General features: G+C 72.2%; 194 protein-coding genes, 3 tRNA genes, 1 pseudogene and 1 riboswitch (2 of these 199 only partly in view). Of the genes and pseudogenes, 77 read left to right on the forward strand and 121 right to left on the reverse strand.

Annotated elements, in window-relative coordinates:
• Positions 1-909, reverse strand: the 5' portion of a protein-coding gene (locus tag OG392_RS14655) for a glycosyltransferase family 2 protein (RefSeq protein WP_329279407.1). 2,850 nt of this gene lie to the left of the window's left edge; only the first 909 of its 3,759 coding nucleotides appear in the window; it begins with the start codon at positions 907-909; the stop codon falls past the left edge of the window.
• Positions 910-1,184: 275 nt separating this feature from the next.
• Entirely contained in the window at positions 1,185-1,448 is a 264-nt protein-coding gene (locus OG392_RS14660) for a WhiB family transcriptional regulator (protein ID WP_015033978.1), read from the reverse strand.
• A 701-nt stretch (positions 1,449-2,149) separates the two neighbouring features.
• Here OG392_RS14660 and OG392_RS14665 point away from each other — a divergent pair.
• The 4 genes from OG392_RS14665 to OG392_RS14680 all read left to right on the forward strand — a co-directional run bounded on the left by OG392_RS14665 (position 2,150) and on the right by OG392_RS14680 (position 5,582).
• The gene (locus OG392_RS14665) at positions 2,150-2,671 is read left to right on the forward strand and encodes a cysteine dioxygenase (RefSeq protein ID WP_329279409.1); all 522 of its coding nucleotides are present in this window, start codon (positions 2,150-2,152) and stop codon (positions 2,669-2,671) included.
• 13 nt (positions 2,672-2,684) lie between these two features.
• Entirely contained in the window at positions 2,685-3,650 is a 966-nt protein-coding gene (cofD, locus tag OG392_RS14670; protein ID WP_329279411.1) for a 2-phospho-L-lactate transferase, read from the forward strand.
• Complete coding sequence (locus OG392_RS14675; RefSeq protein ID WP_443054778.1) at positions 3,647-4,993, forward strand: coenzyme F420-0:L-glutamate ligase; 1,347 nt, start codon at positions 3,647-3,649, stop codon at positions 4,991-4,993. Before cofD ends, OG392_RS14675 begins: the two co-directional genes overlap by 4 nt.
• Before the next feature lie 88 nt (positions 4,994-5,081).
• The gene (locus tag OG392_RS14680) at positions 5,082-5,582 is read left to right on the forward strand and encodes a hypothetical protein (RefSeq protein ID WP_329279413.1); all 501 of its coding nucleotides are present in this window, start codon (positions 5,082-5,084) and stop codon (positions 5,580-5,582) included.
• Between the two features lie 14 nt (positions 5,583-5,596).
• Here the strand turns inward: OG392_RS14680 and OG392_RS14685 are convergent, their stop codons facing one another.
• The 3 genes from OG392_RS14685 to OG392_RS14695 form a co-directional block, all read right to left on the reverse strand.
• Positions 5,597-6,562, reverse strand: coding sequence for a DNA-3-methyladenine glycosylase family protein (locus OG392_RS14685; RefSeq protein ID WP_329279415.1), 966 nt, complete (start codon positions 6,560-6,562; stop codon positions 5,597-5,599).
• 208 nt (positions 6,563-6,770) lie between these two features.
• Positions 6,771-7,853, reverse strand: a complete 1,083-nt coding sequence (locus tag OG392_RS14690) for an NDP-sugar synthase (RefSeq protein WP_329279418.1) — start codon at positions 7,851-7,853, stop codon at positions 6,771-6,773.
• A 104-nt stretch (positions 7,854-7,957) separates the two neighbouring features.
• The gene (locus OG392_RS14695) at positions 7,958-9,484 is read right to left on the reverse strand and encodes a peptidoglycan recognition protein family protein (RefSeq protein WP_329279420.1); all 1,527 of its coding nucleotides are present in this window, start codon (positions 9,482-9,484) and stop codon (positions 7,958-7,960) included.
• 137 nt (positions 9,485-9,621) lie between these two features.
• On the opposite strand from OG392_RS14695, the gene OG392_RS14700 reads away from it, so the two are divergent.
• The 4 genes from OG392_RS14700 (at position 9,622) to OG392_RS14715 (ending at position 15,648) form a co-directional block, all read left to right on the forward strand.
• Positions 9,622-10,374, forward strand: coding sequence for a TIGR03089 family protein (locus OG392_RS14700; RefSeq protein WP_329279422.1), 753 nt, complete (start codon positions 9,622-9,624; stop codon positions 10,372-10,374).
• A 206-nt stretch (positions 10,375-10,580) separates the two neighbouring features.
• Entirely contained in the window at positions 10,581-11,810 is a 1,230-nt protein-coding gene (locus OG392_RS14705; protein ID WP_329279424.1) for an LCP family protein, read from the forward strand.
• Positions 11,811-12,079: 269 nt separating this feature from the next.
• Positions 12,080-13,822: an LCP family protein gene (locus OG392_RS14710; protein WP_329279426.1), complete on the forward strand. Its 1,743-nt coding sequence runs from the start codon at positions 12,080-12,082 to the stop codon at positions 13,820-13,822.
• A gap of 50 nt (positions 13,823-13,872) precedes the next feature.
• Positions 13,873-15,648, forward strand: coding sequence for an LCP family protein (locus OG392_RS14715; protein WP_329279428.1), 1,776 nt, complete (start codon positions 13,873-13,875; stop codon positions 15,646-15,648).
• A 72-nt stretch (positions 15,649-15,720) separates the two neighbouring features.
• On the opposite strand, the gene OG392_RS14720 is transcribed toward OG392_RS14715, so the two are convergent.
• Positions 15,721-16,755, reverse strand: a complete 1,035-nt coding sequence (locus OG392_RS14720; protein WP_329279429.1) for a glycosyltransferase family 2 protein — start codon at positions 16,753-16,755, stop codon at positions 15,721-15,723.
• A gap of 116 nt (positions 16,756-16,871) precedes the next feature.
• On the opposite strand from OG392_RS14720, the gene OG392_RS14725 reads away from it, so the two are divergent.
• Positions 16,872-18,398 carry an LCP family protein gene (locus OG392_RS14725; RefSeq protein ID WP_443054779.1) on the forward strand — a complete coding sequence of 509 codons (1,527 nt, stop codon included), beginning with the start codon at positions 16,872-16,874 and terminating at the stop codon, positions 18,396-18,398.
• A 67-nt stretch (positions 18,399-18,465) separates the two neighbouring features.
• On the opposite strand, the gene OG392_RS14730 is transcribed toward OG392_RS14725, so the two are convergent.
• Positions 18,466-18,999 carry an acyl-CoA thioesterase gene (locus tag OG392_RS14730; RefSeq protein WP_030326880.1) on the reverse strand — a complete coding sequence of 178 codons (534 nt, stop codon included), beginning with the start codon at positions 18,997-18,999 and terminating at the stop codon, positions 18,466-18,468.
• Between the two features lie 130 nt (positions 19,000-19,129).
• Between OG392_RS14730 and OG392_RS14735 the strand changes: the two genes are divergently transcribed.
• Positions 19,130-20,419, forward strand: a complete 1,290-nt coding sequence (locus OG392_RS14735; RefSeq protein ID WP_329279434.1) for an LCP family protein — start codon at positions 19,130-19,132, stop codon at positions 20,417-20,419.
• A gap of 79 nt (positions 20,420-20,498) precedes the next feature.
• On the opposite strand, the gene OG392_RS14740 is transcribed toward OG392_RS14735, so the two are convergent.
• On the reverse strand, positions 20,499-21,671 hold the full coding sequence (locus OG392_RS14740) for an acyl-CoA dehydrogenase family protein (RefSeq protein WP_329279436.1): 1,173 nt from the start codon (positions 21,669-21,671) through the stop codon (positions 20,499-20,501).
• Positions 21,672-21,797: 126 nt separating this feature from the next.
• On the opposite strand from OG392_RS14740, the gene OG392_RS14745 reads away from it, so the two are divergent.
• On the forward strand, positions 21,798-23,123 hold the full coding sequence (locus OG392_RS14745) for a UDP-glucose dehydrogenase family protein (protein WP_329279437.1): 1,326 nt from the start codon (positions 21,798-21,800) through the stop codon (positions 23,121-23,123).
• Between the two features lie 100 nt (positions 23,124-23,223).
• Here OG392_RS14745 and OG392_RS14750 read toward each other — a convergent pair whose 3' ends face one another.
• The 4 genes from OG392_RS14750 to OG392_RS14765 form a co-directional block, all read right to left on the reverse strand.
• Positions 23,224-24,156, reverse strand: a complete 933-nt coding sequence (locus tag OG392_RS14750) for a membrane dipeptidase (protein ID WP_329279439.1) — start codon at positions 24,154-24,156, stop codon at positions 23,224-23,226.
• Between the two features lie 177 nt (positions 24,157-24,333).
• Complete coding sequence (locus tag OG392_RS14755) at positions 24,334-25,560, reverse strand: dipeptidase (protein ID WP_329279441.1); 1,227 nt, start codon at positions 25,558-25,560, stop codon at positions 24,334-24,336.
• Positions 25,557-26,054 carry a 5-(carboxyamino)imidazole ribonucleotide mutase gene (gene purE / locus OG392_RS14760; protein ID WP_329287271.1) on the reverse strand — a complete coding sequence of 166 codons (498 nt, stop codon included), beginning with the start codon at positions 26,052-26,054 and terminating at the stop codon, positions 25,557-25,559. The genes OG392_RS14755 and purE overlap by 4 nt, the downstream gene beginning before the upstream one ends.
• Positions 26,055-26,113: 59 nt before the next feature.
• Positions 26,114-27,253, reverse strand: coding sequence for a 5-(carboxyamino)imidazole ribonucleotide synthase (locus OG392_RS14765; RefSeq protein WP_329279443.1), 1,140 nt, complete (start codon positions 27,251-27,253; stop codon positions 26,114-26,116).
• Positions 27,254-27,441: 188 nt separating this feature from the next.
• Between OG392_RS14765 and OG392_RS14770 the strand changes: the two genes are divergently transcribed.
• Positions 27,442-27,957: a GtrA family protein gene (locus OG392_RS14770; protein WP_329279445.1), complete on the forward strand. Its 516-nt coding sequence runs from the start codon at positions 27,442-27,444 to the stop codon at positions 27,955-27,957.
• A 77-nt stretch (positions 27,958-28,034) separates the two neighbouring features.
• Here the strand turns inward: OG392_RS14770 and OG392_RS14775 are convergent, their stop codons facing one another.
• Together OG392_RS14775 and OG392_RS14780 are read right to left on the reverse strand one after the other, a co-directional pair.
• Positions 28,035-29,306 (reverse strand): ATP-binding protein, encoded by a 1,272-nt coding sequence (locus tag OG392_RS14775; RefSeq protein WP_329279447.1) that lies wholly within the window; start codon positions 29,304-29,306, stop codon positions 28,035-28,037.
• A gap of 51 nt (positions 29,307-29,357) precedes the next feature.
• Positions 29,358-30,035: a response regulator transcription factor gene (locus OG392_RS14780; RefSeq protein WP_329279450.1), complete on the reverse strand. Its 678-nt coding sequence runs from the start codon at positions 30,033-30,035 to the stop codon at positions 29,358-29,360.
• Between the two features lie 429 nt (positions 30,036-30,464).
• On the opposite strand from OG392_RS14780, the gene OG392_RS14785 reads away from it, so the two are divergent.
• Entirely contained in the window at positions 30,465-31,985 is a 1,521-nt protein-coding gene (locus OG392_RS14785) for a peptide MFS transporter (protein WP_329279452.1), read from the forward strand.
• A 71-nt stretch (positions 31,986-32,056) separates the two neighbouring features.
• Here the strand turns inward: OG392_RS14785 and OG392_RS14790 are convergent, their stop codons facing one another.
• The 6 genes from OG392_RS14790 to OG392_RS14815 all read right to left on the reverse strand — a co-directional run bounded on the left by OG392_RS14790 (position 32,057) and on the right by OG392_RS14815 (position 37,045).
• Positions 32,057-33,457, reverse strand: coding sequence for a hypothetical protein (locus tag OG392_RS14790; RefSeq protein ID WP_329279453.1), 1,401 nt, complete (start codon positions 33,455-33,457; stop codon positions 32,057-32,059).
• A 14-nt stretch (positions 33,458-33,471) separates the two neighbouring features.
• Positions 33,472-34,533: a hypothetical protein gene (locus tag OG392_RS14795; RefSeq protein WP_329279454.1), complete on the reverse strand. Its 1,062-nt coding sequence runs from the start codon at positions 34,531-34,533 to the stop codon at positions 33,472-33,474.
• A complete protein-coding gene (locus tag OG392_RS14800; protein WP_329279456.1) occupies positions 34,530-35,363 on the reverse strand; it encodes a hypothetical protein in 834 nt (277 codons plus the stop codon). Before OG392_RS14800 ends, OG392_RS14795 begins: the two co-directional genes overlap by 4 nt.
• Positions 35,363-36,067, reverse strand: coding sequence for a peptidase (locus OG392_RS14805; RefSeq protein WP_329279457.1), 705 nt, complete (start codon positions 36,065-36,067; stop codon positions 35,363-35,365). Before OG392_RS14805 ends, OG392_RS14800 begins: the two co-directional genes overlap by 1 nt.
• Positions 36,068-36,167: 100 nt before the next feature.
• A complete protein-coding gene (locus tag OG392_RS14810) occupies positions 36,168-36,587 on the reverse strand; it encodes an ATP-binding protein (RefSeq protein ID WP_329279458.1) in 420 nt (139 codons plus the stop codon).
• An 89-nt stretch (positions 36,588-36,676) separates the two neighbouring features.
• Entirely contained in the window at positions 36,677-37,045 is a 369-nt protein-coding gene (locus tag OG392_RS14815; RefSeq protein WP_329279459.1) for an STAS domain-containing protein, read from the reverse strand.
• 220 nt (positions 37,046-37,265) lie between these two features.
• Here OG392_RS14815 and OG392_RS14820 point away from each other — a divergent pair, with 220 nt between their 5' ends.
• The 3 genes from OG392_RS14820 (at position 37,266) to OG392_RS14830 (ending at position 41,790) form a co-directional block, all read left to right on the forward strand.
• Complete coding sequence (locus OG392_RS14820; RefSeq protein WP_329279461.1) at positions 37,266-38,189, forward strand: RNA polymerase sigma factor SigF; 924 nt, start codon at positions 37,266-37,268, stop codon at positions 38,187-38,189.
• Positions 38,190-38,392: 203 nt separating this feature from the next.
• Positions 38,393-39,616, forward strand: a complete 1,224-nt coding sequence (locus OG392_RS14825; protein ID WP_329279464.1) for a DegT/DnrJ/EryC1/StrS family aminotransferase — start codon at positions 38,393-38,395, stop codon at positions 39,614-39,616.
• Positions 39,613-41,790 carry a lipopolysaccharide biosynthesis protein gene (locus OG392_RS14830; RefSeq protein ID WP_443054780.1) on the forward strand — a complete coding sequence of 726 codons (2,178 nt, stop codon included), beginning with the start codon at positions 39,613-39,615 and terminating at the stop codon, positions 41,788-41,790. Before OG392_RS14825 ends, OG392_RS14830 begins: the two co-directional genes overlap by 4 nt.
• Positions 41,791-41,923: 133 nt before the next feature.
• Here the strand turns inward: OG392_RS14830 and OG392_RS14835 are convergent, their stop codons facing one another.
• The 5 genes from OG392_RS14835 to OG392_RS14855 form a co-directional block, all read right to left on the reverse strand.
• On the reverse strand, positions 41,924-42,388 hold the full coding sequence (locus tag OG392_RS14835) for a hypothetical protein (RefSeq protein WP_329279466.1): 465 nt from the start codon (positions 42,386-42,388) through the stop codon (positions 41,924-41,926).
• Positions 42,389-42,466: 78 nt separating this feature from the next.
• The gene (locus tag OG392_RS14840) at positions 42,467-44,458 is read right to left on the reverse strand and encodes a hypothetical protein (protein ID WP_329279467.1); all 1,992 of its coding nucleotides are present in this window, start codon (positions 44,456-44,458) and stop codon (positions 42,467-42,469) included.
• Positions 44,459-44,577: 119 nt separating this feature from the next.
• A complete protein-coding gene (locus OG392_RS14845; RefSeq protein ID WP_329279469.1) occupies positions 44,578-45,387 on the reverse strand; it encodes a polysaccharide deacetylase family protein in 810 nt (269 codons plus the stop codon).
• Positions 45,384-46,748 carry a glycosyltransferase gene (locus OG392_RS14850; protein WP_329279471.1) on the reverse strand — a complete coding sequence of 455 codons (1,365 nt, stop codon included), beginning with the start codon at positions 46,746-46,748 and terminating at the stop codon, positions 45,384-45,386. The genes OG392_RS14845 and OG392_RS14850 overlap by 4 nt, the downstream gene beginning before the upstream one ends.
• Positions 46,749-46,850: 102 nt before the next feature.
• Positions 46,851-47,933, reverse strand: coding sequence for a GNAT family N-acetyltransferase (locus OG392_RS14855; protein WP_329287274.1), 1,083 nt, complete (start codon positions 47,931-47,933; stop codon positions 46,851-46,853).
• 213 nt (positions 47,934-48,146) lie between these two features.
• On the opposite strand from OG392_RS14855, the gene OG392_RS14860 reads away from it, so the two are divergent.
• Positions 48,147-48,497: a VOC family protein gene (locus tag OG392_RS14860; RefSeq protein ID WP_329279473.1), complete on the forward strand. Its 351-nt coding sequence runs from the start codon at positions 48,147-48,149 to the stop codon at positions 48,495-48,497.
• Between the two features lie 24 nt (positions 48,498-48,521).
• On the opposite strand, the gene OG392_RS14865 is transcribed toward OG392_RS14860, so the two are convergent.
• From OG392_RS14865 to hutU, 5 genes are all read right to left on the reverse strand, one after another.
• Positions 48,522-49,205 (reverse strand): hypothetical protein, encoded by a 684-nt coding sequence (locus tag OG392_RS14865; protein ID WP_329279474.1) that lies wholly within the window; start codon positions 49,203-49,205, stop codon positions 48,522-48,524.
• Between the two features lie 102 nt (positions 49,206-49,307).
• Positions 49,308-50,555: an imidazolonepropionase gene (hutI, locus tag OG392_RS14870; protein WP_329279476.1), complete on the reverse strand. Its 1,248-nt coding sequence runs from the start codon at positions 50,553-50,555 to the stop codon at positions 49,308-49,310.
• Positions 50,556-50,572: 17 nt separating this feature from the next.
• Positions 50,573-51,913 (reverse strand): formimidoylglutamate deiminase, encoded by a 1,341-nt coding sequence (locus tag OG392_RS14875; protein ID WP_329279478.1) that lies wholly within the window; start codon positions 51,911-51,913, stop codon positions 50,573-50,575.
• Complete coding sequence (locus tag OG392_RS14880) at positions 51,904-53,100, reverse strand: allantoate amidohydrolase (RefSeq protein ID WP_329287275.1); 1,197 nt, start codon at positions 53,098-53,100, stop codon at positions 51,904-51,906. The genes OG392_RS14875 and OG392_RS14880 overlap by 10 nt, the downstream gene beginning before the upstream one ends.
• A 17-nt stretch (positions 53,101-53,117) precedes the next feature.
• Positions 53,118-54,794, reverse strand: a complete 1,677-nt coding sequence (gene hutU / locus OG392_RS14885; RefSeq protein WP_329279480.1) for a urocanate hydratase — start codon at positions 54,792-54,794, stop codon at positions 53,118-53,120.
• A 103-nt stretch (positions 54,795-54,897) separates the two neighbouring features.
• Here hutU and OG392_RS14890 point away from each other — a divergent pair, with 103 nt between their 5' ends.
• The 6 genes from OG392_RS14890 (at position 54,898) to OG392_RS14915 (ending at position 58,954) form a co-directional block, all read left to right on the forward strand.
• Positions 54,898-56,247 (forward strand): diaminopimelate decarboxylase, encoded by a 1,350-nt coding sequence (locus tag OG392_RS14890; RefSeq protein ID WP_329279482.1) that lies wholly within the window; start codon positions 54,898-54,900, stop codon positions 56,245-56,247.
• Positions 56,248-56,279: 32 nt separating this feature from the next.
• Entirely contained in the window at positions 56,280-56,765 is a 486-nt protein-coding gene (locus tag OG392_RS14895; RefSeq protein WP_329279484.1) for an SRPBCC family protein, read from the forward strand.
• A 151-nt stretch (positions 56,766-56,916) separates the two neighbouring features.
• A complete protein-coding gene (locus tag OG392_RS14900) occupies positions 56,917-57,306 on the forward strand; it encodes a hypothetical protein (protein ID WP_329279486.1) in 390 nt (129 codons plus the stop codon).
• Positions 57,303-58,097 carry a transcriptional regulator gene (locus tag OG392_RS14905; RefSeq protein WP_329279488.1) on the forward strand — a complete coding sequence of 265 codons (795 nt, stop codon included), beginning with the start codon at positions 57,303-57,305 and terminating at the stop codon, positions 58,095-58,097. Before OG392_RS14900 ends, OG392_RS14905 begins: the two co-directional genes overlap by 4 nt.
• A gap of 41 nt (positions 58,098-58,138) precedes the next feature.
• Positions 58,139-58,531, forward strand: coding sequence for a roadblock/LC7 domain-containing protein (locus OG392_RS14910; RefSeq protein WP_443054781.1), 393 nt, complete (start codon positions 58,139-58,141; stop codon positions 58,529-58,531).
• Between the two features lie 51 nt (positions 58,532-58,582).
• On the forward strand, positions 58,583-58,954 hold the full coding sequence (locus OG392_RS14915) for a hypothetical protein (RefSeq protein WP_231074268.1): 372 nt from the start codon (positions 58,583-58,585) through the stop codon (positions 58,952-58,954).
• Positions 58,955-58,978: 24 nt separating this feature from the next.
• On the opposite strand, the gene OG392_RS14920 is transcribed toward OG392_RS14915, so the two are convergent.
• Positions 58,979-59,824, reverse strand: coding sequence for a MurR/RpiR family transcriptional regulator (locus OG392_RS14920; RefSeq protein ID WP_329279495.1), 846 nt, complete (start codon positions 59,822-59,824; stop codon positions 58,979-58,981).
• Between the two features lie 402 nt (positions 59,825-60,226).
• Positions 60,227-61,618 (reverse strand): cystathionine beta-synthase, encoded by a 1,392-nt coding sequence (locus OG392_RS14925; protein WP_329279497.1) that lies wholly within the window; start codon positions 61,616-61,618, stop codon positions 60,227-60,229.
• Between the two features lie 118 nt (positions 61,619-61,736).
• On the opposite strand from OG392_RS14925, the gene OG392_RS14930 reads away from it, so the two are divergent.
• From OG392_RS14930 to OG392_RS14940, 3 genes are all read left to right on the forward strand, one after another.
• Entirely contained in the window at positions 61,737-62,747 is a 1,011-nt protein-coding gene (locus tag OG392_RS14930) for an SGNH/GDSL hydrolase family protein (protein WP_329287277.1), read from the forward strand.
• A gap of 111 nt (positions 62,748-62,858) precedes the next feature.
• Entirely contained in the window at positions 62,859-64,079 is a 1,221-nt protein-coding gene (locus OG392_RS14935) for an acetyl-CoA C-acetyltransferase (protein ID WP_329279499.1), read from the forward strand.
• Positions 64,080-64,391: 312 nt separating this feature from the next.
• A complete protein-coding gene (locus tag OG392_RS14940; RefSeq protein WP_329279501.1) occupies positions 64,392-65,237 on the forward strand; it encodes a hypothetical protein in 846 nt (281 codons plus the stop codon).
• Between the two features lie 39 nt (positions 65,238-65,276).
• On the opposite strand, the gene OG392_RS14945 is transcribed toward OG392_RS14940, so the two are convergent.
• Complete coding sequence (locus OG392_RS14945; RefSeq protein WP_329279503.1) at positions 65,277-65,606, reverse strand: hypothetical protein; 330 nt, start codon at positions 65,604-65,606, stop codon at positions 65,277-65,279.
• Between the two features lie 118 nt (positions 65,607-65,724).
• On the opposite strand from OG392_RS14945, the gene OG392_RS14950 reads away from it, so the two are divergent.
• A complete protein-coding gene (locus OG392_RS14950; RefSeq protein ID WP_329279505.1) occupies positions 65,725-65,955 on the forward strand; it encodes a DUF4287 domain-containing protein in 231 nt (76 codons plus the stop codon).
• Between the two features lie 119 nt (positions 65,956-66,074).
• Here OG392_RS14950 and OG392_RS14955 read toward each other — a convergent pair whose 3' ends face one another.
• Both OG392_RS14955 and OG392_RS14960 read right to left on the reverse strand, forming a co-directional pair.
• Complete coding sequence (locus tag OG392_RS14955; protein WP_055599391.1) at positions 66,075-66,977, reverse strand: Bax inhibitor-1/YccA family protein; 903 nt, start codon at positions 66,975-66,977, stop codon at positions 66,075-66,077.
• Positions 66,978-67,178: 201 nt separating this feature from the next.
• Positions 67,179-67,263, reverse strand: a tRNA-Leu gene (locus tag OG392_RS14960).
• 374 nt (positions 67,264-67,637) lie between these two features.
• Between OG392_RS14960 and OG392_RS14965 the strand changes: the two genes are divergently transcribed.
• Positions 67,638-68,408, forward strand: a complete 771-nt coding sequence (locus tag OG392_RS14965; RefSeq protein ID WP_329279509.1) for an ABC transporter ATP-binding protein — start codon at positions 67,638-67,640, stop codon at positions 68,406-68,408.
• Between the two features lie 56 nt (positions 68,409-68,464).
• Positions 68,465-70,996 carry an ABC transporter permease gene (locus tag OG392_RS14970; protein WP_329279511.1) on the forward strand — a complete coding sequence of 844 codons (2,532 nt, stop codon included), beginning with the start codon at positions 68,465-68,467 and terminating at the stop codon, positions 70,994-70,996.
• Between the two features lie 57 nt (positions 70,997-71,053).
• Here OG392_RS14970 and OG392_RS14975 read toward each other — a convergent pair whose 3' ends face one another.
• The 9 genes from OG392_RS14975 to OG392_RS15015 all read right to left on the reverse strand — a co-directional run bounded on the left by OG392_RS14975 (position 71,054) and on the right by OG392_RS15015 (position 81,794).
• Positions 71,054-72,361, reverse strand: a complete 1,308-nt coding sequence (locus OG392_RS14975; protein WP_329279513.1) for a cyclopropane-fatty-acyl-phospholipid synthase family protein — start codon at positions 72,359-72,361, stop codon at positions 71,054-71,056.
• A 211-nt stretch (positions 72,362-72,572) separates the two neighbouring features.
• Positions 72,573-73,952 (reverse strand): NAD(P)/FAD-dependent oxidoreductase, encoded by a 1,380-nt coding sequence (locus tag OG392_RS14980; protein WP_329279515.1) that lies wholly within the window; start codon positions 73,950-73,952, stop codon positions 72,573-72,575.
• Positions 73,953-74,322: 370 nt separating this feature from the next.
• Positions 74,323-75,237 carry a Ppx/GppA phosphatase family protein gene (locus OG392_RS14985; RefSeq protein WP_329279517.1) on the reverse strand — a complete coding sequence of 305 codons (915 nt, stop codon included), beginning with the start codon at positions 75,235-75,237 and terminating at the stop codon, positions 74,323-74,325.
• Positions 75,234-75,785 carry a DUF501 domain-containing protein gene (locus OG392_RS14990; protein WP_329279519.1) on the reverse strand — a complete coding sequence of 184 codons (552 nt, stop codon included), beginning with the start codon at positions 75,783-75,785 and terminating at the stop codon, positions 75,234-75,236. Before OG392_RS14990 ends, OG392_RS14985 begins: the two co-directional genes overlap by 4 nt.
• Positions 75,786-75,818: 33 nt before the next feature.
• On the reverse strand, positions 75,819-76,289 hold the full coding sequence (locus OG392_RS14995; RefSeq protein WP_329279521.1) for an FtsB family cell division protein: 471 nt from the start codon (positions 76,287-76,289) through the stop codon (positions 75,819-75,821).
• Between the two features lie 101 nt (positions 76,290-76,390).
• Positions 76,391-77,677, reverse strand: coding sequence for a phosphopyruvate hydratase (gene eno / locus OG392_RS15000; RefSeq protein ID WP_015034101.1), 1,287 nt, complete (start codon positions 77,675-77,677; stop codon positions 76,391-76,393).
• A 355-nt stretch (positions 77,678-78,032) separates the two neighbouring features.
• Positions 78,033-78,749, reverse strand: coding sequence for a transglycosylase family protein (locus OG392_RS15005; RefSeq protein WP_329279524.1), 717 nt, complete (start codon positions 78,747-78,749; stop codon positions 78,033-78,035).
• A 3-nt stretch (positions 78,750-78,752) separates the two neighbouring features.
• Positions 78,753-78,926, reverse strand: a riboswitch (cyclic di-AMP (ydaO/yuaA leader).
• Positions 78,927-79,184: 258 nt separating this feature from the next.
• Positions 79,185-80,225, reverse strand: a complete 1,041-nt coding sequence (locus tag OG392_RS15010) for a LysM peptidoglycan-binding domain-containing protein (RefSeq protein ID WP_329279526.1) — start codon at positions 80,223-80,225, stop codon at positions 79,185-79,187.
• Between the two features lie 216 nt (positions 80,226-80,441).
• Positions 80,442-81,794, reverse strand: coding sequence for a cytochrome P450 family protein (locus OG392_RS15015; protein ID WP_329279528.1), 1,353 nt, complete (start codon positions 81,792-81,794; stop codon positions 80,442-80,444).
• Positions 81,795-81,890: 96 nt separating this feature from the next.
• Here OG392_RS15015 and OG392_RS15020 point away from each other — a divergent pair, with 96 nt between their 5' ends.
• Positions 81,891-83,090: a globin domain-containing protein gene (locus OG392_RS15020; RefSeq protein WP_329279530.1), complete on the forward strand. Its 1,200-nt coding sequence runs from the start codon at positions 81,891-81,893 to the stop codon at positions 83,088-83,090.
• Positions 83,091-83,124: 34 nt separating this feature from the next.
• On the opposite strand, the gene OG392_RS15025 is transcribed toward OG392_RS15020, so the two are convergent.
• From OG392_RS15025 to OG392_RS15035, 3 genes are all read right to left on the reverse strand, one after another.
• Entirely contained in the window at positions 83,125-84,090 is a 966-nt protein-coding gene (locus OG392_RS15025; RefSeq protein ID WP_329279532.1) for a nucleoside triphosphate pyrophosphohydrolase, read from the reverse strand.
• A 19-nt stretch (positions 84,091-84,109) separates the two neighbouring features.
• A complete protein-coding gene (locus OG392_RS15030) occupies positions 84,110-84,754 on the reverse strand; it encodes a SurA N-terminal domain-containing protein (protein WP_329279534.1) in 645 nt (214 codons plus the stop codon).
• Positions 84,755-84,834: 80 nt separating this feature from the next.
• Positions 84,835-85,866 carry a glycosyltransferase family 2 protein gene (locus OG392_RS15035; protein ID WP_329279536.1) on the reverse strand — a complete coding sequence of 344 codons (1,032 nt, stop codon included), beginning with the start codon at positions 85,864-85,866 and terminating at the stop codon, positions 84,835-84,837.
• 125 nt (positions 85,867-85,991) lie between these two features.
• On the opposite strand from OG392_RS15035, the gene OG392_RS15040 reads away from it, so the two are divergent.
• The gene (locus tag OG392_RS15040; protein WP_329279538.1) at positions 85,992-88,478 is read left to right on the forward strand and encodes a YfhO family protein; all 2,487 of its coding nucleotides are present in this window, start codon (positions 85,992-85,994) and stop codon (positions 88,476-88,478) included.
• A gap of 111 nt (positions 88,479-88,589) precedes the next feature.
• Here OG392_RS15040 and OG392_RS15045 read toward each other — a convergent pair whose 3' ends face one another.
• The gene (locus OG392_RS15045; RefSeq protein WP_329279540.1) at positions 88,590-89,123 is read right to left on the reverse strand and encodes a GNAT family N-acetyltransferase; all 534 of its coding nucleotides are present in this window, start codon (positions 89,121-89,123) and stop codon (positions 88,590-88,592) included.
• A complete protein-coding gene (locus tag OG392_RS15050; RefSeq protein WP_329279542.1) occupies positions 89,120-89,854 on the reverse strand; it encodes a DUF2625 domain-containing protein in 735 nt (244 codons plus the stop codon). Before OG392_RS15050 ends, OG392_RS15045 begins: the two co-directional genes overlap by 4 nt.
• Before the next feature lie 246 nt (positions 89,855-90,100).
• Between OG392_RS15050 and OG392_RS15055 the strand changes: the two genes are divergently transcribed.
• From OG392_RS15055 to OG392_RS15065, 3 genes are all read left to right on the forward strand, one after another.
• A complete protein-coding gene (locus OG392_RS15055) occupies positions 90,101-90,568 on the forward strand; it encodes a hypothetical protein (RefSeq protein ID WP_329279544.1) in 468 nt (155 codons plus the stop codon).
• Positions 90,569-90,660: 92 nt separating this feature from the next.
• Entirely contained in the window at positions 90,661-91,323 is a 663-nt protein-coding gene (locus OG392_RS15060; RefSeq protein WP_329279546.1) for an RNA polymerase sigma factor, read from the forward strand.
• The gene (locus OG392_RS15065) at positions 91,320-91,844 is read left to right on the forward strand and encodes a hypothetical protein (protein ID WP_329279548.1); all 525 of its coding nucleotides are present in this window, start codon (positions 91,320-91,322) and stop codon (positions 91,842-91,844) included. The genes OG392_RS15060 and OG392_RS15065 overlap by 4 nt, the downstream gene beginning before the upstream one ends.
• A 116-nt stretch (positions 91,845-91,960) precedes the next feature.
• Here OG392_RS15065 and OG392_RS15070 read toward each other — a convergent pair whose 3' ends face one another.
• From OG392_RS15070 to OG392_RS15110, 9 genes and pseudogenes are all read right to left on the reverse strand, one after another.
• Entirely contained in the window at positions 91,961-92,356 is a 396-nt protein-coding gene (locus tag OG392_RS15070) for an LppU/SCO3897 family protein (protein ID WP_329279549.1), read from the reverse strand.
• A 121-nt stretch (positions 92,357-92,477) separates the two neighbouring features.
• A pseudogene (locus tag OG392_RS15075) lies at positions 92,478-92,756 on the reverse strand (serine/threonine protein kinase); the annotation flags it as partial.
• Positions 92,757-92,902: 146 nt separating this feature from the next.
• Positions 92,903-93,424 (reverse strand): hypothetical protein, encoded by a 522-nt coding sequence (locus OG392_RS15080; protein WP_329279551.1) that lies wholly within the window; start codon positions 93,422-93,424, stop codon positions 92,903-92,905.
• A gap of 54 nt (positions 93,425-93,478) precedes the next feature.
• A complete protein-coding gene (locus OG392_RS15085) occupies positions 93,479-104,140 on the reverse strand; it encodes a LamG-like jellyroll fold domain-containing protein (RefSeq protein ID WP_329279553.1) in 10,662 nt (3,553 codons plus the stop codon).
• A gap of 270 nt (positions 104,141-104,410) precedes the next feature.
• Positions 104,411-105,046: a BMP family ABC transporter substrate-binding protein gene (locus tag OG392_RS15090; protein ID WP_329279555.1), complete on the reverse strand. Its 636-nt coding sequence runs from the start codon at positions 105,044-105,046 to the stop codon at positions 104,411-104,413.
• Positions 105,043-105,381, reverse strand: coding sequence for a hypothetical protein (locus OG392_RS15095; RefSeq protein ID WP_329279557.1), 339 nt, complete (start codon positions 105,379-105,381; stop codon positions 105,043-105,045). The genes OG392_RS15090 and OG392_RS15095 overlap by 4 nt, the downstream gene beginning before the upstream one ends.
• Before the next feature lie 135 nt (positions 105,382-105,516).
• Positions 105,517-106,263, reverse strand: coding sequence for an N-acetyltransferase (locus OG392_RS15100; protein WP_329279559.1), 747 nt, complete (start codon positions 106,261-106,263; stop codon positions 105,517-105,519).
• Positions 106,264-106,324: 61 nt separating this feature from the next.
• Complete coding sequence (locus OG392_RS15105) at positions 106,325-107,020, reverse strand: HNH endonuclease family protein (RefSeq protein WP_329279561.1); 696 nt, start codon at positions 107,018-107,020, stop codon at positions 106,325-106,327.
• A 60-nt stretch (positions 107,021-107,080) separates the two neighbouring features.
• Positions 107,081-107,935: an SCO6745 family protein gene (locus OG392_RS15110; protein ID WP_329287279.1), complete on the reverse strand. Its 855-nt coding sequence runs from the start codon at positions 107,933-107,935 to the stop codon at positions 107,081-107,083.
• 123 nt (positions 107,936-108,058) lie between these two features.
• Here OG392_RS15110 and OG392_RS15115 point away from each other — a divergent pair, with 123 nt between their 5' ends.
• Together OG392_RS15115 and OG392_RS15120 are read left to right on the forward strand one after the other, a co-directional pair.
• Positions 108,059-108,664 (forward strand): TetR/AcrR family transcriptional regulator, encoded by a 606-nt coding sequence (locus OG392_RS15115; RefSeq protein ID WP_329279563.1) that lies wholly within the window; start codon positions 108,059-108,061, stop codon positions 108,662-108,664.
• 29 nt (positions 108,665-108,693) lie between these two features.
• Positions 108,694-109,959, forward strand: a complete 1,266-nt coding sequence (locus OG392_RS15120; RefSeq protein ID WP_329279565.1) for an SGNH/GDSL hydrolase family protein — start codon at positions 108,694-108,696, stop codon at positions 109,957-109,959.
• 51 nt (positions 109,960-110,010) lie between these two features.
• Here the strand turns inward: OG392_RS15120 and mfd are convergent, their stop codons facing one another.
• The 5 genes from mfd to OG392_RS15145 form a co-directional block, all read right to left on the reverse strand.
• Positions 110,011-113,550, reverse strand: a complete 3,540-nt coding sequence (mfd, locus tag OG392_RS15125) for a transcription-repair coupling factor (protein WP_329279567.1) — start codon at positions 113,548-113,550, stop codon at positions 110,011-110,013.
• 263 nt (positions 113,551-113,813) lie between these two features.
• Complete coding sequence (locus tag OG392_RS15130; protein ID WP_329279569.1) at positions 113,814-116,387, reverse strand: ABC transporter permease; 2,574 nt, start codon at positions 116,385-116,387, stop codon at positions 113,814-113,816.
• Complete coding sequence (locus tag OG392_RS15135; protein WP_329279572.1) at positions 116,384-117,172, reverse strand: ABC transporter ATP-binding protein; 789 nt, start codon at positions 117,170-117,172, stop codon at positions 116,384-116,386. Before OG392_RS15135 ends, OG392_RS15130 begins: the two co-directional genes overlap by 4 nt.
• Before the next feature lie 288 nt (positions 117,173-117,460).
• A complete protein-coding gene (locus tag OG392_RS15140; RefSeq protein ID WP_329279574.1) occupies positions 117,461-118,645 on the reverse strand; it encodes an FG-GAP-like repeat-containing protein in 1,185 nt (394 codons plus the stop codon).
• A gap of 91 nt (positions 118,646-118,736) precedes the next feature.
• On the reverse strand, positions 118,737-119,801 hold the full coding sequence (locus OG392_RS15145; RefSeq protein ID WP_329279576.1) for an alpha/beta hydrolase family protein: 1,065 nt from the start codon (positions 119,799-119,801) through the stop codon (positions 118,737-118,739).
• Positions 119,802-119,987: 186 nt separating this feature from the next.
• Between OG392_RS15145 and OG392_RS15150 the strand changes: the two genes are divergently transcribed.
• Positions 119,988-121,550 (forward strand): MFS transporter, encoded by a 1,563-nt coding sequence (locus tag OG392_RS15150; RefSeq protein ID WP_329279578.1) that lies wholly within the window; start codon positions 119,988-119,990, stop codon positions 121,548-121,550.
• Between the two features lie 214 nt (positions 121,551-121,764).
• Here the strand turns inward: OG392_RS15150 and OG392_RS15155 are convergent, their stop codons facing one another.
• The 4 genes from OG392_RS15155 to OG392_RS15170 all read right to left on the reverse strand — a co-directional run bounded on the left by OG392_RS15155 (position 121,765) and on the right by OG392_RS15170 (position 126,925).
• Positions 121,765-122,139: a VOC family protein gene (locus OG392_RS15155; protein ID WP_329287281.1), complete on the reverse strand. Its 375-nt coding sequence runs from the start codon at positions 122,137-122,139 to the stop codon at positions 121,765-121,767.
• A gap of 61 nt (positions 122,140-122,200) precedes the next feature.
• A complete protein-coding gene (locus OG392_RS15160) occupies positions 122,201-123,145 on the reverse strand; it encodes a cellulose-binding protein (RefSeq protein WP_329279580.1) in 945 nt (314 codons plus the stop codon).
• Positions 123,146-123,303: 158 nt separating this feature from the next.
• Entirely contained in the window at positions 123,304-125,919 is a 2,616-nt protein-coding gene (locus OG392_RS15165) for an SUKH-4 family immunity protein (protein ID WP_329279582.1), read from the reverse strand.
• Positions 125,920-125,926: 7 nt separating this feature from the next.
• The gene (locus tag OG392_RS15170) at positions 125,927-126,925 is read right to left on the reverse strand and encodes an SMI1/KNR4 family protein (RefSeq protein ID WP_329279584.1); all 999 of its coding nucleotides are present in this window, start codon (positions 126,923-126,925) and stop codon (positions 125,927-125,929) included.
• Positions 126,926-127,192: 267 nt separating this feature from the next.
• Between OG392_RS15170 and OG392_RS15175 the strand changes: the two genes are divergently transcribed.
• Positions 127,193-127,708 (forward strand): YwqJ-related putative deaminase, encoded by a 516-nt coding sequence (locus tag OG392_RS15175; protein WP_329279587.1) that lies wholly within the window; start codon positions 127,193-127,195, stop codon positions 127,706-127,708.
• A 10-nt stretch (positions 127,709-127,718) separates the two neighbouring features.
• The gene (locus tag OG392_RS15180) at positions 127,719-128,210 is read left to right on the forward strand and encodes an SUKH-3 domain-containing protein (protein WP_030315362.1); all 492 of its coding nucleotides are present in this window, start codon (positions 127,719-127,721) and stop codon (positions 128,208-128,210) included.
• On the opposite strand, the gene OG392_RS15185 is transcribed toward OG392_RS15180, so the two are convergent.
• A complete protein-coding gene (locus OG392_RS15185) occupies positions 128,173-129,504 on the reverse strand; it encodes a sensor histidine kinase (protein WP_329279590.1) in 1,332 nt (443 codons plus the stop codon). The genes OG392_RS15180 and OG392_RS15185 overlap by 38 nt on opposite strands.
• Before the next feature lie 115 nt (positions 129,505-129,619).
• Here OG392_RS15185 and OG392_RS15190 point away from each other — a divergent pair, with 115 nt between their 5' ends.
• The 8 genes from OG392_RS15190 to OG392_RS15225 all read left to right on the forward strand — a co-directional run bounded on the left by OG392_RS15190 (position 129,620) and on the right by OG392_RS15225 (position 136,248).
• A complete protein-coding gene (locus OG392_RS15190) occupies positions 129,620-130,477 on the forward strand; it encodes a hypothetical protein (RefSeq protein WP_329287282.1) in 858 nt (285 codons plus the stop codon).
• A 29-nt stretch (positions 130,478-130,506) separates the two neighbouring features.
• A tRNA-Gln gene (locus OG392_RS15195) sits at positions 130,507-130,578 on the forward strand.
• A gap of 110 nt (positions 130,579-130,688) precedes the next feature.
• Positions 130,689-132,176 (forward strand): bifunctional UDP-N-acetylglucosamine diphosphorylase/glucosamine-1-phosphate N-acetyltransferase GlmU, encoded by a 1,488-nt coding sequence (gene glmU, locus OG392_RS15200; protein ID WP_443054782.1) that lies wholly within the window; start codon positions 130,689-130,691, stop codon positions 132,174-132,176.
• Between the two features lie 121 nt (positions 132,177-132,297).
• Positions 132,298-133,272 carry a ribose-phosphate diphosphokinase gene (locus OG392_RS15205; protein ID WP_030315367.1) on the forward strand — a complete coding sequence of 325 codons (975 nt, stop codon included), beginning with the start codon at positions 132,298-132,300 and terminating at the stop codon, positions 133,270-133,272.
• Positions 133,273-133,533: 261 nt separating this feature from the next.
• Positions 133,534-134,121: a 50S ribosomal protein L25/general stress protein Ctc gene (locus OG392_RS15210; RefSeq protein WP_329279595.1), complete on the forward strand. Its 588-nt coding sequence runs from the start codon at positions 133,534-133,536 to the stop codon at positions 134,119-134,121.
• 99 nt (positions 134,122-134,220) lie between these two features.
• Complete coding sequence (pth, locus tag OG392_RS15215) at positions 134,221-134,817, forward strand: aminoacyl-tRNA hydrolase (RefSeq protein ID WP_329279597.1); 597 nt, start codon at positions 134,221-134,223, stop codon at positions 134,815-134,817.
• Between the two features lie 42 nt (positions 134,818-134,859).
• Complete coding sequence (locus OG392_RS15220) at positions 134,860-135,303, forward strand: hypothetical protein (RefSeq protein ID WP_329279598.1); 444 nt, start codon at positions 134,860-134,862, stop codon at positions 135,301-135,303.
• 177 nt (positions 135,304-135,480) lie between these two features.
• Entirely contained in the window at positions 135,481-136,248 is a 768-nt protein-coding gene (locus OG392_RS15225; RefSeq protein ID WP_329279600.1) for an LPXTG cell wall anchor domain-containing protein, read from the forward strand.
• Positions 136,249-136,328: 80 nt separating this feature from the next.
• Here OG392_RS15225 and ppc read toward each other — a convergent pair whose 3' ends face one another.
• Positions 136,329-139,058 carry a phosphoenolpyruvate carboxylase gene (gene ppc, locus OG392_RS15230; protein WP_329279603.1) on the reverse strand — a complete coding sequence of 910 codons (2,730 nt, stop codon included), beginning with the start codon at positions 139,056-139,058 and terminating at the stop codon, positions 136,329-136,331.
• A gap of 249 nt (positions 139,059-139,307) precedes the next feature.
• Here ppc and OG392_RS15235 point away from each other — a divergent pair, with 249 nt between their 5' ends.
• The 4 genes from OG392_RS15235 to OG392_RS15250 all read left to right on the forward strand — a co-directional run bounded on the left by OG392_RS15235 (position 139,308) and on the right by OG392_RS15250 (position 144,845).
• Positions 139,308-140,279, forward strand: coding sequence for an acyl-CoA desaturase (locus OG392_RS15235; RefSeq protein WP_329279606.1), 972 nt, complete (start codon positions 139,308-139,310; stop codon positions 140,277-140,279).
• Positions 140,279-140,962: a TetR/AcrR family transcriptional regulator gene (locus OG392_RS15240; RefSeq protein WP_329287284.1), complete on the forward strand. Its 684-nt coding sequence runs from the start codon at positions 140,279-140,281 to the stop codon at positions 140,960-140,962. Before OG392_RS15235 ends, OG392_RS15240 begins: the two co-directional genes overlap by 1 nt.
• 197 nt (positions 140,963-141,159) lie before the next feature.
• Positions 141,160-142,905, forward strand: coding sequence for an FG-GAP repeat domain-containing protein (locus tag OG392_RS15245; RefSeq protein ID WP_329279608.1), 1,746 nt, complete (start codon positions 141,160-141,162; stop codon positions 142,903-142,905).
• Positions 142,906-143,117: 212 nt separating this feature from the next.
• Positions 143,118-144,845 carry an FG-GAP repeat domain-containing protein gene (locus OG392_RS15250; RefSeq protein ID WP_329287286.1) on the forward strand — a complete coding sequence of 576 codons (1,728 nt, stop codon included), beginning with the start codon at positions 143,118-143,120 and terminating at the stop codon, positions 144,843-144,845.
• Between the two features lie 34 nt (positions 144,846-144,879).
• Here OG392_RS15250 and OG392_RS15255 read toward each other — a convergent pair whose 3' ends face one another.
• Positions 144,880-145,722: a trans-aconitate 2-methyltransferase gene (locus OG392_RS15255; RefSeq protein WP_329279610.1), complete on the reverse strand. Its 843-nt coding sequence runs from the start codon at positions 145,720-145,722 to the stop codon at positions 144,880-144,882.
• A gap of 163 nt (positions 145,723-145,885) precedes the next feature.
• Between OG392_RS15255 and OG392_RS15260 the strand changes: the two genes are divergently transcribed.
• A complete protein-coding gene (locus OG392_RS15260) occupies positions 145,886-146,383 on the forward strand; it encodes a MarR family winged helix-turn-helix transcriptional regulator (RefSeq protein ID WP_030315385.1) in 498 nt (165 codons plus the stop codon).
• Here the strand turns inward: OG392_RS15260 and OG392_RS15265 are convergent.
• From OG392_RS15265 to rsmI, 14 genes are all read right to left on the reverse strand, one after another.
• A complete protein-coding gene (locus OG392_RS15265; RefSeq protein ID WP_329279613.1) occupies positions 146,342-147,142 on the reverse strand; it encodes a response regulator transcription factor in 801 nt (266 codons plus the stop codon). The two genes, OG392_RS15260 and OG392_RS15265, sit on opposite strands and share 42 nt — an antisense overlap.
• 300 nt (positions 147,143-147,442) lie before the next feature.
• Positions 147,443-148,582 carry a galactokinase gene (gene galK / locus OG392_RS15270; protein ID WP_329279615.1) on the reverse strand — a complete coding sequence of 380 codons (1,140 nt, stop codon included), beginning with the start codon at positions 148,580-148,582 and terminating at the stop codon, positions 147,443-147,445.
• Positions 148,579-149,562 carry a UDP-glucose 4-epimerase GalE gene (galE, locus tag OG392_RS15275; RefSeq protein ID WP_329279617.1) on the reverse strand — a complete coding sequence of 328 codons (984 nt, stop codon included), beginning with the start codon at positions 149,560-149,562 and terminating at the stop codon, positions 148,579-148,581. Before galE ends, galK begins: the two co-directional genes overlap by 4 nt.
• Entirely contained in the window at positions 149,559-150,602 is a 1,044-nt protein-coding gene (galT, locus tag OG392_RS15280) for a galactose-1-phosphate uridylyltransferase (RefSeq protein WP_329279619.1), read from the reverse strand. Before galT ends, galE begins: the two co-directional genes overlap by 4 nt.
• A 183-nt stretch (positions 150,603-150,785) precedes the next feature.
• Positions 150,786-151,472, reverse strand: coding sequence for a response regulator transcription factor (locus OG392_RS15285; protein WP_329287289.1), 687 nt, complete (start codon positions 151,470-151,472; stop codon positions 150,786-150,788).
• Positions 151,473-151,632: 160 nt separating this feature from the next.
• Positions 151,633-153,423, reverse strand: coding sequence for an outer membrane protein assembly factor BamB family protein (locus OG392_RS15290; protein WP_329279621.1), 1,791 nt, complete (start codon positions 153,421-153,423; stop codon positions 151,633-151,635).
• 13 nt (positions 153,424-153,436) lie between these two features.
• A complete protein-coding gene (locus OG392_RS15295) occupies positions 153,437-155,341 on the reverse strand; it encodes an outer membrane protein assembly factor BamB family protein (protein ID WP_329279623.1) in 1,905 nt (634 codons plus the stop codon).
• A 112-nt stretch (positions 155,342-155,453) separates the two neighbouring features.
• Entirely contained in the window at positions 155,454-157,259 is a 1,806-nt protein-coding gene (locus tag OG392_RS15300; RefSeq protein WP_329279624.1) for an ABC-F family ATP-binding cassette domain-containing protein, read from the reverse strand.
• Between the two features lie 125 nt (positions 157,260-157,384).
• On the reverse strand, positions 157,385-158,299 hold the full coding sequence (locus OG392_RS15305) for a 4-(cytidine 5'-diphospho)-2-C-methyl-D-erythritol kinase (protein WP_329279626.1): 915 nt from the start codon (positions 158,297-158,299) through the stop codon (positions 157,385-157,387).
• Positions 158,296-159,168 (reverse strand): 16S rRNA (adenine(1518)-N(6)/adenine(1519)-N(6))-dimethyltransferase RsmA, encoded by an 873-nt coding sequence (gene rsmA, locus OG392_RS15310; RefSeq protein ID WP_329279628.1) that lies wholly within the window; start codon positions 159,166-159,168, stop codon positions 158,296-158,298. Before rsmA ends, OG392_RS15305 begins: the two co-directional genes overlap by 4 nt.
• 90 nt (positions 159,169-159,258) lie before the next feature.
• Complete coding sequence (locus tag OG392_RS15315; RefSeq protein ID WP_329279630.1) at positions 159,259-160,509, reverse strand: ubiquitin-like domain-containing protein; 1,251 nt, start codon at positions 160,507-160,509, stop codon at positions 159,259-159,261.
• A 71-nt stretch (positions 160,510-160,580) separates the two neighbouring features.
• Positions 160,581-161,450, reverse strand: coding sequence for a TatD family hydrolase (locus OG392_RS15320; protein WP_329279632.1), 870 nt, complete (start codon positions 161,448-161,450; stop codon positions 160,581-160,583).
• Positions 161,451-161,546: 96 nt separating this feature from the next.
• Entirely contained in the window at positions 161,547-161,963 is a 417-nt protein-coding gene (locus tag OG392_RS15325; protein WP_329279634.1) for a hypothetical protein, read from the reverse strand.
• 139 nt (positions 161,964-162,102) lie between these two features.
• Complete coding sequence (gene rsmI / locus OG392_RS15330) at positions 162,103-162,990, reverse strand: 16S rRNA (cytidine(1402)-2'-O)-methyltransferase (protein ID WP_189833481.1); 888 nt, start codon at positions 162,988-162,990, stop codon at positions 162,103-162,105.
• A gap of 52 nt (positions 162,991-163,042) precedes the next feature.
• Here rsmI and OG392_RS15335 point away from each other — a divergent pair, with 52 nt between their 5' ends.
• The 5 genes from OG392_RS15335 to OG392_RS15355 all read left to right on the forward strand — a co-directional run bounded on the left by OG392_RS15335 (position 163,043) and on the right by OG392_RS15355 (position 169,048).
• Complete coding sequence (locus OG392_RS15335) at positions 163,043-164,797, forward strand: dolichyl-phosphate-mannose--protein mannosyltransferase (RefSeq protein WP_329279636.1); 1,755 nt, start codon at positions 163,043-163,045, stop codon at positions 164,795-164,797.
• Between the two features lie 183 nt (positions 164,798-164,980).
• Positions 164,981-165,904 carry a serine hydrolase gene (locus OG392_RS15340; protein WP_329279638.1) on the forward strand — a complete coding sequence of 308 codons (924 nt, stop codon included), beginning with the start codon at positions 164,981-164,983 and terminating at the stop codon, positions 165,902-165,904.
• Positions 165,905-166,002: 98 nt separating this feature from the next.
• A complete protein-coding gene (locus OG392_RS15345) occupies positions 166,003-167,649 on the forward strand; it encodes a penicillin-binding transpeptidase domain-containing protein (protein WP_329279640.1) in 1,647 nt (548 codons plus the stop codon).
• A 56-nt stretch (positions 167,650-167,705) separates the two neighbouring features.
• The gene (locus OG392_RS15350; protein ID WP_329279641.1) at positions 167,706-168,200 is read left to right on the forward strand and encodes a YbaK/EbsC family protein; all 495 of its coding nucleotides are present in this window, start codon (positions 167,706-167,708) and stop codon (positions 168,198-168,200) included.
• Positions 168,197-169,048, forward strand: a complete 852-nt coding sequence (locus OG392_RS15355) for a DMT family transporter (RefSeq protein ID WP_329279643.1) — start codon at positions 168,197-168,199, stop codon at positions 169,046-169,048. The genes OG392_RS15350 and OG392_RS15355 overlap by 4 nt, the downstream gene beginning before the upstream one ends.
• A gap of 19 nt (positions 169,049-169,067) precedes the next feature.
• Here the strand turns inward: OG392_RS15355 and OG392_RS15360 are convergent, their stop codons facing one another.
• Complete coding sequence (locus OG392_RS15360) at positions 169,068-169,352, reverse strand: DUF7848 domain-containing protein (RefSeq protein ID WP_329279645.1); 285 nt, start codon at positions 169,350-169,352, stop codon at positions 169,068-169,070.
• Between the two features lie 473 nt (positions 169,353-169,825).
• Positions 169,826-170,608, reverse strand: coding sequence for an SDR family NAD(P)-dependent oxidoreductase (locus OG392_RS15365; RefSeq protein ID WP_329279647.1), 783 nt, complete (start codon positions 170,606-170,608; stop codon positions 169,826-169,828).
• A 313-nt stretch (positions 170,609-170,921) separates the two neighbouring features.
• Here OG392_RS15365 and OG392_RS15370 point away from each other — a divergent pair, with 313 nt between their 5' ends.
• Positions 170,922-171,539: a LysE family translocator gene (locus OG392_RS15370; protein WP_329279649.1), complete on the forward strand. Its 618-nt coding sequence runs from the start codon at positions 170,922-170,924 to the stop codon at positions 171,537-171,539.
• Positions 171,540-171,586: 47 nt separating this feature from the next.
• Here the strand turns inward: OG392_RS15370 and OG392_RS15375 are convergent, their stop codons facing one another.
• The 6 genes from OG392_RS15375 to OG392_RS15400 form a co-directional block, all read right to left on the reverse strand.
• On the reverse strand, positions 171,587-172,039 hold the full coding sequence (locus OG392_RS15375) for a YbaK/EbsC family protein (RefSeq protein ID WP_329287291.1): 453 nt from the start codon (positions 172,037-172,039) through the stop codon (positions 171,587-171,589).
• Between the two features lie 158 nt (positions 172,040-172,197).
• Complete coding sequence (locus tag OG392_RS15380; RefSeq protein ID WP_329279651.1) at positions 172,198-173,250, reverse strand: helix-turn-helix domain-containing protein; 1,053 nt, start codon at positions 173,248-173,250, stop codon at positions 172,198-172,200.
• A 202-nt stretch (positions 173,251-173,452) separates the two neighbouring features.
• Positions 173,453-174,688: a serine hydrolase domain-containing protein gene (locus tag OG392_RS15385; RefSeq protein ID WP_329279653.1), complete on the reverse strand. Its 1,236-nt coding sequence runs from the start codon at positions 174,686-174,688 to the stop codon at positions 173,453-173,455.
• A gap of 73 nt (positions 174,689-174,761) precedes the next feature.
• A complete protein-coding gene (locus OG392_RS15390) occupies positions 174,762-175,535 on the reverse strand; it encodes an energy-coupling factor ABC transporter ATP-binding protein (protein WP_329279655.1) in 774 nt (257 codons plus the stop codon).
• Positions 175,532-176,293: a cobalt ECF transporter T component CbiQ gene (gene cbiQ, locus OG392_RS15395; protein ID WP_329279657.1), complete on the reverse strand. Its 762-nt coding sequence runs from the start codon at positions 176,291-176,293 to the stop codon at positions 175,532-175,534. Before cbiQ ends, OG392_RS15390 begins: the two co-directional genes overlap by 4 nt.
• Before the next feature lie 32 nt (positions 176,294-176,325).
• Positions 176,326-177,375, reverse strand: coding sequence for an energy-coupling factor ABC transporter permease (locus OG392_RS15400; protein WP_329279659.1), 1,050 nt, complete (start codon positions 177,373-177,375; stop codon positions 176,326-176,328).
• 135 nt (positions 177,376-177,510) lie between these two features.
• On the opposite strand from OG392_RS15400, the gene OG392_RS15405 reads away from it, so the two are divergent.
• Positions 177,511-177,921, forward strand: a complete 411-nt coding sequence (locus tag OG392_RS15405) for an SsgA family sporulation/cell division regulator (protein ID WP_329279661.1) — start codon at positions 177,511-177,513, stop codon at positions 177,919-177,921.
• A 73-nt stretch (positions 177,922-177,994) separates the two neighbouring features.
• On the opposite strand, the gene OG392_RS15410 is transcribed toward OG392_RS15405, so the two are convergent.
• Positions 177,995-180,178 carry an MMPL family transporter gene (locus OG392_RS15410; protein ID WP_329279663.1) on the reverse strand — a complete coding sequence of 728 codons (2,184 nt, stop codon included), beginning with the start codon at positions 180,176-180,178 and terminating at the stop codon, positions 177,995-177,997.
• A 104-nt stretch (positions 180,179-180,282) separates the two neighbouring features.
• The gene (locus OG392_RS15415) at positions 180,283-180,855 is read right to left on the reverse strand and encodes a TetR/AcrR family transcriptional regulator (RefSeq protein WP_329279665.1); all 573 of its coding nucleotides are present in this window, start codon (positions 180,853-180,855) and stop codon (positions 180,283-180,285) included.
• Positions 180,856-181,039: 184 nt separating this feature from the next.
• Here OG392_RS15415 and OG392_RS15420 point away from each other — a divergent pair, with 184 nt between their 5' ends.
• Complete coding sequence (locus OG392_RS15420) at positions 181,040-184,393, forward strand: S41 family peptidase (RefSeq protein ID WP_329279667.1); 3,354 nt, start codon at positions 181,040-181,042, stop codon at positions 184,391-184,393.
• Between the two features lie 6 nt (positions 184,394-184,399).
• Here the strand turns inward: OG392_RS15420 and OG392_RS15425 are convergent, their stop codons facing one another.
• From OG392_RS15425 to OG392_RS15445, 5 genes are all read right to left on the reverse strand, one after another.
• Positions 184,400-184,894: a GNAT family N-acetyltransferase gene (locus OG392_RS15425; RefSeq protein ID WP_329279669.1), complete on the reverse strand. Its 495-nt coding sequence runs from the start codon at positions 184,892-184,894 to the stop codon at positions 184,400-184,402.
• Positions 184,895-185,023: 129 nt separating this feature from the next.
• The gene (locus tag OG392_RS15430; RefSeq protein ID WP_329279671.1) at positions 185,024-185,209 is read right to left on the reverse strand and encodes a hypothetical protein; all 186 of its coding nucleotides are present in this window, start codon (positions 185,207-185,209) and stop codon (positions 185,024-185,026) included.
• A gap of 155 nt (positions 185,210-185,364) precedes the next feature.
• On the reverse strand, positions 185,365-186,255 hold the full coding sequence (locus tag OG392_RS15435; protein WP_329279673.1) for an SDR family oxidoreductase: 891 nt from the start codon (positions 186,253-186,255) through the stop codon (positions 185,365-185,367).
• Entirely contained in the window at positions 186,252-187,157 is a 906-nt protein-coding gene (locus OG392_RS15440) for an alpha/beta fold hydrolase (RefSeq protein WP_329279675.1), read from the reverse strand. The genes OG392_RS15435 and OG392_RS15440 overlap by 4 nt, the downstream gene beginning before the upstream one ends.
• Entirely contained in the window at positions 187,154-188,698 is a 1,545-nt protein-coding gene (locus OG392_RS15445; protein ID WP_329279677.1) for a flavin-containing monooxygenase, read from the reverse strand. Before OG392_RS15445 ends, OG392_RS15440 begins: the two co-directional genes overlap by 4 nt.
• Before the next feature lie 299 nt (positions 188,699-188,997).
• Between OG392_RS15445 and OG392_RS15450 the strand changes: the two genes are divergently transcribed.
• The gene (locus OG392_RS15450) at positions 188,998-189,633 is read left to right on the forward strand and encodes a MerR family transcriptional regulator (RefSeq protein ID WP_329287293.1); all 636 of its coding nucleotides are present in this window, start codon (positions 188,998-189,000) and stop codon (positions 189,631-189,633) included.
• A 16-nt stretch (positions 189,634-189,649) separates the two neighbouring features.
• On the opposite strand, the gene OG392_RS15455 is transcribed toward OG392_RS15450, so the two are convergent.
• Positions 189,650-190,453 carry an exodeoxyribonuclease III gene (locus OG392_RS15455; RefSeq protein ID WP_329279679.1) on the reverse strand — a complete coding sequence of 268 codons (804 nt, stop codon included), beginning with the start codon at positions 190,451-190,453 and terminating at the stop codon, positions 189,650-189,652.
• Between the two features lie 50 nt (positions 190,454-190,503).
• Here OG392_RS15455 and OG392_RS15460 point away from each other — a divergent pair, with 50 nt between their 5' ends.
• A complete protein-coding gene (locus OG392_RS15460) occupies positions 190,504-190,983 on the forward strand; it encodes a GNAT family N-acetyltransferase (protein WP_329279681.1) in 480 nt (159 codons plus the stop codon).
• A gap of 175 nt (positions 190,984-191,158) precedes the next feature.
• Here OG392_RS15460 and OG392_RS15465 read toward each other — a convergent pair.
• The 7 genes from OG392_RS15465 to galU all read right to left on the reverse strand — a co-directional run bounded on the left by OG392_RS15465 (position 191,159) and on the right by galU (position 196,566).
• A tRNA-Ala gene (locus tag OG392_RS15465) sits at positions 191,159-191,232 on the reverse strand.
• A gap of 95 nt (positions 191,233-191,327) precedes the next feature.
• Positions 191,328-192,368 carry a divisome protein SepX/GlpR gene (sepX, locus tag OG392_RS15470; RefSeq protein ID WP_329279683.1) on the reverse strand — a complete coding sequence of 347 codons (1,041 nt, stop codon included), beginning with the start codon at positions 192,366-192,368 and terminating at the stop codon, positions 191,328-191,330.
• A gap of 137 nt (positions 192,369-192,505) precedes the next feature.
• Positions 192,506-193,075, reverse strand: coding sequence for a GNAT family N-acetyltransferase (locus OG392_RS15475; RefSeq protein ID WP_329279685.1), 570 nt, complete (start codon positions 193,073-193,075; stop codon positions 192,506-192,508).
• 38 nt (positions 193,076-193,113) lie between these two features.
• A complete protein-coding gene (locus OG392_RS15480; RefSeq protein WP_329287294.1) occupies positions 193,114-193,584 on the reverse strand; it encodes a MogA/MoaB family molybdenum cofactor biosynthesis protein in 471 nt (156 codons plus the stop codon).
• A gap of 119 nt (positions 193,585-193,703) precedes the next feature.
• Entirely contained in the window at positions 193,704-194,189 is a 486-nt protein-coding gene (moaC, locus tag OG392_RS15485; RefSeq protein ID WP_030315498.1) for a cyclic pyranopterin monophosphate synthase MoaC, read from the reverse strand.
• 57 nt (positions 194,190-194,246) lie between these two features.
• Complete coding sequence (glp, locus tag OG392_RS15490; RefSeq protein WP_443054784.1) at positions 194,247-195,650, reverse strand: molybdotransferase-like divisome protein Glp; 1,404 nt, start codon at positions 195,648-195,650, stop codon at positions 194,247-194,249.
• A gap of 4 nt (positions 195,651-195,654) precedes the next feature.
• The gene (gene galU / locus OG392_RS15495) at positions 195,655-196,566 is read right to left on the reverse strand and encodes a UTP--glucose-1-phosphate uridylyltransferase GalU (protein WP_329279686.1); all 912 of its coding nucleotides are present in this window, start codon (positions 196,564-196,566) and stop codon (positions 195,655-195,657) included.
• Between the two features lie 104 nt (positions 196,567-196,670).
• On the opposite strand from galU, the gene OG392_RS15500 reads away from it, so the two are divergent.
• Positions 196,671-197,264 carry a 5-formyltetrahydrofolate cyclo-ligase gene (locus tag OG392_RS15500; protein ID WP_329279688.1) on the forward strand — a complete coding sequence of 198 codons (594 nt, stop codon included), beginning with the start codon at positions 196,671-196,673 and terminating at the stop codon, positions 197,262-197,264.
• Here OG392_RS15500 and OG392_RS15505 read toward each other — a convergent pair whose 3' ends face one another.
• Positions 197,265-200,024 (reverse strand): penicillin acylase family protein, encoded by a 2,760-nt coding sequence (locus OG392_RS15505; RefSeq protein WP_329279690.1) that lies wholly within the window; start codon positions 200,022-200,024, stop codon positions 197,265-197,267.
• A gap of 247 nt (positions 200,025-200,271) precedes the next feature.
• Between OG392_RS15505 and OG392_RS15510 the strand changes: the two genes are divergently transcribed.
• From OG392_RS15510 to mscL, 6 genes are all read left to right on the forward strand, one after another.
• The gene (locus OG392_RS15510; protein WP_443055072.1) at positions 200,272-201,834 is read left to right on the forward strand and encodes a potassium/proton antiporter; all 1,563 of its coding nucleotides are present in this window, start codon (positions 200,272-200,274) and stop codon (positions 201,832-201,834) included.
• 252 nt (positions 201,835-202,086) lie between these two features.
• Positions 202,087-203,358 carry an MFS transporter gene (locus OG392_RS15515; RefSeq protein ID WP_329279695.1) on the forward strand — a complete coding sequence of 424 codons (1,272 nt, stop codon included), beginning with the start codon at positions 202,087-202,089 and terminating at the stop codon, positions 203,356-203,358.
• A gap of 68 nt (positions 203,359-203,426) precedes the next feature.
• Positions 203,427-203,756 carry an FmdB family zinc ribbon protein gene (locus OG392_RS15520; protein ID WP_329279696.1) on the forward strand — a complete coding sequence of 110 codons (330 nt, stop codon included), beginning with the start codon at positions 203,427-203,429 and terminating at the stop codon, positions 203,754-203,756.
• A gap of 179 nt (positions 203,757-203,935) precedes the next feature.
• Positions 203,936-204,781: an S-methyl-5'-thioadenosine phosphorylase gene (locus OG392_RS15525; protein WP_329279698.1), complete on the forward strand. Its 846-nt coding sequence runs from the start codon at positions 203,936-203,938 to the stop codon at positions 204,779-204,781.
• Between the two features lie 123 nt (positions 204,782-204,904).
• Positions 204,905-205,438, forward strand: a complete 534-nt coding sequence (locus OG392_RS15530) for a hypothetical protein (protein WP_443055073.1) — start codon at positions 204,905-204,907, stop codon at positions 205,436-205,438.
• Between the two features lie 114 nt (positions 205,439-205,552).
• Entirely contained in the window at positions 205,553-206,089 is a 537-nt protein-coding gene (gene mscL, locus OG392_RS15535; RefSeq protein WP_329279702.1) for a large conductance mechanosensitive channel protein MscL, read from the forward strand.
• A gap of 19 nt (positions 206,090-206,108) precedes the next feature.
• Here the strand turns inward: mscL and OG392_RS15540 are convergent, their stop codons facing one another.
• The 10 genes from OG392_RS15540 to nirB all read right to left on the reverse strand — a co-directional run bounded on the left by OG392_RS15540 (position 206,109) and on the right by nirB (position 219,502).
• On the reverse strand, positions 206,109-206,330 hold the full coding sequence (locus OG392_RS15540; RefSeq protein WP_329279704.1) for a hypothetical protein: 222 nt from the start codon (positions 206,328-206,330) through the stop codon (positions 206,109-206,111).
• Between the two features lie 72 nt (positions 206,331-206,402).
• Positions 206,403-206,852 carry a hypothetical protein gene (locus OG392_RS15545; RefSeq protein WP_329279706.1) on the reverse strand — a complete coding sequence of 150 codons (450 nt, stop codon included), beginning with the start codon at positions 206,850-206,852 and terminating at the stop codon, positions 206,403-206,405.
• The gene (locus OG392_RS15550) at positions 206,849-207,508 is read right to left on the reverse strand and encodes a Rieske (2Fe-2S) protein (RefSeq protein ID WP_329279708.1); all 660 of its coding nucleotides are present in this window, start codon (positions 207,506-207,508) and stop codon (positions 206,849-206,851) included. Before OG392_RS15550 ends, OG392_RS15545 begins: the two co-directional genes overlap by 4 nt.
• Positions 207,505-208,104 carry a 4Fe-4S dicluster domain-containing protein gene (locus tag OG392_RS15555; RefSeq protein WP_030315529.1) on the reverse strand — a complete coding sequence of 200 codons (600 nt, stop codon included), beginning with the start codon at positions 208,102-208,104 and terminating at the stop codon, positions 207,505-207,507. The genes OG392_RS15550 and OG392_RS15555 overlap by 4 nt, the downstream gene beginning before the upstream one ends.
• 7 nt (positions 208,105-208,111) lie before the next feature.
• Positions 208,112-210,424: a molybdopterin oxidoreductase family protein gene (locus tag OG392_RS15560; protein WP_329279711.1), complete on the reverse strand. Its 2,313-nt coding sequence runs from the start codon at positions 210,422-210,424 to the stop codon at positions 208,112-208,114.
• The gene (locus OG392_RS15565; RefSeq protein ID WP_443054785.1) at positions 210,421-211,572 is read right to left on the reverse strand and encodes an MFS transporter; all 1,152 of its coding nucleotides are present in this window, start codon (positions 211,570-211,572) and stop codon (positions 210,421-210,423) included. The genes OG392_RS15560 and OG392_RS15565 overlap by 4 nt, the downstream gene beginning before the upstream one ends.
• Before the next feature lie 98 nt (positions 211,573-211,670).
• A complete protein-coding gene (pflA, locus tag OG392_RS15570; protein ID WP_329279713.1) occupies positions 211,671-212,495 on the reverse strand; it encodes a pyruvate formate-lyase-activating protein in 825 nt (274 codons plus the stop codon).
• 83 nt (positions 212,496-212,578) lie between these two features.
• Positions 212,579-214,918 carry a formate C-acetyltransferase gene (gene pflB, locus OG392_RS15575; protein WP_329279716.1) on the reverse strand — a complete coding sequence of 780 codons (2,340 nt, stop codon included), beginning with the start codon at positions 214,916-214,918 and terminating at the stop codon, positions 212,579-212,581.
• Between the two features lie 114 nt (positions 214,919-215,032).
• Entirely contained in the window at positions 215,033-216,454 is a 1,422-nt protein-coding gene (locus OG392_RS15580) for an MFS transporter (protein WP_329279718.1), read from the reverse strand.
• Between the two features lie 147 nt (positions 216,455-216,601).
• Positions 216,602-219,502, reverse strand: a complete 2,901-nt coding sequence (gene nirB, locus OG392_RS15585) for a nitrite reductase large subunit NirB (protein WP_329279720.1) — start codon at positions 219,500-219,502, stop codon at positions 216,602-216,604.
• A gap of 267 nt (positions 219,503-219,769) precedes the next feature.
• Here nirB and OG392_RS15590 point away from each other — a divergent pair, with 267 nt between their 5' ends.
• The 5 genes from OG392_RS15590 (at position 219,770) to OG392_RS15610 (ending at position 223,985) form a co-directional block, all read left to right on the forward strand.
• Positions 219,770-220,519, forward strand: coding sequence for a sirohydrochlorin chelatase (locus tag OG392_RS15590; protein WP_329279721.1), 750 nt, complete (start codon positions 219,770-219,772; stop codon positions 220,517-220,519).
• Between the two features lie 34 nt (positions 220,520-220,553).
• On the forward strand, positions 220,554-221,759 hold the full coding sequence (locus tag OG392_RS15595) for a low temperature requirement protein A (protein ID WP_329279722.1): 1,206 nt from the start codon (positions 220,554-220,556) through the stop codon (positions 221,757-221,759).
• Complete coding sequence (locus OG392_RS15600; RefSeq protein ID WP_329279723.1) at positions 221,743-221,916, forward strand: hypothetical protein; 174 nt, start codon at positions 221,743-221,745, stop codon at positions 221,914-221,916. The genes OG392_RS15595 and OG392_RS15600 overlap by 17 nt, the downstream gene beginning before the upstream one ends.
• 9 nt (positions 221,917-221,925) lie before the next feature.
• The gene (locus tag OG392_RS15605) at positions 221,926-223,059 is read left to right on the forward strand and encodes a P1 family peptidase (RefSeq protein WP_329279725.1); all 1,134 of its coding nucleotides are present in this window, start codon (positions 221,926-221,928) and stop codon (positions 223,057-223,059) included.
• Between the two features lie 83 nt (positions 223,060-223,142).
• Complete coding sequence (locus OG392_RS15610; RefSeq protein WP_329279727.1) at positions 223,143-223,985, forward strand: DUF6227 family protein; 843 nt, start codon at positions 223,143-223,145, stop codon at positions 223,983-223,985.
• 263 nt (positions 223,986-224,248) lie between these two features.
• Here the strand turns inward: OG392_RS15610 and OG392_RS15615 are convergent, their stop codons facing one another.
• Positions 224,249-225,805: an MFS transporter gene (locus OG392_RS15615; RefSeq protein WP_329279730.1), complete on the reverse strand. Its 1,557-nt coding sequence runs from the start codon at positions 225,803-225,805 to the stop codon at positions 224,249-224,251.
• Between the two features lie 62 nt (positions 225,806-225,867).
• On the opposite strand from OG392_RS15615, the gene OG392_RS15620 reads away from it, so the two are divergent.
• On the forward strand, positions 225,868-226,827 hold the full coding sequence (locus OG392_RS15620) for a helix-turn-helix transcriptional regulator (protein ID WP_329287300.1): 960 nt from the start codon (positions 225,868-225,870) through the stop codon (positions 226,825-226,827).
• A 231-nt stretch (positions 226,828-227,058) separates the two neighbouring features.
• Here OG392_RS15620 and OG392_RS15625 read toward each other — a convergent pair whose 3' ends face one another.
• A complete protein-coding gene (locus OG392_RS15625) occupies positions 227,059-228,060 on the reverse strand; it encodes a sigma-70 family RNA polymerase sigma factor (RefSeq protein WP_329279732.1) in 1,002 nt (333 codons plus the stop codon).
• 407 nt (positions 228,061-228,467) lie between these two features.
• On the opposite strand from OG392_RS15625, the gene OG392_RS15630 reads away from it, so the two are divergent.
• The gene (locus tag OG392_RS15630) at positions 228,468-229,505 is read left to right on the forward strand and encodes a questin oxidase family protein (RefSeq protein ID WP_329279734.1); all 1,038 of its coding nucleotides are present in this window, start codon (positions 228,468-228,470) and stop codon (positions 229,503-229,505) included.
• A gap of 32 nt (positions 229,506-229,537) precedes the next feature.
• On the opposite strand, the gene OG392_RS15635 is transcribed toward OG392_RS15630, so the two are convergent.
• Positions 229,538-230,344, reverse strand: a complete 807-nt coding sequence (locus tag OG392_RS15635; protein ID WP_329279736.1) for a dioxygenase family protein — start codon at positions 230,342-230,344, stop codon at positions 229,538-229,540.
• 124 nt (positions 230,345-230,468) lie between these two features.
• On the opposite strand from OG392_RS15635, the gene OG392_RS15640 reads away from it, so the two are divergent.
• Positions 230,469-230,686, forward strand: the start of a protein-coding gene (locus tag OG392_RS15640) for a MarR family winged helix-turn-helix transcriptional regulator (RefSeq protein WP_329279739.1). The gene runs 271 nt beyond the window's last position; only the first 218 of its 489 coding nucleotides appear in the window; it begins with the start codon at positions 230,469-230,471; its stop codon lies off the right edge, out of view.

Raw genomic sequence — 230,686 nt, forward strand, 5'->3', positions numbered from 1 at the left:
CGGGAGGGCGGCGCCGCGGCTGTTGGCGAGGAGGGTGTAGACGGCGCCGGCCTTGTCGACCCGGTGCGGGTTGGCGGCGGTGCGTCCGGCGCAGTCGACGGTGCGGCGCTCGCGGGCGGAGGCCTCCGCGTGGCGGAGGACGGCGTCGGGGGCGATCAGCACGCGGTGGCCGGCGGAGTGGGCGCGCCAGCACAGGTCGACGTCGTCGCGCATGAGGGGCAGGCGGCGGTCGAAGCCGCCGAGCTCCTCGAAGACGTCGCGGCGGACGAGCATGCCCGCGGTGGAGACGGAGAGGACGGAGCGGACCTGGTCGTGCTGGCCCTGGTCCTGCTCGCGGCGGTCGAGTCCGGTCCAGCGGCGGCCGCTGCGGGCGATGGAGACGCCGGTCTCCAGGAGCTGCTTGCGGTCGTACCAGCCGCGCAGCTTGGGGCCGATGACGGCGGCGTCCGTGTCGGAGTCGGCGACGCGCAGGAGTTCGGCGAGGGCGCCGGGCTCGGGTGCGCAGTCGTCGTGGAGCAGCCAGAGCCACTGGACCGGTTCGCCGTGCGGGAGTTCGGGGAGGTCGTACGCCTCGTCGTTCCAGGTCCGGCTGACCGGGTCCCAGCCGCTGGGGCGCTTCAGATAGTCGAGGTCCTCGGGTCCGAGCACGGGCGCGGTGCGGACGGCCTCCTCGACGGCGGCGCCGAAGCCGGTGCGGCGCGCGAGGTGGAGGACGCGATCGGCGCCGATGGCGTCGGCCAGGAGCTGCGCCGAGTGGTCGGCGCTGCCGGTGTCGGCGGCGACCACGTTCTGCACGGGGCGTTCCTGGGCGAGCAGCCCGGCGAGGGCGTCCGGCAGCCAGCGGGCGCCGTCGTGGGTGACGAGCACGGCGGTGACGACGTGTCGCGGAAACTCAGGAGTCGAGGACATCGAGCTACGGGCCCTCCGGCCGGGGTCGCCCGCGGGGGGCGTGGGAAGCGTCTCGGACGGAGGCCCACACTAACGGCTGCACGCGGAGCGGTCCGCCGCCCTGTGGACAGAGCGGGAGGAAGGGTTTCCCGCCGCGCACGCGGAACGGTCCGCCTCCTGTGGGTGAACCACAGGAGGCGGACCGTTCGGTGCGTCCTGGTGTACGCGCCGTGGCGCGCGGGGCCGGGCAGGCTTCGCGCGGGGCCCGGCAGGCTCCGCGCGGTGCGAGCGGCGGCTCAGACCGCTGCCTTCTTCAGGCGGCGTCGCTCGCGCTCGGAGAGGCCGCCCCAGATGCCGAACCGCTCGTCGTTCTGCAAGGCGTATTCGAGGCATTCGGAACGGACCTCGCAGGCGAGGCAGACCTTCTTGGCCTCTCGGGTCGAGCCGCCCTTCTCGGGGAAGAAGGACTCGGGATCGGTCTGGGCGCACAGCGCGCGCTCCTGCCAGCCGAGTTCTTCGTCCGCGTCCTCGACCAGCAGTTCCTGGAACAACTCGGTCATGTGCGCCCCTCGTCTGTTCTGTGCGTCCCCGTGGTCTTGCCGTTGCGAACCCGGCCGAACGACACGAGTGAAATTACAAGTTCGTGCTCTGCGCGAGTCAAGCCGAGATCTGCTATTGGGCCTCGTATTCACTCTGCGGAACCAAGCCTATGCGGAAAGTGTTCAAATCACCAAAAACCGAGACACATGCCACCGGCCTGGATGCGCCGCGCGCAGCCCTCTCAGGGGAGGACGTCCGAGACTTGGATCTTGTTGCGATCCAGCCATGGAAGCGATCCGGATCACAGTCCGATCACGGACCAGCCGGGGACCGCGTGGTGACCGAGCGTGGTCGCTCACGCGGGTGCCGCCATGTTTACGGGCACGCTTGAAGCGCCATCTGTCCTGGTCCGCGGCTGAACAAACCTTTCTCCGCGCACTGTAACCGGATGAGGTGAAACATTACCCCCAAATCGGGCATTGAGTTGACAGTCGGGTACCGTTCCGGCCACCTTTGGTGGCATGCCAGCGACCGCAGCGCTCTCCGCGACCCACCGCCGTGGGTTCCGCAGCGCTGTCCAGGCGCGCTGTTGCTGTTGCTGTCCCAGCTGTTGATGCCGTAGAGCTCCAGCTTTCTCCCCCAGCGTCACCCTGCGTCACTCGCGTCACCTCTTCTCCGTGACCCCCACCGCTTCTGTTTCTGCTGAGGAACCTCCCCACCCATGAACATGGACAGCGACCTTCAGATCGCCGGCGACATCCTCGAGGTCCCGCACCTCCTCCAGCCCGAGCGCGTCCACCCCGAGACGGTGGCCGAGTTCGCCGGACTGGCACGCTCGATCGCCGACGACCGCGCCCAGTGGGCCCCGTACGTCGAGTACGACGCCACGACCCGCTGGTACCACCGGCTGCGCACCGGCCCCGGCTACGAGGTGTGGCTGCTCTCCTGGGTGCCCGGTCAGGGCAGCGGGCTCCACGACCACGGCGTCTCCTCCGGCGTACTGACCGTCCTGGAGGGCGAACTGACGGAGCGTACGGAGCGGGGCACGCGGGTGCTCGCGCCGGGCTCGGAGCGGGTGTTCGCGCCGGGGTACGTCCACGAGGTCGTCAACGACTCCCTCGAACCGGCCGTCAGCCTGCACGTCTACTTCCCCGGCCTCACCGAGATGCCGATGCACGAGTCGCTCCAGGCGCAGTGCGCCCCCGTCCCCGCCCCTCTCGCCCCGGGTGCCGTCGTCGCCTGACAGACTGCTGCGCATGCGCATTGTGGTTCTGGCCGGCGGTATCGGTGGTGCCCGTTTCCTTCGCGGCCTCAAGCAGGCCGCGCCGGACGCGGAGATCACGGTCGTCGGCAACACCGGTGACGACATCCATCTCTTCGGGCTGAAGGTCTGCCCCGACCTGGACACGGTGATGTACACCCTCGGCGGTGGCATCAACGAGGAACAGGGCTGGGGACGTACGGACGAGTCCTTCACGGTCAAGGAGGAGCTCGCGGCGTACGGCGTCGGACCCGAGTGGTTCGGCCTCGGCGACCGGGACTTCGCGACCCATATCGTCCGTACGCAGATGCTCGGAGCGGGCTACCCGCTGAGCGCCGTCACCGAGGCGCTCTGCGCCCGCTGGCAGCCGGGCGTACGCCTCCTCCCCATGTCCGACGACCGCGTCGAGACGCATGTGGCGATCGAGGTCGACGGCGAGCAGCGCGCGGTCCACTTCCAGGAGTACTGGGTGAAGCTGCGCGCCTCCGTCGAGGCGAAGGCGATCGTGCCGGTCGGCGCGGAGGCGGCGAAGCCCGCGCCGGGCGTCCTCGAAGCCATCGCCGAGGCGGACGTCATCCTCTTCCCGCCGTCCAACCCCGTGGTGAGCGTCGGGACGATCCTGGCCGTGCCCGGGATCCGGGAGGCGATCGTCGCGGCCGGGGCGCCCGTCGTGGGCCTCTCCCCCATCGTCGGTGACGCGCCCGTGCGCGGGATGGCCGACAAGGTGCTCGCGGCGGTCGGCGTGGAGTCGACGGCGGCGGCGGTCGCCGGGAACTACGGCTCCGAACTCCTCGGCGGCTGGCTCGTCGACACCGTCGACGCGGGCGCGGTCGCGGACGTCGAGGCGGTGGGCATCCGCTGCCGGGCGGTCCCGCTGATGATGACCGATGTCGAGGCGACGGCCGCGATGGCACGGGCGGCCTTGGCGCTCGCGGAGGAACTGCGGTGGCTGACGCGGTGACTGATGTGACTGTGGGGGCATCCGGGGCTGTAGGGACAGCCGGGGCGGCTCCCTCGTACCGCGTCTGGGCGCTGCCCGGCCTGCCCGAGGTGACGGCCGGGGACGACCTGGCCAAGCTGATCGCCTCCGTCTCGCCGGAACTCGCCGACGGGGACGTCCTCCTCGTCACCTCCAAGATCGTGAGCAAGGCCGAGGGGCGGGTGATCGCCGCCGACGACCGCGAGGAGGCCATCGACGCCGAGACGGTACGGGTGGTGGCGCGGCGCGGCACCCTGCGGATCGTCGAGAACCGGCAGGGGCTCGTCATGGCCGCCGCCGGGGTCGACGCGTCCAACACCCCCTCCGGGACCGTGCTGTTGCTGCCCGAGGACCCCGACGCCTCGGCACGGCGCATCCGTTCGGGCCTGCGTGACGCACTCGGCGTCGACGTGGGCGTCGTCGTCACCGACACCTTCGGGCGGCCCTGGCGCGGCGGACTCACCGACGTGGCGATCGGCGCGGCCGGGGTGCGGGTGCTCGACGACCTGCGCGGCGGGACCGACGCGTTCGGCAATCCGCTGAGCGCGACGGTGGTCGCCACGGCGGACGAACTCGCAGCCGCGGGCGACCTGGTGAAGGGCAAGGCGGCCGGTCTGCCGGTCGCCGTCGTCCGGGGCCTTCCGCACGTGGTGGGCGGGGACGAGGAGCCGGGGGCGCGGGCACTGGTGCGCGACGCCGCCGACGACATGTTCCGGCTGGGCACGTCGGAGGCCGTACGGGAGGCGCTGACGCTGCGGCGGACCGTACGGGAGTTCACCGACGAGCCGGTCGACCCGGGGGCGGTACGGCGCGCGGTCGCGGCGGCCCTGACGGCGCCGGCCCCGCACCACACGACGCCCTGGCGGTTCGTGCTCCTGGAGTCGGCGGAGTCGCGGACACGGCTGCTCGACGCGATGCGGGACGCGTGGATCGCGGACCTGCGGCGGGACGGGCGGTCCGAGGAGTCCGTCGCCAAGCGGGTCCGGCGCGGGGACGTCCTGCGCAACGCCCCGTACCTGGCGGTGCCCTGCCTCGTCATGGACGGCTCCCACCACTACGGCGACCCGCGCCGTGACACGGCCGAGCGCGAGATGTTCGTGGTGGCGGCGGGTGCGGGCGTCCAGAACTTCCTGGTGGCGCTGGCCGGTGAGCGGCTGGGCTCGGCGTGGGTGTCCTCGACGATGTTCTGCCGGGACGTCGTACGGGAGGTCCTCGATCTGCCGGCCGACTGGGACCCGCTGGGCGCGGTGGCCATCGGACGGGCGGCGGGGGCGCCGAAGGAACGGGCGGCGCGGACGGCTTCGGGGTTCGTCGAGGTGCGGTAGGCCCGTCCCTCCGGAGTGCGGAAAGGACCTGACCCGAGACGGGTCGGGTCGCTACCCTCGCCTCCTGCCGCGTGCGACAAGGGGGGCCGTGTCCACATCCAGTGCTGCGGGGCTGAGGCGGTGCGTCGTCTGCGCGATGCCGGTCAGCCCGAAGAAGCTCGTCCTCGTCCGTGACAACCGGCCGGCGCACCGCGCCTGTCGGCCGGTGACGGGCGTGCCCGTCCGGGTCGCGGCCGAGGCGGCGGCCGCGGCCGCCGCCCGGAAGCCGAAGCCGCCGAAACCGATGAACCGGGCCGAGATGCTCCGCCGCATCGACGAACTGCGCAGGCGGGACGCGCGGAAGGCGGCGGAACAGGGCCGTGGGAAGGCCGGTGCGGTGGGCGGTGGCCGTGGGGCGAAGCCCGCGAAGCCCGCGAAGGATGTTCCGGCGCCTAGGGCGGGCGGCTCCCGGGAGGCCGGGCGCGGTCAGGGGCGTACGCCCTCCTCGGGTGTCCGCGCCGCCGCCCCCGCCGGGCCTCAGCCGTACTACGGCGTCGAGATGAAGTCCGTCGGCGGTCGGTGGGTGCAGATGCATCCGGAATCCGAGTAGGGCACGGACAGGCCCTAGATCCGCGTGATGTCTCCCGGCGTCATCCGGGGCGCCCGGCGGGGTGGGACCCGGCCGCTGAGGAGGATCAGGCGGGCCGCCCGGTGGCGTTGGCCCGCGTACGGGGCCAGCAGGTCGAGCATCGCCTCGTCGTCGGTCGTACGGTCGCCGGCCAGGGCCCAGCCGACGATGCCGGGGAGGTGGAGGTCGCCGGTGGTGACCTCGTCCGGGGCGCCGTTGCTGCGCTGGATCGTCTCCGCGCTCGTCCACGGTCCGATGCCGGGGATCAGCTCCAGGCGCGCGCGGGCCGCGGGCGGGTCCATGAGGACGGCCTCCTCCAGGCGGGCCGCGACCCTGGCCGCGCGGACGATCGTCGCCGAGCGCTTGCCGTCGACGTTCGCGCGGTGCCACTCCCACGACGGGATCTGCGTCCACGTCCGCGCGTCCGGCATCACGTACATGCCCTCGGGGACCGCCGGGCCCGGCGCGGGCTCGCCGTACTTCCGTACGAGGTGCCGCCAGGCTCCGTACGCCTCCGTCGTCGTGACCTTCTGCTCCAGGATCGTCGGGATCAGCGACTCCAGGACCAGGCCGGTACGGGTCAGGCGGAGACCGGGGCGGCGGCGGTGGGTCGCCAGGAGCAGCTTGTGGCGGGGGACGAAGGCGGCGGGGTCGTCATCGGCGCCCAGCAGCGCGGGGGCGTTGTCCAGGAGCCAGGTCGCGCCCGGGCCCCAGGCCTCGGCCCCGATCTCCCCGTCACCGGGTGCCACCCGGATCGTGCCGGGGCCGTCGGGGGTCCGGCTCGCCCGCCAGACGGAGCCGTCGGGGGTCACCCGGAAGGTGGGATCGGCGGGGCCGCGGCGGAGCGGCCCGAGGGTGAGGCCGAGATCGAGGGGGGCGTCGGCGGGCGTGGGTACGGGGGTGTGGCCGCCGCGGATCGTGGTGCGCGTGGTGGGAGCGGGGGGTCTGAAGCGGCCGGCCATGGGTACGAGCGTAGCCCGGCGGGTGGGGGTGGGGCGGGGCCGCTCGTTGGGCAGGGGGGGCCGCCGCGCCCTCGTCGTCGCCGGCCTGCTGGCCGCGCGGCCTGGTGGGCACGTGCCGTGCCTCCGCCCCCGGCGAACCCGCACCCGGTCGCGTGGTGCACGACGGGTGCGGGCCGGGGCGCGGCGGGGGCGCCCGCCGTGCGGTGGGCTACTGGTCCGACGAGAAGCGGATCGTGGCGGCGGGGAGGGTGGCGTCGCACCAGACTCTTGTCCCGTCGCGGAGTTCGTTGTCCGGGCCCACCTGCGCCCCGTCGCCGATCACCGCGCCCGCCAGGACCGTGCGCGCGCCGATGCGGGCGCCCGCGCCGATCAGGGAGTCGGTGATCACCGCGCCCGGTTCGACGACCGCGCCGGCCAGCAGCGTGGAGCCCGCTATGCGGGCGCCCTCGCCGACGACCGCGTCGGCGCCGACGACGGTGCCGCCGGTCAGCTTGGCGTCCGGGGCGACGCGGGCCGAGGGGAGGACCAGGCGGTCGCCGCAGCGGCCCGGGACGGCCGGGGAGGGCGCGCGGCCCAGGACCAGGTCGGCGGAGCCGCGGACGAAGGCCTGCGGGGTGCCGAGGTCCAGCCAGTAGGTGGAGTCGACCATGCCCTGGAGGTGGGCTCCGGAGGCGAGCAGTTCCGGGAAGGTCTCCCGTTCGACCGAGACGGGGCGGCCGGCGGGGATCCTGTCGATGACCGAGCGCCGGAACACGTACGCGCCCGCGTTGATCTGGTCGGTGACGATCTCCTCGGGCGTCTGCGGCTTCTCCAGGAAGGCCGTGACGCGGCCGGTGGAGTCCGTGGGGACGAGACCGAAGGCCCGCGGGTCCTCGACGCGGGTGAGGTGGAGCGAGACGTCCGCTCCCGAGGAGGAGTGGGTGGCGACGAGGGCCTGGATGTCGAGGCCCGTCAGGATGTCCCCGTTGAAGATGAGGACCGGGTCGTCGGGGCCCGAGTGCAGTCGCGAGGCGACGTTGCGTATCGCGCCGCCGGTGCCCAGGGGCTCCTCCTCGGTGACGTACTCCAGGCTGAGGCCCAGTGCGGAGCCGTCGCCGAAGTGCGGCTCGAAGACCTCGGCCAGGTAGGAGGTGGCGAGCACGATGTGCTCGACGCCGGCGGCGCGGGCGCGGGCCAGCTGGTGCGTCAGGAACGGGACGCCCGCCGCCGGAACCATGGGCTTGGGCGTGTTGACCGTGAGAGGTCGCAGCCTTGTTCCCTTGCCACCGACCAGGAGGATCGCTTCTGTCACCTTGTCGTCTCTGCTTCCTGTTCGGGGCCGGTCGGCTCGCCCGTCTCGGTCGTCCGTGCGATATGACCGGTCAGTTTAGGCAGATGGTTGCCCCGATGACCCCATCAGCTCCTCCCCTGGTACTTCGCCGAGCTCGTGCGGGCCGTTCCGAGCTTGCTGTAGAGCCGTGCTCCGGGGCACTCCGTCGCGAACCCGTCACGGTGTCCCGCGATGGCGTTGAACTTGACCGTGCTGCCCTTCTTGTACAGGTTTCCGCCACCGGAGACGAGGTAGGCCGCAGCCTTCGGATTGACCCCGTGGAGCCCGAGTTTCCAAGCCGTCAGACGGGCGACGGCGGTCACCACGGCGGCCGGCGGGGCGCTCTTGGTGAAGGTGCCGAGAACGGCGATGCCCATGCTGTTGGTGTTGAACCCGAGGGTGTGCGCGCCGAGGACCGGCTTGGCCACTCCCCCGGCCCGGCCTTCGTAGATGTTTCCGCACTTGTCGACGGCGAAGTTGTAGCCGAAGTCTCGCCATCCACTGCTCTGGACGTGGTAGCGGTAGATACTGCGCAGAACGGAGGGCGCCTGGGCGCAGGTGTAGTTGTTGCCGGTGGCGCTGTGGTGCACGAAGGCGGCCTTGATGGTCTTGGTGTAGACGAAGCCCTTCTCGCGGATGCGCTCGTCCGCGCCCCAGCCCTTACGGGTGATGATCTTGGGCTGGGGGCCGATGTACGGCTTCGCGGCGGCCATCTGCCCGGGGGCCTGGGCCTCGGCGGGGGCCCGCGGCGCGTCCGGGGCGACGGGGGCGGCGGCCGGCGGGGCCATCGCCACTGCGGGCGCCTTCGGCAGGTACGGAAGCGTCAGCTCCGTGGCCGCCTTCGACAGGGCCGGGATCCAGGCCGCGCCGTACGGGGCCAGCTGGGCGTTCACGCCGCTCACCGCCGCCTCCGCCGCGCTCAGGCCGGCCGGCGCGAGCGGGCCCGCCGTCGCGCGGGACCACGCGGCCGGCGACACCTGGCCCGCGGCCTCCTCCCGAACCTGTCCCCGGACCTCATCCGGGGTCCCGCCCGGGACTTCTTCCGGGGTGCCGCCCGGGACCTCGCCCGGGTCGACCAGTTCCAGCCGCAGGCCATCGGGGAGCGGCTCGTCCCCACGGACCCGGATCTCCACGCCGTCCGAGTCGCCGACCCACAGCGGGGCCGTGGACCCCTTGAGCGCCCGCCCGTGACCTTCGGCGGTGTCCGGGTCGGCGCCGTGTTCGTCGTTGTGGGTCTCCACGTCCTGCCACTCCGACCAGGCGCCGCCCCCGGTGGCCCGGGTGCGGACCTGCACGACGCCGTGCAGGGCGGCCGACGGGTCGTCCCACACGACACCGACGAGGGAGAAGGGCCTGACGTCGCGTCGGGTGAGTCCCTGGGCGTCGGCGTCGTCCGTCCCGCCGCCCACGGCCCGGTCGCCGGCGCCCAGTGGCTCCAGTGGCAGGGACTGGGTGGCGCCGGGCACTTCGGGCGCGGGTGGTTGTGCGGAGACCGTCGGTGGCAGCCCGAGCGCCGACGGCACCGCGGCCGCCGCGGGTGCGGCGAGAGAGACCGGCAGGGCGAGGACCGTCGCGCAGGTCACGGCGATCGAGGAGGCGAGTGAGGCACGCATGGGCCGATCGTGCGTACCCCGGGGCCGTTCCGCGCGTCGGGATTCCGCCCGGAAACCGCCGCCCCGTCGGGCCGACCGGTGGACGGCGTCACCGGTACGGCGGACCCCGGCGCGGCGGCGCGCGTACGCTGTCCGGCGTGAACGCCAGCGACCGCACCCCCGCCGACCTGCTGCGATCCGCGCTCGCCGCGGACCCCGCCCGCCCCTTGGTCACCTTCTACGACGACGCCACCGGTGAGCGGGTGGAATTGTCCGTCGCCACCTTCGCCAATTGGGTGGCCAAGACGGCGAACCTGCTCCAGGGCGAGCTGTCCGCCGAGCCCGGCGACCGGCTCGCGCTGCTACTGCCCGCGCACTGGCAGACGGCCGTCTGGCTGCTCGCCTGCTCGTCCGTCGGGGTGACCGTGGAGGTGGGCGGCGACCCCGCCGGCGCGGACCTGGTGGTCGCGGGTCCCGACACGCTGGAGGCGGGTCTCGCCTGTTCCGGGGAGCGGATCGCGCTCTCCCTCGCCCCGCTGGGCCGTCGCTTCCCCGCCGTGCCCGCCGGGTACGCGGACTACGCGGTGGAGGTGCCGAGCCAGGGCGACCGGTTCGCCCCGTTCGTGCCGGTCGATCCGGGTGCACCCGCGCTCGTCGTCGACGGTGGCGAGCGCTCCGGCGCGCAGCTGGTCGAGGAGGCCCGCGCGGATGCGGCGGCCCTCGGTCTCGCCCCGGGTGCCCGGCTGCTCTCCGGGCTCGGTTACGAGGACTGGAAGGGGCTCTCGACGGGCCTGTACGCGCCGCTCGCGGCGGGCGGCTCCGTGGTCCTCTGCCGGAACCTGGACCGGCTGTCGCCCGAGTCGCTGGCCAAGCGCGTGGAGAGCGAGCGGGTGACGGTCACCGGCGTCTGAGCCCTCCGGCCCCGGCCCTCCGTCCCGATGAACAGCCATTCGGCGTAGCACCGCGCCGAGTCCACGCGTCACCGCGCCCCGTCCGGTACATGATCGGCGGGGGGAGTCGACTCCTTCCGCACAACCATGCGTGGGGTTCGGCCGTCTCCTTCTACGACCGGCGGCCGCCCGGCGCGCCGCCGACGCCATGAAGGACGGACTCAGACGTGACGGACCGTTCGGGTACGCCCGCCGAACCGGATCCCCCGGCGACGGGGGACACGGCCACGGAGGGCACGGCTGCCGGGGCTCCGCGGGAGCCGCGCCGCCGACGCCACTGGCTGCGGTGGACGGCACTCGGCGTCTCGCTCGTGGTGCTGGCCGCGGCCGGGGTCGGCTGGTGGTTCTACCGCAAGCTCGACGGCAACATCACCACGGACACCACCGCCGCCGCCGAGCTCCGGAGGTACGAGAAGGAGCGCCCGGCGGCCGTCGTCTCGGCCGCCCGGAACATCCTGCTCATCGGCTCGGACACCCGGTCGGGCGAGGGGAACCGCAAGTACGGCAAGGACGAGGGCACCCAGCGTTCGGACACCACGATCCTGCTGCACCTGTCGGCGGGGAAGAAGAGCGCGACGGCCGTCTCGCTCCCCCGCGACCTGATGGTGACGATCCCGAGCTGCCGCAAGGCGGACGGGACGCGGACCCGCGAGCAGTTCGCGCAGTTCAACTGGGCCTTCGAGTTCGGCGGTACGGCGTGCACGATCCGTACCGTCGAGAAGCTGACCGGGATCCGGGTGGACCACCACATGGTGATCGACTTCCGGGGCTTCAAGAAGATGGTGGACGCCGTCGACGGCGTGGAGGTCTGCCTCAAGGAGCCGGTGAACGACCCGGCCGCGAAGCTGAAGCTGCCCGCGGGGCGCCAGACGCTCCACGGGGAGCAGGCCCTCGGCTTCGTACGGGCCCGGAAGTCGATCGGCAACGGCAGCGACACCGACCGGATGGACCGCCAGCAGCAGTTCCTCGGCGCCCTGGTCAGCAAGGTGCAGAGCGACGGGGTGCTGCTGAACCCGACGAAGCTCTATCCGGTCCTGGACGCGGCCACCAAGGCGATCACGACGGACCAGGGGCTCGACTCGCTCCGGGACCTGTACGACCTGGCGCGTTCGATGCGGGCCATCCCGACGGAGAAGGTGCAGTTCCTCACGGTCCCCCGGCGCCCTTACGCGTACAACGCGAACCGGGACGAACTGGTGCAGCCGGCGGCGAGTCAACTCTTCAAGCAGCTACGGGAGGACCGGACCGTCGTGGTGACGCCGGGCGACGAGAAGAAGGACGGGACGGGAACGCCCGGGAACGGGACGGACGGGAAGCCCGACGACGCGGACACCCCCGCTCCCTCCGTGACGCCGACCTTCACGGGACGCAACGCCGCGGAAGGGGTGTGCTCCTAGCGCGACCGCCCCGAGGGGGCCGCGGGGGCGGCGAGTAAAGGGCGAACCAAGGGGAGGGTGGGGAGGGATGAGGTTTGAGCAAATTGCCCGGTTGTAAGGGGCGTGGAATTTGTCACGCGCGTCGCCCCACGCTGAACTGGGCGGATAGTGTGACGCGATCCGGTGCACCCCGACCACGTGGTCGCACTCACCAAGGATCGAACGACCGAGAGAGCGGCGCCCTGTGGGGGAGGCGCCTCGCGTGGCACCGACGGAGGACTCGAGTAACCGTGGACGCGCACAGCCGTGGACAGGCGGACGAGATCGACCCCGCCGACCAGTGGGTGCTCAACCCGCGGACGGGCAACTACGAACTGCGACTGGACCACTCCGCTGGGCAGTCGCAGCCGTCGACACCGTCCGGGACCCGTAGATCCACCGTTCCCGCTCCCGCGTCGCGCGACACCTCCGCCGACCCGTCCACCGACGCGCCCGTGCCCGGTCAGCGCCGCCGGCGGGTCTCCGAGCCGGAGGGCGGCCGGGGCGGCGAGTCGCCCGCGAGCCGCCGCAAGCGCAAGCAGGGCGCGTCCCGCAAGAAGAAGGTCCTCCTGTGGACCGGCGGCACGATGGCGTTGGTCCTCGTCGGCGGCGCGACCGGCGCGTACGTGCTCTACAACCAGCTCGACGGGAACATCGACGTCGTCGACCCGGTGGGTGTCCAGAGCAAGGGCTTCCGCAAGGGCGAGGCCTTCAACGTCCTCATCATCGGCACCGACAAGCGGACCGGTGAGGGCAACTCGGGCTACGGCGACAACAACAGCCCCGGCCACGCGGACACCACGATCCTCTTCCACGTCTCCAAGGACCGGACGAACGCCACGGCGCTCTCCATCCCGCGCGACCTGATGACGACGATCCCCGAGTGCCAGACGCGGCAGCCCGACGGCCAGATCCTCACGATCCCCGGCCAGCAGAAGGCCCGCTTCAACGTCAGCCTCGGCCAGGACGGCCGCGACCCCGGCTGCACCATGCGTACGGTCAAGGAACTGACCGGCCTGACCGTCGACCACTTCATGATGGTCGACTTCAACGCCGTCAAGGAGCTGACCTCGGCCGTCGGCGGCGTGAAGGTCTGCGTCGAGAAGGCCGTCGACGACCCCAAGTCCCATCTGAAGCTGCCGGCCGGCGAGTCGGTCATCGAGGGCGAGAAGGCGCTCGCCTTCGTCCGTACCCGCTCCAGCTTCGGCAACAAGAGCGACCTGGACCGGATCAAGGTCCAGCAGCAGTTCCTCGGTTCGATGATCCGGCAGATGAAGTCGAACGAGACGCTCACCAGCCCGACGAAGCTGTACGACCTCGCCCAGGCGGCGACGGACGCGCTCACCGTCGACAAGGGCATAGGGTCCCTCGGGAAGCTCCAGGACCTGGCGGGGGAACTCTCCGGGATCGACACGAAGAACATCGCGTTCGCGACCCTCCCGGTCATCGACAACCCGGACGAGCCCAAGCCGATCACCGTGGTGCCGCACCCGACGCAGGCGCCGCAGCTGTTCGCCGCGATGCAGGCCGACACCTCGCTCACCGAGGTGAAGAAGAAGCAGCAGGACGCCAAGAACGCCCAGGCGCAGGCCCAGGCGAAGCTCCTCCAGGGCGCCCGCGCCGAGGCCGTCGACGTACGCGTCGACGTCTTCAACGGCAGCGGCATCCAGGGCGCGGCCCAGTCGACCATCAACTGGCTGCAGAACGAAGAGGGCGTCACCCGCTCCACCAACAAGAGCAACGCCCCCGACAAGGCGGCGAAGACGACGCTCACCTACGCACCGAACCAGGCCGATCAGGCCCGCAAGCTCGCGGACATGATGGGGCTGGCCGCCACGGCTCTCAAGCCGGGCACGCAGGACGCCGGGAACCGCGAGCCCATGACGCTCGTCCTCGGTGCCGACTTCAAGGGCGCGGGGGTGCCCATCAACGGTCCGGTGAAGGCGCCGGACGTCGAGAAGGTACAAGCTGACAAGCAGGTGTGCGCCAAGTAGGCCGGAAACAACGGCACTTGGCTCACTCCTGACTGACGAGGGGACCTGGGGTGGGACAGAACAGCGTGCGTGGGGAGGGAACGCGTGGACGCGTTCCGCGCGCCCGTGAACTGGGCTGGGACGACGAGCTGTACGACGCCGGTGCGGCCACCGGCGCCGGACCGGACGACGCTCCCGAGGAGACGGACGAAGGCGCCGGCTCCGGTACGACGACCCGCGCCGAGCGCCGGCGTGGCGCCGGAGGCGGTGGCGGTGCCGAGAGCGGCGGCGACGGGCGGTCGGGCCACCGTCGCGGCGGCTCGCGCCGGCGTGCCAGGAAGGCCGGCAAACGCAAGGCGCTGCGCTGGGTCGCGATCACGCTCGCGGTACTGATACTCGGCACGGCCGGCGCCGGATACCTGTACTACGAGCACCTCAACGGCAACATCCGCGGCGGTGGCCGCGCGGGCGGCGAGAGCGGTGTGAAGAAGGCCGCGCCGAACGCGCTGGGCGACACCCCGCTGAACATCCTGCTGATCGGCTCCGACAGCCGCCAGGACGACAAGAACATCGCCCTGGGCGGCGGCAGGAACGACAGGGACCGCAAGCCGCTCGCCGATGTGCAGATGCTGCTGCACGTCTCGGCGGACCGGCAGAACGCCTCGATCATCTCCGTCCCGCGCGACACGGTCGTCCGCATCCCCGAATGCAAGGAGAAGGACGGCACGTCCTACGCGGCCACCGAGAACCGGCCCATCAACGAGTCGCTCCAGCGCGGCGGCCCCGGCTGCACCCTCACCACCTGGGAGAGCCTCACCGGGGTCTACATCGACCACTGGCTGATGGTCGACTTCGCGGGTGTGGTGGCCATGGCGGACGAGGTCGGCGGTGTTCCGGTCTGCGTGAAGACCGGCGTGTACGACAAGTCGACCAGGGGTGTGAAGGGCGGCTCCGGTCTGAAGCTGCCGAAGGGCACCACCGAGGTCCAGGGTGAGCAGGCGCTCCAGTGGCTGCGCACCCGGCACGCGTTCGGCAGCGACCAGAACCGTGCCAAGGCCCAGCACATGTACATGAACGGGATGATGAAGAAGCTCCAGCAGCAGAACGCCTGGAGCGACACCGGCCAGCTGATGGGGCTCGCCGAGACGGCCACCAGCGCCCTGCAGGTCTCCGACGAGCTCAAGTCGGTGAAGAAGCTCTTCGACCTGTCGATGCAGCTGAAGAACGTCAAGCTCGACCGTCTGACGACGGCCACCATCCCCACCGTGCCCTACCCGCAGAACCCCGACGCCTGGCTCCTGCCCGTCCGGTCCTCCGCCGACAAGATGTGGTCGATGCTCCGTGACGACGTCGCGTTCGACAAGAACGGCGACAAGGCCGGCAGCAAGCCGAAGCCCTCGGCCTCCGCGAAGCCGAAGACGGCCGCCGAGACGCCGGGCTCCTTCGCCGTGACCGTCGCCAACGGCACCGCGGGCACCGACGAGGCGCCCGTCGAGGGCCGCGCCAAGGACATCGTCGCGGTCCTCACGGGCAAGGGATTCACCCAGGCCGACTCCTCCAAGGAGCCGCAGCCCCGCGCCGACACCGTCGTCATGTACCCGAAGGACGCCGGCGACCAGGGCAGGGCGAACGCCCTGTCCGTGGCGAAGGTCCTCGGACTGCCGGACGCCAAGGTCCGGGCCGACGCCAAGGCCGAGGGCATCACCCTCGTCATCGGCGCGGACTGGCGCGAGGGCAGCGTCTACAAGAAGCCGACGACCGTCGCGGGCGACCTGCCCGAGGGCGCCGACGACAAGGCGACCTGCATGGACGTCTACTCGGTCTACAAGTGGGACGGGAAGAGCTGACCCCCGCTCCGTGAACGAGAACGGCGGCCGGGTCCCGAGGAGGGACCCGGCCGCCGTTCTCGTACGGAGTCGTCAGACCGTCTCGGACTCGCCGGCCAGGACCGCCGGGCGGCGGCTCGCGATGACCTTCTTCGCCAGCGACCGCGGGCTCGTCAGGAAGCCGTACCCCCACGACATGTGCATCGTCGCGAGCGCCACCGGGATCTGGAGGCGGGCCTTGAGCGAGAGGCCCTTGCCCGCGGGGAGCGAGCCGGCCGTGATCGCGGCGAGGTAGCCGGCCGGGACCACGAAGCCCAGCGGGGTGAGGACGGCGCCCACGACCAGGCCCGCGGCGATGGCGCACACGGCGGTCGGCGGGGCCAGATAGCGCAGGTTGATCGAGCCCTGGTGGTAGCGGGCCACGACGTGACGCCAGCGGCCGTAGTCCTTGTACTGCTTGGCGAGCGCGCGGACGCTGGGCCGCGGACGGTACTGGACGCGCAGCTCCGGCGAGAACCAGATCAGGCCGCCGGCCTCGCGGATGCGGAAGTTCAGCTCCCAGTCCTGGGCGCGGATGAACTCCACGTTGTAGCCGCCCTGCTGTTCGAGCGCCTCGCGCCGGAACACCCCCAGGTAGACGGTCTCGGCGGGGCCCGCCTCGCCGCCCGTGTGGAAGGCGGCGTTGCCGACGCCGATCTTCGAGGTCATCGCGGCGGCGACCGCGTCCTCCCAGGCGTTCTCACCCTCGGCGTGCATGACACCGCCGACGTTCTGCGCGCCGGTCTCCTCCAGGAGCCGGACGGCCGTGGCGATGTAGTTCGGGGAGAGCATGCCGTGACCGTCCACCCGCACCACGATCGGGTGACGCGAGGCCTTGATCGCCGCGTTGAGCGCGGCGGGCGTGCGGCCCGTGGGGTTCGGGACGGTCGTCACGCGGGCACGGGGGTCGGACGCGGTCTCGGCGACGAGTTCGGCGGCGATCTCGTCGGTGCGGTCCGTGGACGGCCCGAGCGCGATCACCACCTCCATCTCGCCGTCGTACTCCTGCTCCAGGATGTGACGAACCGAGGTGCGCAGATACCGCTCCTCGTTGAGGACCGGCATGATCACGGAGACGGGGGGCAGCATGGTTCCTCGGGGGTTCGGGGGTCGCCCCCCGGAAGACAGCGGATTCGCCCGCCACGTTACCGCGAACGGGGGACAGCGGGCGTGCCGCCCGGGTGGTGCCGCCTTGCGCTGATCGTATGGGCCTACGGTGCTCACGGTTCCCTTTGTCACACCCGCGGAGGTGTCCGTCCGTGCCCGCACCGCCCCGCACGCCCCGTCCCCGGCCCGCCGCCCGTTCCGCGCCGGTCCGCCGGCGGCGGAGGCGCCCCCGGTGGGGGATGCGGATGGCGACGGCGCTCTCCGTGACGGTGCTCGCGGCCGGCGGGATCGGGCACGCGCTGGTCACCGGGCTCGACACCGGGATCACCCGCGTCGACCCCTTCAAGGACATGAAGAACCGGCCGCAGGCCGGGAACGGGATGAACGTCCTGGTCGTCGGCACCGACGGCCGGGACCGGATCACCCCCGAGGAGAAGGCGAAGTACCGGCTCGGCGGCGCGCCCTGCCACTGCACCGACACGGTGATGCTCGTCCACATCTCGGAGGACCGGGAGCGGGCGAGCGTGGTGAGCCTGCCCCGTGACTCGTACGCCGAGATGCCCGAGCACACCGATCTCACCACCGGCAGGAAGCACCACGCGCATCCGGTGAAGCTGAACGCGGCGTACGCGGAGGGCGGGCCCTCGCTGACCGTGCGGACCGTCGAGTCGATGACCGGCGTCAAGATCGACCACTATCTGGAGGTCGACTTCACCAGCTTCATGCGCACGGTGGACGCGGTCGGCGGCGTGCAGATCTGTACGACCCGGGCGGTCAAGGACTCCTACACCGGGCTCGACCTGCCGGCCGGCACCCACGAGCTGGACGGCGGGCAGGCACTGCAGTACGTGCGCTCCCGGCACATCGACGGGGCCGCGGACATCGGGCGGATGCAGCGGCAGCAGCGGTTCCTGGCGGCGCTCGTCGAGCGGATCACGAGCGGCGGGGTGCTGTTCAACCCGGTCCGGTTCCGTGAGGTCGCCACCACGATGCTGAGCTCCGTACGGGCCGACGAGGACTTCGGCACGGATCAGCTGCTCGCCCTCTCCAAGGCGATGCGGGGCTTCACCCCGGCGTCCTCGGAGTTCGTGTCCGTGCCGATCGGGGACATGAGCTTCCCCGTGAAGGGGATCGGGTCGACGGTGAAGTGGGACGCCAAGAAGGCGCAGAGGCTCTTCCAGGCACTGCGGGAGGACGAGCCGCTGGCCGCCTCGAAGCCGGGTTCCCCGTCCTCGGCGAAGGCGCCCAAGGCCGTGGTCGTTGATGTGGCACCGCGGACCGTGCGGGTGCAGGTCCACAACGGGACCCGGACGGACGGGCTCGGCCGGAAGGTCGACGACGCGCTGCGCGGGACCGGCTTCGACACCACCCGGACGCCGGTGACCGGGAGCGGGAAGGAGCGGGCGCGGACCCTCGTGGAGTACGACCCCCGCTGGGACCGCTCGGCGAAGACCCTCGCGGCGGCGCTGCCGGGGGCGGAGCTGCGGCCCGTGAAGGGACGGGGCGGGACGCTGCGCGTCACCGTGGGGGCCGACTACAAGGGGGTGACGGCCGTGCGGGCCGAGGAGACGGCACGGGGCGGGCCGTTCGAAGCGGTGACGGGCGACCGTGTGGTGTGCCCGTGACGACGGAGACCTTGCCGGCGGAGGCCGGCAGGGCGGCGTCCGCGGCCGTGCTGACCGTGCCCGCTCCTCAGTCCTCGTAGCCCTCGGCCGCGCGGCGCTCGCGGAGTTCCTTGATCGCCTGGCGGCGGGCCAGGCGGTGGGTGCGACGGATCTGGGCCTCCTGGTTGCGGCGCTTGTCCTGTTCCGTCTCCGGGACGACCTGGGGGACCGGGCGCGGCTTGCCGTCCGCGTCGACCGCGGCGAAGACCAGGTACGCGGAGCCGACCTGGGTGGCGGGCGTGGACTCGTTCCAGCGCTCCGCCAGGACCCGTACGCCGACCTCCATGGACGACCGGCCCGTCCAGTTCACCTGGGCCTTCACGTGTAGCAGGTCACCGACCCGGACCGGCTCCAGGAAGACCATCTCGTCCATCGAGGCGGTGACCGCCGGTCCGCCCGAGTGCCGGCCCGCCACGGCGCCCGCCGCGTCGTCCACCAGCTTCATGATCACGCCGCCGTGCACCGTACCCAGGAGGTTGGTGTCGTGGCTGGTCATGATGTGGCTGAGGGTGGTGCGGGAGGCGGAGGTGGGCTTGCCCGGGATATCGCCCTGATCTGTCATGCCCTCCACCATATGCCGGGTCCCGCGGCGGTCGCCGTTCGGTCCGGTTTGCATCAGCTTGGCAACAGCACCGGCCCGATGTTCCACCCGCCCTGTCGCCCGTAATGGCATGCCCGGCACACTGGTCCGCATGAATGACTGGCCCGAAGACGGCGGCTACGGCCGTGGCAGCGCGAACTCCCAGCCCGAGGGACCTCGCCGGATGAGCCATGTGCAGCGTCCGCAGGTTCCGCAGCAGCCGCCTCGGAACAACCAGGGCAACCAGGGCTACAACCCGAACTTCACCCAGGCGCAGGGCGCGGGCTACGACTCCGGGTACAGCTCGGGCCAGGTCTACGGCGGCCAGCAGAGCGGTGGCGGACCCCAGGGCGGCGGACGCGGCACCGTACCGCCGCAGTACGCGCCGGGTCCCGGCTCCGGCGGCCCCGGGCGTCCCGCCCCGGACTGGCGCAAGCGCATCAAGATCGGCTCGATCGTCCTGGTCGTCGCCGTCGCCGCGTGGGGCATCGGCACCTATGCCTGGGCCAGCTCGCAGATGCGCAACGAGGTCGACCTCTCCAAGGTCATCGAGCGGCCGGCCGAGGGCGACTGCACGACGTATCTGATCGTCGGTTCCGACAGCCGTGAGGGCATGTCCGCCGAGGAGAAGAAGAAGCTGCACACGGGTTCCGCCGAGGGCAAGCGGACCGACTCGATGATGATCCTCGCGGCCTGCTCCAGCGGGAACACGATGGTCTCGCTCCCCCGTGACTCCTGGGTGACGATCCCCAGCTTCGTGGGCTCCGAGTCGGGCAAGACGTTCCCGGCGCGCGGCGGCTCCAAGCTGAACGCCGCGTACGCGATGGACGGCCCCGAGCTGCTCGTCCGCACCGTCGAGTTCAACACCGGTCTGCGCATCGACCACTACGCCGAGATCGGCTTCGCCGGCTTCGCGAACATCGTCGACGCGCTCGGCGGGGTCGAGCTGAACATCGACAAGGGCTTCAAGGACAAGAAGTCCGGCGCCGACTTCCAGGCCGGCACGCAGACCCTCAACGGCGAGCAGGCCCTGGCCTTCGTCCGGACCAGGTACGCCTTCGCGCAGTCGGACCTGCAGCGGACGAAGAACCAGCAGAAGTTCCTCTCCGCCCTGGCCAACCAGGCGGCGACGCCGGGCACCATCCTCAACCCGTTCGCGCTGTACCCGACTCTGGGCGCCGGTCTGGACACGCTGATCGTGGACGAGGACATGTCGCTGTACGACCTCGGGAAGATGTTCTTCGCCATGAAGGGCATCAACAGCGGCGACGGCAAGTCCATGAACATCCCGATCTCGGGCAGAGCGCCGCAGAACTCCCTCAAGTGGGACATGCCGAAGGTGAAGCAGCTGGTGCAGCAGATCCAGAACGACGAGAAGGTCACCGTCGAGTCGGACCACTGACGCGTCGGCGCACCCCGTCACCCGTACGGGAGAGGGCGCCCCTCCCCGGCCGGGGAGGGGCGCCCTTCGTGTGTCTCCGTCACGGGAGGTTGCGGGCCATGACGATGCGCTGGACCTGGTTGGTGCCTTCGTAGATCTGGGTGATCTTGGCGTCGCGCATCATGCGTTCGACGGGGTAGTCGCGGGTGTAGCCGTAGCCGCCGAGGAGCTGGACGGCGTCGGTGGTGACCTCCATGGCGACGTCGGAGGCGAAGCACTTGGCGGCGGCGCCGAAGAAGGTGAGGTCCTCCTTGTCGCCGCCGGCGGAGACGCGCTCGGACCTGGCGGCGGCGGCGTAGGTGAGCTGGCGTGCGGCTTCGAGCTTCATGGCCATGTCGGCGAGCATGAACTGGACGCCCTGGAAGTCGGCGATGGGCTTGCCGAACTGCTTGCGCTCCTTGACGTAGCCCTTGGCGTAGTCGAGGGCGCCCTGGGCGATGCCGATGGCCTGGGCGGCGATGGTGACGCGGGTGTGGTCGAGGGTCTTCATCGCGGTGGCGAAGCCGGTGCCCTCGGCGCCGATCATGCGGTCGGCGGGGATGCGGACGTTGTCGAGGTAGACCTCGCGGGTCGGGGAGCCCTTGATGCCGAGCTTCTTCTCCGGGGCGCCGAAGGAGACGCCCTCGTCGGACTTCTCCACGACGAAGGCGGAGATGCCCTTGGAGCGCTTGTCGGGGTCGGTGACGGCCATCACGGTGTAGTACTCGGAGACACCGGCGTTGGTGATCCACCGCTTGACGCCGTTGAGGACCCAGAAGTCCCCGTCGCGCACCGCGCGGGTCTTCATGCCGGCCGCGTCCGAGCCCGCGTCGGGCTCGGAGAGGGCGTAGGAGAACATCGCGTCGCCCTTGGCCAGCGGGCCGAGGTAGCGGTGCTTGAGCTCCTCCGAGCCGGACAGGATCACCGGCAGCGAGCCCAGCTTGTTGACCGCCGGGATCAGCGAGGAGCTGCCGCACGCCCGGGCGACCTCCTCGATCACGATCACCGTCGCCAGCGCGTCCGCTCCCGCGCCGCCGTAGGTCTCCGGGACGTGCACCGCGTGCAGGTCGTTGGCGACCAGCGCGTCCAGGGCCTCCTGCGGGAACCGGCCCTCCTCGTCCACCGCCGCGGCGAACGGCACGATCTTCGCCTCCGCGAGCGCACGCACCGACTCCCGGAGCATGTCGTGCTCCTCGGAGGGCCGATACAGGTCGAAATCAGAAGAACCCGCCACGCTCACTCACTCCCACGCTTGCTAACTACCGTTAAGTAACCCAAAGCGTAAGGCGTACCCCGGCCCCGGACCAGAGCACGACTATGCTCAGGCAGGCATTCCGCCCGACGTTCACTGGAGACCCGCATGGCCCTCAAGATCACCGTGATCGGCACCGGCTACCTCGGCGCCACCCACGCCGCGGCCATGGCGGAACTCGGCTTCGAGGTCCTGGGGCTCGACGTCGTCCCCGAGAAGATCGAGCTGCTGGCCTCCGGCCGGGTCCCGATGTTCGAGCCGGGCCTGGAGGAACTCCTCGCGAAACACGTGGCGGGCATCGAGGGTTCCAGCGGCCGGCTGCGGTTCACCACGTCGTGGGAAGAGGTCGGCGCCTTCGGCGACGTGCACTTCGTCTGTGTGAACACCCCGCAGAAGCACGGCGAGTACGCCTGTGACATGAGCTACGTGGACGCCGCCTTCGGCTCCCTCGCCGAGGTCGTACGCGAAGGGGCCCTGGTCGTCGGCAAGTCGACCGTCCCCGTCGGTTCGGCCGAGCGGCTCGCGGGGCTGCTCCCGGAGGGTGTGGAGCTGGCCTGGAACCCGGAGTTCCTGCGCGAGGGCTTCGCCGTCCAGGACACCCTGCACCCGGACCGGATCGTCGTCGGCGTGGAGGGCGAGCGGGCCGAGAAGCTGCTGCGCGAGGTGTACGCCGGGCCGGTCGGGGACGGTTCGCCCTTCGTGGTGACCGACTTCCCGACCGCCGAGCTGGTGAAGACCTCCGCGAACTCCTTCCTCGCCACCAAGATCTCCTTCATCAACGCGATGGCCGAACTGTGCGAGGCCGCCGGCGGCGACGTCGCCAGACTGGCCGAGGCCCTCGGCCACGACGACCGGATCGGCCCCAAGTTCCTGCGGGCCGGCATCGGCTTCGGCGGCGGCTGCCTGCCCAAGGACATCCGGGCCTTCATGGCCCGCGCGGGCGAGCTGGGCGCCGACCAGGCGCTGACCTTCCTCCGCGAGATCGACTCCATCAACATGCGGCGCCGCGGCCAGATGGTCGAGATGGCCCGCGAGGCCCTCGGCGGCAGCACGTTCCTGGGCCGCCGGGTCGCCGTCCTCGGCGCCACCTTCAAGCCGGACTCGGACGACGTCCGTGACTCCCCCGCGCTGAACGTGGCGGGCCAGATACACCTCCAGGGCGGCCAGGTCACCGTCTACGACCCGAAGGGCATGGACAACGCCCGCCGTCTCTTCCCGACCCTCGGATACGCGGATTCCGCCCTCGAAGCGGTGCGCGGGGCGGACGTGGTGCTGCATCTGACGGAGTGGCGCGAGTTCCGCGAGCTCGACCCGGCGGCGCTCGCCGAGGTCACCGCCTCCCGGGTGATCCTGGACGGCCGCAACGCGCTGGACTCCGAGCGCTGGCGGGCGGCCGGCTGGACGTACCGGGCGATGGGCCGGCCGCGGGCCTGAGGACGGACACCGGAGTACGGGAAGAGGGGGCGCCGAGACAGGCGCCCCCTCTTCCCGTACCTGCGGCCCGGTTCCACGTACGGTCAGGCCGCGCGCACCGTCAGGCCGCGGCCGGCCTGATGCGGTTCGTCCGTGCCAGGAACTCCGTCTCGCGCAGCGCCCGCGTCACGTTGGCGTGCGCGAGGCCGACCAGTTCCTGGGCCGTCCAGCCCCGCCGGAGGAGCTCCGCGAAGAGCGGGACGTAGCCGACGGCCGGGGCGGTGGTGTGGGAGACGCCCACGCAGTGCGCGCCCGCCTCCGACCGCAGCCGGTCCAGGACGTCCGCGCCGGCGGCCGGGTCCTCGGTCACCGTGACCATGCAGACGGCGCCGTTCTCGCCGAGCAGGCCCAGGACGTCGTCGGGCAGGCCCTCCGGGGCCGCCCTGGTGAGCAGGGCGGGCGCGCGGGTGACCGCGAGGGCGCGGCGGACCGTGTCCTGGTCGGCGCCCGACAGGTCCACGGCCAGGCCGAGGCGGTTCATCTCCCGTACCGCCTCGCGGGCGAAGCGGTCGAAGCGGCTGAGGTCGACGGCCCGCACGCCCAGGGCGTGGTACGCCCGCAGGGTCGCGGCGGAGGAGCCGAGCGCCGTCCAGCTGACCGGGCCGAGCAGCGCGGCGACGCGGCCGCAGTTGCGTGCGTGGGCCATCTCGGACGTCGTGTGCGCGAGGCGCAGGTCCTCGGGGCAGGCGGCGACGAGCGCGCGGATGGCGTCGATGTGCCGCAGGGTCCCGATGACGCCCGCCGCGTCCTCGCCGGGGCCGACGCGCAGCGACCAGAACTGGGCTCCGGCCTCCGCCGCGCGGACGGGCGGGAGGTCCTCCGGGTCGAGGGCCCGGGGCAGTTCGGTGTGTCCCTCGACGACGGGCTGGGCGGCCAGGATGGCCCGGGCGCGGGACGTCTCGTCGAGCGGCGGGGGTGGCTCTGGGGCTGCGGGCTCCCCGGCGGCGGCAGGGACGGTGGAGAGGGTGGGATGGTCGTCTAGCAGTTCCGCCATGGTCTTACTCCAACTCGGTGATGCAGTACCGCCCCGCCGAATCGGGCGGGGCGGTACCGTCCACCGTGCCACCGGGCCCGCGCGGGGGCTCGGCGGGCTGAGCCGTCCGGGTGAACGCCGGAGCCGGGACGTCCCCGTGCCGTCGGGGCGTCCCGGCTCCGGGCCGTTCACGTGCCGTCAGGCGCCCGGCGCGTCCAGGGAGTCGATCGTCGCGTTCGACGGGGCCGTACGGCTCCGCAGTTCGCGCGAGACCGCCTCCGCGTCGCGCAGGACGCGGACGGCGTTGGACCAGGTCAGCTTCGCCAGGTCCGGGTGGGACCAGCCGCGGTGCAGGAGTTCGGCGACCAGGTTCGGGTAGCCGGCGACGTCGTCCAGGCCGGCCGGGGTGAAGGCCGTGCCGTCGTAGTCGCCGCCGATGCCGATGTGGTCGATGCCGGCGGCCTCACGCATGTGGTCGAGGTGGTCGGCGACCGTGGCGGCGGTGGCGACCGGGCGCGGGTTCGCCTCCTCGAAGGCCCGGTGCAGCCTCATGGCCTCGGCGGTGGTGTCGAGGTGGTCGAAGCCGTGCGCCCGGAGGTTCTCGTCGGCCCGCGCGGTCCACTCGACGGCCGCGGGGAGGATGAACTTGGGCACGAACGTGGCCATCGCGACGCCGCCGTTGGCGGGCAGCCGCTCCAGGACGTCGGTCGGGATGTTCCTCGGGTGGTCGCAGACGGCCAGGGCCGAGGAGTGCGAGAAGATCACCGGCGCCGCCGAGGCGTCGAGCGCGTCCCGCATGGTCGTCGCGGCGACGTGCGACAGGTCGACGAGCATGCCGGAGCGGTTCATCTCGCGGACGACCGCACGGCCGAAGGCGGAGAGACCGCCGACACCGGGCTCGTCGGTCGCCGAGTCCGCCCAGTCGTTGTTGTCGTTGTGCGTGAGCGTCATGTAGCGCACGCCCAGGGTGTGCAGGGCGCGCAGGGTGGCGAGGGAGTTGTTGATGGAGTGGCCGCCCTCGGCGCCCTTGAGGGAGGCGATGCGGCCCCCCTCGCGGGCCGTCTCCATGTCGTCCGCCGTCAGGGCCGGGGCGAGGTCGCCCGCGTACCGCTCCAGGAGCTGGTCGACGATGTCGATCTGCTCCAGGGTCGCGCTGACCGCGTCGTCGCCGGCCAGCCGGCAGGGCACGTACACCGACCAGAACTGGGCGCCGACGCCGCCGGCCCGCAGCCGCTTCAGGTCGGTGTGCAGGGCGCCGGTCTGGTCCGCGCCGATGTCCATCCGGTCCAGGTCGTAGCGGACGTGCTCGCGCAGGGCCCACGGCAGGTCGTTGTGGCCGTCCGCGACGGGGTGGGCGGCGAGCAGCTCGCGGGCCTCGGCGAGGCGGGCGGCCGCGCCGCCGGAGGCCCGGTCCACGGCGCTCACTTGGCGAAGCCGAACGACTCCGAGCCCTCGACCTTGGCCCGCAGGCGCTTGCCCTTCTCGGTCGCCTGGTCGTTCAGCTCCTGCTGGAACTCACGCATCCGGACGAGCAGTTCGGGGTCGTGCGTGGCGAGGATGCGGGCCGCGAGCAGGCCCGCGTTCCGCGCGCCGCCGACGGAGACCGTGGCGACCGGCACACCGGCCGGCATCTGCACGATGGAGAGCAGCGAGTCCATGCCGTCGAGGTACTTCAGCGGCACCGGCACGCCGATGACCGGCAGCGGGGTGACGGAGGCGAGCATGCCCGGCAGGTGGGCGGCGCCGCCCGCGCCCGCGATGATCGCCTTGATGCCGCGGCCCGCGGCCTCCTCGCCGTACGCGATCATCTCGCGCGGCATCCGGTGCGCGGAGACCACGTCGACCTCGTACGGGATCCCGAACTCGTCGAGGGCCTGCGCGGCGGCCTCCATGACGGGCCAGTCGGAGTCGGACCCCATGACGATGCCGATCACGGGGGCGGTGGAGGTCTCGGAGGTGGTGCCGGTGCTCGTGCTGCTCACTCGGTGATCGTTCCTCGCAGATAGCCGGCGGCGTGACGCGCGCGCTCCAGCACGTCGTCCAGGTCGTCGCCGTAGGTGTTGACGTGCCCCACCTTGCGGCCGGGCTTCACGTCCTTGCCGTACATGTGGATCTTGAGCTGCGGGTCCCTGGCCATGCAGTGCAGGTACGCGGAGTACATGTCCGGGTAGTCGCCGCCCAGGACATTGCACATCACGGTCCACGTCGCGCGCGGGCGCGGATCGCCGAGAGGCAGGTCGAGGACCGCCCGGACGTGGTTGGCGAACTGCGAGGTGATCGCGCCGTCCTGGGTCCAGTGGCCGGAGTTGTGCGGGCGCATCGCCAGTTCGTTGACGAGGATGCGGCCGTCGGTGGTCTCGAACAGCTCGACGGCCAGGTGGCCGACGACGCCGAGCTCCTTGGCGATGCGCAGGGCCAGCTCCTGGGCCTGACCGGCGAGCTCGCCGTCGAGGTCGGGCGCCGGGGCGATCACCGTGTCGCAGACGCCGTCGACCTGCCGGGACTCGACGACCGGGTAGGCGACGGCCTGGCCGTGCGGGGAGCGGACGATGTTCGCGGCGAGCTCGCGCGCGAAGTCGACCTTCTCCTCGGCGAGGACCGGGACACCCGCCAGGAAGGGATCGCGGGCGTCCTCGGGCTTCCGGACGAACCAGACGCCCTTGCCGTCGTAGCCGCCGCGCACGGTCTTGAGGATGATCGGGAAGCCGCCGGCCTCGGCGGCGAACGCCACCGCGTCCTCGGGGTCCGCCACGATGCGGTGCCGGGGGCTGGGGGCACCGATCTCGTCGAGCTTCGCGCGCATCACCCCCTTGTCCTGGGCGTGCACCAGCGCGTCGGGCCCGGGGCGGACGGGGATGCCGTCCGCCTCCAGGGCCCGCAGGTGCTCCGTGGGGACGTGCTCGTGATCGAAGGTGATCACGTCACATCCGCGCGCGAAGTCACGCAGCGTAGCCAGGTCGCGATAGTCGCCGACGACGACCTCGCTCACCACCTGCGCCGCAGAGTCCTGCGGGGTGTCGCTGAGGAGCTTGAACTTGATGCCGAGGGGGATGCCCGCCTCGTGGGTCATTCGGGCGAGCTGACCGCCACCGACCATGCCGACTACCGGGAACGTCACCCTCTTAGGGTATCCGCACCATCCGCGAACGCTCGTCCGGCTGTGGTTTGCCACAAGAACAGCGCTGGTGGGGGCCCGGTCGGGCAGGGGTTTCCGAGGTACACGGGCGGGTGACAGGAGCGCTGGTTAGCATGGTTGGGTTGACGTCACCCGGACGTCATCCGGACGGACGGGACAGAGCCATCACCATGAGTGAACCCGGCGCGCTGCGCACGCGACTCGACCGGCTCGCCCGGGAAGTCGCCAAATTCGGGGTCGTGGGCGGTCTCGGCGTCCTGGTGAACCTCGGCGTCTTCAACGTCGTCAGGGGTGCGACGGACATCCCGATGGTCCGGGCCAGCCTGATCGCCACCGTGGTCGCGATCGTCTTCAACTACGTGGGGTTCCGTTACTTCACGTACCGCGACCGGGACAAGTCCGGACGCACCAAGGAGATGTCGCTGTTCCTGCTGTTCAGCGTCGTCGGCATGGTCATCGAGAACGGTGTGCTCTACGCGGCGACGTACGGCTTCGGCTGGGACGGCCCGCTCGCGAGCAACTTCTTCAAGTTCTTCGGCATCGGCATCGGCACGCTGTTCCGCTTCTGGTCGTACCGCACGTGGGTGTTCCGCGCGCTGCCGGCGAAGGAGGCGGTGCAGACCGCCGAGTCGTTCCTGGAACAGGCGCCCCGGCAGGCGAGCCGGCGGCAGCCGGACCGCGTCTGAACCGCTGCTCCTCGAGACCCCCGGTCGGCACCGCCGACCGGGGGTCTCGTCCGTTCCGCGGCAGTGTGACGGCGGCCCTAGCGGACGGGGCGTTCCCGCTGCCTGTCCGCCACGCTGCGGACCTCGCGGCTCAGGAACAGGGCGAAGACCGGCGGCTGCTGCTGGAGGAGCTCCAGACGGCCGCCGTCCGCCTCCGCGAGGTCCCGGGCGACCGCCAGGCCGATGCCCGTGGAACTGCGGCCGCTGACGGCCCGCTCGAAGATCCGCGCGCCGAGGTCGGCTGGGACGCCCGGGCCCTCGTCGGTGACCTCGATCACCGACTGGTTGCCGGTGACCCGGGTCCGCAGGGCGACGGTGCCGCCGCCGTGCATGAGCGAGTTCTCGATCAGGGCCGCGAGGACCTGGGCGACGGCGCCCGGGGTGCCGACGGCCCGCATGCCCTGCTTGCCGGAGTGGACGATGGCCCGCCCCGCGCTGCGGTAGGCGGGCCGCCACTCCTCGATCTGCTGCTTGATGACCTCGTCGAGGTCGAAGGCGACGGCGGAGCCGGTGCGGGGGTCGCGGGAGTTCGTGAGCAGCCGCTCGACGACGTCGGTGAGCCGCTCGACCTGCGTGAGGGCGATCGTCGCCTCCTCCTTGACCGTGTCCAGGTCGTCGGCGAGCGCGACCTCCTCCAGGCGCATGGAGAGGGCGGTGAGGGGCGTACGGAGCTGGTGCGAGGCGTCCGCGGCCAGCCTGCGCTCGGCGGTGAGCATCCGGGCGATGCGTTCGGCGGAGGCGTCCAGGACGTCCGCGACGCGGTCCAGCTCGGGCACCCCGTACCGCTTGTGCCGGGGCCGCGGGTCGCCGGAGCCGAGGCGCTCGGCGGTCTCCGCGAGGTCGGTGAGCGGGGACGTCAGCTTGTTGGCCTGCCGTACGGCGAGGAGGACGGCGGCGACGACGGCGAGCAGGGCGACGGCGCCGATGATCATGAGGGTGCGGCCGACCTCGGCGGTCACCGCCGAGCGGGACTCCTCGACGACGACGGTCTCGCCGCGCTCGCCCCGGGCGGTGCCGCGGGTGACGTCGCCCTCCGGGCGGGTGCCGATCTCGATCGTGTCGCGGCCGGGGATGTGGATCTGGGCGTACCGCTTGGCGCCGCTCTGCTCGGACAGGATGTCCGGGTTGACCGGTTCGCCGCCGATGAGCCGGCTGTCGACGATGGAGACGATGCGGAGCGCCTCCAGGTCCACGCTCTCCTGGGCGCTGCTGGAGATGGTGCGGGTCTCGACGATGACGAGGGAGACGCCGAAGACGGCGATGACCACGAGGACGACGGCGAGGGTGGAGTTGATGAGGCGGCGGCGCACGGTTGCCCTCCGGGCGGGAACGGGAGACGTTCCCGACCTTACGGGCCCGTGCTAGCTCTTCTCGAAACGGAAGCCGACGCCTCTGACCGTGGCGATGTAGCGGGGGTTCGCCGCGTCGTCGCCCAGCTTCTTGCGGAGCCAGGAGATGTGCATGTCCAGGGTCTTCGTGGAGGACCACCACGTGGTGTCCCAGACCTCGCGCATCAGCTGGTCCCGGGTGACGACCCGGCCCGCGTCCCGGACCAGGACCCGCAGCAGGTCGAACTCCTTCGCCGTGAGCTGGAGCTCCTCGTCGCCCATCCAGGCCCGGTGTGACTCGACGTCGATCCGTACGCCGTGGGTCGAGGGGGCGACGACGGGCTCGGTGGAGCCGCGCCGGAGCAGCGCCCGGACGCGGGCGAGGAGTTCGGCGAGCCGGAACGGCTTGGTGACGTAGTCGTCGGCGCCCGCGTCGAGCCCCACGACCGTGTCGACCTCGTCGGCGCGGGCGGTGAGCACCAGGATCGGGACCGCGTGGCCCTCGGCGCGCAGTCGCCTGGCGACCTCGAGGCCGTCCATGCCGGGCAGGCCCAGGTCGAGGACGACCAGGTCCACGCCGCCCTGGAGTCCGGCGTCGAGGGCCGTCGGGCCGTCCTCGCGGACCTCGACCTCGTACCCCTCTCTCCGCAGGGCGCGGGCCAGCGGCTCCGAGATGGATGCGTCGTCCTCGGCGAGCAGTACACGGGTCATGGGGTGATGGTAGTCCGCACGGGTGGGAGGCCGGGGCGTGATCCACGGGGACGGAGGGAACCCTGGGGATCTTGTGGGTATCTTGCACATGACCTTCGAATGACCCTCTCCGGTTGCATACTCACCTGTGATCCATCTCTCAAGTCCTTCCATATCCGGCACTGTCGTGTCGTATGGTGGCTCGACGTCTGTAGCGGTAATCGGGGACCTTTGGCCAGCTTCGCGCGCCAAGGTCCTCTTTCTGCGTGAGGTCGGCTCAGCCGAACCTTGAGGACAGTGAATGACCTGTGGGCCGGGTCCCGGGACGCGAAGACGCATCTCCCGGGGCGTGGATCCCGGCGGAGTCCACTCCGATTCCGCCGGTGCCGGCCTCCCCCACCGGGCGCACCACGCTCACAAGGCGCGCGTCCCGACAGAGCAAGGATCGACATGGCGTCCAGCCTGACGACGGCTTCGGCCGGAACCCCCGGTTCCGAGAAGACGTTCTTCGGCCACCCCCGCGGCCTGGCCACCCTCTTCATGACCGAGATGTGGGAGCGCTTCTCCTACTACGGCATGCGGGCACTTCTCGTTCTGTACCTGGTCTCCGGCGGCGCGGACGCCGCGACCGGCAGTCAGGGTGGCGGCCTCGCGATGACCGCGGCGACGGCGACGGCGATCTACTCCGTCTACGTCTCGATGGTCTACCTGATGGCCATGCCCGGCGGCTGGTTCGGCGACCGCGTCTGGGGCGCCCGCAAGACCGTCACCATCGCCGGTTTCGTGATCATGGCGGGCCACGCCTCGCTCGCGATCCCCGGCCAGGCGATGTTCTTCGTCGGTCTGGCGCTCGTCGCCGCCGGCTCGGGTCTGCTCAAGGCCAACATCTCCACGATGGTCGGCCACCTCTACGACGGACCGGACGACCCGCGCCGTGACGGTGGCTTCACGCTCTTCTACGTCGGCATCAACCTCGGTGCCTTCGTGGCGCCGTTCGTGGTCGGCACCGTCGGCGAGAAGGTCAACTGGCACCTCGGCTTCGCCCTCGCGGCGGTGGGCATGGGTCTCGGCCTGCTCCAGTTCCTGACGGGCACGAAGAACCTCAGCGCCAAGAGCAACGTCGTCCCGAACCCGCTCAGCCCGGCCGAGCGCAAGGGCATCCTGGTCAAGGTCTCCCTGGTCGTCGTCCTCGCCGCCGCCTTCTACGGCGTGATCGTCGGCCTGGGCATGTACACCCTGAACTGGGCGCTGGTCCCGATCACCCTCGCGGGCCTGATCATCCCAGTCGCCGTCCTGGTCCGCATCAAGCGCGACAAGGACCTCGACAAGACCGAGCAGTCGAAGATGACCGGCTACATCTGGTTCTTCGTCGCCGCCGCGATCTTCTGGATGATCTACGACCAGGGCGGCTCGACGCTGTCGCTGTTCGCGGACGACAAGACCGCCGGCACCGTCTTCGGCTTCGGCTTCCCGGCCACCTGGTACCAGTCGCTGAACCCGCTCTTCGTGATGGCGCTGGCCCCGGTCTTCGCGTGGCTGTGGCTCTGGCTGGCCCGCAAGAACCAGGAGCCGAACACCATCGTGAAGTTCGCGATGGGTCTGGTTCTCGTCGGCGCGTCCTTCTTCGTCTTCGTCGTCCCGATGAACATGGCGGGCGACGGCACCAAGGTCTCCCCGATGTGGCTGGTCTCGATCTACATGATCCAGACCATCGGTGAGCTGTGCCTCTCCCCGGTCGGCCTCTCCGTCACCACGAAGATGGCGCCGCAGAAGTACGCCTCCCAGATGATGGGCGTGTGGTTCCTCGCCGTCACCGCGGGCGACTGCACCACGGGTCTGCTCTCGCTGGCCGGTGTCGACCTCAACGGCACGGGGATCATCGCCATGCAGGCGAGCCTGGCCGTGTTGGCGGGCTTGGCGATCTACATGTACCGCAAGAAGGTCCAGGGCCTCATGGGCAGCGTCCACTGACCTCCCCCGCACGGCCGTGAGGGCCGCCGCACCGATCCGGTGCGGCGGCCCTCCGCCGTCTCCGCCCCGCGTCAGCGCCTGAGGCGCGCCCACGGGGTGAAGGTGAACACCGCGCCGCCGAGCAGGATCACCGTGCCCGCGACGAGGGCGAGGGCGCGCAGGGCGCCGTCGTCCTCGGCACCGGTCTCGGCGAGGTTTCCGCCGTCGGAGCCGCCGGAGCCGCTGCCGCTGCCGCTGCCGGAACCCGAGCCGCTGCCCGAGCCGGAGCCGTCGCCGCCCGAGGCGCCGCCGGCCTGCTTGCTCGTGTCCAGTTCGAGGGAGGCCTTGACGGCGCCCTTCACCTGGCACGGGATGTCCATGTTCGACGTGCCGAGGGTGACCTTGATGGTCAGCGTGCCGGGGCTGAGCGTGGACTTGCCGGTCGCTCCGGGCTTGTACGTGCCCTTCATGTCCGGCAGGTTCACCGGGTCGCCCAGTTTCAGCGCGGTGGGGTTCGGGGGTCCCGAGACGTTCACCGTGCCGTTGTCGGCTCCGCCGACCTTGACCGCCATGGAGGCCTTGAGGGCTCCCGCGGGGAGGGCGGCGGGGCTGTTCATGACGCCCTTGGCCGTCTTGACCGTGAGGTCGTACACACCGCCGTTCTTCTTGGCGTCGATCGTCACCTTGCCGTTGATCGGGTCCGGGCCGGGTGCCGTGCAGCCGAACGTGACGGCGACCTCCTCACCGGGGAAGGACGTCTCACCGCCGCCCCCGCCGCTGGAGGATCCGCCGGAGGCCGAGCCGGAGCCCGAGGTGGAGGATCCGCCGGAGGACGTCGTCGAGGAGCCGCCGGTGGTGGTCGAGCCGCCGGTGGTGGTCGAGCCGCTCGTGTTGCCGCCGGACGTCGTCGTACCGCCGGTGGTCGTCGTGGACCCGCCGTTCGTGGCGCCCGTCGTGGTGCCGCCGCCGGCCGTGACCTTGATCGTGGCGCCGACCGGAACGGTCTCCTTCGGCGCGCACTTCGTGTCCGTGGACAGCGGCTTGGACACGTTGATCGTGTACTTGTCGGGCGTGAGGGTGATCTCGCCCTCCTTCGTCAGTTTCAGCTTCCCCTTCATCTCGGGCAGCACCATCGGGCTGTTCTTGGGGATCGGCGGGTTCTGCCGGGGTCCCTCCATCGCGACGGTGCCGGTCCCCGCGCCGCCCACGGTGAGCGACCCGGTCGGCTTGACCGTGTCCTTGCCGAGATCGAGCACGTCGGGGTTCTTCGACGCGGCCTGGACCGTCTTCCAGACGATCTCGACCTCGTCGCCGACCTTGGCCTCCGCCGGTGCCGTGATCTGCACCTTCGTCGTGCCCTGCACGGGCGGAAGCCCGGAGATGGACGGCGGGATGCACTCCGTCTTGTACGAGACCTCGGCGGCCTGGGCGGGGCCGGCGGAAATCATGATCCCCGCGCCGCCGAGCATCAGCGCGACTCCGGCCGCGCTCATCCTCCGTTGCGTACTCACGCATGTCCCTTCGTCGTCGGGCTGCTCTCTGGGGCTGACGGTGCGGAGTCAGGACTGAACCACGGCAGGACCGCGGTCGGTTCGTCGTCCCCCGGGCCCCGGGGCGCGGAGGCGCGCGCGGGGGCGGGGGCACGGGTACGGAGCCGGGCCAGGGGCGCCCCGGGGCGCGCCCGGGGCCGGGGCCCGTCGGGGCTGCTCGCGGGACGGACCCGGTCCACCACGGCCATCCCGATCCGGAACAGCGCCGCCGGGACGACCACGGCGAGCAGCAGCCAGAAGAGCGTCACGCCCCAGGGCCTGCCGACCCCCCACGGCTGTTCGACCAGGACCTTGCCCCCGTACCGCACGGAGACCTGGTAGTCGCCGTGCGCGCCCGCCGTCAGTTCGACGGGGAGCCGGACGAGGGCCTTCTCGCCGGGGGCGATCGTGCCGCGCCACTGGCGTTCCTCGTACTGCGGCGCGAACACGCCGTGGCTGGAGCCGACCTGGAAGACCGGGTCCTTCACGGGGGCCGGACCGAGGTTGCCGACGGTGAAGACGATCCGGCGGCTCGGCGGCGCCCCGAACCAGGTGAGGAGCCCGCTGGAGCCGTCGAGGCGTACGGCGGCGAGGACGGCGAGCCGCCCGTCGCCCGAGGCCTCGGGGAGCGGCGCGACGGGATGCCCGGCCACGGTGAACTCCCGGTCGACGGCGTCCTGCTGGCCGGTCACCCCGGCGACGTGCACCACGCAGGGGCAGGGCTTGGGCGGTTCGGCGACCGGGAGCTTCGCGCTGAAGCCGCCGCGGGCGTCGACGGTGGCGGCCCGGCCCTCGGTGTTGGCGCAGGAGTTGGTGCCGCCGATGACGCCCTTGCCGGGCGCGGACTGGCCGCAGATCAGCAGCATGAGCAGCGCGCCGGGCTTCCAGCCGCTGCCGCTGACGGTGACCTCGCCGCCCTTGCCGCCCTCCGCCTGGGAGAGCTCGACGGCGGGACCGGGGGCCGCGACGGCGGGGGCGGCCGGGAGGAGGCCGAGGGCGAGCACGGTGACGAGCGCCGCCGCTGTACGTGTCCACCTCATGTGCGCACTCCCGCCGGGGCTCGCTGGGTACGGGGCCTGGCGTACCGCCGTAGCGCGTATCCGCCGCCGCCCGCCGCGAGCAGCAGCAGTCCGGCCGCCCCGGCGAGCGCCGGGCCCGAGGCGAAGGATGCCTCGGCGCGGGCGGTGGCCGGGGCCGCGCCCTCGGCGGTGGCGGTCAGCCGCACGGTGACGGAGTCGAGGGCCGGCGGGTCGGGCCAGGCTTCGGTACGGGTGGCCCGCTGACCGGGCCGCAGGGTGAGCGGCAGGGCCCGGCCCGGCCGGTCGAGGACGGTGCCGAGGACGCCCTCGGCGCGCACCGCGAGGTGCGGGACGAGGACGGTGGTGCCCCGGTTGACCAGGGTGTAGCGGAGGGCGCCGGTCTCGGTGTCGACGTGGACGCCCTCGACGGTGAGCGCGGCGAGCCTCGGTCCGCTGACCCGCAGCCGCAGGTCGACGCGCACCTCGCGGCCGTCCGCCGAGGCCCGTACCGCGCCGCGGTGTTCGCCGGGCGGTGTGTCCGCGGTGACGGTCACGGCGAAGGGCACGTCCGCCCGGGTGCGGGCGGGGACGGTCACCGTCCGGGCGGCGAAGGACACCGGTGCGCCCTGGCCGCTGAGCCGGACGGTGAGCGGCCGGGCGCCGGGGTTGGTCAGCGACAGGGTGTCCTGGAGGACGCTGCCGGCGGGGCCCTCCAGATAGGCGTACGGCCGCCCGGCGGCGGGTGCCGCCGTCCAGGAGACCGGGGTCCGGGCGTCCGAGGGCGCCGCCGCGACCGCGCCGAGGAGGGCGGTCGCGGCGGCCACGAGCCCGGTGCGTGCCGCCGTCCGCATCAGCGAGCCGTGCGCCGCGTGAGCCAGAGGACTCCGGCCGCGCCGGTGAGGAGGACGGTGCCGCCGAGGGTGCCGAGGGCGACGGCGGAGTCGAGCGGGCCGGTCTTGGGCAGTTCGGCGCCCGTGTCCGCCTCGTCCTCGCCCCTGTCGGCGGGCGGCGGGGTGCCGGAGCCGCCGGAGAGTCCGGTCACCTCCAGTTCGAGGGCGGCCTCGGGGTTGTTCTTCGGGGTGCAGACGGCCGCGTCCATGCCGAGCGCGTGCACCGTCAGCGTCCCGGCCGTGAAGGTGACCTTGCCGTTCTTCTTCGGGGTGTACGTGCCCGTGAGGGTGCCGATCCTGATCGGGGTGTCGGGAGGGATGGCGGCGGTGTTCGGCGTGCCCTTGACCTTGACGGTGCCGGAGTCGGCGCCGCCGAGGACGAGTTCGGCGCGCGGTGTCATGACGCCCTTGGGCAGTTCGACCGGGCTGTCGGAGACGCCCTTCTCGAACGACATGGTGATCGTGTACGCGCTGCCGTTCTTGACGGCCTTGATGTCGACGGGCGAGACGGCGCCCTTGGGCCCGATCTTCGTCTCGCAGGCGTAGTCGACGTCGACGACGGCCGCCTGGGCGGTCGGCGCGCCGGCGAGCACGGCCACGCCCGCCACCGCGACCGCCGCCGTGAGCGCGGCGGTCGTTCTCCTCCGGTTCGGCTCCTTGGACACCCCGAGCACCCCTCACCGCAATGGAACTGACGGTCTTTCAGATTGGGCGTCAAGGTACGCCCGGGGCCTTGCGGAGGGAAGAAGAGGGACGGTGAAAGTCCTAGGCGGGTGCGGAGAGTTCGGCCCAGACCGTCTTTCCGGGGGCGCCGGGGGTGCGCTCGATGCCCCAGTCGAGGCAGAGCCGCTGCACGATGAACATGCCGTGGCCGCCCGGGCGCCCGGACCGGTGCGGGGTGCGGGGTGCGGGGGTTCCGGCGCCCCGGTCGGTGACTTCGAGGCGCAGCGCCTTGGGCAGGCGCAGCACGCGGAGGCGCTCGGGGCCCTCGGCGTGCAGGCAGGCGTTGGTGACGAGCTCGGAGACGACGAGCAGGACGTCCTCGGCGGCGGCCCTGCGGTCGGCGCTGGCGGCCGGCAGCCAGCCCCACTCGTGGAGCGCGGACCGCGTGAAGTCACGCGCGAGCGGGACGGTGCCGCTGGTCTCGCCGAGGGCGAGCGTACGGACGTCGGAAGCTTGGTCCATCAGCGCTTCACCTCACCGATCGACGGGACAGAGGGCGGGACGTACGGGCGGTGCGGGGCCGGTTCGTGGGGGCGGGCCGGCCGGACCGCTCAGCCGGGCAGGGCTGTGGCGAGTGTCTCGTGCACGGTGAAGACGGCCTCCGCGCCCGTGATGTGGAACACCCGGGCCACCGCGGGCCTCATCCCCACGAGATGGACGCCACCACCGGCGGCGTCCGCCCTCAGCCGGGCGCCGAGGAGCACGTTGAGCCCGGTCGAGTCGCAGAACTCCAGACCCGAGCAGTCGACGACGAGCCGCGAGCGGCCCTCGTCCAGCGCCCGGTCCAGGGGGGAGCGCAGCAGTTCGGCCGTGTAGTGATCGAGCTCACCCACCGGAGCGAGGACTTCGTTCCCGTCCACGGTCCGGACCTCGACCCGCAACCGCGCGGGCGGTGCGCTGCCGATGTTCTCGCGGTCCATGGCCGTGCCTCTTTCGCTCTCGCGGATGCCGACTGACGTGCCTCGAACCCTACAAGCGAGGCGCCCCGCAATGCACACAGGGTCCACCACATACCGGACATAGCGGATTATCGATACTTGCGGCCTTCACCGTCGAGCAGGTAGGGCTAGAGGAGAACACCCGACACGACCGGCTTCGGAGGCGCCGCAAACCGCAGCAGAGGACCCACGAAGGAGACCCATGTCACCCCGGCTCGACGCCCCGCGTACCCCCGACGCGCCGTCGGCAGCAGTCCCCCTGGACCATCCGCTCGACCCCGCCGAGTTCTCCCCCGAGCTCTCGCACGACCAGGCGTTCGCGCTCCCGTTCGACCGTCCGCTCGACGGCATCGGACCCGTCGACGCGCGCGCCCTGTCGAAGCAGCTCTTCGCCCGGCTCGCCGAGCTGGAGGAGGGCACCCACGACCACGCGTACGTCCGCAACACCCTCGTCGAACTGAACCTGGCCCTGGTCAAGTTCGCCGCCGCGCGCTTCGGCACCCGCAGCGAGCCGATGGAGGACATCGTCCAGGTCGGCACCATCGGCCTCATCAAGGCGATCGACCGCTTCGAGCTCACCCGCGGCGTGGAGTTCCCCACCTTCGCGATGCCCACGATCATCGGCGAGATCAAGCGCTTCTTCCGCGACACCTCGTGGTCCGTGCACGTGCCCCGCAGGCTCCAGGAGCTGCGGCTCGACCTCGCCAAGGCGGGCGACGCGCTCGCCCAGCGCCTCGACCGCGCCCCGACCGTCGCCGAACTCGCCGAGGAACTCGGCATCGCGCCGGAGGAGGTCGTCGAGGGCATGGCCGCGAGCAACGCGTACACCGCGAGCTCGCTCGACGCGCAGCCCGACGAGGAGGAGGGCCCCGGCGGCGAGGCCACGCTCGCCGACCGGCTGGGCTACGAGGACCACGGACTCACCGGGATCGAGTACATCGCCTCCCTGAAGCCGATGATCGCCTCGCTGCCCGCCCGCGACCGGCACATCCTCTCCCTCCGCTTCGTCTCCGGCATGACCCAGTCGGAGATCGGCACCGAGCTCGGCATCTCCCAGATGCACGTGTCCCGGCTGCTCGCCCGCACCCTCGCCAGGCTGCGCCGGGGGCTCACTCTGGAGGAATGACCTCCACCGGCTTCCCCGAGCCGCCAAAATGGCTGCGGAAAGGGCCCGTTCACGGTCTTTCGACCGGTGACGGGCCCTTCCGCATGCCACGCCCCGGACCGCTCACGCAGCGGCCCGGACGACCAACCGGGCGACCGGGGGGTCGTGTTGACGCGGCGTCCGGAATGGGCCACATTGAGCCCGGGGGTTCAGGGGGGAATCACATGCTGTCTGCGTACGCGGAACTGGAAGAACGCATGCGCGGCCGGGTCGGAGGCAGGGAGTGCCTCTACGTGCCGTCGTGCCGCTTCGGGCTCTATCTCGCGCTGCGCCACTGGTGCCGTCCCGGCGGCAGGGTACTGATGTCGCCGGTCAACGACGACGTCATCTTCTTCGTCGTCCTGGCCGCCGGACTCCGCCCCGTCCAGGCACCGCTCGACCCCCGGGACGGCTCGATCGACACGGCCGCCGTGCCCGAGTCCGTCTGGGGGGACCTCGCCGCCGTCCTCACCACCAATCTGTACGGCAATCCCGACCCGGCTCCCGAGCTGCGGGGCCACTGCGACCGGCTAGGCATCCCGCTGATCGAGGACGCGGCCCACGCCATCGGCTCCACCGTCGGCGGGCGCCCGGTCGGCACGTACGGCGAGGCGTCCGTCTTCAGCCTCTCGAAGCACACCGGCGCAAAGACCGGCGGCTTCCTGACCCTCGCCGACCCGGCGCTGCGCGAGGAACTCGCCGCCGCCCGCGAGGCGTTGCTGCACCCGACCCGCCCCACCGCCGAACTCGCCCACCTCGTACGGCCGTACGCCGAGTCCACCCTGCGCGCGCTGCGCCTGGTCGGGGCCGCGCGGGCGGCCGTCCGGCGGCTCGGCCTGGAGGAACGGGAGGAGATCCGGATGCCGCTCCGCGCCGAGGAGCTGACGCGGGCCCTGACGGCGGCGCCCGCGCTCGAACCCTTCCACTCCTGGGTCCGGGTCGACATGCACGACTACCGGCTGCGCCCCGGCGCCGGCCGGCTCCGCCGCACCACCCGCGGATTCGCCCGGCTCGACGACGTCCTCGACGCCCACCGGACGGGCACCGCCCTGCTCCTGGCCGGCGAGTACGGCACGGCCGAGGCGTTCCCGGGCGGTCCGCCGGCATCCGCCCCGGCGGGCGCGCCGCAGCCGCTCTACCGGGTGCCGCTGCTCGTCGAGGACCGGGACGCGGCCGTCGCCGCCCTCGCCCGGCGCCGGATCACCACCGGCTACCTCTACGACCCGCCGCTCGACAGCTACGCCGGAGAGGCCTTCACCGACCCCTCCCCCGCGCCGGAACCGGCAGCCTGGTTCGCCCGGCACGCCCTCCCGGTGGACCCGCGCCGCGCCGCCGAGACCCTCGCGGTGCTGCGCGGCGCCGGGATCCGCCCGGCTCGGCCGTCGATGGTCCGCGGCGGGTCGCGGTGACGGTACGGCTGCGGGGCTCCGCCCGGGACGACACGGCCGGTGCGACGGACACGCCGGGCACGACGGACACAGAGGACGCCGCGCGCCGCGAGACCGCCACGGCCGGGGCGGAGGACGACTCGGGGCCCGCTGCGCGTTCCGCCTCCGACGACGGCTCCATGTTCCGCAACGCCTACGCGCTGATGCTCTCCACCGGCGTCTCCGCCGCCCTCGGGCTCGGTTTCTGGCTGATCGCCGCCCGCTACTACTCGGAGGAGGCCGTCGGCCAGGGCTCCGCCGCCATCGCGGCGCAGCGGATGCTCGCCTCGATCACCGCGACCACCCTGTCCGGCGCGGTCGTCCGGTACGTGCCCCGGGCCGGCCGGGCCACCGGCCCGCTGGTCGTGCGCCTGTACCTGTTCAGCACCGTCGTCGTCGCGGCGGCCTGCGGTGTCTTCCTGCTCACCATCGACCTGTGGGGACCCTCGTACGCGCCGCTCGGAGGCGTCTCCGCCGGGATCTTCTTCACCGCGTCCGCCGTGGGCTGGGCCCTGCTCACCCTCCAGGACGGGGTGCTCACCGGGCTGAGACGGGCGATCTGGGTGCCCGTCGGCAATGCCGTCTTCTCGCTCGGCAAACTCGTCCTGCTCGTCCTGCTGGCGACGGCCGTGCCGGTCCTCGGCGTCTTCGTCTCCTGGGCGGCGGCGATCGTGCTCTCCGTGCTGCCGCTGGGCTGGCTCGTGTTCCGCCGGCTCATCCCCCAGCAGGCCCGCGCCGACCGGGACCGCGAGCCGCCGGGCATGCGGGAGATCGGCCGGTTCATCGCCGGGGACTCGGTCGGCGCGTTCTTCAGCCTCATCATGATCAGCCTGCTGCCGGTGATGGTCGCCGTCCGCTTCGACGCCGCCCACAACGCCTTCTTCTACACGGCGTACACCGTCGGCGGCACCATGGAGTTCATGGCCATCAACATGGCCTCCTCGCTCACCGCGCACGCCTCGCACAGCCCCGAGTCCCTCGCCGAAGGGGTGCGGGGCGCCCTGCGCCGCATGGTGCTGCTGCTCGTCCCGGTCGTCCTCGTCCTCGTCGTGTTCGCGCCCCTGATCCTCGCCCCCTTCGGCCAGGGCTACCAGGAGAACGGCTCCACCGTGCTGCGGCTCCTCGCCGCCGCCGCGCTCCCCCGGGTCGCCGTGGAGCTCTACATCGGCGTGCTGCGGGTCCAGGGCCGGACGGGCATGCTCGCCGTCCTCCAGGGCGCCATGTGCGTCCTGGTCCTCGGCAGCGCGGCCGTGCTGCTCGGCCCGTACGGCATCAGCGGCGCCGGGTTCGCCGTCCTCGGCGCGATGACCCTCATGGCGGTGGCGTGCGTGCCGGGCCTGCGGGCCACCCTCAAGGGCCGCACGCCGGCCGAGCGACCCCGGGCGGCGGCCCGGGTGAAGGAGCGCGAGGAGGACGGCTACGGCACCAACTGGGCCCGGGAGAGCGCCTATCTGCGCGGGGCGCACGAGTCGGTGACGCCGGCCTTCGGCATCCCCGTGTACGTACCCCGGCCGCGTGACGACGAGCCCGCCGGCCCGCTCGCACGGCCCCTGCCGACGCCGGTGTCCCGGCCGGAGGAGCCGGACGCGCCCGACCGGTGGGGGACCTGGCTGTGGCTCGCTCTCGGCCTCGCGGCCGGGCTGTTCTGGTTCCCGCTCGCCCGGTCCGGCGAGCTGGACGTGGCGACGCTGTCGGGAACCGGACTGCTCGCCGCGCTGCCGCGGGTCACCCTGGGCGCCGGGCTGCTCCTGGTCGCCCTCCAGGGCGCCGCCGTCGGACTCCGGTTCTTCCGGCCCGTGTTCGCCGCGGTGGTCCTGCTCGCCACCTTCCTGGCCCTGCACACGGCTCCGCCGCTGCTCGGCCTGCGGCCGGCCGACGCGGCGGGTCCGGGGGCGGCGCTCCTGGGCGAAGGCGTCGAGCGGGCGGTCGTCCCGATCGCCCTCCAGGCCCTGAGTCTGCTCCTGACGGCCGTGCTGCTGCGGGTGGTCGGGGCGGGTGCGCGGGTCACCGCCGGTGTGGTGTGGGTCCTGGTCTGGGCGGGCTGGGCGGGTCAGCAGGCCTTCGCCACCGCCCCGCTCCCGCTCTTCCTCGGCCTGGCCGGCGGCACGATGGCGGTGTGCGCCTTCCGGGGCCTGACGTCGGGGCGCCGCCCGTAGGGGGTGCTACCGGTCCGGCACGTCCTGCCGGAGGTACGGGCCCCGCCCGGAGACGCGGTATCCCTCCGGGCCGGGACCGGAGTCGACGGTCGGATCGCAGCCGGGCCGGGGGCGCCCCGGTCGTGCCGTCCGGTCACCCGCTCCCACGGGTCCCTCGTGTGCGCGGCCGGGGCAGCCGGAACCGGAGCGTGCCGTCGCCGGAGGGCCGGGCGCCGTCGCGCTCGACGGCCCCGCGCGTGGCGGCGGGCAGCGGAACGCCGGGCAGGACGGCGACGACGCTCACGAAGACGGCGAGGACGACGAGGAAGACCGTCAGCGAGAAGGCCTTCGCCAGGAACAGGGTGGTCGCGACGAGGGTGGCCACGGACAGGCTGACCGGCGCGGCCAGCGCCAGCGCCTCCAGACGGGCACCGGGGCGCAGTCCGAGCGGCTGGGGCAGCAGCAGGGCCAGGCCCGGCGCGAGGACGACGAAGGCGAGCACGGGGATCCAGCGCGCCGGGGAGCCGCCGGGGAGGGCGGTCGCCGCGAGGGCGACCCATCCGGAGGCCGCGAGCGCGGCTCTGCGCTGGACGCGCGGGGTCAGGCGTGGGTGGGCCATGGCGTACCTGCTCCTCGTACGGGTGGACCGACGGGCGTGTCGTCGGAAGGGGGTCGGGCCGGTGGCGGGCGGTCGTGCTCAGCCGGTGGTGGTGGGCCGGTAGCGCAGGACGAGCCCGTACCGGCTCTCCTCCACGACCGCGAACAGCGGCGATGCCTTGAGCGCCTTGCCGAGGCGGTCGAAGCCGCCCTCCGGGAGGTAGCCCTCGCCGATGACGGCCTCGCCCTGGGTGGGGGTGAGGATCACATAGGCCGGGCGGCCCGCGGGGATGCCGCCGGCGAGGTAGCCGGCCGGGTCCTTCAGCATGCGGAGGTTCTCGTCGACCTCCTGCTCGGTGAAGAACCAGCGCTCGTAGTGGTCGTAGCGGTAGTACGAGTCGGCGAACGCGCCGGTCGCGGCGAGGATCAGCGCCCCCTGGGGGGCCCGGTCGAAGGCGCGGCGGGTGAGCGCGGTCTCGCCGGGCGGCGCGTAGTGCATGCCCTCCTTGCCGTAGTACGAGGGCAGGAAGCCGGCGAGCATGGCGACGAGGGTGAGGGGCAGCGCGACGGTGGCCGTGCGGCGGGCGATCGTGGCGGCGCGGCTCGCGGCCCCGGCGGCCGGGACGAGCGCGGCGGCCGCGAAGAAGGCGGCGCCGGGAAGACCGAAGAGGTAGACCCGGAAGATCATCTCGCCGCCGTAGTCGTTGACGGCGACCATCGGGAGGGGCGCCGCGGCGACGAGCAGCAGCGGCAGGGCGCTGCGGACCAGTCTGCGGCGCAGGAGCACGGCGGCGGCGGCGAGACCGCCGAGGGCGAGCACCATCAGGATGTTGGCGCTGCCGACGAGTTCGGGGCCGGGGCCGGTGGGGTCGCCCGCGAAGCCGGGGCGCGAGTTGGCGAGCAGGTCGCCGGCCTTCTCGCGCAGGGTGCCGAGCGTCTCCAGGAACAGCTCCCGGCCCATGGTCAGGTTCCAGACCAGCATGATCAGGCCGGTGACGGCGAGGAGCCCGAGGTTGCGGTAGCGGCGGGTGAGGCAGAGGGCGAAGAGGCTCGCGCACAGCATGATCGGGGTGAGCTGGTGCGAGGCGTTGATGGTGGCGACGACCGGGACGAGGAAGAGGACGGCGACGGCCCGCTGCCGGGTGGTCGTGGGCGGCGGTACGGCCGCGGCGGCCGGGTCGAGCGTGGCGCGGTCGCGGAGCGTTCCCGCCGAGCCGGGCAGCACGAAGTGCCGGACGACGACGGCGAAGACGGTCAGGTAGAGCAGGTACGAGAAGCCCTGCGGGGAGAGGTAGTCCTGGCCCACCCAGTTCGCGAGCTGGAAGATCCACACACCGGTCCACACGAGGCGCCAGTCGTCGCTGAACGTGCGGTAGACGAGTATCAGGACGGGGACGGTCAGCAGGCCGAGCGCGACGGGCGCCCAGTTGATGAACGAGGCCGCGGCGTCCACGCCGAAGGCACGGACGAGGGCGGCGTCGAGCGAGAAGAATCCGGGCCACTGGTCGTAGGCGGACATGCCGCCGGACAGCTCCGTGCCGGGGTGGACGGTGCCCTGGTCGAGCAGCCTGCTGATGATCGCGTCGTGCTTGGACGCCCAGGCGTAGCGGACGGTGTCGTAGAGGATCGCGGGCGGCGCCTTGAGGGCGACGAGCATCGCCGCGCAGTAGGTGGCCGGCCAGAGCGGCGCCGTGCCGGCGCGGCGCAGGGTGATGACGAAACCGCCGGTGAGGACGGTGAGGGCGGCGTAGAAGGTGAGCGGGAAACGGTCGAGGAGACCGAACTCGTCCATGCTCCGGAAGTCGATGCCGGGCAGCGCCCAGAGCCAGAGGACGCCGGCGAGGAGGAGGGGGACGAGGTTGAGGGCGTCGGGGGAACGGAGCACGGTGGCGAACCGGCCCCGGGCGGCGGTGGCGCCGCCGTTCCGGCCGTCCTCGCGTCCGGGACGCGCCGCTTCGGCGTCCGGGCCGGGCCCGGGGCCACCCCCCGCCTCCCCGCCCTCGGCCTCCCGCTCCTCCGCCTCCCGGTCCTTGGCGGAGGGCCGCGAGGGCACACCGCTCCCGGTCACCGGTGCGGGCCCCTGACGCTGCACGGCCTCTCCCCCCACGAACTGTCCCTTTCGCCGAAGTACAGGAAGGTACTTCGGTTTTGTTCGGGCTTTCAACTGCCGGTCGGATCGCCGGAGTTGTCGATCTTCGGATCCCTCGGCACTCAGCCGGCGAACTCGGGCCCCTTCACCAGGGCGCGGGCCCTGCGGTACATCCGCCAGCCGACCGTGGGCAGCGAGTCGGGGTACGGCGCGGTCTTCGCGCCGCGCCCCTCCATCCACCGCTCGATGTCGGCGACGGTGTGGGTGCGGCGCAGGATCAGCCGGGCGATGCGGTAGATCTCGTCGGTCCCGGAGCTGAGCGCGTGCCGGACGGCGACGGCCGAGGTGTACCCGGCGGCCGCGGCGGCCCGCCGTACGGCCGGACTGTTGTAGCCGTGCGGGTAGGCGAGGTGACGGACCTCGTGCCCGAGGACGTCCTCCAGCACCGCCTTGGACTCCCGCAGCTCCCGGCGGAGCGCGGCCGGCACGAGGGTGTCCAGCTGCGGGTGGGTGGCGGTGTGCGCGCCGACCTCCATCCCGTACTGCTCCAGGCGCGGCGCCTGGGCGAGGGTCATCATCGGCGCGGGCGGCAGCAGACACGGCCGGCCGCGGGTGATGGCCCCCGTGGTGAGGTACGCGGTGGACGGCAGACCGCGGTCGGCGAGGGCCTCGGCGGTCGGCCCGGCCAGATCGGCGAAGCCGTCGTCGAAGGTGAGGACGACGGGCCGGGGCGGCAGCGGGGCGCCGGTGGCGACATGGGCGGCGAGGGCGCCGACCGTGACGGCGGTACGGCCGCTGGCTACGACCGCGTCCAGCTGGGCCGCGAACTGCTTCGGCGAGACGGTGAATTCGGCGATCCAGTCCGGCGGATCCTCCATCACCGCGTGGTAGAGGAGGACGGGTATGCGGGAGCGGACGGGGGCGCCGGTCATCGGGTCACCGCCGAACCACCGCGCGGCGCCTGCGAGCGGTCCCGCACCCGGGCCCCGGCGCCGAACCGCGCACGGGCCCGGGTACGCGCCTTGGCGTAGCCGATCGGGCCGTAGAGCATGCCGCGCCGCTCCAGCCGGGAGAGGGAGGCGGGCCAGGGATGGTGCTGGGTGCCGTGCTCGCCGGGAACACCGCCCTCGGGCGTCCCGCCCCGCTGGGCGGTCATGCTCCGGGCGTACGCGAGGCCGCGCGGCAGCCGGGCGAGCAGGGCGGGCAGCAGGCGGGGGCTGCGCACCAGGGTGGCGGTGAGGTACGCGGTGAGCCCCGCGCCGTAGCCGTACGCCTGGTTCCGCAGGTCCTGCCAGGTGTCGCGGTGGTGGTGCCAGACGAGGGCCTCGGAGGTGTAGCGGAGGCGGAAGCCGGCGGAGAGGACGGCGACGAAGGCGTACAGGTCGTCGCCGCCGCGGGCGGCCGTCCCGGTGCCGGTCGCCGGGTCGAAGCCGCCGGCCCGGCGGAGGGCGTCGGCACGGAAGGCCATGTTGGCGCCGGAGCCGAAGCTGCCGGCGGTGAAGGGGAAGAGCGGCTCGTCGGCGGGCGGCCGCGCCGGGTCGTAGAGACGGGGCGCGAAGCCCTTGGCGAAGCCGCCGTGGGATTCCAGGAGGATCTGGGCGGGGGTGCCGAGGCGCGCGGGCAGGATCAGTCCGGTGACGCAGCCGAGGCCGGGATCGGCGGCGAAGGGCGCGGTGAGGGCGCTCAGCCAGCGCGGGTCGGCGATCACGTCGTCGTCGGTGAAGGCGACGACGCTCCCCCCGGCGGCGGCGAGGCCGGTGTTGTGGGCGGTGGCGAGACCGGGGGTGTCCTCGCGCACGTACCGGACGCGGTCGGCGTGCCCGGCGTACGTCCGGGTGACGAGTGCGTGGGTGCCGGTGGTGCGGGGCGCGTTGTCGACGACGACCACCTCGAAGTCCGGGTGGTCCTGGGCGAGCAGCGAGTCGAGGGCGCGGGCCAGGGACTCGGGGCGCTCACGGGTGGCGACGACGACGGAGGCGCGCGGCGGAGCGGGGGCGTCGAGGCCGGGGGGCCGCGCGGCGGCGAGGCGCTCGGCGTCGGTCCCGGGCGTCCCCGCCCCGGCGAGCCGGCGCCGGGCGAGGGCGGCGAGTACCTCGGCGGGGTCCTCACCGGCGCGGACGGTGCCGACGACGGTGGCGGCGGGCCGGCCCCGGAGCCGTACGAGCGCGTAGACGTCACCCGGCACGACGGCGGGCGCGCCGGGCGCGGGCCGGAAGCCGAGGACGGGCCCGTCGGGCCCGTCGAGATCGAGCTCGGCGACGGAGAGGGGCCGGGGGGCGGTGGTGCTGCTCATCGGGGGTCTCCCCAGAGAAGACGTACGGACGGGGCGGGTGTCGCGTGTGCGGGGGCCGGGGGCCGCGTGCGCGCGGTCGCGGTCGGCGGCGCCGTGGCGGTGCTAACGGTGGCCCCGCAGACGAGCGAGGGCGTTGAGGGCGGCGCGCCCGCGGGCCGCGAGGGCCGGCCGGGTACGGACGAAGCGGTGCACGCGCAGCGGGGGCTCCCGGCGCAGCCAGTGCACCGCGCCCGGCACACCCGGCCGGACGACGGCACCCTCGTGCACCGTCAGCTCCCCCGTCTTCAGGGCGTCCTTGTACTCGGCGGCGCCGCGCCCCAGATCCAGCATCCCGATCCCGGCGGCGGCCGCAGCCTCGGCCATCCGCAGATGGAGGACGAGGCCCGGCGAGTACTTCGCGAACTCGGGGTCGTACGCCGGGAACCAGCAGGACAGCACCGTCCGGGAGCGCAGCCCGAAGTGGGCGGCGACCGGGCGTTCCCCCACGTACAGCACGGACAGGACACCGGAACAGCCGGGCGTACGGAGCGTGTGGAGGCGGCGGACGAGCGCGCTGATCCACTCCTGGGCGAAGCGGTCGCCGCGGCCGGTCCTGCGGTACTGGGCGGACTTCCACGCCATCAGGGTGCGCAGGGCCGCCGGATCTCGCTCGTCGAAGACGAAGCGCACCTCGCCGTCCCCCTGGCGGCCGAGCTTGCGCTCCTTGGCGAGGGTGGTCCTGAGGAACTTGGGCGACTGGACGCGGAGCAGGGCCTCGTAGGCCGCGTACCCCTCACCGACGTCGATCACTGGCGAGGCGAAGGACTCGGTGGCGGCACCCTCGAAGACCGGCTGCCCGTCCTCCAGGTTGTCGAACTGCCAGACGGCGAGACCGCAGGAGCGCAGCAACGCCCGTGCGCTCGGCCGCAGTCCGGAGCGCAGGACCGCTCCCTGGCTGTCGGAGACCCCGAAGCCGATGGCGCGGCCGCCGCCGAGGAGGCCCTTCTCGTACGGGAAGAAGCCGACCGGCTCGCCGTCCTCCCACCAGACCGCGACCCGCGAACGCGGCCGGACCTCGGCGACGGCACGGGTGAACTCCGGCTCCATGAACGGATTCGCGGGCCCGCCGGCCTTGGCGCGCAGTTCCCGCCAGGCCTCGATCTCCCGCTCGCCCAGCTCCCCCGGCCGCACGACGCGCACGTTCACAGCACTCACCTGCCGACCCCCCGGTCTACCCCCTGAGCACTACCAGGACAGGACGGTACCGGTCCGTGGTCACCCGCGGCAGGGATACTGGGCCTTTCCGTGATCAACCCGTGAAGGAGCAGACATGACGGGTATCCGTGGTGATCAAGAGGCTCGCGGGGCGGACAAGTTGGACGAGTCCTGCGAGCCGCGCCTGCCGCTCGGGGGTCTTCGATGACGATCCGCCGCGCGGTCCCCAACCTCAGGACCGCCTCCCCCGGGGAGAACCGCGACTTCTACGCGCTGCTCGGGTTCGAGGCGGTGATGGACCACGGCTGGATCACCACCCTCGCCTCCCCGTCGGCCCCCACCGCCCAGATCAGCCTGATGACCCACGACCTGACCGCCCCGGTCACCCCGGACCTGAGCGTGGAGGTCGACGACGTGGACGCGGCGTACGCGACGGTACGGGCGTCGGGCGCCGAGATCGTCCACCCGCTGACCGACGAGCCCTGGGGCGTGCGCCGCTTCTTCGCCCGGGACCCGGACGGCCGGGTGATCAACGTCCTGGGTCACCGGTCCTGAAGGCTGAGCCCGCCCCGGCCGGGCTCAGCCGCGGCGCTTCACGTCCGTGCAGTACACCGCCGGGTGGGCGCCGTACGGGTCGAAGGTCGTGCGCGTGCCGTCGTAGGTGCCGTCGAGGCACAGCTCGCCGCCCCGGAGGTCGAGGGTGAACTCCACCCTTCCCCCGACCTCCTCGGGGCCGTGGAGACGGTAGGGGAGGTCGTAGCCGATCTCGGCGAGGGCCTTCTCGACGTGGGCCGCGGTCGGGTCGCCTGACCCGTCCAGGGCCTTCGCTATACGGCTGCCGTGACCAAGCGCCGCACACTCCTCGGTGTCACCCAACTCGACCTCCTGACGCACGCGTTCGAAGTTCCAGGAGGTATCGCCGAGCGGGGGGAGGTCCTTGACGGGAGCGGGGGCCGCCGAGTCACCGGGGCGGGGCGGCGGCTGCACGCCCGGGGACTCGGCGGGGAGGCCCTCGGAGCTCCGCTCGCAGGGCGCGGCGACGTCGGTCAGGAGTCTCATGAACGCGACCGCCGCCCTCCCCTCCTCGACGGTGAGGGCGGGGTCGTCCATGGGGTCGGGCCTCGCCTCGGTGGGCGTGGGCGAGACGGTCGGCGTCGCGGTCATGACGGCCCCCGCCGCCACCTCGCTCCCCGCCCTCTCCGTACCGCAGGCCGTGAGGGCCAGGGCGCACAGCGCCGCCGCGAGTGCACCGCCGACTCGCATGGTCTTCACGATGGTTGAGCGCTCTGAAGTCATGCCCGGAGTCTGTACCCGGCCGTCCGGGCCGCACCTGAGTACGGCTACTCAACCGCCGCGTACGCGTGCTCAGACCACCCGTACGCCCGCCCGCCAGACCTCCGTGACCAGCGGGACGCCCGGGCGGTAGGCCAGGTGCACATGGGACGGGGCGTCGAGGAACACGAGGTCGGCGCGCGTGCCGGGCGCCAGCCGCCCGACGTCCGTGCGGCGCAGGGCCGCCGCGCCGCCCGCCGTCGCCGACCAGACCGCCTCGTCCGGCGTCATGCCCATGTCCCGTACCGCGAGGGCGACGCAGAACGGCACCGAGGACGTGAAGGACGAACCCGGGTTGCAGTCCGTGGACAGGGCGACCGTCACGCCCGCGTCCAGGAGGCGGCGGGCGTCCGGCCACTGCGCGCGGGTGGAGAACTCCGCGCCCGGGAGGAGCGTCGCGACCGTCGAGCCGTTCGCCAGCGCGTCCACGTCGGCGTCCGTCAGGTGCGTGCAGTGGTCCGCGCTCGCCGCGTCCAGCTCCACCGCGAGCTGGACGCCGGGGCCGTACGTGAGCTGGTTGGCGTGCACCCGGGGGTGCAGGCCCTTCGCCTTGCCGGCGGTCAGGATTGCCCGCGCCTGGTCGCCGTCGAAGGCGCCCTTCTCGCAGAAGACGTCCACCCAGCGGGCGTACGGGGCGCACGCGTCCAGCATCTCGCCCGTCACCAGGGCCACGTACGCGGCCGGGTCGTCGGCGTGGTCCGGGGAGACGATGTGCGCGCCGAGGTAGGTGACCTCGTCGGTGTGCTCGGCCGCGATGCGCAGCGCGCGGGCCTCGTCCTCGACCGTGAGGCCGTAGCCGGACTTGGTCTCGAAGGTCGTCGTGCCCTGGCGGAGGGCCTCGCGGAGGTAGCGGGCGACGTTCGCCGAGAGCTCGTCGTCGGTCGCCGCGCGGGTCGCCGCGACGGTGGTGCGGATGCCGCCGGCCTTGTAGGGCTGGCCGGACATGCGGGCGTTGAACTCGGCGGTGCGGTCGCCGGCGAAGACGAGGTGGGAGTGGGAGTCGACGAAGCCGGGGATCACCGCCCGTCCACCGGCGTCGACCCTGTTGTCAGTGGCCGGTGCTTTGCTGGATTCACCGACCCAGACGATGCGGTCGCCGTCGATGACGACGGCCGCGTCCTGGATCAGGCCGAGAGGGGTTCCATCACCGAGAGAGGGGTCGTTGGTGACGAGACTGGCGATGTTGACGATGGCCGTGGCGGCCGTCGCCACGGCGCTGTTCGCGCTCGTGGGGGCGGGGCTCGCCACCGGGTTGTTCGTCGCCGCGGGGCCGCTGTTCATCGTGAGAGGGGTCTCCTTCAGCCGCGCAGGGCGGCGATCGAATCGGCGAGGGCCCGGGCGACGTCCGGCACGGAGTCGTGGACCCCGTCCCGTACGACGTGCCGTCCGCCCACGACCGTGTGCCGGACGTCCGCTGCCGACGCTGCGAATACCGCCGTCTCGGCTCCCAGACGCGGTACCGGTCCCGCTGTCCTGACCGAGTCCAGCGCGATCGTCGTGAAGTCGGCGAGGGCGCCGGACTCCAGGGTGCCCGCGTCGGGCCGGCCGAGGGCCGCGTGGCCGTCCGCCGTGGCCGCGCGCAGGAGCGCCGCCGCCGTCCAGTGACCCCGGGTGCGGGTGCGGAGGCGTTCGTTCAGTTCCATGGCGCGCGCCTCCTCCAGGAGGTCGATCACCGCGTGGCTGTCGCTGCCCAGGGAGAGCGGGGAGCCGGCCCGCTGGAGGGCGACGGCCGGGCCGATGCCGTCGGCGAGGTCCCGTTCCGTGGTGGGGCACATGCACGTGCCGGTGGCCGTCGAGCCGATGAGGGCGATGTCGGCGTCCGTCATGTGGGTGTTGTGGACGCCCGTCGTGCGGGCTCCGAGCACGCCGTGGTCGGCCAGGAGCTGAGTGGGCGTGCGGCCGTGGGCGGCCAGGCAGGCGTCGTTCTCGGCGGTCTGCTCGGAGAGGTGGACGTGGAGGGGGGCCTGCCGGTCCTGGGCCCAGCGGGCCACCGTCGACAGCTGGTCCGCGGGGACCGCGCGGACGGAGTGGATCGCCGCCCCGACGCGTACGCCGTCCCGTTCCTTGAGGGCGCTCACCCGCTCGGCCCAGGCGTCGGCCGTGCCGTCGGAGAAGCGGAGCTGGTGCCGGTCGGGTGCGGCGCCGAAGCCGGCGGAGAGGTACGCCGTGTCGAGGAGGGTGATACGGATGCCCGCCTCGCCGGCCGCGGCGATCAGGGCCTCGCCCATGGCGTTGGGGTCGGCGTACGGGGTGCCGCCGGGCGCGTGGTGGAGGTAGTGGAACTCGCCGACGGCCGTGATGCCCGCCAGCGCCATCTCCGCGTACACGGCGCGGGCGAGGGCGAAGTAGCTGTCGGGGTCCAGGCGCTGGGCCACGTTGTACATGACCTCGCGCCAGGTCCAGAACGTGCCGGAGCCGACCTGGACCGTGCCGCGGAGGGCGCGGTGGAAGGCGTGCGAGTGGGCGTTGGCGAGACCGGGGACCGTGAGGCCGCGGAGGGTGACGGCGCCGGGAGGCGGGGCGTCCACCCCGGTGCGGACGGCCGCGATCCGGCCGTCGGAGTCCACGTCCAGGGCCACGCCCGGCTCGACGTTGGTGTCGAGCCAGGCGTGTTCCAGCCAGTACGTCGTCAGCGGCACGCCAGCTCCTCCAGTACGTCGGCGAGTGCGAGGACCCCGGCCACGCAGTCGTCCTCGGCCGCGAACTCGGCCGGGGAGTGCGAGACGCCGCTGGGGTTCCGTACGAACAGCATGGCGGTCGGAATCGATTCGGAGAGGATTCCCGCGTCGTGTCCGGCGCCGGTGCCGAGGACCGGGACCTTTCCGGACTCGCCCAGGATCCGGGACAGCTCGTCGCGCAGGGCGTGCGAGAAGTCCACGACCGGGGTGAAGGACTCCCGGACGACCGTGAGGTCGATGCCGTGGCGTCGGGCGTAGTCGTGGGCCGCCGTCTCGACGCCCGTCACGACCGTGTCGAGCGAGTCCTGGTCGGCGGCGCGGGCGTCGAGCCAGCCGCGGACGAGGGACGGGATGGCGTTGACGCCGTTCGGCTCGACCGCGATCTTGCCGAAGGTGGCGACGGCGCCGGCCAGCTCGGCCTCGCGGCGGGCGGCGAGGACCGTCTCCGCGTAGGTGAGCATCGGGTCGCGGCGGTCGACCAGGCGGGTGGTGCCCGCGTGGTTGGCCTCGCCCGCGAAGTCGTACCGCCAGCGGCCGTGCGGCCAGATGGAGGAGGCGATGCCGACGGAGTCCCCGGACAGGTCGAGGGCACGGCCCTGCTCGACGTGGAGTTCGACGAAGGCGCCGACACGGGCGAGCCGTTCGGGGTCCGGGCCGATGGCGGAGGGGTCGTACCCGGCCGCCTCCATGGCCTGCGGGAGGGTGATCCCGTCGGCGTCGCGCAGCTCGTACGCCTGCTCCTTCGTCAGCCGGCCGGCGGTGAGCCGGGAGCCGACGCAGGCGAGGCCGAAGCGGGCGCCCTCCTCGTCGCCGAAGTTGGTGATGGCGAGCGGACGCCTGAACGACACACCGCGCGAGCGGAGTTCGTCGAGGGCGGCGAAGGCGGAGACGACACCGAGCGGGCCGTCGAACGCGCCGCCGTCCGGGACGGAGTCCAGGTGGGAGCCGGTGACGACGGCGTCTCCCGCCGTGGGGTCGCCGAGCCAGGCCCACTGGTTGCCGTTGCGGTCGGTCTCGACGTCCATGCGGCGGGCCTCGGCCTGCATGCGGAACCAGAGGCGGCAGTCGGCGTCCGCCCCGGTCCAGGCGTAGCGCCGGTAGCCGCCGGAGGCGGCGCTGCGGCCGATGGGCCGCAGCGACCGCCACATGGCCTGGAAGGTGGCACTCACGCCGAGGCCTCGTCGTCGGAGCCCTCGCGCATCGGGACGCGGACGCCCTTCTCGTCGGCGACCCGCTCGGCGATGTCGTAGCCGGCGTCGACGTGGCGGATGACGCCCATGCCGGGGTCGTTCGTCAGGACGCGGCGGATCTTCTCGCCCGCGAGCTTCGTGCCGTCGGCGACCGAGACCTGGCCGGCGTGGATGGAGCGGCCCATGCCGACGCCGCCGCCGTGGTGGATGGAGACCCAGGAGGCGCCGGAGGCGACGTTCACCATGGCGTTGAGGAGCGGCCAGTCGGCGATGGCGTCGGAGCCGTCGAGCATGGCCTCGGTCTCGCGGTACGGGGAGGCCACCGAGCCGCAGTCGAGGTGGTCGCGGCCGATCGCGAGGGGCGCGGCGAGGGTGCCGTCGCCGACCATGTCGTTGAACATGTCGCCGGCCTTGTCGCGCTCGCCCTGGCCGAGCCAGCAGATGCGGGCGGGCAGGCCCTGGAAGTGGACGCGCTCGCCGGCCATCTTGATCCAGCGGTGCAGGGACTCGTTCTCCGGGAAGAGGTCGAGGATCGCCTTGTCCGTCTTGTGGATGTCCGAGGCCTCGCCGGAGAGGGCCGCCCAGCGGAACGGGCCCTTGCCCTCGCAGAACAGCGGGCGGATGTAGGCGGGGACGAAGCCGGGGAAGGCGAACGCCCGGTCGTAGCCGGCCAGCTGGGCCTCGCCGCGGATCGAGTTGCCGTAGTCGAAGACCTCGGCGCCCGCGTCCATGAAGCCGACCATGGCCTCGACGTGCCTGGCCATCGACTCACGGGCGCGGGTGGTGAAGCCCGCCGGGTCCTTGGCGGCCGCGTCGGCCATGTCCTCGAAGGCCACGCCGACCGGGAGGTAGGCCAGCGGGTCGTGGGCGGAGGTCTGGTCCGTCACGATGTCGATCGGGGCGCCCTCGGCGAGCATCTGCGGGAGCAGCTCGGCGGCGTTGCCGAGGAGGCCGATGGAGAGCGGACGGCGGGCGTCGCGGGCCTCCGTGGCCAGCTGGAGCGCGTGGGCGAGGCTGTCGGCCTTCACGTCCAGGTAGCGGTGCTCGATGCGGCGCTCGATGGCGCGCGGGTCGACGTCGACGCAGATCGCGACGCCGTCGTTCATCGTCACGGCGAGCGGCTGGGCGCCGCCCATGCCGCCGAGGCCGGCGGTGAGGGTGATGGTGCCGGCCAGGGTGCCGTTGAACTTCTTGGCCGCGACGGCGGCGAAGGTCTCGTACGTGCCCTGGAGGATGCCCTGGGTGCCGATGTAGATCCAGGACCCGGCGGTCATCTGGCCGTACATGGTGAGGCCGAGGTGCTCCAGGCGGCGGAACTCCTCCCAGTTGGCCCAGTCGCCGACCAGGTTGGAGTTGGCGAGGAGGACGCGCGGGGCCCACTCGTGGGTCTGCATGACGCCGACGGGGCGGCCGGACTGGACGAGCATCGTCTCGTCCTGCTTCAGCGTCCGGAGCGTGCGGACCATGGCGTCGAAGGAGCGCCAGTCGCGGGCGGCCTTGCCGGTGCCGCCGTAGACGACGAGCTTGTCGGGGTGCTCGGCGACCTCGGGGTCGAGGTTGTTCTGGAGCATCCGGAGGGCGGCTTCCTGCTGCCATCCCAGGGCGCTCAGTTCCGTACCGCGAGCCGCTCGGACGGGGCGGGGTCCTGACATGGGGGTGCCTCCTCGGATGTCGTTCAGATATTCACATCCTCGCGCTATGAATAGTTGTAGTCAACAGCTGCGGGGGCGGCCATCCCGGTGATGGGATGGATCCATGGCCTCCTCCCGCCGCGATCTCGCCGTCCGAGCCTCCGTCGACCAAGGACTCCTCTCCCCCGCCGAACCGGTCGTCGCCCTCCTCGACACCGCCGGCATCCGCACCTCCGCCGCCGCTCTGACCAGCGCTTTCGCCGCCGTCACCGACGCGCCCGTGCTGCACGCCTTCGCCGTCAAGGCCTGCCCGCTCGTCCCCGTGCTCCGCCTCCTGCGCGAGGCCGGGCTCGGCGTCGAGGTCGCGAGCCCCGGCGAGCTGGCACTCGCGCGCGCCGCCGGGGTCCCGCCCACGCACACGGTGCTCGACTCCCCCGCCAAGACCCCCGCCGAGCTGCGCCAGGCCCTCGCGCTCGGCATCGCCGTCAACGCCGACAACCTCCAGGAACTGGCCCGGCTCGACGCGCTCGTCGCCTCCGCGCCCACCTCCTCGCCCCTCGGGCTCCGGGTGAACCCGCAGGTCGGAGCCGGTTCCATCGACGCGCTCTCGACCGCGACCGCCACCTCCAAGTTCGGCGTGGCGCTCCGCGACGAAGGCGCCCGCAAGGCCGTCGTCCAAGCCTTCCTGGAGCGGCCCTGGCTGACCCGGCTGCACACCCACACCGGCTCCCAGGGCGTGCCGCTCGCCCTGATGGCCGAAGGCGTAGGGGAGGCGTACGCGCTCGCGGAGGAGATCAACCGCACGGCCGGACGGCAGCAGATCGACACCCTCGACATCGGCGGCGGCCTGCCCGTCAACTTCCACTCCGACGAGGAGACGCCGACGTACGCGGAGTACGCCCGGCTGCTCGCCGACACCGTCCCCGGGCTCTTCGACGGCCGCTACGGCCTGGTGACCGAGTTCGGCCGCTCGCTGCTCGCCAAGCACGGCACGGTCCTCGCCCGGGTGGAGTACACCAAGACCTCCGGCGGCCGCCCGATCGCCGTCACCCACGCGGGCGTGCAGGTGGCCACCCGGACGGTCTACGCCCCCGACGCCTGGCCGCTGCGCGTCCTCGCCTACGACTCCGAGGGGCGCCCCCGCACCGGGGAGGTCACCGTCCAGGACGTGGCGGGCCCCGCCTGCTTCGCCGGGGACCTGCTCGCCACCGGCCGGGCGCTGCCGCTGCTGCACCAGGGCGACGTGGTGGCCGTCCCGGACACCGGCGCGTACTACTTCGCCCACCACTACGCGTACAACAGCCTGCCCCGGCCGGGGATCCACGGCTTCACGGTGACGGAGCGCGGCGACGGTGACGGGAGCGGCGGGGGCGGCGACGGGGAGGTCGCCTTCACGACCGTACGGAAGCCCCAGACGCTCGCGGAGATCGTCGCCGAGTCGGGCGGGGCGCACGCGGACGCCCTCGTCGGGTAGCGCGGGCCGTGCGTCGCGGTTTCGATGAAGCCATGACTGGAACGGGAACCGGTTCGAACACCACGACCGTCGTCGTCGAGCGGCGGGTCGACGCCTCCCCCGGGCGGGTCTGGGAGTCGATCACCGACCTGCCCGACATGCCCCGCGTCCTCTCGGGCGTCGAACGGGTCGAGGTGCTCACCGAGGGCGGCTTCGCCGTGGGCACCCGCTGGCGCGAGACCCGGCGGATGCTCGGCAAGGAGGCCACCGAGGAGATGCTGGTGACGGAGTGCGTGCCGCCCGACCGGTACGTCACGGTCGCCGACTCGCACGGCATGCACTACGTCTCCGAGATCACCCTCACGTCCGACGGGGCGGGGGCGACCACCCTGCGCATGACGTTCTCCGCCCGGCCCTCCCGCGGCCGGAGGCAGGGGTTCCTCGGGCGCCTGATGGCGCGCTTCGGCGCGAAGGCGGTCGCCAAGGCGCTCACGAAGGATCTGTCCGAGATCGCGAACGCGGTCGAATCGAAGACCTGAGCGTCGACCTGACACACATCCTGGCCGGATTACCGTCAGGTGCTGGCATGTTCCGATGGAAAATGCCAGAACACCCCCCGGAGCCCGCTGCGTTCAGTAACGTCACCGTCACTGCCGCACGTTCGCACGCCGCATCGGGAGAGGAATCCGCGTGCCCGGAATCGACGAGTGCCTTCTGGAGGCCATGGCCCTGCCGGGCGCTCGCGGGGCCTCCCTGGTCGACTGGACCAGCGGGCTCGCCCTGGGGACGGCGGGTGACTCACCGGTCGGCGACCATGAGACGACGGCCGCCGAGACCGCCGAACTCGCCCGTGCCGCCGCCGAGTTCGACTCGTTCGCGGCCGGGGAGGACCCCGGCGACGAACCGCCCGTCGAGGACCTGATCGTCACCACCCGCGCCGGCTACCACGTCCTGCGCTTCGTCGAGACCTCCTTCGACAGCAGCGTCTTCCTCCACCTCTGGCTCGACCGCGACACCGGCAACCTCGCCCTCGCCCGGATGCGCCTCCGCGACCTCGCCGAACGGCTGGTCCTGGGATGAGCGGGCCCGGAGCGAGCGCCGTCGCCACCCCCGTCTCACCGATGCTGGTCCGGCTCGCCGCCGAGAAGGCCACCGGGGCCCTGCTCCGCGACCACGGCACGCTCTATCTCGTCGACGGCCGCGTCGTGCACGCCGAGAGCCCCGCCGCCCCCGGTGTCGACGTCCTCCTCACCACCGGCGGACGGCTGCCCCGCGAGGGCTGGGACGAGGCCGTCGACCGGGCCGGGGCCCACCGCGCCGTCGGCCGCTTCCTCGTCGACAGCGGCCGGCTCCACGACGGCGAGCTGGAGATCTGCCACCTCGGCGCCGTCTTCGACGCGGCCTTCTTCGCCCTCTCCCCCACCAGCGGACCGACCCGCTTCCGGTACGGGGTCGGGCACTGGTTCGGCACGGTGCGGCCGGTGTCGGCGGAGGCCGTGGAGCGCGAGACGGTACGCCGCCGCGAACTCCTCGACGCCGTCTGGCCGTACGCCGCCGTGGACACCTCCCCCGTGGTGCCGCGCCGCGCCGCCCCGGGACAGACGATCGGGGCACGCCAGCGTGCCCTGCTCGCCGCCGCGGACGGCCGGCTGACCCCCGCGGAACTGGCCCTGGCCCTCGGCCGCCCCGCCTTCCACACCCTCCTCGACGTCCGGCGGCTCGCGGCCGCCGGGCTCGTCGAGACGCCGCTCGACCCCGCCCCCGCACCGCCGCCACCGCCCTTGCCTGCCCTGTTACCGGCCCTGCCGGTGGCCGATCCCGACATCGCCCTGCTGCGCCGGCTCCGTGACGCCCTGGAGGCACACCTGTGATGAGGCGTGCCCTGCGCCTGCGCGCCGAAAGGAAACAGCTCATGACGGCAGAAGCCGAGGTCCTCGGCGAGCTCAGACGGCTACGGGCCCGGCTGCCCCAGCTGACCGGGGCGTTCGCGGCCAGCGCCGACGGTCTCGTCCTCGCCCACGACACCGTGGACGGCGAGGCGGAGAGCGTGGCCGCCCTGACCGCGGCGGCGCTCGGCGTCGGCCAGCGACTGACCGACAGCACCGGCCAGGGCCGGTTCCGGGAGCTGCTGGTACGCGGCGAGAACGGCTACGTGGCGACGTACGCGGCGGGCGGCTCGGCCGTCCTGACGCTGCTCGCCGAGCCCCGGATCAACGTCGGGCGGCTCCATCTGGAGGCCCGCAGGTCCAGCGTCCGGATCGGCGAACTCGTCGACGGGGCGCTGGAGCGCAGAGACCTGAACTGACGCACCTCACCACGAAGAAGAACCCGTACACGAAAAGGAAGTGCGACACCCATGGCGAACACCGAGACCTCCCTCAAGGAAGCGGCCTCCATCGAAGGCGCCATCGGCGCGGCCCTCGTCGACTACACGAGCGGCATGGCGCTCGGCACGATCGGCGGCGGCAAGGAGCTCGACCTCAACATGGCCGCGGCCGGCAACACCGACGTCGTCCGGGCCAAGGTCCGGACGATGGAGATGCTCGGCCTCGGCGAGGAGATCGAGGACATCCTCATCACCCTCGGCCGGCAGTACCACATGATCCGGCTGCTCAAGGGGCAGGGCAAGAGCGGCCTGTTCCTGTACCTCGCGCTGGACAAGGACCGGGCGAACCTGGCGATGGCCCGCCACCAGCTGAAGAAGATCGAGGCCGATCTGGACGTCTGACCCGGCCGTCGCGGGCGCCGGGGCCTATTCGACGAACAGGCCCCGCGCCGCCGCCTTCGTGTCGAACTCCTCCAGGCGCGCCTGCGCGTCCGGGAGTTCGTCGGCCATGGCCTCCAGGAGGACCCGGCCGAGCATCATCGGCCCACAGGCGGTGTCGAAGGCGAGCCCGGTGCCGACGGCGGCCGGGATGAGCAGATCGCTGTGGGCGGCGACGGGCGCGAACGCCGACTCGGCGACGGTCACGACCGTGAGCCCGGCCGCACACGCGTACTCCAGGGCCTCGACGACCTCACGCGGGTGCCGGGGCAGCGCGAAGCACAGCAGGGCCGTGGCCCCGGCGCGCACGGCGGCGTCGAGGCGGTCCGTGAGCATGGAGCCGGCCTCGTCGAGGAGCCGGACGTCCGGGTGCACCTTGGCGGCGAAGTAGGCGAAGCCACGCGCCTGCGAGGAGGCGGCCCGCAGGCCGAGCACGGGCAGCGGGCGGGAGCGGGCGAGCAGCCGGCCGGCCCGCTCGACGGGCGCGGGGTCGGCGAGGAGTCCGGCGAGGTGCCGGAGGTTCTCGATCTCGGCGAGGACGGCCTGCTGGTACTCGTTGAGCGCCTCGCCCTCCCCCTCGGCCGCGCCGGGCTCGGGAGGCGCGACCTCGCGCAGATGACGGCGGAGCGCCGGGTACCCGTCGAAGCCGAGGGCGACGGCGAAGCGGGTGACGGAGGGCTGGCTGACCCCGGCGAGCTCGGCGAGCTCGACGCTGGACAGGAAGGGCACGTCACCGGCGCGCCGCACCATGCAGTGCGCGATCCGCCGCTGTGTCGGCGTCAGCCGGTGCCCCTCGAAGAGCGCCTGCAGCCGGCCGGCCGGGCTGTCGCTCATGCCGCCGCCCCCTCTCTCACCTATTCACCCGCAATGGGCTCTGCATAAGGATATGCAGTGGGTGCTCCGGTGAGAAGCGCGAGCGGGCAGCCCGGCGGAGAACGCCCGGCCGGGACGCTCCGCGGGACCGCCCGCCAGGGGCGCAAGAAGTCGGCGCGGGGACCGCCGCACCCCCGGAAACGGGGGGCGGGACGACGGCGGTCCCCGCGAGGACACGGGCCCGGGTCAGGGCCGGCCTCCGCGTCCGCGGCGTCGTCAGGAGTCCGGGAGCCGCTCCGGAAGTCCGTGACGCCGACAACCACCAATGTGCCGGACGCGTGTTAAGCGGGTGCTGCGCGTACGTGTCGCGCTCGTACCGATTGCGCGAACGCGCCCGCGGCACCCGCCGCCCGGCCCCGGGAACTACTTGGTGCCGCCGTTGGCCAGGAAGGCCAGCAGGTCCTGGCGGCTGACGACGCCGGTCGGCTTGCCCTCGACCAGGACGATCGCCGCGTCGGCGGCCTCGCCGAGCACGGACATCAGGTCGGCGACCGGCTCGCCGGAGCCGACCTGCGGCAGCGGCGCGCTCATGTGGCGCTCCAGCGGGTCCCCCAGGGAGGCCCGCTGGGTGAAGAGGGCGTCGAGCAGCTCCTTCTCGACGACCGAGCCGACGACCTCGGCGGCCATCACGTCGGGGTGACCGGCGCCGGGCTTCACGATGGGCATCTGGGAGACGCCGTACTCGCGGAGCACCTCGATGGCCTGGCCGACGGTCTCGTCCGGGTGCATGTGGACGAGGGAGGGCATGGTGCCGCCCTCCTTGTGGCGCAGGACGTCGGCGACGGTGGCCGTGGAGGTGTCCTCCAGGAAGCCGTAGTCGGCCATCCACTCGTCGCTGAAGATCTTCGACATGTAACCGCGGCCGGAGTCCGGCAGCAGGACGACGACGACGTCGTCCGGGCCCAGCTCCCTGGCGACCTCGAGCGCGGCCACGACGGCCATGCCGCAGGAACCGCCGACGAGGAGGCCCTCCTCCTTGGCGAGGCGGCGGGTCATCTGGAACGAGTCCTTGTCGGACACGGCGACGATCCGGTCCGTGACGTTCCGGTCGTACGCGGTCGGCCAGAAGTCCTCGCCGACGCCCTCGACGAGGTACGGGCGGCCCGAGCCGCCCGAGTAGACCGAGCCCTCCGGGTCGGCACCGATGACCTGCACGGAGCCGCCACTGGCCTCCTTGAGGTAGTTGCCGGTGCCGGAGATGGTGCCGCCGGTGCCGACGCCCGCGACGAAGTGGGTGATCTTCCCGTCCGTCTGCTCCCAGAGCTCGGGGCCGGTCGTCTCGTAGTGGGAGCGCGGGTTGTTCGGGTTGGAGTACTGGTCGGGCTTCCAGGCACCGGGCGTCTCACGGACGAGGCGGTCCGAGACGTTGTAGTACGAGTCCGGGTGCTCCGGATCGACCGCGGTGGGGCAGACGACGACCTCGGCCCCGTACGCCCGCAGGACGTTGATCTTGTCGAGGGACACCTTGTCGGGGCAGACGAAGATGCACTTGTAGCCCTTCGTCTGCGCCACGATCGCCAGGCCGACGCCGGTGTTGCCGGACGTGGGCTCGACGATCGTTCCGCCGGGCTTGAGCTCACCGCTCTGCTCGGCCGCCTCGATCATCCGCAGGGCGATCCGGTCCTTGACCGAGCCTCCGGGGTTGAAGTACTCGACCTTGGCCAGAACGGTCGCCTGAATACCCGCTGTGACGCTGTTGAGCTTCACCAGCGGGGTGTTGCCGACGAGGCTGATCATCGAGTCGTGGAATTGCACCGTAATCTCCGGGGTCTCCGTAATGGTGTGGCCAGCGTATGCGTAGTCGGAGCGGGTTACGGGGCAGTTAGACCCTGAACGGCTTGAAGGAGGTGACGGCCCCATGTCGAGGGCGAGGGTGGCGCGACGGATCGCGGCGGGTGCGGCGTACGGCGGCGGGAGCATCGGACTGCTGGGTGTGGCGGCGGTGGGCGTCCTGCTGGCCGAGATGCAGATCGCCAAGCGGACGGTGGGTGGCGGCGCGGCCCCCCTGCCGCCGGGAGCGGACGGCCTCTACGGCCGCGCGTTCGGTACGGACGACCCCCTGCGGCTGGCCCTTCTGGGTGATTCCACGGCGGCGGGTCAGGGGGTGCGCCGCTCGGGCCAGACGCCGGGCGCGCTGCTCGCCTCGGGGCTCGCGGCGGTGGCGGAGCGGCCGGTGGTGCTGCGGAACGTGGCACTCTCCGGTGCCCGCTCCGACGACCTGGAACGCCAGGTGTCGCTGCTGCTGGCGCAGCCGCTCGGGCCGCCGGACGTCTGCGTGATCATGATCGGCGCGAACGACGTGACGCACCGGATGCCGCCGACGGAGTCGGTACGGCTCCTGGCGTCGGCGGTCCGGCGGCTGCGGACGGCCGGCGCGGAGGTGGTCGTCGGGACCTGCCCGGACCTCGGGACGATCGAGCCGGTCTACCAGCCGCTGCGCTGGCTGGCCCGGCGGGCCTCCCGGCAGCTGGCGGCGGCGCAGACGATCGTGGTGATCGAGCAGGGCGGGCGGACGGTGTCGCTGGGCGACCTGCTCGGACCCGAGTTCGCGGCGAACCCGCGCGAGATGTTCGGGGTGGACAACTTCCACCCCTCGGCCGAGGGGTACGCGACGGCGGCGATGGCCGTGCTGCCGACGATGTGCGCGGTGCTGGGGGTCTGGCCGGAGACGGACCGGCTGGAGCCGGCGCGACGGGAGAACATGCTGCCGGTCGCGAAGGCGGCGGCCGAGGCGGCGAAGGAGGCGGGCACGGAGGTCACGGGCGCCCGCGCCCCCTGGGCCCTCCTGAAGCACCGCCGCAGGCGGCGCCTGCCGGTCGCGGCGGACGCCTCGCCGGAGGCCCGGGGGGAGGGGGCCGCGGAGACGCCGGCCTCCACCAACTGAGCGCTCGCTTAGAAAAGAGGTCCGCATCACATGCCCAGGGCGGTGACCCCTGCGGTACGTACGGGTAACTTCCCTTTCAGTCCGCTCACTCCGCACCCTCATGGAGCCGTGATGCCCGAAGCCGTGATCGTCTCGACCGCCCGCTCGCCCATCGGCCGGGCCTTCAAGGGCTCCCTCAAGGACCTGCGGCCGGACGACCTCACCGCGAACATCGTCAAGGCCGCCCTGGCCAAGGTGCCGGAGCTCGACCCGCGCGACATCGACGACCTGATGCTGGGCTGCGGTCTGCCCGGCGGCGAGCAGGGCAACAACCTGGGCCGCATCGTGGCCGTGCAGATGGGCATGGACCACCTGCCGGGCTGCACGATCACCCGCTACTGCTCCTCCTCGCTGCAGACCTCCCGCATGGCGCTGCACGCGATCAAGGCCGGCGAGGGCGACGTCTTCATCTCGGCCGGTGTCGAGATGGTGTCCCGCTTCGTGAAGGGCAACTCGGACTCCCTGCCCGACACGCACAACCCCTTCTTCGCCGAGGCCGAGGCCCGTACCGCCGAGGTCGCGGCCTCCGAGGGCTCCGTGTGGCACGACCCGCGCGAGGACGGCGTCGTCCCGGACGCGTACATCGCCATGGGCCAGACCGCGGAGAACCTGGCCCGCCTCAAGGGCATCAGCCGCCAGGAGATGGACGAGTTCGGCGTCCGCTCGCAGAACCTCGCCGAGCAGGCCATCAAGAACGGCTTCTGGGAGCGCGAGATCACCCCGGTGACGCTCCCGGACGGCACCGTCGTCTCCACGGACGACGGCCCGCGCGCCGGCGTCACCCTGGAGGGCGTACAGGGCCTCAAGCCGGTCTTCCGCCCCGACGGCCTGGTCACCGCCGCCAACTGCTGCCCGCTGAACGACGGCGCCGCCGCGCTCGTCATCATGTCGGACACGAAGGCCCGCGAGCTCGGCCTGACCCCGCTCGCCCGCATCGTCTCCACCGGCGTCTCCGGCCTCTCCCCCGAGATCATGGGCCTCGGACCGGTCGAGGCGTCGAAGCAGGCCCTCAAGCGCGCCGGCCTGACCATCGGCGACATCGACCTGGCCGAGATCAACGAGGCCTTCGCGGCCCAGGTGATCCCGTCCTACCAGGAGCTGGGCCTGGACCTGGACAAGGTGAACATCAACGGTGGCGCCATCGCCGTCGGCCACCCCTTCGGCATGACCGGCGCCCGGATCACCGGCACGCTGATCAACAGCCTCCAGTTCCACGACAAGCAGTTCGGCCTGGAGACCATGTGCGTCGGCGGCGGCCAGGGCATGGCCATGGTGATCGAGCGCCTGTCCTAGCACCCGCCCCGGTACCCGCAGAGGCGCCTCCTGGCGCCGGTCGTGGGCGCCGGGGTACGCCGGGGCGCGTCTCCTCCCGCCGAGGACTCCAACCGCACCGCGTCCGAGCCGTGACCGAATCTCCCCCAGGATGTGACCTACATCCCGGGGGAGTTCGTTTTCCCAGGTCAGAGGGGTTTCGGGACTAAACGCCTGGTAGAAATACCTGTCCAATTCGTGACGTAATGCACTGACAGCGAGCCCCACCCCAGGACAAGCTGATGTAGGAAGTCGGGGGATCGACTCGGAATCGGGAGTACGTCAGTGAGCGCCATGCCTCTTGCCCTGCTGCTGACCACGGCCGCTGCCACGGCCGTGGGCGCCGCCGCCCTGCACGCAGTCCACGGTCTCCGCAAGCAGGTCACCGCCCTGCGGAGCGAGCTGGCGGCCGGCCATGGCGTCACGGTCCCCGCGGCCCGTACCGCCACGCCCGCCGCCGAGATACGCGCCGCGGTCGCGGAGGCGCTGGCCGAGGAGCGCGAGCGTGAGCTCGCCGAGGCGCGGGCCTTCTGGGCCGCGCAGGAGGCCCGGGACGCGGCCGACGCCCCGTCCCTGCTGGGCGGTCTCGGCGGCCCGGCCGACGACGGCACCTTCTTCGTCCCGCGCCAGGCCGACTTCGTGGGCCTGGAGGCGATGGCCCTGGAGGCCATGGAGGCGGAGGCGGCCGCGCTCGACGGCCCCGACGCGCTGGACTCCCTCGACTCGGTCGACGCCTTCGAGGAGTACCCGGAGGACTCGGCCGAGCTGGCCGCGGCCCGCCGCCGGCACCCCTCGCACCCGGACTTCGTGCCGGTGCAGACCCCCGTCGTCACCGACCACGAGCGGACCGTGGCCCGGCTCGAGGAGCTGGCCGACACCGCCACCGCGCTGACCGACGTGCGTCCGGGCCCGCTCGGCACGCTCGACGTGTACGTCTTCGCGGACGGCACGACACTCTGCATGACCCCCGGGCACCGCGAGACCGCGGAGCGCCTCGCGGAGGCCCTGCGCTCCGGCCGTACGCCGGTGCTGCTCGGCGGCTCGGGCGTCTCGGGCGCCTTCGCCCTCACCTTCTCGTACGGCGAGGCGGACGACGAGAACGTCTACATCCTGGCGGACCGCGTCATCGCGTCCCTGTAACCCCGCGGCCCCCGAGAAGCCCCACAGCCCTGCAAGCCCCTACAGCCCCGAGCGTTCCGCCGCCTCACGGACCAGACCCACGGCCTCTGCCAGTTCCCCCTCGCGGGAGTCGGCCGGGGCCGTTCGCAGGATTTCGGCCAGATCGTTCCCGGCGACGACCAGCTGGTCGGCCACGGTGAAGACCCCCGCGTCCGGCATCGTCCTCGGCTCCCGCTCCGGGTCCTCGGCGCGCTGGGCGCGCACCGCGAGCTCGCGGGCGAGGGCCAGTCCCCCGGCCGCCGCACCGCGCTGGAGGCGGCTCTGCGGGGCGGCCCGCAGCCGGTCGGCGAAGCGTTCGACGGCCGCGGTCAGTTCACTCGTATCACGCACTCCGCGACCCTACGCGCCGCCCCGGGCCTCTTGCCAACGGGCGAACACTTGGGCACGGTGACGTGAAGAAGTGCCAGGAGTACGAGGAGCACACGGTACGACGCGTCCGGAGGCGCCGATGTCCCACACATTCTCCGAAGAGACCCATCGCAACATGCTGGCCCGCATCCCCGGCCGCACCGGTCGTGAGATCGACGAGTGGATGCGCACCGTCGAGGAGGGACCCTCCCTCCTCCGATTCGAGGACCGGGTGAGCTGGCTCCGCGGGGCCCACGAGCTGGCGTACGGCCACGCGAAGGCGATCCTGCACGAGTACGACCTGCGACGGGCGGCCCGGCGACTGCTCTGAGGTCCGAGCACCCTCACGTCCGACGGGGAGGTCCGCGTACCGCCCCGTCCCGACCGGGAACGCGGAAGGGCCCGCCCGGCACGAAGCCGGACGGGCCCTTCCCCCCGAGTCGGGACGCGTCAGTCGTCGCCCTGCAGGATCGACAGCAGACGCAGCATCTCCAGGTAGATCCACACCAGGGTCATCGTGAGACCGAAGGCGGCCAGCCAGGCCTCCTCGCGCGGCGCGCCGTAGGTCACGCCGTCCTCGACCTGCTTGAAGTCGAGGGCGAGGAAGCAGGCACCGAGGATGATGCCGATGACACCGAAGAGGATGCCGAGGCCACCGCTGCGGAAGCCGAGGCCGTCACCGCCGGCGAAGACGGCGAACAGCAGGTTGGTCACCATGAGGAGCATGAAGCCCATCGCGGCGGCCATCACGAAGCCGTAGAAGCGCCGGTTGACCCGGATCCAGCCCATCTTGTAGGCGATCAGGACGCCGGCGAAGACCGCCATCGTGCCCAGAACCGCCTGGATGACCACGCCGTCGGCGATGTACGTCGAGACGGCGGCCGAGATCACTCCGAGGAAGACGCCCTCGAAGGCCGCGTAGCCCAGGATGAGCGCCGGCGACGGCTTGCGCTTGAAGGACTGCACGAGCGACAGCACCAGGGCGACCAGGGCGGCGCCGATGGCGATGCCGTAGGACTTGCCCAGGTTGGCGGGGTCGACCGGCAGGAGCAGCCAGGACAGGACGGCGGTGAGCACGACCGTGCCGAGCGTCATGGCCGTACGGCTCACGACGTCGTCGATCGTCATCACGTTGCCGCGGGCCTGCTGCGGGGCTCCGAGCTGGGTGTCCTGCGGGGCGTACGGGTTGGTCGCGTACGGGTTCGTCGCGCCCTCGGCATACGGGTTGCCGGTGGCGTACGGGTTGGTTCCGACGGCGGGGCCCCCGGCCTGCGGCTGCTGGCCGTTGAAGCCCGCGGTGCCGTTGTCGCGGCTGAACCCCCGTCGCGAGAAGACCGGGTTGCTGCTCCTCATCTCACTCCTCCATGGCGTGCCGCATGAGCGCGGCCTCGCGTCAAGAGTAATGCGTAGGCAAAAGAAACTCTCTAGTGCTCGGGGAGGATCTTTTTCCCGTACCTCTTCGGTCTTCGCGCGGTCCGTCGCGGTGGGTCGCGGGGTCCCGCACGGTGAGTGAGGGGCTTCGCCGGGCCACAGGCGTGACACCTGGGGCTTGGGTGGTGCCCGGAACCGGACTCGAACCGGTACGGCCCGAAGGCCAGCGAGGTTTAAGCTCGCCGTGTCTGCATTCCACCATCCGGGCGTCGCGAAGCTCCGCGTTGGCACATGAGCCTATCGGGGCGCTTCCCTCGTTCAGCGGAACATGCTCCCGATGTTGTCTTATTTTATTGACGCCTGAGGGTGTGTCAGTGCAGGTGAGAGCCGTTTCGCCGAACTGTGACCGGGGTCGCAGGCGCAAAGCCGCACCCCCTGGAATGACGAAAAGTCGCCGCACGTGTGTCACGTCGGCGTGAACCCGTCTCTCAGGGGCCCCGTCATACCTCAGGAGGAGGACCGGGGGCCCCGGTCCGACTCGAGACTGCCCCGGGAACGGGCATGTGGGCGGACGATCCGAGCGCCGACGCTCGACACGATGGAGGGGTTCCCACCGAAGCCCCGCAGTGACAGGAGTCCCTCGTGACCACCACCCCCACCGTGTCCCGCGCCACCGCGGTGGCCGCCCGCGCCACGGATCTCTCGAAGGTCTACGGACACGGCGAGACCCAGGTGGTCGCGCTCGATCACGTCACCGTGGACTTCCGCCAGGGAGAGTTCACCGCGATCATGGGCCCCTCCGGCTCCGGCAAGTCGACGCTCATGCACTGCGTCGCCGGCCTCGACTCCTTCTCCTCCGGCTCGGTCCGGATCGGAGAGACGGAGCTCTCCACCCTCAAGGACAAGCAGCTCACCCAGCTGCGCCGGGACAAGATCGGCTTCATCTTCCAGGCCTTCAACCTGCTGCCGACGCTGACCGCCCTGGAGAACATCACCCTCCCCATGGACATCGCCGGCCGCAAGGCCGACAAGCAGTGGGTCCAGCAGGTCATCGACATGCTCGGGATCTCCGCCCGGCTCAGCCACCGCCCCACCGAACTCTCCGGCGGCCAGCAGCAGCGCGTGGCCGTGGCCCGCGCCCTGGCCTCCCGCCCCGAGATCATCTTCGGTGACGAGCCGACCGGAAACCTGGACTCCCGCTCGGGCGCCGAGGTCCTCGGCTTCCTCCGCAACTCGGTCCGCGAGCTGGGCCAGACCGTCGTCATGGTCACCCACGACGCCGTCGCCGCCTCCTACGCGGACCGCGTCATCTTCCTCGCCGACGGCCGCATCGTCGACGAGATGCTGCACCCGACGGCGGACGGCGTGCTCGACCGCATGAAGGCCTTCGACGCCAAGGGCCGTACGAGCTGACGCGCGAGCGTCACCCCCGTACCCGAACCCTTCCTCCAGGACTCCAGGACACACCCATGTTCCGTACCGCCCTGCGCAACGTCCTCGCGCACAAGGCGAGACTGCTGATGACCGTCCTCGCCGTGATGCTCGGCGTGGCCTTCGTCTCCGGCACCCTCGTCTTCACCGACACCCTCGGCCAGGCCTTCCGCAACCAGTCGGCCAAGAGCTACGACGACGTCGCCGTCGCCGTCGAGATGTACCCGTCCGCCGAGGAGGCCCGGAAGGCCCCCGGCCTCTCCCAGCAGGACGTCGACAAGGTCGCGAAGCTCGACGGGGTCGCCTCCGTCACCCCCCGCGTCGACGGCTTCGCCGGCGTGCCCGACCGGAACGGCAAGCTGATCGGCGTCGGCTGGTCCAACAAGGGCACCAACTTCGCCCCCGGCAAGGACGGCAAGGACCGCGCCTACGCCTTCACCTCCGGGAACGGCCCGGCCTCGGCCGGCCAGGTCGCGCTCGACAAGGACACCGCGGACAAGGGCGGCTACAAGGTCGGCGACACCGTCCGCGTCGCCACCACGGGCCCGGTGAAGGAGTACGAGCTCTCCGGCGTCTTCACCACCGAGGACGGCGCCGTGAACGCCGGCGGCAGCCTCGTCGTCTTCGACACCGCCGTCGCCCAGAAGCTCTACCTCAAGCCCGGTTACTTCCAGGACCTGGCCGTGAGCGCCACGCCCGGCACGGACGACGAGAAGCTCCTCGACGAGGTCCTGAAGGTCGTCCCGAAGGCGGCCACCGCGCAGACCGGCGAGGCCCTCGCCGAGCAGCAGGCCAAGGACATCGAGGCCGGTCTCGGCGCGCTCAACCAGGTGCTCCTCGGCTTCGCGGGCATCGCGCTCTTCGTCGGGATCTTCCTGATCTCCAACACCTTCACCATGCTGGTCGCGCAGCGCACCAAGGAACTGGCCCTGATGCGCGCCGTCGGCGCCTCGCGCAAGCAGATCACCCGCTCCGTCCTCGCCGAGGCCGCGCTGGTCGGCGTGGTCGCCTCCGCCGTCGGATACGTGCTCGGCATCGGCCTGGCCGTCTCGCTCCGCTCGGCCATGAGCGCCTTCGAGATGAAGGTCCCCGGCGGCGGCCTGGTCCTCACCGCCACCCCGGCGGTCAGCGCCTTCGCCGTCGGTGTCCTCATCACGATGCTGGCCGCCTGGCTGCCCGGCCGCCGCGCCGCGAAGATCCCGCCGGTCGCCGCCATGAGCAGCGTCCACGCCACCGCGAGCACCAAGTCGCTCGTCGTGCGGAACTCCATCGGCGCCGCGTTCGCCGCGCTCGGGGCGGTCCTGATCGTGCTCGGCGCGGGCCAGGGCGGCGACGACGGCCGCATGCTCATCGCGGGCGGTGCCTTCCTCGCCCTCATCGGCGTGATCGTGCTCATCCCGTTCCTGTCCCGGCCCGTGATCGCCCTGATCCGCCCGGTCTTCGTGAACCTCTTCGGGGTCTCCGGCAAGCTCGCCGGCCTCAACGCGGTCCGCAACCCGCGCCGCACCGGCGCCACGGCCTCCGCCCTCGCCATCGGTCTGACCCTGGTCACCGGCCTCTCGGTGCTCGGCGCCACGGTCGGCACGGCCCTCGACAAGGCCACGACCGACCAGATCAAGGCCGACTACATGGTCACGATGGCCAGCGGCAACAGCCTGAGCCCGGAGGCGCTGACCGCCCTGGAGAAGGCTCCGGGCGTCACGGCGATCTCCCCGCAGCAGGCGGGCGCGCTGGAGATCAAGGGCTCGTACGTCTCGGCCTCCGGCGTCACCCCCGGCGACATCGGCAAGGTCCTCAAGCTCACCGTGGTGAACGGCTCGCTGTCCTCCCTCGGCAAGGGCGGGATCGCCGTCGACGAGAAGACCGCCACGAAGCGCGGCCTCAAGGTCGGCGACACCGTCCCGGTCGAGTTCCTCGACAAGGGGAAGGCCAAGCTGACGGTCGGCGCGGTCTTCGAGCCCAACGAGTTCGTCTCGCCGGTCCTGATCGACCACAAGCTGGTCACCGCGCACGAGGAGCGGGCGGAGATCCGTCAGATCTTCGTCTCGACCGAGGGCGGCGCGAGCGCGGCCAACGAGCGGGCGCTGGCGAAGGCGATGGGCGACAACCCCGACATCACGGTGATGGACCACAAGGGCATCCGCGACTCCTTCGGCGGCCCCATCAACCTGATGCTCAACATCATGTACGGCCTGCTCGGCATGGCCCTGATCATCGCGGTCCTCGGCGTCGTCAACACCCTCGCGATGTCCGTCTTCGAACGCCAGCAGGAGATCGGCATGCTCCGGGCGATCGGTCTCGACCGGCGCCGGGTGAAGCGGATGGTCCGTCTGGAGGCCGTGGTCATCTCGGTGTTCGGCGCGATCGTCGGCATCGGCCTCGGCTCGTTCCTCGGCTGGGCGATCGGCGAGACCATCAGGGAGCAGATCCCGGGCTACGCCCTGGTCCTGCCCTGGGACCGGATCGGGATCTTCCTGGTCCTGGCCGGCCTGGTCGGTGTCCTCGCCTCCCTGTGGCCGGCCCGCAGCGCGGCCAAGCTGAACATGCTCGCCGCCATCAAGGCCGAGTAGGACACCGCGTACGGAAAGGGCCGGTCCCCCGCCAGGGGGCCGGCCCTTCGGCGTGCGTCAGGCCTTCTCGTTCCAGACGCGCGGGCGCAGCGCGGTGCCGCTCCTCCCCGACACCGGGGTCCTCACGGCGAGGAACTGGTTCACGCCGATCCGGTTGCGCTCGAAGGAGACGGCCGAGGCCGCCATGTAGAGCCGCCAGATCCTCGCCCGGCCCGGTGAGGTGAACCGGACCGCCCGGTCCCAGTCCCGCTCCAGGTTCGCCACCCAGCGGCGCAGGGTGAGGGCGTAGTGCTCGCGGATCGCCTCCACGTCCCTGACCTCGAAGCCGGCGTCCTCCAGGGTGCTCAGCGTGCGGCCCATGGGAGCGAGTTCACCGTCGGGGAAGACGTACGCGTCGATGAAGGCGTCGATCTCGTACGCCTCCTCGTCGGGCTCGGGGCGCCGTGAGATCTGGTGGTTGAGAAGCCGTCCGCCGGGCCTGAGGAGCCCGTACAGGGTGTCGGCGTACTCCCGGTACCGGACGGCGCCGACGTGCTCGGCCATGCCGATCGAGGAGATCGCGTCGTACGGGCCGTCCGTGACATCCCGGTAGTCCTGGACGCGGATCTCGATCAGGTCGGTCAGGCCCTCGTCGGCGATCCGCTTGCGGGCGTACGCGGCCTGCTCGCGGGAGAGGGTGATGCCGACGACCCTGGCGCCGTACTCCCGGGCGGCGTGGAGGGCCATGGAGCCCCATCCGCAGCCGACGTCGAGGAGCCGGTCGCCCTCCTTCAGGTTCAGCTTGCGGGCGATCAGGTCCAGCTTGTCGCGCTGGGCGTCCTCCAGGGTCGCGTCGGGGCCGTCGGAGGCCCAGTACGCGCACGAGTAGACCATCGACGGGCCGAGGACCAGCTCGTAGAAGTCGTTGCCCACGTCGTAGTGATGACTGATCGCCTGCTTGTCGCGGCGCCGGGTGTGCCGGCCGCCGCTGCGGCCGCGCATCTCCTCGGCCGGCGGCTGCGGCGGCAGCGGCGGACCCGCCAGTCTCAGCAGGGACGCGGCGGCGGCGCGCAGCCGCGGGTCGCGCGCGGACGCGAGCAGGCCCCTGGTGTCCCCGTCCCGGTCCCAGAGCAGGCCCGATAGCCCGTCCAGAAGCGCGTAGAGGTCTCCCTCGACGTCCAGCTCCCCGGCCACCCAGGCGCGGGCCAGGCCCAGTTCGCCGGGTTTCCAGATCATCCTCCGCAGGGCGCGGCGATCGCGGACGATCAGGACGGGGCCGCCCACCGGGCCGGCTTCACTGCCGTCCCAGGCTCGCAGCCGGACCGGGAGCGGTCCGCCCAGCAGCTCCTCGGCGAGAGTCGTCAGCCGCGACGCGGCGTCGGCCATGGTGCACACCTCCGTGATCTCGTGCCCCAGAAATGCTCGTCACCAAGGGAACACCGTCCGTAGGCGTTTGCAGTCCCGGCACAGCGCAATCAGTCGGCAAAACACGCGAAGGGCCGTCCGCACCACGGATGGCGGACGGCCCTTTTACGGCCTTGCGTGTACTGCTGGTACCGCGTGTACTGCTTGGTCCTGCGTGTCCTGCTGGTCCCGCTTAGGAGGCCTTGGCCTTCTCCTGCGCCGGGGCGGCCGGCGCGGGGGCGGGCTTGGCCGCCTCGTAGAACTCCTCGCGCGGCGTCTCCATGGCGCCGAGGGAGACCACCTCGCGCTTGAGGAACATCGCGAGGGTCCAGTCGGCGAAGACGCGGATCTTGCGGTTCCAGGTCGGCATCGCCATGCCGTGGTAGCCACGGTGCATGTACCAGGCGAGACGGCCCTTGAGCTTGATCTTCACCTTGCCCATGACGATCATCGCGACGCCCTTGTGCAGGCCGAGGCCGGCGACGGCGCCCTTGTTGGCGTGGCTGTACTCGGCCTGCGGGAAGCCGCGCATGCCGGCCACCACGTTGTCGCCGAGGACCTTGGCCTGGCGCAGGGCGTGCTGGGCGTTCGGCGGGCACCAGGCGTTCGGGTTGCCCGCCTTGCGGCCGACCATGTCCGGGACCTGGGCGTTGTCGCCCGCGGCCCAGGCGTAGTCGAGGCCGTTGATCTGGAGCTTCTCGTTGCAGTCCACGTGGCCGCGGGGGCCGAGCGGCAGACCGAAGCGGGAGAGCGCCGGGTTCGGCTTCACGCCGGCGGTCCACACGATCGTGTTGGAGTCGACCTCGAGGCCGTTCTTCAGCACGACGTGGCCGTCGACGCAGGAGTCCATGGAGGTCTCGAGGTAGATCTCGATCCCGCGGCTCTCCAGGTGCTCCTTGCCGTACTGGCCGAGCTTGGGGCCCACCTCGGGGAGGATCTTGTCGGCCGCGTCGACCAGGACGAAGCGCATGTCCTCGCGCGACACGTTCTGGTAGTACTTCGCGGCGTCCCGGGCCAGGTCCTCGACCTCGCCGATGGTCTCCGCGCCGGCGAAGCCGCCGCCCACGAAGACGAAGGTCAGCGCCTTGCGGCGGACCTCCTCGTCGGTGGTCGAGTCAGCCTTGTCGAGCTGCTCGAGGACGTGGTTGCGCAGGCCGATGGCCTCCTCGATGCCCTTCATGCCGATGCCCTGCTCGGCGAGGCCGGGGATCGGGAAGGTGCGGGAGACGGCGCCCATCGCGATGACGAGGTAGTCGAAAGGCAGCTCGTACGCCTCGCCGACGAGCGGCGCGATCGTGGCGACCTTGCGGTCCTGGTCGATGGTGGTGACCCGGCCGGTGAGCACCTCGGCTCCGCGCACGACGCGTCGCAGCGGGACGACGACGTGGCGCGGCGAGATGCTGCCGGCGGCGGCTTCGGGGAGGAAGGGCTGGTAGGTCATGTACGACCGCGGGTCGACGACCGTGACGGTCGCCTCCGCGTAGCGCATCTTCTTGAGGATGCGCCGAGCTGCGTACAGGCCTACGTACCCGCCGCCTACTACGAGGATCCTGGGACGCTCCGTGGTGCTCATGAGATCGAGTATCCACCCCTCCTGAGGGGGGTGCTCGTGCGCCCCTTCACAAGGTCTCCGGACACCTCTGCTACACTCCGCCGCCCACGTGATCCATGTCATGGTGCTGCAAAGGAACCGGGGTGCATGGGCGAACGTTGTTCACCCCTTGTGAACTGGCCCGGAGAGCCTCCGTTAACGCTGAACCAGGGCACCCGTTCACACGATGGAAACAACGAGCGGATCGGCCCCCGCGCCTGCGAAAGGGCCCTGGGGCGCCACCCGGAGGGCCCAAAGACCCCCCTCGGACGCCACCAGGGCCCTTTTCCTTGTGAAGAACTTCACGAACTTTCCCGGCGACATGGCGTCGGCGGGCGTCGATAGGTGCCCACTATGCGACGGATAGGGCGATCCCATCGAGGATGTCGTGCTCGCTGACGACGACCTCGCGGGCCCCGACCCGCTCGACGATCTCCCTGAGGACGATCGCGCCGGCGATGATCACGTCGACCCGGCCGGGGTGGATGACGGGGATCGCGGCTCGCTCGGCGTGCGTGGAGGCGAGCAGCCGGTCGGTGACCTCGGCGACCTGGGCGGCGGAGATCCGGGCGTGGTGGATCTTCTCGGAGTCGTACTCCGGGAGCCCGAGGGCGATGGCGGCGACCGTGGTGACCGATCCGGCGAGCCCGACGAGGGTCTCGGCGGTGCCGATCGGGACGGTCTCCGCGGCCAGGTCGAGCGCGGCCCGGACGTCGGCGCGGATCGCGTCGGCCTCCCCGGCGGTCGGCGGGTCGTTCCGGACGTGCCGCTCGGTGAGCCGGACGCAGCCGATGTCGACGGAGCGGGCGGCCTCGACGTGCCGGTTGCCGACCACGAACTCGGTCGAGCCGCCGCCGATGTCCACGACGAGACGGCGGTCGTCGCCGTGCAGCTCGCCGGTGGCGCCGGTGAAGGAGAACGCGGCCTCCTGGTCGCCGGTGATCACCTCGGGCTCGACGCCGAGGATCTCCACGACCCCGTTCACGAAGTCCGCGCGGTTCTCGGCGTCGCGGGAGGCGGAGGTGGCGACGAAGCGGAGCCTCTCGGCGCCGAGCTCCTTGATGACCTCGGCGTACGCGCGGCAGGCGGCGAAGGTCCGCTCCAGGGCCTCGGGGGCGAGCCGGCCGGTCTTGTCGACGCCCTGCCCGAGCCGGACGATCGTCATCCGCCGGTCCAGCTCGATCAGGTCACCCGTCTCCGGGTGGACGTCGGCGACGAGGAGGCGGATGGAGTTCGTACCGCAGTCGATTCCGGCGACCCGGGTCACGCGGCCCCCTCCTTCTTCTCCTCGTCCTTGTCCCCGCACGGCGTGACGCAGGCGCCCTTGGCCCACCACTCCGGCAGCATCGCGAGCGCCTCGTCGCCGAACGGGTTCACGCCCGGTCCGGCGGCCAGCGAGTGGCCGACGAGGACGTGCAGGCACTTCACGCGGTCCGGCATGCCGCCGGCGCTCGGGAAGCCCTCCAGGACCTCGATCGCGTCACGGCGCGCGATGTAGTCCTCGTGCGCGGCCCGGTAGGCGGCGGCGAGCTCCGGGTCGGTGGCGAGCCGGGCCTGCATCTCCTTCATGACCCCGTTGGCCTCCAGGGTCCCGATGGCCGAGGCCGCCCGGGGGCAGGTCAGGTAGTACGTGGTCGGGAACGGCGTGCCGTCGGGGAGCCGGGGCGCGGTCTCGACGACGTCCGGGTTGCCGCACGGGCAGCGGTGCGCGATCGCGCGCAGGCCGCGGGGCGGGCGGCCGAGCTGGAGCTCGAAGGCGGCGATGTCCCGCTCGGTGGGCTCGGTGCGTTCGGTCTGCGGAGGGGGCGTTTCCATGTCTGCCTTGCTCGTCTTGGTGCGGAGGAGGGGTCAGGGGCGGTCGGCGTGGTCGACGCCGTCCCAGAGGTTGTCGTACCAGGGGCGGTCCGCCGCGCCCTGGTCGCCGCGGGGCCGTTGCTCCGCGTCGGGGTCGTTCACGGTGAAGCCCGTCTCGCCGGGCAGCACGTAGTGGAGGTGCTCGCGGGCGAGGCGGCGGACGTAGGCCGGGTCCTGGAGGCGGGCCTTCTCGTCCCTGAGTTCCTCGACCCGGCGGGCGGCCTCCGCGGTCCTGCGCTCCTGCTCGGCGATCTCGCCCTGCTGGGAGACGTAGCTCCGCATCGGGTAGGCGAGCGCCACGACGAGGGAGCAGACGACCAGGGCGAGGAAGGCCGCGCGGCCGGTGAGCCGGGAGCGGCGGGCCTGGCGGCGGGTCTGGGAGCGGTAGACACGGGCGGCGGTCTGCTCGCCGAGCAGTCTGATCCGGGTCGCGGTGGAGAACCGGTCCCGGTCCTTCGCGGCCATGTCGTGTCGCCTCCCCTGTTCACGCGGACGTCCCCGCACACGGTACGGGACCGAGTACGGGGACGTACGGAAGCTGCCCTGCGGAGGGGCTCAGCCGTTGATCAGCCCTTGAAGCGCGGGAAGGCGCTGCGGCCGGCGTAGACCGCGGCGTCGTCGAGGATCTCCTCGATGCGCAGCAGCTGGTTGTACTTGGCGACGCGGTCCGAGCGGGCCGGGGCGCCGGTCTTGATCTGGCCGCAGTTCACGGCGACCGCGAGGTCGGCGATGGTGACGTCCTCGGTCTCGCCGGAGCGGTGGGACATCATGCACTTGAAGCCGTTGCGCTGGGCGAGTTCGACGGCGTCGAGGGTCTCGGTCAGCGAACCGATCTGGTTGACCTTGACCAGGAGGGCGTTCGCGGTGCCCTCCTCGATGCCGCGGGCCAGGCGCTCCGGGTTGGTGACGAAGAGGTCGTCGCCGACGATCTGGACCTTGGTGCCCAGCTTGTCGGTGAGGACCTTCCAGCCGGCCCAGTCGTCCTCGTACAGCGGGTCCTCGATGGAGACCATCGGGTACGCGGAGACGAGCTCCTCGTAGTACTCGGTCATCTCGGCGGCCGAGCGGGACTTGCCCTCGAACTCGTACTTGCCGTCCTTGTAGAACTCGGACGCGGCCACGTCGAGCGCGAGCGCGACGTCGGAGCCCGGGGTGTAGCCGGCCTCCTTGATGGCCTCGACGATGAGGTCGAGGGCGGCGCGGTTCGACTCGAGGTTCGGCGCGAAGCCGCCCTCGTCGCCGAGGCCGGTGGAGAGGCCCTTGCGCTTCAGGACGGCCTTGAGGGTGTGGTAGATCTCGGCGCCCCAGCGGAGGGCCTCGGAGAAGGACTCCGCGCCGATCGGGGCGATCATGAACTCCTGGATGTCCACGTTGGAGTCGGCGTGCGACCCACCGTTGAGGATGTTCATCATCGGAACGGGCAGCAGGTGCGCGTTCGGGCCGCCGAGGTAGCGGAAGAGCGGGAGGTCCGAGGCCTCGGACGCGGCGTGCGCGACGGCGAGGGAGACACCGAGGATGGCGTTGGCGCCGAGGGAGCCCTTGTTCTCGGTGGCGTCCAGGTCGAACATGGCCTGGTCGATCAGGCGCTGCTCGGTGGCGTCGTAGCCGACGAGCTCCGGGCCGATCTGCTCGATGACGGCGAGGACGGCCTTCTCGACACCCTTGCCCAGGTAGCGGTTCGGGTCACCGTCGCGAAGCTCGATGGCCTCGAACGCACCGGTGGAGGCGCCGGACGGAACAGCAGCACGACCGGTGCTGCCGTCGTCGAGGCCGACCTCGACCTCGACCGTGGGGTTGCCTCGGGAGTCCAGGATTTCCCGGGCTACGACGACGTCGATGGACGGCACGAGCATCTCCTTTTTGGGATGTGACGCTGGATGTGACGCAAGGTCGGTGCAGGGTCGCTTGGCCTTGCGACAAGAGCCTAACCGGCTCGGGGGCTCCGGCCAGCCGGGCGCCCGCCCCCTGGGACGAAAAAGGACCCAAGGGCAGGCATCTCGGGACGAAGGGCCTCAGATCTACCGGCCGGTAACCACGTGGACCGTCCGGTTCCGCCGCGGGCCCCTCCCCTTGTCTCTCCGTACGCCCCCGGAAACGGGGGAACCCCGGCCCGACGCGCACGGGGGATGGGCGCGTCGGGCCGGGGTGGTCACCGCGGGAGGGTCGGAGGGGCCGCGCGAGCCGCCGGACTCACGCGGACCGCCGGGCTCACTTCAGGTGAAGCTGCTGGCCCGGGTAGATCAGGTCGGCGTTCTCGACGACGCCCTTGTTCAGCTCGAAGAGCTCGGCCCAGCCGCCCTTGACGCCGTGCGCCTGGGCGATCTTGCTGAGCGTGTCGCCGGTGACGACCTTGTACTCGCCGTCGCCCTTCTTGACCTTCTTGCCGGTCGGGGTGGTGACGGTCTTCTTCGCGGCGGCCTGCGGGGCGGCCTGCTGCTGCGTGGCCTTCTTCGGGGCCTGGCGCTGCTCGCTGCGAGTGGTCGGCTGCTCGGCCTTCCGCTCCTGCTGGGTGCTCTGCTTCGGCGCGCTCTCGACGGCACCGGTGCTCGGCGAGGCGCCGGAGAGGCCCACACCACAGGACGGCCAGGCGCCCTTGCCCTGGCCCGCGAGGACCTTCTCGGCGACGGCGATCTGCTGGGACTTCGACGCCTGGTCGGCGGTCGAGGCGTAGGCGGTGCCGCCGTACGCGGCCCAGGTGGAGGCCGAGAACTGCAGGCCGCCGTAGTAGCCGTTGCCCGTGTTGATGGACCAGTTGCCACCGGACTCGCACGCGGCGACGGTGTCCCACTCGGAGACCGAGGCGGCCGAGGCGGTGCCCGCGGTCATCAGCGGGGCGGCCACGGCGACGCCGGTGACGCCGACGAGCGTGACGACCTGGGTCGCCTTGGAGGGACGACGGTGTTTGCCCTTGCCGGAAAACAGCATGGAGATTCTCCTCACCGACGCCTACGAGGTGAGCTGTCGGGTTCGGGCCAATGAGTTGCCCGGCCACGTGTCCTAGCACGTGGCTTCACCCCAAGCCGATCGTCGGCCGTCTGTCTCAACGGCCGGGGCCGGCACTTACCTTGGGTCCCCCGCTCCTGCCTTCGGCGCTTACGCGACGACAATTCCCATCGGCCGACGGCAGGATTCGGCGTTTCGGTCGACGGGGCCCGCGGTGGCGAGCGGTGATGACCGTAGACACAGACCCACCGGAAGTTCAAAGAGGCGTATTGCGGAAATATCGCCCCTACTTGCCTTCCGGCGGGGGGTGTTTATGCAGGTGAGAGGTGACAGAAGCAAAGTTTGCGGGCGTGACACGCCAGTTGGGACGAAGAGACCCATGTCTCACTTGCCCAGAACCGGACATACGCCCCCGAATCACTTCGCCGACGCGGTCGAACCGTTCGTCAGGTCGAGGGCCTGACCAGGGAGGATGAGGTCCGGATCGAGGCCCACCGTCTGCCGGTTGGCGTCATAGAGGGCGGCCCAGCCTCCGGGGAGTTCGTTCTCCTGTGCAATGTCGGACAGATTGTCGCCCGGCTGCACGAGGTAAGCGCCCGACTTGCCCTGACTGTCCGTTGCGTCCGATTCCTTCGGAGCGTCAGTCGACGACTCCTCCAGGGGGTTTTCGGTGAGCTTGTTGTCCGATGAAGCATGTCTGCCGGAATCGGCAGAACTGTCCGGCTTGCCGGTTTCCTCCGGAGCGGCATCGCCCCGGTGCTTCCCGGTTCCGGGAGTGGCCGACGACGTGTCATCCGTCGGGCCGCCCGGCGCGGTGGCATCCGGCCCGGTGGGCGTACCGGGCGTAACCGGCGTAAGGGACTCATCGGGCGCGCCGGGGGTGGTGGGCACGGTCGGGTGGCCCGGGTCGGTCGACACGGAGGGGCTCGTCGGGGTGGTCGGCGAGACGGGAGCGGTCGGCGAGACGGGCGCGGTGGGCGAAGCCGACTCCGTGGCCTTCTCCGCCTCCTTGAACTCCTTGGACCCCTTCGCCTCCTCCGAGGACCCCTCGGAGGTCCCGGGAAGACCGGTGGTCCAGTTCGACTCGGGAACAGGCCCCGTGGGGGCCTTGGGGACGCTCGCGGGGCCGGGGTCCACGCCCGGCGACGTGCCGTCGTTCGTCAGACCGGCGATCGGCGCGCAGGTGGCCCACTCGGTGGAGCCCTTGGCGAGGGCCTTCTCGGCCACCGCGATCTGCTGGGCGCGGCTGGCCAGGTCGGGGCTGGGCGCGTAGGTCAGACCGCCGTTGCGCTCCCAGCTGTCCTGGGTGAACTGGAGTCCGCCGTACATGCCGTTGCCGAAGTTGGCACTCCACTGGCCGCCGGACTCGCACTCGGCGACCCGGTCCCAGGTGGCCGCGTCGGCCGCGGAGGCGGATCCGGTGGCGAGCAGCGGCAGTGCCATGGCGGAGCCGGTCACACCCGCGGCGACGACGATTGCGGGGGCCTGACGGGGGCGACGGTGACGTCCGTTCCCGGAACGCATAGGAGCGCCTTTCGCGTGACGACTGTGTGGACGAGCCGAGTTGCCGAACGTGGCCGACTTACTCAACCAAGTTGACGAACCGAGCTGACCGGGAAGGTAGCCCTATTCGAACGCTCATCACAAGTCGATGCACTCGCGATCACGTGAAGATCACAGTTCTGACGGTTCATCACTTCGTGGAGGTCGTGCGGAAGGGGAGAACTCCACCGGAAGCGTGCGCAATCCGCGCATGATGAGCCCTCCGCGCCACCGCAGTTCCTCCGGTTCGGCGGCAAGTCGCAGGTCCGGCAGCCGGGTCAGCAGGGTCGCGAGCGCGGTCTGTCCCTCCAGCCGCGCGAGCGGTGCGCCCAGGCAGTAGTGGATGCCGTGCCCGTACCCGAGGTGCTGGTTGTCGCGCCGGGTCAGGTCCAGGGTGTCCGGCCCGTCGAACCGCTCCGGATCCCGGTCCGCGGCGGCGAGCACCACGAGGACGGGATCGCCCGCCGGGATGTCCTGCCCGCCGAGGGTCAGCGGCTCGGTCGCGTACCGCCAGGTGGCCATCTCCACCGGCCCGTCGTACCGCAGCAGCTCCTCGATCCCGGTCTCCAGGAGCCCGGTCTCCCCCGCCACCACCGAGGCCTGGAGCAGCTCGCGCTGCGCGGGGTGGCGCAGGAGCTGGTACATGCCGTTGCCGATGAGGTTGACGGTCGTCTCGAAGCCGGCGAAGAGAAGGATGAAGGCCATGGCGGCGGCCTCGTTCTCGGTGAGGTGCTCGCCGTGGTCGGAGGCCTTGATGAGCCCCGAGATGAGGTCGTCGGCCCCTTCTTGCCGCAGGCCTTCGCGCTTCCGGTGGATCAGCTCGGCGAGGTAGCCGCGCATCTTCTTCACCGACCGCGCGACCCCGCCGCGCGGGCCGCCGCCGTGCCGGATCATCATCCCGGCCCAGTCGCGGAAGTCGTCCTGGTCCTCCTCGGGCACGCCGAGCAGGTCGCAGATCGCGTAGATGGGGAGCGGGAAGGCGAACTCGTGGATGAGGTCCGCGCTCCCCTTCTCCACGAAGGAGTCGATGAGCCGGTCGGTCAACTCCTGTACGCGCGGGGTGAACTCGGCGACCCGGCGCGGGGTGAAGGCCTTCGAGACGAGCCGCCGCAGCCGGGTGTGGTCCGGAGGGTCGATGTTGAGCAGATGCGTCATCAGCTCGGCCTTGCGCTCGCCCGGAATGCCCGTCTTGCCCTTGGCGTGCGGGGACTCGTCGTGGTGCGCGGGGTTCTTGGAGAGGCGCTGGTCGGCGAGGGCCTGCCGGGCGTCCCCGTACCGCGTCACCAGCCATGCCTCGACCCCGCTGGGCAGCGTCGTCCGGTGCACGGGCGCGTGCTCCCGGAGCCAGGCGTACGCGGGGTACGGGTCGCTCGCGAACTCCCAGGTGAAGAGCTCGGGCGCGGGAGGCGCGGACGCGCCGGCCGGGCCGGTGACGGGGCAGGAAGCGGGCTCGGGGGCGGGGCCGGCGCCGGGGGTGGTGCTCACTCCCCGACCGTACAGGGCGGTCCGGAAGGTGAGGTCTGTCGGATCCTGTGATCAAGAAGGGGGTGGTGCCCTAGATTCTTGTCGGTGGATCCTCAGATGCTCAGAAGCACGTTCGCGGTCGTCGAGAGACGGGCCGAACACGCCGTCACCTTCTTCTACTCGCATCTTTTCTGGAACAACCCCGCCATGCGCGAACTGTTCCCCGAGGACATGCAGCCCCAGCGGGACCGGCTCTTCGCCGCGCTCACCCATGTGGTGACCCATCTGGAATCCCCGGGACTCGCCGCGTACCTGGGACAGCTGGGCCGCGACCACCGCAAGTTCCTCGCCTCCCCCGCGCTCTACGCCGCCGTCGGGTCGAGCCTGCTCGCCGCCTTCGCGCACGCCGCCGGGGCCGCCTGGAGCCGGGAGGCCGAGAAGGCCTGGACCGAGGCGTACGGACACGTCGCCGATCTGATGCTGGCGGGTGCCGAGGAGGCGGCCGGCGCCGGCGAGCCGGCCTGGTGGGACGCGGACGTCGTCCGGCACGAGCGGTACGGCGAGGATCTGGCCGTCCTCACCCTGCGGCCCCGGCAGCCCCTCCCCTTCCTTCCCGGGCAGTACGTCAGTGTCAGCTCCCTGCGCGTCCCGCGCGTCTGGCGGACCTACTCCCTCGCGGACGCGCCCCGCCCCGACGGCACGGTCGAGCTCCATGTGAGCCGGATCCCTGGCGGGGCGATGAGCACGGCCCTGGTCGACGAGACGGGTCCCGGCGAGACGCTGCGGCTGAGCGCGCCCGGCGGCGGCCTCACCGCGTGCACGGAGCCGGGCGGGCTCCGTACCTATATATGCGCGGGTACGGGCTGGGCACCGGTGCGGGCGCTGCTGTCCGAGGCGGCGGAGGCCGAGCCGGAACTGAAGGGCAGGCTGTTCGTGGTGGCGCGCGCGAAGGAGTACCTGTACGCCCGGCGGGACGCGGAGCTGCTGAGGAGCCGTCTCGGCGGACTCAGCGTCACCTACATCACCTCGGCACCGGGCCACCGCAAGGACCAGGCGACCGAACGGCTCCTCCAGGCGCTGCGGGCCTGCGTCCACTGGCCCTCGCACGACGTCTACCTCGCCGGCCCGCCCGGCTTCCTGACGGAGGTCGCCGAGGCGCTGGTGGAGCTCGGCACCGACCCGGCCCGGATCCACCACGACACACTCCAGCCGGTGGGCCGCTTCACGTTCCGCCCGAACAGCGCGGCGGAACGCCTCCTGGGCCCACCGCCCCCGCTCTGGCACAACCCCGGGGCCCGGGTGCCGCGCGAGCTGTAGCGACCGCACTCGCTCCCGGGACGGGCAGGCGTCCCTACGCCTTCACGCCCTCCGCCGCGCGGATCGCGTCCCGGTACGTCCGGGCAGCCGCCCGCAGCGCCGACTCCGGGTCCACTCCCTCCGCCTCCGCGCGGACCGCGAGGGCGAGCAGGTCGTAGCCGATGCCACGCTCCGCCGGGAGGGCCACGTCGAGGCCCGCCGAGCGCGCCCGGCCGCCGAGCTTCGCGGCGAGCGCGAGCCCCGGCTGGCCCAGCGGCACACCGTCCGTCACGGACTCCCGCCGCTTCTCGATCGCCTTGGTGCGCAGCCAGTGGGCGCGGACGTCCTCCGGCGTCTCCGCCGTCGCGTCCCCGAAGACGTGCGGGTGCCGGTGGATCAGCTTCTCGACGAGCGCGCCGGCGACATCGTCCACGGAGAAGGGGTCGTCCGGGTCCTCCTCGGCGATCCGGGCGTGGAAGATCACCTGCAGCAGGACGTCCCCGAGTTCCTCGCGCAGCGCGTCCCGGTCGCCGTCCTCGATCGCCTCGACGAGCTCGTACGCCTCCTCGATGCCGTACCTGACGAGCTCCTTGTGGGTCTGCCGCGAGGACCACGGGCATTCCCGCCGGATGCGGTCCATGATCTGCACGAGGTCGAGGAGCCGGGCGCCGGGCAGGTCGTACGAGCCGGGCAGGAGTTCCAGGTCGGGCATCGTGAGGCGGCCCGAGCCGGCGAGGCGGGCGAGGCCGTCGGTCAGCGCCCGGTCACCCTCGCCCGAGGGCAGCAGCAGGACCGTACGGCCTCCGGCGCACGCCTCGACGAGCTCCTCGGCGGTGGGCCGGAGGTGCTCGACGGCGACCCCTGCCTCCCGCAGATACGGGAGCTGGGGGTGGTGCTCGTCGGGGCAGAGCACCCGGTCCGCGGCGCCCAGCGCCTGCCAGGCGGGCCAGGACAGCAGTCCGGGTGCCACGCGGTGGCTGGCGGTGAGCAGGACGATGCGGCCGGGGCTCTCAGATGTCACCCCTTGAACTTACTCCGCCTCACGCACCGGCCGGGACGGCGCCCGGGTCCTGGGTGAGCTGCCGCAGCCAGGGCGCGGTGGTGTTGCCGAGCCTGACCTGGGCGTCGTCCCAGGCGCCGTAGCGCGGGTTCACGTCGATGGCGAGGGACTTGGAGGCGGCGGAGAAGACCTCCGTCAGCTTCCGCTGGCCCTCGGGGGTGTCCGTGACGCCCAGCTTGGCGGCGATCTTGTTCATGAGGACGTTGCGGCGGACGACGTCGTCGATCTGGCCGGGCGCCACGCCCTGCTCCTGGAGGAGGACGTCGGCGAGCCGGTCCTCGCCGCCGCTCTCGCGGACGAACGAGGTCCGGGTCTGCTGGAGCTCGGCGCGGGTGACGCCGACGCCGTTGTCCGCGGCGACCTTGTCGACGACCCGGTCGAAGATCATGACATTGAGCTTGCGGCGGGGCAGGTCGCCGGTGGCCTGGACGAGCTGGGCGGCCTGCGGGGAGCGCTCCTGGGCGGTGCGTACGTCCTGCACCTGTGCCTGCAGGCTGGAGACGTCGATCCGCTCGCCGCCGACGACGGCCGCCGCTCCTGGGTGGGCGTCACTGCCGCAGGCGGTGAGCAGCGGGGCCGCGGCGAGCAGTGCGGCGGAGACGGTGAGCGCAGTGCGGCGGTGCAAAGGAGCCTCCCGGGCTGGTCGTGCGTCAGTTGAACGACCTTGCGGTGATCGATGTTAGGGAGTCGCCCGGGCCTGAGCCACTACTTCGGTGCGACTGTTTCCCACAACGACTCACCCGCACGCCGGGTGTCGGCCGGTACCGGTCCCTTCTCCGCCCCCTCGCGCGCCCCTTCGTACGTCCCTTCGTACGTCCCTTCGTGGGTCTCCTTGACCAGGTAGTGCGGCCGTCGCTTGACCTCGTAGTAGATGCGGCCGACGTACTCGCCGATCAGTCCGACCATCACCATCTGCACCCCGGCGAGGGCGGTGACGGCGACGAGGAGGGTGACGTAACCGGGGGTGTCGACGCCGTTGGCCAGCGCGTCCCCGACGATCCAGACCGCGTAGCCGAGGGCGACGAGGACGAGCAGGAAGCCGAGGTGGACGGCGGCCCTGAGCGGCTTGTTGTTGAAGGACAGGAGGCCGTCGAGGCCGTAGTTGAGGAGCTTGCCGAAGGTCCACTTCGAGCGGCCCTCCTCGCGGACGGCGTTCTCGTACGAGAACGTCGTCGTCCGGAAGCCGACCCAGGAGAAGAGGCCCTTGGAGAAACGGTTGTACTCGCCGAGGCCCAGGACCGCGTCGACGGTACGGCGCGACAGGAGCCGGAAGTCCCCGACGCCGTCGACGAGCTCGACGTCGACGAGCCGGTTGATCGCCCAGTAGTAGACGCGGGCGGTCAGGGTGCGGGTGACGCGGTCGCCCTCGCGGGTACGGCGGGCGACGACCTGGTCGTACCCCTCGGAGTGCAGCGCGACCATCCGGTGCACCAGCTCGGGCGGGTGCTGGAGGTCGGCGTCCATGATCACGACGGCGTCGCCGGCGGCGTTGCGGAGGCCGGCCAGCATCGCCGCCTCCTTGCCGAAGTTCCGGCTGAAGGAGACGTAGCGGACGTGGCGGGAGTCGCGCGCGGCGAGCTCCTGGAGGAGCGGGAGCGTCCCGTCCCGGCTTCCGTCGTCCACGTAGACGATCTCGAACTCACCGTCCAGACGGGCGAGTTCGGTGGTCACATGGTCATGGAAACGGGCGAGGACGTCTTCCTCGTTGAAACACGGTACGACGATCGAGAGCAGCACGCCGCCCACGACAACGAAGCCCGGTGTCCCGGCCGGTCCCCACGGATGGCGTGCAGGCGACCATTGCGTGAACGGGGTCGCGGGGAAGGGATTTCCCGGTCGGACGCTGGCATATTCGACGGGTCATGCCGAACGCCACTCGAACGCGGGGCACCACGCGCCCCGCCCCCACGCCCGCCACCGCGGGCACCGCGGCCCGGCTCACGGCCGAGGGCCCGCGCTCCCTGCTCCTCGCCGCGCTGCTCACCGTGCTCGCCGTCTGCGGCGGCGACGCCGTCGCCCGGATCTTCCCCTTCGGGCCGCGCCACCGGGCCGTCAACGACCTCGCGAACCAGTTCGTGCCGTTCCACGCGCACCTCTGGGACCTGCTGCACGGCCGGGCGGACGGCGGTCCGCTGCTCGACTGGCAGGCCGGCTGGGGCACGAGCTTCCTCCCCGACTACGGCACCTACGTGTCCAGCCCCTTCGCGCCGCTGGTCGCGCTCTTCCCGCGCGGGGACATCGAGTACGCGGTGTACGCGATCACCGTCCTGAAGACGGCGGTCGCGGCGGCGGCCATGACGTACCTGCTGCGCCGCCTCGGCCCCGGCACCTGGTGGTGGGCGTCGGTCCTCGGCGCCTCGTACGCGCTCTGCGGCTGGTCGCTCACGGAGGCCACGTACAACCCGATGTGGCTGGACGGCCTGATCGCCTTCCCGCTGCTCTGCCTGGTGGGCGAGTGGGTGCGGGAGGGCAGGCGGCCGCTCCTCGGGCCGCTGGTGGTCGCGGTCTGCTGGGTGGCCAACTTCTACACGGCGTACATGGCGACGCTCGGGGCGGCGCTGGTCCTGGCCGTACGACTCGCGACGGCGGGCCGGGCGCAGGACGCGGCATCCGGTGGCGGTACGTGCGCGGCGCGCGGTGCGGGTGGGGGCCGTCCGGGACCCGGTGCCGCCCGGGCGCTGCTGCGGGCCGGGCTGACCACCGCGACCGGGATCGCCCTCGCGGCACCCGTCCTGGTGCCCGTCTTCCTCGGCTCGCGGCACGCCCACCCCGGCCTGGTACGGGAGTTCGCCCCGGCACCCGCCACGGACGTCCTCGCCCGGCTGCTCCCCGTCACGTACAGCTTCTCGACCCCGGCGGCCTTCGTCTCCACGGCGGTGCTGCTGCTCGTCGCCGCGCTGCTCTTCCGCCGCGAGATCCCCGGCCGCGAGCGGTGGCTGTGGGCGGGCCTGTGCGCGGCGGTCCTGGCCTCGATGCAGTGGGGCCCGACGCACCTCCTGTGGCACGCCTTCGCCACCCCGAACGGCAGCCCGTACCGCCAGACCTTCGTCCTCTCCGGAGTCCTCGTCCTCGCCGCGTGGACCGGCTTCGCCCACGGCCTCCCGTCCCGCCGCGCGCTGCTCGGCGGGACGGCCGTGGTGGTGGCGCTGTCCCTGGGCTCGCTCCCGAGCCCCTTCCTCACCCCGTGGGCACTCGTCCTCACGGCCGTGGGCCTGGTCGCGGTGGCGGGCGGGCTGCTCCTCCCGCGCCACGGCCGGTACGGGGCCCTCGCCGCGCTCCTGGCGGCCGGCACCGTGGTCGGCCAGGCGGCGGCGACGACCGCGTACGCCGACCGGGAGCGGCTGGTCCGGCTCGACGACTACCCGCCGTGGGGCGCCGAGCAGCGGCGGCGGGCGGACGCCCTGGCGGCGGCGGACGGCTGGCCCGCGTACCGCACGGACTCGGGGCTGCCCCGGGTGGCGGGCAACGATCCGCTGCTCCTGGGCGGCCAGGGCGCCGCGTACTACAGCAGTCACACGCCGGCGGTCCTCACGGAGACGCTGACCGCGCTGGGCGGCGGCTGGACGTCACGGGGCCGGAACCTGCTGAGCCTGGACAACCCGGTGACGGACGCGCTGTTCGGGGTGGGGGCACGGTGGCGGGACGGGGAGATCGTCCGCGCGGAACCGTCGGCTCTGCCGCTGGTGACGGTACGGCCGCCGGGCCCGGCCCCGTCGTACGGCAGGTCCCCCTTCCGCAACCAGGAACTCCTGCTGGGCACCCGGGTCTACGAGGCCCCGGGGGCGGGAGGTGCGTGCCGGGTCGGCACGGAGGTCTTCCTCTGGGCCCCGGACGCGACGGGCCCCGCCCGCCTGGGCACGTACGAGACGCGGCTGCTCGGCGGCCGGCCGAAGCGGCAGGCGGCGCTGACCTCACTGGGCACGCAGGCGCGGGAGGGGGAGAAGGCCCGCGTCCCGCGCGGCGGCACCGCCGAGATCGCCTGCCTGGACCACGACCGTCTGCGCGCGGCGGTGGCGGGGCTCCGCGCCCGGGCGGCGACGAGCACCGACGTCCGCTCCGACGGTCTGACGGCCACGCTCCCGCCGGGCGCGACGGGCACGGCGGTGGTGGCCGCCCCGAGGATCGCGGGCTGGCGGTGCCAGGGCGGGAAGGCGGATGCGTACGGCGGCCTGCTGGCCGTACCCATCCGCCCGGGAACCACGACCGTCACCTGCGACTTCCACCCGCCGGGCCTGCGGGCGGGGCTGGCGGCCGGGGCCGCGGGCGCCCTGCTGCTCGCCGGCTCCCTCTGGCTCGGCACCCGGACCCGCCGGAGGGCGGCGGGCAGCCCGGCCCCGCTCGGTCCGTGACGACGGCGCCCCGCCGACCGCGCCCGAGGCGCCGGCCCGTGAGGGCGAGCGGGGGCCCGGCCGGCGCGCTCGTGATCCGGTGCGTCACGGGAGCACCGTCGCACGGCCGGCTCACGGGCGGCCGGGCACCCGCCGCTCCCAGCGGATCTCGCCGTCCTCCACCCGGTCCGTGGGGGTGAGGCCGGCCGCGGCGGCGACCGCCGCCGACGCCGCGTGGTCCGGGTGGACATGGGCCACGATCGTCCGTGCGCCCTGCTCCACGAGCAGGGCCACCAGGCCCTCGGCCGCCTCCCGGGCGATGCCCCGCCCCTGCCACTCCGTGCCGGTCACCCACGCGACCTCCGCGACCCGGCCGCCCTCCGTGACCGTCGCCTGCACGGTCCCGGTGAGCCGGTCCTCGGCGCGGAGCCGTACCACCCAGTTGCCCCAGACAGCCGCCGGGTCCGGCGAGCCCGCCACCAGCCGCTCGTACCGCGCCCGCAGTTCGGGCAAGGCCGACGGGGCGCCGCCGATGAAGGCGTGCAGGGCGGGGTCGGCCAGGACCCGCGCCATCTCCTCCGCGTGGGCGACGGCGAGCGGGACGAGGTCGAGACGGGAGGTCCGTACCGTACGCGCGGTCACCCCGCGGCCCCCGGCCGCACTCATACGGCCCCCAGGAAACCCGGGTCGCGCTCGTCGAGCCGGGCACTCGTCTCCCGCTCGAGATCCAGGAGTTCCGCCATCGTCACGACCCGGCGGCTCGTCGCGGCCAGATCCTGGTGGGCCTCGGCCGACCACAGCGGGGGGTGGACGGTGAGGCCCCGGTCGCCGTCCAGCCGACGGACCTCGTCCTGCCAGCCGGGCCAGCGCAGGCCCTCGTAGAACTCCTCCGTGCCGCCGGACAGCATCCAGGACAGCCAGGCGCCGTAGCCGGCCCCCAGCGCGTCCCAGCTCAGCGAGTCCGGCGCGAAGTACACCATCTCGCCGGGCCGCCCCGGCAGCCCGGCCCGCTCCGCGGGCCCGTCCCGGAGGACGAACACCCCGCCGAGCACGTCATGGGCCACCACGAGCCCCCCGTCGGGCCGCCACGCCGGATCGGCCGTCGCGTCCGCGGGGAACTCGTTGACCTGCGCGAGCGACGGCAGCCGCCGGTCGTTGTCGCCGGCCGGACTGCCGTACACCCGCAGCCAGCCGTCGTCCACGAACGCCCCGCCGCTGTGGAGGACGAACGCCCCCAGGAACGACCGCACGGTCACCTGTGTCCGCAGCAGCGCGGCAGCGCCCCGCGTCGCGTCGGCGTCCAGCACCTCGACGGGCACGGGCGCGGCCCGCAGCTTCTCGCCGAGGACCGGCCAGGCCGGGTCCTCGACGTCGGTCAACTCACTCAGTCCACGCACCCGGGCATGCTCGCACGCCACCGGCGCGCCCGCCCCGTCGGCCGGTGCGGTCCGGGCACGAAGCCGCCCACGCCGGACGCCGGGCCGGGCCCGACGCCACCCGCACCCGGCGCCGGGACGACGACGGTGCCGGGAAACTTTCCCGTCCCCGGTCGCAACCTCGTGGGGTGACGCACGTCTGGTGGTGTGAAGGCGCCCTTCACCGATCCATCCGACCCTGTCCGTTCCCTTCCTCGGGAGAACCCCATGTCCAGTCACGCCAAGCGGAATTTCCGCCCCCGCCCCCGCATCCTGGGTGTCCTCACCGGTGCCGCGCTCCTCATCGGCGGCGGCGGCTTCGCCGCGCAGGCCCTCGCCGACTCCGGTCCGCGCCCCGCGCCGGCCGCGCCGAAGGTCTCGGCTCCCGACGCGGCCCCGGAGGCTCCGTCCGCCGCCCCCGCCCCGGCCGCCGCCCCGAAGGCCGTCGCTCCGAAGGCCGTCGCTCCGAAGGCCGCCCCCGCGCCCAGGCCCGTGGCCGCCCCGGCTCCGGGCGTCGCCCCGAAGGTCGTCTCGCCCGGCACGCCCGGTCCGGCCGCCGTGCCGGCACCCGCGCCCGCGCCCGCCGACGCCCCGGGGGCCCGTCCCGCCCCCGCCCCGGCTCCGGCGGCCGAGCCGTCGGCCGTCCCCGCGCCCGCCCCGGCTCCGGCCGGTGCCGCGCCCCGCGTCCGGAAGTAGCGGTACGCGGTAGCACCGAGGAGCGGGTGGCCCGGCCGGGCTCGCGCGGGTCCGGCCCGGTCACCCCTCCGTCCCGCAACGGATCGAGGACCGTGCAGTTGTCGTACGCCATAGCCCTGCCCGCCCCTGGACACCCGGACCGGCCGTCGCCCTGGTGGGCCCGGCTGCTCGCCCGTGCGCCCCGGACCCGGAGCCGGGCCGACGACGCCCCCGGGACCGTACGGGGACGCCATCTGCGTGCGGTGGCCACCCCGGAGGACCAGGGGCCGCCGCCCACGCTCACCGAGCTGTACCGGGCCCGGCGACTCGACATGGTGCGGCTCGCGCTGTTCCTCGTCGACGATCTGCACACCGCAGAGGACGTCGTCCAGGACGCGTTCGCCTCCGTGTGCCGGACGTACGGCACCTCCCTGCACGGGCTCCAGGACCCGGGCGCGTATCTGCACACCGCCGTGGTCAACGCCGCCCGGTCCGTCCTGCGCAGACGCCGCACCGCGCGCGCGTACACCCCGCCCCACCCGGTCTCCGAGCCTCCCGTCGACGAGGGGCTGCTGCTCGCCGAGGAGCACCGGCACGTGCTCGACGCGCTGGCGCGACTGACGCGGCGCCAGCGCGAGGTCCTCGTCCTGCGCTACTGGTCGGAGCTGACCGAGGCGCAGATCGCGCAGACGCTCGGGCTCTCGCGCGGCACGGTGAAGTCGACCGCCAGCCGCGCGCTCGACGCCCTGGAGAAGAAGCTGGAGGCAGGCCGATGACCCCGCGCGCCGAGGACCCCCGCACCGTCACCGAGCAGCGGCTGCGTGCCGCGTTCGCGACCCGCGCGGCCCTCGTCACCTACCGGGACCTGCGCCGTGACGAGCCCCCTGAGGGGCGGAGCTGGGGGCTGCGGCGGGTGCGCGGAGTCGCCTTCGCCTCGCTGGGGGCCGTCGCCGCCGCGGTGGCCGTGGCGGCCGCGTACCTGCTCCTCCTGGTGCCCGCCGGTTCCGTCTCCCCCACCCCGGCACCGCCCGCCCGGCCCCCGGGCGTCAGCGGGTCCGCGGTGACACCCACCCCGTCTCCGGTCGCCCCTTCGGTCACCGGACCGGGAGCGACGCCCCGGCCGGGGGCGGTGCGGCCGTCCGGGGACGGTCCGGGGCCGGGAGCGGTGCCGCGGCCCGGGGCGGAGCCGGCGGCGGGGACGGTCCCCCCACGGCCGGGCGCGCGCCCGGGCGCCGGTCCGACGCCCGCGGCCGGTCCGGAGCCTCCGGCGGACCCGACGCCCGTCGGCGGTCCGTAGCCGGCGGGCGTCGGGTCCCCCGGCGGCCCGTGGCCGGTACCTCGTGCCCGGCATGCGGGAAGGGCCGGAACCCCCGTGGGGTTCCGGCCCTTCCCGTCGGTGCGGGTGCGCGCGGACTACTTCGCGGGGACCTCTTCCAGGCACAGCACGAACTTGTCCGACTCCAGCTGCTGCGCGAGCGCCGACAGCTCCGCGCCGCACTTGTTCACGTCGAAGGTGTTGTCGATGACCTTGACGACCTTGAACAGGTCGGCCTTGCCCGAGGAGCAGTCCGTGGTGTCGACCTTGGGGTCGTTGTCCGGGCCCGTCACGGTGACGCACTCGCCGGCCTTGGCGTGCACGGGGGCGTCGCCGGTGAGGTAGGGAAGACCGAGCTTCACGCCGAGGGCGATGGCGATCGCGAGGACGACACCGCCGACCTTCTTGAGGATGCGGCTGCCCTTCTTCGCGGGGGCGGGCTGCTCCGGAGCGAGGGGCTGCTCGGGGGTGAGGGGCGCGGACGGCGTCGTCATGAGGGATTCCTTGGGGATATGGACATGATCAGACGCGAACGCTACATGCACCAAAGAAGACAAAAAGGATCACGAGGATCCATTGGCCGATCAGTTGTCGAGTCGTGACTCTGGCGCTCCGTCAGGAGCGCTGCCCCAGCCGACGCTGACGCCCCAACACCCTTCGCAAGTCCGTCGCAAGCGGGTGATAGGGACCGAACGCCCGCTCCGCGTCGAACAGCAGCCGCTGGAGCTGGCCCTGTCCGGCCGCGTGCTCCCCGGCCGCCACGAGGAGCAGCGCGATCCGCTGCCGGATGTCGAAGGAACGGGCCTGGTCGCCCTCGTAGTACGGCAGGACCGCACGGAACCCGGTGAGCGCGGCGGCCGTCTCCCCCAGCTGCTCCAGGCACAGGGCCGCGTCGTCAGGACCCGCCCCCGGCCCGAGGACCCCAGGACCCGCCGCGGAACGGAAAAGCCCCACCGAAGGGTTCGGTGGGGCTTTCTCCTGACCTTCCGGTACCGGAAGAGGAAGAGGCCGCGACTCCTCGGGAGCCGCGGCCCCGTTCGTCAGCGCAGCGCCGAATTCAGGGCCGAGAGGTACTCGGCACTCTTCTCACGGCATTCTGCGATGCGTTCGGCGAATTCCCTCTCGCCGTCGGCGTCGGAATCCCGGCCGGACTCCCGGAGCGTCCGCTCGAGATGAGCGAAGTAGTCCGGCCGACCCAGGTCGATCCCGCTCTTGTCGAGTTGCCAGTCGACGTGCTTGGCGAATCGGTCGACCCACTCCGCCAGCGGCACCGGAGCATCGTCGGGAAGGTCACCTGTGGCCATTCGACCGTGCAGCTCGATGAGCTCGGCGGCCTTGAACGGATAGTAGGTGCTTCCCATGGGCTCCTCGTCGAAGAGGTCCAGAAGCTCCTCCAGGGACTCCAGAAGGGCTTCGACCTCGTCGAGCCCCACGGCGGCACCGGGGTCGGCCATGCCGGACAGCAGCGCTCCGAGTTCGTCCGGAGCGGAGTGCTCGGCGACGACCTCCTCCCAGTCCGAGGAGAGGCCGGCCCCGATGATCGGCGCGAACCGGGCGATCACGCATCGCACGATCCGGATTCTCGCCGCCTGACTACTGGGCAGTGCCATACTTCCTCACTTCTTGAAACTGAAAGAACGCTGGCCCCAACGGAACTGGAATCTCGCGGCTCCGTTGAGCATGAAGTTGATGCGCCCCTTCCAGGACGACGGCCCTGTCAAGCTACCACCGGCGTTCCGGATGCCGTTCTCGCAGTACGGGCAGACGTTCCTGCTCGCACCACCGTTGTCCAGCGACCATCCCGGGGTGTTGTCGATGTGCTGCAGCGCGTTCATTTCCGCGTGCAGACTCGGGTCGTTCGTCGCGGCCACCTCGTTCGGCTTGAGCGCTGCCTTCTGGGCGTCCGTGAGGCCGTCACCGCTCGCGGAGACGACATCTCTCGGCCCGTCCGGCGTATTGGCCCGCACGACGGAGACCGTCTGGTTCTTGAAGGGCCGGCCTCCGCCCTTCGAGCCGTCGTGGATGACCTTGCGGATCTCCTGCGCACGGGCCTCGAAGTCCGGGCCGCCGCCGATCGGGCAGGCGCCGTCGGTGTTGTGCACCAGCACCGAACCGTCGTCGCCACCACCCCCCGCGGCCACGTGGTAGGTGTGCAGCCCCTCCACGCTCAGGTCGTACGTGACGCGCTGCGCCTCGTACTGCTTCACCTCGATGACAGCCGTCGAGGTGCCCGAGTCGCCCTGGAGCCGCCGGCCCGCCTTGAGGTCCGCCGCCTGGGTCCAGGCGTGGCGCGACACCTCGTAGAACTGGTGGTGCGCGGTGGTCTGGATCGTCTTCGGACCGGCCTTCGTGGCGACGACGACGTCGACGTAGTTCCGGTCGGTCTTGGTGACGATCACCGCCTTGACCCGGTGCTTCTCCTTGGTCTTCTTGCCGGGCTCGGCCGTCAGGACGTAGTCCCCGACCTTGACCTGCGAGATCGCCTTGACCGTACCGTCCGCCATGACGACACCGGTCAGACCGGTGAAGCTGTGCGGCGTGCAGCCCTTGCGGCCGAACTTGCTCGCGGCGGCGCCGAAGAGGCCGCCGATCGCGGCGCCGGTGACGGTGGCCTTGGCCGCGCCGCCGACACTGCAGCCCTCTTCGCTGGCGACGCAGGACACGCCGTAGCTGACGGCGCCTTCCGCCGCTCCGCCCGCCGCGCCCTGGACGGCACCCTGGGCGATCTTGCCGCCCACGCCGGCCAGCAGACGCCCGGCCGCACCGGCGGCCAGGCCGCCCACGGCGCCACCGAGGGCGCCGGTCGCGGCGCCGAGCGCCACGCTGCCGAGGAAGCCCCCGACGCTCTTCGGGCCGTCGCTCATCATGTAGCCGACGCCGTTGGCCGCGGCGCCCGCGAGGGCCGCGCAGCCGATGGCTCCGACACCGGCCGTCAGTGCGGTGCAGCCGGCGAAGACCACGAGGCCGGTCGCCACCGAGGCGATCGCACCCGCGTGCTGCTTCACGAAGTTGGCTGTCGCCTTCGCCGCCTTCTTGACGGCTCTGCCGACCTTCTTGGCCGCCTTCACCACCTTCTTGGCGACGTGTTTGACGGCCTTGGCGACCTTCCGCACGGTCTTCTTGACCTGCTTGACGACCTTGTGGACAGCGCGTTTGACCCGGTGATACGTCCGCTTGACGTATCTCTTGACCTTTCGGACGCTGTCGGCGACGTAGCGGACGGCCTTGCGGACCGCTCTCTTCGCCCGCTTGACCACCCTCTTGACGGCCTTCTTGACCGCCTTGGCCGCCTTCTTGACGACCTTCGCGACCTTCTTGACCGCGGCCTTCGTCTTCTTGTAGGCAGACTTGACCGTCTTGGTCACCTTCTTGGCGACCTTCTTGACGGCCTTCTTCGCCCACTCGAACCAGTGGCCCGTCGGGTCGACACCCGTCATCGGGTTGCCGTTCGCGTACGCGTAACGGTTGGCCCCGATCGAGGACGGAACGCCGCTGTTGGCGACGGTGTCCCGGCTGTTGAACTGCCCGGTCTCCGGCGAGTACCAGCGCGCGGCCATGTTGACCTTGGCCGTCTCCGGGTCGGTCCAGCCCGACTGGTAGCCCAGCGCACCGAGCATGCCGGTGGTCTGGAGGACCTTGCCGAACGGCGCGTACGTCGTCGAGCCGGTCAGCGCCTCGCCCGTCGCGGTGAACTGGGCCACCACGTCGTCGTGCATGTCCGTCAGGGCGAGCACGGCCGAGACCGGCGTCTTCACGCCGAACAGGGAGTCGTCGGCATTGCGGCTGTAGGAGGTCACACCGTCCGAGGCGACGTCGTTCCCGGCGCCGCTGTACTGGAAGGTGTGGACGGCGGTCCCGGTCTCGTCCCTGGCTTCGAGGACGCGGTCGAGCCCGTCGTACGTGTAGCTGCGGTCCCCCTCCTGGAGGACCCGGTTGAAGGCGTCCGCCTTCACCGGGGTGATGCGTCCTCCCTCGTCCATCACCGAGCTCATCGTGCCGCGCGCGGTGTAGGTGTAGGAGTTCTTGCCGTCCGAGGACAGCCGGTTCCTGGCGTCGTACGTGTACGTGTCGCCGCCCACGCGGGTCCGGTTGCCGGACGCGTCGTAGCCGTAGACCTCCGTCGTCGTCCCGTTGTTCCAGGACGCCAGGCGGTCGGCCCAGTCGTACGTGTACGTGTGGGTGGTGGAGCCCACGACCCCCGTGGTGATCTTGGAGGTCTCGTTGTCGTTCGCGTCCCAGCCGTAGGTCGTGGACGCCAGGTCCTTGCCCGTCGGCGACGTCAGCTTGTCGCTGGTGAGCCGCTGCAGGGCGTCGTAGCCGAAGGTGCGCTTCGACTTTCCGGTCCCGTAGTCGATCGACTTGACCTCGTTGTTGACGCCGTAGCTGTACGTGGCCGTCGTGCCGGTCGCACCGTCGTTGGTGGTCTTGATCCGGCCGGCGGTGTCGTACGCGAACGTCGACGTGCCCGAGGCGTCCGTGCGTGAGGTCATCGCCCCGTCGCCGTTCCAGGCGAAGGACGAGGCCCCCGAGGGGCCGGAGGCGGTCAGCAGCTGGCCGCGGTCGTCGTAGGCGAACGTGTTCTTGGTGTCACCGGAGCCCGCGACGGCCGTGATCCGGTCGTCCGCGTCGTAGTCGTAGGTGTGGTCGACCGTGGCGGCCTCCGCACCCGAACCCGACTGCCGGACGAGACGGCTCTTGGCGTCGTACGCGTAGGAGACGGTCACGCCACCGGGCGAGCGCATCTCCGTGGGGCGGCCGCCCTTGTCGTACACCGCGGTGAACGTCCGGTCCGCGAGGTCCGGATGAGTCGGCGTCGACGGCTCGATCTCGGACTCGGGAAGACCCCACGTGTTGTACGTCGTCAGGAACGGGTTGCCCCGGCCGTCCGTGAAGCGGGTCCGGTTGCCGGCCACGTCGTAGCCGTACGTCGTGGTGATCGACTCGGTCGCGGAGACCGGCTCGACCAGCTTCGTGACCAGACCCGTCGGGTCGTACGTGAAGGACTTCGTGTGTCCGCGGTAGTCCGTCAGCGAGGACGGGTTGCCGCCGCGGTCGTACGCGGCGCTGCTGGACCGCAGCACCGCGCCCTGCGCGTCGAGGTCCTCGACCTTGACGAGCTGGCCGTAGCCGTCGTAGGTGTTCCGGTTGGCGGTGCCGTCCGGGTCGGTGGCCGTGAGGACCTGACCGTCCATGTCGTACGAGAACCGGGAGGTGTTCCCGGCCCCGTCGGTGGTCTCGACGACCTCGCCGGCGGAGTTGTACTTGTACGACTGGGTGACACCGGTCGGGGAGACCTCACGGGACAGCTCGCCGCCGGGGGCGTTGTACTCGTTGATGGACGTGTACGCCCGCTGGGTCGGCTGGCGCACGATGTCCGTGCTCGTGAGCGGCCGCTCCAGATAGTCCCAGGTGGTCTCCTGCCGGGCGCCGTTCGGCCGGGTGGCCGAGAGCTGGTCGCCGTTGGTGTCGTAGGTGTACTTGGTGGTGCCGCCGCCGGGTTCCGTGACCGAGGCCAGGTCGCCGAGCTGCGTGTAGCTGTAGGCCGTGCGGTTGCCGAGCGGGTCGGTCTCCGCGGTGACCTGGCCGAGCTTGTTGTACTCGTTCCAGGAGGTGGCCTTGACCGGGGCCGAGGCCCCCGGCGCCAGGTAGTCGGGCGTGGACGTCGAGGACTCCTGGCCCTCGGCGTCGTAGGCCGTCACCACCACGTTGCCGAGCGGGTCCGAGGACTCCGTCGCCTCACCGAAGGTGTTGTAGCCGGTCATGGAGACGGGACGGACGGAGACCGGGGTCCCGCCGTTCTGCTCCGCGTTGACGGCCGGCTCCGTGACGGAGGTCTGCTGCCCCGCCTCGTCGTAGCCGTAGTCGGTGGTGCTGCCCGCCGAGTCCGTCATCGAGGCCGGCAGGCCGCGCTGGTCGAGCTTCCAGGTGGCGGAGCGGACCGAGCTGCCCGCGGCCGGGAGCGTGCCGCCCTTGACCGCGGTGACCTGCGCCGCGGTCAGCGCCTCCGAGTAGACCTGGACGTCGTCGATACCGCCCTTGAACTCGTAGTCGTAGTTGCCGGCGCCCATCTTGTGGCGGCCGATCTGGAACGGACCGGTCGCCTCCCAGTTGCCGGCGACGGCGACTTCCTGCGCGAGCGTGCCGTTGACGTACAGCCGCAGCTTGGACGCCTGTGCGTCGTACATGCCGACCAGGTGGGTCCACGCTCCGGCGACCGCCGCCGACGGAGCGGAGACCGCTCGGTCGTAGGCCAGGGGCAGTGCGTCCGAGCGGGGACGCGCGAACGCCCAGCCGGTGTTCGCCGCGTAGTACAGCACGAAGCCGTACACCGAGTCGGCGTCCTGCGACAGGACCGTGCGGCCCATGGTCAGGTCGGACAGCTTGGCCCACGCGGAGACGGTGAAGCTGCCCGCCGTGTTCACGGCCGGACCGGAGGCCTGCGCCCAGGAGTTGATGTCACCGTCGAAGGCGCCACTGCCGCCCCGGTCGGTGTTCCAGTGCATCCCGGTGCCGTGGGTGCCGGTGTTGTTGCCACCGGAGGAGTCCGCCAGGCCGAAGCCCGTCGTCTCGTCCAGCTTGTAGCGCGAGACCGGGGCCGTGGTGCCGTCGTGGATGGTGTTGCCCGTGAGGTTGCCCAGGTGGTCGTAGCGCGAGTCCGTGGTGGAGGTGTCGCCCGTGGCCGGGTCGTACTCCGTCTCGGACACGACGTTGTCGTCCGGGTCGTAGGAGACCTTCGTCGACCGCGCGAGCCCGTTCGGGTCGAACACCGAGGAGGTCGTACGGTCGGCCGCGTCCACGACGAAGGTGGTGCGCTTCTGGCCGTCGTCGGTGACCTGCTCGATCAGGTTGCCCTCGGCGTCGTAGGTGTTCGCCTGCTCCGTGAACGACTTGCCGGTCTGCGGGTCCTTGCGGACCACGCTCGCGGCGAGACCGTCGTCGGTGTAGGAGTACGCCGTCACCCAGCCCATGGCGTCGGTGATCGAGGCCAGTCGGCCGGCGGGGTCGTACGCCCGGGACTCCTGGACGAGGGTCGTCGCGGGAACCGGGTTGTACGGGTCGCCGGTGTAGTCGAGCAGGTTGGTGGTGAGCGGGCGCTGTTCGGCGTCGAAGGTGTAGGTGTTGACGTTCCCCGCGGGGTCGGTCTCCTTGACCTTGTTGCCGTAGGCGTCGTACGCGAACGACGTGGTGTCGCCGCCCGGGTCCGTCCTGCTCGCCATCAGGTTGTACGCGTCGTACGTCATCGACGTCGTGCGCGCCGTGTCGCCGCCCGTGAGGTCGGAGACGGTCTGGGACAGGATGTTGCCGTCCGCGTCGAACGCCGTCGTCGTCTTCGCCTGGTGCACCGCTCCGGTGACCCGGTTGGTGACCTTCGGGTCGGTGTCGGTGACGACCTGGTCGTTCTTGTCGTACGTCTGCGAGGACGTCAGACCGGCGGGGTTGGCGTCGGAGATCTCGGTCTTGGAGATCTGCCGGCCGAGGTTGTCGTAGGTGAACTTCACCGTGGCGCCGTTGGCGTCAGTGATCTGCGCGAGGTCACCGTTGGCGAAGTACGTGTACGACGTCTTCTTCCCGCCGGGCGTCGTCACCGTCGCCACGAGACCGGCCGGCGCCACGGCGGCACCGCCCTCCGCCGCCGGGGTGGTGGCGGTGGTGTAGGTCGTCGTCGCGGTCCGCCCGTTGGGGTGGCCCGGCACCGGCGGCGTCGTCACCGAGAGCAGGTTGCCCGCGGTGTCGTACGCGTACGACGTCTTGTACGTGTCGTCCGCCGGGCCCGAGGAACGGCCGTCGCGCTCGGTGAGCACGAGGTCGTTGCGCAGGTCCATGGCCGGCAGCACGGTGGTCGCGTCCGGGTAGTACGTGGAGTACTCCGTGGAGCACTTGTCGGCCTTGGTGTCCTGGCAGGTGGTCTGGGAGACCGCGTTGCCGCGCACGTCGTGGCCGGTGATGGAGCGGTTGCCGTTGGCGTCCGTGATGGTGTGGAGGAAGCCGCCGGTGTCGTAGCCGTAGGTGGTCCGCTTGCCCTCGCTGTCGATCGCGGCGAGCAGGCGGTTGCCCATCTCCGCGTCGTAGACGTAGGTCAGCGTCTTGTCGGTCGGGTCGGTCAGCTTGACCGTGCGGACCGGTGCCACGCCGGAGGACGCCTTGTAGGCGGACCAGTGGGCGGCGACATCGGCTTCGGTCAGGCCCTTGGAGTGGACCGCGACCTCGGCGATCGAGCCGGTGAAGTAGCTGACGTCACCCGGGGAGCTGAACCAGCCCTTGCCGAAGCCGGCACCGATGAAGGTGCGGCTGGTGGTCTGGTTGTTGGGTGCGCCGGTGTAGTCCTTCTGCTTGGCGCCGTCCAGGTAGAGCGTCTGCGTCGTGCCCGCCGCCGACAGCACCACGTGGTGCCACTTGTCGTCGGTGACCGTGGCGGTGGAACCGAAGTCGATGGTTCCGCTGCCGCTGGCGCTCCACCAGTGACCGCGCAGCTTGCCGTCCGCGCCGACGTACAGCATCGGCGAGTAGTCCGAGCCCGCGCCGAGCGGGTCGTTGGGGGCACGGGCCTGGTCGCTCATGATCACGCCGGGCTCGGCCGTCTTGAACCACAGCTCGACCGCGCGGTCGGCCCTGGCGTGCAGCGGGCCGTACGGGATCTCCACGAAGGAGCCGGTCCCGTCGAAGGTCGCCGCCGTCACGTCGTCGGCGCCGAAGGGGCCCTCGGTGCCCTGGGTGACGTTGTTGTAGGTGCCGAAGCCGGTGTTGACCTGGTTCGCGGCCTGGGCCGCGGCCTGGGTGTCGTCCAGGCGCCAGTAGCCGGCCGGGGCGGTGCCCATCACCGCGGAGCGGTAGACCTGTGAGGAGCCGGTGATCGTGGCCGGGTTGAGCTTCCACGTACCCCCGTTCCCGTCGGTGGCCTGCAGGACGAGGTCGTCGGTGGTGCCGTAGACGACCGATGCCTGGGTCTTGCCGGTCGGGGTGGTGATCGACTGCAGCAGTCCGGCGGGCCGCTTGGCGGCCTGGTACTGCGTGGCGATCACGGACGCGGTGAGCGGCTCGGAGAAGATGGCGACCTCCGCCATCTGGCCCGCGAAGTGGCCGAGCTTGTCGTTCGGGTTCATCGACGGCCAGCCGTCGGTGTTCACGCCCGCGCCCAGGGTGACGTAGGGCTGCACCCAGTCGTTGATCGTGCCCGCGAGGGAGCCCTGCGAGGCGCCGTCCAGGTACAGGGTCTGGGTGTTGGCCGTGCCCGTGAGGACGGCGTTGTGCCACTGGCCGTCGGTGACGGTCGCGGTGGACGTGATGGTCGACATGCAGCCGGGCGACATGGCCAGGCAGCCACGCAGCTTGCCGTCCATGCCGACGTAGACCGCGGGGGTGTTCTTCGTGGTGTGGGCGACCGGGTCCGCGTCGCTCAGCGGCTTGTCACCGTAGTAGAAGAGGACACCGCCGGCCTGTGCGGTCTTGAACCACAGCGACACCGAGGTGTACGAGGGTGTCGCCCCCGGGGCGCTCGGCATCTCCACGTAGGACGTGGTGCCGTTGAAGGTGGCCGTCTTCTGGGTGGATCCGGCAAGCACCGAGGAGCTGCCCAGCGTCACGTTCCTGTACGTGGCGTTGTACTGGCCCTGGTTGGCGTCGATCGCGTCGGCCGCGAGCGTGCCGGAGGTCTCGCCCAGCCGCCAGTACGCGAACGGGTCGGCGTCCAGGACGGTGGTGCGGTAGTGGTTGCCGGTGGCGTAGGTGTACGTCGTGCACTTGGTCCAGTCGGCGGGCGGGCACACCTTGGTGAGCTGGTCACCGGTGTAGCCGTACTGCCAGGTCTGGGCGGTGGCGGCGTCGCCCGCGGTGGACGGGTCGGTGGCGACCGTCTGGACGTGCCAGGCTGTGGCACCGGCCGGCTGCGACCAGGCGAGGGTGAGGGACCTCTTGGAGGTCTCGTTGGTGATCTTCGTCAGCCGCTTGTTCGCGTCGTACGCGAACGTCTCGGTACGGCCGGCGAAGTCCTTGATCGCCTTGATCGCGTACGTACCGGCCTTCGCGGTCGCCTGGGTGAGCGCGTACTCCGTGAAGTCCTTGTCCGTCAGCGTGAAGCCGACCGCCGGGGAGACCGCGGCCGCGAGCCGGGCGTAGCGGCCCAGCGGCGGGACGAAGGTGCCGTCGGTGTTGCGGCCGAACGCGACCTGCTCACCGCCCGGGTAGGTGATGATCACGCTGGTGACCGTGCCGGCGCCGTCCTTGACCTCGGTCGCCTTCATGTCGGCGATCGTCGACCAGCCCGCGCCGAAGGCGCCGTCGAGCCGCGGGTCGAGGCTGTTGTAGGAGCGGTCGATCTCCAGGGACGGGCCGATGACCGGAACGTCCGCGTCGGTGTCCTCGGTCGTGTAGTTGCCGTCCGACGGGTCGAACTCGTGGCCGTCGGTGTTCTGCGCCAGGCCGGAGGTGACCGGCGGCTGGGGAACGGCGGTGGTGAAGCCGCTGGAGTGGACGATCTCGGTCGTGCCGTCGCTGACGCCGACCAGCCAGTCGTAGTTCTTCGACCACTTGAGCTTGCCCGCCGGGATCTTCCAGTTGCTCTTGGTCAGAGCGCCCGAGGAGGCGACGAGCGTGGTGCCGTCGTAGACCTCGAAGGTGTACGACAGCGGGTTCGGCCCCTTGTCGGCGTCGCTCGCGTAGACGAGGAGCTCCGGCTGAAGGGTGTTCGCCTGGAAGTTCTGCGGCGGGTACGAGGCGTTGACCTGCGGCGCGGTGTTGGCCGTGTACGTCAGGTCGAGGGCCGGGCGGAAGCCGGCGGTCGCCGAGTTGTCCGAGTGGAACTTCTTCCAGTGCAGCATGTCGTTGGTCGGCGCGGTGAGCGCCAGACCGTAGTTCGCGGCTCCGCCGGCGACGTTGTTGAACCACGTCGTGTTGAGGGAGACCGGCATCTTCACGCCGACCGAGGCCGAGTTCCCGCTGTTGGAGCAGGAGGCTCCGGGGGCGGGGGTGGCCGTTCCCATGGCCGCGCCGAAGCTCGGGCCCGGGTAGGAGGTCACGCCGGACGGGGTCCAGGACTGGGTGATCGGGTGCACCGAGAACGACTGGGCCGCGCAGGTGGAGGACCAGAGCGCGTAGACGTTCAGGGTGGCGGCGGTGACCCGCTTGCCCGCCAGGGTGGTGCCCAGCGAGGAGAACTGCAGGAACGAGTTCGTCTTGTTCGTTCCCGAGTCGTACGAGCCGACCTTGATCTGCGTCTCGGTGGAGTGGTCACCACCGATGGTGTTCTGCGCGTACGTGGAGTTCGACGCGGTGACCGTCGGGTCGACGGTGACCGGGTAGACCCGGGCGGGGTCGTCCAGCCAGGCGCGGTCCGCGGTCATCCGCAGCGCCGGCTCGCCGTCCACCGTGACCAGCTCGTAGGTCACGGCCCGCGACCGGGCGGGGTCGCCCGAGCGCGGGTCGATCCTGGAGTCCTCCATGAACGCGTGCGGGATGGTCGCGGTGACCTTTCCGTTCGCGTCGGTGAACTCCACGTCGCCGTCGGCGGCGACGCGGGGCGTCAGGCCCTTCACCGCGAGGGGGAACGTCCAGGAGCCGGCCGCCTGCGGGGAGCGCAGGACGATGTTCTCCTTGAAGCCCTCCGCGAGCGGCACGAGCTGCACGTCCGTGTCGGGCAGCACGCCCGCGTAGGTGACGCTGCCGTCGGCCGCGACGGTGGGCTCCGTCTTCGCCGCGCCCCGCAGCGCGTACGCGAGCGACCGCCCGGCACCGAAGTCGACCGAGGCGAGCCGCTGGTCGGCGGCGTCCGGGGCGAACTCGACGTCGAGGGAGTTGGCGGTCTGCTGGAGACGGCCGTCCTCGTCCTCGGTCAGGCTCGTGTCGATCGGCTTCCACGAGCCGTCGGTGCCCTGGAAGTTCGCGCGGCCGGGGAAGTGGCGCACGGTGGTGGAGCCGTCGGCGTTGACGTAGTAGTCGGACGTCGCCGTCGACTTCCTGGCGTCGCGCTTGCTGGTGCGGGCGTCGAAGCTCTTGGCGGAGCCCTTGGCTGCGCCGGTCTTCGAGGTGCCGGGGCGGTCGTTCTCCCGCTCGAACAGGGGGAGTTCGCCCTTGCCCTTGCCGGGCTTGCGACCGGCGTCGCCCTCCGCGCTCGTGTCGTCGGCGGAGGCGTGGTGGCTCTTGCCTCGGGCCGTGCCGCCGCGCTGGTCAGGGGTGTCGAGAGGGCTCTCGCTCACCCACTTCCAGAGCCCGGAGAGGGAGAGTCTCGGCATCTTCACCGGTTCGAGCGTGACGCCCGCGGCGAGCGCCGACTCGGTGGTGAGCATGAGGAACAGGGAGATCAGTACGGAAAGAGCCGTAGCCCTCAACCTGCGTCGTCCGGTGCGACCCGGTGGAAACAGGCGAGGGCTACGGACCCGGCGTATACGCATGGGCCAGCCTTTACTAACGCGATGCTTACAAAGCTTCGCGAGCCTGCCCGATGACAGATCACCAGTTCACATCAGGGTGCCGAACTTTACCCCTGCTTTGCCAGGCGGATGGAACCCTTCCGGACAACTCCCCCCGAGGACTCGCGCCAGGGGCCTTCCGCCCCGTCAGCCCTCCCGGGCCAGCCGCTTCACCGTCGCCGCGATGTCGTCCTTCAGGGACGCCCCGGGCGCCACCCGGACCAGGTTGTCGCGGGCCGGGCCGGCCGCCCCGGCGCCCGCCTCACCGACCGTCACGAACCGGACCTGCGGGTTCTTCTCCACCGCCGCCTCGGCGGCCGCCACCTGCGGGGCGCCCGAGGCCACGACGATCTCGCAGTCCCGCTGCACCAGACCGTTGAGGAACGGGCGGGCGTTCTCCACGGACTTCTCGCCCATCACCGGTACGAACGTCACGCGGATCCGCTTGTCGAGGGAGGCCGCCTGCATCCCCTCCCAGACGGGGGCCGCCGGCGCCCCGGTCACGATGCCCCGCTCGTCGGTCAGCAGACAGGCGTCGTAGTCCTGGTAGGCGCGGGCCCGGGTGTCGGGCGGGGTGCCCGGGCCGTCCGACCCGGCGAACAGCCAGGCGCCGACCAGACCGAGGGCGAGGACCAGGACCGAGCCGAGGGCCCAGCCGGCCCGGCCGCGCAGAGCCCCCGCGCCGGCGGCCAGCAGCCCGGGGATCCGGGCCGCCCCGGATTCCGCCGCCTCCCTCTTGGCCGCCTCCCGCTCGGTGGCGCGCCAGGCGCGACGGGTCTTCACCGCCCGGACCTCTTCACCGTGAGGCAGTGCGCCGCCGCGCCCAGGGTGGTGACGGCGAGGAGCAGCACGTCGAGCAGGTACGCGAAGCCGTGGGTCTCCTCGGGCGTCAGCGCGATCTGGAAGCACCAGCCGACCGAGGCCGCGGTGAACAGCAGCGCGGTGAGCCGGTCGCCCCGCGTCCCGCGTCGCAGGGCGAACACCAGCGAGGGGACGAACCCGAGGACGCCGAGGCTCAGCGGCGGCACCAGCGCGAGCGCGACCCGGGCCGGCCGGCCCGGCAGCTCCTTGGAGCGCGGGGAATCCGCGCCCTTCTCCAAGCGGACGGCCTGGTTCACGATTCGCGGGACCTCTCACGGAGGCGCACGCCGGGGGCGGGGCGCACGGGTGTACGACAGGGGACGCCGTACGGTACATCCCCCGCCGTGAAGATCACCCCTGGGGTCCCGCTCCCCGGTGGGACCCCTTACGGGTCAGATGCGGTGCCGCACCCACACATTGGGCTCGACGTAGACCGCGTAACCGCGCGAGGCGACGCAGTGGACGGGCACGAGCCCGCCCTCGACCTCGACCGGGCCGTCCACGTCGAAGGGGAGGCCGGTCCACGCGCGCCACTGCTCGACCGAGCCGGAGACGGTCATCGAGGCCGGGGCCACCGCCTCGATGACACCGCCCGCGCGCACATGGACGCGCAGCCACGCGTCGTGCGGCAGGCCGTCCGCCTCCCGCGTACGGAACGCGTACTCGTGGATGGAGGCCGCGGCCTCCAGGTGCTTGCCGTTCGGGCGGACCGGGGCGACCAGCTCGGAGAACCCGCGCAGCTTGGCGTTGTCCCGCATGGCGGCCAGCATGCGGGGGGAGATTCCCTGGCCCAGGGCGCTCGTGTCGACCGTGATCTCGATGGCGCTGACGGTGTCGGCCTCCCGGCCGTGCTTCAGGTCGGAGAACGCCCAGAGCAGCACCTCGTCCCAGCCGCGCGGGGGCAGTTCGCGGCGTCCGCCCACGTCGAGACGGAAGGGAACGCTGAAGCCCCGGGCGACGACCCTGCCCTCGGCGTCGGTGGCGACGAGCACGTACTCCGGCAGCTCACGCGCGATCCGCCCCATGTTCGCCCAGCCCACCGGGTCGTACATCATGAACTCGGGCCAGAGGTCCTTCATGCCCCACATCGGCCCTTCCAGTTCGGGGCGCTCGGCGAGGGTCGATATGTTCAGGTCCATGCGGGCAGAGTAAAGATCATTTTCCGTCCGCACCAGCAGTTTTTCCCCCGCGCGGGGAGCGTCACGGAAGTTTCTGCTGCGGGCAGCCGGCGAGGACCCGCCGCATCGCGTCCCGCTCGCCGCTCGTCACCCACACCCCGTACTTCTTCTTCACCGCGATCTGCCGCGCCACGTACGTGCAGCGGTACCCCTTGTTCGGCGGCAGCCAGGTCGCCGCGTCACCGTCCGACTTGCGGCGGTTGGTGGAGGCGTCGACGGCGAGCAGGTTGAGCGGGTCGTTGGCGAACCGGCGCCGGGTCTCCCCGTCCCATGTGCCCGCGCCCTTCTGCCAGGCGTCGGAGAGCGCGACGACATGGTCGATGTCGACCTTGCTGCTCCCGCGGACGAAGCGGACGGTGGTCCCCGTGTACGGGTCGTCGGTGAGCGTTCCGGAGGCGACCTTGCAGCGGCCGTCGGTGAACCGGACGCCGGTCAGGTCGCGCTTGAGTATGTCGTCCCGGGTCCCGCAGCCGTTGCCGTCGACGTCCACCCAGGCGCGCCCGAACTTCTCCCGTTCGTAACCGGTCTTCGGCGCCCGCCCCTTCACGGTGAGCGTCTCGACGGCCGCGAGGGCGGTCCCGCGCGCGGCCGGCTCGCCTCCCCCGCCCCCACCGGGTCCGGAGCCGCCGGCCCCGGGGGAGCAGCCGGTGGCGAGGAGCGCGGCGACGGCAAGCGCCGAGGCGGCCAGGGCAGTTCGGATCGTCCGCTCGGTAGGCATTCGGGGATTCTAGGCCGCACGGGGCGCCAGGAGGAGTGGCCCCGGCCGCTCCCCGCCCCCTCAGACCTTGCCGATCCCCAGGGTGTTCTCCGACGGCAGCAGGCCGGAGCCGATCGCCGCCAGCCAGGGTCCGCCGAGGAGTTCGGCGAGGCGGGCGGTGCCGTCCGGGCCGAGGGCGGCCCAGGGCACGGCGGCGAGTTCGTCCGTGCGGCGCTCGACCTCGGCACGCAGGGTGCGGCCGGCCTCGGTGGCATCGCCGTCGGCGGTCAGGAGGCCGCGGGCGGCGAGGCGGGTGCGCGCCGCCGCCCATTCCCCGCCGCTCCAGCCGCGGCTCTCGAAGACGGGCTCGGGCGCGGCGCCGATCGCCGCGAAGGAGACGAGCGACTCGACCGGGTCGAGCCCCGCCTCGACGAGGGCTTCGAGGTGACCGTCGCCGCGGTGCTCGCGCAGGATCGTCGCGGACCGCCAGAGGACCAGGTGCGGGGCCTCGGGTCGGGGCAGGGCGGCGTTCGCGGCGGCGAGCGGACGGGAGCCGGCGGAACCGGCGGCCGCCGCGGCCGCGTCGGCGGCGGTGCGGGCGAGGGCGGCCGCCTCCGCGAGTTCGGCGCTCGTGAGGAACTCCTCGCCCAGGACGGCCCGGTAGGTGCGGTCGACGGCCCGGAGCCGCGCGGCGAGGACGTCGGCCGGGGCGGCGGTCTCCCAGACGGCGGGGACGTACCGGGCGATCATCGCGGGGCTGAAGCTGTAGAAGGTGCCGGCCACCCGGTCAGGGCCCGCGGGGCCGAGGGGGGCGGCGCGCCAGGCGAAGTAGGAGGGCCAGCGCTCGGAGGTGTCGTAGCCGAGGGCGGCGGCCTCGTCGAAGGCCTCGGGGGCGTAGTACAGCAGGGCGTGCAGGGGTTCGAGCAGGTGCCACATCTGACGTACGCGTCCGGATTCCACGGCGGGCTCCTCTTCACTCGCTCACTATCTAGTCACTGCCTAGATAGTGCTCCGCCGTCCTGAACTTGTCAATGACTAGATGGCGGCTAGGCTCCTCCCATGACGCCTACGAGCCGGAACTCCTACCACCACGGCGGCCTGCGGCAGGCCGTCCTCGACGCCGCCCTCGACGTCATCGCCGCCGAGGGCCCCGGGGCGCTCAGCCTGCGCGACCTCGCACGCCGCGCGGGCGTCTCGCACGCCGCGCCCGCCCATCACTTCAAGGACCGCACCGGGCTCCTCACCGCCCTCGCGACCGAGGGGTACGGACTCCTCGCCGAGGCCCTCGCCTCCGCTCCCGAACTGCGCGAACGCGGGGTGCGGTACGTGCGGTTCGCGGTCGATCACCCCGCCCACTTCCAGGTCATGTTCCAGCCGGAGCTGCTGCGCGCCGACGACCCGGACCTGCTCGCCGTCAAGGAACGCGCCTCCGCCGAACTCCGCGCGGGCGTCGCCGGTCTGACGGACGTCCCCGACGCCCGCACGGCGGGCATCGCGGCCTGGTCGCTCGCCCACGGCTTCGCGACGCTGCTCCTCACCCGGAACGTGCAGGGGGCGATCGGCGACCGGGACCCGGAGGAGTACTTCCGCGGGCTCACCGGTCTGCTCTTCACCGGCCAAACCCCGCTGGAGGAGCGACCGGAGAGAGCCGGGCCGCGGGAATAGCCCGCGCCGGTCAGCACTTGACGGACAGCATGAGAACCACCGACACCCTCCGTCGCACCGCCATAGCCCTGCTCACCACGGCGACCCTCGCCTTAGCCCCCACCGCCCTCGCCACCCCCGACCACGCGGCACCCGGATCGCCCTGGCGCGGCGCCTGGGCCGCCTCCCCGCAGGCACCGAGCGCGCCGCTCGGCCCCAACTGGTCGCAGCAGGGCTTCGACAACCACACCGTGCGGCAGGTCGTCCGCGTCACCGCCGCCGGTACGCGGGCCCGGATCGAGCTGAGCAACCGATACGGCACCACCCCGCTGCGCGTCACCGGCGCCACCGTCGCCCGAACCGCCGGAAACGGCGCCGTGCGGCCCGGTTCGATCCGCACCCTGCGCTTCGACGGACGGGCTTCCACCACCGTCCCCGCCGGCGGCACGCTCCTCAGCGACGGTGCGCCCTTCCCGGTCAAGGCCCTCGAATCCCTGACCGTCACCCTGTACCTGGCGGGTGAGACCGGCCCTGCCACCTTCCACCAGTTCGCCGGCGCCACCGCCTACCGGGCCGAGGGCGACCACCGCGGGGACCTCTCCGGCTCGGCCTTCACGGAGACGAGCACCTCCTCGTACTTCCTGTCGGGCGTCGAGGTCACCGGCGGCCGGGACAGCGGCCGCCGCGACGGCATCGTCACCTTCGGCGACTCGATCACCGACGGCGTGGGCTCCGCGACGGACGCCGACAACCGCTACCCGGACGAGCTCGCCGAGCGGCTCGCCGCCGCGGGCAGCCCGCGCGCGGTCCTCAACCACGGGATCGCGGGCAACCAGGTCGTCAACGACACCACCTGGGCCGGCGAGAAGGCCCTGACCCGCTTCCGCGAGGACGTCCTGAACGAGCGCGGCGTCCGCACGGTCGTCCTCCTCGAAGGCATCAACGACATCGGCGGCAGCACGGTGAACTTCCCCGCCGCGCCCACCCCCGACGTCTCCGTGGCCGAACTGATCAAGGGCCACCGCACCCTGATCCGCCAGGCCCACGCCGAGGGCCTCACGGTGATCGGCGCGACCCTGACCCCGGTCAAGGGCTCCTTCTACGACACCCCGGCCAACGAGGCCAAGCGCGACGCCTTCAACACCTGGGTCCGCACCTCGGGCGCGTACGACGCGATCGTCGACCTCGACCACGCGGTCGCCGACCCGACGGACCCGGACCGCATCCTCCCGGCCTACGACTCGGGCGACGGCCTCCACCCGAACGACGCGGGCTACCGCGCGATGGCCGAGGCGCTCGACCCCGACGCGCTGTAGTCACCGGCCGGGGCGCGCGGCGACCGGCCCGCGCACCCCGGCCCGCTCCCCTTACGACCCCAGGATCGTCGTCAGGAACTCCCCGGTCCACCCGAGCAGTTCGCGTCCCACCACCGGCTTCCCGCCGATCCTGCCCGACGTCGGGCGCGGCACCAGGATCTGGTGGACGGCCGGCTTGATGACCGTGCGCGGGTAGAGCCGCTTGAGGCGGAGCTCCTGCGACTCGCGCAGCTCCACCGGGGCGAAGCGGATGTTCGGGCCCTGGAGGACGATCTCGCCGACTCCGCACGCGCGCGCCAGCATGCGCAGGCCCGCCACCAGGAGCAGGTTCTCGACCGGCTCGGGCAACTTGCCGTAGCGGTCGGTGAGTTCCTCGCGGACCGCCCTGATGTCCTCCTCCGAGTTCGCCGAGGCGATCGAGCGGTAGGCCTGGAGACGGAGCCGCTCGCCGGGGGCGTAGTCGTGCGGCATGTGGGCGTCGACCGGCAGCTCGATCTTCACCTCCAGCGGGGCCTCCTCCTCCACCCCGCCCTCCATCTGCGCCCGGTAGTCCGCGACGGCCTCGCCGACCATCCGCACGTACAGGTCGAAGCCGACGCCCGCGATGTGCCCGGACTGCTCGCCGCCGAGCAGATTGCCCGCGCCCCGGATCTCCAGGTCCTTCATCGCCACGTACATGCCCGCGCCCATCTCGGTGTGCTGGGCGATCGTCGCGAGCCGCTCGTGCGCCGTCTCGGTGAGCGGCTTCTCCGGCGGGTACAGGAAGTACGCGTAGCCGCGCTCACGGCCGCGGCCGACGCGACCGCGCAGCTGGTGGAGCTGCGAGAGGCCGAAGTTGTCTCCGCGCTCGACGATCAGGGTGTTGGCGTTGGAGATGTCGATGCCCGACTCGACGATCGTCGTCGAGACGAGGACGTCGAACTTCTTCTCCCAGAAGTCGACGACGACCTGCTCCAGGGCCGACTCGGACATCTGGCCGTGGGCCGTCGCGATCCGCGCCTCGGGGACGATCTCGCGCAGCCGCGCCGCCGCCCGGTCGATCGAGTCGACCCGGTTGTGGATGTAGAAGACCTGTCCCTCGCGCAGGAGTTCACGCCGGATCGCGGCGCCGATCTGCTTCTCCTCGTACGGGCCGACGAAGGTGAGGACCGGGTGGCGCTCCTCCGGCGGGGTGGTGATCGTCGACATCTCGCGGATGCCCGTCACCGCCATCTCCAGGGTGCGCGGGATCGGGGTCGCCGACATGGTCAGCACGTCGACGTTGGCGCGGAGCTTCTTCAGCTGCTCCTTGTGCTCGACGCCGAAGCGCTGCTCCTCGTCGACGATGACCAGGCCCAGGTCCTTGAACTTCGTCTCGGAGGCGAAGAGCCGGTGGGTGCCGATGACGACGTCGACCGAGCCCTCCCGCATGCCCTCCAGGGTCGCCTTCGCCTCCGTGTCGGTCTGGAAGCGGGACAGTGCCCGTACCTTCACCGGGAACTGGGAGTACCGCTCGGAGAAGGTCCCGAAGTGCTGCTGCACGAGCAGCGTCGTCGGTACGAGGACCGCGACCTGCTTGCCGTCCTGGACCGCCTTGAAGGCCGCGCGGACCGCGATCTCCGTCTTGCCGTAGCCCACGTCGCCGCAGATCAGACGGTCCATGGGGACGGTCTTCTCCATGTCCTCCTTCACCTCGGCGATGGTGGACAGCTGGTCGGGCGTCTCCGCGTACGGGAAGGCGTCCTCCAGCTCGCGCTGCCACGGGGTGTCCGGGGCGAAGGCGTGCCCGGGGGCGGCCATCCGCGCCGAGTACAGCTTGATGAGGTCGGCCGCGATCTCCTTGACGGCCTTCTTCGCGCGCGCCTTCGTCTTCGTCCAGTCCGCGCCGCCGAGCCGGTGCAGGGTCGGCGCCTCGCCGCCCACGTACTTGGTGACCTGTTCCAGCTGGTCGGTCGGGATGTACAGCCGGTCGCCGGGCTGGCCGCGCTTGGCGGGGGCGTACTCGACGAGGAGGTACTCGCGGGTCGCGCCCTGCACGGTCCGCTGGACCATCTCCACGTACCGGCCGACACCGTGCTGCTCGTGCACGATGTAGTCGCCGACCTCCAGGGTCAGCGGGTCGATGGTCTTGCGGCGCTTGGCCGGCATCCGCTGGCCGTCCTTGCCGGCCGCCTTCTGGCCGGACAGGTCGGTCTCGGTGAGGACGGCGAGCTTGAGGGCCGCGTCCACGAAGCCGTAGTCGATGGAGCCGGTCGACACGTGCACGACCGACGGGGTGATCTCCGCCAGGTCGGCGTCCAGGCGGGCGGCGATGCCCTCGCCGCCGAGGACCTCGACCGTACGGGTCGCGGGGCCGTGGGCCTCCGTGACGTAGACCGTGCGCCAGCCGTCGGCCAGCCAGCCCTTGGTGTCGGCGAGCGCGCGTGCGGTGTCCCCGCGGTACGACTCCGGGGCGTGCATGCCGAGCGTGAGGGTGTCGCCGTCGGCGCCCTCGGCCGTCGCGTCCGCCGCGAAGGGCGACACCGACCACCAGGACATCCCCAGCTCGCGCGCCCGGTCCCGGACGTCCGCGATCCCCCACAGGGAGGCCGCGCCGACGTCGATCGGGGCCTCGCCGCCGCCGGCCGTCGCCGCCCAGGACGCCTGGAGGAACTCCTGCGACGTCGCCACCAGGTCCGAGGCCCGGGTCCGCACCCGCTCCGGGTCGCAGACCACGGCCATGGCGCCCGTCGGCAGCACGTCGAGCAGCAGCTCCATGTCGTCGACGAGGACCGGCGCGAGGGACTCCATGCCCTCGACCGCGATCCCCTCCGCGATCTTGTTCAGGAGCTCGCCCAGCTCGGGGTGCTCCTCGGCGAGGGCCGCCGCCCGCTCCCGTACGTCCGCGGTGAGCAGCAGCTCGCGGCAGGGCGGCGCCCAGAGCCCGTGCTCGGCCACTTCGAGGGACCGCTGGTCGGCGACCTTGAAGTACCGGATCTCCTCGACGTCGTCGCCCCAGAACTCGATCCGGAGCGGATGCTCCTCGGTCGGCGGGAAGACGTCCAGGATGCCGCCGCGGACGGCGAACTCACCGCGCTTCTCGACGAGCTCCACCCGGGAGTACGCGGCCGCCGCGAGACCCTCCACGATCTCGTCGAGATCAGCCGTCCCGCCGCTCCGCAGCGCCACCGGCTCCAGGTCGCCGAGGCCCTTGACCTGCGGCTGGAGCACGGAGCGGATGGGGGCGACGACGACGCTCACCGGACCGGCCGCCGGGTCGTCGTCCCGCGGGTGCGCGAGCCGACGCAGAACGGCGAGACGGCGGCCGACGGTGTCGGAGCGGGGCGAGAGCCGCTCGTGCGGCAGGGTCTCCCAGGAGGGGTACTCGACGACCCTGTCCGGGTCGAGCAGGGACCGCAGCGCGGCGGCGAGGTCCTCTGCCTCCCGCCCGGTCGCGGTCACCGCGAGGACCGGCCGCCCCGAGTCCCGGGCGAGCGCGGCGACGGCGAAGGGCCGGGCGGCCGCTGGGCCGACCAGATCCACGTGCGGACGGTTCCCGTCGGCGGCGGCCTTCACCGCCTCGGCGAGGGCCGCGTCCTTGACGACGACATCGAGCAGACCGTGCAGGCTCATGAAGCTTTCCATCCCGAGGGGTGACGGGGGCGGGCAACGCGAACAGCCCGACACGTCGCACGGGCCGGGGTGGTCCCGGGCGCGTACGGCCCGGTCGTCCCCCAGCCTACGACGTGCCACCGTCACACGCCCGGGGGAAAGCGGCCACCCGGGAGGGTGACGTGGCCGACGCGGGACCGCCCGCACGACGGGTACGGCCCCGGTGCGCGGACGCACCGGGGCCGTACTCCCCCGTTCTTCCCCCGTTCCCTCCCGCGACCTCGCTACTCGCTCGCGATCGCGTTCAGGACGTTCATCCGGCCCGCGCGGAACGCCGGGACCAGCGCCGCGAACAGACCCACGAAGGCCGAGCCGACGAAGACCGTCAGGATCGTCGACCAGGGGATCTCCAGGACCCCGAGGCCCTCCAGGGCGAGCAGCTTCTGGGCGGCGGTGCCCCAGCCCATGCCCAGGCCGAGGCCGAGCAGCGCGCCGAACAGGGCGATCACCACCGACTCCAGGCGGATCATGCGGCGCAGCTGGCGGCGCGAGAGGCCGATGGCCCGCATGAGGCCGATCTCCCGGGTCCGCTCGACGACCGACAGGGCCAGGGTGTTCACGACACCCAGGATCGCGACGACGATCGCCAGGGCGAGAAGCCCGTACACGATGTTGAGCAGCTGTCCGACCTGGTCCTGCAGCTGTTCCTTGTAGTCGGCCTGGTTGCTGACCTTGTACTGCGGGTACGGCGCGAGCGCGTCCTTGAGGGCCTGGTAGGCCTGGGTCTCCTGGCCGTCCTTCGCGCTGGCGAGCAGGAGCAGGCTCTGCGGCATGCGGTCGGCGGGGACGTACTCGGCGAGGGTGCTGACGTTGATGTACATCGCCCCCTTGTCGACCTGGCCGGTGTCCGCCGTGATCGCCGCGACCTTGAGCTTCGCCTTCTCGCCGCCCTTGAAGGCGAGGGTCAGGACGTCGCCGAGCTTCACGCCGTGCTCGGTGGCGTAGTCGCTGCCGACGGACATCGCGCCCTTGCCGTAGGCGTCGGCGAGGGTGCCGGCGGTCGTCTCGCGGCGCAGGTCCTTCATGTACGACGGGTCGGTGGCGGCCAGGTCGGCCTTCGTGGTCTTCCCGCGCGGGTCGGTGACGGTGGCGTCGACCCACTTGTACTCGCTGACGTGGTCGATCCCGGGGGCCTTCTCCAGGGCCGCCTGGGCCTGCGGGACGATCGGCTGCCCGGTGCCGGACTGCACGATGAAGTCGGCGCCGACGGACCGGTCCAGCTCGTCGGTGGCCGAGGCGACCATCGAGGAGCCGACGACCGACAGGGCGGCGACGAGCGCGAGGCCGATCATCAGGGCCGCGGCCGTGGCGCCGGTGCGGCGGGGGTTGCGGAGCGCGTTCCGCTCGGCCATCCGGCCGACCGGACCGAAGATCCGCAGGACGACGACGCCCAGGGCGCGGACGACTCCGCCGGCGAGGAGCGGGCCGACGACGACGAAGCCGAGGAGGGAGAGGAAGACGCCGAGACCGAGCCAGAGCGAGCCGGGGCCCGCTTCCTCGGCGCGGGACGCCGCCACGAGCGCGGCCGCTCCGGCGGCGGTGAGGGCGAGGCCGAGGCCGCCGCGGATCCGTCCGGCCCTGCCGTCGGCGGGGGTTCCCGCGTCGCGGAGCGCTGCCATCGGGGAGATCTTCCCGGCGCGGCGGGCCGGGATGTAGGCGGCGAGGACGGTGACGACGATGCCGAGGACGAGGCCGACGACCGGGGTCGTCCACGTGACGGTGAGGTCGTCGGTGGAGAGTTCCATGCCGATCGCGGACATGAGCTTCATCAGTCCGACGGCGAGTCCGACCCCCGCGGCGACTCCGGCGACGGAGCCGAAGAGACCGAGGAGCAGCGCCTCGATGAGGACGGAGCGGTTCACCTGCCGGCGGCTGGAGCCGATGGCCCGCATGAGGCCGATCTCGCGGGTGCGCTGGGCGACCAGCATCGAGAAGGTGTTGACGATCAGGAAGATGCCGACGAGGAAGGCGATTCCGGCGAAGCCGAGCATCGCGTACTTCATGACGTCGAGGAATCCGGCGACGTCCTCGCGGCCCGCGTCGGCGGCCTCGGCGGCGGTCTGCAGCTTGTAGTCCGCGCCGATGGAGGCGGCGATGTCCCGCTTGAGCGCATCGTCGCTGACGCCGGGCGCGGCGTCGGCCGTGATCTGGGTGAACAGGCCTTCCTTGCCCAGGAGTTCACGCTGCGCGGTGGGCGTCTCGAAGTAGACGACGGTGGCGCCCGGGTTGGTGACCTTGAACTCGGCGATGCCGGAGATCCTCGCGGTGAAGTCACCGGCGACGGAGATCGTCCGCAGCTCGTCGCCGAGCTTCAGGCCGTGCTTCTCGGCGGTGTCGCCGTCGACGACCACCTCGGTGGGACCGCGCGGCTCGTGGCCGGAGGCCATCTCCACCGAACGGAGTTCGTTGGCGCTCCAGTTGACGGCGATGGTCGGCGCGCCGCTGGTGGGGCCGACGTTCTTGTTCTTCGCGTCGACGACGGTGACGCTGGTCGAGATGACCGCGCCCTGCGCGGCCTGGACGCCCTCGACCTTGCGGACCTGCTCGACGAGCGAGGCGGGGAAGGACTCGGGGCGGCCGGACTGCGAGGACCCGTCCTCGACCGCCGCGTCCTTGGGGCTGACGGTGACGTCGGAGGCGGTCGACGCGAAGAGCTTGTCGAACGTCGTGTTCATGGTGTCGGTGAACACCAGGGTGCCGCTGACGAACGCGACGGAGAGCAGGACGGCGATGGCGGACAGTGCCATGCGTCCCTTGTGCGCGAAGAAGTTGCGCAGTGAGGTCTTGAGGACGCTCATGACGTCCGCCCGCGCGCGTCGAAGTCCTTCATGCGGTCGAGGACGGCGTCGGCGGTCGGCCGGAGCATCTCGTCCACGATCCGGCCGTCGGCGAGGTAGAGGACCCGGTCCGCGTAGGAGGCGGCGACCGGGTCGTGCGTGACCATGACGATCGTCTGGCCCAGCTCGTCGACCGAGGTGCGGAGGAAGCCGAGGACTTCGGCGCCCGCCCGCGAGTCCAGGTTTCCGGTCGGCTCGTCCCCGAAGATGATCTCGGGCCGGGCGGCGAGGGCGCGGGCCACCGCCACCCGCTGCTGCTGGCCGCCGGAGAGTTCGTTCGGGCGGTGCCTGAGCCGCTCGGAGAGACCGACGGTGTCGACGACGCGGCGCAGCCACTCGGCGTCGGGCTTGCGGCCGGCGATGTCCATCGGCAGCGTGATGTTCTCGATGGCGCTCAGGGTCGGCAGCAGGTTGAACGCCTGGAAGATGAAGCCGATCCGGTCCCGGCGCAGCTGGGTGAGCTTCTTGTCCTTGAGCCGGGTGATCTCGGTCTCGTCGAGGAAGATCTCGCCGCTGGTGACGGTGTCGAGGCCGGCGAGGCAGTGCATCAGGGTCGATTTGCCGGAACCCGAAGGTCCCATGATCGCGGTGAACTGTCCGCGGGCGATGTCGACGTCGACGGAGTCCAGCGCGACGACCCGGGTCTCCCCGGAGCCGTACGCCTTGACGACCTGACGCGCCCGCGCGGCGACGGCCGTACGCCCTCCAGTACCCCCGTGCCTGGGGATGGTCACAGCCGTGGTCACGGTTTTCTCCTCGGAGCGGTGAGTGGTGCGGTGGGTGGCTTGTAAGTTCAAGTTAAGGAGCGGGGACCGGACTTCTCCTCCTCCGCCGGGACGAACGGCCCCTGGGCCGTATGGGGGAGATCCCCCTAAGGGACGTCCACCCGGGGCGCCCCCGCCACCGCACCGCCGACCGCGCCGACCGCGCCTGGGGCCGGGGCCGCCGTGCCTCCGACCTCCCTCTCGGCGCTTCCCGGCCGCGTCCGGACACGCGTGAGGGCCTCCACCTTCAGGTGGAGGCCCTCGGCTCACTCAGAAGGCCCCGTTCAGGTCCCACCAGTCGCCGCCGCCCAGCCTGTCGCCCGCTCCGAGGCGGCCCGTGCCCGTGCCCGCGTACCGGTACAGCATCCGGGACTCGACCTGCGTCGCGATGAGATCGGGACGACCGTCGCCCGACCAGTCGCCGTTGCCGATGAGCATCGTCATGCCGTTCCAGCCGCCGCTGCCGACCAGGACGCGCGAGCCGAGCGCGCCGGCCTTGCCCGGGTAGAGCCAGAGCTTGCCCGTCGACGCCTCGCGGGCGTAGAGGTCGGCCCGGCCGTCGCCGTTCATGTCGCCGACGCCCACCAGGGCGTTCATCCCGTTCCAGCCACCCTTGCCGAGCAGCTTGCGCGCGCCCAGCGTGCCGGTGGAGGTGCCCGGGTACAGCCACAGCCTGCCGGTGGCCTTCTCCACCGCGAGCAGGTCGGACCGGGCGTCGCCGGTCAGGTCGCCGAAGGCGGCGATCCGGCTCATGGAGTTCCAGCCGCCGGCGCCGAGCAGCTTGCGCGTGCCGAGACCGCCGGTCCCGGTGCCGGGGTAGAGCCACAGCTTGCCGGTGGCCTTCTCGCGGACGATCACGTCCTCGCGGGCGTCACGGCTGAAGTCGCCGTGCCGGACCATGGTGTCGAAGATGTTCCAGCCGCCGGAGCCGACCAGCGTGCCGCTGCCGTCGCCCCGCAGGAACCACAGCCGTCCGACCAGGTCGCGGACGAGGACGTCCGCCCGCCGGTCGCCGTTCAGGTCCCCGAATCCGGCGGCCCTGGGCGAGGTGTCCGAGATCCAGTACGGGTACGCGGGCCCCTCGCACTCCCGGATCGTGCGGACGATCTTCACCGAGCTGACGGAACGGCTGGCGATGCTGGTCGTGTAGCCCTCGTTCGCGTACCGCCCGGCGCCGTCCTCGTAGTTCGGCTGGTTGAAGGTGCAGGCGAACCCGGGGGTCCGGTTGATGATCAGGCGGAACTTGTCGTCCCACGTGCCCAGCGTCGCCTTGCTCGACTGCGTCTTGAACATCGGCCCCGTGGCGCCGGTGTTCCCCCAGGCGCAGAAGTAGCCCGTGGGGCAGCCGTTCCCCGCGGCCTGCGCGGGCGCGGCTCCCGCGCCGAGCAGGCCGAGCGAGCCGAGTCCCAGGGCGACGGCCGTGGAGGCCAGTCGCCGGAACAGAGGTGTACGCATGAATTCCCTCCCGAAACGCGGCGCGCACACTCTTTCGATTCGCGCCGCGAAGAGGAACATACCCAGGTGATCGTCCCGCGCGGACGCGGCGTCACGTGACCGGGCCGCAGGACCGCACCTCGGGGTGGTCCGCGCTCAGCCGGTCGAAGGCTCCGTGCGGGGCACCGCGCAGGTGCTGGTCGAAGAAGGCGCGCAGACAGGTGCGGGTGATCGCCGTGGTGCGCAGCCCCGAGGTGGCCGCGCCGAGCGGCATGCCGAGCTGGTCGGCCAGCAGGCCGAGATCGGTGAAGGACGGGTGCTTGGCGCCCGCGACGACCAGCCAGCGCCTCCAGCCGGTCAGCAGGGGCCAGTCCCGGGCCCAGGTGTCCGCGGCGGGACCGTCGCCGGGGGCGTACTGGCCGTCCCGGCCGAGGAACAGGAACGGGCGGTCCAGGCCGGTGTCCGGGATCAGGGAGTCGGTGCTGCCGTCCACGTCGACGCCCGCGCGGATGCGCTCGTCCGCGACCATCGCCGCGATCGTGGCCGCGCCGCCCGCGGAGTGTCCGGCCATGCCGATCCGGTCCGGGGCCAGCCCGGCCGCGCCTTCCCACGGCGGGTCGCCGCCGAGCAGCCGGTCCAGCACGAAGGAGGCGTCGCGGGCACGGCCGGTCTTCACCTTGCGCCAGAACTCGGGGGTGCGCGCGAACCCGTGGCCGAGGGCGAAGACGGCCACCCGGCCGTCGGGAAAGGCGGTGGCCGCGGTCTCGTAGGTGTGGTCGATCGCGACCGCGACATAGCCGTGGCTGGCCAGGTCCTCGCCGATCGAGGTGAGCGTGGCGCGGGGCCGGGTGAAGCCCGGCGAGAGGAGGACCAGCGGCAGTCCGCGCGATGCGGGGGCGGGTGGGGCGTCGGGGAAGGCGTGGGTGCGCACCGAGCTCAGCACGTCGGGCGCGACGCCCACGGACCGCCCGGCCAGGACTTCCACCGCCTCGGTCCGGGTCAGGTACGGGGCGCGCGGACCGGACGGGCGCGCGGCCGGGTACCAGATCGTGATCATCAGCTCGCGCGTCGGCACCTCCGCGACCCACGGGTCGGGGCGGGAGGCGTCCTGGAGGTGCACCGACGTGGTGCCGACCGGATGCGACCCGGTCGGCGCGGGCAGGGCGGGTTCGGTCATGCGGTGCATCGTCGTCGTCCGCGCCCGGCCGCGCCATCGGGGAGATCCCCGATGTGCGGGTCAGGGGCACGGATCTCCCGGAGGCACGCGCCGGGGAAGGGAGAGCCTCGGGGGCTTCCTCCACCTCGGGTACGGGTGAGACCCTGTCGAGCGAACATTTAGGTGTACGAAGAAAGGGTTCTTGCGGTGACCGAGTCCTCCACGACACCGGCGGGCACCCCCGCCGGAAAGGCCGGAGCCACCGCCGCCCCACCCGGCCCGCCGGCGGCCCACCGCCGCGGCCCCGTCGTGGCCGCCCTCATGCTCGGCATGGGTCTCGCCGCCATCGACGGCACCATCGTGTCCACCGCCGTCCCCCAGATCGTCGGCGACCTCGGCGGACTCGCCGTCTTCTCCTGGCTGTTCTCCGGCTATCTGCTCGCCGTGACGGTCACCCTGCCGGTGTACGGGAAGCTCAGCGACACCTTCGGCCGCAAGCCGGTCCTGGTCGCCGGGGTCGTCCTCTTCCTCATCGGCTCCCTGCTGTGCGCGGCCGCCTGGAACATGGCCTCCCTCATCGCCTTCCGCGTCGTCCAGGGCCTCGGCGGCGGCGCGCTCCAGGGCACGATCCAGACGATCGCCGCCGACCTGTACCCGCTGAAGGAACGCCCCAAGATCCAGGCGAAGCTCTCCTCCGTGTGGGCCGCCTCCTCCGTCGCCGGCCCGGCGGCCGGCGGACTCCTCGCGGGGTACGCGGACTGGCGCTGGATCTTCCTGATCAACCTGCCGGTGGGAGCGGTGGCCCTCTGGCTGATCGTCCGGCACCTGAAGGAACCGGCCCGCACCGCCCCCCGCGCGCGCGTACGGATCGACTGGGCGGGCGCGCTCGCCATCTTCGCCACCGGGGCCCTGCTCCTCACCGCCCTGGTCCAGGGCGGTGTCGCCTGGCCCTGGCTGTCGGCCCCGTCGCTCGGCCTGCTGGCGGGAGCGGCCGTCCTGGGCGCGGTGACGGTGGCCGTCGAGCGGCGCGCGGCGGACCCGGTCATCCCCGGCTGGGTCTGGCGCCGCCGCACGATATCCGCCGTCAACCTCGCCCTGGGCGCGCTGGGCCTGCTCATGGTCGCCCCCACGGTCTTCCTGCCGACCTACGCCCAGTCCGTCCTGGGCCTCGGGCCGATCGCGGCCGGGTTCGTCCTCTCGGTGATGACCCTGAGCTGGCCCATCAGCGCGGCGTTCTCGAACCGGATCTACGGCCGGATCGGCTTCCGGCTCACCGCGGTCATCGGCATCTCGCTGGCCCTGCTCCTGCTCCTGGCGTTCCCGTTCCTCCCCTTCCCCGGAGAGCCCTGGCAGCCCGCACTGATCATGCTGCTCCTGGGCGGAGCCCTCGGCCTCTTCCAACTGCCGCTGATCGTGGGCGTGCAGTCGACCGTCCCGTACGAGGAGAGGGGCACGACGACGGCCTCGGTCCTCTTCTGCCGCCAGGTCGGCCAGAGCGTGGGCGCGGCCCTGTTCGGGGCCGTGGCGAACGGCGTCCTCGCCGCCCGCCTGGGCGGCGGCGACCTCGACACCCTGGCCCGCGCGCTCGACGCGCCCGGCTCCCTGACGGCCGGGGCGATGGACGGCCTGCGGCACGCGGTCGACGCGGCGGTCGACTACGTCTTCGTGGGCGCGGCGGCCGCGGCAGCACTGGCGCTGCTGGTCCTCCTGACCCTGGCGCCCCGCCGCTTCCCGGTCCTCAAGGAGGCACCGGGGGACGACCCCGCCTGACCGCGACACCCGAGGCCCTCGCTGGGCGGGGTGCCACGGTCCGGGGCCGGGGCGCGGGTCCCTCCAGGCGCCCGTACCGACGTGGCGGGTCGCGACGGTGACGGCGACCGCCGCTCGACGGCGGCCGCGCGTCCGTGAGACGTGCGGGTGTGCGTTCCTCCCGTGGAGGGGGGAGGCCGGCCGACGGTCGCCCTTCGGCCACCATCGGCCCGGATCACGCGCCCGGCCGCTTCCGGGGCGAGAGGCAGAACGGGTGCCCCGCCGGGTCCAGGACCACCCGCCACAGGTCGGGACGCGGCTGGGCCTCCGGGACGGTCGCGCCCCACTCCACGAGCCGGGCCACCGCCTCGTCCAGGTCGTCGACGTCGAAGTCGAGGTGCAGCTGCTGCGGCACCTCCCGGCCGGGCCAGGTCGGCGGCCGGTGCTCGTCGACCCGCTGGAAACCGAGGACCGGCCCGTCCTCGCCGCCGCCGACTCCGGCGAACTCCCCGTCCGAGCGCGGATGGAGCGGCCACCCCGTGGCCCGGTGGTAGAAGTCGGCGAGGGCCAGCGGGTCGGCGCAGTCGAGGTTGACCGCCGTCAGTTTCATCAGCACGGCGAGAAGCCTAGATCGCTCGCGGGGACGGCGGCTTCGGCCTCGACGGGCCGGCCTACGACGGGTGGGCGTCCGGTGCGTCGGCCTCCGGTGCGTCGGCGTCGGCGTCCGCGTCCGGGCTCGGTTCCTCCCGAGCGGGGTCCGAACCCCCGCGCCCCGTCAGCGCCGCCAGCGAGTCGCGGATGTGGTCCATGTGCCCGTGGATCTCGTCCCGGGCCTCCTCGTGCTCCCGCAGCACCCGCTCGGTCTCGCGCTCGACCCGCTCCGCCCTCATCCGGGCCTCGGCGAGCAGCCCGCCCGCGCGCGCCTCCGCGTCCTCCTGGCCGTGCCGGGCCTGTTCCTCGGTCTCGGCGAGGGAGCGGCGCGCCTCCGCGAGCCGCGCCTCCGCCGCGGTGGTCAGCTCCCCGTGGTGGGCGTCCAGGGCGGCCGCCCCGCCCTCCGCCGCGCGCTCGGCCTCCTCCCGTACGGCCTTCTGCTCCGCGTCCTGCTCCGCGAGGAGGTCCGCCGCGCGCCGCTCGGTCTCCTCGAAGACCTCCCGCGCCGCGGTCAGCCGCTCCTCCGCCTCGCGCCGCGCCTCCGCCGTCAGTTCCTCGGCCCGTGTCCGCGCCGTCGCCAGGGTCGCCCCCGCCGTCGCCTCGGCCGCCGCCCGGACGCCCTCCGCGTACGCCCGCGCCGCCTCCGCCGCCTCCCGGCCCGCCTCCTCCGCCGCCGCCGCGAGGGACTGCGCCGCCGCTTCGGCGTCCCGTACGAGCGACTCGTCCTCCCGCTCCGCCAGCTCCAGGATCTTCCCCGCCCGGTCGCCGAGGGACTCGTACCGGTGCGGCACCAGCGCCTCCACGGCCGCGCGCAGCCGGGCCGCCTCGGCCTCCATCTCCTTCGCGAGGACGGTCAGCCGCGCCGCCCGCTCCCAGGCGCCGTCACGGTCCTCGGAGAGCGCGGCGAGATGGCGGTCGACCTGCTCGGGCCGATACCCGCGCCCCCGTCCGACAGCGAAACTCATCCCTGGCGCCCCTTCCCTGTGCCCGACCCGAACGTCCAGGATGCTGCATAAGAACGGACAAAAGGCGCCCAACGTGCATACACGTCGAGCGCCTTTCATCACATTCTGTCCAGCAGAGTCTGTCCAGCGGCACCGGCGGGAAACCCCGGCCCCACCTCCTACAGAAGCCCGTCCCACATCTGCTCGAGCAGCACCGACCACCAGTTCTCCGGCGACGACAGCGCCGCCGGGTCCAGCATCGCCAGCTGCGCCTGGAAGTCGACCGTCCAGCGGCCCGCCTGCTCCGGGTTCAGCCCGAACCGCAGCCGCCACATCCGGCCGAGCAGCGCCATCGCGCGCGTGAACTCCGGCAGCCCCGTGTTCACGAACTGCGGCGGCACCGGCTGCCCGCCGGGACCGGCCTCCACCGGGACCGCCACGATGTGCGCGGTCCCGTACTGGACGCAGATCGCCCGGCCGAAGTCCGAACCGAGCACCAGGTACGAGCTGGCGTCCGGCGCGGACTGCACCTGCCGCTGCGCCGCCAGCTCCGCCAGCGTCGGCACCACCGGCACCGCGGGCTGCGCCCAGAAGAACGGCCCGAAGTCCGCCGGCAGACCCGCCCACACCAGCGTGCGCGCCACCAGCTCCGGCACGCCCTGCCGCGACACGGCGCGCTGGTCGAAGCGGAGGACGCCGGGACCGAACGCCCCGGCCAGCTCCTGCGCGATCGCCTCCGGCGGGACCGGCGGGGCGGGCTGCACCTGCGGCAGCGGCGCCCGCACCGGCGCAGGCCGCGCCGGACCGTCCGCCACCTGATGCAACTCGCCCTGATGCGTGAGGAGTTGCCGCATGCCCTGCTGACGGCCCGCGTGATCACGGCCGTACGGGGCGATGCTGGTGATCCGCGCCTGCGGCCAGGTCTCCCGGATCATCCGCGCGCAGTAACCGCCGGGCAGCTCACAGGACTCCAGCTCCGTGTGGAGTTCGAGCACCTGCTGCGGCGGCACGTTCATCGCGCGCAGCTCGTGCAGGATCTGCCACTCCGGATGCGGGGTGCCCGGCGCCGAACGCCGGATGATCTGCGCCTCGGAACCGTCCGGCGCGCGATAGCGCAGCACCGCCTGATAGCCGGGACCGACCGTCGGCTGACCCGCCGGCCGCGGATACCCGTACGCGGGCGGTACGGCCCCGGGCACCGGGCCGGGCCCCGGAACCTGCCCGGGTACGGGCCCCGGTGCGGGCGGCGGCGCGTGACCACCGTGCAGCGGCGGCGGCGGAGCCGGCGGCCCCGGGGGCTGCGGCGCCGTCGGACCGGCCGGACCCGGATGGGCCAGCATCGTCGCGGCGTGCTCGATCCCGCCCGCGGGCGTGCCGGGCACACCCGGCGGCGGCGGGGGCGGCGGAGGCGCGCCCGGACCGCCCTGGTTCGGGTGCGCCAGCATCGTGGCCGCGTGGTGCACGGGCTGCGGCGGCGTCGGCGGACCGGGCGGGGCCGGAGCGGGCGGCGGACCGGGCGGACCCGGCTGCGCGGGCGGCCTGGGCCCCTCGGGCCCGAGCTGCGCCACCAGCTGGGTGGGGATGTAGGCGTTGCCACCCGACGAGGCACCGGGGACACCGGGAGCTCCCGGCGGCGGCGGGGGCGACGCGGGGCCCCGCCCGCTCTTCGGGGACAGGGCGGCCTTGCTGGTCGCCGCGTCCGCGATGTCCCGGGCGCCGGGCGCCGAGGGCGCGGGCGGCGGCGCACCCGGACCGGCGGCCTGCGCGGGCGCCGGGGCGTGCGGCGCGGCGGGGGCCGGTGCGGGCGGGCCCGCCGTAGCGGCGCCCGGCGGCGGCGCGGCGGGGTCGAGCCGGGGCGCCACGGCGGTCGGGGGCAGCGCGCTACCACCCTTCATCAGGGCGGTCGGCGCGTCGGCACCCACCTGCGGCGGCGGGGCGTCCTCGTCGTCCGTCCCCGACAGCGCGGGCGCGAACACCGTCGCGGGCAGCGGCACCGCCCCGTCCGCACCACCGGAACTCGCGTTGGCATCGGCCCACGGACTCGGCGCGGGCGGCGGAGTCCGCGCGGGTACGGGCGCCGGTGCGGCCGGAGCCTGAGGCACGACCGGAGGCCCGACCGGAGGCACCCCAGGGGCCACGGGCGCCGCCGGAGCGACAGACCCCGCGGCGGGAGCCTGCGCGACCGGCGCCCCGGAGGCCGGAGCCGCACCCGGCGTCTCCGCCGGAACCCCGTCCATCGCGGTCGGCTCGTACGCGGCACCCGTCCCCACGGACACGCCCGCGCCCTCCGACGCCGACGAGGAGGAAGAGGAGGCCACCGACACCGAGGGCCCCGACTCCCCCGCCGCCACCGGCTCCGACGCGTCGTCCATCGCGGACGACGAACCCCCGCCCTCCTGCGAGGCGTTCGGCTGCTTCGGCAGCCCGATCCGGTCCGCCGCGTCCTGCAGCCACTCCGGCGGACTCAGCAGGAACGACGTCTGGTTCAGATCGATCCGCGCCGCCGGTACGGCCGCCTGCGCCGGAACCTCCTCCGACGTCCCGTACTCCTCCTCGTACCGGCGGATCACCTCACCCACCGGCAGACCCGGCCACAGCGTCGCCTCACCACTGTCCCGGGCGATCACCAGCCGCTGACGCCCGCCGTCCGACGTCGGACCGCCCTCGCGGTCCTCCGCCCACACCACGAACCCCAGCTCGAACTCCCGCACCCGCACCTCACGGTGCTGATACGACGGCAGGTCGCCGTTGATCCATTCCTCGGCGCGCTCCTGCGCCTGCGCGAACGTCACCACAGCCCACTCACTCCCCCACCGGGACGACCGGCACCGCGCGCGCGAAGCCACCGTCCACCATCAGGTTCGCCACCGTCTCCAGCTCCGGCGGATTGCCCGCGAGCCGCTGGAGGAACACGTCGAAGTCCGCACCACACGGAAGCAGCAGCCGCTGCACCCGCTCACCCACCGACCAGCCGGCCGCCACCTCGCCGGAGTCCCGGGCGTCGTCGTACGCGCAGAACCACACCGAACCGACCCCCTCACCCCGCACCTTCAGCGCGATCAGACCGCCCTGGACGAACGCCACACCCAGGTAGTCCTTGGTCAGATGGTCACGGAGGCACTTGTTGACATAGACGAGGTCGTTGACCCCCGCCTCCTCCCGCACCGTGAAGAACGGCTGGTCGACCAGGAGCCCCAGCTCCGCGTCGAGCGCCGCACCCACCGGAGCGCACCCGCCGGCCGCCCGCAGGAAGGAGCGGTACGCCCCCGGGAGCCGGTAGCCGAGATCCTCCTCGACACCCTGGAGCTGCTGCTCCGACACCGACACCAGGCCCTTCGGCAGCCCGAAGTGCGCCGGCCGGGTCTCCTGCAACGGGCGGGTGCCCCGCTTCGTGTGGTCCACGGCGGCTGTCGCCACCCCGCCGTGATGGCGCAGCAACGCCTTCACCTCGACCGGGACCAGCTCCATCCGGCGACTGCGGGCCACGTGATGCCAGGTCCAGCCGTGCGGCGTCGCCACCGAGGGGATCGTGTCCCACAGCTCATGACCGGTCGCCGCCATCGCCGCGTTCGCCGACACGTAGTCCGTGAGCCGCAGCTCGTCGACGCCGAAGCCCTCCGGCGGGTCGGCGATCTCCGCCGCCGCGCGCGCGTACGGCGAGAAGTCCGGGTGACCGAACTCGTCCACCCGCACCCCTCGCGGGTGCCGGGAGGCCCGGACCGGGTCCGGGAAGTGCACGACCTGCCCGGCATAGGCCGCGTTCGGTGGCGCGGTGTCCTGCCCGAGCCGACCTGTCGTCATGGCGGTTGCCCCCTGCACTGGCGTCGCTGACTGCTACTACCCGCAGCCGACGGCTGCTCCTGACTGATGCCGCACAGCCTATGCGCTGCCACAAGAGCCCGAACCGGCCCGATCCGGCGGTGACCAACTGTCACGACGCCATGACAGGTGCACCATGATTCCGACACACCGAAGCCGCGTTTCAGCGCCCCAGCTTCCCCATATGGCTCCCTATTTGGCAGGCTGTCCACGCAACTCGGGGGATTGCAGGAGGGGAAGACCAGCACCATGCACACAGCACCGACGCCCACACAGGGTGACCCACGCCTCAACTGGAGCAGCAGCGCCGACACCACGCGCGCGCCGTTACTGCTACAGCGCCGCGACGGCATCCTCCCCACCGTCGGGGCCGCCCTCTCCGTCCGCGGCGAGACGGCCCTCACCTGCACCGCCGGCCGCGGCGACCGGCCACCCGCCCTGCACGCCCTCGTCCAGGACTTCCTGGACACCCTCACCAGCGGGCAGCGCGAACGCTTCACCGGACGATGTCCCGAGGCGATCCTGCTCTCCCGGCACCTCACCGCCACCGAGAACGCCCGCTCCAAGCGCGCCCAGCGCAAACCGCTCACCCCCGGCGAGGCCCGCCGCTCCCTCAAGCACGCCAAGCTCACCGCACGGCACATCCGCGAGGACGGCGACCCCCTGCACGGCAGCTACGCCGCACCCTGCCGCTCCTGTACGGCGATGCTCGCCCACTTCGGTGTCCGCACCGTCGACCCCACCACGCCTGTCGAGAACGGCTGACCGCACCCCTATGCCCGACCACCTCAGCACCACCCGGTTCCCGGTCAACGTCGACGCCGCCCTCCGCGAAGCCGGCTGGCAGCCCGGCCGCTGGGACATCAAGCTCGCCGAAGAATGGGCCGACACCCTCCGCGCCCACCTCTCCCCCGCCGGACACCGGCACAGCGTCTTCCCCGCCGTCGTCGAGGCCTGGGCCGAATTCGGCGGACTGCGGATCACCGCACCCGGCCACGGCCGCCAGATAGCGCCCGCGGCCGTCCGCTTCGACCCGCTCGCCGGACTCCACCTCTCCCGCACCCTCGCCGACCTCGGCCGCGCCCTGGACACGGAACTCGCACCGCTCGGCGAGGAGGGCGACCACCAGGCGATCCTCGCCATGGACATGGAAGGACGGGTCTACAGCCTCGACCACGCCGGCGACTGGTACCTCGGCAAGGACATCGACACGGCGCTCTCCACCCTCGTCACGGGCGCGCAGCCGACCCGCCTGACGGCGGGGTGACCGTCGGCAGCACAGCCGACACCTTGAACCCCCCGGCCTCGGTCGCCCCGGAGACGAACACCCCGCCGAGCCGCAGCACGCGCTCCCGCATGCCGACGAGCCCGTTCCCGCCGCTCGGCAGCCCCACATCGGCGGCGCCCGCGTCCGAGGGACAGGGTCCGTTCTCCACCTGCATCGCGACCTCCGCCTCCCGGTGCGCGAGCCGGACCACCACCTCGGCGCCCACCGCGTGCTTGTGCACGTTGGTCAACGCCTCCTGCACCACCCGGTACGCCGTGCGCTCCACCTCCGGGAGATAGCGCCGCGCGTCACCCACGACGTCGAGCTTCACCACCGTCCCCGCGAGCCGGGACTGCTCGCACAGCCCCTCCAGCGCGTCCAGACGAGGCCCGTCCTCGGCGGCCGCCTCGGCGGCAGCGGCGGCGGCCCGCCCGACGGCCGCCAGCGGCACCGGAGCGGGGGCCACCGGAGCGGCCCCCTCCCGCAGCACCCCCAGCATCTCCCGCAGCTCGGTCAACGCCTGCCGCCCCATGTCCCCCACCAGGGCGGCGTTCCGCACGGCCTTCTGGGGATCCTTCAGGGCCACCGCCTGCAGGGCCGCCGCGTGCACCACCATCAACGACACCCGGTGCGCCACCACGTCGTGCATCTCACGGGCGATCCGCGTCCGCTCCTCCTGCCGCGCCCACTGCGCCCGCTGCTCGGCCCGGTCCGCCAGCAGCGACAGCTCCTGCTCCAGACTGTCCGCCCGCTCCCGCAGACTCTCCATGAGCCGGCGGCGCGCCCCTATGTACAGGCCGAAGAGCAACGGCGGCGCGTTGAGCCCGAGCGTCATGAAGAGCGAGACGACGGGCACGTACCAGCCGCTGGGGTCGATGTCGGCCCGGGCGACGTCCTGCCGCATCCGCACCGCCGTCACCACGAACACGGCGACCGTCGACATGCCGGCGAGCAGGGCGGTGATCCGCCGGGGCACCTCGGAGGCGGCGAGCGAGTACAGCCCGACGATCCCCATGAGGAAGCCCATCTCGGCGGGCGTCACGGCGATCGACACGAGCACGACCCCGATGGGCCACCGGCGCCGCACCAGCAGCACGGACCCGACGAGCAGCCCGAACAGCATGCCCACGGGCACGGGCAGCGAGGCCTGCTCGGCGAACCGCACCCCTTCGAACCCGCACTCGACGGCGGACACGAGGGCGAGCCCCCCGTCGAGAACGGCGCTCCGCCGTCTCCCCCACCACCACCATCTCCCGACGCCCTCGGCGCCCCGGTCTGCCCCCGTCACGGTCATGACCACCACCCTACGGGCGGGTCCTCACGTCAACGCTGCGGACACCAGTCCCTCGAACTGTCGAACAGGCCAGGCTTTCGACCCGGACGTCCGCATTCCGGACGACGGTGTGGGTATGACAGCCGAAACGAGCCGGTACGCCGACTTCGAGGGCCTGCGGGAGCAGGCCGTCGCCCTCCGCCGCGAGGGCCTCAGCCTCCGCCAGATCCGCGACCGGCTGCGGATCCACAACAACGACCTCCTCCACCGCCTGGTGAAGGGGGAGCCCGCACCCGAGTGGACGAAACGCCCGAACGCGAAGGACGACCTCCGGGACCGCGCCAGGGAGCTCCGCCTCCAGGGCATGACCTACGACCAGATTCAGGTCGAGCTGGGCTGCTCCAAGAGCTCGATCTCGCTTTGGGTCAGGGATCTACCGAAAGTCGACCACCGCACCCCCGCCGAGCAGGGCAGGGAAGCCGCGCTGAAGCGATGGGCCCACGAAAGCCCTCTCCGTGAGGCCGCGCGCCTCACAGCCGTTCGCGAGGCCGAGGGGGCAGTCGGAGCCCTCAGCGCAAGAGAACTCTTCCTCGCCGGCGTGGCCCTGTACTGGGCGGAAGGCTCCAAGAGCAAGCCCTACCGGCGCGATGAAACCGTCACCTTCATCAACAGCGACCCCGGAGTCATCGGCGTCTACCTGGCATGGCTCGACCTCTTGCAGATCCCACGCGAGCGGCTCCGGTTCCGGGTGATGATCCACGAGTCCGCCGACGTGAGCGGAGCGGAGGAGTACTGGGCAGACCTCGCCGGGATCCCCCGCACGGAGCTGCAGAAGACGACGCTCAAGAAGCACAATCCGAAGACCGTCCGGAAGAACACCGGGGCCGACTACCGGGGATGCCTGATCGTCCGAGTGGCCGCCGGCTGCCACTTGTACCGTCGCATCGAGGGCACCTGGTACGGCATAGTGGAGGCCATCAGGCCAACGGGCTGACAGTATGTCCGTTTTGGCAGCTTACGCCATCCCCTGTGGTGTAATCGGCAGCACTGGGACCTTTGGAGTCCTATGTCCGGGTTCGAGTCCTGGCAGGGGAGCGCGCTTGGTTCGGGTCCTGACCATGACGGTCAGGACCCGCACTCATGTCCGCCCCCTTGCCCCCCGGTATCCTTCGTGCGTCCACCACACAAAGCCGAAGGGCATTCCCGTGAGCGCCAACCGCCCCCAAGTTCTCGGCTCCGCTCGAACAGGGGAGGCCCCCTTGGCAGCCGTCGTCGTCCTCGCAGCGGGTGAGGGCACCCGCATGAAGTCGAAGACCCCCAAGGTCCTCCACGAGATCGCCGGGCGCTCGCTCGTCGGGCACGTCGTGTCCGCCGCCCGGGAGTTGGAGCCCGAGCACCTCGTCGTGGTCGTCGGGCACGCCCGCGAGCTGGTGAAGGGGCACCTGGAGGAGCACTACGCCGGGACCCGCACCGCCGTCCAGGAGGAGCAGAACGGCACCGGGCACGCCGTGCGGATGGCCCTGGAGGAGCTCGGGCAGACGCCCGAGGGGACCGTGGTCGTCGTCTGCGGCGACACCCCGCTGCTCTCCGGCGAGACGCTGCGCGCCCTCGCCGACACCCACGCCGCCGACGGCAACGCCGTCACCGTGCTGAGCGCCGAGGTCCCGGACTCCACCGGGTACGGGCGGATCGTGCGGGACCCGGCGACCGGGGCCGTGACCGAGATCGTGGAGCACAAGGACGCCTCCGACGAGCAGCGCGCCATCCGCGAGATCAACTCCGGCGTGTTCGCCTTCGACGGGCAGCTGCTCGCGGACGCCCTCGGCAAGGTCCGCACGGACAACAGCCAGGGCGAGGAGTACCTCACCGACGTGCTGAGCATCCTGCGCGAGGCCGGGCACCGTGTCGGCGCCTCCGTGGCCGTCGACCACCGCGAGATCCTCGGGATCAACAACCGCGTGCAGCTCGCCGAGGCCCGCGCCCTGCTGAACCGGCGGCTGATCGAGGGGGCCATGCTCGCCGGTGTGACCGTGGTCGACCCCGCGTCCGTCTTCGTGGACGTCACCGTGACCTTCGAGCCCGACGCCGTCCTCCTGCCCGGTACGCAGCTCCTCGGGGCGACGCACATCGGCGAGGACGCCGTGGTCGGCCCGAACACGCGTCTGAAGGACACCCGCGTCGAGAAGGGCGCCCGGGTGGACAACACCGTCGCCGACTCCGCCGTGATCGGCGAGAGCGCCTCCGTGGGGCCGTTCGCGTACCTCCGTCCGGGCACGAACCTCGGCCGGAAGTCCAAGGCCGGCACGTACGTCGAGATGAAGAACGCGACGGTCGGCGAGGGCACCAAGGTCCCCCATCTGTCGTACGTGGGCGACGCGACGATCGGCGATTACTCGAACATCGGTGCCGCGAGCGTCTTCGTGAACTACGACGGTGAGGCCAAGCACCACACCACGATCGGATCGCACTGCCGGACCGGTTCGGACAACATGTTTGTGGCTCCCATCACGATCGGGGACGGCGCGTACACCGCCGCCGGGTCCGTGATCACGAAGGACGTCCCGGCCGGCTCGCTCGCCGTCGCCCGGGGCCAGCAGCGGAATATCGAGGGTTGGGTGGCCCGGAAGCGTCCCGGCAGCGCTGCCGCTCAGGCCGCTCAGGCCGCCACGGGGGACTCCGCCGGCGAAAGCTGACCGGAAACAGGTACGTCGAACTCGGCGTACCGTGATACGTGCACACAAATTCGGCTGGCTCGCACACGCGCACGACAGCTCGTGGAACGCGGCCAGACAACACGTCTGAGGAGACAGTGCTGTGACCGGGATCAAGACGACCGGCGAGAAGAAGCTGATGCTCTTCTCCGGCCGCGCCCACCCCGAGCTGGCCGAGGAGGTCGCGCACCAGCTGGGCGTCGGCCTCGTTCCGACCAAGGCGTTCGACTTCGCCAACGGTGAGATCTACGTCCGCTTCCAGGAGTCGGCCCGTGGCGCGGACTGCTTCCTGATCCAGAGCCACACGGCTCCGATCAACAAGTGGATCATGGAGCAGCTGATCATGATCGATGCTCTGAAGCGGGCCTCGGCCCGGAGCATCACCGTGATCATCCCGTCGTACGGCTACGCCCGTCAGGACAAGAAGCACCGCGGCCGTGAGCCGATCTCGGCGCGTCTGGTCGCGGACATGCTCAAGACGGCCGGCGCGGACCGCATCCTGACGGTGGACCTGCACACGGACCAGATCCAGGGCTTCTTCGACGGCCCGGTGGACCACCTGTCGGCGCTGCCGGTGCTGGCGGACTACGTGGGTGCGAAGGTCGACCGTTCCAAGCTGACGATCGTCTCCCCGGACGCGGGCCGCGTGCGGGTCGCCGACCGCTGGTGCGACCGGCTGGACGCGCCGCTGGCGATCGTGCACAAGCGCCGTGACAAGGACGTCGCCAACCAGGTCACCGTGCACGAGGTCGTCGGTGACGTGAAGGGCCGCGTCTGTGTCCTGGTGGACGACATGGTCGACACCGGCGGCACGATCTGCGCCGCCGCCGACGCGCTGTTCGCGCACGGCGCGGAGGACGTCATCGTGACGGCCACGCACGGCATCCTCTCGGGCCCCGCCGCGGACCGCCTGAAGAACTCCAAGGTGAGCGAGTTCGTGTTCACGGACACGCTGCCGGTGCCGGGCGCGCTGGAGCTGGACAAGATCACGGTGCTGTCGATCGCGCCGACGATCGCGCGCGCGGTGCGCGAGGTGTTCGAGGACGGTTCGGTGACGAGCCTCTTCGAGGAGCACTGAGCCGTAGCCGCTCGGTAGGCACGAGGGCCGTTCCCCGTTCGGGGGAGCGGCCCTCCGCCGTGTTCCGGGGGTTTCGGTGATCGAATTGGGTGGTAGGGCGGTGGGCCGGTAGACTGCCGGAGTTGCTCGGCGAGGGAGGCCGTACCCGTACGTCTGTACAGGGTCACGGCGGTCCGTTATCGACGCGCTCTTCGTAGCAGGCCATCGCCAGTCGTGGCCGGGTGACCACATTTGTCGTCACCTTTCTACGAGGAGTGCACCATGTCCGAGGTCAAGCTCGCCGCTGCCGTCCGTACCGAGTTCGGCAAGGGCGCCGCCCGTGCGATCCGCCGCGCCAGCCAGGTTCCCGCCGTCGTCTACGGCCACGGCTCGGAGCCGTCGCACGTGACCCTTCCGGCCCACGAGCTGGCCCTGGCGCTGCGCACGCCGAACGTCCTGCTCTCCCTGGACGTCGACGGCAAGAACGAGCTGGCGATCCCGAAGGCCGTCCAGCGTGACGCCATCAAGGGCTACCTCGTCCACGTCGACCTGCTGCTCGTCAAGCGCGGCGAGAAGGTCACCGTCGAGATCCCGGTCCAGGCCGAGGGCGAGCTCGCCGCCGGTGGCAACCTGCTCGAGCACGTGCTGAGCACCCTCTCCATCGAGGCCGAGGCCACCCACCTCCCCGAGTCCGTCACGGTGTCCGTGGAGGGCCTGGAGGCCGGTTCCTCCGTCCTCGCCAAGGACATCACCCTCCCCAAGGGCTCGACCCTGGTGACCGACGCGGACGCCGTCGTCCTCCAGGTCCTGGCCGCGCAGGCCGAGGAGCCGGCCGCCGAGGCCGAGGTCACCGAGGGCGACGAGGCCTGAGCCGTAGGCTCTGCTTGACGTGACGGGGTGACGGGCCGCACGGCCCGTCACCCCGTTTTTTCGTATGTGGACGTATCTGGACGAGGAGACCCGACGCAGATGACCGACGACGCGAACGCGCCCTGGCTGATCGTCGGCCTCGGCAACCCCGGGCCCGAGTACGCGGCCAACCGGCACAACATCGGGTTCATGGTGGTGGACCTGCTCGCCGACCGGATGCGGGGCTCGTTCAAGCGGGCCGGGAAGGCTCAGGCGCAGGTCGTCGAGGGCCGGTTGGGCCCGCCGGGACCGGCGAGCCGTCGGGTGGTGCTCGCGAAGCCGATGTCGTACATGAACCTGTCGGGTGGCCCGGTGACGGCGCTGCGCGACTTCTACAAGGTGCCGACGGCGCGGATCGTGGCGGTCCACGACGAGCTGGACGTCGACTACGGGGTGCTGCGGCTGAAGATCGGTGGCGGCGACAACGGGCACAACGGTCTGAAGTCGATGACGAAGTCGATGGGCGCGGAGTACCACCGGGTGCGGTGCGGGATCGGCCGTCCGCCGGGCCGGATGCAGGTGGCGGACTTCGTTCTGAAGGACTTCTCGTCGGCGGAGCGCAAGGATCTGGACTGGTTCGTGGACCGGGCGGCGGACTCGGTGGAGTGCCTGGTGGCGGAGGGTCTGGAGCGGGCGCAGTCCGCCTATAACTCCTGAGGCCGGCGGGACACTCGCGGTACGACTGTACGATCGCGGGTCATGACGCACGTCCGTAACGCCGCCATGGCCCTGGTCGCCCTCCTTCTCGTGGTCGCGGGCGCCTGGGCCTCCTGGAACTCGGCCCAGCACGTCCTGCTCGCCAAGGGGCGGGAGCACGGCACGCTGACGGTCACCGGCTGCACCGACGACACGTGCAGCGGCCGCTACACCCCGGAGGACGCCTCCTCGACCCGCCGGACGCTGACGATCGCGCGTTCGGTGGCGGCGGAGCGGGGCGTGACGATCCCGGTGGTGGTGAAGCCGGGCACGGACGAGGGCGTACGGACGGGCTGGGGCGGCGGTCTGCACGCGTGGCTGCCGCTGGGCGGGGCGCTGCTGCTCGCGGCGCCGCTGATCGGTGGCGGGCTGCGGCTGCCGAGGACGGCGTGGTCGGCGGCGGGGGCGGGCGCGGCGCTGCTCGTGGCGGCGTTCTTCGCGCTCTGAGGGCGATGACCCGATTCCACCGGTTCCTGGCGTGATCGTTATGGGGCACTGAGGTAGGGCCGGCATGAGGCGAGGGATAGTCTGCCCTCCTGCCACCCCCCACGGCATCCCTCACCCGAAGATGGACGACTGCACATGCGACGTTCTCTCATACCCGCCGCCGTTCTTGTCGCGGCGATGGCAGGTCCCCTCGTTCTGGCCCCGGTGGCCGTCGCGTCGGAGGCCCCCCAGCCCAAGCCGCTGCCGCTGCACCAGATCAAGGACCTTCCCCTGACCGCCGGGGAGTTCGGCGAGAAGGGCGACTGCCCGACCGTGCCGGCCGGCAAGGACGGCTGGCACTTCGTGCTGCCGGGCAGCGGCAAGGGCGACTCCGCCGTCTTCACCAAGCTGACGGTGGAGTTCCAGCCGGGTGGCGTCCAGACCATCACGGCCTTCGGCCCGCCGAGCGACAAGCACGCCTACGTGAGCTCCGAGCCGGGCGCCAAGCTGATCGCCGCCTCGGCGGAGGTCTCCGCCCCGGTCAAGCAGGGCTGGTTCAACCTGTCCCACACCTGCCCGGCCACCCCCGTCTCCGAGACCACGCCTCCCGTCACGGAGACGCCCGGCACGGAGACCCCCGGTACCGAGACTCCCGGCACGGAGACCCCCGGTACCGAGACCCCGGGCACGGAGACCCCCGGTACCGAGAGCCCCGCTCCGTCGGAGACCGTCCCGGGTTCCTCGGAGACCCCCGGCGCCTCCGAGACCCCCGGTGGCACCGAGTCGCCGTCCGCGTCCGGGACCACCCCCGGCAGCGGTGGCACGGGCAGCACCGGCAGTACCGGTGGTGACCTCGCCGAGACCGGCTCCAGCGCCCCCGTCGGCGTGCTCGCCGCCGTCGCCGTGGCCCTCGCGGGTGCCGGCGCGTTCCTGGTGACCCGGCGTCGCAAGGCCCAGCAGCACTAGGCGGTACCGGCGTACCCCGTCGTGAAGGTGCCCCCGTGGAGGAATCTCCACGGGGGCACCTTCCTGCGTGCGGCAGGGCGTCAGCCGGTGTTGCGCAGGCCCGCCGCGACGCCGTTCACGGTGAGCAGCAGGGCCCGCGCGAGCAGCGGGTCCGGCTCCTCGCCGCGCTCGGCGGCGCCGCGCTGGCGGGCGAGCAGGGCGACCTGGAGGTAGGAGATCGGGTCCAGGTAGGCGTCGCGGATGGCGAAGGTCTGCTGGAGCACCGGGTTGGAGTCCAGGAGCTTCTCGCCGCCGGTGATCCTGAGGACCTCGGCGACGGTCAGCGCGTGCTCGGCCTCGATGGTGTCGAAGACGTGCTTGAGCTCGTCGGGGACGAGGGTGTCGACGTAGTGGCGGGCGATCCGCAGGTCGGTCTTCGCGAGCGTCATCTCGACGTTGGAGAGGAAGTTGCGGAAGAAGTGCCAGTGTTCGTGCATCTCGCCCAGGACCGCTTCGAGGCCGGCCTCGCGCAGGGCCTTGAGGCCGGAGCCGACGCCGAACCAGCCGGGGACGATCTGGCGGGACTGGGTCCAGCCGAACACCCACGGGATGGCGCGGAGTCCGTCGAGGGAGACGCCGGAGCCGGGGCGGCGGGAGGGCCGTGAGCCCAGGTGCAGGTCGGCGAGCTGGTCGACGGGGGTGGAGGCGAGGAAGTACGCCGGCAGGCCGGGGTCCTCGACGAGTTCGCGGTACGCGGTGTGGGCGGCGTCCGAGACGGTGTCCATGGCCGCGTCCCAGCGGGCCAGGGCCTCGTCGGACTGGCGCGGCGCGGTGTGCAGGGCGGAGGCCTGCAGGGTGGCGGCGACGGTCAGTTCGAGGTTCTCGCGGGCCAGGGACGGGATCAGGTACTTGTCGGAGATGACCTCGCCCTGCTCGGTCACCTTGATCTCGCCCTCCAGGGTGCCCCAGGGCTGGGCGAGGATCGCGTCGTGCGAGGGGCCGCCGCCGCGGCCGACGGTGCCGCCGCGGCCGTGGAAGAGGCGGAGCCGCACGCCGTAGCGGTGGGCGACGTCGCGGAGCCTCCGCTGGGCCCGGTGGATCTCCCACTGGCTGGTGGTGATGCCGCCGAACTTGGAGGAGTCCGAGTAGCCGAGCATGACCTCCTGGACGTCGCCGCGGAGCGAGACGAGGCGCCGGTAGGAGGGGTCGGCGAGCATGCCGTCGAGGATGACGTCGGCGGCCTTGAGTTCGTCGGTGGTCTCCAGGAGCGGCACGATGCCGATCTTGGCCCAGCCGCCGTGGAGGTCGATCAGACCGGCCTCGCGGGCGAGGACGGCGGCGGCGAAGACGTCGTCGGCGCCCTGGCACATCGAGATGATGTAGGACTCGATGACCTCGGGGCCGAAGCGCTCGAAGGCTTCCTTGATGGTGTGGAAGACACCGAGGGTCTTCTGTCCGGCGGCGTCGAGCGGGGCGGGCGTCGGGGCCAGCGGGCGGCGCGAGCGGAGCTCCTTGGCGAGGAGCTTCTGCCGGTAGTCGCGCGGCATGTCGGCGTACCGCCAGGACTCCTCGCCGAGGCGGTCGAAGAGCTGCCCGAGGGCGTGGTGGTGGGCGTCGGCGTGCTCGCGGACGTCCATGGTGGCGAGCTGGAGGCCGAAGGCGGAGAGGGTGCGGATGGTGCGGTCCATCCGGCCGTCGGCGAAGAGCGCGCCGCGGTGCTCGCGCAGCGAGGTCTGGATCAGGGTGAGGTCGTGGACGAGCTCGGCGGTGCCGAGGTAGTCGCGGCCGTCCTGGTGGGGGGTGCCGGAGGCGAGGCGCTCGCGGGTGTTGACGAGCTTCTGCCGGATGCAGGTGGCCTTGAGGCGGTACGGCTCCTCGGCGTTGAGGCGCTTGTAGCGGGGGCTGATCTCCGGGAGGAGTTCCAGGTCGCGCTGGAGGGAGTCCAGGAGTTCCTGGGTGGCCCCGGCGTAGCGGATGGAGTTGGAGAGGAGTCCGCGCAGGTAGTCGACGAGTTCGAGGGCGTCGGTGATGCCGTGCTCGTGCTGGAGGATCAGGACGTCCCGGGTCACCTGGGGGGTGACGTTGGGGTTGCCGTCGCGGTCGCCGCCGATCCAGGTGCCGAAGGTGAGCGGGCGGGTGCCGGCGGGGAGTTCGACGCCGACGCGCTCCAGCTCGGCGGCGAGGTCCTCCAGGACGTCGCCGACGGCGCCGGCGTGCAGCTCGTCGAGGTAGTAGATGGCGTTCCGGGCCTCGTCGGCGGGCTCGGGGCGGACGACCCGGAGTTCGTCGGTCTGCCAGATGAGGTCGATGTTCTCGGCGAGCCGCAGGTCGTGGCGGCGCCGGTCGGCCTCGATGACCGGCGTCTCCAGGAGCGCGGCGATGCGGCGCAGCTTGTTGAGGACGGAGCGGCGGGCGGCTTCGGTGGGGTGCGCGGTGAAGACGGGACGGACGTTGAGGTTCTTGACCGTCTCGCGGACGTGCTCGGGGTCGCCGTCCTTGAGCATGTCGACGGTGCGGGCGAGGAGGCTGCCCTCGGCGGCGCGCTTCTCGCGCATCTCGCGGCCGCGGTGGACCTGCTCGGTGACGTTCGCGAGGTGGAAGTACGTGGAGAAGGCGCGTACCAGCTTGGCGGCGGTCTCGAGTTCGACGCCGCGCAGCAGCTCGGCGGCGGCTTCGCCGTCCTCGCGGGTGAGGCCGCGGACCCGCTCGACGAGGTCGAGGAGTTCGTGGCCCTCCTGGCGGACGAGTGTCTCGCCGAGGAGATCGCCCAGTCGGCGGATGTCGGCGCGCAGCTCGGCGCTGGCGGTGGGGGTCTGGTCGGCACTGCTCACAGGTGCGGCTCCTTGCAGTGTTTGAGCACGTCTGGAGGGGTTCTGGAGGCTTGCGGACCGCGCTGTCCGACGCACCCAGGATAGGTGTCCACATTGTGGTCGGAGGGCAGGGCCCTCTTGTGCCCCCTTGCCGCGCGCCACGGCGCTGCCATACTTACGACGCCGTAGGTTACGGAAGCGTAGCCTCGTGCTCTTTTCATACCGTTCCGCTCTCTTTCATCCTCATCCCTTCATCCCCATGGGACACCTATGACCACCAGCCCTGAGTTGCTCGAAACCGAACAGGACCCCCTGCCCTCCGGCACGCTCGGCGGGGACAAGAAGCGATCGATCGAGCAGATCACGCTGCTGCTGTTCATCACGGTGCCCTTCATCGCCCTGATCGCGGCGGTACCGCTGGCCTGGAGCTGGGGCGGCGTGTCGTGGCTCGATCTGGGGCTGATGGTGGCGATGTACTACATCGGCTGCCACGGCATCACGATCGGCTACCACCGTTACTTCACCCATGGTTCGTTCAAGGCCAAGCGGCCGCTGCGGATCGCGCTCGCGATCATGGGTTCGCTGGCGGTGGAGGGTCCGCTGGTGCGCTGGGTGGCGGACCACCGCAAGCACCACAAGTTCTCGGACGCGGAGGGCGACCCGCACTCGCCGTGGCGTTTCGGCGAGACGGTGCCGGCCCTGATGAAGGGCCTGTGGTGGGCGCACATCGGCTGGATGTTCGACGAGGAGCGGACGCCGCAGGCGAAGTACGCGCCCGATCTGATCAAGGACCCGGCGATCCGGCGGATCTCCCGTGACTTCATCTTCTGGACGATGCTGTCGCTCGCGATCCCGCCGGTGGTGGGCGGTCTGGTGACGATGTCCTGGTGGGGCGCGTTCACCGCGTTCTTCTGGGGCTCGCTGGTGCGGGTCGCGCTGCTGCACCACGTGACCTGGTCGATCAACTCGATCTGTCACGCGGTGGGCAAGCGTCCGTTCAAGTCGCGGGACCGTTCGGGCAACGTGTGGTGGCTGGCGGTGCTGTCCTGCGGGGAGTCCTGGCACAACCTGCACCACGCGGACCCGACGTCGGCGCGGCACGGGGTGCTGCGCGGCCAGGTCGACTCCAGCGCGCGGCTGATCCGCTGGTTCGAGCAGGCGGGCTGGGCGTACGACGTGCGCTGGCCGGCGAAGGAACGCGTCGAAGCCCGCCGCCAGAGCGCGCCCGCAGACGCGGCATGATGGAAGACGTGGCGATCGACGGCAGGACCAGTGGCACCGGCAGCGGCGAGCAGAAGCCCCGGCGGGGCCGCCGGGTGCGGATGACGGGCGCGGAGCGCCGGGAGCAGCTGCTGGACATCGGCCGGACGCTCTTCGCCGAGAAGGGCTTCGAGGGCACGTCGGTGGAGGAGATCGCGGCGAAGGCCGGGGTGTCCAAGCCGGTGGTGTACGAGCACTTCGGCGGGAAGGAGGGGCTGTACGCGGTCGTGGTGGACCGGGAGATGCGCCAGCTCCTCGACGGGGTGACGGGCGCGCTGACGGCGGGGCATCCGCGGGAGCTCCTGGAGCAGGCGGCGTTCGCGCTGCTCGACTACATCGAGAACTACACGGACGGTTTCCGGATTCTCGTACGGGACTCCCCGGTGGCTCAGTCGACGGGCACGTTCGCGTCGCTGATCAGTGACATCGCGACGCAGGTGGAGGACATCCTGGGTCTGGAGTTCAAGGCCCGGGGCTTCGACCCTAAGCTGGCGCCGCTGTACGCGCAGGCGCTGGTGGGCAGCGTGGCGCTGACGGGTCAGTGGTGGCTGGACGTCCGCAAGCCGAAGAAGGCGGAGGTCGCGGCGCATCTGGTGAATCTGGCGTGGCACGGCTTGGACGGCCTGGAGCCGAAGCCGGGGTTGATAGGGCGCCGCAAGAGCTGATGCCCGGAGGGTCCGGACCCGGCAGCCGGGCCCGGTCCGCGGTTGCCGGGATATCTCGTTGAAGAGGTGTCGGACCCGGAAGATATGCTCCCCCCATCCGGAGCGGCGTTCGCCCTTCGTACGCGCTTTCTATCGTACGAACGCGTCGCGAACCCTCGTTCCGGGCCATCGACACTCTGATCCCTGGGGGGGATCTCTTGCTGTTCCTGAACTCCACGCGTTCCCGTCGGGTCGCCGCCTGCACCGCGCTCGCCCTCTCGGCCGGCATGCTGCTCGCGGGCCCGGCGTCCGCCGACACCCCGGTGCCGGTTCCGTCGGTCGAGAAGGTGAAGCCCTCCTTCACGCAGCCGGAGCTGACGCTCCCGAAGAAGGACGCCGTCCGCACCGGGGAGGGCGCCCGCACGGGGAAGGACGCCGCCCGTGCCGGCGCCGCCTCCGCCGAGGCCGCGTCCCTGCCGCTGTCCGACCTGGACGGGGACGGCCTCGACGACTTCATCTACCGCGCGATCGACGGCGAGCTCTACTCGAACACCTCGATGGGGACGGAGAGCCTCTTCGACCTCTACCGCTTCGAGGACGTCGCGAAGGACATCGTCCCGATCGGCAACCAGAGCGGCAGCACCACCGAACCCGAGGTGCTCGTCCTCTCCGAGAACGGCACGCTCACCCTGTACAGCGACGCCGACCCGTCCGGCACCCCGTACTCCAAGGTGGTGGGCGGCGGCTGGCAGATCTACAACAAGGTCACCTCGCCCGGCGACGTGAACGGTGACGGCCGCGCCGATGTGCTCGCCCGCACCCTGGACGGCGCGCTGTACCTGTACCTGGGCACCGGCAGCCCGAGCGCGCCGCTCGGCGCCCGGATCCTGGTCGGCAGCGGCTGGGGCGCCTACGACCAGATCGTGGGCCTCGGTGACGGCACCGGCGACGGCAAGGGCGACCTGTACGCCCGTGACACCGCCGGCACGCTGTGGTTCTACGCCGGTACGGGCGACAAGAACAAGCCGTTCGGTCCCCGCAAGTCCGTCGGCGTCGGCTGGGGCGCCTACAACCAGATCCTGCGCGGCGGTGACGGCGACCTGCTGGCCCGTGACGACGCGGGCACGCTCTTCTACTACGCCGCCAACGGCAACGGCACCCTGGGCGGCCGCCGTCAGCTCGGCGGCACGGGCGACCTGACGGGCATCACCCAGCTCGCCGGCGCGGGCAACGTCCCGTACACGGGCAAGGGAAGCGTCATCGCGACCACCCCCGGCGGGGCGGCGTACGTCTACGTCAACACCGCCACCGGCAAGCTGGCCCCGCGCGTGGAGATCCTCGCTCCGGGCGAGGCGAGCGGTCTGACCCTCTCGAACCTGTCCTCGCTCAACGCGGACGGGTTCGCCGACGTCGCCGTGACGGCCGCCGGCGACCCCTACGGCGATCTCTACATCGGCGACTACATGATCGGCAGCGGCTGGGGCGTCTACAACGCGCTCGTCGGCCCGGGCGATCTGAGCGGCGACGGCAAGGGCGACCTGCTGGCCCGCGACCGCTCCGGCATCCTGTACCTCTACAAGGGCAACGGGCAGGGCTCGGCGTTCGCGACGCGCGTCAAGGTCGGCTCCGGCTGGGGCGCGTACAACAAGATCCTCGGCGCCGGCGACTTCACCGGCGACGGCCGCACCGACATCGCGGCCCGCACCTCGGGCGGCGACCTGTACGTGTACCCGGGCACGGGCAACGCGGCGGCCCCGTTCAAGGCCCGCGTGAAGGTCGGCAGCGGCTGGAACACGTACGGCAAGGTGATCGCCCCCGGCGACCTGAACGCCGACGGCAAGGCCGACCTGCTGGCCGTGACCTCGGGCGGCGACCTGTACCGCTACCTGAACACGGCGCCGAACAAGTTCTCGGCGCGGGTCAAGCTCGGCGGCGGCTTCCAGATCTACAACACCATGTCGTAGCACCGTCTCCCGGACACCTGGGGCGCCCCGTACCGGACCTCCGGTACGGGGCGCCCCCCTTCCCGCGGGTCTCTGTCACCCCCGGGCGGTATGCTCCCGAGGACCCGGGGGTGTTCGCCCTTCGCATGCGCTTTCTGCCGTACGGAGGTGCCGCGGACACCCGTCCCCGGTCCGACGACATTCTGATCCCTGGGGGGGATCTCTTGCGTTCTGTGCACTCCACGCGTGCTCGCCTCGCGGCCTGCACCGCCCTCGTTCTCTCCGCGGGCATGCTGCTCGCGACTCCTGCGTCGGCCGACCGGCCCGCGCCGCCCCACCTCGCCGTCGAGAAGCCCGCGGCCGACTTCACCGCGCCGCCGCTGACGCGGCCGATGCCCGCCGCGGCCCGCGCCCGTGCCACCGGCGCCGACGCGTCCGCCACCGCCACCGAGGGGTCCAGGGTCCCCGATTCGCTGTCGGACCTCGACGGCGACGGCGTGAGCGACCTGATCTACCGCGGCTGGGACGGCAGGATCTACACCTCCCTGGCCGCGACCGGCGGCGGAGTCCTCGACGGGACCGCTTCCGTGCCCCCGAAGGACATCGTTCCGATCGGCAACCAGGACGCGGTCGGCGGCGGCCCCGAGATCCTGACGCTCTCGGAGCAGGGCGCCCTCACGATGTACGCGGACGCCACGCCCACCTCGGCGTCGTACGCGTGGCAGGGCCAGGGCTGGCAGATCTACAACAAGCTCTTCTCGCCCGGCGACGTGAACGACGACAACCTGGCGGACCTGCTCGCCCGCGACACCGGCGGCAACCTGTACCTGTACTACGCGACGGGCTCGCGCAGCGCGCCGTTCTCGGCGCGGGTGAAGATCGGCACCGGCTGGAACATCTACGACCAGCTCGTCGGCTTCGGTGACGACAACCGCGACGGCTGGTCCGACCTGTACGCCCGTGACACCGCCGGCACCCTGTGGTTCTACGCCGGAACCGGCGACAAGAGCCGGCCGTTCGCGACCCGGGTGTCGGCCGGTACCGGCTGGAACATCTACAACACGATCGTTCCCGTGGGCGACGACAACGGCGACGGAAGCGGCGAACTGCTCGCCCGCGACGCCAAGGGCACCTTCTGGTACTACACCGGCAAGGGCGACGGCACCCTGGCACCCCGTACGCAGGCCAGCTCGGTCGGCGGCTGGGAAGGCGTCCCGCAGTTCGGCGGGGCGAGCAACAACCCGGTCGCCGGCACCAGGGAAGGCCTCTTCGCGCGGGACGCGGCCGGCACGATGTTCTGGTACAACAACCGGACCAACGGCCTGCTCTCCGCGCGCGGCCAGTACGGCGACACGGGCGGTTGGCGCGGTGCCGACTACACGCACCTGTCCTCGCTGGACCCGGACAACTCGTCCGACCTCGCGCAGCTCTTCGACAACGGTCTCTACATCGACGGCGTCTTCATCGGCTCGGGCTGGGGCGTCTACAACGCGCTCGTCGGCCCGGGCGACCTGAGCGGCGACGGCAAGGGCGACCTGCTGGCCCGCGACCGCTCCGGCAACCTGTACCTCTACAAGGGCAACGGGCAGAGCACGGGATTCGCGGGCCGCGTCAAGGTCGGCTCCGGCTGGGGCTCCTTCAACAAGATCCTCGGCGCGGGCGACTACACCGGCGACGGGCGCGCGGACATCGTGGCCCGTACCTCGGGCGGCGACCTGTACGTGTACCCGGGCACGGGCAACGCGGCCGCCCCGCTCGGTGCGCGGGTGAAGGCCGGCACCGGCTGGAACACGTACGGCAAGCTGGTCTCGCCGGGCGACCTGAACGGCGACGGCAAGGGCGACCTGCTGGGGGTGACCTCGGGCGGCGACCTCTACAGCTACCTGAACACCACGCCGGGCAAGTTCGGCACCCGGACCAGGATCGGCACCGGCTTCCAGATCTACAACGCGATGTCCTGAGGACCCCGCGTCCGCGTGTGCCGGGCCGCGCGCGTCAGTGGGGCTTGCGGGCGACCGCGAAGATCCGGCGGAACGGGAACACCGTGCCGTGCGGCCCCGGGGGGTAGGCCTCGCGGAGCAGGTCCCGGTACTGCCCGAGGAAGGCGTCGACCGCGTCCTGGTCGTCGCCCAGGGTGGTGAGGACGGGCCGCAGGGCCGTTCCCTTGACCCAGTCGAGGACGGGGTCCTCGCCCTGGAGCAGCTGGCAGTACGTGGTCTCCCAGACATCCGTCTCGCAGCCGAGGTCGGTGAGGCGGGTGAGGTAGTCGGAGGTGTCGAGGATGTGGACGAAACGCCGGCCCTGGTCGCCCAGGCGGCCGCGCCATTCGGGGGTGTCGCAGAGTTCACCGAGGAGGGCGTGACTGGGCGAGGTGAAGTTGCCGGGGACCTGGAAGGCGAGGGTGCCGCCGGGCCGGAGTCCGTCGATCCAGCCGGCGAAGGACTCGGGATGGTTGGGCACCCACTGGAGGGCCGCGTTGGAGACGATCAGGTCGTAGGGCTCGGTGGGGGTCCAGTGCGCGGCGTCGGCGGGCCGGAAGTCGATCCAGCCACCGCCGCGGGTGGTGCCGGACCAGTCCTTGTCGGCCTGTTCCAGCATGGCGGGCGAGAGGTCGAAACCGGTGATGTGGGCGTCGGCCCAGCGGTCCGCGAGGAGGACCGTCACGTTGCCGGGGCCACACCCGAGGTCGGCGATTCGGGCGGGCCGCTCCTGCGCGGGCAGGTGCGGTATTCGGGTGAGCAGGTCGAGGAAGGGCCGTGTGCGGTGGCCCGAGTGCCGGAGGTACTGCTGTGGATCCCATGTCGGCGCGGATGGTGCGGCGGATTCAACGGAATGCATGTTCGAAGCCCCCTTGCTGGAACGAGTTGCCGAAGCGGAACGGAGTTCCGGCCGGGTCCCTTCCCCACAGTCCGGGGAAATATATCTTGACTCCAAGATACTCGACATAGAGAAACTCGACCCCAAGAGACTTTATGTCAACAGACCCTCTACACTGATCGTCATGGAGGACGAGGTCGACCGACTGGTCGCAGCATGGCGCCGCGAGCGCCCCGACCTCGACGTGGAACCGCTCGAGGTGCTCAGCCGCGTCTCGCGGCTCGCCCGGCACCTCGACCGCGCCCGTCGCCTCGCCTTCTCCGAGCACCAGCTGGAGCCCTGGGAGTTCGACGTCCTCACCTCCCTGCGCCGCGCCGGAGCCCCGTACCAGCTCTCCCCCGGCCAGCTGCTGACCCAGACCCTGGTCACCTCCGGCACCATGACCAACCGTATCGACCGGCTCACCAAGAAGGGCCTCGTCGAACGGCTCCCCGACCCCAGCGACCGGCGCGGCGTCCTGGTCCGGCTCACCCCCGAGGGCCGCGACCGCGCCGACGAGGCGCTCGCCGGGCTGCTCGCCCAGGAGCGGGCCATCCTGGCCCAGCTCTCCCGGGGCCAGCGCGGCGAACTGGCCGCTCTGCTACGCCAGCTGACCGCCCCGTTCGACAACGTCCCCGGCTAGTCCGTCCCCCGGCACTCCGGAGAGCGGCGCCTCGCCCAGCTGGGCCGGCCCCACCCCCGCCCGCCGGGCCAGGGCGACCGCCGCCAGGGTCGAGTGCACGCCCAGCTTCCCCAGCACGTTCTGCATGTGCGTACGGACGGTGTGCGGGGACAGGAAGAGGCGCTCGGCGACGGCCTTGCGCCCCAGGCCCGCCACCATGCAGCGCAGCACCTCCCGCTCGCGCGGGGTCAGCGCCTCCACGAGCCGCTCACTGTCCGTCCGGTGCTTGCGGGCCGCCGTCAGCTCGCGCAGCACACCCGTGAGCAGCGCGGGCGGCAGATGCGTCTCGTCCCGCAGGACCCCGCGGACCACCGCGAGGAGCCGCTGGAGCGAGCAGTCCTTCGCGACCCAGCCGGAGGCCCCGGCCTGGAGCGCCAGGGCGGCCCGGTGCGGGTCGTCCTTCTCCGCCAGGACGACGGTGCGGACGGCGGGCTGGATCCCGCGCACGCCCGCGACCAGGGAGATCCCGTCGACGGCGCCCTCGGGGTCGTCCGGCACCGCGCGGGCCACGGCCCCGGCGGGACCGGCGCCCAGCTCGGCGTCGACGAGCAGCACGTCGAACCTGCGGCCCTCGGCGGCGCCGCGCTCCAGGCAGCGCAGTGCGGCCGGGCCGCTTCCCGCGGCGGCGACGTCGACATCGGGCTCGGCGGCGAGCGCGGCGGCCAGCGATTCGGCGAAGACGCGGTGGTCGTCCACCACCAGGACACGGATACGTGCCACGGACACCCCCAAGTGTCGAGGAACGGGAAAACCGAAGCGGGTACGGCGTCGGAGGCGGGTCCGTCATCCGCGCGGCCGCCGCCGTGCGTTGAGTGTTACCCCGCTACCGGCGCCGTACCCGACCGGGTCTCGCCCCCTGAACGGCACCGGCCCCCACCGGCGCTGCCCCTCAGAGTAGGGGCGGGGCGTCACGGCGGGGGCCGATTCATGGAACTGTCCGAAGTCGTACGGGAGTACGAGGGGTGCCGACGGCTCTCCACGGGGCTCCCGCGCGCCGTACGGATGGTTCCGCGGGGCGGGTCAGAGGCGGCGCGCACCTGCCGAGGGCACGGCGGTGAAGATGCCGGGGGCGGCATGGCCGGCCTCGGCGAAGGCCTTCTCGACGGCGGCGGCGACCGCGTCCGCCCGGTCGGTGTCGACGAGGACGACGGCGGAGCCGCCGAAGCCGCCGCCGGTCATCCGGGCACCGAGCGCCCCGGCGGCGTTCGCCGTCTCGACGACCAGGTCGAGCTCCGGGCAGGAGACCCGCAGATCGTCCCGGAGGGAGGCGTGTCCCTCGGTGAGGACGGGGCCGACGGCCCGGGTCTCCCCGGCGTCGAGCAGCGCGATGGTCCGCTCCACGCGCGCGTTGTCGGTGACGACGTGCCGCACGTAGCGCAGTACCGTCTCGTCGCCCAGCAGTTCGAGGGCTTCGGGCAGTTGCACGACGCTCACGTCACGCAGGGCCCTGGCGCCGAGCGCCCGCGCACCCGCTTCGCAACCGGCGCGCCGCTCGGCGTACGCGCCGTCGCCGAGCGCGTGCTTCACCCGGGTGTCGACGACGAGCAGCCGCAGCCCCTCCCGGGCCAGGTCGAAGGGGACCTGGCGGTACGAGAGGTCCCGGGTGTCCAGGTACAGGGCGTGGCCCTCCTCGGCGCAGGCGGAGGCCATCTGGTCCATCACCCCGCAGGGGACGCCGACGAAGGCGTTCTCGGCGCGCTGGGCGAGCCGGGCGAGCTCGGGCCGGGACAGCCCGAGCCCGAACAGGTCGTTCAGGGCCAGCGCGGTGACGACCTCCAGGGCCGCGGAGGAGGAGAGCCCGGCGCCGGTCGGCACGGTCGAGGCGAGGTGGACGTCCGCGCCGGCGACCGGGTGCCCGGCCTCCCGCAGCGCCCAGACGACGCCGGCCGGGTAGGCGGCCCAGCCGCCGCCGGACAGCGGTGCGAGGGAGTCGACCGCGAGCTGGACGATGCCGCCGTCGATGTCGGCGGAGTGCAGGCGCAGTACCCCGTCGTCCCGGCGGGCGACGGCGGCGACGGTGGTGTGCGGCAGCGCGAGCGGCAGCACGAACCCGTCGTTGAAGTCGGTGTACTCCCCGATGAGGTTGACCCGGCCGGGGGCGGCCCAGACACCGTCGGGGGCGGCGCCGTACAGCGCCTCGAAGTCGGCGGCGACGCTCATGCGTGGTCTCCTTCGTGACGCGCCCGCGCGAAGGCCCAGGCGTCGGCGACGACATCGGCCAGGTCCGGGCGGGACGGCGTCCAGCCGAGCCGCTCGCGGGCCGCCTCGGCGGAGGCGACGAGGACGGCGGGGTCGCCGGCCCGGCGCGGGGCCATGACCTCCGGGATCGGGTGCCCGGTGACCTTCCGTACGGTCTCGACGACCTCACGGACGGAGAATCCGTTGCCGTTGCCGAGGTTGCAGATGAGGTGCTCGCCCGCCGTCATGGCGTCGAGCGCGAGGAGGTGGGCCTCCGCGAGGTCGGCGACGTGGATGTAGTCGCGGACGCAGGTGCCGTCGGGGGTGGGGTAGTCGTCGCCGTACACGGAGATCGCCTCACGGCCGCCGAGGGCGACCTGGAGGACGAGCGGGACGAGGTGCGACTCGGGCGCGTGGCGCTCGCCGAGCGAGCCGTACGCGCCCGCGACGTTGAAGTAGCGCAGCGAGACGGCGGCGAGACCGTGGGCGGTGCACTCCCCGCCGATCATGTGGTCGACGGCGAGCTTGCTCGCCCCGTAGGGGCTGGTGGGGGCGGTCGGCGCGGTCTCGGTGATCGGGATGTTCGCCGGCTCGCCGTAGGTCGCGGCGGTGGAGGAGAAGACCAGCCTGCGGACGCCGGCGGAGCGCATGGCGGCGAGCAGGGCCATGGTGCCGCCTACGTTGTTCTCCCAGTACTTCTCGGGCTTGCCGACGGACTCGCCGACCTGCGAGAAGGCGGCGAAGTGCAGGACGCCGTCGTAGGAGTCGTCCAGCCAGCGGGCCGCGTCCTGGACGCGGCCCTCGATGAACTCGGCGCCCGCCGGGACGGCTTCGGCGAAGCCGGTGGAGAGGTCGTCGAGGACGGCGACCCGGTGGCCCCGTTCCAGGAGGTGGGCGGCGACGACGCTGCCCACGTATCCGGCCCCGCCGGTCACCAGGTACTTCCGCACTGCCTCGGTCACTTGCCTGCCACCTCTCGGATGCGCCGGGCCGCCGTCTCCGGCGGCACGTCGTTGCTGAACGCGCTCATGCCGGACTCGGTGCCCGCGAGGTACTTGAGCCTGCCGGACGTCCGGCGGACGGTGAAGAGTTCCAGGTGCAGGGCGAACTCCTCGCGGTCCGCACCGGTGAACGGCGCCTGGTGCCAGGCGGAGATGTACGGCGTCGGCGGCTCCTCGGGTCCGAAGATCCGGTCGAAGCGCCTCAAGAGTTCCAGATAGATCTGTGGGAACTCTGTGCGGGCCTCCTCGTCGAGCGCGCGCAGGTCGGGGACGCGGCGGGTCGGGTAGAGGTGGACCTCGTACGGCCAGTGGGCGGCGTACGGCACGAAGGCGATCCAGTGCCCGGTCTCCAGGACGATCCGCTCGGCGTCGGCGCGTTCCCGGGCGACGACGTCGTCGAACAGATTGCCTCCGGTGCGCGCCCGGTGCTCGGCCGCGTGCCGCTGCATGAGGGCGGTGCGGGGCGTGGCGGACGGGTAGGCGTAGATCTGCCCGTGGGGGTGGGCGAGGGTGACGCCGATCTCGGCGCCGCGGTTCTCGAAGCAGTACACCTGCTCGACACCGGGGCGGGCGGCGAGTTCGGTGGTGCGGTCGGTCCAGGCGTCGAGCACGAGGGCGGCCCGTTCGGGGGTGAGGTCGGCGAAGGAGGCCTCGTGGTCGGCGGTGAAGCAGACGACCTCGCAGCGGCCGGACTCCCCGGCGAGGGTGGGGAAGCGGTTCTCGAAGACGACGACCTCGTAGTCGGGGGCCGGGATCTCGCTCTGCCGTCCGTCGCCGGAGGGGCAGAGCGGGCACTCGCCGGCCGGCGGGTGGTAGGTCCGGCCCTGGCGGTGCGAGGCGACGGCGACGGAGTCCCCGAGGAGCGCGTCGTACCGGAGCTCGGTGGCGGAGGCGACGGGGTCGAGCGGCCGCGTGTCGACGGCGGTGCGGACGGCGTCGTCACGGGTGTCGTAGTAGATCAGCTCGCGCCCGTCGGCGAGCGTGGTGACGGTCTTCTTCACGGGGTGCCCTCCGGCGGTTCAAACATAACCACGCACAAGGAATCACATTCCAACATCACCGTCAACGGCGAAGCCCGGCCCCTCCCCCGAACGAAGGGACCGGGCTTCACCCGGAAGATCAGAAGGCCGGAAGATCAGAAGGCCGTAAGGCCGGAGGACCCGACCGCCGCGGGACCCGACGGGTCAGGGCGACGGACCCCGCTGCACCGGCACCGCACGGTCGAGCAGCCCCGTACGAGCCGCGAGGGCCGCCGCCTCCAGCCGCGAGCCCACCCCCAGCTTCATCAGGACCCGCTGCACATGGGTCCGGGCCGTGCTCGGCGCGATCCCCATCCCCTCCGCGATCAGCCGGGTGTCCTCCCCCTCCGCGACCCGGACGAGGACCTCCACCTCCCGCTGCGTCAGCAGCCGCAGCAGCCGCTGCCCCTCGTCGTCCGGCTGCGCCGAGGGGTGCAGCAGCTCCGCGAAGGCCGACTGGAGCAGCTGCGGCGCCACCGCCGACTCCCCCGCCCTCGCCTTCACCAGGGCGCGCTCGACACCCTCGATGCGCTCGTCGTGCCGCACGTACCCCGAGGCCCCGGCGGCGAACGCCGCCGCGATCCCCCGCGGCGAGGGCACCGGACCGAGCACCACCACGGCCACCTGCGGCCGCTCGCGCTTGATCCGTACGACCACGTCGAAGGCCCCCGGCTCGGCGGGGGCGGCCGTGCCCAGGAGACAGACCTCCGGCGCCCGGCTCACCACGAGCTCCGCCGCCCCCGCCACCGGCGCGGCCGCCGCGAGCACCCGGTGCCCGCGCAGCTTCAGCGCCGAGGCGAGCGCCTCCGCGAGCAGGCGGTGGTCGTCCACCACCACGAGCCGTACGCCCATCCCGGTCATCCCCCATCCTCCGGGCCGCCGTCCACCGGCCACCCGCTCGACCTCGAATTCCTCACCCACCGGCACCCCGCGCAAACGGCCCGGCGCGTCGGGGTGAACCGACGCGCCGGGCCGCGCGAACCTCACGGACATCCGTGCGATGTCAACGAGTTCAATGGGTGCTGAACGACACCGCCAGATACTCCTTGTCGTCCGGCGACGCCGACGCCCGCGGCTTGGAGAGCATCATGTCGGACATGAACACCCGCCCGTCGCCGTACAGGATCTCCGCGTAGCCCGGGGAGAACGACTTCTCCACATCGTGGCTGGTCTTGTCCGCCGGGTACTCCAGGAGGAGCGTCTCCTTCATCGTGCCGCCGTCGACGGAGACGATCCGGCCGCCCTGGTTGTAGGGCGGTTCCTTGTAGGCGATCAGGTTGCCGCCGTCCATGCGGAGCGGGGTCAGGGTGTACTTGTCACCCGCGTCCGCCTTCGCCGGCACCGTCTTCCCGGTGGCCAGGTCGAAGCCGATGATCTCGTTCGTCTCGTCGCCGAACTCCCCGGTGGAGCCCTCGTGCTCCTCGGTCGGCACGTACAGCCGGCCGTTGCCGACGAGGATCTTCGTGCAGGACTCGACCTTGGTCGAGCGGCAGCGGCCCGCGTACTGGTCGGCGTCCGCCGTGATCTTCGCCTTCAGCTTCCCGGTCTTCTCGTCGATGGAGAAGAAGTCCGAGATGCCGCTGCCGTCGCCGGCGCTGTCGCCGACGTCGGCGGCGACGACCAGCGGCTTGGTGGAGACCACGGACGCGTACTTGACGCCGGTCGGCATCTTGAACTGCGAGACCGGGGCGCCCGTCAGCGGATCGAGGTTCTGGATCATCACGTACTGGGCGTCGTACGTGCCGCACTTGCGGACCGCGACGAGACCCTCGCCGCCGCCGTACCCCAGGTCGTAGCAGCCCTGGTCGTTGGCCTGCGGCTTCCAGCGCGGGTTGCCGTTGGCGACGTCGAACGCGGCGCCGCCGTCGGAACCGCCGGCCGCGACCGTCTTCCCGCTCAGCGTGATCTCGCCGAACCGGACCTTCGCGTCACCGCCGGTGCCGCCCGTGACCGAGGTGGACCACAGCAGCTTTCCGGCGTTCAGGTCGACCAGGCCGATCTCGGTGCACTGCTGGTAGTAGCGCGGCGCGACGCGCTTCTTGGCCTCGAAGAGGATCGCCAGCTTGTTGTCGGCCGTCAGGTGACGCGAGCTGCCGCAGACCTGACCGGTCAGGGGCAGCGTCCACAGGACGGAGCCCTTGTCGCGGTCGTAGGCGGAGATCGCGTTGACGCCCGTCTTCACGAACGCCTTGTCGGTGAGCCAGGAACCCGAGACGTCGGTGACGTCCGGCACGACCGGCTGGTCCACCTTGAACGTCAGCTTCGCCTTGGCGTTCGCCGGCGGCTGCTCCTTGCCGCCGCCACCGACGCCCTTGGTGTCGCCGGAACCACCGCCGGTGGTCCCCTGTGAGGTTCCCGCCGTGCCCTTGGCCTCCTCGCCCTTGCCGCCGCCGTCACCGGAGTTGGCGTACCAGATGCCGGCACCGACGATCAGGACGACGGCGACGACCGCCGCGATGATGATCTGGAGCTGCGCCGACAGCTTCTTTCCGCCGCCGGGCGCCGCGGCCGGGACCGCGGCGGTGGGGGGCTGCTGATAGCCGTAGGGCTGCTGCTGCGGGTAGCCGTACGGCGGCTGGGCCGGCTGCTGGTAGCCGGCCCCGTAGGCCTGCTGCGGCTGCGTGGGGGGCTGCGCCGGATAGCCGTACGGCTGCTGCGGGTACCCGTACCCCTGGTCCGGCTGCGGTGCCTGCTGCGGGTAGCCGTAACCGGGCTCCGGCTGCTGCGGCGGCGGGGGTGTCGGCGCGCCGAAGCCGCCCTGCGGGTCCGGGGGCTGGTTCGGCGGCGGGGGTGGCTGCGTCATCGGTCCGTGTACCTCACTTGCTGAACGCCATCATCGTCTTGACCAGCTTTTCTTCCTTGTCGTTGGACGCGGAGACACGCCCGCTCGCCACGACGAAGGTGCCGGCGCCGTACGCGTAGCCCGGGCTGTAGAAGTTGTTCTCGACCTGGGCCGTCGTCGCCGGGTGCTGGAGCAGGACCTTCGGGGCGCCGCCGGTGGGGGCGATCGTCGCGACGGCGCCGCCCTTGTCGTACGACGGGTCCACGTAGACCAGGACCTCGCCGCCCTCCATGCGGAGCGGGATCATCGACTGCTCACCGGGCGCCTTGGAGCGCCACTTGGCCTTGCCGGTCTTCAGGTCGAAGGCGACGACCTCGTTCGGGGTGCCGTACGAGGTCTCGGTGGCCATGTAGAAGGTGTTCGCGTCGGCCGCGACTCCCGTGCAGCCCTGGAGGTTCTTGCCGAAGACCACGAAACCGCCGCCGCACGAGGGGGCGAACTTGTCCTTGCCGCCCTGGATCTGGGAGCGGAGCGAACCGTTGGCGTTGAGCGAGAAGATGGTCCACTTCTTCTGCTCGCGCTGGGTGGCGGAGACGACCAGCGGGTCGATCGAGTAGACCCGGTCCACCTCCCAGTCGGCCTCCAGCTTGAACGTCCACCGCGGCTTGCCCGTGTTCGGGTCGACCTCGCTGACGCCCTGGAGCTTCTTGGTGGTGCTGCCCGACGGGCAGTCCACGGCGGCGATCAGCTTGCTGCCGCCGGCGTACGCGACGGGCTTGCAGCCGCTGGTCGCGCCGGTGAAGAGCTGCTTGCCGTCGGTCAGCGAGAAGCCGTAGGAGCTGCTGGTGCCGGAGACGGTCACCGTGTTGCCGCTGATGGACAGGGTGTTGTCCGAGAAGGCGAAGAGACCCGTGGGCTTCGGGACGGCCTTCTTCCAGCCGGCCTTGCCGGTCTTCAGGTCGACCTGCTGGAGCGAGGTGCACTTGGCGCCGTCCTTGGCGCTCTCGGCGTAGGCGAAGACCATCACACCGTTCGCCGAGGGGTCCGCGGGCGCGGCGCACAGCTCGAACGGGACGTCGACCTGCCACTTCTTGGCGCCGTCGCTGAGGCTGTAGCCGGTGATGCCCTTGTACATGGCCTTGACGACGGTGTCGCCGACGATCCACGGACCGTGGACGTCGGCGCCGTTGCGGGGCAGGTCGACGTCGTTCTGGAGGAGCCAGTTGACCTTGGCCTCGCCGGCCTGGCGGCCTGCGTTGAGGTCGTCCTCGCCGCCCTTGGACCCGTCGCCCGAGCCGTCGCCCTTGTCCACGGACTCGGTGGGCTTGGGGACGCCGGAGGAGGAGCTCGCCGTGGCGGTCGGACCCGCGATCGGGTCCTTCTCGTCGTCCCCTCCGACGACGGCCCAGGTGGTGACGGCGGCCACCAGGACGGCTCCGGCCGCCACGGCGGCGACGAGACCGGTCCGGCCCTTGAGTCCGCCGCCGGAGGGCGGCGGGGTGGGGGCGCCCTGGTACATCGGCTGGGTGGGGTACCCGCCGTAGGGGTTCTGCTGCTGGCCGTACGGCCCCGGCTGCTGCGGCTGGCCGTAGCCGGGCTGCTGGCCCTGCTGCGGGTAGCCGTACGGCTGTTGCGGAGGCTGCTGGTCGTACGGGCCGGGCTGTCCCGGCTGGCCGTACGGGCCCGGCTGACCGGGCTGGCCCTGCTGCGGGTATCCGTAACCGGGCTGCGGCTGCTGGCCGTACGGTCCGGGCGCGGCGGGCGGCGCGGCCGGAGGCGCGCTCGGCGGCGCTCCGGGCGGGCCGGCGGGCGGCGGCGGTGTCTGCGGTGCCTGCGGCGGGACGGGCGGCACGGGCGGCGTGCCCTGGTGCGGGCCCTGGTTCGGATCCTGGGGAGCTCCGAAGCCCCCCGGCGGCTGGTTGCTGGGCGGCTGGGTCATCAGCAGTTCCCCCTTGACGTGAGCGGGTTTTCTTTCTACCACTCACGCGTCGGCGCAAAAGCGACCGGTCCGCCCCTTGTACCCAAGGGAGGACCGGCCTGTGATGCCCTCGTTATGCGTCCTCGGCCAGTTCGAGCCAGCGCATCTCCAATTCCTCGCGCTCGCCCGCGAGTTCGCGGAGCTCCGCGTCGAGCTTCGCGACCTTCTCGAAATCGGTGGCGTTGTCGGCGATCTGTGTGTGCAGTTTCGCCTCCTTCTGGGACACCTTGTCCAGCTGCCGCTCGACCTTCTGCAGCTCCTTCTTCGCGGCGCGCGAGTCGGCGGCGGAGACACCGGGCCTGGCCTGCGCGGGCGCGGCGGCGGGCGTCGGGACGGCCGCCTCGATCATCTTCCGGCGCCGCTCCAGGTACTCGTCGATGCCGCGGGGCAGCATCCGCAGGGTCTGGTCGCCGAGCAGCGCGAGCGTCTTGTCGGTGGTGCGCTCGATGAAGAACCGGTCGTGGGAGATGACGACCATGGAGCCCGGCCAGCCGTCGAGGAGGTCCTCCAGCTGGGTGAGGGTCTCGATGTCGAGGTCGTTGGTGGGCTCGTCGAGGAAGAGGACGTTCGGCTCGTCCATCAGCAGGCGGAGCAGCTGGAGGCGGCGGCGCTCACCGCCGGAGAGGTCGCCGACGGGCGTCCACTGCTTCTCCTTGGAGAAGCCGAACTGCTCGCAGAGCTGCCCGGCGGTCATCTCGCGGCCCTTGCCGAGGTCGACCCGGTCGCGGATCTGCTGGACGGCCTCCAGGACCCTGAGGGTGCCGGGAAGTTCGGTGACGTCCTGGGAGAGGTAGGCGAGCCGGACGGTCTTGCCGACGGTGACGCTGCCGGCCGCGGGCTGGATCTCGCCCTGGCTGACGGCGGCGTCGGCCAGCGCGCGCAGGAGTGAGGTCTTGCCGGCGCCGTTGACTCCGACGAGGCCGATGCGGTCGCCGGGGCCCAGCTGCCAGGTGAGGTGCTGGAGGAGGGTCTTGGGACCGGCGGTGACGGTCACGTCCTCCAGGTCGAACACGGTCTTGCCGAGCCGGGCGTTGGCGAACTTCATCAGCTCGGACGTGTCGCGCGGCGGCGGCACGTCGGCGATCAGCTCGTTGGCGGCCTCGATGCGGTAGCGGGGCTTGGAGGTACGGGCGGGGGCGCCGCGCCGCAGCCAGGCCAGCTCCTTGCGCATCAGGTTCTGCCGCTTGGACTCCTCGGTGGCGGCGATGCGCTCGCGCTCGGCGCGGGCGAAGACGTAGTCGGAGTAGCCGCCCTCGTACTCGTGCACCGCACCGCGCTGCACGTCCCACATGCGGGTGCAGACCTGGTCGAGGAACCAGCGGTCGTGGGTGACGCAGACGAGCGCGGACCGGCGCTCCTGGAGGTGCTTGGCCAGCCAGGAGATGCCCTCGACGTCGAGGTGGTTGGTGGGCTCGTCGAGGACGATCAGGTCCTGGTCGTCGATGAGCAGCTTGGCGAGCGCGATGCGGCGGCGCTCGCCGCCGGAGAGCGGGCCGATGACGGTGTCGAGGCCGTTCTCGAAGCCGGGCAGGTCGAGCCCGCCGAAGAGCCCCGTGAGCACGTCGCGGATCTTGGCGCTGCCGGCCCACTCGTGGTCGGCCATGACGCCGATGACCTCGTGCCGGACGGTGGCCTCCGGGTCCAGCGAGTCGTGCTGGGTGAGCACGCCGAGGCGGAGCCCGCCGCTGTGGGTGACGCGGCCGGTGTCGGCCTCCTCCAGCTTGGCGAGCATCCGGATGAGGGTGGTCTTGCCGTCGCCGTTGCGGCCCACGACGCCGATCCGGTCCCCTTCGGAGACGCCGAGCGAGACCCCGTCGAGCAGTGCACGGGTGCCGTACACCTTGGTGACAGCCTCGACATTGACCAGATTGACGGCCACTTTGACTCCTGTACGGGGGATCGATCGACGTCCCAGGGTACGTCGCCGGGTACGCACGACGACCTGCGCGTCGTGACGGGCGCCGCCGCCCCGGCCGAGGTGGGACACCCCCGGATCGGAAGGGGTCAGGCGGACGGCAGGACGGCCGCGCCCGGCGCCGGCGACGTCGCCACCCTCGCCGTACGGCAGGTGCCCGAGGCGATCAGGGCGGCGGCGACCGTCTCCGCGGACTCCGCGTCCTTCACCAGGAACGCGGTCGTCGGGCCCGAGCCCGAGACCAGGGCCGCCAGCGCGCCCGCCTCGGTGCCCGTGGTCAGCGTCTCGGCGAGCGACGGGCGCAGGGAGAGCGCCGCCGCCTGGAGGTCGTTGGCGAGGGCGGCCGCGAGCGCGGTCGTGTCGCCGCCGCGCAGGGCGTCCAGGAGGACCGGGGAGGCGGCCGGCTCGGGGACGTCGACGCCCTCGGTGAGCCGGTCGAACTCGCCGAACACCACCGGGGTCGACAGACCGCCGTCTGCGACGGCGAACACCCAGTGGAAGCCGCCGCCGACCGGCAGCTCCGTCAGCTTCTCGCCGCGCCCGGTGCCGAGCGCCGCCCCGCCGACCAGGCTGAACGGCACGTCGCTGCCGAGCTCGGCGCAGATCTCCAGGAGTTCCTCGCGGGAGGAGTCCAGGCCCCACAGCGCGTCGCAGGCGAGCAGGGCGCCCGCGCCGTCCGCGCTGCCGCCGGCCATGCCGCCGGCGACGGGGATGTCCTTGGCGATGTGCAGGTGCACGTCGGGGGCGATGCCGTGCCGGGCGGCGAGCAGCTCGGCGGCGCGCGCGGCCAGGTTGGTGCGGTCCAGCGGCACCTTGTCGGCGTCCCGGCCCTCGCAGGTGACGGTCAGGCCCTCGGCCGGGGTGGCGGTGACCTCGTCGTGGAGGGAGACCGCGAGGAAGACGCTGGCCAGGTCGTGGAAGCCGTCGGGGCGGGCCGCGCCCACCGCGAGCTGGACGTTGACCTTGGCGGGGACGCGGACGGTGACGCTTCCCGGGGCGGTCATGCCTTGGCCTCCGCGATCCGGGCGAACTCCTCCACCGTCAGTCCCTCGCCGCGCGCCTGCGGCGAGATCCCGGCCTTCACCAGGGCCTCCTCCGCCGCCGCGGGCGAGCCCGCCCACGTCGCGAGGGCCGCGCGCAGGGTCTTGCGTCGCTGGGCGAAGGCCGCGTCGACGACCGCGAAGACCTCCTGCCGGGTGGCGGTGGTCGCGAGCGGCTCGGTGCGGCGGACGAGGGAGACGAGGCCGGAGTCGACGTTCGGCGCGGGCCAGAAGACGTTGCGGCCGATGGACCCGGCGCGCTTGACCTCCGCGTACCAGTTGGCCTTGACCGACGGCACGCCGTACACCTTGTTGCCCGGCTTGGCGGCGAGCCGGTCGGCGACCTCCGCCTGGACCATGACGAGGGTCCGCTCGATGCTCGGGAACCGCTCCAGCATGTGGAGCAGGACGGGCACGGCGACGTTGTACGGCAGGTTCGCGACGAGCGCGGTGGGCGCCGGGCCCGGCAGTTCCTGGACCTGCATCGCGTCGGAGTGCACGAGTGCGAAGCGGTCGGCGCGGTCGGGCATCCGGGCGGTGATCGTGGCGGGCAGCGCGGCGGCGAGCACGTCGTCGATCTCGACGGCCGTCACGCGGTCCGCGGCCTCCAGGAGGGCCAGGGTGAGGGAGCCGAGTCCGGGTCCCACCTCCACGACGACGTCGTCGGGCCGTACCCCGGCCGTGCGGACGATCCGCCGGACGGTGTTGGCGTCGATGACGAAGTTCTGGCCCTTCTGCTTCGTCGGGCGTACGCCGAGGACGGCCGCCAGTTCACGGATGTCGGCGGGGCCGAGGAGGGCGTCGGGGCTTTCGGGGCCGGTGGTGGTGCTCACCGGTACAGCCTACGGGGCACCCGCGGGGGCTCACCCCGACTCACCCCGTCCCAGCCCGTCTCAGCCCGTCTCAGCCCGTCCCACCCCGGCTCACCCGTGCAGCCGTCGTCCGCAGTGGGGCCAGGGACTCGCTCCCCGCTGCACGTACAGCTTCTTCGCCCGGAACGTCTGCTCGGCGGCGGGCGCGTTCTGCGCGGTGCCGCTGCCGCCGAGGGAGCGCCAGGTGCCGGGGTCGAACTGGTAGAGCCCGCCGTACGTCCCCGAGGGGTCGACGGCGTTCGGGCGGCCGCCGGACTCGCAGGCGGCGAGCGCGCCCCAGTCGAGGCCGTCGGCGCCCGCGACGGAGGTGGGCATGGGCCTGGCGCCGACCCGGACCCGCCGGCTGACGGGTTCGCGGACGATCTCCTCGCCGATCCGGCGGGGCCTCTGCCTGACGCCGTTGACGGTCCGCAGGCTGTACGTGACGCGGCGGACGCCGGCCGCGCCCTGCCGGTCGACGACCTCGGTGCCGACGAAGAGCTCGGGGTCACGGGTCCGCTCGACGGCGTACGGCACGGCCTCCTCGCGCGTCACCTTCGAGCCGGTGATCCGCAGCACGGTGACCGTCTGGCCGTCGCGCGGGAAGGACTCGGGGACGACGGAGACGGCGTCCTGAGCGGAGAGGGTGATCCCGGCCTCGGCGAGGGCCTCGCGGACGGTGGCGGCGTTCGTCCGGACGGTCCGCTCGCGGCCGTCGGCGAGGAAGGTGATCGTCCGCTCGGTCCGTACGTCGAGGGCGAGACCGTTGCGGGAGATGGGGGCGCCGCGGGAGACCGAGAGGTACGCGCCCTCCGCGCGGACCCCGAGCTGGCGCAGCGCGCCGTCGACGGTCCGGGCGGTCGTCCAGACCTGGCGGCGCTGCCCGTCGAGGGTGAGGGCGACGGGGCGCCCGTACCGGACGACGATCTCGTCGCCGTTGGCCAGGGCCTCGGCGGGGGCGGGGGCGACGATGTCGTGGGCGCCGACGGCAAGGCCCTGGTCGGCGAGCAGTTCCTCGACGTCGTCGGCGAAGGTGTGGAGGGTGCGCGGGACGCCGTCGACGGAGAGCCGGACGGCCTTGTCGTCGGCGACGAAGGCGCTGGTGCCGCCGGCGAGGAAGGCGACGACGAGCGCCTGCGGGACGAGCCGCCGCAGCCCCTCCCCGGCGGGTCCCGGGGCCTTGCGGCGCCGGGCGGCCCGCCGGGAGACGGTGCGACTCCCCTGCCCGGGGACGACGAGCGGCGCGGCCTGGGTCGGCTGGTCGTGCACGGACAGGGCCGGGCCCCGTCGTCCGGCGCGGTGACTGCCCTGGGAAGTGCTCACGAGGCCGGGACCCTACCCGGGCGCCGCTCACGCGGTGCGTCTACCCGGCTACGACACGTAACCGTTATGGATCAGTAATCGAAGGCGCGGGCCGTGTTCACCGCGATCGCCTCCGCCATCTCGTTCTCGCCGATGCCGCGCACCTCCGCCATCGCCCGGAGCGTGACCGGGATCAGGTACGGGGCGTTGGGGCGGCCGCGGTAGGGCGCCGGGGTGAGGAAGGGGGCGTCGGTCTCGACGAGGACGAGCTCCAGCGGGGCGACGGCGAGGGCGTCGCGCAGGTGCTGGGCGTTCTTGAAGGTGACGTTGCCGGCGAAGGACATGTAGTAGCCCTTGGCGGCGCAGATCTCGGCCATGGCGGCGTCGCCGGAGTAGCAGTGGAAGACGGTCCGCTCGGGGGCGCCCTCCTCGTCCAGGACCCGCAGCACGTCGGCGTGGGCCTCACGGTCGTGGATGACGAGCGCCTTGCCGTGCCGCTTGGCGATCTCGATGTGGGCGCGGAAGGAACGCTCCTGCGCGGCGATGCCCTCGGGGCCCGTACGGAAGAAGTCGAGGCCGGTCTCGCCGACGCCGCGGACGTACGGGAGGGCCGCGAGCCGGTCGATCTCGGAGAGCGCGTCGTCGAGGGCGGAGTCGCCGCCCCCCTCGCGGGCCCCCTGCCGGGACCAGCCGTCAGGGTCGCCGAGAACGATCCGGGGCGCTTCGTTGGGGTGCAGGGCGACGGCGGCGTGCACGTGCTCGTGGGCTGCGGCGGTCTCCGCGGCCCACCGGGAGCCCTTCACGTCGCAGCCGACCTGGACGACCGTGGTCACCCCCACGGCGGCGGCCTTGACCAGCGCCTCCTCGACGGTCCCGGACTGGAGGTCCAGGTGGGTGTGCGAGTCCGCGACCTCCACGAGGAGGGGTTCGGGCAGCGGCGGCGGGGCGTCCTTGGCACTCATGCCCCCGATCGTACGAGGGTCGCGAGTGCCGGCGCGCGGGGATATGCCGGGCCCGGGGCGCGTGCGCCCCCGGCCCGGGGCGGGGCCGCTCCGGGGCTACTGGTGACGCCGGAAGGGGTGCAGCAGGTCGGACAGGTGCCAGTGGTGCGGCACCGGGGGCTCGGAGTCGCCCTCGGTCAGCTCCTGGCCGATGGGTCCGGCCGGCGAGACGGGCTTGGTCTCCTTCGATCCCCGCCGGTGCTTCTCCGTCGCGGCGATCAGGTCCAGCACCGACGACACCTGCCCGGCGCGCATGATCCTGACGACGTGACCGCCGCAGTTCATGCAGGTGGGACTGGACAGCGGGGACGGTACCCGCTCCCCGTCGGCCTTGTAGACGACGAAATTGTGGCCTGCGGCGTCGATGTGGTGCTCGATCTCGTACGCCTGCTCCCAGCCGTATCCACAGCGCATGCAGGCAAAGGCGTACGCCTCATGGGCGACGGATATGCCGGTGCCGGTGATCTCGGACATTCCAGCTCCTCTCCACTGATCCAGTGGACGCCTTTTCGGGCCGGAGCGCATCAGCGCGGGTCGAACCATGGAAGGCATTTGGCACTTCCCTTGCCAAGAGCCCTTTCAAGGGTCACGGCGCCGGGTTCGGCTTTGCCTTTCAGGTTAGTCCTTTACCGTTTCCGGGGCCCGGTCCAGCCGCGTTCTTTGCCGCCACGACGGCATCGAACACCTCGCGCTTGGGAAGCCCCGCGTCGGCGGCGACCGCGGCGATCGCCTCCTTGCGCCGCTCGCCCGCCTCCTCGCGCACCCGCACCCTGCGCACCAGCTCCTCGGCGTCGAGTTCGGCCGGTCCCGTCTCGGGGGCTCCCTCGACGACGACGGTGATCTCGCCCCGTACGCCCTCGGCCGCCCAGGCCGCCAGCTCGGCCAGCGGGCCGCGCTTGACCTCCTCGTACGTCTTGGTCAGCTCGCGGCAGACGGCGGCACGGCGCTCGGCACCGAAGACCTCGGCCATCGCGGCGAGGGTGTCGTCGAGCCGGTGCGGGGCCTCGAAGTAGACGAGGGTGCGGCGCTCGTCGGCGACCTCGCGGAGCCGGCCGAGACGCTCGCCCGCCTTCCTGGGCAGGAAGCCCTCGAAGCAGAAGCGGTCCACGGGCAGACCGGAGAGGGCGAGCGCGGTGAGGACGGCGGAGGGGCCGGGCACGGCCGTCACCTTGATGTCCTGTTCGACGGCGGCGGCGACGAGCCGGTAGCCGGGGTCCGACACGGACGGCATGCCCGCGTCGGTGACCAGCAGCACCCGCGCGCCGCCGACCAGTGCTTCGACCAGCTCCGGCGTACGGGCGGACTCGTTCCCCTCGAAGTAGGAGACGACCCTTCCCGTGGTGTGGATGCCCAGGGCACGGGTCAGCCCGCGCAGCCTCCGGGTGTCCTCGGCGGCCACGATGTCGGCGTTCTCCAGTTCGGTGGCGAGTCGGGGCGGAGCGTCCGCGATGTCACCGATGGGGGTCCCTGCGAGTACCAGCGTTCCTGTCACACGCCCCATCCTCCCAGCCCGGAGAGGCGACGCGCACAGGCGCGTTCCCTACGATGGCGCGGTGACCAGTACCGCACCCGAGGCCCTGGAGGGCCAGCACCCCATGGCAGAGCCCGTGGCAGAGCCCTCTTCGTGGCACCAGCGGCTCCGGCGGTTCGGCTACGTGCCGCCCGCCGGGAGCGCCGCCCCCATCGGGCTGCGGGAGCGGCTCGTGCCCTCGTACGTCCGCCCGTCCAAGCGGTTGATGTCGCTGCTCGGCATCGGCCCCGACCGGTCCGAACGGCTCTGGCGGCTGATGGCCTGGGGCGGTCCGCTCCTGGTCACAGCGGTCGCGGGGCTGCTGAGGTTCTGGAACCTGGGCAAGCCGAACGCGGTGATATTCGACGAGACGTACTACGCCAAGGACTCCTGGGCCCTGATCAACCAGGGGTACGAGGGGGCGTGGCCGAAGGACATCGACAAGACGGTCCTCAGCGACCCCGGCGCGGTCCTCGTGCCGACCGACCCCGGCTATGTCGTCCATCCCCCGATGGGCAAGTGGGTCATCGGCGTCGGCGAGAAGCTGATCGGCTTCGAGCCGTTCGGCTGGCGCTTCATGGTGGCGCTGCTCGGCACGCTGTCGGTCCTGATGCTGTGCCGGATCGGCCGGCGTCTCTTCCGGTCCACGTTCCTGGGCTGCCTGGCGGGTCTGCTGCTCGCCGTCGACGGTCTGCACTTCGTGATGAGCCGCACGGCGCTCCTCGACCAGGTGCTGATGTTCTTCGTCCTGGCGGCCTTCGGCTGTCTGGTCCTGGACCGCGACCGGACCCGTCAGCGGCTCGCGGGCGCGCTCCCGGAGGACGAGGAGGGCGTGCTGCGGCCGGACGCGGAGATCGCGGAGACACTGCGCCTGGGGTGGCGGCCGTGGCGGATCGCTGCCGGTGTGATGCTGGGCCTCGCGGCGGCGACCAAGTGGAACGGCCTGTACGTCATGGTGGGCTTCGGCCTGATGACGGTGCTGTGGGACGTCGGCGGGCGCCGGACGGCCGGCGCGGTCCGCCCGTACCTCGCGGTGGTCAAGAAGGACCTGGTCCCGGCGTTCGTGTCCGTCGTGCCGGTGGCGATCGCCACGTACCTGGTGACGTGGACCGGCTGGATCGTCAGCGACAAGGGCTACTTCCGGAGCTGGGCCGCCGACCAGGACAAGCTGGACGGCGGCGGGACCTGGGGCTGGCTGCCGCAGTGGCTGCGCAGCCTCTGGCACTACGAGTCCGAGGTCTACAGCTTCCACGTGGGCCTCACCTCGCCCCACACGTACGAGTCGAACCCGTGGTCGTGGATCGTCCTCGGCCGCCCGGTCTCCTACTTCTACGAGTCCCCCGCGCCCGGCACCGGCGGCTGCCCGGCGGGCACGAAGGAGAAGTGCGCGGCGGAGGTCCTGGCCCTCGGCACCCCGCTCCTGTGGTGGGCCGCCTGCTTCGCGATCCTGTACATCCTGTGGCGCTGGGCCTTCCGCCGCGACTGGCGCGCGGGCGCGATCGCCTGCGGCATCGCGGCCGGCTGGGTCCCGTGGTTCCTCTACCAGGAACGCACCATCTTCCTTTTCTACGCGGTGGTCTTCGTTCCGTTCCTGTGTCTGGCGGTGGCGATGATGCTGGGGGCGATCGTCGGGCCCGCGGGTTCTTCGGAGCGACGTCGCACATTCGGCGCGGTGGCGGCGGGCTGCATCGTTCTTCTCATCGTCTGGAACTTCATCTATTTCTGGCCCATCTACACGGGCACGCCCATTCCGCTGGACCAATGGCGGAACAGGATGTGGCTCGACACCTGGGTGTAGCGGGGGGGGGGAACGACGGCGAGAGGGCGCGACCGACGGTCGCGCCCTCTCGCCGTTGTCGGTGTTCACCCGTGGGGCACCCTTCCGCGGTTCCGGCGGATTCGTACAACCATCCGCGCGCTCACGAGTCGTACAGGGCGAGAACGCCGTAGGCGTGTTCGATTCGTTTCCAGGGGGACCCGCATGACTCACCGCATATCCCTGCGTGCCCGCGTGCTGACGGCCGCGGCCGTCACCGGGATGCTCGTACCCGTCGTCGCCGGCGCGGCACCCGCCTCCGCCGCCGCCGCGCCGCAGGTCAGCTGTACGTCCGGCAAGGCCGGACTCGCCGCCAAGCTGCAGCGGGACATCACCGCCGCCCTCGCCACGCGCGGCGGAACCGTGGCCGTCGGCCTGCGCGACCGCACCACGAACACCACCTGCACCCTGCGCGCGACGACCGCGTACGACTCGGCCAGCGTCGTGAAGGTCACCGTCCTCGCCACGCTCCTCTGGGACGCCAAGAAGACCAACCGGTACCTGACCTCGCGCGAGGCGGGCCTGGCCACCGCCATGATCACCAAGTCGGACAACGCGGCCACCACCGCCCTGTGGAACCAGCTCGGCATCACGAAGGTGAAGGGCTTCCTGGCGGCCGCCGGCATGACGCGGACGGTCCCCGGCACCGGTGGCTACTGGGGGCTCACCCGGATCAACGTCACCGACGAGCAGCGGCTGCTCTCGCTGATCACCGCCAGGAACACCGTCCTGAGTGACAACGCCCGCGCCTACCTCCACAAGCTCATGGGCCAGGTCGTCACCTCCCAGCGGTGGGGGACCCCGGCCGGCGCGCCCTCCGGCGTGGCCGTGCACGTCAAGAACGGCTGGCTGCAGCGCGCCACGCGCGGCTGGCGGGTGCACAGCGTCGGCACCTTCCAGGGCCGCGGCCACGACTACACCATCACCGTGCTCACCGACGGCAACAGCACGATGAACTACGGCGTGACCACGATCCAGGCCGTGTCCAAGGTCATCCACCGGGATCTGATCCCGACCGCACCGGCCGCGACCCGGTACGCCCCGACCACCACGCCCCAGGAGGCGTACATCGCGGTCCCCCGGGGCTGACGGCCTTCTCTCCGTGTGACGGAGAAGACCACAGTGGCTCGACACACGCATGGGGCGCTGCTTGACTCGTGGGTCCACACGGGGAGGGGAGCGCAACCATGCGCAGTGGAGCCAAGGTCGCGATCGTCGGCGGTGTGTTCGCCGTCGTGGCGGGCGGGATCGGATACGGGGGCTACAACCTCTGGAACGGCGTCATGGGCGGAGAGAAGTCGCCGGAGACCAGAACCGCCGCCGGGCCGAGAACCGGGCCCGTCACGGGCGAGGAGATCACCACCACCGCGCGGGACTTCCTGGCCGCCTGGGCGGCCGGGGAGCCGGAGAAGGCCGGGCAGCTGACGAACGATCCGGTCACGGCGGGGCCGGCCGTGGCCGCCTACCGCGACGGCGCGAGCATCTCGAAGGCCGTGATCACGCCGGGGACGCCGGTCGGGACGACCGTGCCGTTCACGGTGAACGCCACGATCACCTACGAGGACGTGTCGAAGCCCTGGTCGTACACCTCGCAGCTGACCGTCGTCCGGGGGCAGACCACCGGCCGGGCGCTGGTGAAGTGGGCGCCGTCCGTGCTCCACCCGAAGCTCCTCACCGCCGGCGCCGCACTGCGCACCGGTGTCGCGAAGACGCCCGCGGTGAAGGCCGTCGACCGGAGCGGCGCCGAGCTGACGGCCGAGAAGTACCCCTCGCTGAAGCCCGTCCTCGCCACCCTGCGCGAGCGGTACGGGGCGAAGGCCGGCGGCGAGACCGGCATCGAGACATGGATCGACTCGGGCAGCGCGTCCGTCCCGGACTCCACCCTCCTCGTCCTGACGAAGGGGAAGCCGGGCACGCTGAGGACCACCATCGACGCGGAGGTCCAGGCGGCGGCCGAGAAGGCCGTGAAGGCCTACGGGAACGCCTCGGTGGCCGCGATCGAGCCGTCGACGGGCGCGATCCGGGCCGTCGCCAACAGTCCGGCCACCGAGTTCAACACCGCGTTCCAGGGGGCCCAGGCGCCCGGCTCGACGATGAAGATCGTCACGGCGGCGATGATGATGCAGAACGGCCTGGCGACGCCCGAGACCAAGGTCGAGTGTCCGCCCACCGTCATGTCGCGGAGCACGACCTTCCAGAACCTCAAGAAGTTCAGCATCAGCAACGGCACCCTCACCGAGGCCTTCCGCCGCTCCTGCAACACCGCCTTCATCAAGGCGATCGGCCCCCTCAGCGACAAGCACATCGCCGACACCGAACTCGGTGCCACCGCCCGCGACTCCTTCGGCATCGGCCAGGTCTGGCAGGTGGGCGTCACCGCGTCGGACGGCAGCGTCCCCGAGTCGGCCGGCAGCGAGACACCCGCCTCGTACATCGGCCAGGGCAGGATCACGATGAGCGCCCTGAACGTCGCCTCGCTCTCCGCGACCGTGAAGAACGGCGGCTTCCTCCAGCCGTACCTGGTGGCCCGGGACCTCGACGACCGCGAGTTCGCGAAGGCCGAGCCACTGTCCGGCGAGGTCGCCAGGGGGCTGCAGAAGATGATGAACGCGGCGGCGACGGCCGCCGACGGCACCGCGCTCCGCGCGATGTCCGGACTCCCCTCCCCGAAGGGCGCGAAGACCGGCTCCGCCGAGGTCGACGCGCAGGACAGCTCCAACAGCTGGTTCACCGGCTACTCCGGCGACCTCGCGGCCGCGGCGGTCGTCCAGGAGGGCGGGCACGGCGGCGACTCGGCGGGCACGGTCGTGGCGAAGGTGCTGCGGGCCGGCTGACCCACCCCTCGGAACCCGGTCGCATGGCTCGTACAACTACCGCTAGCGTGCGGGCCATGACCGCTGACGACAGCACATCCCTCGCCCACCCCCGGTTCGCCGCCGCACTCGGGGAGCTGGGGCTCGACGTCGAGATCCGCCGCTTCCCGGACGAGACCCGCACCGCGCAGCAGGCCGCCGAGGCCATCGGCTGCGCGGTGTCGGAGATCGTGAAGTCCCTGGTCTTCGCGGCCGACGGGGTGCCGGTCCTCGTGCTGATGGACGGCGCCTCGCGGGTGGACGTCGAGCGGGTACGGGCGGAGCTGGGCGCCGAGCGGGTGACCCGGGTGGACGCGAAGGTGGTCCGGGAGACCACCGGGTACGCGATCGGGGGCGTCCCGCCCTTCGGGCACCGCACCCGGACCCGGGTCCTCGCCGACCGGGGCCTGCTCGACCACGCGCTGGTGTGGGCGGCGGCGGGCACCCCGCACACCGTGTTCGCGCTCGACCCGAAGTCCCTGGTGGCGCACGCCGGCGGGACCCTGGTCGACGTCCGCGAGCCCTCGGCGTGACGCCCCTCGTCACCCTGGCCGTCCTTCTCGCCGCGGTCACGCACGCGAGCTGGAACGCGCTGGCGCACCACATCAAGGACCAGTTGCTCTCGTTCACGCTGATATCCGGCGGCGGCGCGCTCATCGGCCTCGTCACGGCCTTCTTCGTACCGCTGCCCGCGGCGGAGGCCTGGCCGTACCTGGTGGTGTCGGCGCTGCTGCACGTGGGCTACATGGTGCTGCTCATGCGCTCGTTCTCGCTGGGCGACTTCGGCCAGATGTACCCGATCGCCCGCGGCACGGCCCCGCTGGCCGTGACGGCGCTCGCGGCGGTGTTCGTGGACGAGATACCGGACGGCTGGCAGCTGCTGGGCGTCGCGGTGGCGTCCGCGGGCCTGACCGGCCTCGCCCTGTGGGGCATCCGGGGCAAGGGCGCCCGGCCCCACTGGCCGGCGCTGCTCGCGGCGGGCGCGACGGGCCTCGCGATCGCCCTGTACACCGTGGTGGACGGGGTCGGCGTGCGCGCCTCGGACACTCCGCTGGGCTACATCGCCTGGCTGATGCTCCTGGAGGGCCTGGCGATCCCGGCGTACGCCCTGTGGACCCGCCGGGCGGCCCTGCTCCCCCAGCTCCGCCCGTACGCGGGGCGGGGTCTGCTGGGCGCGGCACTGTCGGTGTGCGCGTACAGCCTGGTGCTCTGGGCGCAGACGAAGGCTCCGCTGGCCCCGATCGCGGCGCTGCGCGAGTCCTCGATCATCGTGGGCGCGGCCATCGGAGCCCTGTTCTTCAAGGAGCGCTTCGGCGGTCCCCGCGTCGCCGCGGCGGGCCTGATGGTGGTCGGCATCGGGCTGATGCTGCACGCGGGCTGAGCCGGGGCGGACGTCCGCGTCAGCCGCCGACGCCGACGCCCACGCCCGCACCGGGAGCAGGACCGCCGTCCCAGGACGCGCGGAAGAAGTCCGTACGGACGCGGCGGAAGCCGGTGTGGCCGGTGGCCTGGGCGTGGGAGAGGCACCAGACGGCGGGTCCCCGCCCGTCGTCCGCCGCGCCCGAGCAATCGAGACAGGTGGTGCACTCGGCCTCGGTGACGGTCCCGCTGCCCGTCCGGTCGGGGCGCAACGCCCAGAGCCGGGGCCGCCGGGCGGTCCGGCGGTACGCCCCCGCCGGAGTCATCTCGCCCCTCCGCCCGGGACCGTCGGAGCCGAGAGGGCCGGTACGGCCGGGCGGTGCCCCGGCGAGGTCGGTAACGACCGGCGGACCGGGCCGGCACGGCGGACGCCAGGGTTGCTCACGTCGACGCTCCTTCGAAGCGGTGGCCACGCCCCGGCCGTTCGCGCGGTCGCCGGGGTCTTGCTGTTTCTCCTGCGGACCAGCAAGATCAACTCACCGTCACGGTCGCGGTACGGCACGTGATCGCCGTCACAGCATGCCCGCGCACGCCGGAAGAATGCAAGGTGCGTCCCCGCCCCCGTCGCCGTTCGCGACCCGGTCCCCGTCGGCGTTCGTGACTGGTCCCCGTCGTCGTTCGCGACTGGTCCGCGTCGCCGTTCGCGACTGGTCCGCGTCGCCGTTCGCGACCCGGTCCCCGTCGCCGTTCGCGACCGCGTCCGCGACGGCAAGCGACGCTCCCCCGCCCCGTCCGTCCCTCAGTCCCCCAGCACCTCCGCGAAGTGCCTGTTCACCGCCAGCAGGCCGCCGTCCACGCGCAGGACCGTGCCTGTGATCCAGGACGCGTCCGCCGAGGCCAGGAAGGCGACCGCCGCCGCCACGTCCTCCGCGGTCCCCACCCGTGCCAAGGGGTAGACCCGGTCGGCCAGGGCCCTCAGGTCGCGGTCCCTGCCCGACCACGCCGTCGTCGCGATCGTTCCCGGGTTGATCTGGTTCACCCGCACCCCGCGCCCCGCCGCGTCGCCCGCGAGCGTGCGGGTCAGCGACGCCAGGCCCGCCTTCGCGGCGCTGTAGGCGTGGTTGCCGAAGTCCGCCTCGGCGTTGACCGAGCCGATGTTCACGATCGCCCCGCGCCCGCCGGCCGCCGCCAGGTGCGGCAGCGCCGCCCGGGAGCAGCGGACCGCGCCCATGAAGGTGACGTCGTGCTGGACGGAGAACACCGCGTCCGGCTCGTCCTCGAAGCGGTCCCGGTCGGGCCCTACCGGGCCGAGCGCGTTGTTGACCAGGACGTCCAGGTGGCCGAAGGTCTCGACCGCGTACGCCGTCGCGCCGTCCACCGAGGCCTGGTCGCCCACGTCGCAGTGCCGGTGCTCCGCGCCCGGAATCCCCGCCGCCGTCTTCCGCGCCGCCTCCTCGTCCACGTCCGTGACCAGGACCCTCGCCCCCTCCGCCGCGAGCCGTCGCGCCGTCGCCGCGCCGATGCCGCGCGCCGCGCCCGTGATCAGTACCGCGTATCCGCCGAAGCGTTCCCTGAGGTCCATGCGCCGATCCCAGCACCCGGGTCCGGGCCGCGCCAGACCGCCGCGAGATCCCGTTCGGCTCCGACCGCGCCTCCGCGCGGGAGGAGAGCACGGCCGCCGCGATTCGGCCGGGGCCGAAAGCCTTTGACACACCGTCGGCGCGAACACCACGATCGGCTTCGCCGACGGCCACGCCTCCCGCGGGGGAGACCGGCCGTCACAAGCCCTGATGTCGGGGCGGACGGGCGGGGACGGGTCCGCGGGGCCCGCACCCCGCCGCCCGCCCGCTCACCCTCGAGTGCGCACGTGAGCGAGAAGGCGGGAAGTCGGGAACATGGGTCAGCTCATCGCCGTGGCGGTCATCACGATCCTGGCGGTCATCAGCCCCGGCGCGGATTTCGCGATGACCGTCCGCAACAGCTATCTGTACGGCAGGACCGCCGGTGTGCTCGCGGCCGTCGGCATCGCCCTCGGTGTTCTCGTCCACGTCACGTACACCATGCTGGGCGTGGGACTTCTGGTGTCCCGGACGCCGATGCTCTTCACGGCGATGAAGCTCGTCGGCGCCGCCTATCTGGTGTACATCGGCTACCGGACGTTCGTCACCAGGGCCCAGGTGGACATCGACCTCTCGGAGGGCGCCGGCCTGACGAAGGCCGGCGCGCTGCGCACCGGATTCCTGACGAACGCGCTCAACCCGAAGACGATGCTGTTCGTGCTGAGCACGTACACCCAGGTCGTCAGCGCCGACACCCCCGTCGTCCAGCAGGCCGGCTACGGGCTCTTCATGTCCTTCGCGCACCTGGTCTGGTTCGGCCTCGCCGCGGTCCTCTTCTCCCACCAGGCCCTGCGGGCCCGTCTGCTGCGTCGACAGACCGTGCTCAACAAGGTCATCGGAGCCGTGCTGGTCGGACTGGGCATGCTGCTGGCGCTGACGCCCGCGATGGCCTGATCCGCCCGGCCCGCCCGGCCCCTGACGGGGAAGGCCGGTGCCGGCGGTCAGTCCGTCGAGACCCGCTCCACGCGCGGCTCCGCGATCGCCCGGTAGTCCTCCGCCGACAGGGCGATCGAGCGGTCGAGCCGCGCGGCGTTGAAGTAGAACTCCCGCCGCGTCAACAGATCCGGGTCCACGAGGAGTTCGAGACGCTCGTCGAAGGCGAACGGCAGGATCGTGCCGCTCGGCGAACCCGCGAGGTCCTCCGCGATCTCCGGGGAGGCGAAGGAGACGTACGTGCCGCCGTACAGCGTCTTCACGGCGTTCAGGTCGATCCGCCGGTCACCGGGGACGACGACCAGCGCGAAGCGCTTCTCCTTCTTGCCGATCTTCACCATGGCGATGATGCATTTGGCCGCCTCGGCGGGCGTGTGTCCCCGCAGCGCGCTGACCGCCTCGGTGCCGCCCTCGTCGGCGTGCTCGATCACCCGGTAGGCGGCTCCACGCTCGTCCAGCAGCGCGAGGAGCTTCTCGTACGTCGCGTGACCGGGCGTCGCGTCGCCGGGAGCCCGGTCGTCGGGAGCCCGGTCGGCGACGTCGTCCGGCACGGCATCGGTCACGGCGTCGGCGGTCCTGGCCTCGTCGGTCACGGGCTTCCTCCTCGGTGCGGCACGTCTCAAGTGGTCTCGTACGACGCAGCGTTGACCCTACGCCGGTTGTCCAGGTGTCTGAGCAGCGCGACACCCGAGGCGTCCAGTTCGTACAGCACCCGTACGCCCGCCCGCCGCCGGCGCACCACGCCCGCGGCCACCAGGGAGGTGAGGTGCTCCGAGACGGTGCTCGGCGCGAGGCCGAGGGTCGCCGCCAGGTCCGAGGTCGTGGCCGGTGCGACGAGCCCGCGGACCAGCCCGGCCCGGCTGCGGCCGAGCAGGATCTCCAGCCGGTCGCCGCGCGCCGGTTCGTCGGCCCCCTCGCCGGCCAGGACGGCGGCCCCCTCCGCCTGGTACGACACGGCCGTCACCCCGTTCGGGGCGAAGCCCAGGAGGGACGCCCCCCGGCCGAACACCAGGGGGACGAGGACGATGCGGGAGACCTCGGTCCGCGCCGCGGCCCTGCCCGGCGGCCCGGCGCGCAGCCGCAGGACGTCTCCACGGCGCGAGACCGCCCCGCGCAGGGTGCCGAGGAGCCGGTCCGGGCCCTGGGTCGCGAGCACCCGGGCGCGGAGCAGGATGTCGTCGTCCGTGACGGTCCGCAGGGACGTCTCGTACGGGGCGAGGGCGGCGCGCGCGTAGCGCGGGAGGAAGGCGCACAGGTCGGCGATCCGCGCCCCGGGATCCGCGTACAGGGGGCGTACCTCGGCGGGGACGCCCCCCGGGAACCACCGCGCCAGCTCCGCGCGCACCCGGGCCGGGGGCACCTCGCGGAGCGACGCGATCTCCTCCGCCAGGTCCGGCTGCCGGGCCGAGGAGGGGACGGGGAGGAGGAACGACGGCAGGGTGCCGCCGCCGGCCCGGAAGAGGTGGACGAGCCACCCGGGCAGGGTCACATCGGCCCGCGGCAGCGAACGGCGGGCCGCCCGGCCCCAGTCGGTGTACGGCCAGGGCGCGTGCCCCGGGTCGGCGGACAGCAGTCCGATGCTGCCGAAGGTCTCCCACAGCCGGCTGTTCGCGATCCGAAGGGCTCCGGCGTGGGCCCCCTGTCCGGACGTCCTCAGCGAGATCTCGATCACATGCGCCCCCGTGCGCCTGGTCCACCGAGCGGTGGAGCGGGCACACGCTAGCGCTCGGGCGATCACCGGTCCGCGCCCCCGAAGTGCAGAATGTCAGGTCGCGCCGGAGGAACGGCCGGCCGTACGGACCACGTCCGCGGGCCCGGCCGGAGGCCTCACCGCGGATCGGACGGAGGCCCCACCGCGGGCCGGCCGGAGCGGTTCACACCGCCCCGCCCACCACCGATCCGACCGCCCTCACCAGCGCCTGGGCCCGCGGATCCGCCGTCACCGTCCTGCGCATGCCGTTCGTCACGTACCCGAAGGCGATGCCGGCGTCGGGGTCGGCGAAGCCGAGCGAGCCGCCGCGGCCCGGGTGGCCGAACGAGGACGGGCCGAGGAGCGGGGACGCCGGGCCGTGCAGCATGTGGCCGAGGCCGAAGCGGGTGCCGACCAGCAGCACCCTGTCCGCGCCCGCCGACTCCTCGGTCCGGGCGAGTGTGAGGGTGCCGGGGGTGAAGAGGCGTTCGGCGCCGTCCACGGGGCCGAGGGTGGCCGCGTAGAAGCGGGAGAGGGCCCGGGCCGTCGCCACCCCGGCGGAGCCGGGCAGTTCGGCGGTCCGGTAGACGGGGTCGTTCTCGTCGGGCTTGGGGTCGATGACCCCGAAGGCGCGCCGGGTCAGGGAGTTCGGGTCCTGGTACGCCTCGGTGACGGAGCGCTTGGGGCGGAGCTTGAGGGCGCCGCTGCCGGGCGGTTCGACCTCCTCGACGGGCCCGATGCGGCCGACCCGGTGCGCCTCCGCGGCGGGGAGGCCGATCCACAGGTCCAGGCCGAGGGGGCCGGTGATCTCCTCGGCGACCCAGCGGCCGATGGTGCGGCCGGTGACCCGGTGGACCAGGCCGGAGAGCAGCCAGCTGAAGGTGTGGGCGTGGTAGCCGTGGGCCGTGCCGGGCTCCCAGACGGGGGCCTGCGCGGCTATCGCGCGGGTCGAGGTCTCCAGGTCGACGGCCTCGGCGAGGGTGAGCGGCCGGTCCAGGACGGGCACGCCGGCCCGGTGCGCGAGCAGCTGCCGTACGGTCACGCCGTCCTTGCCCGCGGCCTTGAACTCGGGCCAGTACGCGGCGACCGGGGCGTCCAGGTCGAGCAGTCCGCGCTGGTGCAGGAGCAGGGGCACGGCCGCGGCGACGCCCTTGGTGGCCGAGCGGACGACCTGGGCGGTGTCCTCGGTCCAGGGCGCCTCGTCGGCCCCCGTCCCGCCGTCCCCGGTCCCGCCGTCCCCGGTCCCGCCGTCCCCGGTCCCGCCGTCCGCGTTCTCGGCGCCCGCCCAGAGGTCGACGACCCGGGCCCCGTCGTGGTGGACCGCGAGGGCCGCCCCGCGCTCACCGCGCTGCTCGAAGTTGCGCAGGAACGCGTCCCTGACGGGCTCCCAGCCCGCCGCCACCGTGCCCTGGACGTCCACGTCCCCACTCCTCGCTCGCCGATCCGACTCTCCATGGTGCAACGCGGCCGGCGAGGGGCGGATTCCGGGGGCCTCAGGCCACCGAGCTCGGCACGAAGCCGAACGGCAGCTCCAGACGGTGCCTGGCCATCAGCTCCTCGTCGGCGAGGATGTCGCCGGTCCGGCCGTCGGCGGCGATGACGCCCTCGCTGAGGATCACCGCGCGCGGGCAGAGCTCCAGGGCGTACGGCAGGTCGTGGGTGACCATGAGGACGGTGACGTCGAGCGAGCGGAGGATGTCGGCGAGCTCGCGGCGCGAGGCCGGGTCCAGGTTCGACGACGGCTCGTCGAGGACGAGGATCTCCGGCTCCATGGCGAGGACCGTCGCGACGGCGACCCGGCGGCGCTGCCCGAACGACAGATGGTGCGGCGGCCGGTCCGCGTACTCCGCCATCCCGACCCGGTCCAGGGCCTTGCGCACGACGGCCTCCAGCGCGTCGCCCCGGAGGCCCGCCGCGGCCGGTCCGAAGGCCACGTCCTCCCGCACGCTCGGCATGAACAGCTGGTCGTCGGGATCCTGGAAGACGATGCCGACCTTGCGCCGGATCTCGGCGAGGTGCTTCTTGCCGACGGGCAGCCCGGCGACGGACACACCGCCGGCGCCGCCGGTGAGGATGCCGTTGAGGTGGAGCACGAGGGTGGTCTTGCCGGCGCCGTTGGGGCCCAGGAGGGCGACCCGTTCGCCGCGCCCGACGGTCAGGTCGACGCCGAAGAGGGCCTGATGGCCGTCGGGGTACGCGTACGCCAGACCCCGCACGTCGAGGGAGGGCGCGGTCGCCGGGGGGACGGTCGTCGAGGGGGCGGTCATAGGGTCCATCCCAGGAGGCAGATCAGAAGTGCGGTGAGCGGGAGCGCCGCCGCGTACGTCCACTGGGCGCGGGTCGCGGTCACCTCGTCGATGACCGGCATCGTGCCCGTGTAGCCACGGCTGACCATGGCGAGGTGGACCCGCTCCCCGCGCTCGTAGGAGCGGATGAAGAGCGCGCCCGCCGACTTGGCGAGGACGCCCCAGTGGCGGACGCCCCGCGCCTCGAAGCCGCGCGAGCGGCGGGCGACGGACATGCGGCGCATCTCGTCGGTGATGACGTCGCCGTACCGGATCATGAACGAGGCGATCTGGACGAGCAGCGGGGGCAGCTTCAGGCGCTGCAGGCCGAGGAGCAGCTCGCGCAGCTCGGTGGTGGAGGCGAGGAGCACGGAGGCGGCGACGCCGAGGGTGCCCTTGGCGAGGACGTTCCAGGCGCCCCACAGGCCGGGGACGCTCAGCGTGACCCCGAGGACGGTGGTCTGCTCGCCGGGCACCACGAAGGGCATGAGCAGGGCGAAGGCGACGAACGGCACCTCGATGAGCAGCCGCTTCAGCAGGAAGCCGGCCGGGACGCGGGCCTTCGCCGCCACGGCGGCGAGGAGCAGGGCGTAGAGGGCGAAGGCCCAGACGGCCTCGCGGGGCGTCGAGACGACGACCACGACGAAGCCGAGGACGGCGGCCAGCTTGGTGTGCGGGGGCAGCTCGTGGACCGGCGAGTGCGCGTGCCGGTAGAGCTTGTGGGCGTGCCCCGCTCCCATGTCAGACGCCTCTCGCGGCGGCGCGTCCCACGTCAGGCCGCCGTTTCCGCGTGCGTGGGGAGGTCCGTGCGGGTACGGCGGCGGCGGACGGTCCAGAAGGCTCCCGTGCCGACGGCGAGGGTGGCGCCCACGCCGATCGCGCCGGCGAGGCCGCCGGAGAGGCGAGCCGTCTCGATGCCCTTGACGCCGTAGTCGGCGAGCGGGGAGTCGGCGGCCGCGTGGTCCTCGACCTTGCTGTCGATGCCCTTGTCGGCGGCGACCTTCTCCAGGCCGTCGGGGCTGGCGGAGGCGTAGAAGGAGACGAAGCCGGCGAGGACGAGCGCGGTGACGACACCGCCGATCCACAGCTTCTTCGGGGAGCCCGCGGGGGCGGCGGGCGCGCCGGCCGGGGCCGCGTCGACCAGCTCGCCGCCGACGCGGAGCTTGAGCGGGGCGGTGAGACCGCGGGCGCCGTGGACCAGGTCGGGGCGGACGGCGATGACGGCGCCGACGGTCAGCATGGTGATGACGGCCTCGCCGACGCCGATGAGGACGTGCACGCCGACCATGGCGGTGAGGACCTTGGAGACCGGGACGTCGGTGGTGCCGCCGAGCGCGTAGAGGGCGGTGAAGACGGCGGCCGCGGCGGGTACGGAGACGAGCGCGGCGACGAAGGAGGCCGCGGTCACCGAGGCGCGGGTGCGCGGCAGCACGAGGACGAGGCCGCGGAAGAGCGCGTACGCGACGACGACGGTGACGACGCCCATGACCGTGATGTTCACGCCGAGCGCGGTGAGGCCGCCGTCGGCGAAGAGGATGCCCTGCATGAGCAGGACGACGGCGATGCAGAGGACGCCGGTCCATGGTCCGACGAGGATCGCCGCGAGCGCGCCGCCGAGGAGGTGCCCGCTGGTCCCGGCGGCGACCGGGAAGTTCAGCATCTGGACGGCGAAGACGAAGGCCGCGACGAGCCCGGCGAGCGGAGCGGTCCGCTCGTCCAGTTCCCGCCGTGCCCCGCGGAGGCTCACGGCGACGGCGCCGGCGGCGACGACTCCGGCGGCGACCGATACGGGGGCGTTGATGAATCCGTCAGGTACATGCACGTACTGAATGATGAGCGCTCCTGCAAAGTGCTTGCAAGAGCGCACAGGTCACAGAACAGCGGCGCATGGGTCGTGCGCGGGCCGGGAAGGAGTGGGACATTAGTCGATAAGAGGACAAACGGTGAGGAGCCCCCGATGGCTGCCGCAGACGATCGCGCACTCGACCACGAAGCCGCCCACCCCGTCGACCGCGACACCGACCTCGCGGTCGAGGATCACGCCCGGGGACGCATCATCAGCGACGCCCCCCTCTCCCGCCCCGTCCCCGTCGACCTCCGCTACGACCCCGGCTTCTCCCCCGCGACCGTCCGTTTCGTCTTCCCCGGCGACGTCGAGTGGTCCTTCCCCCGCGTCCTCCTGGAGACCGGTCTGCGCGCCCCGACCCGCCGCGGCGACATAGGCGTCTGGCCCTGCGGCCGCGTCCAGACGGTCGTCGAGCTCCACAAGAACGACGGAGTGGTGACGGTCGTCCAGTTCGACACGACGGCGCTGACCCGGTTCCTGAAACACACGTACGCCGCCGGCCCGTCGATGACGACGAGCTGACGGCGCACGCGAGGCGACGTGACCCCGGGGATCAGACCCCGGGGGCCGGGCCGCGGGGGTCAGGCCGTGGGGATCAGACCTTCACGAGGTCCGGCTTGGCGCCGGACGCCCCGTCCGCGGGCGCGTCCTTGGCGAGGCCCTCGCCCTCCACGTCCACGTTCGGAAGGATCCGGTCCAGCCACTTCGGCAGCCACCAGGCCTTGTGGCCGAGGAGCGCGAGGACGGCCGGGACGATCGCCATCCGGACCACGAAGGCGTCGAAGAGGACCGCGACGGCCAGACCGAAGCCGATCATCTTGATCATCTGGTCCGTCATGCCGATGAATCCGGAGAAGACCGCGATCATGATCACCGCGGCGGCGGTGACCACCCGGGCGCTGTGCCGGAAGCCGGTCACGATCGCCTCGCCGGGCCGCTCTCCGTGGACGTACGCCTCACGCATACGGGTGACGAGGAAGACCTCGTAGTCCATCGCGAGACCGAAGACGACACCCACCATGAAGATCGGCATCATCGACATGATCGGGCCGGTCTGCTCGACCCCGAAGAGGCTGCCGAGCCAGCCCCACTGGAAGACCGCGACGACCGCGCCGAGGGCCGCGACCACCGAGAGCAGGAAGCCGAGGGCCGCCTTCAGCGGGACGAGGATCGAGCGGAAGACCACGGTCAGGAGCAGGAAGGCCAGGCCGACGACGAGGGCCAGGTAGGGCACCAGGGCGTCGTTCATCTTCTGCGAGAAGTCGATGTTCATCGCGGTGGCGCCGGTGACGAGGACGTCGTCGCCGGTGGCGTTCCGGATGTCGTGGACGAGGGTCTCGGTGGCGCCGGAGGACGGGCGGTCCTTCGGGACCACGGTGATCATCGCGGCGTCGCCGGCCTTGTTCGGGGTCGCCGGGGTGACGGCGGCCCAGCCCTCGAGGCCCTTGATGGTGGAGACCGCCCGGTCGGCGGTCGCCTTGTCGCCGTCCACGACGACGAGCAGCGGGCCGTTGAAGCCGGGGCCGAAGCCGTCCGAGAGGGCGTCGTACGCCCGGCGCTCGGTGGTGGAGGTCGGCTTGACGCCGTCGTCCGGGAGACCCATCTCCAGGGAGGCGGCGGGCAGCGCGATCGCGCCGAGGCCGAGGACACCGATCAGCAGCACCATGACGGGGCGGCGGATGACGAAGCGGGCCCAGCGGGTGCCGCCGTTCGGCTTCTCGTTCTTCGCGCTCCCGACGGTGCCGGCCTTGGCGGCCTTGCGCTGCTTGCGGCCGATGACCTTGTCGCCGGCGAAGCCGAGCAGCGCGGGGATCAGGGTGAGCGCGATGAGTACGGCGATCACGACCGTGCCGGCGGCGGCGAAGCCCATCTTCGTCAGCATCGGGATGTTGACGACGGCCAGGCCGACCAGGGCGATGACGACGGTGAGTCCGGCGAAGACGACGGCGGAGCCCGCCGTGCCGACGGCGCGGCCCGCGGCATCCTCCTTCTCGCGGCCCTCGGCCAGCTCCGCGCGGTAGCGGGAGACGATGAAGAGGGCGTAGTCGATGCCGACCGCGAGGCCGATCATCATCGCGAGGGTGGAGGTGGTGGAGCCGAGGTCGAGGACGCTGGCGAGCGCGGTGATCGAGGAGACGCCGATGCCGACGCCGATGATCGCCGTGAGCAGCGGAAGTCCGGCCGCGACGAGCGAACCGAAGGTCAGGACCAGGACGATGCCGGCGATGACGACGCCGACGATCTCGCCCGAGCCGGTCTCCGGCATGGTCTGGAGGGCGTCACCGCCGACCTCGACGGTCAGACCCTTGCCCTGCGCGTTGTGTCCGGCCTGGGTCAGCGCCTCGCGCGTCTCGTCGGTCAGCTCCATCGCGTTGACCTTGTAGGCGACGGAGACGTAGGCGGTGGAGCCGTTCTGGGAGACGGCCTGCCCGGTGTACGGGTCGGTGACCGAGACGATCTGGTCCGAGCCGGACTTGAGCGCGGCGACGGTCTCCTCGACGACGGCCTTGTGCGCCGGGTCGGTCATCTTCTGGCCCTCGGGGGCCTGGAAGACGACGCGGGCGGTGGCTCCGTCGGCTCCGGCGCCCGGGAAGCGCTCTTCGAGCAGGTCGAAGGCGCGCTGGGCCTCGGTGCCGGGGATCGAGAAGGAGCTGGAGGTCGCGACGGGTGCGGTGGCGGCGCCGATCCCGGCGACCGCCAGGAGGGCCACCCACAGGAGGGCGACGAGCCGTCGGCGCCGGAAGGCGGAACGACCCAACTTGTACAGGAACGTGGCCACGGGGGCGTACTCCCATTTCGTGGTGGGACAGGGCATGGGGAGCCGGCCCGACGGCGTGAGCGGTTCGACGTCAGGTGGAGCGGGCGGAACGGGTACTGCTGGGGTCAGACGCCGAGTGAGGGGAGCACGACGGCGTCGACGTACGCGCTGAGGAACGCGCGGTCGACCGGCTGATCGTCGATCAGCGGCCGGGCGATGAACGCACCGATCAACATGTGGGGGATGAGCTTCAGCGCCGGGTTCCCGGCGGCGACCTCACCCCTGCGGACCGCTCTGCGCAGCACTTCGTCGAGGCCGTTCATCTCGGGTTCGATGAGCAGCTCGCGCAGCGCCCGGTGCAGTTCGGGATTGGTGTGGACGGCATGGGCGAGGCCCCGCATCAGCGCGGAGTCCTTCTCCATCTGGCAGTCGTCCGTCCGCGCCATCAGTTCGTGGAAGTCGCCGCGCAGCGAACCGGTGTCGATCTCGGAGAGGTCGGCCGGCTTGTTGGCGCGCAACGCCCTGGCGACCAGCTCGGGCTTGCTCCCCCACTGGCGGTAGAGGGTGGCCTTGCTGGAGTGGGTGCGGGCGGCGACGGCGTCCATGGTGAGGGCGTCGTAGCCGACCTCGCGGAGGAGGTCGAGCACGGCTCCGTACAGCTCGGACTCACGCTCTGGGGTGAGCCTGCTGCGGGCCATGACCTGACTCCTGCCGAACGAAACGGTTTCGTACAGTACGAAGATACCCTCCCCCTCAGCGAAACGAAACCGTTTCGTACGTGTCCTGGGCCACACCGCGCACCGCGGCCCGCGCCACGACCGTGAAGACGCCCGCAAGCACGTACGAGTTGCCACACCCCCTTCCCGCGGAAAGCATGAGGAGGTGAGTGACGACGTCGCGTATCTCCGTTTTCCGCACCTCCACGACGACCTGCTGTGCTTCGCCGCCGAGGACGATCTCTGGATCGCCCCGCTCGTCCCCGAGGGCCACCGCCCCGGCCGGGCCTGGCGGCTCACCGTCGACCGGACGCGGGTCGGCCACCCGCGCTTCTCGCCGGACGGCCGGCAGATCGCGTACACGAACTGGCGCAGCCTCGACCCAGAGATCCATCTCGTACCCGTCGAAGGCGGGTCCGCCCGGCGGCTCACCTACTGGGGCTCCACCGACACCCGCGTCTGCGGCTGGACACCCCCCGACAAGGACGGCCGCTCGGACATCCTCGCCGTCTCCTCGCACGGGCAGCCCTTCTCGTACTTCTCGTGGGCCTACAACGTCCCCACCGACGGCTCCCCCGGCGGCCGCCTCCCCTGGGGCCCGGTCTCCGACATCGCCGTCACCGAGCAGTGCGGCGGCAGAACCACCGAGAACACCGAGTACACCGGCAAGGGCGGGGACACGGCAGGGGAGACCGAGCGCCGCACCCTCCTCCTCACCGGAAAGCCGCCGCACGAGCCGGCCGCCTGGAAGCGCTACCTCGGCGGCGCCACCGGCCGACTCTGGCTGCACGGCGAGCGGCTGCTCCCCGACATCGGCGGCCACCTCGACTGCCCGATGGCCGTCGACGGCCGGGTCGCGTTCCTCTCCGACCACGAGGGCGTCGGCAACCTCTACTCCTGCCTGCCCGACGGCACCGACCTGCTCCGCCACACCGACCACGACGAGTTCTACGCCCGCCACGCCTCCAGCGACGGACGCCGGGTCGTCTACCAGTGCGCCGGCGACCTGTGGATCGTCGACGCCCTCACCCCCGGCTCCCGCCCCCGGAGACTGGAGGTGCGGCTCGGCGGCCAGCGCGTCGGCCGACGCCCGTACCAGGTGCCCGCCGCCCACCACATCGACGCGGTCTCCGTCGACGAGACCGGCCGGGCCAGCGCCGTCTCCGTACGCGGCAGCCTCTACTGGCTGACCCACCGCGACGGCCCGGCCCGCACGATCGTCGACACCCCGGGCGTCCGGGTCAGGCTGCCCGAGATGCTGGGCAGCGGCGGCCAGGTCGCGTACGTCACCGACGCCGAGGGCGAGGACGCCGTCGAGGTCGCCTATCTGCCCCGCGCCAGCGGCGACCGGCCGCCCCTCCGCCTCGCCTCCGGCGAACTCGGCCGGGTCGAGGAACTCGTCGCCGACCCGGACGGCGAACGTCTCGCCCTCGCCTCCCACGACGGCCGACTGCTCCTCCTCGACGCCACCGAGGACTCCAACGGGGAGGTCACCGAACTCATCCGGTCCGTCAACGGCCCCGTCCGCGACCTGGCCTTCTCCCCCGACGGCGGCTGGCTCACCTGGTCCCACCCGGGCATCGGCCGCTCCCTGCGCTCGATCAAGATGGCCCGGATCTCCGGCCCCGGCGCCCGGACCGTCATCGACGTCACCAACGGACGCTTCGAGGACGAGAACCCCGTCTTCACCCGCGACGGCCGCTATCTCGCCTTCCTGTCCTGGCGGGGCTTCGACCCGGTGTACGACGTGCACACCGGCGACCTGTCCTTCCCGCTGGGCTGCCGCCCCTACCTGGTCCCCCTCTCCTCCGCGACCCCCTCGCCGTTCGCGCTGCTCCCCGACGGACGCCCGGCGGCGGGCGGTCTCGACCCGGCCGACGACGACACGGAGGCGACCACCGACGGCACGGTCACCGTCGAGACCGAGGGACTCGCCGACCGGGTCACCCCCTTCCCGGTCGCCGCCTCCAAGTACTCCGCCCTCCACCCGGTCAGCGGCGGCGGTCTGGTCTGGCTGCGCTGGCCCATCTCGGGCGCGCTCGGCGAGACCTTCGCCAACCCGACCGACACCTCGGGCAAGCCCACCCTGGAGCACTTCTCCATCACCAAGGCCCGCAAGAGCGAACTCGCCAAGGACCTCGACTGGTTCGCGGTCAGCGGCGACGGCAGCCGGCTGGTCGTCGCCGACGACGGCGATCTGCGGGCCGTGCCCGCCACCGAGTCGGGGGACGGCGACTCCACCGTCTACCTGGACCTGCGGCGCATCCTCCACGAGATCGAACCGGGCGCCGAGTGGCGGCAGGCCTTCGACGAGGCGGGCCGGATCGTCCGCGCCTACTTCTGGGAGCCCGACATGGGCGGGGTCGACTGGACGGCCGTCCTCGACCAGTACCGTCCGCTCGTCGAACGGGTCTCCTCCCCGGACGAGTTCGCCGACCTGCTGCGCGAGGTCCTCGGCGAACTGGGCACCTCCCACGCGTACGTCACCCCCGCCCGACGCAACGAGGGCCCCCCGCACTACCAGCGGCCGATGGGCCTCCTCGGCGCCAACCTCGTGCCCCGCGAGACCGGCTGGACCGTGAAGCGCATCCTGCCCGGCGAGTCCTCCGACTCCAAGGCCCGCTCCCCGCTCGCCGGCACCGGCATCCGCGAGGGCGCCGTCCTCACCCATGTCGACGGCCGGCCGGTGGACCCGGTCGCCGGCCCCTACCCGCTGCTCTCCGGCACCGGCGGCACCACCGTCGAGCTCACCTTCACCCCTGCCGAGGGCGAGGGCCGGGCCCGCCGCGTCGCCGTCGTCCCGCTCGTCGACGACCGTCCGCTGCGCTACCAGGACTGGGTGGCCAAACGCCGGGCGGTGGTACGGGACATCAGCGGCGGCCGCTGCGGCTATCTGCACATCCCCGACATGGGCGGCTCGGGCTGGGCCCAGTTCAACCGCGACCTGCGCATGGAGGTCTCCCGGCCGGCCCTCATCGTCGACGTACGGGGCAACGCCGGCGGCAACATCAGCGAACTCGTCATGGAGAAACTGACCCGCAGCATCCTCGGCTGGGACCTCACCCGCAACGCCCAGCCCGTCTCGTACGCCTCCAACGCCCCCCGGGGCCCGATCGTCGCCCTCGCCGACGAAGCGACGTCCTCCGACGGCGACATGATCACCGCCGCGTTCAAGCTCCTCGGCCTGGGGCCCGTCGTCGGCCAGCGCACCTGGGGCGGAGTCGTCGGCATGACCGGCCGCCACCGCCTCGGCGACGGCACGCAGATCACGGTCCCGATGAACGCGGCCTGGTTCCCCGAGTACGGCTGGTCGCTGGAGAACCACGGCGTCGAACCCGACCTCGCCGTGCTGCGCACCCCCCTCGACTGGGCGGAGGGCCGGCACGCCCAGCTCGACGACGCGGTCGAGGTCGCCCTCGCCCTCCTCGCGGAGACCCCGGCGGCGAGCCCCCCGGGCTACGTGGACCTGCCGGACCGCTCCCGCCCGAAACTGCCGCCGCGCGCGACGGCCGAGGAGTAGCGCCCCCTAAGGCCTGTCGTCGGCCAGATCCAGCTCGTACGACGTCCCCGCCCGGCCGTCGAGCGTCACGCTCCCGACCGCACCGAACCCGACGCGCCCCAGCACGACCCTCGACCCGTCGTTGTCGAGGGTCGTGACGGCGGTCAGCCGGCTCAGCCCGTACACCTCGCGGGCCAGCCGGCACACCTCCCGCACCCCGGCCGTCGCCACGCCCCGCCCGGTCGCCCTCTCGGCCACCCGGTACCCCAGCTCGGCGGCCCCGTCGGCGACGTCGACGAGATTGAACCGCCCGAGAATCCCGCCGTCCTCCCCCACGAGCACATGGAAGTGGACGCCCCCGGTCTCCTGCTCGTCGAGCAGCGCCCGGTGCCGCTCCTCGAAGTCGGTGAAGTACGCGTCCCCCCGGTCGGGCACGGACGCGGCGAAATACCCCCGGTTCTCCCGCTCGAAGACGAGCAGGGCGGGGGCGTGATCGGATCGCAGTCGCTCAAGTACGGCCATGGTCGCCACCGTACGAACTTCGGACCCCCGATGCGTACGAGTTTTCGGCCCGTCATGATCACGCACGCGCGGAGGCGCACCCGGCGGACCGGGTGCGCCTCGCTCGGCACGGCACGCGCGGAAGGCGTGTCAGGCGTCGTAGTCCTGGTCGAGACGGTCCTGGGCCTCCTGCTGGGCCCTGCGCGTCTCGTCGTCGGGGCGGGAGCGGCCCTTGGACGCGCGCTCGGACGCCTCGTCCCTCGCCCTGCCCATGGCCTGCTTGGCCTGCTGCTTGGCCTGCTCCGACTTGTCCTTGAACTGGTCTGCCATGCCCATGGAAGTTCACTCCTAGAAGGGTGAGAGAGGGACGGAGGCGGTGTGCCTCCTGGGCCTCGACCAGCCTTGCACGGGCGAACATTCCACGCATGTCGATCGGTCACGGACGGCGACCGGGCGGCGGGGTCCCCTCCCGCCGCGCGGCCGCGGGCCCGTCAGCGCGCCGCCGGACCGCCCGTCCGCGCCTCCTCGTCGGCGGCACCGCCCGCGCCCACCAGACCCTTGGACACCGAGCCGAGGCGCGGCTCGAAACGCCTCATCTCACGCTGCCCGACGGTAGCGATCATCCCCGGCAGGTAGCCGCGGACCGACTGCATGCCGCGCAGCCACCACTGCGCGTACACGTGCGGGGAGCGCCGCTCGATCCCCGCGACGATCCGGTCGACGGCCGGGCCGAGGGGGTACGTGCGGTTCGCCGGCCACGGCAGCCGCTGGCGCAGCTCCCGCATGACGTCGTCCTCGTCGGCGCCCCGCACCATGTCCGTGTCGGTCCAGGAGAGGTAGCCGACGCCGACCCTCACCCCCTTGTAGGCGACCTCGGCGCGCAGGCTGTGCGCGAAGGCCTCGACGCCCGACTTGGACGCGCAGTACGCCGTCATCATCGGTGCGGGGGTCAGCGCGGCGAGCGAGGCGATCTGGAGGAAGTACCCCCGCGACTCCATGAGGACCGGCAGGAACGCCCGTCCCGTCACCGCGCCGCCGATCAGGTTGACCTCGATGACCCGCCGCCAGGCGCCCGGGTCCGACTCCACGAAGGGACCGCCCGCCGCGACGCCCGCGTTGGCGACGACGATGTCGACCTTCCCGAACCGTTCCTTCACCTCGGCCGCGACCCTGGCCATCGCCTCGTGGTCGGTGACGTCGGCGTGCCACCAGTCGGCCTCGGTGTGCAGCCGGCCGGCGACCTCCTTGAGCTGCTCCGGCTCCAGGCCGACGAGCGCGATCTTCGCACCGCGCGCGGACAGCTTGCGGGCGAGGAGCTCCCCGACGCCGCGGGCGCCTCCGGTGACGACCGCGACCTGTCCTTCCAGGCTCACCCGGCTCATGCCTTCTCCTTCACTTCCAGGTACGTGTCGGTCAGTTCACGGATCCGCGCGGTGACGGCCTCGGGGGCCTCCACCGGTGTCATGTGCCCCATGCCCGCCAGTTCGAGCAGCCCCACGCACTGCGGAAGGGCCTCGGCCATGGCGCGGGAGTGGACGGGCGGGGTGAGCCGGTCGGCGGTGCCGACGACGACCGCGACGGGCAGGTCGAGCGCCCGCAGGCCCGCTTCGAGGTCGAGCTCGGAGAGGACCCTGGACCAGCCGACGCGGGCCCCGCGCGGGCAGGCGTGCACGATCCGGGCGCAGGCGTCGACCCTCTCGGGCGACGAACCGGGGCCCATCGTGGCGTACTTGAGGACCTTCTTCGAGACGGCGTTGACGGGCCCGAGCGGCGCCTTCGCGCCGAGGACACCCCGGGTCAGCCGGGTGCGCCGGTCGCTCGGCCGGCCCGGTACGACGGTGGCCTCGGCGGTGAGCCGCGAGGGCCCGGTGGAGCAGAGCAGCGCGGCCGCCGCGTGCTCCCGGAAGCCCGGCCGGTCGGCCGCGGCCATCAGGGTCATGCCGCCCATGGAGTGACCGGCGAGGACGGCCTTCTCGCCGGGGGCGAGGGTGCTCGCGAGGACCGCTTCGAGGTCGTCGGCGAGCGCCCCGGTGGCGTAGCCGGACGGCCCGGCGGGGGCCGGGGTCCGGCCGTGGCCGCGCTGGTCGTAGGCGATGACCCGGTGGTCGGTGGCGAGGGCCCGTATCTGCTCGGCCCAGAAGGCGATCGAGCAGGTCCAGCCGTGGGCGAGGACGACGGCGGGCGCGCCCTCGGGGCCGTACACCTCGACGTGGATCCGGGCGCCGTCGGCGGAGGCGGCGGTGAGTTCCCTGGACGAGGTCAGCGAGGTCAGGTGCCGGCTCACTTGGCGGTCTCCTTCCTGCGGGAGGCGGTACGGGACTTCGCGGCGGTCTCCCCGGCGGCCTTCACGGGCTTGGGGGCGCGGATGACCTCGTACTCGGAGAGGTCGACCTGCCGGGTCTCGCGCCGGAACTCGCCGGTCGTGCCCGGCCACAGCGTGGTGTTGCGCCCGTTGGCGTCGAGGTACCAGCTCTCGCAGCCGCCCGCCTTCCAGACCGTCCGCTCCATCCGGGCCTGTACCTTGCGGTTCCAGGCGCCGACGGCGGAGGGCCGGACGGCGAGGGCCGCGCGCCCGCCCAGGACGTTCAGCTGGCGCAGGTAGTCGGCCATGTAGTTCAGCTGGGACTCGATCATCAGGATCATCGAGGAGTTGCCGAGGCCCGTGTTGGGGCCGATGACCGTCATGAAGTTGGGGAATCCGGCGGCGGTGGCGCCGCGCAGCGCCTCCATGCCGCCCTTCCAGGTCTCGGCGAGTGTGCTGCCCTCGGCGCCGACGATCCGCGAGGCGATCGGCATGTCGGTGACGTGGAAGCCGGTGCCGAAGATGATCGCGTCGACCTCGGTCTCGGTGCCGTCGGCGGCGACCACGGTCGAACCGCGGACCTCGCGCAGGCCGGAGGCGACGACGTCGACGTTGGGCTGCGCGATCGCCGGGTAGTACGTGCTGGAGAGCAGGATGCGCTTGCAGCCGATACGGTACGAGGGGGTCAGCTTGGCCCGCAGCACCGGGTCCTTGACGGACTTGGCGATGTTGGCCTTGGCGAGCTTCTCGACGAGCCCGAGCTCGTTCGGGTGCTTGGTGAAGGCGCCGACCTGGAGTTCGCGGATCCCCCAGAGGAGGCCGCGGCGCAGGGTGCCGGTGACGGGCAGGGCGCGGTGCAGCCAGCGCTCGGGGCCGCTGATGGCCCGGTCCATGCGGCGCATGACCCAGGGGGGCGTGCGCTGGAAGAGCGTCAGCTTGCCGACCTGGGGCTGGATCGCGGGCACGATCTGGATGGCGGAGGCGCCGGTGCCGATCATGGCGACCCGCTTGCCGGTGAGGTCGTAGTCGTGGTCCCAGCGGGCCGAGTGGAAGACCTTGCCGGGGAAGTCGGCGATTCCGGGGATGTCCGGGATCTTGGGGTCGGAGAGCGGGCCGGTCGCGGAGACGACCACCTCGGCGCTGAAGGAGCCCTCGCTGGTCTCGATCTCCCAGCGGAGCGCCTCGGCGTCCCACTCCATCCGCACGACCTCGTGGTTAAGCCGCAGGTGGGGGCGGATCCCGAAGGTGTCCGTGACATGCTCCAGGTACGCGCGGATGTGGCGCTGTCCGGAGAAGGTCCGCGGCCAGTCGGGGTTGGGCGCGAAGGAGAAGGAGTAGAGGTGGGAGGGGACGTCGCAGGCGCAGCCGGGGTAGCTGTTGTCCCGCCACGTGCCGCCCACGGAGTCGGCCCGCTCCAGGACCACGAAGTCGGTGATCCCCTCGCGGCGCAGCCGGACGGCGGCGCCGAGGCCACCGAATCCCGATCCGATCACCGCCACACGTACCTGCTCGTGCTTCGCCATGCCGCCTCCCGCGTGCCCGGCCAATCACGCCAGCAATCACTGGCACAGTCGGGACTGTAGAGCAGCTCCATACCGAGCGGTAGGGGTCGGACGAGGGAAAGTTACCGGCGGTACAACATAGGCTGGCGTCCGTGGCTGAAGGATCAGGCAAAGGGACAGGCGACGGATCAGGACCCGGCACGGTGACTCACCAGGGCGCACGCGAGGACCGGCGAGGCGGCACGGGCGCGAGCCCGCACCAGGTCACGCCCGGACCCGAGGGCGTCGCACGCGAGCCCGAGGGCGTACGCGAGTACCGCATGGAGGAGCTGGCGACCGCCGCCGGCATCACCGTGCGCACCCTGCGCTTCTACCGCGAGCGCGGCCTGATCCCCCCGCCCCGCCGCGAGGGCCGGATCGCCTGGTATGACGAGCAGCACCTGGCCCGGCTGCGCACGATCGCCGCCCTCCTGGAGCGCGGCCACACCCTCAACGGCATCGCCGACCTCACCACCGCCTTCGAGAGCGGCCGCAACGTCCGCGAGGTGCTCGCCCTCGGCGCGCCCAGCGAGGAGGAACCGGTCCGCCTCACCCCCGGGGAACTCGCCGACCACTTCGCCGGCGAGGTCACCCCGGAGAACCTCGCCGCGGCCCTGGACCTCGGCTACCTCGTCACCGACGGCGAGGAGATCATCCACATCAGCCGCCGGCTGCTCGACGTCTCCGCCGCGCTCGTCCGCGAGGGCGTTCCGCTCGCCGAGGTCCTCAAGGCCGGCGCCCGCGTCCGCGAGCACGCCGACGCCCTCGCCGAGATCTTCACCGACCTGCTGCGCACCCACGCGGCCGAGGACGACCTGTGGCGGCTCCGCCCGCTCGCGAAGAGCGTGGTGGAGGCGGAACTCTCGATGGCCCTCGACCGCCGCCTGAGCCCGGGAGCCCCGCCCGAGGGCCCCTGAGGCTCCCCCGGCCGTCCTACAGCTCGTAGACGGCGGTCACGGGCGCGTGGTCGCTCCAGCGCTCGGCATGGGTGGCGGCCCGCTCGACGTACGCCTTGACGGCCTTGGCGGCGAGCCCGGGGGTGGCGAGCTGGTAGTCGATGCGCCAGCCACTGTCGTTGTCGAAGGCGCGGCCGCGGTAGGACCACCAGGAGTAGGGCCCCTCCTGCTCGGGATGCAGGGCGCGCACGACGTCCACGTACCCCCCGTCACCCTCCGCCAGCACCTTCCCGAACCACTCGCGCTCCTCGGGGAGGAAGCCGGCGTTCTTCCTGTTGGCCTTCCAGTTCTTGAGGTCGGCCTCCTGGTGGGCGATGTTCCAGTCCCCGCAGACGACGACCTCGCGCCCGTCGGCGGCGGACCGGGCGCGCAGCTCCTTCAGGTACGGCAGGAACTCGCCCATGAACCGGTACTTCTCGTCCTGGCGCTCGGTGCCGACCTCCCCCGAGGGCAGGTAGAGGCTGGCGACGGTGACACCGGGCAGGTCGGCCTCGACGTACCGGCCGCTGGTGTCGAACTCGCTCGACCCGAAGCCGACGCGGACCCGGTCGGGCTCGCGGCGCGTGAAGAGGGAGACCCCGGCGCGCCCCTTGGCGGCGGCGGGCGCGTGGACGGTGAACCAGCCCTCGGGCGCCCGCACCTCCGGCGGCAGCTGCGCCTGCTCGGCGCGCACCTCCTGGAGGCAGACGGCATCGGCGGAGGTCCCGCCGAGCCACTCGACGAAGCCCTTCTTCGCGGCGGCACGGAGACCATTGACATTCACGGACGTCACAGTGAGCATCCCGGGAGAATACCGACACCCTGCCGTCGCATACATGTACGATACTCCGCATGAACATCCAGCCCACGCCCTACGACCACCCCGACGCCGTCAAGCTCAACGACGCGGTCCAGGCGGAGTACGCCGTCCGCTACGGCGACGAGGGCGACGCCACACCGCTGGACGCCGGGATGTTCGTCCCCCCGCAGGGCCTCTACCTTCTCGCCTACGACCCCGACGGCAGCCCGGTCGCCACCGGCGGCTGGCGCACCCAGGACAAGAACGACGAGGGCTACGAGAACGGCGACGCCGAACTCAAGCGCATGTACGTGATCCCCGAGGCCCGCGGCCTGGGACTGGCCCGCCGCATCCTCTCCGCCCTGGAGTCCGACGCCCGCCAGGCCGGCCGCACCCGCATGGTCCTGGAGACGGGCACGGCCCAGCCGGAGGCGATAGCCCTCTACGCCTCCAGCGGCTACGCCCCCTGCGCCAAGTTCGGCATGTACCGCGACCACGACAACAGCCGCTGCTTCGCCAAGCCCCTGAACTGAGCACTCCCCCGACGCCCCCGCCCGGTCCGGACGGGGCGTGGCCGCATCGACCGCATCGACCGCATCGACCGCACCGGATCACGCGAGGCCCCACCAACGACGAGATCCCGCCCGATCTTTCGATCGGACGGGATCTCGTCACCGTTCCCGAGAGCTACTCGCGAACTGTCGTTTGTGGACCTGTGGGGATTTGAACCCCAGACCCCCTCGATGCGAACGAGGTGCGCTACCAGACTGCGCCACAGGCCCTTGCGACGTGTGAAACATTAGCATCCCGACCGGCCCAGACAAAAATCCGTTCCCGCGCAGGTCAGCCGGGGGCCGTCGCGGGTCCCCGGCGGGGGTTATTCGTTGGCCGCGCGGGGGCGGTCGTCGTCCGCGTACTGGTCGAAGAGCGGGGTGCGGCCGTGGTCGCGGCCGCGGCGCGGAGGGGTGGTGCGCTGGCGCGGGGCCGGGGGCGGCGTGGGGGCCGGGTCGGCCACCGTGGAGGAGCGGGCCGCGCTCCAGGTCTCCGGATCCGTGATGTCGATCCCGCTCGTGGCGCGCGGGGCCACCGGGGCGGTGACGTAGGTGGGGAGCGGCACCGGGACCGGGTCCCAGCTGTCGCCGCGGGCCGGGCCGCGCTCGCGCTGCTGGTCGACCCACTCCGCGTGGTCCGTCTGCTCGACCAGGGCGCGCCGGTCCGCCTCCTGCGGGGAGGGACCGGGGACGGATTCGGGCGACGGCTCGGGCGTGGGCGCCGGGCGACGGCTCTCGCGGAGCCGCGCAGCCGCCGCTTCCGCCCGCCGCCGGTCCATCACGTACACGAAGCGCCGGCGTTCCTGGACCCGCAGGTGGACGATGTACGCGCTGAGGAGCAGCGCGGGCACGGCCGGCACCCACAGGAAGGCGACCCCGCCGACGGCGGCGACGACCGCGCCGAGGGTGAAGCCGGCGAAGAGCAGCGTCGTGGTGCGGCGGCGGCGGGCGAGGACCTTGCCGCGGCGGGCGCGTTCGGCCGCCGCGCCGGTGGCCGGGCGGGCCGGTGCCGGGGCGGGGTTCGGGGCGGGTTGCGCCGCCTGCTCCCGCTCGGGGAGTTCCAGGCGCGCTTCCGTTCTGGCCGCGGGCGCGGAGAACGCCCGGACGTCGACCGAACTCAAATGCTCGGTTTCCACGTCCGGGTCCACGTCGGGCGTCGGACCCTCCGCCGTACGGTCCCGCTGCTTGAGCTCCTTGGCATATCGGCGCTCCATGCCCGCCCGTCCGGAAAGGAGCCGGATGGCGGTGCTGAAGCGTTCCGTCGGACGGGCTTCGTTCAGCTCGTCCTGCCTGCGGAGCCACATCGGTACCAAGTAGGCGGCCCAGGCCCCGACGATGACTGCGTAGATGAGGCCGCTGCTGCTCACGCCTCACACGGTAGAGGGGTTCGCGCGACGGCATCGGCCAATTGGCCCGGTGTGTCGCACGATCTGGCTGATATCACTGAACTTTTTTGTGATTGTTCAGATCGATTGACTGCCAACTACCGACTAAATTCGAACACTTATTTTATTCTCGCCTGATGCCAGCGGCGCAGCAGCCCCTCCGGCACCTCCTCCGCCGTCAACGCGAAGACCAGATGGTCCCGCCACGCGCCGTCGATGTGGAGGTAGCGCGGCCGCAACCCCTCCTCGCGGAAGCCCAGTTTCTCGACGACCCGGCGCGAGGGCCCGTTCTCCGGACGGATGCACACCTCCATCCGGTGCAGACCGACCGAGCGGAAGCAGTGGTCGACCGCGAGCGCGACCGCCGTCGGCATGACACCGCGTCCGGCCACCTCGCTGTCCACCCAGTAGCCCACGTGCCCCGAGCACATCGAACCCCAGGTGATGCCCGCGACCGTCAACTGCCCGACCAGCCGGCCCCGGTACTCGATCACGAACGGCAGCATCCGCCCCGCGTTCGCCTCCGACCGCAGATGGCGGACCATCTGGCGGTACGTCGGCCGCTGCGCCACCGGCCCGCCCGGAGCCGGCGGCGGAACCGTCGCCTCCCAGGGCCGCAGCCACTCCCGGTTGCGCCGGTTCACCTCGCGCCAGGCCGTGTGGTCACGCATCTTTATCGGACGGAGCATCACCTCTCCGTCCACGAGAACGGCCGGCCAGGTCGGGATCACGACGGTCTCGGGTGGTCGCCGCCGCGGATCTGGTCGACGCCGTGCCGCAGGATCGGCTCCAGGACGGTCAGCCCGTCCCGCACCCCGCCGGAGGACCCCGGCAGGTTCACGATCAGCGTGCCGCCCGCCACCCCGGCGAGACCCCGCGAGAGGGCCGCCGTGGGCACCTTCTCCCGGCCGTACGCCCGGATCGCCTCCGGGATGCCCGGGATCTCCCGCTCCAGGACCCGGCGGGTCACCTCGGGCGTCTCGTCGGTGGGCGAGATGCCCGTACCGCCGGTGGTCACGATCACGTCGTACCCCGCGGCGATCCCGGCCCGCAGCGCCGCCTCGACCGGCGCCCCGTCCGGGACGACCTGCGGGCCCTCCACGGCGAAGCCCATCCGGGTCAGGCCCTCGGCGATCAGCGGACCGCCCTTGTCCTCGTAGACCCCGGCGGCCGCCCGGTTGGAGGCGGTGACGACCAGCGCGGAGTACGGGGCGAGGAGCGTGCCCCCGTCAGCGCCTCCGACCGCGGCCGGGACATGCTCCTCGTGGTCGTGGTCGTGGTCGTGGTCGTGGGCGCCCGACGCCCGTCCCCCGCGCGTCACGACTCGCCCCGCGTCCAGTGGCCCGACTTCCCGCCCGTCTTCTCCTCCACCCGTACGTCGGAGATGACCGCGCCCTTGTCGACCGCCTTCACCATGTCGACCACCGTGAGGGCCGCCACCGAGACCGCCGTCAGGGCCTCCATCTCGACGCCCGTGCGGTCCGTGGTCTTCACCGTCGCCAGGATCTCGACCGCGTCGTCGGTGACCGCCAGGTCCAGGGTCACGCCCGACACGGCCAGCGGGTGGCAGAGCGGGATGAGGTCCGGGGTCTTCTTGGCGCCCATGATCCCGGCGATCCGGGCCGTGGCGAGCGCGTCGCCCTTCGGGACGCCCTCGCCGCGCAGCAGCTCGATCACGCGCGGCGAGACGAGGACCCGCCCGCTGGCGCGTGCCGTGCGGGACGTGACGTCCTTCGCCGAAACGTCGACCATGCGGGCCGCGCCCGCCTCGTCGATGTGGGTGAGACCTTGCTGCGTGCTCATCGCCGTGACACTCCCGGTCGCTGTGTGGGACGACACCGTACCCCCACCCTCGCCCCCTCAGCCGAGGAGGACCACTTCCAGCTCGGCGCCCGGCTCCACGCTCTCCGTCTCCTCCGGCACCACGAGCAGGCAGTCCGCGTGCGCGAGGGCCGCGATCAGATGGGAGCCCGCACCGCCCACCGGAGTGACGGTCCCCGCCTCCGGGTCGTACGTCCCCCGGAGGAACTGCCTCCGCCCAGCCGGCGAGGACAGCGCCTTGTCGGCGGCAAGCTCTGCCCGCACCCGCGGCCGGTGCAGGTCCTCGACGCCCATCAGGGCCCGGATCGCGGGCCGGACGAACAGCTCGAAGGAGACGTACGAGGAGACCGGATTGCCCGGCAGGGCGAGCAGCGGGATCTGCTCGGCGCCGATCGCGCCGAAGCCCTGGGGCTTGCCCGGCTGCATGGCCAGCTTGCGGAAGTCGACCTGCCCGTCGGCGGTCAGCGCCTCCTTGACCACGTCGTACGCGCCGACGCTCACCCCGCCGGTGGTCACGATCAGATCGGCCCGGATGAGCTGGTCCTCGATGGTCGCGCGCAGCGACTCCGCGTCGTCGGCGACGGCCCCGACCCGGTACGCGAGCGCGCCCGCGTCCCGCGCGGCCGCGGCGAGCGCGAAGCTGTTGGAGTCGTGGATCTGGCCCTCGCCCAGCGGCTCGCCGGGCTGGACCAGCTCGCTGCCGGTGGACATGACGACCACCCGGGGGCGGGGCCGCACCCGGACGGTGCCGCGGCCGATCGCGGCGAGCAGCCCGATCTGCGGCGGTCCGAGCACCGTTCCGGCCGACAGGGCCCGCTCCCCGGCCCGTACGTCGCTCCCCCGCTCGCGGACATGGGCTCCGGCCTCGGCGGCCCGGTGCACCCGGACCTCGCCGGACGCGCCCTCGGGGGCGGTGCTCGCGGCGGTCATGCCGGTGGCCGCGCCCCCGCCCGTACCGCCGTCGGTCCACTCGACGGGGACGACGGCCTCGGCCCCGGGCGGCAGCGGGGCTCCGGTCATGATCCGGGCGGCCTGGCCGGGGCCGACCTCGGGCAGGCCCCCGGCGCCCGCCGCGACGTCGCCGACGACGGTCAGGACGGCGGGGAACTCCTCGGTGGCACCGGCGACATCGGCGACCCGGACCGCGTACCCGTCCATGGAGCTGTTGTCGAACGGCGGCAGCGCGACCGGCACCGTCACGTCCTCGACGAGGACGCAGCCCTGCGCGTCGAGGAGTTGCAGCTCGATGGGTTCGAGCGGGCCGACCGTCGCGAGGATGTCGGCCAGGTGCTCGTCCACCGACCACAGCCCGCGCGCGGGCCCCGCGCAGGGGTCGGCCGACTTCTCCTCGCCGCCGGGGCCGTGGCCGTGGCCGTGGTCGCCGTGGCCGTGGCCGCCCTCGTGGTCGTCGGGGGACGGCGACGGTGTCGCGCTGCTGCTCAAGGTGCTACATCTCCTCGCTGACGTATCTCCGGAGCCAGGCCCGGAAGTCCGGTCCCAGATCTTCACGTTCGCACGCGAGTCTGACAATGGCACGCAGATAGTCACCGCGGTCACCGGTGTCATAACGGCGGCCCTTGAAGACGACGCCGTGCACCGGGCCGCCGATCTTCTCGTCCGACGCGAGTTTCTGCAGGGCGTCCGTCAGCTGGATCTCGCCTCCGCGGCCCGGCTCGGTCTCCCGCAGCATCCCGAAGACGGCAGGATCCAGCACATAGCGGCCGATGATCGCGTAGTTGCTGGGCGCCTCGTCCGCGTCCGGCTTCTCGACCAGGTCCGTCACCTTCACGACGTCCCCGTCGACGGTCGCCTCGACCGCCGCGCAGCCGTACAGATGGATCTGCGAGGGCTCGACCTCCATGAGGGCGATCACGCTGCCGCCCTCGCGCTCCTGGACCTCCACCATCCGCGCGAGCAGCGGGTCGCGCGGATCGATCAGGTCGTCGCCGAGGAGCACCGCGAAGGGCTGGTCGCCGACGTGCGGGGCGGCGCAGAGCACGGCGTGGCCGAGGCCGCGCGGGGCACCCTGGCGCACGTAGTGCATGGTGGCGAGGTCACTGGACTCCTGGACCTTGGAGAGGCGTTCGGCGTCGCCCTTCCGCGCCAGGGCCTCCTCCAGCTCGTAGTTCCGGTCGAAGTGGTCCTCCAGAGGACGCTTGTTCCGGCCGGTGATCATCAGGACGTCGGAGAGACCGGCCGCGACCGCCTCCTCGACGACGTACTGGATGGCCGGCTTGTCGACGACCGGCAGCATCTCCTTCGGCGTCGCCTTGGTCGCCGGCAGGAAGCGGGTACCGAGGCCGGCGGCGGGGATGACAGCCTTGCTGATCCGGCCGAGCCTGGGGAGCAAGTGATTCATGCGGTGCACCTTAGCCCTTCGGAATGAGAGGAAGATGTGGCTTCGGTTAACTTCCTTCGCATAAAGACAGTTTCAAGAGTTTAGTGAATTCGCATGGGGCGGAAATGACAGCTGAGATGTCCGAAAAGACCGTGCTGCGCGGCCGACTTCTGGCCGCCCGCGCCGGGCTGAGCACCGATTCCCTGGCCCGCACGGCCGAATCCCTCGCCCGCCGGGGACTGGAACTCGCCGAACTCGCGGACGCGTCCACGGTCGCCGCCTATGTGTCCGTGGGCCGCGAGCCGGGCACGCGCGCGTTGCTCGACGCGCTGCACGCGCGCGGGGTCCGGGTCCTGCTCCCCGTCCTGCTTCCCGACAACGACCTGGACTGGGCGGCGTACGAGGGTCCCGAGGCGCTCGCGAAGGCCGGCCGGGGCCTGCTCGAACCGGTCGGGCCCCGGCTCGGCCCCGAGGCCGTCTGCGCCGCCGACGCCGTCCTGCTGCCGGGCCTCGCGGTCGACGGGCGGGGGATGCGGCTCGGCCGGGGCGGCGGCTCGTACGACCGGGTGCTCGCCCGGCTCACGTGCGCGGGTGCCGACCCCGCGCTCGTGGTGCTCCTCTACGCGGACGAGGTGGTCGCGCGGGTCCCGGAGGAACCGCACGACCACCCCGTGCACGCGGTGGTGACCCCGGAGGGGGTCACCCGCTTCCGGCCCTGATCAGGGCTTCAGCGTGAGCGTGTCCTTCGTCGACGCGTCGACGGCCGCCTTGCCGTAGGCCCAGTCGTACAGGTCGCCCTTCGCCCACGCGTCCGTCTGGTCGGTGTAGTGGGAGTTGAAGGCGTGGCCCGAGGCGCCGGTGAGGTTGATCCACCGGGACTTGTCCCAATCGCCGACGTTGACGACCATGCGCATCGACGGCACCCAGATGACCTCGTAGCCGCCGGCCGCGTTCCAGCCGGTGGCGTCGACGGCCGCCTCGCCGCCGCCCAGGTTCCAGGGGCCGCGGTTGAGGAGCTGCTGGACGACGCCGGGGCCTGCGGTGCCGAGGGTCTGGTTCTTGAGAGTCAGCTGGTGCAGCCGGCCCCAGCTCCAGGTGGAGACGTCCTTGCCGAGCTTGGCGGTCAGCTCCCAGCGCGCGTCCTTCATGGCGCGGGCGAGCAGCTGGTCACGGGTCTCGGTGGCCTGGTCGGTGCGGTTGCCCGGGGTGACCCACCACTCGTTCTTCTCCTGCTTGAGGAGCGGGCGGACCACCTCGTACCAGCGGTCGCCGCCGTCCGGCTGCGCGGAGTCGGGGTCGCGCTGGCCGCATTCGCGGACGAGCTTGTTCTGCTCGTCCACCGGGCCGGTGGCGTCGGCCGGACGGACGTTGATGCAGTCGCCCTCGGCACGCAGTTCCTTGGGCAGCTTGTTGCCGAAGGAGAGCTTGAGGACGTTGCGCCAGACCGCGTTGAAGTAGGCGGCGGCGGCCGAGTCGGGCTCCTGTGTGTAGTCCCAGCCCTCCAGCAGCTTCTGCGCCTCGCGGACGTACGGGTCCGAGATGTCGATCTTCAACAGCAGCGGGTTCAGCAGGGTCGCGATCTCGCTGCGGTTGTCCGTCTGCATGGTCCGCATGTCGTCTGGCGAGATCTTTCCGCCGTCCTTGATCTTCGACTCGATGAGGTCGTTGATCCGCTGGCTGCGCGAGCCGTAGCCCCAGTCCTTGGTGAGCAGGTCGGGGTAGCTCTTGGCGTCGATCACGGCCTGGTTGGCGGTGACGATGTAGCCGCGTTTCGGGTTGTACTCGTACGGCAGCTGCTCGAAGGGGATGTACCCCTTCCACGCGTACGAGGAGTCCCAGCCCGGCGCCGGCATGGTGCCGTCGCCCTTGGCGCGCTGCGGGATCTTGCCCGGGGACTGGTAGCCGATGTTGCCCTGCGTGTCGGCGTAGATCAGGTTCTGGGACGGGACCTCGAAGTTCTTGGCCGCGGCCCGGAAGCTGGGGAAGTCCTTGGCGCGGTCGAGGGCGAAGATCGCGTCCATCGACCTGCCCGGCTGGAGCGCGGTCCACTGGAGGGAGACGCCGTAGCCGGTGCCGCGGTCGGGGGCGGCGTTGCCGACGGGGGCCTTCTGGCCGACCTTCTCCAGGTCGGAGGAGCGGTCGGAGACGAGCGGGCCGTGGTCGGTCGAGCGGACGGTGATCGTCCGGTCGCCGCCGCCGGCGACCTTGATGGTCTCCTCGCGGACCGTGAAGGGCTTGACCTTGCCGTCGACGAGGTAGCCGTCGGGGCCGATCTTCTCCAGGTAGAGGTCGGTGACGTCGGCGCCCAGGTTGGTGAGACCCCAGGCGATCTTGTCATTGTGTCCGATGATCACACCGGGCATGCCGGAGAAGGTGTAGCCGGAGACGTCGTAGCGGCAGGTCGCCGAGACCGAACGGCAGTGCAGACCCATCTGGTACCAGAGGGAAGGCAACTGCGGCGCGAGGTGCGGGTCGTTGGCGAGCAGCGGCTTGCCGGAGGTCGTGTACGTCCCGGAGACGACCCAGGAGTTCGAGCCGATGCCGTTGCCGTTGGGGCCGAGCAGGGCGGGGACGCCGTCCAGGACCTCGGAGAGCGCGCCGAGCTGGGACTGCGCGCCGGAGCCGTCGGAGGAACCGGCGGAGTCGGCACCGCTGCCGGGGACACCGCCCGGGGTCTCGCCGGTGGTCAGGTCGTCGTCGCCCGCCTTGCCCTTCGGGTCGAACTTCCCGGTGGACTCGTCCACCGCGCCCCGGTCGACGATCGGCTGGTGCAGCGCGTACGGGTAGTCCGGGTACAGCTGCTTGATCTGGCTCGCGCTCATCCGGCTCGTCATCAGCGAGCGGTCGATCTCGTCCTGCATGTTGCCGCGCAGGTCCCAGGCCATCGCCTTGAGCCAGGCCACCGAGTCGACCGGCGTCCACGGCTCGATCGCGTAGTCGTTGGTGAGGGCCAGGGCCGCGTACTCGACGGAGATGTCGGCGGGGTCCCGGTCCTTCAGATAGGCGTTGACGCCCGCCGCGTACGCCTGGAGGTACTTCTTCGTCTCCGGCGACAGGACCTTGTCGTACTCCTGCTGCGCGACCCGGCGCCAGCCGAGCGTGCGCAGGAAGGAGTCCGTCTCGACCTGGCCGTCGCCGAACATCTCGGAGAGCCGGCCCGCGGTCACGTGCCGCCGGACGTCCATCTCGTAGAAGCGGTCCTGCGCCTGGACGTAGCCCTGGGCGCGGAAGAGGTCCGTCTCGTTGTCGGCGTAGATCTGCGGAACGCCGTTCGCGTCGCGCTTCACCTCGACCTCGCCGGACAGGCTGTCGAGCCGGATCTCGCCCGTGGTCTGCGGGAACGAGGCCCGGACGGTGCTCACACCCCAGAACCCGCCGTATCCGACGCCCGCGACCAGGGCGAGGACCAGGACGAGGAGGATCAGGCGGGCGCGCCGCCCTTTCTTCTTGGCGGGAGGCGCGGTCGTGTTGGAGGGCATCGCTGTCCTTCGAGGGGCAGGGTGGTCCTGGAGTACGGGAGCAACCTTAGGCGCAGCGCCTGGAGGGCCCGGACGCGGTGTCCGGAAGAGAACCGTACTGGCGAGCGAGGAGGTGCAAAGACGGCGTCAAGAAAACGTTAAAGATTAGGTAAGGTAACGAAGTGTCTGCCGCTGGAGGAACGATCCAGCCGCACGCGACGGCCGCTGGAAGAACGATCCAGCTGCATGTGAGGGGAAGGAACGGCCACTGACTGTCCACGAGCTCAACGAACTCCTGCTCATCAGCTCCCTCGTGCTGCTGATCGCGGTCGCGGCCGTACGGATCTCGTCCCGGAGCGGGCTCCCCAGCCTGCTGCTCTACCTCGGCATCGGCATCGCCATCGGCCAGGACGGCATCGGCAACGTCGCCTTCGACAACGCCGAACTGACACAGGTCATCGGCTACGCCGCCCTCGTCGTGATCCTCGCCGAGGGTGGTCTCGGCACGAAGTGGAAGGAGATCAAGCCGGCGCTTCCCGCCGCGGTCGTCCTCTCCACCGTCGGCGTCGCGGTGAGCGTGGGCATCACGGCCGCCGCCGCCCACTACCTCGTGGGCCTCGACTGGCGACAGGCCCTGATCATCGGCGCCGTCGTCTCCTCGACCGACGCCGCCGCGGTCTTCTCCGTGCTGCGCAAGGTCCCCCTGCCGTCACGGGTCACCGGTGTCCTGGAGGCCGAGTCCGGCTTCAACGACGCCCCCGTCGTCATCCTCGTCGTCGCCTTCTCCACGGCCGGACCGGTCGACCACTGGTACGTCCTCGTCGGCACGATCGCCCTCGAACTCGCCATCGGCGTCGCCGTGGGTCTCGCCGTCGGCTTCCTCGGCGCGTACGGGCTGCGGCACGTCGCCCTGCCCGCCTCCGGCCTCTACCCGATCGCCGTCATGGCCATCGCCGTCGTCGCGTACGCCGCCGGCGCCATGGCCCACGGCTCCGGCTTCCTCGCCGTCTACCTGGCCTCGATGGTCCTCGGCAACGCCAAGCTGCCGCACGCGCCCGCGAACCGCGGCTTCGCCGAGGGACTCGGCTGGATCGCCCAGATCGGCATGTTCGTCCTGCTCGGCCTGCTCGTCACCCCGCACGAGCTCGTCCACGACTTCTGGCCCGCCGTCGTCATCGGCCTGGTCCTGACCGTGGTCGCCCGGCCCATGGAAGTCCTGGTCAGCCTGCTGCCCTTCCGCATCCCCTGGCAGGAACAGGCACTGATGTCCTGGGCCGGCCTCCGCGGAGCCGTCCCCATCATCCTGGCCACCATCCCGATGGTGTCCGACATCGAGGGCAGCGAGCGGATCTTCAACATCGTCTTCGTGCTCGTCGTCGTCTACACCCTCGTCCAGGGCCCGACGCTGCCCTGGCTGGCGAAGGCCCTCAAGCTCGGCGACTCCGGAGAGGCGGCCGACCTCGGCGTCGAGTCCGCGCCCCTGGAGCGGCTGCGCGGCCATCTGCTCTCCGTCGCCATCCCGGAGCACTCCCGGATGCACGGGGTCGAGGTCGCCGAGCTGCGACTGCCCGCCGGGGCGGCCGTCACCCTCGTCGTACGGGAGGAGACGAGCTTCGTCCCGGGGCCCGCGACCGTCCTGCGGCGCGGCGACGAACTCCTCGTCGTCGCGACCGACCCGGTACGGGACGCCACGGAACGGCGACTGCGCGCGGTCGGCCAGGGCGGCAAGCTGGCCGGCTGGCTGGGCACGGGCGGCGCCACCGCGGTCAGCGAGCCGCACACCACCGATCTCCGCTTCCACCGACCCGACCAGAAGCGAACATCCGGTTAATCCGAGGCATTAATTCAAGGGCAGGAGCGTTTTCCCAGGCAGGAAGACGCTCCTCCCTGTAGCATGAAGGCACACCTGATCGAACCAACTCTGCCTGACGCAGAGCTGGCGCGACCGTATGGCGGCCGTGGCGCCCCTCCGCAGTGGGGCCGGCCCGGTATCTACCGCAGTGACGCGCATGAGGACAGCTCTCGGCGACACCCGCACCACCGTGCCGGGGGCGCGCTACCAGGCGGCAGAAAGGCCAGGACCGTGGCGTCCACGGTCATCTCGGACAAGCGGCCCGGCTACGGGCAGCTGCTGCGCACACCCGGTGCGCTGTCCTTCCTGCTCCCCGGCTTCGCCGCCCGGCAGCCCTTCGCGATGCTGACCATCGGCATCGTCCTGCTCGTCCAGCACACCACCGGTTCCTTCGGCAGCGCCGGCGCCGTCGCCGCCGTCACCGGTGTCTCGATGGCGCTGTTCGCCCCGCAGAGCGGCAAGCTCGCCGACCGCTTCGGCCAGCGCGCCGTCCTGATCCCCGGCGTCCTCGTCCACACCGCCTCCGTCTCCCTGCTCGTGGTGCTCGCCCTGAGCGGCGCCCCGCTCTGGGCCCTGTTCCTCGCCGCCGTGCCCGCCGGCGCCTCCGTGCCGCAGGTCGGACCGATGGTCCGGGCCCGCTGGGCCGCCAAGCTGGACGGCACCCCGCTGATGCCGACGGCCGCGGCCTTCGAGTCCGTCACCGACGAGTTCACCTTCGTCGTCGGCCCCGTCCTCGCCACCGCCCTCTGCACCGGCGTCCACCCCGCCGCCGGCCTGATCGCCGAGGCGGCGCTCACCCTCTTCGGCGGGCTCTTCTTCGCCGCGCAGCGCGCCACCCAGCCCGCGTTCGGGATCTCCGCGGCCGGCTCCTCCGAGCCGCACCGCTCGGCCCTCTCCATCCCCGGCGTCCGCGTCCTCGTCGTCGCCTTCCTCGGCATCGGCTCCGTCTTCGGCGGCATGCAGGTCTCCCTCACCGCCTTCACCGAGGAGATCGGCAACCCCGGCGCCAACGGCCTGCTGTACGGGGTCTTCGCCGCCGGCAACATGCTCGCGGGCATCGCCATGGGCGCCGTCGCCTGGAAGACCGGCCCCCGCCGCCGCCTGATCCTCGGCTACGCCGGCCTCACCGTCGCCGCGTCGCTGCTGTGGACCACGCACTCGGTGCTGCTCCTCGGCGCCCTCGGCCTGGTCGTGGGCCTGTGCATCGCCCCGGCCCTGATCACCGGCTACACGATCGTCGAGACCCTGATCCCGGCGTCCGCCCGTACCGAGGCCTTCACCTGGCTCACCGGCGCCGTCGCGCTCGGCCAGGCCGCGGCCGTCACGGTCGCCGGCCGACTCGCCGACGAGCACGGCGCGAGCACCGGATTCCTGGTGCCGATGGTGGGCACCGCGCTCGCCCTGGCCACGCTCCTCGCCCTGCGGTCGCGCCTCACGCCGCGCGAGACGAGCCGCGTCGCGGCGCGTGGTATCGGTCACCGCGTGCCGGTGGCGGTGGACTGAACCCGCGGAATACGTCACTATGGATTGTCGTTAGCACTCGATGAGTGTGAGTGCCAGGAGGAAGACAAGTGCCGACCTACCAGTACCAGTGCACCGAGTGCGGCGAAGGCCTCGAGGCGGTGCAGAAGTTCACCGATGACGCGCTGACCGAGTGCCCCCAGTGCAAGGGCCGCCTGAAGAAGGTGTTCTCGGCCGTCGGCATCGTCTTCAAGGGATCCGGCTTCTACCGGAACGACAGCCGCGGTTCGTCGTCCAGCAGCTCGCCGGCCGCGTCGAAGTCCTCGACCCCGTCGTCGGCCCCGTCGACGTCGGACGCGAAGCCGGCCGCGTCGACCTCTTCGTCGACCGCCTCCGCCTCCTCGACGTCCTCGTCGAGCACCGGAAGCTCGGCCGCCTGACCCCTGCGCCGCCCTGATCCCTCAGGATCGGGTCCGTACGTTCTTCACCGAGGGCCCCGTCGTTCGCGACGGGGCCCTCGGCGTCTCCCGGAGCGCTCGGTGTTCCGCGGCGATCCCCGGCGACCTCGGCGCTCCCGGAGCCCTCGGTGATCCCCGGAGCCCCGCATAGGGTGTCCGGCATGGCGAACCAAGGTGCGTACGCGGACATCGGCGTGATCGGCGGCTCCGGCTTCTACTCCTTCCTGGAGGACGTCACGGAGGTGTCCGTCGACACCCCGTACGGCAGCCCCAGCGACTCCCTCTTCCTCGGCGAGATCGCAGGCCGCCGGGTCGCCTTCCTCCCCCGCCACGGCCGGAGCCACAGCGTCCCGCCGCACCGCATCAACTACCGCGCCAACCTCTGGGCCCTGCGCTCCGCGGGCGTCCGACAGATCCTCGGGCCCTGCGCGGTCGGCGGGCTGCGCGAGGAGTACGGGCCGGGCACGCTCGTCGTCCCGGACCAGCTCGTCGACCGGACGAAGGCCCGCGCGCAGACCTACTTCGACGGGGAGCCGCGGGTCGACGGGGTCATACCGCGCGTCGTCCACGTGACCTTCGCCGACCCGTACTGCCCGGACGGGCGGCGGGTCGCGGTCAAGGCCGCCCGGGGCCAGGGCTGGGACCCGGTCGACGGCGGCACGATGGTCGTGATCGAGGGGCCCCGCTTCTCCACCCGGGCCGAGTCACGGTGGCACGCGGCGGCCGGCTGGTCGGTCGTCGGCATGACCGGTCACCCCGAGGCCGTCCTCGCCCGCGAGCTGGGCCTCTGCTACACCTCGCTGGCGCTCGTCACCGACCTGGACGCGGGCGCCGAGACCGGCGAGGGCGTCTCCCACAACGAGGTGCTGCGGGTGTTCGGCGAGAACGTGGGCCGGCTGCGCGAGGTGCTGTTCGACGCGGTGGGCGCGCTGCCCGCGACGCTGGACCGGGACTGCCTGTGCACCCACGCACACGACGGCTGGGACCTGGGGATCGAACTGCCGTGAACCCCCCGGGAGGGTGAGGGAGTTGTCCACAGGCCGCGGGCGATCCCCAGGCCGGAGCGGGGAACCGGCGAAGGTCGGAGAGTGGGAGCCGATCCCATCCCGACCAGGACGGCGGCACCCACGATGACGCACACCTTCCCCTCCCCCGTTCCGGCACCGTGCGTGGTGCCGCCCTTCGAACCCCTGCGGGTACGGGGCACCCGGCTCCGGCTGCGCAGGGCACTGCGGCGGGGCCGCTGGGCACCCGCGGCACTCCTCGCCCTGGTGGCGGCGGCCCTCGCCGTCGCGGGCGGCGGCCCTCCTCCGGGCTCCGCCGCGGCACCACCGGGCGACCGGATCGCCCCCACCACGACGCGCGCACGGCCTTCCGTCGCCGTACGGCTGGTGTCCGCCCCGGTACGGATCGCCGACGCCGCGACCGTACGGCTGCTGCGTCCCGGCGACCGGGTCGACGTCATCGCCGCGTCCGACTCGCCGCTCGGCGGAGAGAATGAGGCGCGGATCGTCGCGACGGGCGCCCGAGTGGCCGAGGTTCCGCACCCGGGCGAGACTCGTCCGGACGGAGGGGCTCTCGTCGTCCTGTCCGTGCCGCGGTCGACGGCCGCGGCGCTGGCGGGCGCCGGGGTCACGTCCCAACTGGCGGTGACCTTGTGCTGATTCGCACTGACACCCTGTCAAGTCACCGGTCCGTGTGTATGGATTGGACGGCTCTGCGCCGTTCGCGGCCTAATGGCACCGCACACAGCAGCACAAGCGACGAAAGGCACCTTGGTGGCCGAGAAGAAGGAAAGTCTGATGGGCGGCTTCAAAGCCTTCCTGATGCGTGGCAACGTGATCGACCTGGCCGTGGCCGTCGTCATCGGTGCCGCGTTCACCAACATCGTGAACTCGGTGGTCAAGGGCATCATCAACCCGGTCGTCGGTGCCTTCGGCACGAAGGACCTGGAGAGCTACTCGTCCTGCATCAAGGACTCGTGCGTGGTCGTCGACGGGGAGGTGCAGGGCATCCAGATCCAGTGGGGCCTGGTCCTCAGCGCGGTTCTCAGCTTCCTGATCACCGCGGCCGTCGTCTACTTCCTGATGGTCCTGCCCATGGCGAAGATCCTCGCGAAGCGCGCGGCGCACGACAAGGCGAAGGAGGGCGTCGCGGAGACCATGGAGATCAGCGAGCTGGAGGTCCTCAAGGAGATCCGCGACCACCTGGTCGCCCAGCGCGGCCCCGTGACGGGGACCGGCACGGGAACGGGCACGGGCACGGGCACGGGCACGGGTTCCGGCGGGGGTTCGGGGACGCACCCCACCTCCTGACCGACACCTCGTGCCGGTGTCAGAGGTGGTGCGGCGGCTTCTCGTCGAGGAAGCGCGCGAGGTCGGCGGCGCTGTCGCCGCCGGCCGGAGGCCGCTCGCCCCATCCACGGTCCGTGTCGTCCGCGGACTGCCGGTCCATCGGATCGTCGAAGACGAGTGCCGGCTTCGGACTGTTCTCGGGGCTGGGACGTGCGCCGGGCCGCTTCGCGTCTCGCGGTCCATGGGCGGGGGCGGTGCTCATACCTCAAGGGTACGCCCGCGTCCCCGCCCCGAACCCCCCTGATCTGCGTATCTCCGGCGCCTGCGACGCCCCTCAGCGGTCCTTCGGGTCGAGCAGCCAGAGGCCGAGGACCACGAGGAACGACAGACAGAGGAAGCCCGCGCCCCACCAGGCGGTGCCCGTGTCGCCGGACATCCACTCGTCGACGACGATCGTCAGCCCCCAGAGCTGGCCGATGACCACCGTGAGCGCCAGCGTGAGGCGGGCCGTCAGTTTCGAGGAGCGCTCCGGCTCCTGCTCCGTGCCGGCTCCCGGCCCCGGCCCCGTGTGGGTGATCCGCGGGTCGCCGTATCCGCTGGTGGGGCGGATCTGCGGATACCGCTCGTGCACCGGACGGTTCAGCCGCGGCTGGGCACTGCCCGGGGTGTACGCCGGGGGCCGGGGGGCCTCCGGAGCGGCGGGCGCCGAGGGCGCCGACGATCCCACGGGGGCGACGGGCGGCTTCGGGGCCTCCGGGTCGCGGGGGAAGGCGTCCCCGGTCATGTGCGCTCACTCCTCTCCGGCGCCGTGCCCCGCGCGGACGCGCCGGGGCAGCCCAGGCGGTCGGCGAGTTCGGGGCGGTCGTCGCCCAGCTGACGGCAGAGGCCCTCACGGGCGCTCTCGCCCGAGCGGGCCGTGCCGATCGCCCAGACGCTGCCGTCCGCCTCCTCCACGAGCACCACCTTCGGCAGTCCCCGGGGCGGCGGCCCGGCCGTGACCTCGCCCGTACGCGCGTCGAAGACGCCTTCGTGGCAGGGGCAGTACAGCTCGCCCTCGCTGCCGCGTTCCTTGCGCCAGAGCACGGCGCAGGCGAGGTGGGTGCAGACGGCGGAGTAGCCGGCGAGGGTGCCGTCCTCCAGACGGACGGCGACCGCGCGGTCCTCGGAGCCGGGGTAGCGGAAGGCGAGGGACTCCCCGGGCAGGATCCCGTCCGCGATCTTCTTCGCCTCGGGTGGCCCGTCGCTGTCACCGTGCCGGTGCAGGATGCCGGAGGCGACGGCGACACCGCCGACGGCGAGGCCGCCGGAGACGGTGGCGACGATCCGCAGATAGTCGCGGCGAGTGGTGAGCGAGTCGGCGGCGATCCGGTCGTGGAGCGCTTCCTGGGCCGCGTCGGAGCGGGGGTCCGACGCGGGCGGCTGGGGGTCGGTGACGCTCAACGGACATCCCTTCCATTGATCTCGACGACGGGAAGGCCGCCGGGGACCGGCCACTGGACCTTGTCGGCGGGCACGACCATGGCCACGCCGGTGGAGACGGTCGTGGAGCCGAAGGTGAAGGAGTCCGCGACCTGGACGCCCGGGCGTTCGGCCTGGAGTTCTTCGAGGGTTCCGTAGAAGAGGGCACCGGTGGGGCAGACCGTGGCGCACATCGGGGCGAGGCCGTAGGCGGTGCGGTCGTAGCAGAGGTTGCACTTCATCTGGAGCTTCGCCTGGAGGTCGATCTTGGGGACGCCGAAGGGGCAGGCGTTGACGCAGTTGGCGCAGCCGATGCAGCGGGTGGTGTCGGCCTGCTGCACGACGCCGTCCGCGGTGACGAGGATCGCGTCGGCGGGGCAGACCTCGGCGCAGGGGGCGACGGGGTCCTCGCAGTGCATGCAGACGGTGGGGAGGGAGGCGACGGAGTGGCCCTCGTCGGGGTAGTCGAGGTGGATCATCGACTTGCCCCGGTGGGAGTCGCATTCGCGGCAGGCGGAGACACAGGCCTGGCAGCCGATGCAGCGGCCCGGGTCGATGAAGATCGTGCGGCCCATCATGTGCGGGTCAGCTCCTCTCCGCGGTGCCGCGGCCCTGGGGGGAGGTGGGGGGCAGCGGGTCGGTACGGGAGACCTGGGTCTCCGGGTAGGCCTGGTGGCCCGGTGCGGTGGGTGGGGCGGGGACCTCGTCGATCCGCTCTGCGGCCTCGATGCGGGCGGCGCAGACCTTGTACTCCGGGATCTTGGAGCGGGGGTCGAGGGCGTCGATGGTGAGGGCGTTCGCCGCGGTGGGGACCGGCCAGTGGTAGGGGACGAAGACGGTGTCGGGGCGGATTGCCTCGGTGACCAGGGCCGGGAAGACCTCGCTGCCGCGGCGGGTGACGACCCGGACGGGGTCGCCGTTGCGGAAGCCGTGGGAGGGGTGGACCTCGACCCAGGGGCGGGGAGTCTGTTCGACGAGGGCGCCCAGGCGGCGGGTCTGGTTGCCGGAGAGGAAGTGGGCGACGGTGCGGCCGGTGGTCAGCGAGAGGGGGAACTCCTCGCTGTACGGGTCCATGGGCGGGTGCCATTCGACGACCTGCATGTGGATCTTGCCGTCGGGGTGGTAGGTGCGGCCGTTCTCGAAGAGGCGGGGGGTGCCGGGGTGCTCGGTGCTGGGGCACGGCCAGGCGATCCCGCCGGTCTCCTCCAGGCGCTCGTAGGTGATGCCGTAGTAGTCGTTGACGGTTCCCGCCGAGGCGATGCGGAGTTCCTCGAAGACCGAGCGGGAGTCGGGAAACGCGAACTTGTCGCCCGCGCCGAGCCGGCGGGCGAGTTCGCAGATGACCCAGGTGTCGGTGCGGACGCCGGCCGGGGGCTCCTGGGCCTTGTTGTGCTTGACGACCCGGGCCTCGGCGTTGGCCATGACGCCCTCGTCCTCGGCCCACACGGTGACGGGGAAGACCACGTGCGCGTTGGCCGCGGTCTCGGAGAGGAAGAAGTCGAACTGGGCGTGGAACTCGAGGGTGTCGTAGCCGTCCTTGACGGTGGCGTAGTTGGGCAGCGAGACGAAGGGGTTGTTGCAGATGCCGACGAGTCCGCGGATCTCCTTGCGCTGCATCTGCCAGACCATCTCCATCATGGAGGTGCCGGCGGGTGGCAGTTCGGCCTCGTCGATGCCCCAGATCTCGCAGATCTGGCGGCGGTGCTCGGGGTTGGTGATGGAGCGCCCGCCGGGGAGGAGGTCGGACTTCTGGCCGTGCTCGCGGCCGCCCTGGCCGTTGCCCTGGCCGGTGATGGTGCCGTAGCCGGCGCCGGGCCTGCCGATGTGTCCGGCGGCGACGCAGAGGTTGATGATGCTAAGGCAGTTCTCGACGCCCTGGGAGTGGTGCTCGACGCCTCGGGCGTGCCAGGCCATGGCCCGGTCCGCGCCGGCGAACATACGGGCGACCTGGACGATCTGCTCCGCGGGGACGCCGCAGATCTCGGCCGACCGGGCCGGCGGGTAGGCGGCGACGGTCGCCTTGACCTCCTCCCAGCCGGCGGCGTGGGCGGCGAGGTAGGCCTCGTCGGTGAGGCCCTCGGCGACGACGACGTGGAGGACGGCGTTGAAGAAGGCGGAGTCGGTGCCCGGCTTGAGGGCGACGTGGATGTCGGCGGTGCGGGCGATCGCGGTCTCGCGCGGGTCGACGACGATCAGTGTGGCCCCCCGGTCCCGGGCTCCCCACAGGTACTGGGTCATGACGGGGAAGCACTCGCCGACGTTGGATCCGGCGATGAGGAGACAGTCGGTGAGGAGGATGTCGGAGAAGGGGTTGCCGGCCCGGTCGATGCCGAAGGCGAGCTTGTTGGCCCCGGCGGCGGAGACCATGCAGAGGCGTCCGTTGTAGTCGACGTGCCGGGACTTGAGCGCGACCCGGGCGAACTTGCCGACGAGGTAGGTCTTCTCGGAGTAGAGGCTGGCGCCGCCGAGGAGGCCGAAGGCGTCGTTGCCGTACTCGCCCTGGATGCGGCGGATCTCGGCGACGGTGTGGTCGAGGGCCTCGTCCCAGCTGACCTCGCGGAACTCCTCGTCGCGGTTGCGGCGCATGAGGGGGGCGGTGAGCCGGTCGGGGTGGTTGACCTGCTGGTAGGCGTTGATGCCCTTGGGGCAGAGCCGCATCCGGTTGATGTCGTGGTTGCGGGGTTCGACGCCGAAGACCTTGCCGCCGCGGTCGACGCGGAGGTACATGCCGCACTGGACGCCGCAGAAGCAGCAGTGTGTGGGGACGAGGGTCTCGCCGTTCTGGTCGGCGTGCCAGCGGTCGGCGGGGATACCGCCGGCGTCGCGGAAGTTGCGGGTGCCGGGCGGGGCGAGGGAAGGGTCGAGCGGCAGCGCCCTGTTCGGGTCGGTCGCGGTCACTTGAAGCCCTTCTTCACGTGGTCGAGGTAGGCGTTGCCGCGCAGGACGCGCTTGCAGCGGGGGCAGTACTCGGCCCATTCGTCGAAGCCGAGGTCGAGGTCGCGCATGGTGCCCTTGAGGTTCTCCACGTACGGGGCGGTGTCGATGGGCTCGTGGCAGCGGCGGCAGGCGAGCACCTCGTCGTCCTTGCGGCGGGTCGTGTACTTGAAGAGCTGCATGCCGACGGCGGCGGGCCGCTGGACGATGTGGAAGAACTTCCCGAAGGGGATGTAGATGAGGGTGAAGACGACCGACACCATGTGGAGGATGGCGAGGAACTCGTAGCCTCCGCCGTGCAGGAAGATCGACGAGAAGGTGAGCAGCAGCCCGGTCACGGAGATGACGATGAGGGCGAGCAGCGGCACCAGGTCGTAGGCGAAGCGCTGGCCGGTGATGGCGCCGCGGTCCTTCATGCGGCGCCAGAGGAAGTAGCCCGCGCCGGGGATGACCAGGACGGCGGCGATGTCGAGGCCGTGGAACATCAGCCAGCCGACGACGCTGAGGGCGTCGAAGCCGAGGATCTTGAAGCCCCAGATCCGCATCTCGTAGCCGGGGCCCGAGCCGGTGGAGGAGGTGAAGGTGAACCAGCCCCAGGTGAGGGGGAAGGTGATCGCGGCGGCCAGCAGACAGCCCCAGAAGATGAGCTGGTGGGCGGCCCAGCGGGCGTGCGAGCGGGCGCCGAGGAACTTCTGGAAGCCGAGGTAGGTGGCGATCATCTTCGGCAGCGCGGTGGGCGCCTTGCGGAAGTTCGCGACGGAGAAGAAGGAGCCCCAGCCCTTGTGGAAGAGGCGGCGCGCTCCGGGGGCGGAGATCCAGACGGTGTAGCGGTAGGCGACGCCGAAGGCGAGGAAGACCGTGGCGACGGCGTAGGGCAGCAGGGCCGAGTCGAAGTCGCGGAGCAGTCGGCTTCCGAGGACGATCGCGAGGATCAGCAGGGCGGAGACGGCCGCGCCCGTGAGGCCGGCGCGGCGGCGCACGGCGGCCGGGGTCTGCGGAGGGAGGCCGGCGGCCGCCGGATCTCCCGGGGCGGGGCCGCCGGGGCCGGGGGCTCCCGGTGTGGGATCGCCCGGCGGAGGGGTCGGCTCGGCTGTCTGCGGTGGCTCGGTCACGCGGCCACGGTAAGGCCGTACGGGCGCTTTTGCCCTGTTTTGCGGGATCTTGGGGTGAGGGCTTCGCCCGGACGGGTTCGGGTGCCGCTCCGGTCGCCTCAGACCGCGTTCAGTCCGTGGGCGCGGAAGACCTCGCGGACCTCGGCGACCCGCTCGGGTGTCGGGGACGGCGTGCCGTGCAGGGTGAACGGCATGGCGAGTGCCTGCCACTTCGCTTCGCCCAGCTTGTGGAAGGGAAGGATGTCCACGCGGGAGACGTTGCCGAGACTCCTGGCGAAGGCGGCGACCCCCTCCACGTTCGCCGGGTCGTCGGTGAGGCCCGGGACGAGGACGAAGCGGACGTGGACCTCCTGGCCGAGGTCGGCGAGCCGCCTGGCGAAGTCGAGGGTCGGCGCGAGCGGCCGGCCGGTGACCTTCCGGTACGTGGCGGGGTCCCAGGACTTGATGTCGAGCAGGACCAGATCGGTGTCGCGCAGCAGCGCGTCGGTGGCGCGGACGCCCAGGAAGCCCGAGGTGTCGAGAGCCGTGTGCAGGCCGAGCTCGTGCTTCATCCGGTGCAGCAGCTCGCCGGTGAAGACGGGCTGGAGGAGCGGTTCGCCACCGGAGACGGTGGCTCCGCCGCCGGAGGCGGAGATGAAGCGGACGTACTTTGCGGCCTCGGCGATCACGGCGTCGGCGGAGGTGCGCTTGCCGTTGCGCATCTTCCAGGTGTCGGGGTTGTGGCAGTAGAGGCAGGTGAGGGGGCAGCCCGAGAGGAAGGCGACGAAGCGGGTGCCCGGACCGTCGACGCCGGTGGACAGATCCCAGGAGTGGACCGAGCCCTCGGAGGGGCGCCGGGTCGCGGCGGCGGCCGGGGTGGTGGGACGTGCCGAGGCGGTCGCGGCGGCGGCCGGGGTGGTGGGCCCGAGGGCGAGGCTGGTCATGGCAGGGCCTCTTTCGATCGTGTCGGGTGCGCCCCGGGGCCGGCGTGAGGCCGCCGGCCCCGGGGCGCGGTCGGGGGGGCTGCCTACAGTGAGCCGTGGAAGGTGCGGTTCAGGACGTCGAGCTGTTGCTCGCGGGTGAGCCGGACGAAGTTGACCGCGTATCCGGAGACCCGGATGGTCAGCTGCGGGTAGTTCTCCGGGTGCTCCATGGCGTCCATGAGCGTGTCGCGGTTGAGGACGTTCACGTTCATGTGGAAACCGTCGCTGGCCATGTAGCCGTCGAGGACCCCCGCGAGGTTCTTGATCCGCTCCTCGGGGGTGCGGCCCAGGCCGTCGGGGGTGACGGTGTTGGTCAGCGAGATGCCGTCCTCGGCGTCCTCGTACGGGAGCTTGGCGACCGACAGGGCCGAGGCCACGTAGCCGTGGGTGTCGCGGCCGTTCATCGGGTTGGCGCCCGGGGCGAAGGGCTCACCGGCGCGGCGCCCGTCGGGGGTGTTGCCGGTCTTCTTGCCGTAGACGACGTTGGAGGTGATGGTCAGGACGGACTGGGTGTGCTCGGCGTTCCGGTAGGTGGGGTGCTTGCGCACCTTCCTCATGAACTCCTCGACGAGCCAGACCGCGATCTCGTCGGCCCGGTCGTCGTTGTTGCCGTAGGCCGGGTAGTCGCCCTCGACCGTGTAGTCGGTGGCCAGGCCGGACTCGTCGCGGTGCACGGTGACCCGGGCGTACTTGATGGCGGCCAGCGAGTCGACGGCGACCGAGAGGCCTGCGATGCCGAAGGCCATGGTGCGGCGCACGTCGCGGTCGTGGAGTGCCATCTCGACGCGCTCGTAGGCGTACTTGTCGTGCATGAAGTGGATGACGTTCAGCGAGTGGACGTAGACGCTCGCGAGCCACTCCATCTGCTCGTCGAACCTGGCCATGACCTCGTCGTGGTCGAGGACTTCGGCGGCCCCCTCCTCCATGGAACGCAGCGCGCCGGTGTCGGGGCCGACCTGGACGCCGGACTTCTCGTCGCGGCCGCCGTTGATCGCGTACAGGAGGGTCTTGGCGAGGTTCACCCGGGCGCCGAAGAACTGCATCTGCTTGCCGACGGGCATGGCGGAGACGCAGCAGGCGATGGCGGTGTCGTCGCCGAAGCGGGGGCGCATCAGCTCGTCCGACTCGTACTGGACGGAGGAGGTGTCGATGGAGACCCTCGCGCAGAACTCCTTGAAGCCCTGCGGGAGGCGCGGCGACCAGAAGACGGTCATGTTCGGCTCGGGGGCCGGGCCCAGGTTGTAGAGGGTCTGGAGGTAGCGGAAGGACGTCCGGGTGACCAGCGGACGGCCGTCCTCGCCCATGCCGGCGAGGGACTCGGTGACCCAGGTCGGGTCGCCGGAGAAGCCCTGGTCGTACTCGGGGGTGCGCAGGAAGCGGACGATGCGGAGCTTGATGATGAAGTCGTCGACCAGTTCCTGGGCCCGCTCCTCGGTGAGCGCTCCGGCCTCGATGTCCCGCTGGAGGTAGACGTCGAGGAAGGTGGAGGTGCGGCCGAGGGACATCGCGGCGCCGTTCTGCTCCTTCACGGCGGCGAGGTAGGCGAAGTACAGCCACTGGACGGCGTCGCGGCCGGTGACGGCGGGGCCGGAGATGTCGTGACCGTAGGAGGCGGCCATCGCCTTGAGTTCGCCCAGGGCGCGGATCTGCTCGGCGAGTTCCTCGCGGAGCCGGATGGTCTCCTCGATCGAACGGTTCCCGGCGGGGAGGATGTCGAGCTCCTCCTTCTCCTCCTTCTTCACCTGGACGAGGCGGTCGACACCGTAGAGGGCGACCCGGCGGTAGTCGCCGATGATGCGGCCGCGACCGTAGGCGTCGGGGAGCCCGGTGACGACGCCGGCCTTGCGGGCGGCGCGGATCTCCGGGGTGTACGCGTCGAAGACACCGGCGTTGTGGGTCTTGCGGTACTCGGTGAAGATCTTCTCCAGCTCCGGGGAGACGGGGTAGCCGTAGGTCTCCAGGGCGCCGGCGACCATGCGCCAGCCGCCGTACGGCATGATCGCGCGCTTCAGCGGGGCGTCGGTCTGGAGGCCGACGATCAGGTCCTTGTCACGGTCTATGTAACCGGGGGCGTGGGCGGTGATGGTGGACGGCACGTCGTACGAGACGTCGTACACGCCCTTGGCGCGCTCCTCGGGGAACCTCTCCGTGATGGCCTTCCACACGGCGGTGGTCCGCTCGGTGGGTCCGGCCAGGAAGGAGTCGTCGCCCTCGTACGGCGTGTAGTTCTGCTGGATGAAGTCGCGGACGTCGACGGCGTCGCGCCACAGTCCGCCCTTGAAGCCCTTCCAGGCCCGCTCGTTCACCGTTGCCTCAGCAGGGGTCGCAGTCACTGCCCGCACCGCCTTCTTCGATTCATTCGATCGCGTCGTTGCTTCCTCCATTCCACTCCTTCTGATCGATCATTTCGGTCGGCATTGGTCACCTCCGGGCGGTCTTAGGTCCCGTTCCGGATACGCGGAAAGACCCCGCCTCGCGGGGTCTTTGCGCAGGGTCGGTCAGCTGGGCGCCTCGGCGCTCCTGCGGGCGTAGAACCACCAGGTCACGACCATGCAGCTGACGTAGAAGGCGACGAATCCCCACATCGCGCTGGTCACGGCCACCGAGCCGAACAGGGCCGGGATGAAGAAGAAGCCGTAGGCCGCGATGGCCGAGGTGAATCCGGTGACGGCGCCGGACTCCATTTCCGCCTGCTTCAGCGCCCTGGTGTATTCCGGGGTGCCTTCCGTGAGTCCCTTGAGGTGGGTGCCGCGGAAGATGACGGGGATCTGGCGGAAGGTCGAGCCGTTGCCGATCCCGGAGAAGAAGAACGCGGCGAGGAAGCAGAAGAAGAAGCCGTAGAAGGAGCCGCCGTCACTGCCCGAGGGCAGGAAGTTGATCACGCCGATGATCGAGACGGCCATGCCCACGAAGGACAGGATGGTGACCCGGGCGCCGCCCCACTTGTCGGCGATCCAGCCGCCGCCCCAGCGGGCGAGCGCGCCCACGGCGGGGCCCATCCAGGCGTAGGTGGCGATCGAGTAGTCCGGGAACGTGGTCTTGATCAGCATCGGCAGGGCGGCGGCGAAGCCGATGAAGGAGCCGAAGGTGCCGACGTACAGCCAGGTCATCAGCCAGTTGTGCTTGCGCTTGAAGATGATCTTCTGCTGCTTGAACGGGGTCGAGGCGACCTTCAGGTCGTTCTGCCCGAACCAGGCGACGGCCGCCAGGACCAGCAGGACCGGGACCCAGAGGAACGCGGCGTTCTGCAGGTACACGGGGGTGCCGTCGGCCTTGTGCTGGGCCGAGCCGATGGCGATGGTCGACCAGGTGATGACGATCGGCGTCAGCAGCTGCACGACGGAGACGCCGAGGTTGCCGAGACCGCCGTTGATGCCGGTCGCGCTGCCCTTCTTCGCCTTGGGGAAGAAGAAGCCGATGTTGGCGAGCGAGGAGGCGAAGTTCGCGCCGCCGATGCCGCAGAGGGCGGCGATGGCGACCATCACGGCGTACGGGGTCGTCGGGTCCTGGATGGCGATGCCGAGCCAGATCAGCGGCACGATCAGCACGACCGTCGACAGCGCGGTGAAACGGCGCTGGCCGACCATCGGGCCGAGGAAGGTGTAGAGGATCCGGGCGGTGCCGCCGGTCAGACCGGGGACGGCCGTCAGCCAGAACAGCTGGGAGGTGGAGAAGCCGAAGCCGACGTCCTTCAGATTGGTCGCGGTCACCGACCAGACCTGCCAGACGACGAACGCCACGAGGAGCGCCGGCACGGCGATCCACAGATTGCGGTTCGCGACCTTCCTGCCGATCGACTTCCAGAAGAGCTCGTTCTCCGGCTCCCAGTCGGTGATCGGCTTGCCGGGGCGGTACTGCTCCGTGTCGTACGCGGCGGAGGGCCCGCCCGTCCTTCTGCTGTCCTGGACTACGGAACTCATGGCGCTTCCCTGACTTCCCTGTTCGGGGCTGACCTTCGAGGCTTTCCTTGCTCTTCCAGGCTGCGCCGCGGGGTGGGGGGCGGGTCAGTGCCGATGGTCGCCGGACGGGCGGGCCTAGGTCGGGGAGCCGGGCGGGCCAAGGTCCTGTCAGGGGCGGGCCGTAGGCACCGGGAGGACCGGCAGGGCGACCGCCGGGTCGTCGAGGCAGGCGCCGGTCCGCAGGTCGAACTCCTGCTTGTGCAGCGGGGACGCGACGACCGGCACCCCGTCCCGGCTGCCCATGATCCCGTTCGCGATGACGTCGGCGCCCGAGAAGGGATCCCGGTTGCCCACCGCGTACACCTCGCCGCCCCCGTCCCGGAACAGCGCCGCCTCGGTGCCGTCCGCGAGGACCGCCGCCCGGCCCCGCCCCGGCTCCAGGAACTCCACGCCGGCCACGTGCGGCTCGAAGCGGGCCAGGGCCGCCGGGTCGTCGAGGACGGCCTGCCACTCGTCGCGGTACGCGGCCACGTGCCGCTCCATCTGCGCCTCCAGCTCGGCGCGGATCCCGAGCGAGTCCTCGATCAGGACCTCCCGGAGACGCGCAAGCCCACGAGCCCCGGCCGTCCCACCGCTCCCATTCGTCCCACCGGTCCTACCGCTCCCATCCGTCCCATCGGTCCCACCGCTCCCATCCGTCCCACCGGTCCCACCGGTCCCGCCGCCAAGCCTTTCCAGCCACGCCGAGGTGCGCTCCAGGCGCTCCCCGGTCCGTACGTAGTACATGAGGAACCGGTCGATCAGCGCGAACAGTTCGGCGGCCGACAGGTCGGAGGCGAGCAGACCGGCGTGACGCGGGTCGGTGCCGCCGTTGCCGCAGACGTACAGGTTCCAGCCGCCGGCGGTGGCGATGACGCCGATGTCCTTGCCCCGGGCCTCCGCGCACTCGCGCGGACAGCCCGAGACCCCGCCCTTGATCTTGTGCGGGGCCCGCAGGCCCCGGTAGCGGAGCTCCAGGTCGATCGCGAGCCGCACCGAGTCGCCCTGCCCGAAGCGGCAGAACCGGGACCCGACGCAGGACTTGACCGTGCGCAGGGACTTCCCGTACGCCTGCCCCGACTCGAAGCCGGCCCCGATCAGCCTGCGCCAGATGGCGGGGAGCTCCTCCTTCCGCGCACCGAACAGGTCGATCCGCTGACCGCCGGTGATCTTGCTGTAGAGACCGTGGTCGCGCGCCACCTCGCCGATGGCGATGAGCTGCTCGGCGGTGATCTCGCCGCCCGGGACGCGCGGCACGACCGAATAGGTGCCGTCCTTCTGGAGGTTGGCGAGGAAGAGGTCGTTGGAGTCCTGGAGCGCGGCCTGCTCTCCGTCGAGAACGTGCCGCAGACCGAGTTCGGGGGCCAGGGTGCCGAGGACGTTGGCGACGACGGGCTTGCAGACGACGCAGCCGGAGCCCGCGTTCCCGCCCGGGGCCGAGCCGCCGGAGCCGTACCGCTCCGTCAGTTCGGTGTACGAGCGGATGTGCTCGGTGCGGATCAGTTCGTAGATCTCCGGGCGGGTGAGTTCGGGGAAGTGCTCGCACAGCCCCTTCGGCCGCTCCACGCCCGCCGCGTCGAGGACGGCCTGGAGCGTGTTCACACACCCGCCGCAGCCCGTGCCCGCCTTGGTGCAGCGCTTGACGCCGCCGATGTCGGTCAGCCCGTGCTCGGCGATCGCTCCGGCCACCGCGCCCTTGGTCACGTGGTGGCAGGAACAGACGACGGCGTCGTCGGGGAGCGCGTCCGCGCCGAGCAGCTCCGCCCCGGCCGCGCCGGCCGGGAGGAGGAACGCCTCGGGCGGGCCCGGAAGCCGGCGGCCCGCGTGCGGCTTGAGGGAGCCGTACGCCTCGGCGTCGCCGACCAGGATGCCGCCGAGGAGCTGTCCCTCGGGGCCGAGCAGCAGCTTCTTGTAGACGCCCTCGCGCGCGTCCGAGAAGACGATCTCGGTGGCCCGGGGCCCGCCGTCCCGCCCGTCCGCGAACGGGTCGCCGAAGGAGGCCACGTCCGCGCCGAGCAGCTTCAGCCTGGTGGAGGTGTCGGCACCCGTGAACACCGTCGTACCGGAGCCCGCGAGCTGGTCGGCGACCGCCTCCGCCATCTGATAGCCGGGCGCGACCAGGCCGTACACCCGCCCGTCGGAGGTCTGCGCGCACTCACCGATCGCGTACACGTACGGGTCGGTCGTCCGGCAGCGCTCGTCCACCGCCACTCCCCCGCGGTCCCCGACCGCGAGCCCCGCCTCACGGGCGAGCCGGTCGCGGGGCCGCACCCCGGCGGAGAAGACGACGACGTCGGCGGGGAGCCGCGTGCCGTCCGACAGCCTCAGCAGACGGGCCTTCCCGTCGGCGTCGGTCTCGACCTCGGTGGCGCCGACCCCGGTGTGCACGGCCACGCCCATCGACTCGATCGTGGCGCGCAGGGCCGCTGCGCCGCCGTCGTCGACCTGGAGCGGCATGAGCCGGGGCGCGAACTCGACGACACGCGTGGCGAGTCCGAGGGTACGGAGCGCCCCGGCGGCCTCCAGGCCGAGGAGCCCGCCGCCGATGACGACGCCGGTCGTGGCCTCCTCGGCGTACCGGGTGAGGGCGTCGACGTCGTACAGCGTGCGGTACGTGAAGCAGCCGGTCGCGTCGGCGCCGGGGATCGGCGGCACGAAGGGGTACGAGCCGGTCGCCAGGACCAGCGCGTCGTACGGGACGACCGCGCCGGAGGTGGTGGTGACCGTACGGGTGGCCCGGTCGATGTGCTCGGCCGGGTCGCCGAGGCGCAGGTCGATGCCGTGACCGGAGAGGAACTCGGGTGTGGAGAGCCCGAGTTGGTTGGGTTCTGTGCCGGTGAAGACGGACGACAGATGCACCCGGTCGTAGGCGGGCACGTCCTCCTCGGCGAGCACCGTGACCTGCCAGCCGGGGCCGCCGGGCACGGCCGGGTCGGCGAGCGCGCCGCGCTCGGCCAGCGCCTCCAGGAGCCGGTGGCCGACCATGCCGTGGCCGATGAGGACGAGGGTCTGTGTCCGCTGGGCGGCCATGGCGGTCTCCGTGGGGGTCGGTTTCGCGGGACTGGTTCGCGTACGGGTGGCTTCTCCTCCGACCGTAGGGGCGCCGGGTGGGCGTGTCGGGGCCGTGAAGGGCCCGAGGATCCGGGACCTGCGACCCCCCCGGCCGGGGCCGAACGGCGCGGTCGCGGGGCGGCGGCGCGGGCTTAGCGTGAACGGGCGGGGCCGCGTCGGCGAACGACACCGTCGCGCGGCCCCCCGGACGGGGCCGAGCCGCACGACCGGGGGGTGGAGGTACGGATGACGCGCGACCTGGTCCTCGCCGTGCACGGCAGCACCGCGCCCGAGGCCGGCGCGACGATCGCGCGGCTCGCGGACTCCGTGCGCGGACTGACCGGCGCGCCCGTCGCCGTCGGACACCTCGACCACCAGTCGCCCTCCCTTCCGTCCGTCCTCGCGGACCGGCCCGGTGCGGTCGTCGTGCCGCTGCTCCTCGGCGACGGCTACCACCGCACCGTCGACATCCCGGCCGTCGCCCGCCGCTTCGACTGCGCGGTCACCCGCGGGCTGAGCGGCGAGCACGCGGTGGCCCTCGCCCTGTACGACCGGCTGCGGGCCGCGGAACGGGCGGCCGGCGGCCCGGCGGACGCGGTGGTCGTCGCCGGGGCGGGCTCCTCCCGGCCGGGCGGCGGCGACGGCACCCTCGCGGCGGTCCGGCAGCTGGGCCTGCTCCTGCCGGTCCCGGTCACGGCCGCGTACTGCTCGGCGAGCACCCCTGCGCCGGCCGAGGCGGTCGCGCTGCTGCACGCCCGCGGCTTCCGCCGGGTCGCGGTGGCCACCCACCTCCTCGCTCCTGGCCGCTTCACGCGCGCGCTGGCCGCGGTCCCGGGCACCTGGGCGGTCGCGGCCCCGATCGCCGACCACACGCGCGTGGCCCGGCTGGTGGGGGCGCGGTACGCGGGGGCGGGAGCGGGAACGGAGGGCCGCGGGTGGCGGCACGTGAGGTCCCCTCGGCGGCTCCGGGCCCGACCCGATTCGCGTGGCATGTGAGCAGGAGAGCCGTCCGCTCTGGTCTGCTGGGGCCATGACACAACCGTTCCTCCCCCTCACCGCGCGCTCCCGCGAGGAGTCGCACCGGGCGTCCACGCCCCTGGAGCTCTTCTTCGACCTGTGTTTCGTCGTCGCCGTCGCCCAGGCGGGCGCGGAACTCGTGCACGCGGTCGCCGAGGGACACGCGGGCGAGGGGATCCTCAACTACGCGATGATCTTCTTCGCGATCTGGTGGGCGTGGATGAACTTCACGTGGTTCGCCTCGGCCTACGACAACGACGACGTGCCGTACCGCGTCGTCACCCTCGTCCAGATCGCGGGCGTGCTCATCCTCGCGGCCGGGGTCTCGCGGGCCTTCGAGGACCACGACTTCCTCATCGTCTTCATCGGCTACGTCGTCATGCGGCTCGCGCTCGCCTCGCAGTGGCTGCGGGCCGCGCACCACGCCACCGATCCCGCCGAGCGGACGATGTGCCGACGGTACGCGGGCGGGGTCGTCGTCGTGCAGATCGGCTGGAGCGCGCTGCTCTTCGCGCCGGAGGCGGCCCTCCCGTGGGTCTTCCTCGTGATGGCGCTGGCCGAGATGGCCGTGCCCCTGGTCGCCGAGAGGGACGCGCCCAGCACGTGGCACCCGCACCACATCGCGGAGCGGTACGGCCTGTTCACCATCATCGTGCTCGGTGAGACGGTCGCCGCGGCGACGGTGGCCGTGAAGACGGGCATCGCCGAGAACGACGCCCTGGGCGAGGTGCTGCCGATCGCCGCGGGCGGTCTGCTGCTCGTCTTCGCCGCCTGGTGGATCTACTTCGTCGTGCCCGCGCACAACCGGCTGACCTCCAGCCGTGAGGCCTTCCGTTGGGGGTACGGCCACTACGTGATCTTCGCCGCGGCCGCGGCCGTCGGCGCGGGCCTGGAGATCGCCGTGGAGGAGGCCGTGGGCAAGGCCCACATCTCCACGCTCGCCGCCTCGTCGGCGGTGACGATCCCGTCCGCCGTGTTCCTGCTGTCCGTCTGGCTCCTCCACGCCCGCTACTTCAAGGTCGGGATCGCGCAGCAACTCGTCCTCCCCGTCTCGGCGCTCGCGATCCTGATGTGCTCGTTCGCGGGCCGCTGGGCGGTCCTGGCCGCGGGTGTCGTCGCGGCGGCGACGGTCGCGGCCGGTGTGACCCTGACGGCGAGGAACCCGGCGACACGGCCGGGGACGGGGACCGGTCCGGGAACCGGTGCGCCGACCGGCTGAACGGCTCGACGCGGACCGGACGGTGCCCGTGGACCGGCTCGTCGACGGGCTGTACGAGGAGCAGCCGCGGGCCGGGGCGGTGGGCGCCCTCCAGGCCCACCGGGACCGTGATCGACGCCTCGGGCGGTACGTACCGCTGGGCCGGTCCGCGTGGTAGGCAGGGCTCATGACACAGCCCGAACGGCACGGGACGACGGACTCGATCACCGATGTGCGCGGTCTGCGGGTGGGGCACGCGCGCGTGGAGGGCGACGGCGCGCTGAGCGGCACGACGGTGGTGCTCGCGCCGGCCGGCGGGGCGGTCGCCGCCGTGGACGTGCGGGGCGGCGGGCCGGGCACGCGGGAGACGGACGCGCTCGACCCGCGCAACGTGGTCCAGCGGATCGACGCCGTCGTACTGACCGGCGGCAGCGCGTACGGCCTCGATGCGGCGTCCGGGGTGATGGCCTGGCTGGAGGAGCGGCACCGGGGCGTGCGGGTGGGTCCCGATCCGTCCCACGTCGTGCCGGTCGTGCCCGCCGCGTGCGTCTTCGACCTGGGCCGGGGTGGTGACTTCGCGGCCAGGCCGGGTCCGGCGACGGGGCGGGCGGCGGCGGAGGCGGCCGACGCGGGCGGGGACCACGCGCACGTGGAGACGGGCGCGGTCGGCGCGGGCACCGGCGCCGTGGTCGGCGGCCTCCGGGGCGGGGTGGGCACGGCGAGCACCGTCCTGGAGTCGGGGATCACCGTCGGCGCGCTCGTGGTGGTGAACGCGGTGGGATCGGCCGTCGACCCCGCCACGGGTGCCCTGTACGGGAGCTACTGGAGCTACGGGAGTGACGAGGGGTTCGGGAGCTCCTCCGACGGCGGCCCGCCCTCCTTCCCCGATCCGGAGGTGCACCGGGCCGCGCTCCGGCGGCTCGCCCGGGCCCGGGAGGCGGCGGCCCCGCCCCCGCTGAACACCACGCTCGCGGTCGTCGCGACCGACGCCGTGCTGACCCGCGCACAGGCGCGGAAGGTCGCGGGCACGGCGCACGACGGCATCGCGCGCGCCCTGCGCCCGGTGCACCTCATGAACGACGGCGACACGGTCTTCACCCTCGCCACGGGGGCGCGCGAACTACCGGAGGCTCCCGGTCCGCTGGCCCTGAACGCGATCCTGGAGGCCGGCGCGGACCTCGTGACGCGGGCGATCGTCCGGGCGGTGCTCGCGGCCCCCGGCGGACTGCGCGGGCCGGGCGGCGACTTCCCCTCGTACCGTGAGCTCTACGGCGGTCCGCACGGCCCGAACCGACCGCGACCGGATCCGTACTCCCGGTAACCGCAAGGGAGTTGGACGAGAACGGCCCTGGAGGGGCGGGAACTTCCCGTCGGCGCCCTTCGTTTTCCGGAACCCCGGACGCGATGTCGGACCCAGGGACTACGTTAAGCAAGCACCGAGTGACATGCGGCGACGGCCTGGAGACCCTCTTGAACGATCCGCAGGATCCTCACGATCCGTACGAGACGACCGAGACGCACGTTGAGCGCCTCCTCGGCCGGGCGCTCAACTCCTTCGATCTGCCCGACTCGACCGTCGAGCGCCTCGGCACGGCGCTCGCCCACTCCAGCGCGCTCCATTCCTCGCACCACAGCGCGTCGCTGCACCGCGCCACCTACCGCCACACGTATCTGCTGAGCGACGGCTCCGCCCTCAGCCTCTGGGAGCTGACGCACGACGCCGGCCGGGACGGCGCCGAGCAGCACGAGCTGTACACCGAGGAGTCGGAGGCCCGGCTCGCCGCCTCGCGCCTCCCCAGCGGCCCCCTGCCCGGCTGGACCGCCGAGCAAGCGGACGGCCGCGCCCTGGACGAGGACGACGACCTGGAGCTGCTGAGCACGCTGCTCGCCCGCCCCATACCCGCCCAGCCCCGGATGTACGTGCCGGACAACTCCGCCGACCACGCGCGCCGCGTCCTGCGGCGCGCGGAGAACGCGGACCGGCCGGGCGAGGCGACGGCCCGCCGGCTCCGGCTGGCCTTCGCCCACCACATCACCCAGGCCTTCGGCCGCCACTGCCCGGTGGAGGGGGGCCGGGACGCCGGATTCACCCTCTACGAGCACCAGTTCCTGCTGCTCGACGGCAGCGAGGCCAGTCTCTGGGAGGTCGAGCACACGGCGACACCGGACGGACGCCATATGTGCGAGGTGTACGAGGACGAGAGGGCGGCCCGCGACGCGATGGAGTCCCGCTCCCGGGTCCGCTGAGGTCCCGGCGACCCTCCCCCCGGCAGACCCCGGACGTCCCCGCGCCCGCCCGACCGGCCTCAAGGGCCGAAGGGCAACACGGGCCCGACGGGCGCGACGGGCTCGTGACCGGCCCCGGGCCGCCGAGACCGGACAGCCGGTCGGTGAGCGCCTTCTGGAGCGAGGCTGCACGCGAGACCGCCGGGCATTCGCCCGTGCCCGGACATGACGAAGGGCCCTGGTCCCGGGGCGATTCCCGGAACCAGGGCCCTGCCGCGGCCGACTCAGTGCGTCAACACCGGCTCCTTCTCGATCACCACGTCGCCGTCGTCACCGTCGGAGGCGCCGTCCTCGCCGCCCTCCAGGTGCTGCTTCGGCTTCGCCGGAAGCGCGAACATCACCAGGAAGATCACGACGAGCACGCCGGCCACCCAGCCCATCGCGTTCTGGAAGGCGTCGGCGAACGCAAGGCCCGCCTCCGTCGGGGACTTCGGGGCCGGCTTGCCGTCGATCACGCCGAAGAAGACCACCGACACCAGGCCGAGTCCGAGCGCGTTGCCCATCTGACCGGTCGTGTTGATCAGGCCCGACGCCGAGCCCGCGTGCTCCTTCGGCACCTCCGAGAGCACCGCGTCCGTCAGCGGCGCCACGATCAGGCCCATGCCCAGACCCATGACCACCAGCGGCGGGATCATCTGCCAGGACTCGATGCCCGTGCCGTACCGGCCCGCCTCGAAGAGGTAGAGCAGCACGCCCGCGATCATCGTCAGCGCGCCCGCCTGGAGCACCTTCCGGCCGAAGCGCGGCACCAGCTTCTGCACCGAGAGGCCGGCGGCCGTCGACACCGCGATGGAGAACGGCACACCGGTCAGACCCGCCCGCAGCGGGCTCCAGCCGAGGCCGATCTGCATGTACAGCGTCCAGACCAGGAAGAAGATGCCCATCACGACGCCGAAGGTCAGCTGCACCGCGATGCCCGCCGCGAAGCTCTTCACCTTGAACAGCGACAGCTCGACGAGCGGCGAGCCGTCCTTCTTCGTCTTGTACTTCTCGTACGCGACGAGCGCGCCGAAGACGACCAGGCTGCCGGCCATCATCAGGTGGCCCCACACCGGCCAGTCCAGCTCACGCCCGCGCGTCAGCGGGTAGATCAGCATCAGCAGCGCGGCCGTCACCAGGAGCACGCCGACGATGTCGAGACGGAGTGCCTTCGGGGCCTTCGACTCCGTGATGAACTTGCGGCCCAGGAGCAGACCGGCGATGCCGACCGGCAGGTTGATGAGGAAGATCGGGCGCCATTCGAGGCCCGCGATGTTCCACTGCGTGAGCAGCGCGCCGAGCAGCGGGCCGGAGACCGCGCCCAGACCGATGATCGCGCCGAACATGCCGAAGACCTTGCCGCGCTCGTGCGCGGGGAAGGTGACGTGGATGATCGACAGCACCTGCGGCACCATCATCGCGGCCGCCGCGCCCTGGAGCAGGCGCGAACCGACCAGCATCTCCTGGTTGGCCGCGAAGCCGCAGAGGGCGGAGGCGAGCGTGAAGCCCGCCGTGCCGAGGAGGAAGAGCCGCTTGCGACCGTAGATGTCACCGAGCCGACCGCCCGTGATCAGACCGGCGGCGAACGCGAGCGCGTACCCGGCGGTGATCCACTGGATGGCCCCGAAGGAGGCGCCGAGGTCCCGCTCGATGCTGGGGATCGCGATGTTGACGATCGTGGCGTCGACCAGATCCATGAAGGCGGCCGTCATGACGATGGCCAGGGCTATCCAGCGCCGCTTGTCGCTCGTGTCCGTGGGGGCCGCGTCCGTGGTGACGCCGTCGGCGTCGTGTGCACTCATACGAAGAAGATAAAGGCCATCTAGGTCAAATGATGTCCTAGATGACCCTCATCCTGGAGGACATGACGGACACCCCGGTACGACTCCTGAATCTGCTCTCGCTCCTCCAGACCCCTCGCGAGTGGCCCGGCAGCGAGCTCGCCGAACGGCTCTCGGTCTCCCCGCGCACCATCCGCCGGGACATCGACCGGCTCCGTGACCTCGGCTATCCCGTCGAGGCGACGCTCGGCGCGGTCGGCGGCTACCGGCTCGTCGCCGGTACGGCCATGCCCCCGCTCCTCCTCGACGACGAGGAGGCCGTCGCCATCGCGGTCGGGCTCCGGGCGGGGGCGGGGCACGCGATCGAAGGCGTCGAGGAGGCGTCGGTACGGGCCCTGGCGAAGCTGGAACAGGTCCTGCCCGCGCGGCTCCGGCACCGGGTCTCGACCCTCCAGAACGCGACGATCCCGCTCACGCGGGGGGACGGCGCCACGGTCACGCCCGCCACCCTGACCGCCCTGGCGGGCACGGTCACCGGCCGCGAGAAGCTCCGCTTCGGGTACCGGGCGGGCGACGGCGCCGAGTCGAAGCGCCTGGTCGAGCCCTACCGGCTCGTCTCCACCGGACGCCGGTGGTACCTGGTGGCGTACGACCTGGGGCGCGAGGACTGGCGGACCTTCCGGGTGGACCGGGTGAGCGAACCGCTCGCCACCGGGGCCCGCTTCACACCCCGGGAGCTGCCGGCCGGCGACGCGGCGCAGCTCCTGGTCCGCTCCATGTCACGGGCGCAGCCGGAGCTCGACCTGGACGTCACCTTCGAGGCGCCGGCCGACTTCGTCACGGCCCGGCTCCCCTCCCATCTGGTCCCGACGCCGACGGGCCCGACTACCTGCCGCCTGCGCACCCGCTCGACGGACTCGGTCGAGTGGCTGGCCATCCGCCTGGCCTTGGTGGACGCCCCCTTCACCATCCAGAGCCCACCGTCCCTCCTGACGTACGTGGAGGACCTGGGGACACGACTGACCGCGTCGACGAGGGGGTGAGCCGGGGGCTCGGCGACCTGGCTCCCCGGCCGGGCAGGTGGGGCCAAAGCGCCCGGGGCGCTCAAGAGCCAGGGCCGCCGGGAGCAAGGGGCGCGGGCCCGGGACCGCCAAGAGCCCGGGGCCGAGGGCCGAGGGCCGGGGCCGGGGCCGGGGACGCCGAGGGCCGGGGACGGGGGCTCGCGCCAGCCCCCGGCCCCGGCCCGGTCCCGCGCGCCCCCGCTGCCGGCCGCCCTAGGCCACCGCGTCGAAGCCCGTGTCGTGGGCCATCTTCTTCAGTTCCAGCAGGGCGTGCTTCTCGATCTGGCGGATCCGCTCACGCGTCAGGCCGTGCTGCTTGCCGACCTCCGTCAGCGTCCGCTCGCGCCCGTCCTCGATCCCGTACCGCATGCGGATGATCGAGGCCGTCCGGTGGTCGAGCTTGTCGATGAGGTCGTCGAGCTCCTCGCTGCGCAGCAGCGTGAGGACCGACTGCTCCGGCGAGATCGCCGACGTGTCCTCCAGGAGGTCGCCGAACTGCGTCTCGCCCTCGTCGTCCACCGACATGTTCAGCGAGACCGGATCCCGCGCCCAGTCGAGCACGTCGACGACGCGCTCGGGCTTCGTGTCCAGCTCGGCCGCGATCTCCGCGGGCTCCGGCTCGCGGCCGTGCTCCCGGTTGAACTCGCGCTGCACCCGGCGGATCCGGCCGAGCTCCTCCACGAGGTGGACGGGGAGCCGGATCGTGCGGGACTGGTCGGCGATGGAGCGGGTGATGGCCTGGCGGATCCACCACGTGGCGTACGTGGAGAACTTGAAGCCCTTCGCGTAGTCGAACTTCTCGACCGCGCGCACCAGGCCCGCGTTCCCTTCCTGGATCAGGTCGAGCAGCGGCAGCCCGCTGCGCGGGTAGCGGCGGGCGACGGCCACCACGAGCCGCAGGTTGGACTTGATGAAGAGGTCCTTGGCACGCTCGCCCGCCTCGTAGAGGGCTTCGAGCTCCTCGCGGGACGCGCCGCCGGCCTCGGACTCCACCTCTCCGTCGAGTATCTGCCGGGCGAAGACGCCCGCCTCGATCGTCTGGGAGAGCTCGACCTCCTTGGCGGCGTCGAGCAGGGGCGTGCGCGCGATCTCGTCGAGGTACATGCCGACCAGGTCGCGGTCGGCGATCTCCCCGCCCACGGCGCGAACGCTGCTTGCCCGTGCGGCCCCGCTCTTGGCGGAGGTCTGACGACGGGCGACGGCACGGGTTGCCATGCGTGCTCCCTTGCTGAGTAGGTCGCGACACCTTTTCGGGTGCCCTGCATCCGACGGAAACAACGACTGGAATCAGGACAGAATTCCCACCCGGCACATGGATTTTCCCGATCATGCAGTATCCTGCGGCGCCGCCGCCCCTGCGGGCATGCTTCCAGCACCCACGGAGGTGCAGGTCAGACCGGGCACGGGGGGTGATTCGACGTCGCTCGCGGGGTCCCCGACCACGCCGTCGGTGAGACCGCGATCACATGCGGCGTCATCCTCCAAGACGCGTGGACGGGCCATCGGGTTGCGCGCCGGGGAGCGGAGCCCTCTCGGACTCCCGGACTAGGTCCTGAGCCGCTTCCCCGGCTAGGTCCCGAGCCCGTTACGCCCCTCCCCTTCCCCGCCCTAGCGTCGCCTCCATGAGCGACGCATCCGGCACCGACGCATCCGGCATCCTCGACGAGGCCCTCGAACGCCTCCACGCCACCGGCCCCGAACGTCTGGGCAGGCTCACCAACCACGCCCCGATGGCCGTCGAGGCGCTGGTCCGCAACGGCCAGGCCCGGGCCGTGCACCGCTGGCTCGACCACTACGCCCACAAGCTGGAGGACATGCCGCCCGCGTCCCGGCCGATCACGGCCGACGGCTGGCGCGAGGCGCTGGGAGACCCGGCCCGGAGCACCGACTGGACCCGCTTCTTCGGGGACGAGCTCGACGGACGCCCCTGGCGGGAGGTTCTCGCCGAGTGGTGGCCGCGGCTGCTGCCGGGCATCGCGGGCGGGTCGACGCATCCGGTGATCCGTACCGGTCATGCCGTACGCACCCTCCTGACGTCCGAGAACGCGGGCGTGCCCACCACGGGCCCCCGCCTCTCCGAGCTGGCCCACGCGCTCGGCTACTGGGCCGCCCGTCACCTGCCGCTGCCGCCGCTCGGCGCGCTGGCCGCGGCGCCGTCGGCGGCCGCCGCGCTGGACGCCGTACCGCCGCTCGCGGAGCAGGAGGGCCCGCTGCGGTCGCGGCTCGACCGGCTGACGGCGTTCCCGGCCTGGGGCTCGGCCCCGGACCCCGACACGGCGCGGGACCGGCTCGTCGAGCTGGTCACGGCGACCACGCACCGGTACGCGACCCACGGCCACGGCGAGCCGATCATGCTCGTCCACGCGGCGACCGCGCCCAACGCGGTGCTGCGCGCCCTGCCCGCGCTCCCCCGCGAGCTGTGGGCGCCGAGCCTGGCGGCGGCGTGGACGGCGGCCGCGGCGGTGACCGCCGCGTACACCCCGCCCGAGCCCGCCGCATACGCGCCCACCTCGCTCACCGCCGAGGAGGTCTTCGCGCGGGCGGCGGCGCACGGCGACGACCACACGATCAAGTTCACCGACACGGCGCTGGACATCGGCGACCCGCTCGCCCTCGCCGCCGCCACCCGCTCGATCGAGCTGAACCCGCCGCTGCTCTAGGGCCTGCCGTCGAAGCCTGGCGTGCAGTTCGGCTAGCCGAACTGCACCGAGCGCTTGGCGAGCCCCATCCAGAACCCGTCGATCACCGACCGTTCCGCGTCGAGGTCGCCCGCCGCGTCCGCCGCGCCCATCGTGACGAACAGCGGGGCGAAGTGCTCCGTACGCGGGTGCGCGAGGCGCCCGGCCGGCGACTTGTGCTCGAAGTCGAGGAGCGCGTCGACGTCCCGCGCGGCCAGGGCCTCGTGCCCCCAGGCGTCGAACTCGGCCGACCAGCCCGGCACGCCGCCGCCGGTGTGGCGGAGTGCGGCCAGGTTGTGGGTGAAGAAGCCGCTGCCCACGATCAGGACGCCCTCGTCCCGGAGCGGGGCGAGCCTGCGCCCGATGTCCATGAGACGGCGCGGGTCGAGGGTGGGCATGGAGATCTGGAGCACGGGGATGTCGGCGCCGGGGAACATCTCGACGAGCGGGACGTACGCGCCGTGGTCGAGGCCCCGGTCGGGGATGTCCTGCACGGGGTGGCCGGGCGCGCGGAGCAGCTTGCGGACGGCCTCGGCGAGCCGGGGCGCGCCGGGGGCCGCGTACTGGACGCGGTAGTAGTGCTCGGGGAAGCCCCAGAAGTCGTAGACGAGCGGGACGGTCTCGGTGGCGCCGAGGGCCAGGGGGGCCTCTTCCCAGTGGGCGGAGACCATGAGGATCGCCGCGGGGCGCGGAAGGTCCGCGGACCAGGCGGCGAGCTCGCCGGGCCAGACGGGGTCGTCGGCGAGCGGCGGGGCGCCGTGGGACAGGTAGAGGGCGGGCATCCGCGCGCGCGTGGCCTCTGTTTCCAGCGTGGCGTCCATGGCGACCACCTCCGGTTTCTCGATCGCAGCAGGTTCTTGAAACTTCAAGCGTCCTGCCGTACACGGTAGACCTATGTAGTTCAACTTTCAAGAATGAGTCGTACGATCGGGCACCATGGGAGACATGACCGAACCCCGCTGGCTCACCGACGAGGAGCAGCACGTCTGGCGCGCGTACCTGCACGCCACCACGCTCCTCGAGGACCACCTCGACCGCCAGCTGCAGCGTGACGCCGGAATGCCGCACATCTACTACGGACTCCTCGTCCAGCTCTCCCAGGCCCCGCGCCGCCGGCTGCGGATGACCGAGCTGGCCAGGAGCGCCAAGATCACCCGCTCCCG

Source organism: Streptomyces sp. NBC_00691 (assembly GCF_036226665.1).
Lineage (GTDB): Bacteria > Actinomycetota > Actinomycetes > Streptomycetales > Streptomycetaceae > Streptomyces.

Bases quoted from the DNA above. Each gene is read 5' to 3' on its own strand.
- OG392_RS15605 (WP_329279725.1), top strand. From the start codon at position 221,926: ATGACACAGCCCGAACGGCACGGGACGACGGACTCGATCACCGATGTG.
- OG392_RS15225 (WP_329279600.1), top strand. From the start codon at position 135,481: ATGGCAGGTCCCCTCGTTCTGGCCCCGGTGGCCGTCGCGTCGGAGGCC.
- OG392_RS15255 (WP_329279610.1), bottom strand. From the start codon at position 145,722: ATGCATTCCGTTGAATCCGCCGCACCATCCGCGCCGACATGGGATCCA.
- OG392_RS15185 (WP_329279590.1), bottom strand. From the start codon at position 129,504: ATGACCGTGACGGGGGCAGACCGGGGCGCCGAGGGCGTCGGGAGATGG.
- OG392_RS15290 (WP_329279621.1), bottom strand. From the start codon at position 153,423: ATGACGCAGCCACCCCCGCCGCCGAACCAGCCCCCGGACCCGCAGGGC.
- OG392_RS15430 (WP_329279671.1), bottom strand. From the start codon at position 185,209: ATGGGCATGGCAGACCAGTTCAAGGACAAGTCGGAGCAGGCCAAGCAG.
- OG392_RS15020 (WP_329279530.1), top strand. From the start codon at position 81,891: ATGCTCAGAAGCACGTTCGCGGTCGTCGAGAGACGGGCCGAACACGCC.
- OG392_RS14745 (WP_329279437.1), top strand. From the start codon at position 21,798: ATGGCCCTCAAGATCACCGTGATCGGCACCGGCTACCTCGGCGCCACC.
- OG392_RS15630 (WP_329279734.1), top strand. From the start codon at position 228,468: ATGAGCGACGCATCCGGCACCGACGCATCCGGCATCCTCGACGAGGCC.
- OG392_RS14790 (WP_329279453.1), bottom strand. From the start codon at position 33,457: ATGAGCGCGGCCGGAGTCGCGCTGATGCTCGGCGGCGCGGGGATCATG.
- cofD (WP_329279411.1), top strand. From the start codon at position 2,685: ATGCGCATTGTGGTTCTGGCCGGCGGTATCGGTGGTGCCCGTTTCCTT.
- OG392_RS14895 (WP_329279484.1), top strand. From the start codon at position 56,280: ATGACTGGAACGGGAACCGGTTCGAACACCACGACCGTCGTCGTCGAG.
- OG392_RS15175 (WP_329279587.1), top strand. From the start codon at position 127,193: ATGCACACAGCACCGACGCCCACACAGGGTGACCCACGCCTCAACTGG.
- OG392_RS15340 (WP_329279638.1), top strand. From the start codon at position 164,981: ATGACTCACCGCATATCCCTGCGTGCCCGCGTGCTGACGGCCGCGGCC.
- OG392_RS15085 (WP_329279553.1), bottom strand. From the start codon at position 104,140: ATGCTCACCACCGAGTCGGCGCTCGCCGCGGGCGTCACGCTCGAACCG.
- OG392_RS14845 (WP_329279469.1), bottom strand. From the start codon at position 45,387: ATGACCGGCGCCCCCGTCCGCTCCCGCATACCCGTCCTCCTCTACCAC.
- OG392_RS14995 (WP_329279521.1), bottom strand. From the start codon at position 76,289: ATGGCCGCGAAGGACCGGGACCGGTTCTCCACCGCGACCCGGATCAGA.
- OG392_RS15260 (WP_030315385.1), top strand. From the start codon at position 145,886: ATGGAGGACGAGGTCGACCGACTGGTCGCAGCATGGCGCCGCGAGCGC.
- OG392_RS15305 (WP_329279626.1), bottom strand. From the start codon at position 158,299: ATGACCGCCCCGGGAAGCGTCACCGTCCGCGTCCCCGCCAAGGTCAAC.
- OG392_RS14685 (WP_329279415.1), bottom strand. From the start codon at position 6,562: ATGGCCGGCCGCTTCAGACCCCCCGCTCCCACCACGCGCACCACGATC.
- OG392_RS15500 (WP_329279688.1), top strand. From the start codon at position 196,671: ATGACAGCTGAGATGTCCGAAAAGACCGTGCTGCGCGGCCGACTTCTG.
- OG392_RS15320 (WP_329279632.1), bottom strand. From the start codon at position 161,450: ATGAGTGCCAAGGACGCCCCGCCGCCGCTGCCCGAACCCCTCCTCGTG.
- OG392_RS14800 (WP_329279456.1), bottom strand. From the start codon at position 35,363: ATGCGGACGGCGGCACGCACCGGGCTCGTGGCCGCCGCGACCGCCCTC.
- OG392_RS15285 (WP_329287289.1), bottom strand. From the start codon at position 151,472: ATGGGCGTACGGCTCGTGGTGGTGGACGACCACCGCCTGCTCGCGGAG.
- mfd (WP_329279567.1), bottom strand. From the start codon at position 113,550: ATGAGCCTGCACGGTCTGCTCGATGTCGTCGTCAAGGACGCGGCCCTC.
- OG392_RS14975 (WP_329279513.1), bottom strand. From the start codon at position 72,361: ATGGCCGACGCCGCGTCGCGGCTGACGACTCTCGCCGAGGAGCTGCTG.
- OG392_RS14865 (WP_329279474.1), bottom strand. From the start codon at position 49,205: ATGCGAGTCGGCGGTGCACTCGCGGCGGCGCTGTGCGCCCTGGCCCTC.
- OG392_RS15555 (WP_030315529.1), bottom strand. From the start codon at position 208,104: ATGATGGGCCGCACGATCTTCATCGACCCGGGCCGCTGCATCGGCTGC.
- pflB (WP_329279716.1), bottom strand. From the start codon at position 214,918: ATGGAGGAAGCAACGACGCGATCGAATGAATCGAAGAAGGCGGTGCGG.
- OG392_RS15110 (WP_329287279.1), bottom strand. From the start codon at position 107,935: ATGTGGCACCTGCTCGAACCCCTGCACGCCCTGCTGTACTACGCCCCC.
- OG392_RS14780 (WP_329279450.1), bottom strand. From the start codon at position 30,035: ATGACCCGTGTACTGCTCGCCGAGGACGACGCATCCATCTCGGAGCCG.
- purE (WP_329287271.1), bottom strand. From the start codon at position 26,054: ATGGGGTCCGACTCCGACTGGCCCGTCATGGAGGCCGCCGCGCAGGCC.
- OG392_RS15180 (WP_030315362.1), top strand. From the start codon at position 127,719: ATGCCCGACCACCTCAGCACCACCCGGTTCCCGGTCAACGTCGACGCC.
- OG392_RS14940 (WP_329279501.1), top strand. From the start codon at position 64,392: ATGCCTCTTGCCCTGCTGCTGACCACGGCCGCTGCCACGGCCGTGGGC.
- OG392_RS15065 (WP_329279548.1), top strand. From the start codon at position 91,320: ATGACCCCGCGCGCCGAGGACCCCCGCACCGTCACCGAGCAGCGGCTG.
- OG392_RS15120 (WP_329279565.1), top strand. From the start codon at position 108,694: ATGAGAACCACCGACACCCTCCGTCGCACCGCCATAGCCCTGCTCACC.
- OG392_RS15360 (WP_329279645.1), bottom strand. From the start codon at position 169,352: ATGACTCCGGCGGGGGCGTACCGCCGGACCGCCCGGCGGCCCCGGCTC.
- OG392_RS14665 (WP_329279409.1), top strand. From the start codon at position 2,150: ATGAACATGGACAGCGACCTTCAGATCGCCGGCGACATCCTCGAGGTC.
- nirB (WP_329279720.1), bottom strand. From the start codon at position 219,502: ATGGCCGCCCAGCGGACACAGACCCTCGTCCTCATCGGCCACGGCATG.
- OG392_RS15350 (WP_329279641.1), top strand. From the start codon at position 167,706: ATGACCGCTGACGACAGCACATCCCTCGCCCACCCCCGGTTCGCCGCC.
- OG392_RS15390 (WP_329279655.1), bottom strand. From the start codon at position 175,535: ATGACCGCCCCCTCGACGACCGTCCCCCCGGCGACCGCGCCCTCCCTC.
- OG392_RS14730 (WP_030326880.1), bottom strand. From the start codon at position 18,999: ATGACAGATCAGGGCGATATCCCGGGCAAGCCCACCTCCGCCTCCCGC.
- OG392_RS15295 (WP_329279623.1), bottom strand. From the start codon at position 155,341: ATGACCCAGCCGCCCAGCAACCAGCCGCCGGGGGGCTTCGGAGCTCCC.
- OG392_RS14770 (WP_329279445.1), top strand. From the start codon at position 27,442: ATGAGTGAACCCGGCGCGCTGCGCACGCGACTCGACCGGCTCGCCCGG.
- OG392_RS15190 (WP_329287282.1), top strand. From the start codon at position 129,620: ATGACAGCCGAAACGAGCCGGTACGCCGACTTCGAGGGCCTGCGGGAG.
- OG392_RS14850 (WP_329279471.1), bottom strand. From the start codon at position 46,748: ATGAGCAGCACCACCGCCCCCCGGCCCCTCTCCGTCGCCGAGCTCGAT.
- OG392_RS14980 (WP_329279515.1), bottom strand. From the start codon at position 73,952: ATGAGCACCACGGAGCGTCCCAGGATCCTCGTAGTAGGCGGCGGGTAC.
- OG392_RS15445 (WP_329279677.1), bottom strand. From the start codon at position 188,698: ATGGCGAAGCACGAGCAGGTACGTGTGGCGGTGATCGGATCGGGATTC.
- OG392_RS15620 (WP_329287300.1), top strand. From the start codon at position 225,868: ATGACGGACACCCCGGTACGACTCCTGAATCTGCTCTCGCTCCTCCAG.
- OG392_RS15405 (WP_329279661.1), top strand. From the start codon at position 177,511: ATGGCTGCCGCAGACGATCGCGCACTCGACCACGAAGCCGCCCACCCC.
- hutU (WP_329279480.1), bottom strand. From the start codon at position 54,794: ATGTCAGGACCCCGCCCCGTCCGAGCGGCTCGCGGTACGGAACTGAGC.
- OG392_RS14990 (WP_329279519.1), bottom strand. From the start codon at position 75,785: ATGGAAACGCCCCCTCCGCAGACCGAACGCACCGAGCCCACCGAGCGG.
- galK (WP_329279615.1), bottom strand. From the start codon at position 148,582: ATGAGCGTCGCCGCCGACTTCGAGGCGCTGTACGGCGCCGCCCCCGAC.
- OG392_RS15145 (WP_329279576.1), bottom strand. From the start codon at position 119,801: ATGACCGAACCCGCCCTGCCCGCGCCGACCGGGTCGCATCCGGTCGGC.
- OG392_RS15005 (WP_329279524.1), bottom strand. From the start codon at position 78,749: ATGCTGTTTTCCGGCAAGGGCAAACACCGTCGTCCCTCCAAGGCGACC.
- OG392_RS14905 (WP_329279488.1), top strand. From the start codon at position 57,303: ATGAGCGGGCCCGGAGCGAGCGCCGTCGCCACCCCCGTCTCACCGATG.
- OG392_RS15615 (WP_329279730.1), bottom strand. From the start codon at position 225,805: ATGAGTGCACACGACGCCGACGGCGTCACCACGGACGCGGCCCCCACG.
- rsmI (WP_189833481.1), bottom strand. From the start codon at position 162,990: ATGGGGCGTGTGACAGGAACGCTGGTACTCGCAGGGACCCCCATCGGT.
- OG392_RS15140 (WP_329279574.1), bottom strand. From the start codon at position 118,645: ATGCGTACACCTCTGTTCCGGCGACTGGCCTCCACGGCCGTCGCCCTG.
- OG392_RS15370 (WP_329279649.1), top strand. From the start codon at position 170,922: ATGGGTCAGCTCATCGCCGTGGCGGTCATCACGATCCTGGCGGTCATC.
- OG392_RS15590 (WP_329279721.1), top strand. From the start codon at position 219,770: ATGACGCGCGACCTGGTCCTCGCCGTGCACGGCAGCACCGCGCCCGAG.
- OG392_RS14835 (WP_329279466.1), bottom strand. From the start codon at position 42,388: ATGGCCCACCCACGCCTGACCCCGCGCGTCCAGCGCAGAGCCGCGCTC.
- OG392_RS15115 (WP_329279563.1), top strand. From the start codon at position 108,059: ATGACGCCTACGAGCCGGAACTCCTACCACCACGGCGGCCTGCGGCAG.
- OG392_RS15155 (WP_329287281.1), bottom strand. From the start codon at position 122,139: ATGAAACTGACGGCGGTCAACCTCGACTGCGCCGACCCGCTGGCCCTC.
- OG392_RS15220 (WP_329279598.1), top strand. From the start codon at position 134,860: ATGACGCACGTCCGTAACGCCGCCATGGCCCTGGTCGCCCTCCTTCTC.
- OG392_RS15505 (WP_329279690.1), bottom strand. From the start codon at position 200,024: ATGCCCTCCAACACGACCGCGCCTCCCGCCAAGAAGAAAGGGCGGCGC.
- OG392_RS14915 (WP_231074268.1), top strand. From the start codon at position 58,583: ATGGCGAACACCGAGACCTCCCTCAAGGAAGCGGCCTCCATCGAAGGC.
- OG392_RS14660 (WP_015033978.1), bottom strand. From the start codon at position 1,448: ATGACCGAGTTGTTCCAGGAACTGCTGGTCGAGGACGCGGACGAAGAA.
- OG392_RS14795 (WP_329279454.1), bottom strand. From the start codon at position 34,533: ATGAGGTGGACACGTACAGCGGCGGCGCTCGTCACCGTGCTCGCCCTC.
- OG392_RS15610 (WP_329279727.1), top strand. From the start codon at position 223,143: ATGTCGGACCCAGGGACTACGTTAAGCAAGCACCGAGTGACATGCGGC.
- pth (WP_329279597.1), top strand. From the start codon at position 134,221: ATGACCGACGACGCGAACGCGCCCTGGCTGATCGTCGGCCTCGGCAAC.
- OG392_RS15525 (WP_329279698.1), top strand. From the start codon at position 203,936: ATGGCGAACCAAGGTGCGTACGCGGACATCGGCGTGATCGGCGGCTCC.
- OG392_RS15635 (WP_329279736.1), bottom strand. From the start codon at position 230,344: ATGGACGCCACGCTGGAAACAGAGGCCACGCGCGCGCGGATGCCCGCC.
- OG392_RS15460 (WP_329279681.1), top strand. From the start codon at position 190,504: ATGAACATCCAGCCCACGCCCTACGACCACCCCGACGCCGTCAAGCTC.
- OG392_RS14695 (WP_329279420.1), bottom strand. From the start codon at position 9,484: ATGCGTGCCTCACTCGCCTCCTCGATCGCCGTGACCTGCGCGACGGTC.
- OG392_RS14750 (WP_329279439.1), bottom strand. From the start codon at position 24,156: ATGGCGGAACTGCTAGACGACCATCCCACCCTCTCCACCGTCCCTGCC.
- OG392_RS15170 (WP_329279584.1), bottom strand. From the start codon at position 126,925: ATGACGACAGGTCGGCTCGGGCAGGACACCGCGCCACCGAACGCGGCC.
- OG392_RS15040 (WP_329279538.1), top strand. From the start codon at position 85,992: ATGCCGAACGCCACTCGAACGCGGGGCACCACGCGCCCCGCCCCCACG.
- OG392_RS15100 (WP_329279559.1), bottom strand. From the start codon at position 106,263: ATGGACCTGAACATATCGACCCTCGCCGAGCGCCCCGAACTGGAAGGG.
- galU (WP_329279686.1), bottom strand. From the start codon at position 196,566: ATGAATCACTTGCTCCCCAGGCTCGGCCGGATCAGCAAGGCTGTCATC.
- OG392_RS14920 (WP_329279495.1), bottom strand. From the start codon at position 59,824: ATGAGCGACAGCCCGGCCGGCCGGCTGCAGGCGCTCTTCGAGGGGCAC.
- eno (WP_015034101.1), bottom strand. From the start codon at position 77,677: ATGCTCGTGCCGTCCATCGACGTCGTCGTAGCCCGGGAAATCCTGGAC.
- OG392_RS15045 (WP_329279540.1), bottom strand. From the start codon at position 89,123: ATGAGTGCGGCCGGGGGCCGCGGGGTGACCGCGCGTACGGTACGGACC.
- OG392_RS15425 (WP_329279669.1), bottom strand. From the start codon at position 184,894: ATGGCCGTACTTGAGCGACTGCGATCCGATCACGCCCCCGCCCTGCTC.
- OG392_RS15235 (WP_329279606.1), top strand. From the start codon at position 139,308: ATGACCACCAGCCCTGAGTTGCTCGAAACCGAACAGGACCCCCTGCCC.
- OG392_RS14890 (WP_329279482.1), top strand. From the start codon at position 54,898: ATGGCCTCCTCCCGCCGCGATCTCGCCGTCCGAGCCTCCGTCGACCAA.
- OG392_RS15105 (WP_329279561.1), bottom strand. From the start codon at position 107,020: ATGCCTACCGAGCGGACGATCCGAACTGCCCTGGCCGCCTCGGCGCTT.
- OG392_RS15210 (WP_329279595.1), top strand. From the start codon at position 133,534: ATGTCCGAGGTCAAGCTCGCCGCTGCCGTCCGTACCGAGTTCGGCAAG.
- OG392_RS15545 (WP_329279706.1), bottom strand. From the start codon at position 206,852: ATGACCGGGGACGCCTTCCCCCGCGACCCGGAGGCCCCGAAGCCGCCC.
- OG392_RS14785 (WP_329279452.1), top strand. From the start codon at position 30,465: ATGGCGTCCAGCCTGACGACGGCTTCGGCCGGAACCCCCGGTTCCGAG.
- OG392_RS15540 (WP_329279704.1), bottom strand. From the start codon at position 206,330: ATGAGCACCGCCCCCGCCCATGGACCGCGAGACGCGAAGCGGCCCGGC.
- cbiQ (WP_329279657.1), bottom strand. From the start codon at position 176,293: ATGGGAGCGGGGCACGCCCACAAGCTCTACCGGCACGCGCACTCGCCG.
- OG392_RS14910 (WP_443054781.1), top strand. From the start codon at position 58,139: ATGACGGCAGAAGCCGAGGTCCTCGGCGAGCTCAGACGGCTACGGGCC.
- OG392_RS14810 (WP_329279458.1), bottom strand. From the start codon at position 36,587: ATGGACCAAGCTTCCGACGTCCGTACGCTCGCCCTCGGCGAGACCAGC.
- OG392_RS14735 (WP_329279434.1), top strand. From the start codon at position 19,130: ATGAATGACTGGCCCGAAGACGGCGGCTACGGCCGTGGCAGCGCGAAC.
- OG392_RS15160 (WP_329279580.1), bottom strand. From the start codon at position 123,145: ATGAGTTTCGCTGTCGGACGGGGGCGCGGGTATCGGCCCGAGCAGGTC.
- hutI (WP_329279476.1), bottom strand. From the start codon at position 50,555: ATGAACAGCGGCCCCGCGGCGACGAACAACCCGGTGGCGAGCCCCGCC.
- OG392_RS15625 (WP_329279732.1), bottom strand. From the start codon at position 228,060: ATGGCAACCCGTGCCGTCGCCCGTCGTCAGACCTCCGCCAAGAGCGGG.
- OG392_RS15345 (WP_329279640.1), top strand. From the start codon at position 166,003: ATGCGCAGTGGAGCCAAGGTCGCGATCGTCGGCGGTGTGTTCGCCGTC.
- OG392_RS15240 (WP_329287284.1), top strand. From the start codon at position 140,279: ATGGAAGACGTGGCGATCGACGGCAGGACCAGTGGCACCGGCAGCGGC.
- OG392_RS14725 (WP_443054779.1), top strand. From the start codon at position 16,872: ATGGGCCTACGGTGCTCACGGTTCCCTTTGTCACACCCGCGGAGGTGT.
- OG392_RS14820 (WP_329279461.1), top strand. From the start codon at position 37,266: ATGTCACCCCGGCTCGACGCCCCGCGTACCCCCGACGCGCCGTCGGCA.
- OG392_RS14860 (WP_329279473.1), top strand. From the start codon at position 48,147: ATGACGATCCGCCGCGCGGTCCCCAACCTCAGGACCGCCTCCCCCGGG.
- OG392_RS15130 (WP_329279569.1), bottom strand. From the start codon at position 116,387: ATGAGCGTCCTCAAGACCTCACTGCGCAACTTCTTCGCGCACAAGGGA.
- OG392_RS15530 (WP_443055073.1), top strand. From the start codon at position 204,905: ATGACGCACACCTTCCCCTCCCCCGTTCCGGCACCGTGCGTGGTGCCG.
- OG392_RS15070 (WP_329279549.1), bottom strand. From the start codon at position 92,356: ATGACGACGCCGTCCGCGCCCCTCACCCCCGAGCAGCCCCTCGCTCCG.
- moaC (WP_030315498.1), bottom strand. From the start codon at position 194,189: ATGAGCACGCAGCAAGGTCTCACCCACATCGACGAGGCGGGCGCGGCC.
- OG392_RS15415 (WP_329279665.1), bottom strand. From the start codon at position 180,855: ATGGCCCGCAGCAGGCTCACCCCAGAGCGTGAGTCCGAGCTGTACGGA.
- OG392_RS14950 (WP_329279505.1), top strand. From the start codon at position 65,725: ATGTCCCACACATTCTCCGAAGAGACCCATCGCAACATGCTGGCCCGC.
- OG392_RS15325 (WP_329279634.1), bottom strand. From the start codon at position 161,963: ATGTCCGAGATCACCGGCACCGGCATATCCGTCGCCCATGAGGCGTAC.
- OG392_RS15365 (WP_329279647.1), bottom strand. From the start codon at position 170,608: ATGGACCTCAGGGAACGCTTCGGCGGATACGCGGTACTGATCACGGGC.
- OG392_RS14955 (WP_055599391.1), bottom strand. From the start codon at position 66,977: ATGAGGAGCAGCAACCCGGTCTTCTCGCGACGGGGGTTCAGCCGCGAC.
- OG392_RS15450 (WP_329287293.1), top strand. From the start codon at position 188,998: ATGGAGGAGCTGGCGACCGCCGCCGGCATCACCGTGCGCACCCTGCGC.
- pflA (WP_329279713.1), bottom strand. From the start codon at position 212,495: ATGACCAGCCTCGCCCTCGGGCCCACCACCCCGGCCGCCGCCGCGACC.
- OG392_RS14935 (WP_329279499.1), top strand. From the start codon at position 62,859: ATGCCCGAAGCCGTGATCGTCTCGACCGCCCGCTCGCCCATCGGCCGG.
- OG392_RS14970 (WP_329279511.1), top strand. From the start codon at position 68,465: ATGTTCCGTACCGCCCTGCGCAACGTCCTCGCGCACAAGGCGAGACTG.
- OG392_RS14825 (WP_329279464.1), top strand. From the start codon at position 38,393: ATGCTGTCTGCGTACGCGGAACTGGAAGAACGCATGCGCGGCCGGGTC.
- OG392_RS14880 (WP_329287275.1), bottom strand. From the start codon at position 53,100: ATGTGGCGGTCGCTGCGGCCCATCGGCCGCAGCGCCGCCTCCGGCGGC.
- OG392_RS15435 (WP_329279673.1), bottom strand. From the start codon at position 186,255: ATGAGCCGGGTGAGCCTGGAAGGACAGGTCGCGGTCGTCACCGGAGGC.
- OG392_RS14720 (WP_329279429.1), bottom strand. From the start codon at position 16,755: ATGCTGCCCCCCGTCTCCGTGATCATGCCGGTCCTCAACGAGGAGCGG.
- OG392_RS14815 (WP_329279459.1), bottom strand. From the start codon at position 37,045: ATGGACCGCGAGAACATCGGCAGCGCACCGCCCGCGCGGTTGCGGGTC.
- OG392_RS15055 (WP_329279544.1), top strand. From the start codon at position 90,101: ATGTCCAGTCACGCCAAGCGGAATTTCCGCCCCCGCCCCCGCATCCTG.
- OG392_RS15455 (WP_329279679.1), bottom strand. From the start codon at position 190,453: ATGCTCACTGTGACGTCCGTGAATGTCAATGGTCTCCGTGCCGCCGCG.
- OG392_RS15475 (WP_329279685.1), bottom strand. From the start codon at position 193,075: ATGCTCCGTCCGATAAAGATGCGTGACCACACGGCCTGGCGCGAGGTG.
- OG392_RS15595 (WP_329279722.1), top strand. From the start codon at position 220,554: ATGACACAACCGTTCCTCCCCCTCACCGCGCGCTCCCGCGAGGAGTCG.
- OG392_RS15580 (WP_329279718.1), bottom strand. From the start codon at position 216,454: ATGAGTTCCGTAGTCCAGGACAGCAGAAGGACGGGCGGGCCCTCCGCC.